Origin of the sequence: uncultured Castellaniella sp., assembly GCF_937988725.1 — a bacterium.
GTDB lineage: Bacteria > Pseudomonadota > Gammaproteobacteria > Burkholderiales > Burkholderiaceae_B > Castellaniella.
Window position 1 is genome coordinate 1 of sequence record NZ_CALKHS010000004.1, and the last position, 227342, is coordinate 227342.

204 protein-coding genes, 3 tRNA genes, 1 other RNA gene, 4 pseudogenes and 2 riboswitches (1 of these 214 running past the window's edge) are annotated in these 227342 nt (G+C 66.9%); of the genes and pseudogenes, 138 read left to right on the forward strand and 74 right to left on the reverse strand.

Annotated features, from left to right (window positions below; genetic code table 11):
- Nucleotides 1–272 precede the first annotated feature (272 nt).
- Nucleotides 273–641, forward strand: a complete 369-nt coding sequence (locus Q0263_RS03530; RefSeq protein WP_298013395.1) for a hypothetical protein — start codon at nt 273–275, stop codon at nt 639–641.
- A gap of 104 nt (nt 642–745) precedes the next feature.
- Here Q0263_RS03530 and Q0263_RS03535 read toward each other — a convergent pair whose 3' ends face one another.
- The gene (locus tag Q0263_RS03535; RefSeq protein ID WP_298013396.1) at nt 746–1018 is read right to left on the reverse strand and encodes an SWIB/MDM2 domain-containing protein; all 273 of its coding nucleotides are present in this window, start codon (nt 1016–1018) and stop codon (nt 746–748) included.
- Between the two features lie 197 nt (nt 1019–1215).
- Between Q0263_RS03535 and pyrC the strand changes: the two genes are divergently transcribed.
- Complete coding sequence (pyrC, locus tag Q0263_RS03540; protein ID WP_298014191.1) at nt 1216–2259, forward strand: dihydroorotase; 1044 nt, start codon at nt 1216–1218, stop codon at nt 2257–2259.
- A gap of 105 nt (nt 2260–2364) precedes the next feature.
- Here pyrC and Q0263_RS03545 read toward each other — a convergent pair whose 3' ends face one another.
- Nucleotides 2365–4209 carry an ATP-binding cassette domain-containing protein gene (locus tag Q0263_RS03545; RefSeq protein ID WP_298013397.1) on the reverse strand — a complete coding sequence of 615 codons (1845 nt, stop codon included), beginning with the start codon at nt 4207–4209 and terminating at the stop codon, nt 2365–2367.
- Nucleotides 4210–4353: 144 nt separating this feature from the next.
- Here Q0263_RS03545 and rnpB point away from each other — a divergent pair.
- The 5 genes from rnpB (at nt 4354) to Q0263_RS03570 (ending at nt 8742) form a co-directional block, all read left to right on the forward strand.
- Nucleotides 4354–4755: RNase P RNA component class A (gene rnpB / locus Q0263_RS03550), an RNA gene on the forward strand.
- A gap of 172 nt (nt 4756–4927) precedes the next feature.
- Nucleotides 4928–5758, forward strand: coding sequence for an ABC transporter ATP-binding protein (locus Q0263_RS03555; RefSeq protein ID WP_298013398.1), 831 nt, complete (start codon nt 4928–4930; stop codon nt 5756–5758).
- The gene (locus tag Q0263_RS03560) at nt 5739–6446 is read left to right on the forward strand and encodes an ABC transporter ATP-binding protein (protein WP_298013399.1); all 708 of its coding nucleotides are present in this window, start codon (nt 5739–5741) and stop codon (nt 6444–6446) included. Before Q0263_RS03555 ends, Q0263_RS03560 begins: the two co-directional genes overlap by 20 nt.
- Before the next feature lie 4 nt (nt 6447–6450).
- Nucleotides 6451–7524: a branched-chain amino acid ABC transporter permease gene (locus tag Q0263_RS03565; RefSeq protein ID WP_298013400.1), complete on the forward strand. Its 1074-nt coding sequence runs from the start codon at nt 6451–6453 to the stop codon at nt 7522–7524.
- A gap of 12 nt (nt 7525–7536) precedes the next feature.
- Nucleotides 7537–8742: a branched-chain amino acid ABC transporter permease gene (locus Q0263_RS03570; RefSeq protein ID WP_298013401.1), complete on the forward strand. Its 1206-nt coding sequence runs from the start codon at nt 7537–7539 to the stop codon at nt 8740–8742.
- A gap of 123 nt (nt 8743–8865) precedes the next feature.
- On the opposite strand, the gene Q0263_RS03575 is transcribed toward Q0263_RS03570, so the two are convergent.
- A complete protein-coding gene (locus Q0263_RS03575; RefSeq protein WP_298013403.1) occupies nt 8866–10215 on the reverse strand; it encodes an ABC transporter substrate-binding protein in 1350 nt (449 codons plus the stop codon).
- 394 nt (nt 10216–10609) lie between these two features.
- On the opposite strand from Q0263_RS03575, the gene mraZ reads away from it, so the two are divergent.
- The 15 genes from mraZ (at nt 10610) to lpxC (ending at nt 28647) form a co-directional block, all read left to right on the forward strand.
- Nucleotides 10610–11038 (forward strand): division/cell wall cluster transcriptional repressor MraZ, encoded by a 429-nt coding sequence (gene mraZ, locus Q0263_RS03580; RefSeq protein ID WP_298013405.1) that lies wholly within the window; start codon nt 10610–10612, stop codon nt 11036–11038.
- 9 nt (nt 11039–11047) lie between these two features.
- The gene (gene rsmH, locus Q0263_RS03585; protein WP_298013407.1) at nt 11048–12097 is read left to right on the forward strand and encodes a 16S rRNA (cytosine(1402)-N(4))-methyltransferase RsmH; all 1050 of its coding nucleotides are present in this window, start codon (nt 11048–11050) and stop codon (nt 12095–12097) included.
- The gene (gene ftsL / locus Q0263_RS03590) at nt 12094–12390 is read left to right on the forward strand and encodes a cell division protein FtsL (RefSeq protein WP_298013409.1); all 297 of its coding nucleotides are present in this window, start codon (nt 12094–12096) and stop codon (nt 12388–12390) included. The genes rsmH and ftsL overlap by 4 nt, the downstream gene beginning before the upstream one ends.
- Nucleotides 12387–14123 (forward strand): penicillin-binding protein 2, encoded by a 1737-nt coding sequence (locus Q0263_RS03595; RefSeq protein WP_298013411.1) that lies wholly within the window; start codon nt 12387–12389, stop codon nt 14121–14123. Before ftsL ends, Q0263_RS03595 begins: the two co-directional genes overlap by 4 nt.
- Nucleotides 14120–16906, forward strand: coding sequence for a bifunctional UDP-N-acetylmuramoyl-L-alanyl-D-glutamate--2,6-diaminopimelate ligase MurE/UDP-N-acetylmuramoyl-tripeptide--D-alanyl-D-alanine ligase MurF (murF, locus tag Q0263_RS03600; RefSeq protein ID WP_298013413.1), 2787 nt, complete (start codon nt 14120–14122; stop codon nt 16904–16906). Before Q0263_RS03595 ends, murF begins: the two co-directional genes overlap by 4 nt.
- Entirely contained in the window at nt 16896–18068 is a 1173-nt protein-coding gene (gene mraY / locus Q0263_RS03605; protein WP_298013416.1) for a phospho-N-acetylmuramoyl-pentapeptide-transferase, read from the forward strand. The genes murF and mraY overlap by 11 nt, the downstream gene beginning before the upstream one ends.
- The gene (gene murD / locus Q0263_RS03610) at nt 18065–19591 is read left to right on the forward strand and encodes a UDP-N-acetylmuramoyl-L-alanine--D-glutamate ligase (protein ID WP_298013418.1); all 1527 of its coding nucleotides are present in this window, start codon (nt 18065–18067) and stop codon (nt 19589–19591) included. The genes mraY and murD overlap by 4 nt, the downstream gene beginning before the upstream one ends.
- Complete coding sequence (ftsW, locus tag Q0263_RS03615) at nt 19588–20781, forward strand: putative lipid II flippase FtsW (protein ID WP_298013419.1); 1194 nt, start codon at nt 19588–19590, stop codon at nt 20779–20781. The genes murD and ftsW overlap by 4 nt, the downstream gene beginning before the upstream one ends.
- Complete coding sequence (gene murG, locus Q0263_RS03620; RefSeq protein ID WP_298013421.1) at nt 20778–21851, forward strand: undecaprenyldiphospho-muramoylpentapeptide beta-N-acetylglucosaminyltransferase; 1074 nt, start codon at nt 20778–20780, stop codon at nt 21849–21851. Before ftsW ends, murG begins: the two co-directional genes overlap by 4 nt.
- Nucleotides 21848–23254 carry a UDP-N-acetylmuramate--L-alanine ligase gene (murC, locus tag Q0263_RS03625; protein WP_298013423.1) on the forward strand — a complete coding sequence of 469 codons (1407 nt, stop codon included), beginning with the start codon at nt 21848–21850 and terminating at the stop codon, nt 23252–23254. Before murG ends, murC begins: the two co-directional genes overlap by 4 nt.
- Nucleotides 23251–24198, forward strand: coding sequence for a D-alanine--D-alanine ligase (locus tag Q0263_RS03630; RefSeq protein WP_298013425.1), 948 nt, complete (start codon nt 23251–23253; stop codon nt 24196–24198). Before murC ends, Q0263_RS03630 begins: the two co-directional genes overlap by 4 nt.
- A gap of 10 nt (nt 24199–24208) precedes the next feature.
- On the forward strand, nt 24209–25012 hold the full coding sequence (locus tag Q0263_RS03635) for a cell division protein FtsQ/DivIB (RefSeq protein WP_298013427.1): 804 nt from the start codon (nt 24209–24211) through the stop codon (nt 25010–25012).
- Nucleotides 25009–26235, forward strand: coding sequence for a cell division protein FtsA (ftsA, locus tag Q0263_RS03640; RefSeq protein ID WP_298013429.1), 1227 nt, complete (start codon nt 25009–25011; stop codon nt 26233–26235). Before Q0263_RS03635 ends, ftsA begins: the two co-directional genes overlap by 4 nt.
- Nucleotides 26236–26308: 73 nt before the next feature.
- Nucleotides 26309–27484, forward strand: a complete 1176-nt coding sequence (gene ftsZ / locus Q0263_RS03645) for a cell division protein FtsZ (protein ID WP_298013430.1) — start codon at nt 26309–26311, stop codon at nt 27482–27484.
- Between the two features lie 239 nt (nt 27485–27723).
- Complete coding sequence (gene lpxC / locus Q0263_RS03650; RefSeq protein WP_298013432.1) at nt 27724–28647, forward strand: UDP-3-O-acyl-N-acetylglucosamine deacetylase; 924 nt, start codon at nt 27724–27726, stop codon at nt 28645–28647.
- A gap of 8 nt (nt 28648–28655) precedes the next feature.
- Here the strand turns inward: lpxC and Q0263_RS03655 are convergent, their stop codons facing one another.
- Entirely contained in the window at nt 28656–29123 is a 468-nt protein-coding gene (locus Q0263_RS03655) for a DciA family protein (RefSeq protein WP_298013434.1), read from the reverse strand.
- Nucleotides 29124–29197: 74 nt separating this feature from the next.
- Between Q0263_RS03655 and Q0263_RS03660 the strand changes: the two genes are divergently transcribed.
- Nucleotides 29198–30163, forward strand: coding sequence for a M23 family metallopeptidase (locus Q0263_RS03660; protein ID WP_298013436.1), 966 nt, complete (start codon nt 29198–29200; stop codon nt 30161–30163).
- Between the two features lie 102 nt (nt 30164–30265).
- The gene (gene secA / locus Q0263_RS03665) at nt 30266–33013 is read left to right on the forward strand and encodes a preprotein translocase subunit SecA (protein WP_298013438.1); all 2748 of its coding nucleotides are present in this window, start codon (nt 30266–30268) and stop codon (nt 33011–33013) included.
- A 395-nt stretch (nt 33014–33408) separates the two neighbouring features.
- On the opposite strand, the gene mgtE is transcribed toward secA, so the two are convergent.
- The 4 genes from mgtE to Q0263_RS03685 all read right to left on the reverse strand — a co-directional run bounded on the left by mgtE (nt 33409) and on the right by Q0263_RS03685 (nt 37467).
- On the reverse strand, nt 33409–34893 hold the full coding sequence (mgtE, locus tag Q0263_RS03670; protein WP_298013440.1) for a magnesium transporter: 1485 nt from the start codon (nt 34891–34893) through the stop codon (nt 33409–33411).
- A gap of 7 nt (nt 34894–34900) precedes the next feature.
- A complete protein-coding gene (locus Q0263_RS03675) occupies nt 34901–35293 on the reverse strand; it encodes an acyl-CoA thioesterase (RefSeq protein WP_298013441.1) in 393 nt (130 codons plus the stop codon).
- A 138-nt stretch (nt 35294–35431) separates the two neighbouring features.
- A complete protein-coding gene (locus tag Q0263_RS03680; RefSeq protein ID WP_298013443.1) occupies nt 35432–36631 on the reverse strand; it encodes a M20 aminoacylase family protein in 1200 nt (399 codons plus the stop codon).
- Entirely contained in the window at nt 36628–37467 is an 840-nt protein-coding gene (locus tag Q0263_RS03685; protein ID WP_298013445.1) for an inositol monophosphatase family protein, read from the reverse strand. Before Q0263_RS03685 ends, Q0263_RS03680 begins: the two co-directional genes overlap by 4 nt.
- 92 nt (nt 37468–37559) lie before the next feature.
- On the opposite strand from Q0263_RS03685, the gene mnmC reads away from it, so the two are divergent.
- Both mnmC and Q0263_RS03695 read left to right on the forward strand, forming a co-directional pair.
- Nucleotides 37560–39425 (forward strand): FAD-dependent 5-carboxymethylaminomethyl-2-thiouridine(34) oxidoreductase MnmC, encoded by a 1866-nt coding sequence (gene mnmC, locus Q0263_RS03690; RefSeq protein ID WP_298013447.1) that lies wholly within the window; start codon nt 37560–37562, stop codon nt 39423–39425.
- Between the two features lie 264 nt (nt 39426–39689).
- Nucleotides 39690–41777 (forward strand): glycoside hydrolase family 31 protein, encoded by a 2088-nt coding sequence (locus Q0263_RS03695; protein WP_298014193.1) that lies wholly within the window; start codon nt 39690–39692, stop codon nt 41775–41777.
- Here the strand turns inward: Q0263_RS03695 and Q0263_RS03700 are convergent.
- Nucleotides 41763–42560, reverse strand: coding sequence for a metallophosphoesterase (locus tag Q0263_RS03700; RefSeq protein WP_298013449.1), 798 nt, complete (start codon nt 42558–42560; stop codon nt 41763–41765). The two genes, Q0263_RS03695 and Q0263_RS03700, sit on opposite strands and share 15 nt — an antisense overlap.
- Nucleotides 42561–42626: 66 nt before the next feature.
- Between Q0263_RS03700 and Q0263_RS03705 the strand changes: the two genes are divergently transcribed.
- Nucleotides 42627–42702 (forward strand) — tRNA-Lys (locus Q0263_RS03705).
- 312 nt (nt 42703–43014) lie between these two features.
- Here the strand turns inward: Q0263_RS03705 and Q0263_RS03710 are convergent.
- Together Q0263_RS03710 and Q0263_RS03715 are read right to left on the reverse strand one after the other, a co-directional pair.
- Nucleotides 43015–43422, reverse strand: coding sequence for a DUF2231 domain-containing protein (locus Q0263_RS03710; protein WP_298013451.1), 408 nt, complete (start codon nt 43420–43422; stop codon nt 43015–43017).
- Between the two features lie 4 nt (nt 43423–43426).
- Nucleotides 43427–43765, reverse strand: coding sequence for a hypothetical protein (locus Q0263_RS03715; RefSeq protein WP_298013453.1), 339 nt, complete (start codon nt 43763–43765; stop codon nt 43427–43429).
- A 241-nt stretch (nt 43766–44006) separates the two neighbouring features.
- On the opposite strand from Q0263_RS03715, the gene Q0263_RS03720 reads away from it, so the two are divergent.
- The 3 genes from Q0263_RS03720 to Q0263_RS03730 all read left to right on the forward strand — a co-directional run bounded on the left by Q0263_RS03720 (nt 44007) and on the right by Q0263_RS03730 (nt 46783).
- Nucleotides 44007–45566 (forward strand): ATP-binding protein, encoded by a 1560-nt coding sequence (locus Q0263_RS03720; RefSeq protein ID WP_298013455.1) that lies wholly within the window; start codon nt 44007–44009, stop codon nt 45564–45566.
- Entirely contained in the window at nt 45538–46173 is a 636-nt protein-coding gene (locus Q0263_RS03725; RefSeq protein ID WP_298013457.1) for a response regulator, read from the forward strand. The genes Q0263_RS03720 and Q0263_RS03725 overlap by 29 nt, the downstream gene beginning before the upstream one ends.
- Before the next feature lie 124 nt (nt 46174–46297).
- Entirely contained in the window at nt 46298–46783 is a 486-nt protein-coding gene (locus Q0263_RS03730) for a heme-binding protein (RefSeq protein WP_298013459.1), read from the forward strand.
- Nucleotides 46784–46828: 45 nt separating this feature from the next.
- Here Q0263_RS03730 and Q0263_RS03735 read toward each other — a convergent pair whose 3' ends face one another.
- Together Q0263_RS03735 and Q0263_RS03740 are read right to left on the reverse strand one after the other, a co-directional pair.
- On the reverse strand, nt 46829–47788 hold the full coding sequence (locus tag Q0263_RS03735; RefSeq protein ID WP_298013461.1) for a DMT family transporter: 960 nt from the start codon (nt 47786–47788) through the stop codon (nt 46829–46831).
- A gap of 118 nt (nt 47789–47906) precedes the next feature.
- Nucleotides 47907–48581, reverse strand: coding sequence for a helix-turn-helix domain-containing protein (locus tag Q0263_RS03740; protein ID WP_298013463.1), 675 nt, complete (start codon nt 48579–48581; stop codon nt 47907–47909).
- Nucleotides 48582–48677: 96 nt separating this feature from the next.
- Between Q0263_RS03740 and Q0263_RS03745 the strand changes: the two genes are divergently transcribed.
- On the forward strand, nt 48678–49994 hold the full coding sequence (locus Q0263_RS03745; protein ID WP_298014195.1) for an arsenic transporter: 1317 nt from the start codon (nt 48678–48680) through the stop codon (nt 49992–49994).
- A 37-nt stretch (nt 49995–50031) separates the two neighbouring features.
- Here the strand turns inward: Q0263_RS03745 and Q0263_RS03750 are convergent, their stop codons facing one another.
- Nucleotides 50032–51051: a two-component system response regulator gene (locus tag Q0263_RS03750; RefSeq protein ID WP_298013465.1), complete on the reverse strand. Its 1020-nt coding sequence runs from the start codon at nt 51049–51051 to the stop codon at nt 50032–50034.
- Nucleotides 51048–54020, reverse strand: a complete 2973-nt coding sequence (locus Q0263_RS03755; protein ID WP_298013467.1) for an MHYT domain-containing protein — start codon at nt 54018–54020, stop codon at nt 51048–51050. The genes Q0263_RS03750 and Q0263_RS03755 overlap by 4 nt, the downstream gene beginning before the upstream one ends.
- A gap of 197 nt (nt 54021–54217) precedes the next feature.
- On the opposite strand from Q0263_RS03755, the gene Q0263_RS03760 reads away from it, so the two are divergent.
- The 7 genes from Q0263_RS03760 to glnQ all read left to right on the forward strand — a co-directional run bounded on the left by Q0263_RS03760 (nt 54218) and on the right by glnQ (nt 61145).
- On the forward strand, nt 54218–55954 hold the full coding sequence (locus Q0263_RS03760) for a sensor domain-containing diguanylate cyclase (protein WP_298013469.1): 1737 nt from the start codon (nt 54218–54220) through the stop codon (nt 55952–55954).
- A gap of 145 nt (nt 55955–56099) precedes the next feature.
- A complete protein-coding gene (locus Q0263_RS03765; RefSeq protein ID WP_298013471.1) occupies nt 56100–57113 on the forward strand; it encodes a methionine ABC transporter ATP-binding protein in 1014 nt (337 codons plus the stop codon).
- On the forward strand, nt 57110–57766 hold the full coding sequence (locus Q0263_RS03770) for a methionine ABC transporter permease (protein WP_298013473.1): 657 nt from the start codon (nt 57110–57112) through the stop codon (nt 57764–57766). Before Q0263_RS03765 ends, Q0263_RS03770 begins: the two co-directional genes overlap by 4 nt.
- An 87-nt stretch (nt 57767–57853) precedes the next feature.
- Nucleotides 57854–58639 carry a MetQ/NlpA family ABC transporter substrate-binding protein gene (locus Q0263_RS03775; RefSeq protein WP_298013475.1) on the forward strand — a complete coding sequence of 262 codons (786 nt, stop codon included), beginning with the start codon at nt 57854–57856 and terminating at the stop codon, nt 58637–58639.
- A 176-nt stretch (nt 58640–58815) separates the two neighbouring features.
- The gene (gene glnH / locus Q0263_RS03780; protein WP_298013477.1) at nt 58816–59562 is read left to right on the forward strand and encodes a glutamine ABC transporter substrate-binding protein GlnH; all 747 of its coding nucleotides are present in this window, start codon (nt 58816–58818) and stop codon (nt 59560–59562) included.
- A gap of 18 nt (nt 59563–59580) precedes the next feature.
- Complete coding sequence (locus Q0263_RS03785) at nt 59581–60420, forward strand: ABC transporter permease subunit (RefSeq protein WP_298013479.1); 840 nt, start codon at nt 59581–59583, stop codon at nt 60418–60420.
- Nucleotides 60417–61145, forward strand: a complete 729-nt coding sequence (gene glnQ, locus Q0263_RS03790; RefSeq protein WP_298013481.1) for a glutamine ABC transporter ATP-binding protein GlnQ — start codon at nt 60417–60419, stop codon at nt 61143–61145. The genes Q0263_RS03785 and glnQ overlap by 4 nt, the downstream gene beginning before the upstream one ends.
- 66 nt (nt 61146–61211) lie before the next feature.
- Here glnQ and Q0263_RS03795 read toward each other — a convergent pair whose 3' ends face one another.
- The 3 genes from Q0263_RS03795 to Q0263_RS03805 all read right to left on the reverse strand — a co-directional run bounded on the left by Q0263_RS03795 (nt 61212) and on the right by Q0263_RS03805 (nt 63901).
- Complete coding sequence (locus tag Q0263_RS03795; RefSeq protein ID WP_298013483.1) at nt 61212–61934, reverse strand: hypothetical protein; 723 nt, start codon at nt 61932–61934, stop codon at nt 61212–61214.
- Nucleotides 61935–62150: 216 nt separating this feature from the next.
- Nucleotides 62151–62852, reverse strand: coding sequence for an N-acetylmuramate alpha-1-phosphate uridylyltransferase MurU (murU, locus tag Q0263_RS03800; RefSeq protein WP_298013485.1), 702 nt, complete (start codon nt 62850–62852; stop codon nt 62151–62153).
- Complete coding sequence (locus Q0263_RS03805) at nt 62852–63901, reverse strand: phosphotransferase (RefSeq protein ID WP_298013487.1); 1050 nt, start codon at nt 63899–63901, stop codon at nt 62852–62854. Before Q0263_RS03805 ends, murU begins: the two co-directional genes overlap by 1 nt.
- Before the next feature lie 131 nt (nt 63902–64032).
- Between Q0263_RS03805 and Q0263_RS03810 the strand changes: the two genes are divergently transcribed.
- Genes Q0263_RS03810 through rsmA form a run of 3 tightly spaced genes read left to right on the forward strand, consistent with a single transcriptional unit; the run spans nt 64033 to nt 68737 of the window.
- Nucleotides 64033–66393, forward strand: a complete 2361-nt coding sequence (locus tag Q0263_RS03810; protein WP_366140677.1) for an LPS-assembly protein LptD — start codon at nt 64033–64035, stop codon at nt 66391–66393.
- Nucleotides 66390–67910, forward strand: a complete 1521-nt coding sequence (locus Q0263_RS03815; protein ID WP_298013489.1) for a peptidylprolyl isomerase — start codon at nt 66390–66392, stop codon at nt 67908–67910. The genes Q0263_RS03810 and Q0263_RS03815 overlap by 4 nt, the downstream gene beginning before the upstream one ends.
- A complete protein-coding gene (gene rsmA, locus Q0263_RS03820) occupies nt 67907–68737 on the forward strand; it encodes a 16S rRNA (adenine(1518)-N(6)/adenine(1519)-N(6))-dimethyltransferase RsmA (RefSeq protein ID WP_298013491.1) in 831 nt (276 codons plus the stop codon). Before Q0263_RS03815 ends, rsmA begins: the two co-directional genes overlap by 4 nt.
- A gap of 7 nt (nt 68738–68744) precedes the next feature.
- Here rsmA and gloA read toward each other — a convergent pair whose 3' ends face one another.
- The 6 genes from gloA to glyQ form a co-directional block, all read right to left on the reverse strand.
- A complete protein-coding gene (gene gloA / locus Q0263_RS03825) occupies nt 68745–69140 on the reverse strand; it encodes a lactoylglutathione lyase (protein WP_298013493.1) in 396 nt (131 codons plus the stop codon).
- Nucleotides 69141–69213: 73 nt separating this feature from the next.
- Complete coding sequence (locus Q0263_RS03830; protein ID WP_298013495.1) at nt 69214–70065, reverse strand: SprT family zinc-dependent metalloprotease; 852 nt, start codon at nt 70063–70065, stop codon at nt 69214–69216.
- On the reverse strand, nt 70052–70780 hold the full coding sequence (locus Q0263_RS03835; protein ID WP_298013496.1) for a lysophospholipid acyltransferase family protein: 729 nt from the start codon (nt 70778–70780) through the stop codon (nt 70052–70054). Before Q0263_RS03835 ends, Q0263_RS03830 begins: the two co-directional genes overlap by 14 nt.
- The gene (gmhB, locus tag Q0263_RS03840; protein WP_298013499.1) at nt 70777–71331 is read right to left on the reverse strand and encodes a D-glycero-beta-D-manno-heptose 1,7-bisphosphate 7-phosphatase; all 555 of its coding nucleotides are present in this window, start codon (nt 71329–71331) and stop codon (nt 70777–70779) included. The genes Q0263_RS03835 and gmhB overlap by 4 nt, the downstream gene beginning before the upstream one ends.
- The gene (glyS, locus tag Q0263_RS03845; protein ID WP_298013501.1) at nt 71328–73460 is read right to left on the reverse strand and encodes a glycine--tRNA ligase subunit beta; all 2133 of its coding nucleotides are present in this window, start codon (nt 73458–73460) and stop codon (nt 71328–71330) included. The genes gmhB and glyS overlap by 4 nt, the downstream gene beginning before the upstream one ends.
- On the reverse strand, nt 73457–74362 hold the full coding sequence (gene glyQ / locus Q0263_RS03850) for a glycine--tRNA ligase subunit alpha (RefSeq protein WP_298013503.1): 906 nt from the start codon (nt 74360–74362) through the stop codon (nt 73457–73459). Before glyQ ends, glyS begins: the two co-directional genes overlap by 4 nt.
- Before the next feature lie 96 nt (nt 74363–74458).
- Here glyQ and Q0263_RS03855 point away from each other — a divergent pair, with 96 nt between their 5' ends.
- Genes Q0263_RS03855 through Q0263_RS03870 form a run of 4 tightly spaced genes read left to right on the forward strand, consistent with a single transcriptional unit; the run spans nt 74459 to nt 78606 of the window.
- Nucleotides 74459–75226, forward strand: coding sequence for a crotonase/enoyl-CoA hydratase family protein (locus tag Q0263_RS03855; RefSeq protein ID WP_298013505.1), 768 nt, complete (start codon nt 74459–74461; stop codon nt 75224–75226).
- On the forward strand, nt 75226–76749 hold the full coding sequence (locus tag Q0263_RS03860) for a fumarate hydratase (RefSeq protein ID WP_298013507.1): 1524 nt from the start codon (nt 75226–75228) through the stop codon (nt 76747–76749). Before Q0263_RS03855 ends, Q0263_RS03860 begins: the two co-directional genes overlap by 1 nt.
- Nucleotides 76750–76777: 28 nt before the next feature.
- Complete coding sequence (locus tag Q0263_RS03865; RefSeq protein WP_298013509.1) at nt 76778–77617, forward strand: CoA ester lyase; 840 nt, start codon at nt 76778–76780, stop codon at nt 77615–77617.
- Nucleotides 77614–78606 (forward strand): thymidylate synthase, encoded by a 993-nt coding sequence (locus tag Q0263_RS03870; RefSeq protein WP_298013511.1) that lies wholly within the window; start codon nt 77614–77616, stop codon nt 78604–78606. Before Q0263_RS03865 ends, Q0263_RS03870 begins: the two co-directional genes overlap by 4 nt.
- Nucleotides 78607–78684: 78 nt before the next feature.
- Here Q0263_RS03870 and Q0263_RS03875 read toward each other — a convergent pair whose 3' ends face one another.
- Nucleotides 78685–79107 (reverse strand): OsmC family protein, encoded by a 423-nt coding sequence (locus tag Q0263_RS03875; RefSeq protein ID WP_298013513.1) that lies wholly within the window; start codon nt 79105–79107, stop codon nt 78685–78687.
- A 277-nt stretch (nt 79108–79384) separates the two neighbouring features.
- On the opposite strand from Q0263_RS03875, the gene Q0263_RS03880 reads away from it, so the two are divergent.
- Genes Q0263_RS03880 through coq7 form a run of 6 tightly spaced genes read left to right on the forward strand, consistent with a single transcriptional unit; the run spans nt 79385 to nt 84280 of the window.
- Complete coding sequence (locus Q0263_RS03880) at nt 79385–81058, forward strand: cbb3-type cytochrome c oxidase subunit I (protein ID WP_298013515.1); 1674 nt, start codon at nt 79385–79387, stop codon at nt 81056–81058.
- 2 nt (nt 81059–81060) lie between these two features.
- Complete coding sequence (locus Q0263_RS03885) at nt 81061–81696, forward strand: cbb3-type cytochrome c oxidase subunit II (protein ID WP_298013517.1); 636 nt, start codon at nt 81061–81063, stop codon at nt 81694–81696.
- Nucleotides 81693–82277 (forward strand): cytochrome c, encoded by a 585-nt coding sequence (locus Q0263_RS03890; RefSeq protein ID WP_298013519.1) that lies wholly within the window; start codon nt 81693–81695, stop codon nt 82275–82277. The genes Q0263_RS03885 and Q0263_RS03890 overlap by 4 nt, the downstream gene beginning before the upstream one ends.
- Nucleotides 82278–82292: 15 nt before the next feature.
- Entirely contained in the window at nt 82293–82943 is a 651-nt protein-coding gene (locus Q0263_RS03895) for an SCO family protein (protein WP_298013521.1), read from the forward strand.
- Complete coding sequence (locus Q0263_RS03900; protein WP_298013523.1) at nt 82940–83593, forward strand: hypothetical protein; 654 nt, start codon at nt 82940–82942, stop codon at nt 83591–83593. The genes Q0263_RS03895 and Q0263_RS03900 overlap by 4 nt, the downstream gene beginning before the upstream one ends.
- A 9-nt stretch (nt 83594–83602) precedes the next feature.
- Complete coding sequence (coq7, locus tag Q0263_RS03905; protein WP_298013525.1) at nt 83603–84280, forward strand: 2-polyprenyl-3-methyl-6-methoxy-1,4-benzoquinone monooxygenase; 678 nt, start codon at nt 83603–83605, stop codon at nt 84278–84280.
- A 335-nt stretch (nt 84281–84615) separates the two neighbouring features.
- Here coq7 and gltS read toward each other — a convergent pair whose 3' ends face one another.
- On the reverse strand, nt 84616–85884 hold the full coding sequence (gltS, locus tag Q0263_RS03910) for a sodium/glutamate symporter (protein ID WP_298013527.1): 1269 nt from the start codon (nt 85882–85884) through the stop codon (nt 84616–84618).
- Between the two features lie 183 nt (nt 85885–86067).
- Between gltS and gabD the strand changes: the two genes are divergently transcribed.
- From gabD to Q0263_RS04000, 19 genes and pseudogenes are all read left to right on the forward strand, one after another.
- Nucleotides 86068–87522 carry an NADP-dependent succinate-semialdehyde dehydrogenase gene (gene gabD / locus Q0263_RS03915; protein ID WP_298013529.1) on the forward strand — a complete coding sequence of 485 codons (1455 nt, stop codon included), beginning with the start codon at nt 86068–86070 and terminating at the stop codon, nt 87520–87522.
- A 185-nt stretch (nt 87523–87707) separates the two neighbouring features.
- Nucleotides 87708–88790 carry a glycosyltransferase gene (locus tag Q0263_RS03920; protein ID WP_298014199.1) on the forward strand — a complete coding sequence of 361 codons (1083 nt, stop codon included), beginning with the start codon at nt 87708–87710 and terminating at the stop codon, nt 88788–88790.
- Between the two features lie 42 nt (nt 88791–88832).
- Nucleotides 88833–90107 carry a Vi polysaccharide biosynthesis UDP-N-acetylglucosamine C-6 dehydrogenase TviB gene (gene tviB, locus Q0263_RS03925; protein ID WP_298013531.1) on the forward strand — a complete coding sequence of 425 codons (1275 nt, stop codon included), beginning with the start codon at nt 88833–88835 and terminating at the stop codon, nt 90105–90107.
- A 15-nt stretch (nt 90108–90122) separates the two neighbouring features.
- Nucleotides 90123–91148 carry an NAD-dependent epimerase/dehydratase family protein gene (locus tag Q0263_RS03930; RefSeq protein ID WP_298013533.1) on the forward strand — a complete coding sequence of 342 codons (1026 nt, stop codon included), beginning with the start codon at nt 90123–90125 and terminating at the stop codon, nt 91146–91148.
- A complete protein-coding gene (locus Q0263_RS03935; RefSeq protein WP_298014200.1) occupies nt 91148–92509 on the forward strand; it encodes a lipid II flippase MurJ in 1362 nt (453 codons plus the stop codon). The genes Q0263_RS03930 and Q0263_RS03935 overlap by 1 nt, the downstream gene beginning before the upstream one ends.
- Nucleotides 92506–93633, forward strand: coding sequence for a glycosyltransferase family 4 protein (locus tag Q0263_RS03940; protein WP_298013535.1), 1128 nt, complete (start codon nt 92506–92508; stop codon nt 93631–93633). Before Q0263_RS03935 ends, Q0263_RS03940 begins: the two co-directional genes overlap by 4 nt.
- A complete protein-coding gene (locus Q0263_RS03945; protein WP_298013537.1) occupies nt 93634–94725 on the forward strand; it encodes a glycosyltransferase family 4 protein in 1092 nt (363 codons plus the stop codon).
- Between the two features lie 68 nt (nt 94726–94793).
- A pseudogene (locus tag Q0263_RS17395) lies at nt 94794–95780 on the forward strand (glycosyltransferase); the annotation flags it as partial.
- A 261-nt stretch (nt 95781–96041) separates the two neighbouring features.
- Nucleotides 96042–97169 carry a glycosyltransferase family 4 protein gene (locus Q0263_RS17400; protein ID WP_366140682.1) on the forward strand — a complete coding sequence of 376 codons (1128 nt, stop codon included), beginning with the start codon at nt 96042–96044 and terminating at the stop codon, nt 97167–97169.
- 11 nt (nt 97170–97180) lie between these two features.
- On the forward strand, nt 97181–97981 hold the full coding sequence (locus Q0263_RS03955; protein WP_298013541.1) for an aldolase/citrate lyase family protein: 801 nt from the start codon (nt 97181–97183) through the stop codon (nt 97979–97981).
- 173 nt (nt 97982–98154) lie between these two features.
- Complete coding sequence (locus tag Q0263_RS03960; protein ID WP_298013543.1) at nt 98155–98835, forward strand: GntR family transcriptional regulator; 681 nt, start codon at nt 98155–98157, stop codon at nt 98833–98835.
- A gap of 34 nt (nt 98836–98869) precedes the next feature.
- Nucleotides 98870–99784, forward strand: coding sequence for a fumarylacetoacetate hydrolase family protein (locus tag Q0263_RS03965; protein WP_298013545.1), 915 nt, complete (start codon nt 98870–98872; stop codon nt 99782–99784).
- A 38-nt stretch (nt 99785–99822) separates the two neighbouring features.
- On the forward strand, nt 99823–100218 hold the full coding sequence (locus Q0263_RS03970) for a cupin domain-containing protein (RefSeq protein WP_298013546.1): 396 nt from the start codon (nt 99823–99825) through the stop codon (nt 100216–100218).
- An 80-nt stretch (nt 100219–100298) separates the two neighbouring features.
- Nucleotides 100299–101318 carry a TRAP transporter substrate-binding protein gene (locus Q0263_RS03975; RefSeq protein WP_298013548.1) on the forward strand — a complete coding sequence of 340 codons (1020 nt, stop codon included), beginning with the start codon at nt 100299–100301 and terminating at the stop codon, nt 101316–101318.
- A gap of 87 nt (nt 101319–101405) precedes the next feature.
- Nucleotides 101406–101918 carry a TRAP transporter small permease gene (locus Q0263_RS03980; RefSeq protein ID WP_298013550.1) on the forward strand — a complete coding sequence of 171 codons (513 nt, stop codon included), beginning with the start codon at nt 101406–101408 and terminating at the stop codon, nt 101916–101918.
- Nucleotides 101918–103198, forward strand: a complete 1281-nt coding sequence (locus Q0263_RS03985) for a TRAP transporter large permease subunit (protein ID WP_298013552.1) — start codon at nt 101918–101920, stop codon at nt 103196–103198. Before Q0263_RS03980 ends, Q0263_RS03985 begins: the two co-directional genes overlap by 1 nt.
- A 41-nt stretch (nt 103199–103239) precedes the next feature.
- Nucleotides 103240–104022 (forward strand): SDR family oxidoreductase, encoded by a 783-nt coding sequence (locus Q0263_RS03990; RefSeq protein WP_298013554.1) that lies wholly within the window; start codon nt 103240–103242, stop codon nt 104020–104022.
- Between the two features lie 79 nt (nt 104023–104101).
- Entirely contained in the window at nt 104102–104881 is a 780-nt protein-coding gene (locus tag Q0263_RS03995; protein WP_298013556.1) for an SDR family oxidoreductase, read from the forward strand.
- 74 nt (nt 104882–104955) lie between these two features.
- Complete coding sequence (locus tag Q0263_RS04000; protein WP_298013558.1) at nt 104956–105288, forward strand: Dabb family protein; 333 nt, start codon at nt 104956–104958, stop codon at nt 105286–105288.
- A gap of 10 nt (nt 105289–105298) precedes the next feature.
- Here Q0263_RS04000 and Q0263_RS04005 read toward each other — a convergent pair whose 3' ends face one another.
- Complete coding sequence (locus Q0263_RS04005; protein WP_298013560.1) at nt 105299–106684, reverse strand: phosphomannomutase/phosphoglucomutase; 1386 nt, start codon at nt 106682–106684, stop codon at nt 105299–105301.
- A gap of 140 nt (nt 106685–106824) precedes the next feature.
- On the opposite strand from Q0263_RS04005, the gene Q0263_RS04010 reads away from it, so the two are divergent.
- Together Q0263_RS04010 and Q0263_RS04015 are read left to right on the forward strand one after the other, a co-directional pair.
- The gene (locus tag Q0263_RS04010) at nt 106825–108237 is read left to right on the forward strand and encodes an FAD-binding oxidoreductase (protein ID WP_298013562.1); all 1413 of its coding nucleotides are present in this window, start codon (nt 106825–106827) and stop codon (nt 108235–108237) included.
- A 97-nt stretch (nt 108238–108334) separates the two neighbouring features.
- A complete protein-coding gene (locus tag Q0263_RS04015) occupies nt 108335–108679 on the forward strand; it encodes a RidA family protein (RefSeq protein ID WP_298013564.1) in 345 nt (114 codons plus the stop codon).
- 4 nt (nt 108680–108683) lie between these two features.
- On the opposite strand, the gene mutM is transcribed toward Q0263_RS04015, so the two are convergent.
- Entirely contained in the window at nt 108684–109511 is an 828-nt protein-coding gene (gene mutM, locus Q0263_RS04020; protein WP_298013565.1) for a bifunctional DNA-formamidopyrimidine glycosylase/DNA-(apurinic or apyrimidinic site) lyase, read from the reverse strand.
- An 85-nt stretch (nt 109512–109596) separates the two neighbouring features.
- Between mutM and Q0263_RS04025 the strand changes: the two genes are divergently transcribed.
- From Q0263_RS04025 to miaE, 16 genes are all read left to right on the forward strand, one after another.
- Complete coding sequence (locus Q0263_RS04025; RefSeq protein WP_298013567.1) at nt 109597–111372, forward strand: tetratricopeptide repeat protein; 1776 nt, start codon at nt 109597–109599, stop codon at nt 111370–111372.
- A gap of 2 nt (nt 111373–111374) precedes the next feature.
- Nucleotides 111375–111941: a lipoprotein insertase outer membrane protein LolB gene (gene lolB, locus Q0263_RS04030; RefSeq protein WP_298014203.1), complete on the forward strand. Its 567-nt coding sequence runs from the start codon at nt 111375–111377 to the stop codon at nt 111939–111941.
- Between the two features lie 34 nt (nt 111942–111975).
- Nucleotides 111976–112872: a 4-(cytidine 5'-diphospho)-2-C-methyl-D-erythritol kinase gene (ispE, locus tag Q0263_RS04035; RefSeq protein ID WP_298013568.1), complete on the forward strand. Its 897-nt coding sequence runs from the start codon at nt 111976–111978 to the stop codon at nt 112870–112872.
- A gap of 5 nt (nt 112873–112877) precedes the next feature.
- A tRNA-Gln gene (locus Q0263_RS04040) sits at nt 112878–112954 on the forward strand.
- Between the two features lie 95 nt (nt 112955–113049).
- On the forward strand, nt 113050–114000 hold the full coding sequence (locus Q0263_RS04045; RefSeq protein WP_298013570.1) for a ribose-phosphate pyrophosphokinase: 951 nt from the start codon (nt 113050–113052) through the stop codon (nt 113998–114000).
- Between the two features lie 99 nt (nt 114001–114099).
- Complete coding sequence (locus tag Q0263_RS04050) at nt 114100–114717, forward strand: 50S ribosomal protein L25/general stress protein Ctc (RefSeq protein WP_298013572.1); 618 nt, start codon at nt 114100–114102, stop codon at nt 114715–114717.
- A 113-nt stretch (nt 114718–114830) separates the two neighbouring features.
- The gene (pth, locus tag Q0263_RS04055) at nt 114831–115427 is read left to right on the forward strand and encodes an aminoacyl-tRNA hydrolase (protein WP_298013574.1); all 597 of its coding nucleotides are present in this window, start codon (nt 114831–114833) and stop codon (nt 115425–115427) included.
- A 77-nt stretch (nt 115428–115504) separates the two neighbouring features.
- Nucleotides 115505–116299: a CPBP family glutamic-type intramembrane protease gene (locus Q0263_RS04060; protein WP_298013575.1), complete on the forward strand. Its 795-nt coding sequence runs from the start codon at nt 115505–115507 to the stop codon at nt 116297–116299.
- Nucleotides 116300–116320: 21 nt separating this feature from the next.
- Nucleotides 116321–116857, forward strand: a complete 537-nt coding sequence (locus tag Q0263_RS04065) for an isochorismatase family protein (protein ID WP_298013577.1) — start codon at nt 116321–116323, stop codon at nt 116855–116857.
- A 136-nt stretch (nt 116858–116993) separates the two neighbouring features.
- Nucleotides 116994–118085 (forward strand): redox-regulated ATPase YchF, encoded by a 1092-nt coding sequence (ychF, locus tag Q0263_RS04070; RefSeq protein WP_298013579.1) that lies wholly within the window; start codon nt 116994–116996, stop codon nt 118083–118085.
- Nucleotides 118086–118184: 99 nt separating this feature from the next.
- On the forward strand, nt 118185–118505 hold the full coding sequence (locus Q0263_RS04075) for a nucleotide pyrophosphohydrolase (protein WP_298013581.1): 321 nt from the start codon (nt 118185–118187) through the stop codon (nt 118503–118505).
- A complete protein-coding gene (locus Q0263_RS04080; RefSeq protein ID WP_298013583.1) occupies nt 118502–120703 on the forward strand; it encodes a DNA/RNA helicase domain-containing protein in 2202 nt (733 codons plus the stop codon). Before Q0263_RS04075 ends, Q0263_RS04080 begins: the two co-directional genes overlap by 4 nt.
- Before the next feature lie 502 nt (nt 120704–121205).
- A complete protein-coding gene (locus Q0263_RS04085) occupies nt 121206–121826 on the forward strand; it encodes an ankyrin repeat domain-containing protein (RefSeq protein WP_298014205.1) in 621 nt (206 codons plus the stop codon).
- Nucleotides 121827–121857: 31 nt separating this feature from the next.
- Nucleotides 121858–122322, forward strand: a complete 465-nt coding sequence (locus tag Q0263_RS04090) for a nucleoside deaminase (protein ID WP_298013585.1) — start codon at nt 121858–121860, stop codon at nt 122320–122322.
- A gap of 3 nt (nt 122323–122325) precedes the next feature.
- Nucleotides 122326–123570, forward strand: a complete 1245-nt coding sequence (locus tag Q0263_RS04095) for a cyanate transporter (protein ID WP_298013586.1) — start codon at nt 122326–122328, stop codon at nt 123568–123570.
- Between the two features lie 51 nt (nt 123571–123621).
- Nucleotides 123622–124230, forward strand: a complete 609-nt coding sequence (gene miaE, locus Q0263_RS04100; protein WP_298013588.1) for a tRNA isopentenyl-2-thiomethyl-A-37 hydroxylase MiaE — start codon at nt 123622–123624, stop codon at nt 124228–124230.
- Between the two features lie 19 nt (nt 124231–124249).
- Here the strand turns inward: miaE and Q0263_RS04105 are convergent, their stop codons facing one another.
- Both Q0263_RS04105 and Q0263_RS04110 read right to left on the reverse strand, forming a co-directional pair.
- Complete coding sequence (locus tag Q0263_RS04105; RefSeq protein ID WP_298013590.1) at nt 124250–124891, reverse strand: trimeric intracellular cation channel family protein; 642 nt, start codon at nt 124889–124891, stop codon at nt 124250–124252.
- Between the two features lie 108 nt (nt 124892–124999).
- On the reverse strand, nt 125000–126598 hold the full coding sequence (locus Q0263_RS04110; protein ID WP_298013592.1) for a methyl-accepting chemotaxis protein: 1599 nt from the start codon (nt 126596–126598) through the stop codon (nt 125000–125002).
- Nucleotides 126599–126939: 341 nt separating this feature from the next.
- On the opposite strand from Q0263_RS04110, the gene mgtA reads away from it, so the two are divergent.
- Nucleotides 126940–129705, forward strand: coding sequence for a magnesium-translocating P-type ATPase (mgtA, locus tag Q0263_RS04115; protein ID WP_298013593.1), 2766 nt, complete (start codon nt 126940–126942; stop codon nt 129703–129705).
- A gap of 9 nt (nt 129706–129714) precedes the next feature.
- Here mgtA and Q0263_RS04120 read toward each other — a convergent pair whose 3' ends face one another.
- The 4 genes from Q0263_RS04120 to Q0263_RS04135 are packed head-to-tail and all read right to left on the reverse strand — an operon-like array spanning nt 129715 to nt 135398.
- Entirely contained in the window at nt 129715–130761 is a 1047-nt protein-coding gene (locus tag Q0263_RS04120; RefSeq protein WP_298013595.1) for an ABC transporter ATP-binding protein, read from the reverse strand.
- Nucleotides 130751–132262 (reverse strand): iron ABC transporter permease, encoded by a 1512-nt coding sequence (locus tag Q0263_RS04125; RefSeq protein ID WP_298013597.1) that lies wholly within the window; start codon nt 132260–132262, stop codon nt 130751–130753. Before Q0263_RS04125 ends, Q0263_RS04120 begins: the two co-directional genes overlap by 11 nt.
- A gap of 35 nt (nt 132263–132297) precedes the next feature.
- A complete protein-coding gene (locus tag Q0263_RS04130) occupies nt 132298–133329 on the reverse strand; it encodes an iron ABC transporter substrate-binding protein (RefSeq protein ID WP_298013598.1) in 1032 nt (343 codons plus the stop codon).
- A gap of 59 nt (nt 133330–133388) precedes the next feature.
- Entirely contained in the window at nt 133389–135398 is a 2010-nt protein-coding gene (locus tag Q0263_RS04135; RefSeq protein WP_298013600.1) for a methyl-accepting chemotaxis protein, read from the reverse strand.
- 222 nt (nt 135399–135620) lie between these two features.
- On the opposite strand from Q0263_RS04135, the gene Q0263_RS04140 reads away from it, so the two are divergent.
- On the forward strand, nt 135621–136790 hold the full coding sequence (locus Q0263_RS04140; protein ID WP_298013602.1) for a mechanosensitive ion channel family protein: 1170 nt from the start codon (nt 135621–135623) through the stop codon (nt 136788–136790).
- Between the two features lie 125 nt (nt 136791–136915).
- Nucleotides 136916–138820: a molecular chaperone HtpG gene (htpG, locus tag Q0263_RS04145; RefSeq protein ID WP_298013604.1), complete on the forward strand. Its 1905-nt coding sequence runs from the start codon at nt 136916–136918 to the stop codon at nt 138818–138820.
- A gap of 54 nt (nt 138821–138874) precedes the next feature.
- On the opposite strand, the gene Q0263_RS04150 is transcribed toward htpG, so the two are convergent.
- A complete protein-coding gene (locus Q0263_RS04150) occupies nt 138875–139777 on the reverse strand; it encodes a LysR family transcriptional regulator (protein WP_298014208.1) in 903 nt (300 codons plus the stop codon).
- A gap of 144 nt (nt 139778–139921) precedes the next feature.
- Here Q0263_RS04150 and Q0263_RS04155 point away from each other — a divergent pair, with 144 nt between their 5' ends.
- Both Q0263_RS04155 and Q0263_RS04160 read left to right on the forward strand, forming a co-directional pair.
- A complete protein-coding gene (locus Q0263_RS04155) occupies nt 139922–142060 on the forward strand; it encodes a 3-hydroxyacyl-CoA dehydrogenase NAD-binding domain-containing protein (protein WP_298013606.1) in 2139 nt (712 codons plus the stop codon).
- A gap of 11 nt (nt 142061–142071) precedes the next feature.
- Nucleotides 142072–143262, forward strand: a complete 1191-nt coding sequence (locus Q0263_RS04160) for an acetyl-CoA C-acyltransferase (RefSeq protein WP_298013608.1) — start codon at nt 142072–142074, stop codon at nt 143260–143262.
- 49 nt (nt 143263–143311) lie between these two features.
- Here Q0263_RS04160 and Q0263_RS04165 read toward each other — a convergent pair whose 3' ends face one another.
- Entirely contained in the window at nt 143312–144268 is a 957-nt protein-coding gene (locus Q0263_RS04165; RefSeq protein WP_298013610.1) for a LysR family transcriptional regulator, read from the reverse strand.
- A gap of 93 nt (nt 144269–144361) precedes the next feature.
- Here Q0263_RS04165 and Q0263_RS04170 point away from each other — a divergent pair, with 93 nt between their 5' ends.
- The 8 genes from Q0263_RS04170 to fghA all read left to right on the forward strand — a co-directional run bounded on the left by Q0263_RS04170 (nt 144362) and on the right by fghA (nt 152996).
- Nucleotides 144362–145375 carry a tripartite tricarboxylate transporter substrate binding protein gene (locus Q0263_RS04170; RefSeq protein WP_298013612.1) on the forward strand — a complete coding sequence of 338 codons (1014 nt, stop codon included), beginning with the start codon at nt 144362–144364 and terminating at the stop codon, nt 145373–145375.
- An 82-nt stretch (nt 145376–145457) separates the two neighbouring features.
- Nucleotides 145458–145988 (forward strand): tripartite tricarboxylate transporter TctB family protein, encoded by a 531-nt coding sequence (locus Q0263_RS04175; RefSeq protein ID WP_298013613.1) that lies wholly within the window; start codon nt 145458–145460, stop codon nt 145986–145988.
- A gap of 10 nt (nt 145989–145998) precedes the next feature.
- Nucleotides 145999–147516, forward strand: coding sequence for a tripartite tricarboxylate transporter permease (locus Q0263_RS04180; RefSeq protein WP_298013615.1), 1518 nt, complete (start codon nt 145999–146001; stop codon nt 147514–147516).
- A gap of 27 nt (nt 147517–147543) precedes the next feature.
- The gene (locus Q0263_RS04185; protein ID WP_298013617.1) at nt 147544–148566 is read left to right on the forward strand and encodes a 4-hydroxythreonine-4-phosphate dehydrogenase PdxA; all 1023 of its coding nucleotides are present in this window, start codon (nt 147544–147546) and stop codon (nt 148564–148566) included.
- Nucleotides 148567–148599: 33 nt separating this feature from the next.
- Nucleotides 148600–149772 carry an L-rhamnonate dehydratase gene (locus Q0263_RS04190; protein WP_298013619.1) on the forward strand — a complete coding sequence of 391 codons (1173 nt, stop codon included), beginning with the start codon at nt 148600–148602 and terminating at the stop codon, nt 149770–149772.
- Between the two features lie 40 nt (nt 149773–149812).
- Nucleotides 149813–150808 (forward strand): AraD1 family protein, encoded by a 996-nt coding sequence (gene araD1, locus Q0263_RS04195; RefSeq protein WP_298013621.1) that lies wholly within the window; start codon nt 149813–149815, stop codon nt 150806–150808.
- A gap of 131 nt (nt 150809–150939) precedes the next feature.
- The gene (locus Q0263_RS04200; RefSeq protein ID WP_298013623.1) at nt 150940–152049 is read left to right on the forward strand and encodes an S-(hydroxymethyl)glutathione dehydrogenase/class III alcohol dehydrogenase; all 1110 of its coding nucleotides are present in this window, start codon (nt 150940–150942) and stop codon (nt 152047–152049) included.
- A 104-nt stretch (nt 152050–152153) separates the two neighbouring features.
- The gene (fghA, locus tag Q0263_RS04205) at nt 152154–152996 is read left to right on the forward strand and encodes an S-formylglutathione hydrolase (RefSeq protein ID WP_298014210.1); all 843 of its coding nucleotides are present in this window, start codon (nt 152154–152156) and stop codon (nt 152994–152996) included.
- A gap of 85 nt (nt 152997–153081) precedes the next feature.
- Here the strand turns inward: fghA and Q0263_RS04210 are convergent, their stop codons facing one another.
- The 3 genes from Q0263_RS04210 to Q0263_RS04220 all read right to left on the reverse strand — a co-directional run bounded on the left by Q0263_RS04210 (nt 153082) and on the right by Q0263_RS04220 (nt 155123).
- Entirely contained in the window at nt 153082–153906 is an 825-nt protein-coding gene (locus tag Q0263_RS04210) for an isocitrate lyase/phosphoenolpyruvate mutase family protein (protein ID WP_298013625.1), read from the reverse strand.
- A gap of 158 nt (nt 153907–154064) precedes the next feature.
- Nucleotides 154065–154208, reverse strand: coding sequence for a hypothetical protein (locus Q0263_RS04215; protein WP_298013627.1), 144 nt, complete (start codon nt 154206–154208; stop codon nt 154065–154067).
- Nucleotides 154209–154229: 21 nt separating this feature from the next.
- The gene (locus Q0263_RS04220; RefSeq protein ID WP_298013629.1) at nt 154230–155123 is read right to left on the reverse strand and encodes a hypothetical protein; all 894 of its coding nucleotides are present in this window, start codon (nt 155121–155123) and stop codon (nt 154230–154232) included.
- A 131-nt stretch (nt 155124–155254) separates the two neighbouring features.
- Between Q0263_RS04220 and Q0263_RS04225 the strand changes: the two are divergent.
- Nucleotides 155255–155991: pseudogene (locus Q0263_RS04225) on the forward strand (IS30 family transposase); the annotation flags it as partial.
- Between the two features lie 102 nt (nt 155992–156093).
- On the opposite strand, the gene Q0263_RS04230 reads toward Q0263_RS04225, so the two are convergent.
- The 5 genes from Q0263_RS04230 to ccsA form a co-directional block, all read right to left on the reverse strand.
- Entirely contained in the window at nt 156094–157323 is a 1230-nt protein-coding gene (locus Q0263_RS04230; RefSeq protein WP_298013631.1) for a hypothetical protein, read from the reverse strand.
- A gap of 224 nt (nt 157324–157547) precedes the next feature.
- Complete coding sequence (locus Q0263_RS04235) at nt 157548–157970, reverse strand: VOC family protein (RefSeq protein WP_298013633.1); 423 nt, start codon at nt 157968–157970, stop codon at nt 157548–157550.
- A gap of 2 nt (nt 157971–157972) precedes the next feature.
- On the reverse strand, nt 157973–158488 hold the full coding sequence (gene ampD / locus Q0263_RS04240; RefSeq protein ID WP_298014211.1) for a 1,6-anhydro-N-acetylmuramyl-L-alanine amidase AmpD: 516 nt from the start codon (nt 158486–158488) through the stop codon (nt 157973–157975).
- Between the two features lie 77 nt (nt 158489–158565).
- Nucleotides 158566–158814, reverse strand: coding sequence for a PP0621 family protein (locus Q0263_RS04245; RefSeq protein ID WP_298013634.1), 249 nt, complete (start codon nt 158812–158814; stop codon nt 158566–158568).
- The gene (gene ccsA / locus Q0263_RS04250; protein WP_298013636.1) at nt 158807–159658 is read right to left on the reverse strand and encodes a cytochrome c biogenesis protein CcsA; all 852 of its coding nucleotides are present in this window, start codon (nt 159656–159658) and stop codon (nt 158807–158809) included. Before ccsA ends, Q0263_RS04245 begins: the two co-directional genes overlap by 8 nt.
- 93 nt (nt 159659–159751) lie before the next feature.
- On the opposite strand from ccsA, the gene ffh reads away from it, so the two are divergent.
- A complete protein-coding gene (gene ffh / locus Q0263_RS04255) occupies nt 159752–161167 on the forward strand; it encodes a signal recognition particle protein (RefSeq protein ID WP_298013638.1) in 1416 nt (471 codons plus the stop codon).
- On the opposite strand, the gene bfr is transcribed toward ffh, so the two are convergent.
- The 4 genes from bfr to trmB are packed head-to-tail and all read right to left on the reverse strand — an operon-like array spanning nt 161168 to nt 163582.
- Nucleotides 161168–161632 carry a bacterioferritin gene (gene bfr, locus Q0263_RS04260; RefSeq protein WP_298013640.1) on the reverse strand — a complete coding sequence of 155 codons (465 nt, stop codon included), beginning with the start codon at nt 161630–161632 and terminating at the stop codon, nt 161168–161170.
- Between the two features lie 45 nt (nt 161633–161677).
- Nucleotides 161678–161884, reverse strand: a complete 207-nt coding sequence (gene thiS / locus Q0263_RS04265) for a sulfur carrier protein ThiS (protein ID WP_298013642.1) — start codon at nt 161882–161884, stop codon at nt 161678–161680.
- 13 nt (nt 161885–161897) lie between these two features.
- On the reverse strand, nt 161898–162833 hold the full coding sequence (gene pip, locus Q0263_RS04270; protein ID WP_298013644.1) for a prolyl aminopeptidase: 936 nt from the start codon (nt 162831–162833) through the stop codon (nt 161898–161900).
- Entirely contained in the window at nt 162830–163582 is a 753-nt protein-coding gene (gene trmB / locus Q0263_RS04275) for a tRNA (guanosine(46)-N7)-methyltransferase TrmB (protein WP_298013646.1), read from the reverse strand. The genes pip and trmB overlap by 4 nt, the downstream gene beginning before the upstream one ends.
- 86 nt (nt 163583–163668) lie before the next feature.
- Here trmB and Q0263_RS04280 point away from each other — a divergent pair.
- A tRNA-Gly gene (locus Q0263_RS04280) sits at nt 163669–163742 on the forward strand.
- Between the two features lie 135 nt (nt 163743–163877).
- Here Q0263_RS04280 and Q0263_RS04285 read toward each other — a convergent pair.
- The gene (locus Q0263_RS04285; protein ID WP_298013648.1) at nt 163878–164135 is read right to left on the reverse strand and encodes a hypothetical protein; all 258 of its coding nucleotides are present in this window, start codon (nt 164133–164135) and stop codon (nt 163878–163880) included.
- Between Q0263_RS04285 and Q0263_RS04290 the strand changes: the two genes are divergently transcribed.
- The 7 genes from Q0263_RS04290 (at nt 164116) to Q0263_RS04320 (ending at nt 172330) form a co-directional block, all read left to right on the forward strand.
- The gene (locus tag Q0263_RS04290) at nt 164116–164703 is read left to right on the forward strand and encodes a DUF4956 domain-containing protein (protein ID WP_298013649.1); all 588 of its coding nucleotides are present in this window, start codon (nt 164116–164118) and stop codon (nt 164701–164703) included. The two genes, Q0263_RS04285 and Q0263_RS04290, sit on opposite strands and share 20 nt — an antisense overlap.
- A 9-nt stretch (nt 164704–164712) precedes the next feature.
- Entirely contained in the window at nt 164713–165618 is a 906-nt protein-coding gene (locus Q0263_RS04295; RefSeq protein WP_298013651.1) for a polyphosphate polymerase domain-containing protein, read from the forward strand.
- Nucleotide 165619: 1 nt separating this feature from the next.
- Nucleotides 165620–166606, forward strand: a complete 987-nt coding sequence (locus Q0263_RS04300; RefSeq protein WP_298013653.1) for an esterase-like activity of phytase family protein — start codon at nt 165620–165622, stop codon at nt 166604–166606.
- A gap of 17 nt (nt 166607–166623) precedes the next feature.
- Nucleotides 166624–167754: an OprO/OprP family phosphate-selective porin gene (locus tag Q0263_RS04305; protein ID WP_298013654.1), complete on the forward strand. Its 1131-nt coding sequence runs from the start codon at nt 166624–166626 to the stop codon at nt 167752–167754.
- A gap of 32 nt (nt 167755–167786) precedes the next feature.
- Nucleotides 167787–169142 carry a sigma-54 dependent transcriptional regulator gene (locus tag Q0263_RS04310; protein WP_298013656.1) on the forward strand — a complete coding sequence of 452 codons (1356 nt, stop codon included), beginning with the start codon at nt 167787–167789 and terminating at the stop codon, nt 169140–169142.
- Between the two features lie 64 nt (nt 169143–169206).
- Complete coding sequence (locus Q0263_RS04315) at nt 169207–171126, forward strand: HAMP domain-containing sensor histidine kinase (protein WP_298013658.1); 1920 nt, start codon at nt 169207–169209, stop codon at nt 171124–171126.
- 160 nt (nt 171127–171286) lie between these two features.
- On the forward strand, nt 171287–172330 hold the full coding sequence (locus Q0263_RS04320) for a DUF72 domain-containing protein (RefSeq protein ID WP_298013660.1): 1044 nt from the start codon (nt 171287–171289) through the stop codon (nt 172328–172330).
- A gap of 52 nt (nt 172331–172382) precedes the next feature.
- On the opposite strand, the gene Q0263_RS04325 is transcribed toward Q0263_RS04320, so the two are convergent.
- The 4 genes from Q0263_RS04325 to Q0263_RS04340 all read right to left on the reverse strand — a co-directional run bounded on the left by Q0263_RS04325 (nt 172383) and on the right by Q0263_RS04340 (nt 175874).
- Nucleotides 172383–173879, reverse strand: coding sequence for an FAD-binding oxidoreductase (locus Q0263_RS04325; protein ID WP_298013662.1), 1497 nt, complete (start codon nt 173877–173879; stop codon nt 172383–172385).
- A gap of 90 nt (nt 173880–173969) precedes the next feature.
- Complete coding sequence (locus Q0263_RS04330; RefSeq protein WP_298013664.1) at nt 173970–174611, reverse strand: c-type cytochrome; 642 nt, start codon at nt 174609–174611, stop codon at nt 173970–173972.
- 190 nt (nt 174612–174801) lie between these two features.
- Entirely contained in the window at nt 174802–175074 is a 273-nt protein-coding gene (locus Q0263_RS04335; RefSeq protein WP_298013666.1) for a hypothetical protein, read from the reverse strand.
- A gap of 20 nt (nt 175075–175094) precedes the next feature.
- Complete coding sequence (locus tag Q0263_RS04340) at nt 175095–175874, reverse strand: DUF899 domain-containing protein (RefSeq protein ID WP_298013668.1); 780 nt, start codon at nt 175872–175874, stop codon at nt 175095–175097.
- Nucleotides 175875–175960: 86 nt separating this feature from the next.
- On the opposite strand from Q0263_RS04340, the gene Q0263_RS04345 reads away from it, so the two are divergent.
- Both Q0263_RS04345 and Q0263_RS04350 read left to right on the forward strand, forming a co-directional pair.
- Nucleotides 175961–177181 (forward strand): helix-turn-helix domain-containing protein, encoded by a 1221-nt coding sequence (locus Q0263_RS04345; protein WP_298013670.1) that lies wholly within the window; start codon nt 175961–175963, stop codon nt 177179–177181.
- 35 nt (nt 177182–177216) lie between these two features.
- Nucleotides 177217–177855, forward strand: coding sequence for a glutamine cyclotransferase (locus Q0263_RS04350; RefSeq protein ID WP_298013672.1), 639 nt, complete (start codon nt 177217–177219; stop codon nt 177853–177855).
- A gap of 17 nt (nt 177856–177872) precedes the next feature.
- On the opposite strand, the gene Q0263_RS04355 is transcribed toward Q0263_RS04350, so the two are convergent.
- The 3 genes from Q0263_RS04355 to Q0263_RS04365 form a co-directional block, all read right to left on the reverse strand.
- On the reverse strand, nt 177873–178952 hold the full coding sequence (locus tag Q0263_RS04355; RefSeq protein WP_298013674.1) for a permease: 1080 nt from the start codon (nt 178950–178952) through the stop codon (nt 177873–177875).
- Between the two features lie 252 nt (nt 178953–179204).
- Nucleotides 179205–179465 (reverse strand): hypothetical protein, encoded by a 261-nt coding sequence (locus Q0263_RS04360; protein WP_298013676.1) that lies wholly within the window; start codon nt 179463–179465, stop codon nt 179205–179207.
- A gap of 4 nt (nt 179466–179469) precedes the next feature.
- Nucleotides 179470–180663: a S8 family serine peptidase gene (locus tag Q0263_RS04365; protein WP_298013678.1), complete on the reverse strand. Its 1194-nt coding sequence runs from the start codon at nt 180661–180663 to the stop codon at nt 179470–179472.
- A 168-nt stretch (nt 180664–180831) separates the two neighbouring features.
- Here Q0263_RS04365 and Q0263_RS04370 point away from each other — a divergent pair, with 168 nt between their 5' ends.
- The gene (locus Q0263_RS04370) at nt 180832–181638 is read left to right on the forward strand and encodes an META and DUF4377 domain-containing protein (RefSeq protein WP_298013680.1); all 807 of its coding nucleotides are present in this window, start codon (nt 180832–180834) and stop codon (nt 181636–181638) included.
- Between the two features lie 24 nt (nt 181639–181662).
- On the opposite strand, the gene Q0263_RS04375 is transcribed toward Q0263_RS04370, so the two are convergent.
- Nucleotides 181663–182340: a DsbA family protein gene (locus Q0263_RS04375; protein ID WP_298013682.1), complete on the reverse strand. Its 678-nt coding sequence runs from the start codon at nt 182338–182340 to the stop codon at nt 181663–181665.
- 125 nt (nt 182341–182465) lie between these two features.
- Between Q0263_RS04375 and Q0263_RS04380 the strand changes: the two genes are divergently transcribed.
- Nucleotides 182466–183380, forward strand: coding sequence for a LysR family transcriptional regulator (locus Q0263_RS04380; RefSeq protein WP_298013684.1), 915 nt, complete (start codon nt 182466–182468; stop codon nt 183378–183380).
- 1 nt (nt 183381) lies between these two features.
- On the opposite strand, the gene Q0263_RS04385 is transcribed toward Q0263_RS04380, so the two are convergent.
- Nucleotides 183382–185772, reverse strand: a complete 2391-nt coding sequence (locus tag Q0263_RS04385) for a heavy metal translocating P-type ATPase (protein WP_298013686.1) — start codon at nt 185770–185772, stop codon at nt 183382–183384.
- Between the two features lie 89 nt (nt 185773–185861).
- On the opposite strand from Q0263_RS04385, the gene cadR reads away from it, so the two are divergent.
- Nucleotides 185862–186290: a Cd(II)/Pb(II)-responsive transcriptional regulator gene (gene cadR / locus Q0263_RS04390; protein WP_298013688.1), complete on the forward strand. Its 429-nt coding sequence runs from the start codon at nt 185862–185864 to the stop codon at nt 186288–186290.
- A 43-nt stretch (nt 186291–186333) separates the two neighbouring features.
- On the opposite strand, the gene Q0263_RS04395 is transcribed toward cadR, so the two are convergent.
- On the reverse strand, nt 186334–187227 hold the full coding sequence (locus Q0263_RS04395) for a cation diffusion facilitator family transporter (RefSeq protein ID WP_298013690.1): 894 nt from the start codon (nt 187225–187227) through the stop codon (nt 186334–186336).
- Nucleotides 187228–187343: 116 nt separating this feature from the next.
- Between Q0263_RS04395 and kch the strand changes: the two genes are divergently transcribed.
- Complete coding sequence (kch, locus tag Q0263_RS04400; RefSeq protein WP_298014213.1) at nt 187344–188519, forward strand: voltage-gated potassium channel protein; 1176 nt, start codon at nt 187344–187346, stop codon at nt 188517–188519.
- Nucleotides 188520–188558: 39 nt separating this feature from the next.
- On the opposite strand, the gene metG is transcribed toward kch, so the two are convergent.
- Both metG and Q0263_RS04410 read right to left on the reverse strand, forming a co-directional pair.
- Nucleotides 188559–190628, reverse strand: a complete 2070-nt coding sequence (gene metG / locus Q0263_RS04405; protein WP_298013692.1) for a methionine--tRNA ligase — start codon at nt 190626–190628, stop codon at nt 188559–188561.
- Nucleotides 190629–190731: 103 nt separating this feature from the next.
- On the reverse strand, nt 190732–191007 hold the full coding sequence (locus tag Q0263_RS04410; protein WP_298013694.1) for a hypothetical protein: 276 nt from the start codon (nt 191005–191007) through the stop codon (nt 190732–190734).
- Nucleotides 191008–191170: 163 nt separating this feature from the next.
- On the opposite strand from Q0263_RS04410, the gene apbC reads away from it, so the two are divergent.
- From apbC to Q0263_RS04475, 13 genes are all read left to right on the forward strand, one after another.
- Nucleotides 191171–192256: an iron-sulfur cluster carrier protein ApbC gene (gene apbC, locus Q0263_RS04415; RefSeq protein WP_298013696.1), complete on the forward strand. Its 1086-nt coding sequence runs from the start codon at nt 191171–191173 to the stop codon at nt 192254–192256.
- Nucleotides 192256–194148, forward strand: a complete 1893-nt coding sequence (locus Q0263_RS04420) for a BamA/TamA family outer membrane protein (protein WP_298013698.1) — start codon at nt 192256–192258, stop codon at nt 194146–194148. The genes apbC and Q0263_RS04420 overlap by 1 nt, the downstream gene beginning before the upstream one ends.
- Nucleotides 194145–197699, forward strand: a complete 3555-nt coding sequence (locus Q0263_RS04425) for a translocation/assembly module TamB domain-containing protein (RefSeq protein WP_298013699.1) — start codon at nt 194145–194147, stop codon at nt 197697–197699. Before Q0263_RS04420 ends, Q0263_RS04425 begins: the two co-directional genes overlap by 4 nt.
- Before the next feature lie 76 nt (nt 197700–197775).
- Complete coding sequence (gene dcd / locus Q0263_RS04430) at nt 197776–198339, forward strand: dCTP deaminase (protein ID WP_298013701.1); 564 nt, start codon at nt 197776–197778, stop codon at nt 198337–198339.
- Between the two features lie 80 nt (nt 198340–198419).
- Nucleotides 198420–200684, forward strand: a complete 2265-nt coding sequence (locus tag Q0263_RS04435) for an arginine/lysine/ornithine decarboxylase (protein WP_298013703.1) — start codon at nt 198420–198422, stop codon at nt 200682–200684.
- A 59-nt stretch (nt 200685–200743) separates the two neighbouring features.
- Nucleotides 200744–202177 (forward strand): aminoacetone oxidase family FAD-binding enzyme, encoded by a 1434-nt coding sequence (locus Q0263_RS04440; RefSeq protein ID WP_298013705.1) that lies wholly within the window; start codon nt 200744–200746, stop codon nt 202175–202177.
- Nucleotides 202178–202207: 30 nt separating this feature from the next.
- Complete coding sequence (locus Q0263_RS04445; protein ID WP_298013706.1) at nt 202208–203431, forward strand: CoA transferase; 1224 nt, start codon at nt 202208–202210, stop codon at nt 203429–203431.
- A gap of 67 nt (nt 203432–203498) precedes the next feature.
- A riboswitch (glycine riboswitch) is annotated at nt 203499–203594 on the forward strand.
- A gap of 12 nt (nt 203595–203606) precedes the next feature.
- Nucleotides 203607–203713: riboswitch (glycine riboswitch) on the forward strand.
- A gap of 38 nt (nt 203714–203751) precedes the next feature.
- Nucleotides 203752–204834 (forward strand): glycine cleavage system aminomethyltransferase GcvT, encoded by a 1083-nt coding sequence (gene gcvT / locus Q0263_RS04450; RefSeq protein WP_298013708.1) that lies wholly within the window; start codon nt 203752–203754, stop codon nt 204832–204834.
- Between the two features lie 91 nt (nt 204835–204925).
- Nucleotides 204926–205297 carry a glycine cleavage system protein GcvH gene (gcvH, locus tag Q0263_RS04455; protein WP_298013710.1) on the forward strand — a complete coding sequence of 124 codons (372 nt, stop codon included), beginning with the start codon at nt 204926–204928 and terminating at the stop codon, nt 205295–205297.
- A gap of 15 nt (nt 205298–205312) precedes the next feature.
- The gene (gene gcvP, locus Q0263_RS04460; protein WP_298013712.1) at nt 205313–208198 is read left to right on the forward strand and encodes an aminomethyl-transferring glycine dehydrogenase; all 2886 of its coding nucleotides are present in this window, start codon (nt 205313–205315) and stop codon (nt 208196–208198) included.
- A gap of 85 nt (nt 208199–208283) precedes the next feature.
- On the forward strand, nt 208284–208976 hold the full coding sequence (locus Q0263_RS04465; RefSeq protein ID WP_298013714.1) for a YafY family protein: 693 nt from the start codon (nt 208284–208286) through the stop codon (nt 208974–208976).
- Between the two features lie 119 nt (nt 208977–209095).
- Nucleotides 209096–209845, forward strand: coding sequence for an SDR family NAD(P)-dependent oxidoreductase (locus tag Q0263_RS04470; protein WP_298013716.1), 750 nt, complete (start codon nt 209096–209098; stop codon nt 209843–209845).
- 113 nt (nt 209846–209958) lie between these two features.
- Nucleotides 209959–210171: a 4-oxalocrotonate tautomerase family protein gene (locus Q0263_RS04475; RefSeq protein ID WP_298013718.1), complete on the forward strand. Its 213-nt coding sequence runs from the start codon at nt 209959–209961 to the stop codon at nt 210169–210171.
- A gap of 82 nt (nt 210172–210253) precedes the next feature.
- Here the strand turns inward: Q0263_RS04475 and Q0263_RS04480 are convergent, their stop codons facing one another.
- The 5 genes and pseudogenes from Q0263_RS04480 to hda form a co-directional block, all read right to left on the reverse strand.
- The gene (locus Q0263_RS04480) at nt 210254–210769 is read right to left on the reverse strand and encodes a dihydrofolate reductase (protein WP_298014215.1); all 516 of its coding nucleotides are present in this window, start codon (nt 210767–210769) and stop codon (nt 210254–210256) included.
- Nucleotides 210770–210799: 30 nt separating this feature from the next.
- Nucleotides 210800–211309 (reverse strand): annotated as a pseudogene (gene folK, locus Q0263_RS04485) (2-amino-4-hydroxy-6-hydroxymethyldihydropteridine diphosphokinase); the annotation flags it as partial.
- A gap of 70 nt (nt 211310–211379) precedes the next feature.
- Nucleotides 211380–212762 carry a polynucleotide adenylyltransferase PcnB gene (pcnB, locus tag Q0263_RS04490; protein WP_298013720.1) on the reverse strand — a complete coding sequence of 461 codons (1383 nt, stop codon included), beginning with the start codon at nt 212760–212762 and terminating at the stop codon, nt 211380–211382.
- A gap of 10 nt (nt 212763–212772) precedes the next feature.
- Nucleotides 212773–213477, reverse strand: coding sequence for an HAD family hydrolase (locus Q0263_RS04495; RefSeq protein ID WP_298013722.1), 705 nt, complete (start codon nt 213475–213477; stop codon nt 212773–212775).
- A gap of 76 nt (nt 213478–213553) precedes the next feature.
- Nucleotides 213554–214276 carry a DnaA regulatory inactivator Hda gene (hda, locus tag Q0263_RS04500; RefSeq protein ID WP_298013724.1) on the reverse strand — a complete coding sequence of 241 codons (723 nt, stop codon included), beginning with the start codon at nt 214274–214276 and terminating at the stop codon, nt 213554–213556.
- Nucleotides 214277–214359: 83 nt separating this feature from the next.
- Between hda and purM the strand changes: the two genes are divergently transcribed.
- The gene (gene purM / locus Q0263_RS04505) at nt 214360–215409 is read left to right on the forward strand and encodes a phosphoribosylformylglycinamidine cyclo-ligase (RefSeq protein WP_298013726.1); all 1050 of its coding nucleotides are present in this window, start codon (nt 214360–214362) and stop codon (nt 215407–215409) included.
- A 59-nt stretch (nt 215410–215468) separates the two neighbouring features.
- Here purM and miaA read toward each other — a convergent pair whose 3' ends face one another.
- The 4 genes from miaA to mutL all read right to left on the reverse strand — a co-directional run bounded on the left by miaA (nt 215469) and on the right by mutL (nt 219086).
- The gene (gene miaA / locus Q0263_RS04510; RefSeq protein WP_298013728.1) at nt 215469–216416 is read right to left on the reverse strand and encodes a tRNA (adenosine(37)-N6)-dimethylallyltransferase MiaA; all 948 of its coding nucleotides are present in this window, start codon (nt 216414–216416) and stop codon (nt 215469–215471) included.
- 60 nt (nt 216417–216476) lie between these two features.
- Nucleotides 216477–216773 carry a type II toxin-antitoxin system RelE/ParE family toxin gene (locus Q0263_RS04515; protein WP_298013730.1) on the reverse strand — a complete coding sequence of 99 codons (297 nt, stop codon included), beginning with the start codon at nt 216771–216773 and terminating at the stop codon, nt 216477–216479.
- Complete coding sequence (locus Q0263_RS04520; protein ID WP_298013731.1) at nt 216761–217045, reverse strand: CopG family transcriptional regulator; 285 nt, start codon at nt 217043–217045, stop codon at nt 216761–216763. Before Q0263_RS04520 ends, Q0263_RS04515 begins: the two co-directional genes overlap by 13 nt.
- Nucleotides 217046–217118: 73 nt before the next feature.
- The gene (gene mutL, locus Q0263_RS04525) at nt 217119–219086 is read right to left on the reverse strand and encodes a DNA mismatch repair endonuclease MutL (protein WP_298013733.1); all 1968 of its coding nucleotides are present in this window, start codon (nt 219084–219086) and stop codon (nt 217119–217121) included.
- A gap of 150 nt (nt 219087–219236) precedes the next feature.
- Between mutL and Q0263_RS04530 the strand changes: the two genes are divergently transcribed.
- Nucleotides 219237–219881, forward strand: coding sequence for a VTT domain-containing protein (locus Q0263_RS04530; protein WP_298013735.1), 645 nt, complete (start codon nt 219237–219239; stop codon nt 219879–219881).
- Here Q0263_RS04530 and Q0263_RS04535 read toward each other — a convergent pair.
- The 4 genes and pseudogenes from Q0263_RS04535 to Q0263_RS04550 form a co-directional block, all read right to left on the reverse strand.
- A pseudogene (locus tag Q0263_RS04535) lies at nt 219882–220046 on the reverse strand (type II TA system antitoxin MqsA family protein); the annotation flags it as partial. It abuts the gene before it with no gap.
- Between the two features lie 176 nt (nt 220047–220222).
- Nucleotides 220223–221587, reverse strand: a complete 1365-nt coding sequence (locus Q0263_RS04540; RefSeq protein ID WP_298013737.1) for an N-acetylmuramoyl-L-alanine amidase — start codon at nt 221585–221587, stop codon at nt 220223–220225.
- A complete protein-coding gene (gene tsaE, locus Q0263_RS04545; RefSeq protein WP_298013739.1) occupies nt 221554–222060 on the reverse strand; it encodes a tRNA (adenosine(37)-N6)-threonylcarbamoyltransferase complex ATPase subunit type 1 TsaE in 507 nt (168 codons plus the stop codon). Before tsaE ends, Q0263_RS04540 begins: the two co-directional genes overlap by 34 nt.
- A gap of 42 nt (nt 222061–222102) precedes the next feature.
- Nucleotides 222103–222996 carry an AEC family transporter gene (locus tag Q0263_RS04550; protein ID WP_298013741.1) on the reverse strand — a complete coding sequence of 298 codons (894 nt, stop codon included), beginning with the start codon at nt 222994–222996 and terminating at the stop codon, nt 222103–222105.
- Between the two features lie 272 nt (nt 222997–223268).
- Here Q0263_RS04550 and Q0263_RS04555 point away from each other — a divergent pair, with 272 nt between their 5' ends.
- The 6 genes from Q0263_RS04555 to Q0263_RS04580 all read left to right on the forward strand — a co-directional run.
- Nucleotides 223269–224375 (forward strand): porin, encoded by a 1107-nt coding sequence (locus Q0263_RS04555; RefSeq protein WP_298013743.1) that lies wholly within the window; start codon nt 223269–223271, stop codon nt 224373–224375.
- A 304-nt stretch (nt 224376–224679) separates the two neighbouring features.
- Entirely contained in the window at nt 224680–224988 is a 309-nt protein-coding gene (locus Q0263_RS04560) for a DUF4148 domain-containing protein (protein ID WP_298013745.1), read from the forward strand.
- 239 nt (nt 224989–225227) lie between these two features.
- The gene (ndhC, locus tag Q0263_RS04565) at nt 225228–225587 is read left to right on the forward strand and encodes an NADH-quinone oxidoreductase subunit A (protein ID WP_298013747.1); all 360 of its coding nucleotides are present in this window, start codon (nt 225228–225230) and stop codon (nt 225585–225587) included.
- A 15-nt stretch (nt 225588–225602) separates the two neighbouring features.
- Nucleotides 225603–226079, forward strand: a complete 477-nt coding sequence (locus tag Q0263_RS04570; protein ID WP_066457841.1) for an NADH-quinone oxidoreductase subunit B — start codon at nt 225603–225605, stop codon at nt 226077–226079.
- An 84-nt stretch (nt 226080–226163) separates the two neighbouring features.
- On the forward strand, nt 226164–226781 hold the full coding sequence (locus Q0263_RS04575; RefSeq protein WP_298013750.1) for an NADH-quinone oxidoreductase subunit C: 618 nt from the start codon (nt 226164–226166) through the stop codon (nt 226779–226781).
- Nucleotide 226782: 1 nt separating this feature from the next.
- A protein-coding gene (locus Q0263_RS04580) for an NADH-quinone oxidoreductase subunit D (RefSeq protein WP_298013752.1) crosses the window boundary here: on the forward strand, nt 226783–227342 show its start. 694 nt of this gene lie beyond the right edge of the window; only the first 560 of its 1254 coding nucleotides appear in the window; the start codon lies at nt 226783–226785; its stop codon lies off the right edge, out of view.

Genomic DNA, 227342 nt, shown 5'->3' on the forward strand with positions numbered 1-227342 from the left:
GCGCCGATGATAGTGGGTGGACACCTGTGAAAGTAGGTCATCGTCAGGCTTTTATACCGCAAAGCCCCCGCAGATACTCTCTGCGGGGGCTTTGTCTTTGTGCGCGCCCAATGCTGATCAGGCGCGCCAGGTGCTGAATCTTTGTGCGCGCCAGATCGCCTCGCGCGGATCCCTGTCTTTTACCGCCCCATGACGCAAATCCGCGGCTGAAAGCAGGTTAGAATGAAATCCACTTGAACAGTGGCGCTCGGGCGCCCCCTGCAGGAGGTTTCATGATTCAAGGTGAAGATACCCCCGACACCGACAAAGGGCTGACGCAACGCCAGCTCATCCATCTGATGTATGCCCTGTTCGCGGTGGGAATCCTGTCCGCGGGCATCCTGGGCGCCGCCGCGGTCGCGGCCGTCGTCCTGGCGTATCTGAAGCGCGGCGACATGGTGGGCACGGTCTATGCCGGTCACATCGACTGGATCATCCGCACGTTCTGGTGGGGCCTGTTGTGGCTGGTGCTCAGCGCCCTGGCCGCGTTCATCTTCATCGGCTTCATCACGGGCGTGGTGGCCATGGTCTGGATCATCTATCGCCTGGCCAAGGGCTGGCTGGCTCATTGTGCCGGAGAAACTCCGCTGCCCGGGCTGTAAGCCGAACTGGGCCGGCGGCCGCGCAGATCGGGCCTGTCATCCGGTGCGGGCGCCCCGTGGGCGCGCCCGCCGTCGGGCCCGAGCGGGCCCGACCCGAATTCCGCTTACTTCAGGTGCTGGCTGACCAGTTTGGTCAGTTCGAACATCGACACCTGGTCCTTGCCGAACAGGGGACGCAGCTTGGCGTCGGCGTTGATGTTGCGGCGGTTGGCCGGGTCTTGCAGGTCGTGCTTCTTGATGTAGTCCCAGATGCGCTTGGTCACTTCGGTGCGGGGAACGGCGTCTTTGCCGATAATCGCAGCCAGGGTGGCGCTGGGCGTCAGGGGCTTCATGAACGCCGCGTTGGGCTTGCGTCCGGACTTTTCGGTGGTTGCCATGAATACAGGCTCCTACTTGATTGAGTGAATAGCCCCCGAAGCTTACCGCGTGTTTCCCCCAAAGACAAAGCGAAGCAGTGAAAAATTTTTAAGGAATGTAGTCCGTGACCCAAGAGATCCGCTCCACCTCTTCATCCTCCGCGTCTTCCGCAGCCGTCCGGCCCGGGGCGGCCCGCGATGCGGGCGGCCCGCGGACCCTGACGCTGACGCGCCCCGATGACTGGCATCTGCACCTGCGCGACGGGGCCGTGCTGCAAAGCGTGGTCCTGGACTCCGCCCGCCAGTTCGGCCGCGCCATCATCATGCCGAACCTGAAGCCGCCCGTCGTGACCACGGCGGATGCCCTGGCCTACCGGGACCGCATCCTGGCGGCGCTGCGCCAGGCCGGCGTGACCGATGGGGACTTCCAGCCCCTGATGACGCTGTACCTGACCGACAATACGTCGCCCGAGGAAATCCGCCGCGCCCGGCAGTCCGGCCTGGTCCACGGCGTCAAGCTGTACCCCGCCGGGGCCACGACGCATTCGGATGCCGGGGTGACGGATCTGCTGAAGCATTGCCGCGCCGCGCTGGACGCCATGCAGGATTGCGGCATGCCCCTGCTGGTGCATGGCGAGGTCACGGATCCCGAGATCGATCTGTTCGACCGCGAGGCGGTCTTCATCGACCGCGTGATGCGGCCCCTGCGGCAGGCCTATCCCGCCCTGAAGGTCGTCTTCGAGCACCTGACGACGGCCGAGGGCGTGGCCTACGTGCGCGAAGCCTCGGGGCCGGTGGCCGCGACGATCACGGCCCACCATCTGCTGTACAACCGCAACGCCCTGTTCAAGGGCGGGCTGCGTCCGCATTGGTATTGCCTGCCCGTGCTCAAGCGGGAGCGCCACCGCCTGGCGCTGGTCGATGCCGCCACCAGCGGCGACGCCCGGTTTTTCCTGGGCACAGACAGCGCGCCGCATCCGCGGGGGGCGAAGGAACAGGATTGCGGCTGCGCGGGCTGTTATACGGCCCGCCACGCCATGGCCCTGTATGCCACGGCCTTCGAAGCCGCCGGCCGCCTGGACACGCTGGAGGCCTTTGCCAGCCTGAACGGGCCCGCCTTCTACGGCCTGAAGCCCAATGCCGGCGCCCTGACGCTGGAACGCGTATCGGAACAGATCCCGGCGGCCCTGCCGATGGCCGGTGCCGAGGTCGTCCCCCTGGCGGCGGGCGAATCTTTGGCGTGGCGCCTGCGGGCCGATTAGATCAGCGTCGGATCCGCGCGGGTTCCGGATCAGGGCCCGCAGCTTCCTGTTCGGCGAATTCGGGTGGATGCGTCGTTTTGATGCGGAGCGCGGGCTGCGGCGATGTCAATCGCCGCGTTTCTCTTCCAGGGCTGCCCAGCGTTCGAACAAGGCGTCGAGCTGTTCGCCGACCGTCGCCAGCGCCTGCTGGATGCGTTCCGCTTCGTCGGACCCGTCGCGGTACAGATCCGGCGCGGACAAGGCGGCCGCCCATTTCGCCTGCTCGGCTTCCAGGGCGGCGATGCGGTCCGGCAGGCCGTCCAGTTCCTGGGCCTCCCAGGGGGCCAGGCGGTTCTTGCGGGGCCGGGCGGGCTGGCCGGCCGGGGCGGGGGCGTCCACGGAGTCGGGCGCCGCGGCCTTGCCCGATTCCCCCGGCGCCGTCGCCGCGCGGGCCGCGCCGGTCCCGGCCGGCTCGGAGCGCGGGCGCTGGGCTTCCCATTCGGCATAGCCGCCCACGTATTCCTGCCAGTGTCCCTGGCCTTCCGCGGCGATGGTCTGGGTGACGACGTTGTCCAGGAAGCTGCGGTCGTGGCTGACCAGCAGTACGGTGCCCGTGTAATCCTGCAGCAGGCTTTCCAGCAGCTCCAGCGTGTCGATGTCCAGGTCGTTGGTGGGTTCGTCCAGCACCAGCACGTTGTGGGGCTGGGCGAACATGCGGGCCAGGGCCAGGCGGGCGCGTTCGCCCCCCGACAGGCTGGACACCGGGGAATGCGCGCGGGCGGCCGGGAACAGGAAGTCTTCCAGGTAGCTCATGACGTGCTTGCGCTGGCCGCCGATCTCCACCCATTCGCTGCCCGGGCTGATGGTGTCGGCCAGCGTGGCGGATTCGTCCAGGCGGTCGCGCATCTGGTCGAAATAGCCGATGGACAGGTTGGTGCCCAACTTCACCGCGCCCTGGTCCGGCCGCAGCTCGCCCAGCAGGATGCGCAGCAGCGTGGTCTTGCCTGCGCCATTGGGGCCGATCAGGCCGATCCGGTCGCCGCGCAGGATCAGGGTGCTGAAATCGCGGATCAGCGTATGGCCGCCGTATCCGTGCGTGACGTGCTGGAGTTCGGCCACCTGCTTGCCCGACCGCTGACCGTCGGCCAGGGCGAAGCGGACCTGACCCTGCTGGTCGCGGCGTGCGGCGCGTTCGCGGCGCAGGGCCTCCAGGCGCCGCACGCGACCTTCATTGCGGGTGCGGCGGGCCTCGATGCCCTTGCGGATCCAGACCTCTTCCTGGGACAGCAGCTTGTCGAAGCGGGCATTGGCTTGCTGTTCGGCTTCCAGCCATTGGGCCTTGCGGGCCTGCCAGGCGGAAAAGTTGCCCGGGAAGCTGAAGAGCTGGCCGCGATCCAGTTCGACGATGCGGGTGGCGACGGCGTCCAGGAAGCGCCGGTCATGGGTGATCAGCACGATGGTCAGGCGGGATTTGGCCAGCAGGTCTTCCAGCCAGGCGATGCCGGTGAAATCCAGGTGGTTGGTGGGTTCGTCCAGCAGCAGCAGATCGGGTTCCTCGACCAGGGCGCGGGCCAGGGCCACCCGTTTGCGGGTGCCGCCCGACAGGCCGGCGATGAGCAGGTCCGGATCCAGTCCCAGGGTGTCGATCAGGGCCGCCGCCCGGGCGCTGCGCGACCAGTCCTCCGAGGCCAGCATGTCGCCGCTGAGAACCTGCAGGACGGTCTGATCTTCGGGCAGTTCGGGTTCCTGTTCCACGGTGGCGATGCGCAGGCCTTTCTGGCGGCGGATTTCGCCGTCGTCCAGCTGGGTGCGGCCGTCCAGGATGCGCAGCAGGGACGATTTGCCGGCGCCGTTGCGGCCGATCAGTCCGATGCGTTCCCCCGCCAGGAGCGCCAGATCGGCGTGATCGAGCAGGGGGTGGTGGCCGTAGGCCAGCTGGGCCTGGTTCAGGGCGAGAATCGTGTCGGGCATAAGGCGGAACAATGATCGGAAAGGGCAGGGCGGCGGCGGGCCCGGCTGGGCGCCGCCTCGACCGTCCTCTATTGTCGCAGTTTGGCGGCGGCGCTGCCCGGATCGCCCCGTGGCGCGGGCCGGCTTGCCGTACAATGCCGAGGCGGGGCAGATCGGGCAATCGCGGTGTCTAGGCATCGAGGAAGGTCCGGACTCCATCGGGCGCGATAGCGGCTAACGGCCGTCCGGCGACCCCTACGGGGCAAGCCGAGGAACAGGGCCACAGAGACGAGTCTGCCACGCGGGTGCCGCTTTCGGGCGGCACTCCGGTACGGCCACTCCGTACTGCCCGCCGGCCTGGCCGCGCGGGGCGTGGCAGGGTGAAACGCGGCAACCTCTATCGGGAGCAACATCAAATAGGCATGCGCCGGCTTCGTGCCGACAGGGCGGCCCGCCCGAGCATGCGGGTAGATGGCTAGAGCAGTCCAGCAATGGCCTGTCCAGAGGAATGATTGCCCGCCGGGGCGACCCGGCGTACAAAATCCGGCCTATAGATCTGTTCCGCTTTTTCTTTTTGCCTGGCGCGATAGGGGCGTGCCTCGCCTAGGGAATTCGCGCATACGGCCCCCGCGCGGCCTGTGATACCCTGAAGTTACTTTTTGAACCGACGGCCTGTGCAGAAGCACGTGGCAGGTACGCCGGCGGGATTCCCACCCTGGAAATCCAGCAGGAGACATCGGTGACAGATTCGACAGCATCATCCCTGTCGGGGCCTTCCGACGACCAGCAATCCCCATTGCTCGAAGTTCAAGATCTAGCGAAAAGTTTCGGCGGCCTGCGGGCCGTGGACCATTGTTCCTTCCAGGTGCGGCGCGGCACCATCACCGGGCTGATCGGCCCCAATGGCGCGGGCAAGACCACCGTCTTCAATCTCATCACCGGCTTCATCTCGCCCGATTCCGGGCGCATCGTGCTGGATGGCCGGGACATCGGCCACCTGCGCCCCGACCAGATCTTTGCGCGCGGCCTGTGCCGCACCTTCCAGATCCCCCGCGAACACGGCACCATGAGCGTCCTGGAAAACCTGATGCTGGTGCCCGCGGGCCAGTCGGGCGAACACTGGTGGAACGCGATGTTCCGCCCGGGCCAGGTGAGGGCGGAAGAGTCCCGCAACCTGGACAAGGCCCGCGAAGTCCTGGACTACCTGCAGCTGACGCACGTGCAGCATGAATATGCGGCCAATCTGTCGGGCGGCCAGAAGAAGCTGCTGGAAATGGGGCGGATGCTGATGGCCGATCCCCGGATCATCCTGCTCGACGAGCCGGCGGCGGGGGTCAACCGCACCCTCCTGCAAAGCATCATCTCCAACATCCAGGCCCTGGCGCGTGATCGCGGCATTACGTTCCTGCTGATCGAACACGACATGAACATGGTCATGAGCCTCTGCGATCCCGTGATCGTCATGAGCGATGGACGCAAGCTGGCCGAGGGCAACCCTGAATCCGTACGCAGCAATCGGGCCGTGCTGGAGGCCTATCTGGGAGGGCAATATGCCGCTGCTGCAGGTTGACGCCGTCACGGCGGGGTACGGGGACACCGAGATCCTGCGCGGCCTGTCCATCGTGGTCGAGTCCGACGAAGTCGTCTCCATCATCGGGCCCAACGGGGCGGGCAAGTCCACCCTCATGAAGACCATCTTCGGGCTGCTGCATCCCCGCCAGGGGGCGATCAGCTTCGATGGCCACGACATCACCCAGGTGGCTCCCCACCGGATCGTGCGCCTGGGCATGTGCTACGTCCCCCAGGTGGCCAATGTCTTCACCTCGCTGACCGTGGAAGAAAACCTGGAAATGGGGGCGTTCCCGCTGGGCAAGGCGGATCTCGCCGAACACAAGGCCCGCGTCTACGACATGTTCCCGAAACTGCGGCAGCGCCGCCGGCAGCTGGCGGGCAAGATGTCGGGCGGCGAACGGCAGATGGTGGCCATGGGCAGCGCCCTGATGATGAATCCCAAGCTGCTGCTGCTCGACGAGCCCACGGCCGCCCTGTCGCCCAAGCTGGTGGATGAAATCTTCGAGCGCATCGCGCGCATCAACGAAACCGGCATCGGCGTGCTCATGGTCGAGCAGAACGCCCGGCAGTCCCTGAGCATGGCCCATCGCGGCTACGTCCTGGCCAACGGCGAGAACCGCCACGAAGGCACCGGCCGCGATCTGCTCGACGACCCCAATGTCGGGCGTCTCTATCTTGGAGGGTGATCCGATGGCCGATACAGCGCAATCCGCAGCCTCTGAAATTCCGCTGGACGCCCCCGAAGTCGCCGCGGTCGATGCGCGGGACTCGGGCGGCGCGCGCAGCAGCCGCTTTGTCGGCGGCGTGCTGGCGCTGGTGCTGGCCGGCATGTGGGTCGCCGGCTGGCTGTCCGGGACGGATGCCCAGGAAATGCTGTCCCTGACGGCATGGGGGGTGATGCTGGGGGGCATCATCGCCCTGGGGGGTATCGGCCTGACCCTGTGCTACGGGGTGCTGAAGTTTCCCAACTTCGCCCATGGCGAATTCCTGACGCTGGGGGCCTACGTCACCTATGGCGTCGTGCTGACCCTGCCGCAGTCCAACCCGATCTGGCGCTTTTCCTTCGGGTGGGAGCTGCTGGTCGGCATCGCGCTGGCCGCGGTCGTCACCGCCATCGTGGCCATCGTGATCGACCGGCTTCTGTACCGTCCCTTGCGCAAGCACCAGTCGCCGCTGGTGCTGCTGGCCATGGCGTCGCTGGGCATGGAATTCCTGCTGCGCGGCATCGTCTACCTGATCTGGGGCTCGGATTTCCACTTCTATTATTCGGGGCGCTCCAATCCGGCGCTGTCCCTGCCCCTGGGGCTGCGTCTGCAGGCCGACCAGTTGTTCGTCTTCGCCCTGGCCCTGATCCTGGTGGTGCTGCTGTATTGGATGCTGACGCGCACGCGCATCGGCAAGGCCATGCGGGCGACGGCCGACAACCCCGACCTGGCCCAGGTGCGCGGCATCAACACCGAACAGGTCATCGCCTGGACCTGGTCCATCGGAGCGGCGCTGGCCGCCGTCGGGGGCGTCATGTACGGCCTGGCGTCCCAGATGCGTCCGGACATGGGTTTCGTCCTGCTGCTGCCCTTGTTCGCCGCCGTCATCATGGGCGGAATCGGCAGCGCCTGGGGCGCCCTGGTGGGCGCCATCATCATCGGGGTGGCCATGCAGCTGACCTCGGCCTTTCTGAATCCGGCCTACGGGCCGGCGGTCGCGTTCGTTCTGATGGTCCTGGTGCTGCTGATGCGGCCCCAGGGGCTGTTCGCTCAACGCTAGGAAACCTGCGCCATGGATGCTTCGCACCTGCTCAAAGCCTGCTTTCTGCTGGTTCCCGCCTTTCTGCTCGGGTGCCTGCTGTTCGCCCGCTGGCGGTGGCTGGCGCGGTTGCCGGCGGCCATCGCGCTGGGCTGCGTGCTGGCCTTCGGCATCGCGGGCTGGCTGCCGGGCGTGATGGATTACCTGGTGTCGTTCTGCATCATGGCCATCATCTATTCGATCCTGTCGCTGGGCCTGAACGCCCAGTGGGGATACAACGGCCATCTGAACTTCGGCATCGCGGGCTTCTTCGCCGTGGGGGCGTTCACCATGGCGCTGTTCGTCACGCTGCCGCCCTCGGGCGCCATGGCCGCCTATGCGCAGCAGTGGTTCGGCTTGAACGCCCCGTTCCTGGTGGGGGTCGCGGCGGCGGGCATCGTCTCGGGGGCGGTGGGCTATCTGATCGCCCAGCCGATCCTGCATCTGCGCGCGGACTTCCTGGCCATCGCCACCCTGGGCATCGCCGAGATCATCCGGCTCATCTTCCAGAACGAGCGCTGGCTGGCCAACGGGCCCCAGCCGCTGTCGGGCATCACGCAGCCCCTGTCCTGCGTGTTCGACACGGGCGGCTGCGGCTGGCTGCCCGATGCCGTGAGCGGCGCGCTGTCCGCCCTGCAGCCCCGGGATTACAGCTACCTGTACCTGGTCATCGTGACCCTCAGCCTGGCCGTGGTGTATGTCGTCCTGGAGGCCATGGTGCGGTCCCCGTGGGGACGGGCCTTGCGCGCGGTCCGGGACGAAGAAGAATCGGCCGCGATGAACGGCAAGCACGTCAAGGCGCTGCGGGTGCAGTCCTTCGTGCTGGGGGCGGTCGTCATCGGCGTGGCGGGAGCCCTGTATGCGCCCTATATGGTGACCATCGACTACAGCCACTTCAAGCCGCTGTTCGCCACCTTCCTGGTGTGGGTGATGCTCATGCTGGGCGGCAGCGGCAACAATAAAGGCGCGATCCTGGGGGCCTTCGTGATCTGGGCCGTCTGGAGCGGCACGGGATTCGTCACGGATTACCTGCAGGTCTCTTTGCAGGGAGTCGCGCCCGACATCGCCTCCCGGATGTCCTTCCTGCGTTGGGCCTTCGTGGGCCTGCTGCTGGCCCTGATCGTGCTGTTCCGGCCGCAGGGCATCCTGCCCGAAAAGAAACGCGTGTCCCGGTTCCTGCGGGACGTGCCCGAAGACTGACGCCCCGCCCGGACCCGGCCGCCGGCCGGACGGGCGCGCCCGCGGATCCACCGTCGTCCTGTTCATGAAGAAAGGCCGCACCGGAATGCCGGTGCGGCCTTTGCTTGCGCCATGGCGCGTGGATCAGCTGGCCGGAATGTCCTTGGCGGCGACCATCTTGACGGTCTCGATCTTGTCGCCCGAATACTTCCAGATGTTGACGGGCGTGATGACGTCGCCGTTCTTGTCGAAGTCGCAGGGGCCGGCCACCCCGTTGTAGTTGATCTTCTTCCCGGCCTTCAGGGCTTTGAGCATGTCGGTGACGCGGCCCTGGTCGCCGCCGTCGATCATGTCGCCCGGCGGATTGGCGATCTTGCGCAGTTCGTCGCGCAGCACCGTGCCCGTGATCTTCGAGGCGTCCGTGGCGCCGCCGGCCACCGCGGCGGCCATGGCCAGGCCCGCCACCATGCCCGCATCGTAGGAGCAGGTGGTGAACGGCGGGAAGTGATCGTATTTGTACGTGGACAGGTAGGTCTTGGAGAAGTCCTTGTAGGACTGTGTGCTGGTGTCTTCACCGGGGGCCGTGCCGTAGAGGCCATCCATGTTCTTGGCGCCGACTTCCTTGATGATGTCGATGCTGGCGTTGCCGTCGGTGAACTGCCACTTCGTGAAATTGAAGGTGTCGCGGGATTCCTTGCAGATGGCGATGGTGTGCGCCGGGTAGCTTACGATGAGCAGCAGGTCGGGCTTGTCCTTCAGGGCCTGCGACAGCATGGATTTGTAGGTGGGCTGGACTTCCTCGGGGTGGGGAACCTGCGCCAGGACGGTGCCGCCGCGTTTCTTGAAGGCATTGGCGAAGGCGTCGGCCAGGCCCTGCCCGTAGGGGTTGTTGATGTAGATGGTCGAGACGCGCTTGAACTTGTAGTTCGGATCGATTTCGCCATTGACGAACTGCGCCGCCACGACGCCCTGCATGGCGTCCGACGCGCTGGTGCGAAAGAGCAGGTCGGCCTTCGCGTCGGCGGGCAGCACGCTGACCAGCGGAGAGGTGGTGCCGTTGCCGATCTGCAGGACCCCGGAGGGAATGGTGACGGACGTGGCGATGGCCACCGTGACCCCGCTGGACCAGCCGTTGATGATGACCGGCGTGTGCTGGGTGTCGACCATCTGCCGGGCCGCCTGGACGCCGACCGTGGGCAGGGTGGCGCTGTCGGCCGTGACGTGATGGGCGATGATGGGGCCGCCGAAGACTTCCTTGGCCGCCGCGTTGATCTGGTTGACGGCCAGTCCGACCGCGTCGCGATAGTAGGGGCCGAATTCCGCGGCCGAGCCCGTCATGGGCAGGACCTGGCCCAGGTTGATGGCCGGGGGCGTGCCGGCCGCCAGGGCGCGGGCGAAGGGCAGGGTGTTGCTGAGCGCCAGCGAACCGCCGGCGAGCCCCAGTGTGGTCAGGAACTGGCGGCGGGAGGCGGGGTGGGATGGGTGATCCGACATGGGGAGACTCCTTTTGGTTGGCTAGCACGAGACAGGCAAACGCGGAAAAGGCTCGGATGCTTTCGAGTCTGGCGCCTTGGGCGCCGGCACTGCAGCCCGGTGACGAGCATCATTTCATTACATCGACTGGCCGGACCGATGTCAATCAGGGATTGGCGCAGGTTCGAAGGGGCCGCCAGGCCGCCGGTGGAAATCCCTTTGCTGATAAAGGACTTTCAGTTTAGTTTGCAATCCATTGATTTTTCAGCATTTTATTTCCGGCTGAATTGTTAAGAACAGTTGTAAGTGCTTGTTGTCATTGAATAAATTTCGATTTTCTCCTTGACCGGCTTTCAGGTATCCCGTAGAGTGGGGCAAAGTAGATTTTTGTGTCATGAAGTGGGAGAACCTCCTCGTGTTTCAGGGAAGCAGTGCGTTGACCTTGGATGCCAAGGGCCGGATGTCGATTCCGGCCCGGTATCGTGACGCCCTGCAGTCCGACGAACAGGGGTGCCTCACTCTGACGCGCCACCCCGACGGGTGCCTGATGCTGTATCCGCGCTCCACCTGGGAAACCAAACGCGCCCAGATCGCCGCCTTGCCGGCGGTGGCGCGGCCCCTGCAGCGCCTGCTGCTGGGCAGCGCCCAGGACGTCGACATGGACGGCGCGGGCCGCATCCTGGTGGCGCCCGAACTGCGCGACGCCGCCGGCCTGGCGCGCGAAGTCATGTTGCTGGGCCTGGGTTCGCATTTCGAACTGTGGGACCGCGAGCAGTGGGAAGCCCGCAGCCTGCAGGACGTGAGCCAGCTGGATCCGGCCATCCTTGAGCAGATTTCTTTCTGAGTCCCGCCCATGGCGTATTCCCACCGTACCGTTCTGCTGGAACCGGCTATCGACGCATTGTTGAGCCAGGGGTTCGGCCGCGGTCCGGGGGCAGCGCAGGCGCCGGCGCTCGATGGGGTGTATGTCGACGGCACCTTCGGCCGGGGCGGCCATAGCCGCCTGCTGCTGGAACGCCTGGCGCCGCAGGCCCGCCTGCTGGTGTTCGACAAGGACCCCGAAGCCATTGCCGTGGCGCAGGACCTGAGCCGGGAAGATGCCCGCGTCCAGGTCGTGCACGACGGTTTTGCCGCCCTGGCGGAGCATCTCGACCGCCTGGGCATTCCCGCCGTGGATGGCGTCTTGCTGGATCTGGGGGTCTCGTCTCCCCAGATCGACGATGCGGCGCGGGGTTTTTCTTTCATGCACGATGGTCCTCTGGACATGCGCATGGACACGACGCGGGGGCAGACGGCCGCCGACTGGCTGGCCGAGGCCGACCAGGAACAGATCAAGGAGGTCATCGCACATTATGGCGAAGAACGGTTTGCTTTCCAGATTGCAAAGGCGATTGTTGCGGGCCGCCAATCCCGGGCGCTGCGCACCACGGGCGAATTGGCCCAGCTCGTCGCCGGTGTCGTCCGTACGCGCGAAAAGGGTCAACACCCGGCCACAAGGACCTTTCAAGCTATACGGATTCACATCAATGCGGAACTTGCGCAGCTCGCGCACGCCCTCCCGGCCGCTTTGACCCATCTGCGTCCCGGGGGGAGGCTGGCGGTGATCAGCTTCCATTCCCTGGAAGACCGCATGGTCAAGCAGTGCCTGGCGGCCGCCGCCCGGCCCGGCCAGGCGCAAGCCCGCCTGCCCATCCCGGAAAAAGACATGCCCCGGCCCTGGGTGACGCTGCTCGGCCGCGTCCAGGCCGACGACGACGAGGTGCGGGACAACGTGCGCTCGCGCTCGGCCGTGTTGCGGGTCGCGCAACGCACCGATGAACCCTTGTCGCCGGCGCAGGCCGCCGCCCTGGTGCGCCTGCCCGGACAGGGAACGGCCCGGCGCGGCGGGAGGGTCTCCCGATGATCCGGATCACGCTGGTCCTGGCCCTGCTGCTGATGGCGTCCGCCATTTCCCTGGTGACGGTGCGCTTCCAGGCCCGCGAACTGTTCGTGGCCTCCGAACGCCTGAAGTCGCAGGCCCACGAACTGGATACCGAGTGGCGCCGGCTGCAGCTGGAACGGGCCGAACTGGCGCGCAACGCCCGCATCGATTCCCTGGCCCGCACCGAACTGCACCTGATTCCCGTGACGCCGGACCGCACGATCTATCTGCAGGAGCCTGAAAAGGGCCGTGCGGCGGCGGGAGGGCGTCCATGAAGCGCTTCGGGTTCCACGAAAGCCCCGTCCTGTCCACGCGTCCAGCCTTCTGGCGGGCGCGTCTGGTCGTCATCGTGCTGATGCTGGGCTTCGTCGCGCTGGCGGCCAAGGCGCTGAACCTGCAGATCCTGTCCAATGAATTCCTGCAGCGCCAGGGCGAGCGCCGCTACGAGCGCACGCTGGTGCTGCCGGCGTCGCGCGGCAAGATCTTCGATCGCAGCGGGTCGGTGGTGCTGGCTTCCAGCATGGCGGTCCGCGCGATCTGGGTGATCCCGGAGGATTTCCACAAGGCTTCCGACGAACAGGTCGGCGAGCTGGCCCGTCTGCTGAACATGAAAGTGGACGACATCCGCCAGCGCACCCGCGACGAGGACAAGAATTTCGTCTACCTGCAGCGCCAGGTGGCGATGGATGTGGCCGAGAAGGTCCGCCACCTGAAGATCCCCGGGGTGCAGCAGCTGCCGGAAACGCGCCGCTACTATCCGGAAGGCGACGTCATGGCGCACATCGTGGGTTTCACCAACATCGAAGACCGGGGCATCGACGGCATCGAGCTGGCGTTCAACGACCGCCTGTCCGGCCAGCCGGGATCGCGGCGCGTCATCAAGGACCGGCTGGGGCGCGTCGTGGAAGACGTCCAGGCCGTGGTGCCGCCGGTGGATGGACAGAACCTGCAGCTGTCCATCGACGCCGGCATCCAGTTCGACACGTATTCCGCCCTGAAGGCCGCCCTGGAACTGCACAAGGCCCGCGCGGGTGCGGCCATCGTCCTGGATGCCCGCACGGGCGAAGTCCTGTCGATGGTCAATCTGCCGTCCTACGATCCCAACGACACGGCGCAGCGCACCGGGGAGGCCCTGCGCAACCGGGTCGTGACCGACACCTTCGAACCCGGTTCGATCATGAAGCCGTTCACCGCGGCGCTGGCCCTGGACGAAGGCAAGATCACCACGAGCACGCGCTTCGACACCGGCAATGGCCGCTACCGCTACCAGGGCGCCCTGATTTCCGACGTCGGGCATTACGGGGTGCTGGACGTGGGCGGCATCATCCAGCATTCCAGCAATGTGGGCATGACGATGATTTCGGAACGGCTCGATTCGCGGGACATGTGGACGAAATTTTCCGAGCTGGGCTTCGGCCGGGTGCCGCAGACGAATTTCCCGGGCATGGCCTCGGGGCGCTTGCGCCCCTGGCAGCGGTGGCGCCCCATCGAACGCGCCACCATGGCCTATGGCTACGGCCTGTCGGTGTCGCTGATCCAGGTGGCGCATGCCTATACGGCCTTTGCGCGCAACGGCGACATGGTGTCCCTGTCGCTTCTGCGGCGCGAAGGCCAGCCCACCAGCGTCCAGGTGTATTCCCCCCAGGTGGCGCAGCTGATGCGCGGCATGCTGGAAGCCGCCGCCGGTCCGGACGGCGCCCGCAAGGCGCAGGTGCAGGGCTACCGGGTGGCGGGCAAGAGCGGGACGGCCCGCAAGATCGTCAACGGACAGTACAGCAAGACCAAATACCGGGGTTCCTTCGTGGGATTCGCCCCGGCGTCCGACCCCCGCATCGTGGTGGCCGTGTCGATCGATGAACCGAGCGCGGGGGGGTATTATGGCGGCGCCGTGGCCGCACCCGTGTTCTCAGATATTGTTTCCAGTACCCTGCGCCGTCTTGGGGTGCGGCCCGATGCGCCGGTGGATTCCCTGGTGGCTGTGGCGGATCAGGGGGGACGCGCACAATGAATACGATAGACATTCTGACCTGGCTGGACGAGCGGGTCGAGCGCCAGGCCGACCTGTGCCTGGATTCCCGGCAGATCCGCCCGGGCGATGTGTTTTTTGCCTGCCCGGGGATCGCCGCCGACGGCCGCGCCTACATGGATCAGGCGGCGGCGGCCGGCGCGGCGGCGATCGTCTGCGCCGCCGGCGGCCCGCAGACGCCGCCCGGAAAAATTCCCGTCCTGGCCGTGGACGGCCTGAACGCCCTGCTGGGCGAGATCGCCCACCTCTGGTACGGCCGGCCGTCCGACGCCCTGGCCGTGATCGCGGTCACGGGCACCAACGGCAAGACCTCGACCACGCGCTGGCTGGCGGACGCCCTGAATGCCGAGGGCATGCCCTGCGGCACCGTGGGCACCCTGGGGGTGACGCTGGCCGACGGCCGCAACCTGGGCGGCGTGCTGACGACGCCCGACGTGCTGACCCTGCACCGCAGCCTGGCGGCCATCGTGCGGGCGGGCGGGCAGGCGGCCGCGATCGAGGCCTCGTCCATCGGCATCGAGCAGGGGCGCCTGGACGGCGTGCGCATCCAGGTGGCGGGCTTCACCAATCTGACGCGCGACCATCTGGACTATCACGGCACGCTGGAACGCTACAAGCAGGCCAAGTTCGCCCTGTTCGCCCGGGCCGGCCTGCGCAGCGCCGTCATCAATGCCGACGATGCCGCCGGCTTGGAACTGCTGTCCGGCGCAGCGCCGTCCGGGCACCGGGTGGGCTACAGCCTGCAAGGCGGCCGCCCCGCGGCGTTCCGGGCCGAGGACATCCAGCATGGCGCCGACGGCCTGGTCTTCAATCTGGTGACGCCCGACGGCCGCGCCCAGATCCTGACCCACCTGGTGGGCGAACACAATATTTCCAATCTGCTGCTGGTGGCGGGGGTTCTGCGCGAACTGGGCTGGGGCCTGAGCCGCATCGCCCGGGCGCTGGCGGTGCTGCACCCCGTGCCGGGACGCCTGCAGGTGGTCTCGGCCGTGGGCGGCGCCAGCGCCGCCCGGCCGCAACCGCTGGTGGTGGTGGACTACGCCCATACGCCCGATGCGCTGGAGCGCGTGCTGCTGGCCCTGCGCCCGGTGGCGCAGGAGCGCGGCGGACGGCTGCTGTGCGTGTTCGGCTGCGGCGGCGATCGCGATGCCGGCAAGCGTCCGCTGATGGGCGCCGCCGCCGCGCGGCTGGCGGACGCGGTCGTGGTGACGACGGACAATCCGCGCACGGAAGCGCCCGATGCCATCATCGAGGCCATCGTGGCGGGCATGCCCGACCGGCCGACGGTGCAGGCCGACCGGGCCAAGGCCATTCTGGACGCCATCTGGCGGGCGGGCGAGCGCGACGTCGTGCTCCTGGCCGGCAAGGGACACGAGACCTATCAGGAAGTCCAGCACGAGCGCAGCGCCTTCGACGACCGCGAATGGGCACGCTTCGCGCTGAGCTGGCAGCAGGATCCCGCCCTGTCGACGGATACGCGCAGCCTGACGGCCGGCGCGCTGTTCCTGGCCCTGAAAGGGGAACAGTTCGACGGTCATGACTATCTGGACGCCGCCGCGCGGGCGGGCGCCCGGGCCGCCATCGTGGCCCGGCGCGCTCCCCAGGCCGCGCTGCCGCAGATCGTGCTGGGCGACACCCATCAGGCGCTGATGCGCATCGCCACCGTCTGGCGCGGCCTGTTCGAGCTGCCGGTGATCGCCGTGACCGGCAGCAACGGCAAGACCACCACCAAGGAAATGATCAGCGCCATCCTGGCCGCCTGGTGGGGCGAGGAAGGGCGCCTGGCGACCCGGGGCAATTTCAACAATGACATCGGCCTGCCGCTGACGGTCCTGCGCCTGCGCGGCCATCACCGCGCCGCCGTGCTGGAGCTGGGCATGAACCACCCCGGCGAGATCGCCGTGCTGGCGGCCATCGCCCGGCCCACGGTGGCGCTGGTCAACAACGCCCAGCGCGAGCACCAGGAATTCATGAACTCGGTCGACGCGGTGGCGCGCGAAAACGGCGCGGTGCTGCAGGCCCTGCCGCCGCACGGCGTGGCCGTGTTCCCGGCGGACGAGGCTTATGGCGACCTGTGGCAGGAACTGGCGGGCGACCGGTCCGTGCGGCGCTTCGGTTTCTCCGAAACGGCCGCCGTCCACGCTTCGCAGATCCGCGCGGGGACGGACCGCACCGAATTCCGCCTGCACGTGGGGCGCGACGCCGTGGCCGTCACCTTGCATGCGCCGGGCCGGCACAATCTGCGCAATGCCCTGGCCGCCGCCAGCTGCGCCAGCGCGGCCGGCGCGCCGCTCGCGGCCATCGCCGCGGGCCTGGCGGCCTTCGCCCCGGTGGGCGGCCGGATGCGGCCGCAGGCGCTGGCCGACGGCTTCCAGCTCATCGACGATACCTACAACGCCAATCCCGATTCCGTGCGAGCGGCCATCGACGTGCTGGCGGGCCTGGATGGCCGGCGCATTCTGGTGCTGGGCGACATGGCCGAAGTCGGCGATCAGGGGCCTGCCATGCATGCCGAAGTCGGCGCCTATGCCCGGCAGTGCGGCGTGCACGTGCTGCTGACGCTGGGGACGGCTTGCCACGAGGCGGCCCGGGCCTTCGGCGCGGGGGCGCAGGCCTTCGACGCGCTGGACGCCCTGCTGCCGGCGCTGCTGGCCGCTCGGCCGGCGCATATCCTGGTCAAGGGATCGCGCAGCATGCGCATGGAGCGCGTGGTGCAGGCCCTGCAGGCCGAAGGCGCCGTCGGGGAGGGCCATCATGCTGCTTGAACTGGCGCGTTGGCTGTCCGACCACCATTTCCGCGCCTTCGGCGTGGTCGAGTACATCACGTTCCGGGCCCTGCTGGCTTCGGCCACGGCCCTGGCCATCGGCCTGCTGGCCGGGCCCTGGCTGATCCGCCGCCTCACGGCCCTGAAGATCGGCCAGGCGGTGCGCAGCTACGGCCCGCAGACGCACCTGCAGAAGAACGGCACGCCCACCATGGGCGGCGCCCTGATCCTGATCGGCATCGGCATCAGCACCTTGTTGTGGGCCGACTGGACCAACCGCTTCGTCTGGGTGGTGCTGCTGGTCACGTTCGGCTTCGGCTGGATCGGCTGGGCCGACGACTATCGCAAGGTCGTGCATCACGATCCGGAAGGCATGCCGGCCCGCCAGAAGTTCTTCTGGCAGGCGCTGATCGGCGCGGTGGCGGCCGTCTATCTCAGTTTCGCCGTGTCGGTGCCGGCCAACACCGAATTGTGGCCGCTGTTCCGCGACTGGGTGCTGAGCGGCTTTTCCATGCCCCTGTCCGCGCGCGCGGACCTGATCGTGCCGTTCTTCAAGTCCGTCAGCTATCCCCTGGGAGTGTTCGGCTTCGGCGCCCTGACCTGGCTGGTGATCGTGGGCACCAGCAACGCCGTCAACCTGACCGACGGCCTGGACGGTCTGGCCATCATGCCGACGGTGATGATCGGGTCGGCGCTGGGGATCTTCGCCTACGTCGTCGGCCGCGTGGACTACTCCAAATACCTGCTGTTCCCCTACATCCCCGGGGCTTCCGAGCTGATGGTGCTGTGCGCCGCCATCGCGGGGGCCGGGCTGGCGTTCCTGTGGTTCAACACCTATCCCGCCCAGGTCTTCATGGGCGACGTCGGCGCCCTGGCGCTGGGCGGCGCGCTGGGCACCATCGCGGTGATCGTGCGCCAGGAAATCGTGCTCTTCATCATGGGGGGCGTGTTCGTGGTCGAGACCCTGTCCGTGATGCTGCAGGTCAGCTGGTTCAAATACACCAAGAGGCGATACGGAGAAGGAAGGCGGATTTTCCGCATGGCGCCGCTGCACCATCATTTCGAGGTCAGCGGCTGGAAGGAAACCCAGGTGGTGGTGCGTTTCTGGATCATCACCATGATGCTGGTCCTGATCGGGCTGTCGAGTCTGAAACTGCGATGAGCGCCACGTATCAATTCCCCTCCCTGCGCCGCGACGGCCTGACCCTGATCCTGGGGTTGGGGGAAACCGGCGTGGCCGCCGCCCGCTGGTGCGCCGCCCAGGGAGTGCCGCTGCGCGTGCTGGACACCCGCGCCGAGCCGGGCGGGCTGGCCGCCCTGCGCGACGCGGGGATCGCCGCCGATCTGCGTCTGGGGCCGCAGGCCCTGGATGCGGCCGCCCTGGACGACGTGGCGACGCTGGTGCTCAGCCCGGGGCTGAACCCGCACGTCGAGCCGATCGCCGGCCTGCTGGCCGCCGCCCGCGCGCGCGGCATCGACGTCCTGGGAGAAATCGAACTCTTCGCCCGGGCGCTGGCGGATCTGCGGCCGCAGGGCTACGCGCCCGCCGTGCTCGCCGTGACCGGCACGAACGGCAAGACCACCGTCACGTCGCTGACGCGCCATCTGGCGCAGGGCTGCGGGCTGCGGGCGCGCGCCGCGGGCAACATCAGCCCGGCCGCCCTGTCCAGTCTGATGGATGCCTTGCAGGCCGACGAGCTGCCGGACGTCTGGGTCCTGGAACTGTCCAGTTTCCAGCTGGAAGCCACGAGCTCGCTGGCGGCCGATGCCGCCGTGGTGCTGAACGTCACCCAGGACCACCTGGACTGGCATGGCACCATGCAGGCGTATGCCGACGCCAAGGCGCGCCTGCTGGCCATGGCGCGGGTGCGCATCGTCAATCGTTCCGATGCGCGGGTGCGCGCGATGGTCCAGGACCTGGCCGCCCCGGACGTTCGCAGCTTCGGCGCGGACGCGCCCGCGCTGGCCGGCGACCTGGGGCTGCTGATGCAACATGATCTCGCCTGGCTGGCGTCGACGCCGGTCGTCGAGGCGGATCCCGCCGCGCCGCGCCGCAAGGCGCGGCAGGCGGCCGAAACGCCGGCCCGGGCCCAGGGGGTGGCGCAGGCGCTGATGCCCGCCGACGCCCTGCAGATCCGGGGCCGGCACAATGCGCTCAATGCCCTGGCCGCCCTGGCGCTGGGAGACGCTATCGGGCTGGACCGGGCCCGCATGCTGCATGCCCTGCGCGACTACCGGGGCGAGGCGCACCGCACCGAATTCATCCAGACCGTCGCCGGGATCGATTTCGTCGACGACAGCAAGGGCACCAACGTCGGCGCGACCCTGGCCGCCCTGCAGGGCCTGGGCCGTCCGGTGGTGCTGATCGCCGGCGGGCTGGGCAAGGGCCAGGATTTTTCGCCGCTGGCGCCGGCCGTGCGCGCCCATGCGCGCGCCGTGATGCTGATCGGCCAGGACGGCCCCCTCATCGGCCAGGCCCTGGCCGAGTGCGAGGTGCCCCTGGTGCCTTGCGAGACCCTGGAGCAGGCCGTGCGCGAAGGCCTGGAACGGGCCCGGCCGGGCGATGCCGTGCTGTTGTCGCCGGCGTGCGCCAGCATGGACATGTTCCGCAATTACGCCCACCGCAGCGCGTGCTTCGTCGAGGCTGTGCGCGATCTGGCGATGGATCGGGGGGAGGTGGCATGAGCGTGATCGCCGACCTCAGCGCCAGCCTGAACTCCGTGCGGCCCGGGCGCACCACCATGCCGACCGTGGACGTCAGCCTGATCGTCGCGATCAGCGCCCTGGTGCTGTTCGGCCTGCTGATGGTGTATTCCGCGTCGATCGCGCTGGCGGACGGGCCGCGCTACGAGAGCTACGGCCGCTTCTACTTCGTCGGACGCCACGCGGTCTTCATCCTCATCGGCCTGCTGGCCGCCCTGTTCACGGCCAGCGTGCCGATGAAGGTCTGGCAGAAGCTGGCGCTGCCGCTGTTTGCCCTGGCGCTGCTGATGCTGCTGGTCGTGCTGGTGCCGGGCCTGGGCCGCGAAGTCAACGGCGCGCGCCGCTGGCTGCCGCTGGGGCCGCTGAACTTCCAGCCGTCGGAACTGATGAAATTCGCCGTCATCCTGTATGCCGCAGATTACGTGGTGCGCAAGCAGGCGCACCTGCAAGGCTTTCTGCGCGGCTTTCTGCCCATGGCGATGGCCCTGGCGCTGGTCGGCCTGCTGCTGCTGATGGAACCCGATCTGGGGGCCTTCATCGTCATCGGCGCGATCGCCGTCGGGGTGCTGTTCATCGGCGGCATCAATCTGAAATTGTTCAGCACCCTGCTGGCGGCGGTGATGTCCTGCTTCCTGCTGCTGATCTGGCTGTCGCCGTGGCGCCGGGAACGCCTGTTCGTCTACCTGGATCCCTGGAACCCGGACAACGCCTATGGCAGCGCCTATCAGCTGTCCCATTCCCTGATCGCCCTGGGGCGCGGCGAATGGTTCGGGGTGGGCCTGGGCGCCAGCATCGAGAAACTGCACTACCTGCCCGAGGCCCATACCGACTTCATCGTGGCGGTGATCGGCGAGGAACTGGGTTTCGTCGGGGTGATGTGCCTGGTGGCCGTCTTCGTCTTCATCGTCCTGCGCGGCTTTGAAATCGCCCGCAAGGCCATGGTGCTGGACCGCGTGTTCGACGGCCTGGCCGCCCAGGGGGTGGCCTTGTGGATGGGCGTGCAGGCCTTCATCAACGTCGGCGTGTGCCTGGGGCTGCTGCCGACCAAGGGCCTGACCCTGCCGCTGGTCAGCTACGGCGGCTCGGGGATCGTGCTGAACCTGGTGGCGATCGCCCTGCTGCTGCGCGTGGATTACGAGACGCGCTGCATGATGAGGGGGAAACGGCGATGACGCAGCCTGTGATCCTCATCATGGCGGGCGGCACGGGCGGGCACATCATGCCGGGCCTGGCCGTGGCCAAGGCGCTGCGGGCCCTGGGCTGGCAGGTGCTGTGGCTGGGCAATCCCGACCGCATGGAAGGGCGCCTGGTTCCCGAACAGGACATCGAATTGCTGCCCCTGCGCTTCGGCGGGGTGCGCGGCAAGGGCCTTGCGGCCTTGCTGAAGCTGCCGTTCACGCTGGCGGCCGCCTGCCTGAAGGTGCGCCGGATGCTGCGCCAGCGCCGCCCCGACGTGGTGCTGGGCATGGGCGGGTATGCCGCCGTGCCGGGCGGGCTGATGGCCCGCGCCAGCGGAATTCCCCTGGTGATCCATGAACAGAATGCCGTGGCGGGCACCGCCAACCGCATCCTGGCCCGCCTGGCGGCCCGGGTGCTGACCGGCTTTCCGGGCGCCTTGCCCGGGGCCCTGATGGTGGGCAACCCGGTCCGCCAGGATCTGCTGACGCTGGCCCCCGTGGCCCAGCGCTACGCGGCCCGCCAGGGCCCCCTGCGCCTGCTGGTGCTGGGCGGCAGCCTGGGCGCGGCCCGCATCAATGAACTGGTGCCCGAGGCCCTGGCGCGGCTGCCGGCCGAGCGCCGCCCCCTGGTTCATCACCAGGCCGGCGAGCGCCATGCGGACGCCGTGCGCCAGCACTACGAGCGCCTGGGGCTGCAGGCCCAGGTGTCCGCTTTCATCCAGGACATGGCGCAGGCCCTGGCCGAGGCCGATCTGGTGATCTGCCGCGCGGGCGCCATGACGGTCGCCGAGGTCGCGGCCGTGGGGGTGGCGGCGGTCTTCATTCCGCTGCCCCATGCCATCGACGACCATCAGACGGCCAACGCCCGCTACCTGTCCGAATGCGGCGGGGGCTGGCTGATGCCGCAGGCCGAGCTGGACGCGGAGCGCCTGGCCGGCTGGCTGGAGGCCCGCGAACGTCCGGAACTGGCCGCCGTGGCCGTCCACGCCCACGAACATGCAAGCTTGAACGCCACGCAGCTGATTGCCGAAGCCTGCGTCCATACCAAAGAGGAATCGGCATGAAGCACCGGATACGCAACCTTCACTTCGTCGGCATCGGCGGTGCCGGGATGAGCGGCATCGCCGAGGTCCTGCTGAACCTGGGCTATGCCATCAGCGGATCCGACGTGCAGGAAACCGCCGTCACCCGGCGCCTGGCTGCCCTGGGGGCGCGGATCTCCATCGGCCATGCGGCCGAGCACATCCAGGGGGCCGGCGCCATCGTCACGTCCACGGCCATCCATGCCGACAACCCGGAAGTCCTGGCCGCCCGCGCCGCGCACATCCCCGTGGTGCCCCGCGCCCTGATGCTGGCCGAACTGATGCGCCTGAAGCGCGGCATCGCCGTGGCCGGCACCCACGGCAAGACCACGACCACCAGTCTGGTCGCCAGCGTGCTGGCGGCCGGCGGCCTGGACCCGACCTTCGTGATCGGCGGGCGGCTGAACGCCGCCGACGCGAATGCCCGGCTGGGCCAGGGCGAATACATCGTCGTCGAAGCCGACGAGTCCGATGCGTCCTTCCTGAACCTGCTGCCGGTGATGGCCATCGTCACCAACATCGACCTGGATCACATGGACACCTACGGACATGACGTGGCGCGGCTGAAAAGCGCTTTCGTCGAGTTCACCCAGCGCCTGCCGTTCTACGGCAGCGCGGTGCTGTGCCTGGACGATTCCAATGTGCGCGAGATCATTCCCTTCGTGTCGCGCCCCATCACCACCTACGGCATCGACATGCCGGCCCAGGTGCGGGCGCACGACCTGCGCGCCGAGGGCACCACGATGGCCTTCACCGTGGAGCGCCAGAGCCTGCAGGGCGCCCTGCCGCCGCTGGCGGTGCGCCTGAACCTGCCGGGCCGGCACAACGTGCTCAACGCCTTGGCGACGATCGCCGTGGCGACCGAGCTGGGCGTGCCCGACGAGGCCATCGTCGAATCCCTGGAGCAGTTCCGGGGCGTGGGGCGGCGCTTCACGCAGATCGGCAGCTTCCCCGTGTCGGCGCGCAACGGCGGCGGCTCCTACGCCGTCATCGACGATTACGGCCACCACCCGGTGGAAATGGCGGCCACCCTGGCCGCCGCCCGGGGCGCCTGGCCGGACCGCCGGGTGGTGCTGGCGTTCCAGCCGCACCGCTATACCCGCACGCGCGACTGCTTCGAGGATTTCGTGCGCGTCCTCAGTTCGGCCGACGCGGTCCTGCTGACCGAGGTCTATCCGGCCGGCGAGGCGCCGCTGATCGCCGCCGATGGCCGGGCGCTCGCCCGGGGGCTGCGCGTGGCGGGCAAGGTCGAGCCGGTCTTTGTGGAAGAGGTGGCCGACATGGCGGGCGCCATCCAGGATTTCGCCCGCGACGGCGACGTGGTGATCATCATGGGGGCCGGCTCCATCAGCCGGGTCCCCGCGCAATTGGGGAGTCCGCAATGAGCCAGGCATTCGGCCGCGTCGGCGTGCTGTATGGCGGGATGTCCGCCGAACGGGAAGTCTCCCTGATGTCGGGGGCGGGCGTGTGCGCCGCCCTGCGCGAGGCCGGCGTGGACGCCCATCTGTTCGACACCGGGCGCCAGAGCCTGGCCGAACTGGCGGCCGCCGGTTTCGACCGCGTCTTCATCGCCCTGCACGGCCGCTTCGGCGAAGACGGCACCATCCAGGGCGCGCTGGAACTGCTGGGCATTCCCTACACCGGCAGCGGGCTGCTGGCGTCCAGCCTGGCGATGGACAAGATCGCCACCAAGCGCCTGTGGCTGCAGCACGGCCTGCCGACGCCGCGTTTCGCCGTGCTGGACTGCCGGGCCGACCCGGCGGCCCTGGCCGGGGAACTGGGCCTGCCGCTGATCGTCAAGCCGCCGCATGAAGGATCCACGCTGGGCGTGACCCGCGTGCAGTCGGCCGGGCAGCTGCCCCAGGCCCTGGAGCTGGCCTGCCGGCACGACGAACAGGCGCTGGCCGAGCAGTTCATCCAGGGCCGCGAGCTGACCGTGCCGGTGCTGGGCTGCGGCGACGACGCCCGGGCCCTGCCGATCATCGAGATCATCGCCCCCGAGGGCAATTACGACTACGAACACAAGTACGTCTCCAACGACACCCGTTACGTCTGCCCCGCCGATCTGCCCGAGGCCCTGAGCCGGCAGATCCAGGACCTGTCGGTGCAGGCCTATCGGGTGCTCGGCTGCGAGGGCTGGGGCCGGGCGGATCTGATGCTGGATGCGCAGAACCGGCCCTGGCTGCTGGAAATGAATACGTCCCCCGGCATGACCAGCCATTCGCTGGTGCCGATGGGGGCCAAGGCGCTGGGCATGAGCTACACCCAGCTGTGCATCGAGATTCTGGCGACGGCGCGCTGCAAAGTGCGCCGCCCCGCCGGCCACTGAGGAGCCCCACGTGTTCGCGGACGCCCGGCTGACCAATCTGATTGCCAACCTGCTGGCTTTGCTGGCGGTGTTGGCCATGGTCGCGGGCGCCCTGGCCTGGGTGGTCCGGCGTCCTTACTTCTCGATCCAGCAGATCCAGCTGGCCCCGATGGCCGGCGCCAGCCTGCAGTACGTCAGCCCTTCCAGCCTGCAGACGGCGCTGGCCGGCCAGGTGCGGGGCAACTTCTTCCTGCTGGACCTGGATCAGGTGCGCCACCGCATCGAAACCGTGCCCTGGGTGCGGCATGCGGCGATCCGCCGGGTCTGGCCGTCCACCCTGCTGGTGCGCATCGAGGAACAGCAGCCCCTGGCGCTCTGGAATGAAAACCAGATGATCAATACCTGGGGCGAGGCCTTCACCGCCAACCCCGGCGAATTGCCGGACGACCTGCACCTGCCGCAATTGAACGGGCCCGGCAATTCCGAACGCCTGGTCGTGCAGCGCTACGCCGAGATCGCCCGCTGGTTCGCGCCCCTGGGCCTGAGCGTGCGCGAAGCCACGCTGTCGCCCCGCTATGCCTGGGAAGTGTCCCTGTCCGACGGCGTGCGGCTGACGCTGGGCCGCGACCCGGCCGCCGACGTGGCCGACCCGCACGGCCGCTCCGGGGCCTTGCCCTTCGCCGCCCGCATTGAACGTTTTGTCCAGGCCTGGCCTGCGCTGTCCCAGCGCCTGGGCAACCGAATGATCGCCAGCGCCGATCTGCGTTATCCGAACGGATTCGCCATCACGCTGGCCCCTGAAACTTCTGCCTCTTCCCGATCGCCCAAACCATGACCCGTGACATCAAAGACCTGATCGTTGCACTCGACATCGGCACCAGCAAAGTGGTGGCCGTCGTGGCCGAGATCCTGCCCGACGGCGGCTTCGAGGTGCTCGGCCTGGGCCAGCACGAGTCCGAAGGGATGCGCAAGGGCGTCGTCGTCAACATCGAGTCCACCGTGAACTCCATCCAGCGGGCGCTGGAAGAAGCGGAGTTGATGGCCGACTGCAAGATCCGCGAGGTCTACACCGGCATCGCCGGCAGCCACATCACCAGCTTCAATTCCAGCGGCATGGTGGCCGTCAAGGACAAGGAAGTGACCGCCACCGACGTGGCCCGCGTGATCGAGACGGCCAAGGCCGTCAACATCCCCACGGACCAGCAGGTGCTGCACGTGCTGACCCAGGAATTCATCGTCGATGCGCAGGAAGATATCCGCGAGCCCATCGGCATGAGCGGCATGCGCCTGGAAGTCCGCGTGCACATCGTCACGGGGGCGGTCAGCGCCGCCCAGAACATCGTCAAGTGCGTGCGCCGCTGCGGCCTGGAAGTCCAGGACCTGATCCTGCAGCCGCTGGCCTCCAGCCTGTCGTGCCTGACGGCGGACGAAAAGGAACTGGGCGTGGTGCTGGTGGACATCGGCGGCGGCACCACCGACATCGCCATCTATACCGGCGGCGCGATCCGCCACACCTCGGTCATCCCCATCGCGGGCGACCAGGTCACCAGCGACATCGCGGCCATGCTGCGCACGCCCACGCCGGATGCCGAGGAGATCAAGCTGCGCTACGGCGTGGCCAAGCAGATCCTGGTCGATGCCGACGAAATGATCGAGGTGCCGGGGCTGGGGGATCGCCCCAACCGCAGCGTCAAGCGCCAGGCGCTGGGCGCGGTGATCGAGCCGCGCATGGAGGAATTGTTCGGATTCGTGCAGCAGGTGGTGCGCGAGTCCGGTTACGAAGAACTGCTGTCGTCCGGGGTCGTGCTGACCGGCGGGACGGCGCTCATGCCGGGCATGGTCGAACTGGCCGAGGACGTGTTCCTCAAGCCGGTCCGGGTGGCCGTGCCCATGTATGAAGGCAGTCTGGCCGACGTGATGCGCAATCCGCGCTTTGCGACGGTGATGGGTTTGCTGACCGAGGCCCGCATGCAGCGGGCGCGCGGTCGCAAAGTGGCGCAACAGAAGGGAGCGGTCAAGTCCATTCTGACGCGCATGAAGGAATGGTTCATGAACTGACCCGTCTTTAGAGACGGGCAGCCATGGATCATCAGGGGATTGTTCTGTTTTTCCGTATGTGAGGGAGTCAACCATGATGAATTTTGAAATGCTGGATACCAGCAGAAACGGGACGGTGATCAAGGTGGTCGGCGTCGGCGGGGCGGGCGGCAATGCCGTGGCCCACATGATCCATTCGGGGGTCCAGGGCGTGGAGTTCATCTGCGCCAACACGGATTCCCAGGCCTTGCTGGCCAGCGAGGCCCCGGTGCAGATCCGCCTGGGCCGCTCCGGCCTGGGCGCGGGCGCCAAGCCCGATCAGGGGCGCGCGGCCGCCGAGACGGCCCGCGAGGAAATCCGCTCGGCCCTGAGCGGCGCGCACATGGTGTTCATCACCGCCGGCATGGGCGGCGGCACCGGCACGGGCGCGGGTCCGGTGGTGGCGGAAGTCGCCAAGGAACTGGGCATCCTGACGGTGGGCGTCGTGACCAAGCCGTTCGTGTTCGAAGGCAACAAGCGCATGCGCCTGGCCGAGGAAGGCATCCGCGAACTGTCCCGTCACGTGCATTCGCTGGTCGTGGTGCTGAACGAAAACCTGTACGAGCTGATGGACGAGGACGCCACCCAGGAAGACTGCTTCCAGGCGGCTGACGACGTGCTGCACAACGCCTGCGCCGGGATCGCCGAGATCATCAACGTCGAAGGCAATGTCAACGTCGACTTCGAGGACGTCAAGACGATCATGGGCGAGCAGGGGCAGGCCATGATGGGCACGTCCATGGCGGGCGGCCCCGATCGCGCGCGGATCGCGGCCGAGCAGGCGATCGCCTGCCCGCTGCTGGAAGGCGTCGATCTGCACGGCGCGCGCGGCATCCTGGTGAACATCACCGCCAGCCGCTCGCTGAAGATGCGCGAAACCCGCGAGATCATGGACACCATCCGCAGCTATGCCTCGGAAGACGCCACTGTGATCTTCGGCACGGCCTATGACGAGACCATGGGCGAGAACCTGCGCGTGACCGTGGTCGCCACCGGCCTGGGCGCCTCCGTGACGGCTTCCAAACCGACTCTGGTGCCTCACCCGGTCGAAGCGCAGCGCACCGGCACCGACAATCAGCCGATCCACATGGGTCATGATTTCTCGGGGACGGACGTTCCTTCGGTCATCCGCAATCCGCGTTCCAACGCCTCGGCCCAGGTCCGGGCCCTGGAGGGCGCCGGCATGGATCATTTCGACATTCCGGCATTCCTGCGTAAGCAGGCTGACTGATCGCCGACCGATCGACAGGCCTGTATTACCTCACATCGCGGCTGCTGTCATGCCGGTCGCGGCGCCTGGCGCATTCGCCCCTTCCCCTGGGGGCGGGTGCGCCTTCGCATGTCGGACACGCTTGCACACTTTGTTTTCACAATTAACGTCGTGGAAAACCCCTAGAACCGTTACAATGCTGGAATTAGCCATGCCTGCCCCGTTCGCGGTCGCAGGGCGGCTGCCAGACACGAACGCTCATGCTCTTACAGCGCACCCTCAAACAGTCGATCTCCACCAAAGGCGTTGGCCTGCATTCCGGCCGCCGTGTGGAAATCACGCTGCGCCCCGCCGAGCCCAATACCGGGATCGTGTTTCATCGCGTCGATCTGCCCGAAATCGTCGACCTGCCCGCCCGCGCCGATGCCGTGGGCGACACGCGCATGGCTTCGGTGCTGCAGCAGGGCTCGGTGCGCGTCTCCACCGTCGAACACCTGATGTCCGCCCTGGCGGGGCTGGGCGTCGACAATCTGCACATCGACCTGGATGCCGAAGAAGTGCCCATCATGGATGGCAGCGCCGGCACCTTCGTCTATCTGCTGCGCAGCGCCGGCCTGCAGGAACAGCCTGCCGCCAAGCATTTCATCCGGGTCCTCAAGCCCGTGGAAATCCGCGAGGGCGAAGGCCCGGCCGCCAAATGGGCGCGGCTGGAACCCTACGACGGCTTCGCGCTGTCGTTCTCCATCGATTTCCGTCATCCGGCCATCGACTCCACGGCCAGCCGGGCCGAGGTCGATTTCGCCCGCGACTCCTACGTCAAGACCATCGCCCGGGCGCGCACCTTCGGCTTCGCCAGCGAAGTCGAAGCCCTGCGGTCCATGGGCCTGGCCCGGGGCGGCAGCCTGGACAACGCCATCGTCATGGACGAATACCGCGTGCTCAATGCCGATGGCCTGCGCTACGACGACGAATTCGTCAAACACAAGATCCTCGATGCCATCGGGGATCTGTATCTGGCTGGCAAGCCCCTGGTGGCTCGCTACGTGGCCTGCAAATCGGGCCATGGCCTGAACAATCAGCTGGTGCGGGCTTTGCTTGCCCAGCAGGATTGCTGGGAGCTCGTCAGCTACGATTCGCCGGAAACCGCGCCGGCGGCCTATACCCGCGACTGGCAGTTCGCCTGAACTCCGGATCAGCGGCGGTGATGCCGCAGCAGTTTTGCAATGGCGTCGGCCAAAGGGCTGGGGGCCAGCTGCTGCCGCAGGTCCTCGAACGACTGCAAGGCCTGTTCATTCAGGGGCTGGGTTTCCCTGAGGGGCTTTCGTGTCTCGTCAAGGCCCGGGGCGGCGTCGATCCGCACGACAATCGTATCGACCGGCCAGCCGGCTTCCCTCAGCTTGCGGGCGGCGTCGTCGGTCAGCTGGCGCAGGCGGGCGGCGTGCGCCGGGCCGGGAACCATGATCGTGATCTGGTGTCCATCCATACGGGCCACCCGGATGCGGCGGCCCAGCGCGGGCGGCAGAATGCGGGCCAGCGCCGCCTGCAGGGCCAGCAGTTCGTGCGCCGTGCGCAGCAGGCGCGAACCCTGGGGGTGGTGGCTCAGCCAGTTCAGGGCCGGTATCCCGGACGAGCGGCTGCGGTGGTGCGAGGCCGATGACATGAAGGAATGAATGGATGAAAAGATGGATCAGAATACCAGGGCCGGAGGCGGGCAAGCCGTCTGGACATTCTAGCGTGCGGCTGGCGAAGGCCAGCGCGCTGGCGCTGGCCCTGGCGCTGGCCGCCTGGGGCGGCGCGCAATGGCAGTCCTGGCAGACGCGCGGGCTGGACGCCGACCAGCGCCAGGCGCTGGATGCCCGGCTGCAGCAGGAATCCGCCACCTTGCAGGGCAATCTTGCCGGGCTGGCCGGCAAGGTCGGCGAACTGCAGGGCCGGGTGCTGGCCATGGAAGCCGTGCGCAGCCGGATCGCCACGGCGGCCGGCCTGAACTACAGCGCGCCGGAATTGGCGCCGGCCGATCGCATGACGGCGGACGGGCGGCCGCAGGCCGATGCCTCGCAGGTTCTGGACGACATTCCCGAACAGGACGCGGCGCTGCCCTCGATCGGCTCGGCCGAACAGCTGGGGCGCCACATCGATGCCCTGGGCCAGCGCCTGGAGAACCAGGAAGACGCCTATGCCCTGGTGGACGCCGCCCTGTCGAAGCAGGCCGGTTTCCAGGCCAGCCTGCCGACCCTGTCGCCCGTCGACTACCCGGCGCTCAGCTCTTCCTTCGGCTGGCGGCGCAATCCGGTCAGCGGCCGCAACACCATGCACGAAGGCCTGGATTTCGTGGCGCCCCGGGGGGCGCCGATCCGGGCCGCATCGGGGGGGCTGGTGGTGCGGGCCGGCACCCAGCACGGCTACGGCAAGATGGTCGAGATCGATCACGGCAATGGCCTGCGCACGCGCTATGCGCATGCCTCCAGCCTGCTGGTCAAGGCGGGCGACATCGTGCGGCAGGGCGACCTGATCGCCCGGGTCGGCAGCACCGGCCGGTCGACGGGCTCGCATCTGCACTTCGAGATCCGCATGGCCGATTACCCGCTGGATCCGATGCTGTTCATCCAGCCCCGCAGGCAGCCCCTGGAGGCTTCCGCCCCCACGCGCCTGGCGGCCACCGAAGGCGCGGTCAAAGCGGGTGGCCCCCAGCTGCGTTAAACTGCATCGTTTACCTGCGGTCACTGTTCAGTGACCGTACCTGACAATCTTCCGGTTGCCGGTCCCGCCCGACGCAGGACCGGCCCGCAGCGACGACATACTATGGTTTCTCTGCTCAAAAAAATCATTGGCAGCCGTAATGACCGGCTGCTGAAGCAGTACCGCAAGCAGGTCGCACAGATCAATGCGCTCGAACCTTCCATGCAGGCGCTGTCCGACGACGAGCTGAAGGCCAAGACCGCCGAATTCCGCCAGCGCATCGCCGACGGGAAATCCCTGAATTCCCTGCTGCCGGAAGCCTTCGCCGTGGTGCGCGAATCCAGCAAGCGGGTCTTCGGCATGCGCCACTTCGACGTGCAGATGCTGGGCGCCATCGCGCTGCATAACGGCAAGATCGCCGAAATGCGCACCGGCGAGGGCAAGACCCTGATGGCCACCCTGGCGGTCTACCTGAACGCGCTGCCGGGGCGCGGCGTGCACGTGGTGACGGTCAACGACTACCTGGCCCGGCGCGACGCCGAGTGGATGGGACGCCTGTACAGCTTCCTGGGCATGACGACCGGGGTCGTGGTGCCGCAGCAGGAAAACGAGGAAAAGCGCGCCGCCTACCAGGCCGACATCACCTACGGCACGAACAACGAATACGGTTTCGATTATCTGCGCGACAACATGGAATTCCGTCCGGAAGACCGCCGTCAGCGCAGCCTGGCCTATGCCATCGTGGACGAGGTCGACTCCATCCTGATCGACGAGGCCCGCACGCCTTTGATCATTTCCGGCCAGGCGGAGGACAACACCGAACTCTACGTGCGCATGAACGCGGTGCCGCCGCTGCTCACGCGCATGGTGGAAGAACCCAAGCCGCACGAACCCGAGCCCGAAGGCGATTTCTGGGTTGACGAAAAGGCCCAGCAGGTCCACCTGTCCGAAGCGGGGCAGATCAAGGCCGAACAGATCATGTCCCAGCAGGGCATCCTGCCGGAAGGCGAATCCCTGTACGATCCGCGCCATATTTCCCTGATGCACCACCTGCTGGTGGCGCTGCGGGCGCACAATCTGTTCCACCGCGACCAGCAGTACGTGGTGCAGGACGGCGAGGTCGTGATCGTGGACGAGTTCACCGGCCGCCTGATGGCCGGGCGCCGCTGGTCCGACGGCCTGCATCAGGCGGTCGAGGCCAAGGAAGGCGTGCGCATCCAGAACGAAAATCAGACGCTGGCCTCGATCACGTTCCAGAATTATTTCCGCATGTACGACAAGCTGTCGGGCATGACCGGCACGGCCGATACGGAAGCCTACGAATTCCAGGAGATCTACGGCCTGGAAACGGTCATCATCCCGACCAACCGGCCGATGGCCCGCCAGGACCAGAACGACCAGGTCTTCAAGACGGATGCGGAAAAATACCAGGCGATCCTGGCGGACATCATCGATTGCCACAAGCGCGGCCAGCCGGTGCTGGTGGGCACCACCAGCATCGAAAATTCCGAACTGCTGTCCAATGCCCTGAAAAAGGACGGTCTGCCGCATGACGTGCTGAACGCCAAGCAGCACGCCCGCGAGGCCGAGATCGTGGCCGAGGCCGGCAAGCCGGGCCACATCACGATCGCCACCAACATGGCGGGCCGCGGGACCGACATCGTGCTGGGCGGCAGCGTGGACAAGCAGGTGGATCTGGTGCGCGCCGATCCCGACCTCGGTCCGGAAGAAAAAGATGCGCGCATCGCCGCCATCCGCGCCGAATGGGCGCCCGCCAACGAGGCCGTGAAGGCCGCCGGGGGCCTGCGCATTATCGGCACGGAACGCCACGAGTCGCGCCGCATCGACAATCAGCTGCGCGGCCGCGCGGGCCGCCAGGGCGATCCGGGCTCGTCGCGCTTCTACCTGTCGCTGGACGATTCCCTGATGCGCATTTTCGCGGGCGACCGGGTCCGCGCCATCATGGACCGCCTGCGCCTGCCGGAAGGCGAGCCCATCGAAGCCCGCATGGTGTCGCGCTCGATCGAATCCGCGCAGCGCAAGGTCGAGGGCCGCAACTTCGACATCCGCAAGCAATTGCTGGAATACGATGACGTGGCCAACGATCAGCGCAAGGTGCTGTACGGTCAGCGCAACGAGGTGCTGGAATCGGCTTCGGTGGCCGACACGATCGCCAATCTGCGCGATGCCGAGATCACGGCCGTCTTCCGCCGCTACATTCCAGAGGAAACGATGGAAGAGCAGTGGGACGTCCCGGGCCTGCAGACGACGCTGGAATCGGACTGGGCGATGCCGATGCCGCTGGCGGACATGCTGGAAAAGGAACCCAATCTGACGGACGATGATCTGCTGGAACGGGTTCTGGCCGAGGCCAAGCGCCTGTACGACGAAAAGGTCGCGCTGGTGGGGGCCGAGGGCTGGGGGCCGTTCGAGCGTTCCGTGCTGCTGCAGGCGCTGGACAGCAACTGGCGTTCGCACCTGGCGTCGCTGGATCATCTGCGCCAGGGGATTCATCTGCGCGGCTATGCGCAGGTCGACCCGAAGCAGGCCTACAAGCGCGAGGCATTCACGCTGTTCTCGGACATGCTGGACCGGATCCGCAACGAGACGATCCGGGTGCTGATGACGGTGCGCATCCAGTCGGCTGAACAGGTGGAGGTCGAGGAACCCGCTTCTCCGGCGCTGGAAAACGTGCGCTATCACCATGCGGATTACGACGCGGCGCTGCGCGGGGACGATCCGGGTCTGGATCAGGCTCCCGGCGCTTCCGGCGGAGTTCCGGCGGGGGCGGTGCCCCGGGTGGGGCGCAATGATCCTTGTCCATGCGGCAGCGGGAAGAAGTACAAGCACTGCCACGGGAAGCTGGCGTAGTGCTCAGGAAGGCCGGGATTTGATCCCGGCCTTTTTTCTTGCAAGCGGCGCTTCTCTGATTGGGTGTTTCTCAGTCGGGTCTGGGTGGTGTTTCTGCGGACGTCTCCGGTAGGGCTTGAAGGGTCCTTACCTAGACCTCGGCAGCGTCCCGGGGTGGTTCCGGGGGCTGGTCGTCCGGTTCCGGCCGCGCCGGAACTTCCCGGCCGCCAGGCCATTTCCGGGGCGCTCGCCAAACTCGCGGGGTGGTCAGTCCCCCGGACTGACCACAAGCGTCCCGCTCAAACAGTGGCTCGCTTGCCTCCCCTCCAATGGCCTTCTGGCCGGCGGACTCCAACAGCCCCCGGAACCACCCCGGGACGCCGCCTGCCGATGTTTGGGCTGCTACAAAAGAAAAATTACAGCAGAAACACCGTCGCCAGCCCCAGGAACAGGAAGAAGCCCAGCGAATCAGTCGCGAAGGTCAGCAGCACCGACGACCCCATGGCGGGGTCCTTGCCGAAGCGGTCGCGCAGCAGCGGGATCATGACGCCCAGGGTGGCGCCGATCAGCATATTGCCCACCATCGCCGCCATCATCACGCCGGCGATCGCGTAGGAATCCGAAATCATCCAGGCGAACGTCGCGGCGACCAGGCTGCCGCAGGCGCCCACCATGAACGTCACCTGAAGTTCGCGTTTCACCAGCGGCCAGATGTTGGCGCCCGTCACGCGGCCGGTCGCCATGGCGCGGATGATCATGGTCATCGTCTGGTTGCCCGAATTGCCGCCGATCCCGGCGACGATGGACATCAGGAAGGCCAGGATCACGATGTGGCTGACCGTGTCCTCGAAGCGCGAGGCGACCAGCGAGGCGATCGAGGCCGTGCACAGATTGACCAGCAGCCAGGGCGCGCGGTTGCGCAGCGCCGACAGGACGGGGGCGAAGATGTCCTCTTCCTGCAGGCCGGCGCGGGACAGTTCCTGTTCCTGGGAGTCTTCCTGCAGCACGTCCACGACCTCGTCGATGGTGACGCGGCCGATCAGGCGGCCCTGTTCGTCCACCACGGGGGCGGACACCAGGTCGTAGCGTTCGAAGGCGCTGGCGGCGTCGGCGTCCGAATCCATGGGATTCAGGCTGAGCACGTCGGGTTCCATGACGGCGTTGACCAGAGTCTCGGGTTCGCTGAGCAGCAGGCGCGACAGAGACAGGGTGCCGCGCAGCTGGTCGGCGCGGTCCACGACGAAGATCTGGTCGGTGTGGTCGGGCAGTTCGTGCAGGCGGCGCAGGTAGCGCAGCACCACTTCCAGGGTGATGTCCTCGCGCACCCGCACCATGTCGAAGTCCATGATGGCGCCGACGGTGTCTTCCGGGTAGCCCATGGCGGCGATCAGCTGGGCGCGTTCGGCGTCGGTCAGGCCTTTCTGGACTTCGGCGATGACGTCGGGGGGCAGATCGGGCGCCAGGTCCGCGATCTCGTCGGCGTCCATGTTGCCGGTGGCCGCGATCAGGTCCTCGTGGTCCATGGACTCGATCAGCGATTCGCGGACCCAGTCCTCGACTTCCAGCAGCACGTCGGCGTCGTATTCCTGGCTGACCAGCTGCCAGACGACCTGGCGCTGCGTGACCGGCAGCGATTCCAGGATGAAGGCGATGTCGGCCGGGTGCAGGACGTTGATGATGTGCCGGATCTCGTCCTCGTGCTGGCGCTGCAGCATGCCTTCCAGCAGGTTCGAGCCGTCCTCGTCTTCCGTGTCGTGCTGGCGCTGGGCGAGCGCGTCCACCACTTCCTGGCGCTTCAGGATGGACTGCAGTTCCTGCAGGGCCAGCTGGGCGTCTTCCGGATCCAGGCGGCGGGGGATCACGACGGGAGTTGCGGGCTCGAGCACCGGCTGATCGGCCATGGCGTCCTCAGATCGGCGGCAGGGGGCGGCTGTGGCGCTGTTCGTCGGTGGCCACGTAGGTCAGGGTGGCCTCGGTGACTTTGACGACTTCGGCTTCCAGGCGCTGGCGTTCGGCGTAGACCTCGACCGACACCGTGACCGAGGTGCGGCCCGTGTGGGTGATGGTCGCGTAGAAGCTGAGCAGATCGCCGACGAACACCGGCTGTTTGAAGGTGAAGGCGTTCACGGCCACGGTGGCCACGCGCCCCGCGGCGCGGCGGGTGGCCGGGATGGACCCGGCGATATCGACCTGGGACATGATCCAGCCGCCGAAGACGTCGCCGTGGATGTTGGCGTCGGCCGGCATGGGCATGACGCGCAGCACGGCGGGGTAATTGTGCGGGGGCAGAGTAGTTGACATGGCGTCCTCGACAGGTGGGCGGCGCGGGCGGCCGACCCTGATACCGGGCGTATTTTACGGCAAGCGCATGGGGAAAGTCCGACGCGCCCAGGCTTGTCCCGGCATCGTTTCGCGGGGCTGCCCGGGGGGCTGCGAGGCTTATGCGGCGGACAGGTAGCGCTGCGCGAGCAGGACCCAGTAGGCGGCGCCCAGCGGGATCAGCTCGTCGTTGAAGTCGTAGCTGCCGTTGTGCAGCGTGCAGGGGCCCAGGCCGTGGCCTGAGCCGCGGTGATCGCCGTCGCCGTTGCCGATCCAGATGTAGCACCCCGGACGGGCCTGCAGCATGAAGGCGAAATCTTCGGCGCCCATGGAAGGGCGCACGGCGGCGCGCACGTGATCGGCGCCCACCAGCTCGTTCAGCACCTGGGTGCAGAGGGCCGTTTCCGCCGGGTGGTTGACGGTGGCGGGGTATTCGCGGCTGAAGTGGAAATCGGCCGTGCAGCGCAGGGCCGCGGCCAGGTGCTGCGTGAGGTCGCGCATGCGCGATTCGATCAGGTCCAGCACCGGCGTGGATAGCGTCCGGACCGTGCCGCGCAGCACCGCCTGATCGGGGATGACGTTGTCGGCCGATCCGGCGTGGATCTGGGTGACGCTGATGACGCCGGCGTCCAGGGGGTCCTGGTCGCGGGTCAGGATGGTCTGGAAGGCCAGGGTCAGCTGGGCGGCGGCCACGACCGGGTCCACGCCCAGATGCGGCATGGCGCCGTGGGCGCCGCGCCCCTGCAGCGTGATCTGGAAGCGATTGCTGGAGGCCATGATGGGGCCTTCGGTCAGGCCGAAGGTGCCGACCGGTAGCCCAGGCCAGTTGTGCATGCCGAAGACGGCGTCCATGGGGAACTGGTCGAACAGGCCGTCTTCGATCATCCGCCGGGCGCCGCCCCCGCCTTCTTCGGCGGGCTGGAAGATCACCTGCACCGTGCCGGGGAAATCGCGGTGTTGCGCCAGGTAGCGGGCGGCCGCCAGCAGCATGGTGGTGTGGCCGTCATGGCCGCAGGCGTGCATGACGCCGGGGTTGCGGCTGGCGTGGGGAAACGTATTGGCCTCGGGCATGGGCAGCGCGTCCATGTCGGCCCGCAGGCCGATGGACCGGCCCGCCCGCGCGCCGGCGATGCGGCCCACGACCCCGGTTTCCCCCAGGCCTCGCTGGGTCTCGATGCCCCAGGATTCCAGCAGGCGGGCCACCGTATCGGCCGTGCGGACTTCCTGGAAGGCCAGTTCGGGCCAGGCGTGAATGGACCGTCGGATGTCGGTCATGTCGGGCAGCCAGCTGCCCAGAGTGTCGAGGATCGCTTGTTTCATAGATGTCGGGTGATGAGTGCATCCAGGGCCAGGGCGATGTGCGGGTTGGCGGCGATGACGTAGCCGCCCTGGGGCCAGGGGTCCTGGCGGCGCAGGTCTTCGCAGACGCCGCCGGCGGCCCGGACCAGGGCGGTGCCCGCCGCGACGTCCCAGGGAGCCAGGCCCATTTCCCAGTAGCCATCGTAGCGCCCGCAGGCCGTCCAGGCCAGATCCAGCGATGCCGCCCCCATCCGGCGCACGCCGCGCGTCTGGTGCATGGCGTCCAGGAAGCCGGGCATGTATTGCGGTTCGAAGGAAAAATCCCGGAAGGGGAAGCCGGTGGCCAGCACGGACTGGTCCAGCGATTCCGTGTCGGAGCACTGGATGCGCCGGCCGTTGAGCCAGGCCCCGATGCCGTGCAGGGAGGAAAACAGTTCCTGGCGGTTGGGATCGTAGACGACGCCGATCAGGGGCGTATCCTGCGGCAGGGGCGTCTGGCCGTCGGGTTTGCAGCCCATGTGCCCGATCAGGGCGATGGACACCGCATAATGCGGGATGCCGCTGAGAAAGTTGGTGGTGCCGTCCAGGGGGTCGATGCACCAGGTGGCCTGGCTGCCCGGCTCGCCGCCGGATTCTTCGGCGATGATGCCGACGTCCGGGGTGCGTTCCTGCAGGATGGCGATGATGGCCTGTTCGGCCTCGCGATCGGCCTGGGACACCAGGTCGTTGCGCTGCTTGGTGTCGATGGTCAGTTCGCCGCGGTGCAGGGCATGGGTTTGTAAAATGGCTGCCGCTGCATGCGCGGCCGTGACGGCGGCGTCCAGATAGTCGGCCGACAGGAGATGCGGTGTCAACATGTCAGTATCGTTCCTGTGCTGCGCCCATGAGACCGCCAGCCGGCCTGCGTGGCGTGTTTCATTGTACGTGAGCATCCAGAGAGTGTCCCGCCATGTCCGGCCCTTATGAAAGACTGATCCCCGCCCGGTGGAGCGAAACAGCGCAGGGCGTCCCGCGCAGCGAGCGCTATGGCGACGCCTACCATGGCCATGCGGGCGCGGTGGCCCAGGCCCGCCACGTCTTCCTGCGGGGCAATGGCCTGCCGCGGCGCTGGCAGGGGCGGGACGCCTTCACGATCTGCGAGACCGGCTTCGGCCTGGGGCAGAATTTCCTGACGGCCTGGCAGGCCTGGCGCGACGATCCGCAGCGCAGCGCCCGGCTGCATTATCTGGCCTTCGAGGCCCACCCCTTCGCCGTGCCGGACCTGCGCCGCGCCTGGGACCGACTGCCCGGCGACATGCAGCCGCTGGCCGACGAACTGGCGGCCTGCTGGCCGGCCCTGCTGCCGGGGCTGCATCGCCTGGACCTGGCGGGCGGGCGCGTGAGCCTGACGCTGCATTTTGGGGACATCGGGCGCACCGCCCGCCAGGCCCAGGCCACGGTCGATGCCTTCTTCCTGGACGGTTTCGCGCCTCGGGTGAATCCCGAGATGTGGACGCCCACGGTCTTCGGGCAGTTGCGGCGCCTGGCCCGGGCCGGGGCGACGGCGGCCAGCTGGTGTTCTGCCGGCCAGGTGCGGCGCGACCTGCGCGATGCCGGGTTTCTCGTGCGCAAGGTCCCGGGGCTGGCGGGCAAGCATGAAACGACGGTGGCCGTGCTGCGCCCCAATCTGGGGGCGCCGGCGTCCTTGCCGCGCCGCCAGGCCGTCGCCGTCATCGGCGCGGGCCTGGCGGGGGCGGGGGTGGCCCAGGCCCTGGCCTTGCGGGGGCATGAGGTGCAGGTCTGGGATCCGTTCTGCGCGCTGGACGTGGATGCGGAAATCCGGCGGCGGGGCGCCGCCGCCCTGGTGCCCGCCCTGAGTCCGGATGACGACACGCGCTCCCGCCTCAGCCGAGCGGGCCTGGAGCGCGCCTGGGCGCGGTGGCGGGCGCTGGACGGGGACGCACGGCCCGATCCCTGCGGGGCCCTGGTCTGCGCGCAGACGGAAGACCAGGCCGGGGCGCAACGGCGGGCCTTGTCGCGGTTGCAGTTTCCCGGGACCTGGGTGCGCTGGCTGGATGCGGCCGAGGCCGGCCGCCAGGCGGGCGTGCCCCTGAAGCACGGCGGCTTGTGGTTCCCCCATGCCTTGCGCGCCTGCCCCGGCGCGCTGATTGCGGCCCTGCTGTCGCAGTCCGGCGTCGCGCGCCATGCCGCGCGGGTGGGGCGCCTGCAGGCCGCGCCCGGGGGCGGCTGGGCGCTGCTGGCCGACGACGGCGCCGTGCTGGGGCGAGCGGACCAGGTCGTGCTGGCCAATGCCCGGGATGCCGGGCCGCTGCTGGCGGCCTGCGCCCCGCTGTCCGGCTGGCCGGTGCTGTCGGGGGTGACGCCGCTGGCCGGGCAGGTCAGCCTCTATCCAGCGGCGCCGTCCGATTCGGGGATGCCGTCGTGCGTCCTGTCGGGCGACGGCTATTGCCTGCCTCCCCGCCACGGCTGGGCCGTGGCGGGCAGCACCTATCGGCCGGGCAGCGTCGACAGCGTGGCGGATGCGGACGGGCATCGCGAGATCCTGGCGCGGATCGGCGCCTGGCTGCCAGCCGGGGTCCCGCCCTGGCTGGGGCGCGAAGCCCCGCTGGGCTGGGCGGGCTGGCGGGCGGCAACGCGCGACCACCTGCCCATCATCGATGCCGTGCCGGGATTGCCCGGCGTCTGGCTGGCGTGCGCTTACGGGTCCCGGGGACTGAGCTGGTCGGCGCTGGCCGGCGACCTGATCGCGGCCCGGCTGGACCAGGAGCCCTGGCCCATCGAACGTGAACTGCAGCACCGGATTCGCGTGCGCTGAGGCCGGCCGGACGGTGTTGCGCAGGCAAAACTGCCCGGAAATCGGGCGCGGCCGGCATTTTTGAGGCCGGCACCGCAGACGGATTTTATTTTATGGCGCAAATCCGTCAGAATAATGTCTTTTACAAGACTCATGTGGGCGCATCGCCCAGAGGATCACGCTGTGTCGCCCACCATCGAATTGGCGGACCAACTGTTCGAGACTGGCCCGGTCACCACGACGTCGTCCTGCGTCGAATGGGCCTACCGTTCTGATGAATGGTGCTTGCGCATCGAAGCCCACGCGCCCGGCGTCTTTCGCCTGCGCTGCGGCCCGCGCGCCTGGCTGGAACCCGGGAAACCGACGGCCCGCGCTCAGCGCCAGGCCGATATGCTGCTGGCTCGCCACGAGGCCGTCGGCGAATTCGACTGCCAGTCTCCCGAACCCGGGGTCTGGCGCCTGACGCAGGGGGATGCCTGCCTGCGGATCGGCGGTTCCGAACCCTCTCTTCAGCTGCTGCGCCAGGACCTGCGCGTGGCGCATGCCCGGGTGTCTTTCCAGCCCGCCGCGGAAGACGACGGCGCGCGCCTCTGGTCGATCGACTGGTCCCTGGGCGACACCGAAGGCCTGTTCGGCCTGGGCGAAACCCAGGGCGATCCCGACCGGCGCGGCAGCCTGCTGGTGTCGGATCGGCTCGCCGACCGGTGCCTGCCACTGGCCTGGACGCCGGGCGGCTGGGGGGTGGCGGCCAATACGCTGGACCGTGTCGAACACGATATGCGCACGCCCGGCAGCTACCGGATGCAGGTGCGCGGGGCGGGGCTGGACATCTTCCTGTTCGTCGGCGAGCCGTCCGAAATTCTCAATCAATATACGGCCCTGACCGGGCGCGCCGGCCAGCCGAATCTCTGGCCCATGGGCGTCTGGCTGGACCAGGCCGCCGGGCAGACGCCCGACGACAGCCTGCAGCAGATCCGCAGCCTGCGTTCGCAAGGCCTGGCGCTGGACGTCCTGCGGCTGGCCGACCCCGCCATCGTCGGCTTCCAGGCGGACAAGCCGGTCTTCGAATGGTCCGACCGCGTGCCCGACTGGCGCGCCCTGGCCGCGGCCGCCGGATCCCTGGACATCCACCTGGCCGGCAGCGCCATCCCGGGCGTCCTGCGGGGCACCGCCCTGTTCGAGGAATGGGAAGACCGGGGCTGGCTGCTGTGCGACGAAAATGGGGCGGCCTGGGTATGTCCCGGCACGCCGGCCTCGGGCGGCCGGCCTTTCGGGCTGCTGGACCTGACGCACAAGGACGCCGCCCGGCTCTGGACCGAACGCCATCAGCAGGCGCTGGAAGACGGCCTGGATGCACCCGTCTGCCAGGCGCAGTTCGACTTCCCGGCGGATGTCGAGGCCCGGGGCGGCGAAACGGGCGCCGTGCTGCGCACCGCCTATCCGCACCTGGCGCGGCGCGCCCTGTTCGACGCCGTGGCCGGGCCGCGCACGCCTCAGGAAGGCGTCATGCTCAGCCGCGACCTGTTTCCGGGCGTGCAGCGGTTCGCCTGGCAGCAGGGCCCGGACGTGGACAATACCTGGGAAGGCTATGCGCGCACCCTGCGCGCCGCGCTGTCGGTCGGCAACAGCGGGGTGGCCGTGCAGACTCACGGGCTGGGCAGCGCATCGCATGCGGTCGGGGACATGTCTCCGGAACTCTATCTGCGCTGGCTGGCGATGTGCGTGTTTTCCGCCAATTTCAGCTTCCAGGGCCTGCCCGGCCTGATGCCGGACGCATTCGACGCGGACACCCGCGCCGTCGTCAAACATTGGCTGCAGTGGCGCTATCGCCTGCTGCCGTACGTGGCCGGCATCATCGACGACGCCGTGCGCACCGGCCTGCCGGTGCAGCGGTCCATGGTGCAGGCCTATCCGGACGATCCGGATGCGCATGCCTGGGATACCCAGTATCTGCTGGGGCCGGCGCTGCTGGTCGCGCCCGTCATGCAGCCGGGGGGAACGACCGAGGTCTACCTGCCCAAGGGCGATGCCTGGTGGGACCTGAGCACGGGCTGGCGCTACGAAGGCGGCACCCGCTGGAGCCTGAGCGCCGGGCTGGATGCCCTGCCGGTGTTCGGCCGGGAAGGGCATATGCTGTGCCTGGGGCCGGCGGCCCAGCACACCGGCGAGATCAATTCCGCCCGCATCCTGGAAGAAGTCTGGATGTTCGGCATGCCGGAACACAATCCGGTCGTCATGCGCAACAAGATCCGCGTGATGCAGATGCAGGGGTCCAGCTACATCAAGGGGCTGGAAGGCCTGAAGATCCTGCCGTCCGAAGGGCTGGAGGTCAAGCGGCGCGGGGCGGAAGTGCGGATCTCACGGGCGCGATGATTCGGTGACCGGCACTTCGACGCGCAGGGCGGGGTTGAATGCCGGGTTCTCGTTGATCCCGTCGCGGCAGTAGCCCCGGGGGTTGCACAGGACCCGCGTGCCGCGCACGACGTAATCGAAGCTGTCGTGCGTATGGCCGTGCACCCACAGGCAGGCGCGGCCCATCAGCCCCGTGCAGTCGGACACGAAGCCCGCGCTGATCAGGGAATCCTCGAAGCGCGGGTGGACGCTGCGCAGGCTGGGCGCGTGGTGCGTGATGACGACGGTCGGCCCGTCGAAAGGTTCGTCCAGCATCGTGTCCAGCCAGTCGTATTGCTGCCGGAACAGGGCCGCCGCATCCTGCGGCGTGAAGCGCGAGCCGTCGCCGTTGCGGATGACCTGGAAGTCCCGCATGAATTGCCCGGTCTGTTCCATGGCATGGTCGCGCTGGTCGGTGCCGAACAGTTCGAAATCCGTCCACAGCGTGGCCCCCAGGAATCGCACCCCGTTGATGACCGCGGCCCCCTGGTCCAGCAGTTCGATGCCGTACCGGGATGCGGTCTGCGCCAGCTGTTCCCGTATTCCCGGGATGTCCCCGCCATAGAATTCGTGGTTGCCCGGCACGTACAGCACCGGCCGCGGGATCCGCGCCGCCCATTCCATGGCCGCCTGCGGGCGGGCGATGTCGCCCGCCAGGATGGTCACGTCGGCCTGGAGGTCGGGCAGGGCCAGGCCCTGCATGCTGAGGTGCAGGTCGGATACGATGTGCAGCCGCAGCGCTGCGAGATCATGGGACTCTGACATGAAGATCGGTCCTTTTTAGGCCGCTTGACGGGCTTTTCATATGATGTCAAAATTTAATGCTTCGTTGGGTCGTTAGCTCAGTCGGTAGAGCACCGGACTTTTAATCCGTTGGTCGCGCGTTCGAGCCGCGCACGACCCACCAACTCCCTCCTTGAATTCGTGCATCGCCGCGCATTCATCATTGCGCCGAACGGGCCGCCCGGCCCGCGATTGATTCGGTCGTTCCCGCGCTCTACTTTCCGCAAGCCCGCTTGAAGCAGCAAGCAGTGCTCATGGACATTCTGCGTCCAGAATCAAGGCGTGTGAATATGGATTTCCCCGCATTCCGATCGGGGAATTCCCGGGGCGACGAAGGCGGCTTCGGGCCGCCGCCCTGTCCGTCGGGCCGCTTGTCGTGTATTTCTGCGCGGCCCGCCGGGCGGGCGTCTCGCCCGGTCAGCAGCTGCCGATGCCGTCAGCGGCCGATGCCGTGGCCGTATACCAGCCGGCCGCCCAGCCAGCCGCCGATCGCCAGCGCGGCGAAGCCGAGCGCGTCGAGCGCCAGCATCAGGGTGTCCGGGGGCAGCGGCCGCAGGTGATCCTGGCCGATCAGCAGCCGGGCGGTGAAGAGCGCGAAGGCGCTCAGCATGATGCCCATGTGCCAGTAGGTATCCCGCAGCGCGGGCCCGTCGGGGACCCGGGCCAGCTCCATGAGTCCGGCCGTCATGGCGGCCAGCGCCATGAGACAGCCGACCGCCAGCAGCCCGGCGGACCATTGCCAGGCGTGTTCGCCGAACCACAGGCCGGCGAAGTCGCTCAGGGTGGCGAGCGACCAGCAGGCGATGGGGAAGTGCACCAGCGCCGGATGAAGGGGATGGCGCATGGCGTTACAGGACGATGCTCAGCAGGGTCAGAAAGCCGATGACGGCCAGCGCCGCGTGCAGGATCACGACCGCCTTGGGCGGCAGGCGCTTGCGCAGGTGGAAGGACGCCAGGAAGAACCCGCCCAGCGCGGCGATCAGGAGCAGGATGAAGCCGATCAGCACCTGCTGGACGGCATTGCCCTGCACCAGCATGGTGATCAGCAGGATCAGGCCGACGGCGCCCAGCAGCGCGTGCAGCACGGACAGGGCCCAGGGCGCGAACTTGTCGCGCAGGACATGGGCGGCAAGAATCAGGCCGCCCACGGCGGCGATGGCAAAGACCAGTAGGGTTGCGGTCAGCATTTGAGTATTCTCCTGATGGAATCGTGGCCGGGTGCGACGTGTGTTCCTCCGGCCTCGACCAATAGATGCGGGATCGCCCGCATCCGTTTCATGTCGGCCGCCCGCTATCGCCATCCAAGGGGGCGCCTTGTAGAATCGGGATGCGCCGGCATGCAGCCGGAGAGGATTCCATGGCACTGAAAGATCATTTGTGCGGGCCGCGCCTGGGCGGCGCGGCGCGCGGCCGCCCCCGGAGCCGCCGATGAAGCGGCGCGGCGCGGTCCTGCTGTGCGTCTGGTGCCTGCTGATGGCGCTGACGGCGGTCGCCGTGGCGTTCTGGCAGTGGCAGCTTCTGAGACAGCGCTTCGAACAGGAAAACATGGTCCTGCTGCGGCAGGCCTCCCAGCTCGTGGGCCAGCATGATGCGCACCTGACGGCCTTGTCCGCCGTCGCGCTGGCGCCGGACGATCCGGGCCACCGCCTGTTCCTGGAGGTCGCCCAGACCGTGCATCGCTATTACCCGCGGATCCTGGAGATCTGGCTGGTCCCCCTGTCCGATCCCGCCGCGACGATCGGCATCGGGCCGCCGGACCGGGCGGCCTGGACGGCCGTGCGCCGGGCCGCCCTGGCCACGGTGGACCAGCAACTGGCGCTGCTGCCCTATCCCGGGCGGCCCGGCAGCTATCTGCTGGTCAAGCGCAGCCCCAATTCCCCGGATGCCCGGTACGGGCTGGCCCTGGGCATCAACATGGCGGAACTGATCCAGGACGGCGACGGCTACTGGGAACAGGATCAGGCTTCGAAACGCCTGATGCTGCCCGGCGAAGACGCGGTGGGCGGCCCGGAAGGCGGCTGGCTGAGCCTGCATTTCGCCCAGCCGCTGAGCAGCGGCTCGCAGCCGCTCGTCCTGGACACGGCGCTGCGGATACAGCCCGCCGCCTTGCTGGATCCCGCGGTCCTGGCCCTGGCGGCCTTGCTGGTCAGCATGATCTATGGCGCGATCGTGCTGATCCGGCAGAGCCATGCCCGCACGCGGGCCGCGCTCGAGCAGGTCCGGGTCAGCGCCCTGGATTCACGGCTGGCCCATGCGCACCGGGTCAATGCCATGGGCGAAATGGCCAGCGGCCTGGCGCACGAACTGACGCAGCCGCTGACTTCGATCCTGGCGCTTGCGCAGGCCAGCCGCAGGCTGGTGGCGCAGGGCGATGCGTCCCGGGCGACGCAGGCGCTGGACGACGTGGTGGTCCAGGCCAAGCGGGGCGCCGCCCTGCTCGAACGCTTCCGCCACTGGTCGCGCCCCCAGAACCAGCCGCCCGCCGTGGTGGACGTGCGCCGCGTGCTGGATCATGTCCATACCCTGCTGGCGTCGGAGCTGGCCTCGCGGGGAGTGCAGTTGCGGATCCAGGCGCCCGACATCCCCGTCGGCATTCGCGCCGATGCGGTCCAGATGGAACAGGTGGTCTTCAACCTGCTGCGCAATTCGCTGGATGCCGTCGGCGTCCCGGACGGCGAGCCCAGGATCGACGTGACGCTGTCCCGGGTGGGCGACCGGGTCACCCTGCTGATCCGGGACAACGGGCCGGGCGTGCCGGAGGGCTTGCGGGCGCAGCTGTTCTCGCCCTTCGTCACGGGCCGCGAGGGCGGCACCGGCCTGGGCCTGGCCCTGTGCCGGCGCCTGGTCGAAGGGGTGGACGGCGAGATCACGCTGGTCGATGAAGGAGCCGCCGCCGGGGCCTGTTTCCGCGTCGAGTGGCCCGCCTGCCCGTTTCCGAGGCGCGCCAAGGGAGATGAAGATGGCTCATCCCGTCTATCTGGTGGATGATGACGACGCCGTGCGCCAGGCGCTGATGCTGCTGCTGTCCACGGTCGGCATCGAAGCGCAGGGCTTCGCGGATCCGCAGCGTTTCCTGGCGCAGCGCGGGCGCCTGGCGCCCGGCTGCCTGGTGCTGGATATCCGCATGCCGCAGGTGTCCGGGCTGAAGCTGCAGCAGCAACTGGTCGACGATGGCCTGGACTGGCCGGTGATCATCATGTCCGGCCATGGCGACATCGAGGCCTGCAGGAAGGCCTTTCGCCAGGGCGCCGTCGACTACCTGTCCAAGCCGATCGATGAGCAGGATCTGATCGACGCCATCCAGAAGGCGCAGGACATCCTGACGGCGCGCCTGCGCCGCCAGGCCGAACTGTCGGAACTGCGGGCGCTGCTGCAGGCGCTGACGCCGCGCGAACGGCAGATCCTGGACCGTGTCGCGGCCGGCTATACCAGCCGCGAGATCGCCGACGGACTGGGCGTGTCCGCGCGCACCGTGGAAAGTCATCGCGCGGCGATCGGCGCCAAGCTGGGCACGACCTCGCAAGTCGAAATGACGCGCCTCTGGCTGGAAGGGCAGGGCCTGCTGCCCGCCGCGGAGCCCCGGCGGGACGCCTGAGCGACGCCCGGTTCCGGCGCGAATCTCCGTAGATCTACGGAGATTCGCGCCAGGCCTACGAATTTCGCCGGAGCAGCGGCGGTTCTAATATCTCTCCCACTACTTCACCCCCTGGAGAAATCACATGATCCGTTCGTTGGCCATCGCTGCCGCCCTGCTGTCCCCGTTCGCCGTGTCCGCCAAGGACCTGCCGACGCAACCCTACCTGCCCATGGACCTGGCGGTCAAGGCCGCCGACGTCGCGGTCAAGACCTGCGCCGCCAAGGGCTTCAACGTCAGCGCCGTCGTGGTCGGCCGCGACGGTTCGACCCAGGTCGTGCTGAAGGCCGATCGTTCGGGCCCGCACACGGTCAGCAGCGCCACGGGCAAGGCCTTCACCTCGGCCGCCATGGGTCGCGACACGGCGGGTCTGGCCGACTTCATCGCCTCCAAGCCGGCCAACGAAGGCCTGCGCGACATGGATCCCCGCATGGTGATCCAGGCCGGCGGCCTGCCCGTCAAGTTCGAGAAGGCCCTGGTGGCCGGCATCGGCGTCGGCGGCGCTCCCTCGGGCGATATCGATGCCGCCTGCGCGACCGAAGGTCTGAAGGCCATCGGCGCCACGCTGTAATTCTGATCCGGATATCCGGATTTTCAGCCGGCCCGGCCAGCTTCTTCAGAGGCTGGCCGGGCTTTGCGCGTCCGGCCGGCCTTCCGGATTGCGCGTTTCCGCCCGGATGACGATGGCCAGCCCGGCCAGCAGGGCCGCCAGGCCGGCGTAGGCCGGGGCGCCGGGCCGTTCGCCCACCACCAGAATGGCCAGCAGGAAGGCGGTGACGGGCTCCATCAACGCCAGCGACACGCCGCTGGCCGCGCTGATGTGGCGCAGGCCCGTGGTGAACAGCAGGTAGGCGACGCCCGTGGCGGCCACCCCCAGGAAGCCGACCACCAGCCAGCCCGAGGCGGTGATCTGCAGCGGTCCGGCCTGCAGCCCGGCGGCCGGCAGCGCCAGGATCGCGCCTATCGAGAACACGCCCAGCGTCGTGACGGCGGGCGTCGACCGGTGGACCAGCTGCTTGTTGAGCAGCGCGTACAGGGCGTAGCTCAGGCCGGAGGCCAGGCATAGGGCGATGCCCAGCGGATCCGCCTGGACGTCGCCGCCACGGCCGAACACCAGCAGCACGCCGCCGCCCACGGCCAGCAGCGTGCCCAGCCACCAGCCCAGGCCCGGGCGCGCGCCCGACAGGATCTGCAGCAGCCCCGCCCAGATGGGGCCGCTGCCCAGCGCCAGCGCCGTGCCGACCGCCACGCCGGTGATCTTGACCCCCGCGAAGAACGTCAGGTTGTAGGCCGCCATGCAGGCGCCTGCCCAGATCGCCTGTTTCCAGGACAGGTCGGACAGTTCACGGCCCAGCCGGGCGGGCCCCAGATGCCAGCCGGCATAGGCCAGGAAGAAGAGCGACGCCACCAGCAGGCGCAGGGCTCCGACCCAGTAGGGGGACAGCGCCGCGTCCGAGAAGCTCTGGGCGGTTCCCGTGGTGCCCCAGAAGACGCCGGCCCCCAGCACCAGCAGGGCGCCGCGCAAGGGCGTGCCGGGAATCGTGGAAGGGGATGGCGATGTCGTGTGTGCGTTCATGAGGCCATGATGGCAGCCCGCCGGCCGGGAAACTGTCGAGAAACGCGCGAGGATGGGGGGCGAGGAATGCCGCGGACTTGTCGGCGCCGGCCGGGGCGCCGCGCCGGAGCCGGGAAAATCAGCGACGAGGCCGGCGCAGGTCCCTGGCCGTGGCGCCGAGGTCGCGCCGCAGGGCGTAGGCCAGGGCGCTGGCGGAGCCGTAGCCGACCCGCGCGGCGCTTGCCTCCAGGGTCACCCCCCGGGCCAGCAGGCGGCCGGCCTGCCGCAGCCGCAACGCGCGCAGGTAGTCGCCGGGCGTGGTGCCGGTCAGTTCCAGCAGGCGTGCGTGAAAGCGCTGCGCGCTGAGATGAAAGAGCGCGGCCATGCGGGCGGTGTTCCAGGATTCGTCCAGCGTCGCGGACAGGGCGGCGTCCAGGCGGGCCAGATCCAGCCCCCGGCGCGAGGGCAGCACGGCCGGCAGGCCCAGCAGCAGGGCGAGCTGCCGGCCGGGGTCGCCGCGCTCGTCCAGGGCGCGGCAGGCCGGGGTGAGCGCGAAGCGGCGCAGCCGCGCCAGGCCGGCCGATTCGGGCGCGTCGATGACCAGGATGCGGGTGCCGGGCTGCGCCTGGTAGGCATGCCGCGCCCCGGCCGGAATGATCATGCCGCAGGACGGGTCCGTGAAGGCGGCATGCCCGTCGACGTCCAGTTCCATGCGCCCGGCGCGCGGCACCATGATCTGCGCGTGCTCGTGCACGTGGACATGGGCTTGCCCGTCGTAGCGGCGTAATGAACTGACCGGTTGGGTGAGCGGCATGATGGTTGCGCGGGTTCCAGGGCGGGGGCCTGGCATGGCTTGTAGCTTACTATTCATTTCTCCGATCGTCCCCGGTCGCCTTCTTCTCTCGTTGAAATCATGCTGGCATTGGTCATTTTCGCGGTCACCCTGGTCCTGGTGGTCTGGCAGCCTCGCGGCCTGGGCATCGGCTGGATCGCCCTGGGCGGCGCGCTGGTCGCGCTGCTGTCGGGCGTCGTGCAGTGGGCGGACGTCGCGACGGTCTGGGACATCGTCTGGGATGCCACCTTCACCTTCGTCGCGCTGATCGTCATTTCCCTGATCCTGGACGAGGCGGGCTTCTTTTCCTGGGCGGCGCTGCACGTCGCCCGCTGGGGCGCGGGGCGCGGGCCCCGGCTGTTCGCCCTGATCGTCGTCCTGGGGGCGGTGATCGCCGCCTTTTTCGCCAACGACGGCGCCGCCCTGCTGCTGACGCCCATCGTCATCGCCATCCTGGCCCGGTTGCGCTTCGCGCCGAGCGCCACGCTGGCGTTCATCATCGCCACCGGCTTCGTCGCCGACACCACCAGCCTGCCCCTGATCATCTCCAACCTGGTCAACATCGTCAGCGCCAATTACTTCGGCGTGGGATTCGGGCGGTATGCGCTCGTCATGACGCCGGTGAATCTGGTGTCGCTGGCCGCGACGCTGGGGGTCCTGTGGCTGGCGTTCCGGCGCCAGGCGCCGGCGTCCTACCGGGTGGATGAACTGGAGTCCCCGCGGTCCGCCATCCGCGACGCCCTGATCTTCCGGACCGCGCCGCCCCTGCTGGCGGTCCTGCTGCTGGCGTATTTCATCGCCGCGCCCTTCGGCATTCCCGTCTCGTTCGTGACCGGCACGGCCGCCTTGTCGCTGATGGCCATCGCCGGCCGGTGGTGGCGGGCCGGCGATGGCGCCGTGGTGTCGGTGACGACGGCCCTGCGCAACGCCCCCTGGCAGATCGTGCTGTTTTCCATCGGCATGTACCTGGTGGTCTACGGGCTGGGCAAGGCCGGCCTGACCGACGGCGGCGCCCGCGCGCTCGTCTGGCTCTCGCGGCAGGGGGATTTCGTCGCCACGGTGGGCACCGGATTCCTGTCGGCCGCCGTGGCGTCCGTGATGAACAATCTGCCGTCCACCCTGCTGGGGGCGCTGGCCATCGGCCAGGCGCACGTGCCTCCCCACACCCGGGAACTGATGATCTACGCCAACGTCATCGGCAATGATCTGGGACCGAAGTTCACCCCGATCGGCAGCCTGGCCACCCTGTTGTGGCTGCATGTGCTGGCGGGCAAGGGCTACGGAATCGGCTGGGGGCAATACATGAAGATCGGCATCCTGATCACGCCGCCCGTCCTGCTGGCGACGCTGGCGGCCCTGTACGGATGGCTGTTCCTGCTCCACGCCGCGGCCTGAACCCGGCGCGCGCAGTGTGAAGAGGGACGGCGGGCCTTCAGGGGTCGATCAGTTCGGTCGTCGGCTCGTCGGCCCAGCGCTCCTTGAACGTCAGGATGTCCGGCAGGCAGCGCTCGAAGGCCTCGACGAGCGCGGGCTCGAAATGGCGGCCGCTTTGCTGGCGGATGTAGGCCATGGCCTCGTCCACGGGCCAGGCGGGCTTGTAGGGGCGGATGCTGGTCAGGGCGTCGAATACGTCCACCAGGGCCACGATGCGGGCCGCCTGGGGAATGGCGAGGCCGGCCAGGCCGTGGGGATAGCCGCTGCCGTCCCACTTTTCATGGTGGTGCAGGGCGATGCTGGCCGCCAGCCGCAGCAGGCCCGACGGATGGTCGCCGATGATGCGGGCTCCGATGACGGGGTGCTGGCGCATGATGGCCCATTCGGCCTCGTCCAGTTTGCCGGGCTTGAGCAGCACGCCGTCCGGGATGCCGATCTTGCCGACGTCGTGCATGGGGGCGGCGTGCAGCAGTTCGTCGGCGGCCTCGTCGCTGTAGCCGATCTCGCGAGCCAGGCGCCAGGCGTAATGGCTGATGCGCACGATGTGCAGGCCGGTTTCGTTGTCCCGGTATTCGGCGGCCGCGCCCAGGCAGCGGATGATCTGCAGCCGGGTTTCGCGCACTTCGGTGGCCCGCACCAGGGACAGGTGCGTGCGCACGCGGGCTTGCACGATCGGCGGACTGAAGGGCTTGGCGATGTAGTCCACGGCGCCCAGTTCCAGCCCTTTCTGCTCGTCCGACGCTTCATTGAGCGCCGTGACGAAGATGATGGGGATCGGCCGGGTGGCGTCGTCGCGTTTCAGGGCGGCGCAGACCTCGTAGCCCGACATGCCGGGCATCATGATGTCCAGCAGGATCAGGTCGGGCCGGTCCTTGGCGACCAGCGCCAGGGCCGTGGGCCCGTCCTTGGCGAACAGCAGGCGGTAATCGGCCTGCAGCGTGTGGCGCAGCACCTGCAGGTTCGTGGATTCGTCGTCCACCAGCAGCAGGGTGCGGCGCGTGTCGGGCGATGTGCTCATGCCGGCGTTTCCTCGTCCAGCCAGGCGCCCAGCAGGGCGCCGGCGCGATCAAAGTCGAAACTGTCGATGGCCTCGCGCAGGGCCTGGGACCGGGCGTGCCGGCCCCGCGCGCTCAGTCCGTCGCAGACCGCGTCCAGGGCCGCGTCGTCCAGTTCGTGGCGGACCAGCACGGCCCGCAGGGCGGCCATGATGTCCGGCAGATTCCCGGGCGGGACCGCCTGGGGCGGGGACGCGTCCGCCTGGGGCGCGGCGCTTGCGATGGCGGCGCGGGCTTCCCGGCGGGCGGCGTCCATCAGGGCCAGTAGCTGGGGGATGCGGGCCTGGGCGGCCTGGGGCCGGCCGGCGCGCGCATGTTCTTCCAGGTCGCCGGCGCAGCGGGACAGGGCCGACAGCGCCAGGTTGCCGGCGGCGCCCCGCAGGCCGTGCAGGCTGAAATGCAGGGCGCCCGGGTCGGCCGCCGGATCATCGGGGGACGGCAAGGGGTACTGGGCGGCCGCCTGGTCCAGGAAGCCCAGGATGCGTTCGGCCAGGCGTTCCCGACCATCCCAGAGCTTGATGCCGCGGGCCCAGTCGATCGCCGGCACGGGGGCGGCGGTGTCGGGCCGGACCGGCGCCGTCGTCCCGGCCGCCACGGTCTCCGCAGCCGCCGCGGCCGCCGTCGGCGAGCCGGTCGTCACCCGGGCGATTTCGGCGAACAGGCGCGGCGCGTCCAGCGGCTTGACGGCGAAGCCGTTCATGCCGGCCAGGCTGGCCTGTTCCCGGTCGTGGGCCATGACGCTGGCCGTCAGGGCGACGATGGGGGTGGGGCGCAGGTCGTGCTGCCTCTCGTGCTGCCGGATCAGCCGGGTGGCCTGCAGCCCGTCGGTGTCCGGCATGTGGACGTCCATCAGCACGACGTCGAATGCGCCAGCCATGAATTTTTCGACGGCTTCCCGGCCGTCCCGAGCCGGCGTCACCTGGTGGCCCTGGGCCTGCAGCGTCAGTTGCAGCAGCTCCAGGTTCAGGTCGATGTCGTCGGCGATCAGCACGCGTAGCGGGGGCAGGGCGGCCGGCGCCTCGGCGGCGGATTCCTGGGCGGGCGCCTTGCCCGGCGGCAGCGGCAGCCAGATGTGGAACGTGCTGCCCTGGCCCGGGGCGCTCTGGACCTCGATACGCCCTCCCATGGACTGCACCAGCTGCCGCGCGATGGTCGTGCCCAGGCCGGTGCCGCCGAAGCGGCGGCTGATCGAGGCGTCGGCCTGGGTGAAGGGATCGAAGATCGCCCGGATCTGATCGGGGCTCATGCCGATCCCGGTGTCCCGGATCTGCGCATGCACCGTCCCGTGTTCGTACGCGAAATGCAGTTCGACGCCGCCGGTCTCCGTGAACTTGATGGCATTGCCCACCAGATTGGTCAGGATCTGCAGCAGGCGCAGGGTGTCGCCCCGGAAATATTCCGGCATGGTGTCGGGATAGTGCGTGCTCAGGCTCAGCGCCTTGGACTGGGCGCCCAGCCGCAGGGAAGATTCGATCTGGTGCGCCAGGGCCTTCAGGGAAAAATCCCGGCTTTCCAGTTCCATCCGGCCGTGTTCCAGCTTCGTGGTGTCCAGGATGTCATTGATCAGCCGCAGCAGCGTGCGCGACGACTGGCCGATCGTATTCAGATAATTGCGCTGGGTCTTGGTCAGGTCGGTCTGCTGCAGCAGTTCGGCGAAGCCGATGATGGAATTCATGGGGGTGCGGATCTCGTGGCTCATGTTGGCCAGGAACCGGGTCTTGGCCGCGGCGGCCAGTTCCGCCCGTTGCGCGGCGTCGCGCAGGGATGCCTCCAGGGCCTGGCGGTCGCTGATGTCGGTCAGCATGCCGACGTAGAGCCGGTCGTTGCCGCTCAGGTCCACCCGGCCGACGGCCAGGCGCACCGGCATCTGTGTGCCGTCCTTGCGCAGGCCGATCACCTCGCGGCCCGTGCCGATGATGTGCGCCTCGCCCGTGGCGTGGTAGCGCCGCAGGTAGCCGTCATGTTCCGAATGGTAGGGTTCGGGCATCAGCATGTTGACGTTGCGGCCGACGACTTCGGCGGCGGCGTAGCCGAACAGGCGTTCGGCCGAGGGGCTGAATTCCTGCACGGTGCCATGGCCGTCCATGGTGATGATGGCATCCACGGCCGTGTCGACGATGGCCCGCAGGCGCGATTTGCTCAGTTCCATCTCGCGATACAGTTCGCGGGTGTGGATCAGGCCGTTCAACGCCGCCACCAGCACGCCGACGGTGATGGTCAGGGACGACAGGGCCAGCGCGCCGTACGCCGCATCCACGCGGATGGTGTGGTCGGCCAGGCCGGACTCGCCCAGGAAGCGCACGGCGGCCATGCCGGTGTAGTGCATGCCGGCGATGGCCACCCCCATGATGATGCCGCTCAGCACGAAGCACAGGCGCTTGTTCAGCCGGGTCTGCTGCAGTCCGAAACGGATCCACAGCGCCAGCGTGGCCAGGCCCGCGGCGACCCCGATGGACAGCGCAAACAGCGCCGGGTCGTAGCGCATGGTCAGCGGCGTGATCATGGCCATCATGCCGGTGTAGTGCATCAGGCCGATGCCCGCGCCCATCAGCAGGCCGCTGACGGCCAGCAGGCTGCGCGGCAGGGCCCGCCGGGACAGAATGTACAGGGCCAGCCAGGATGCCGCCCAGCCCGGCAGCAGCGACAGCAGCGTCAGCGCCTTGTCGTAGATCACCGGGGCCGGCAGCGTGAAGGCCAGCATGCCGATGAAGTGCATGGCCCAGATGCCGCCGCCCAGGGCGATGCCGCCCATGCCGATGGCGACGTGGCGGTAGGAGCGGCTCTGGGTGCTGAGGGCGATGTGCGCCGTGTGCAGCGCCATCAGGGACAGGCAGACGGGCACCAGGATCGACAGGAAGACCAGGCCGGGCTGATAGCTGCCCTGGACGAAGTTCGTTCCGTCGGCGGCCGTCAGGAAAAAGGAATCCATCATCATGGCGCTAATAGGAGAGGGGGATGAGAGTGGGGCGGATCGCCGGTTTACGGCAGATCCGGTTGAAACTTAAAGTACCGGCTGGTCCCGTGACGCGAGACGGCGCGGGAAGCCGCGCATCCGCAAGCCTGACAGGTCGGGCGGCGCGCGGCTCGGCATGCGGTTAAACTGCCTCGGTATTCCATTTGTAATAGATCTTGTCCGAGCCGATGAATCTGCGGTCCTTGCGCGTTTCGCTGGTCTTGCCCTACGTGTTGCTGCTGGCCCTGGTCGCGGCGGCGCTGGGGGGGACGTTCTATTGGGCGGCCAGTCGCAACATCGGTCAGTTTTCCGATCAATACATGCGAGCCGTCGCCTCGCGCATCGCGCAGGCCGTGCATTTCCACGTGCATGGCTCGGCGTCCGTCCTGGAGGCCGCCTTTCCGGAAGGGATGCCGGTGCCGTCGGACATCGCGCCGCATCTGGACGAGCTGCGCACCCGGTTCTGGGTGGCGACGTCCATGTTCACCAACCCGAACAATTACGTCTATTACGGCAACGAGGCCGGTCAAAGCATCGCGCTCAAGCGCTTGGGCGAACAGGACGCCGAATTGCGCCTGAAGCTGCGCCCGGAACTGCACCGCCTGTACTACCGCTATCACGGGATTCAGGGCAAGCCGCGCCTGATCGGGCAGGAGCCCGGGCTGCTCGATCCGCGCGAACGGGTCTGGTATCAACTGGCCCGCCAGACCAGCGTGCAGGTCTGGACGACGGTCTACATCGACTTTTCCTCGCAGGACCTGGTGGTGACTCGCGCGCGGCGCGTGCTGGGGGCCGACGGCCAGTTCCAGGGCGTGGTGGCCACCGACGTGTCGCTGCAGGAGATCAATCGCTTCATCGGCGGGCTGGACATCGGCGACCAGGGGCGCGCCTTCGTGGTGGAGCGCGACGGCAAGCTGATCGCGGCCACGGGCGCGGCGAACCTGGGCCTGAGCGTCGACGGCAAGCCCCTGCGGATCAATGCGGCCAACAGCGACGATCCCGTCGTCCGGGCGGCCTACCAGGGCATGGCCAGGCTGGTGGGCGGGTCCCGGCCCGATTCGCGGCTGGACGACAACCGGGAATATCGCCTGATCGTGCAGGACAGCGTGGGCGACACGATCACCGTGGCGGCCCGCCGGGTGGTGGACGATGCGGGCATGGACTGGCTGGCCGTCGTCGCCATTCCGCGCAACGCGATTTTCACCGGCATCCATCAGCAGCTCGGCATCGCCCTGGGCATCGGCCTGCTGGCCGTCCTGCTCACCATCCTGATCGGCACCCGCATCTTCGGCCGCATCGCCCATGAGGTCATTTCCCTGTCTCGGGCCGTCGACCGCATCCGTTCCGGCGATCCTTCCGTCGCCATCGCCACCCGGCGCCAGGACGAGCTGGGCGATCTGGCCCGCAACTTCAGCGCCATGCAGGTGGACCTGTTCACCGACCGCCTGACGGGGGTCGCCAGCCGCATGGCGCTCGACAGCCTGCTGGCGCGGCTGACGAGCGACCGCCGCGCGTCGCCTTTCGCGGTCCTGTTCATCGACCTGAACGAATTCAAGCCGCTCAACGATCAGTTCGGACACGACGATGGCGACCGCGCGCTGATCGAGATCGCCGGCCGGATCAAGGCTTGCCTGCGGGCGGAAGACCTGCTGGCCCGGCGCAGCGGCGACGAATTCATCGTGGTGGCGATGGGGGTGTCGTCGCCGGAGGCGCTGGACAGCCTGAAATCCAAGCTGCGGGCCCGCATCGCCGCTCCCCTGGAAACCCTGACGAACGTTCCGCCAGGCCGAGTCGTGCGCCTGGGGGCCGCCATCGGGGCGGCCTGCTGGCCCGCCGACGCCCAGGATGCCGAAGCTCTGCTGAAATCGGCCGATGAGGCCATGTATCGGGACAAGCCCGCAGGGCGGCGCTGATCGGCGTCCATATTATAATTTTTTGTTATAAGCTACGCAGCTAACCCTGTGAATCGGCATGGTAAATTCTCCGCTTGAGGGATTTCGCCGCATGATCCCCGCATCCTGTTGATCCAGGATCCCGCTTTTTAAGTGACTCCGCATCTTGATCGATCTCGAGAACATTCGTAAAACCTTTGAATCGGCCGGCCGCTCCGTGCATGCGCTGGCCGATGTCAATCTGAACGTCCGCGAAGGCGAGGTCTTCGGCATCATCGGCCGTTCCGGCGCGGGCAAAAGCACGCTCATCCGCATGCTGAACCTGCTGGAACGCCCCACAGAAGGCGTGGTGCGCGTGGACGGCCACGACATCACCGCGTATTCCGATGCGCAGCTGCGCGAATACCGGCGCAGCGTGGGCATGGTGTTCCAGCACTTCAACCTGCTGCGGGCCCGCACGGTCATGGACAACGTCTGCTTTCCGCTGCGGCTGTCGGGCATGTCGCGCGCGGCCCGCGAATCGCGCGCCCGCGAAGTGCTGGCGCTGGTCGGCCTGGCGGACCAGGCGCACAAATATCCCGGCCAGCTCTCGGGCGGCCAGCAGCAGCGGGTGGGCATCGCCCGCGCCCTGGCGAGCAAGCCGCGCCTGCTGCTGTGCGACGAGGCCACGTCCGCGCTGGACCCCGAAACCACGCAGTCCATCCTGCGCCTGCTGGGAGACATCAACCAGCGCCTGGGCCTGACCATCGTGCTGATCACGCACAGCATGGACGTGATCCGCGCCGTCTGCGACCGGGTCGCGGTGATCGAATCCGGGCGCATCGTGGAATCCGGCCAGGTGCTGGAAGTCTTCCTGCATCCGCGGCACGACGCCACCCGCTCTCTGCTGTCGGAAAGCGGCCTGGATGGCGGCGAAGGCTGGCGGGCCATGGCCGAAGGCCTGTCGGGCCGCCTGCTGCGCCTGAGCTTCCGGGGCGATGCCACGGGCACGCCGCTGCTCAGCCGGCTCAGCCGCGACCTGAACCTGGATCTCAGCATCCTGCAGGGTTCGGTCGGGCGCATCAAGGACACGCCCTACGGCCAGCTGGTCGTGGCGGCGCAAGGCGCCGATGCCGACCTGGATGCGCTGGGCGGCGCCCTGGATCGGGCCGGCGTGCACTACGAGGTATTGCGGACATGATGGCCAACGTGGACTGGTGGATGATCGGCGAAGCCACGATCGACACCCTGCTGATGACGGGCTTTTCCCTGCTGTTCACCGTGCTGATCGGCCTGCCGGTGGGCGTGCTGCTGTTCCTGACCAGCCCGGGGCAGATGATGAGCCATCGGGGCATTTATCAAAGCACGGCCTTCATCGTCAACGTGCTGCGGTCCGTGCCCTTTCTGATTCTGTTGATCGTCATGATCCCGATGTCCCGCCTGCTGGTGGGGACGGCGCTGGGGGTGCAGGGTTCGATCCCGCCGCTGGTGGCCAGCGCCGCGCCGTTCTTCGCGCGCCTGGTGGAAAACGTCTTGCGCGAGCTCGACCCCGGGGTCAGCGAAGCCTGCCGGTCCATGGGCGCGACTTCGCGCCAGACCGTGCTGTGGGCCTTGCTGCCGGAAGCCACCACCGGCATTCTGGCCGCCGTCGTCGTCACGGCGATCACGCTGGTCGGCTATTCGGCCATGTCCGGGGTGATCGGCGGCGGCGGCCTGGGCGATCTGGCCGTGCGCTATGGCTATCAGCGCTATCAGGGCGATGTGATGGCCGTGACCGTGGTGATCCTGGTCATCATGGTGCAGGTGTTTCAGGTGCTGGGCGACCGCTGGGTGGCCCGGTTGAATCGGAAGTAGTCGCGTCAGGGGCGTCGGGCGCGCTCGTGCGCGCCGGAAGGCCCCCGATGATGATCATTCATTGTGATGTCTCAGGAGGTTCTACTCATGTTCAAGAAATTCGTGCTGGCGCTGGCGCTGGCTTTGCCGCTGGCTTTCGCCGCCCCCGCCCATGCCGTCAAGCTGTCCGTCGCGGCCACTCCCGTTCCGCACGCCGAGCTGCTGGAATTCGTCAAGCCCGACCTGGCCAAGGAAGGCGTGGATCTGGACATCAAGGTCTTCACCGACTACGTGCAGCCCAACCTGCAGGTCTCTGACAAGCAGATCGACGTCAACTTCTTCCAGCACAAGCCGTACCTGGATTCCTTCAACAAGGAACACGACACCAAGCTGGTATCGGTTGGCGCCGTGCACGTCGAACCCTTCGGCGCCTATTCGAAGAAGATCAAGGACATCAAGGACCTGAAGGACGGCGCCCTGGTGGCCATCCCCAACGACCCGTCCAATGGCGCGCGCGCCTTGCTGCTGCTGCAGAAGCAGGGCCTGATCAAGCTGAAGGACCCCAGCAACATCCTGGCGACGGCCCGCGACGTGTCGGAAAATCCCAAGCACCTGAAGTTCCGCGAACTGGAAGCCGCCACGCTGCCGCGCGTGCTGCCTGACGTGGACGTGGCCCTGATCAACACCAACTATGCGCTGGAAGCCGGCCTGAACCCGGTGAAGGACGCGCTGTTCATCGAAGACAAGGATTCCCCCTATGCGAACCTGGTGGTGACCCGCGCCGACCGCAAGGACGATCCGGCCGTTCGCAAGCTGGTGGCGGCGCTGCAATCCGACAAGGTGCGCGACTTCATCCTGAAGCAGTACAAGGGCGCGATCGTGCCGGCGTTCTGAGCCCGCTCGCGATTCGGGAATCCCCTGCAAGTTCTAGGGGATTTCCCCGAAAATGACGGGAAGGCCCGGGGTGTCCGCCGTTTTTCAGGCGGGAATCCCGGGCCTTTCAGTTAAGATAGGGCCTCTGGCGCGACCGGCTGGCCGCTGAAAAATCATCCCACAAGGAGACCCGGATCATGTTGCCCAAATCCCTGAAAGCTGCCCTGCTGGGGCTGGCCTTTACCCTGGCACTGCCGACCGCCCAAGCGGCGGACAAGGTGCTGACCGTCGCAACCGACACCGCCTTCGTGCCCTTCGAATTCAAACAGGACGGCAAATACACCGGGTTCGACATCCAGCTCTGGGAAGCCATCGCCAAGCAGGCCAATCTGCAATACCGCCTGCAGCCCATGGACTTCAACGGCATCATCCCGGGCCTGCAGACGCACAACATCGACGCGGCCCTGGCCGGCATCACCATCCGTCCGGACCGCGCCAAGGTCATCGATTTCTCCGATCCCTACTATGAGTCCGGCCTGGCCATCCTGGTCTCCAAGGACAGCCCCATCAAGACCGCCAAGGACCTGGAAAACAAGACCGTCGCCGTCAAGATCGGCACCGCCACGGTGGACTACATGAAGGCCAACGTGCCGTCGGCCAAGCTGAAGCTCTTTCCCAACATCGACAACGCCTTCCTGGAACTGGCCACGGGCCGCGTGGACGCCGTGGTGCACGACACGCCCAACGTCCAGTACTACGCCAAGACGGCCGGCCAGGGCAAGGTCAAGGTCGTGGGCTCCCTCAAGAGCGGCGACTTCTACGGCATCGCCTTCCCGAAGGACAGCAAGCTGGTGCCCGTCGTCAACAAGGCCCTGGCCGACCTGAAGGCCGACGGCACCTACGACAAACTGTACGAGACCTGGTTCGGCAAGAAGCCCGACTAAACCCGCCGGGAATCGATCGTGACGTTTGAATGGTCTGCAATCTGGGCGGCCTGGCCCGATCTGATGGCCGGCGCCTGGATGACCGTCCAGATCACGGTGCTGGGCCTGGTGGGGGGCACGATCATCGGCGGCCTGGCCGGGGTGGTCGTCACCTACGTGCCGGTGCCGGTGACGCGCCGGACGATCGCCTGGGGGGCGGTCGCCCTGGTGGCGCTGTATGTCCTGCTGCGGCTGCTGTCCTGGCTGGGCGAGGGGCCGCTGGCGGGGGTGCCGGACGCGGTCTGGTGGATCGTTCGGCTGGCCGTGCTGGCCCTGGTGGTCTGGCGCTGCCTGGCCTGGGTGCCGGTGGTCCTGTCCGTGGCGGCCCAGATCTACATCCTGGTGATGCGCGGCACCCCGATCGTGGTGCAGGTGATGTTCATCTACTTCGCCTTGCCGCTGATGGTCAATCTGCGCATCGACGGCTTTACCGCCGCCACCGTCACCCTGATGATCAACTCGGGGGCCTACATCGCGGAAATCGTGCGCGGCGGCCTGCTGTCGGTGCCCAAGGGCCTGCAGGAAGCCGGCCAGGCCATGGGGCTGCCGTTCCACAAGATACTCACCCGCATCATCGGGCCGGTGGCCTTGCGGCGCATGATTCCCACCATGGGCAATCAGTGCATCATCAGTCTGAAGGATTCCTCCCTGTTCATCGTGATCGGCGTGGCCGAACTGACCCGCCAGGGGCAGGAGATCATCGCCGGCAACTTCCGCGCGGTGGAAATCTGGGGGGCGGTCGCGGTGATCTACCTGATCATGACCGGCTTCATCGCCCTGGTGCTCAAATTCATTGAACACAGGACCCGCATCGTATGAGCATCGTCGAATTCAAGAACGTCACCAAGCGGTTCGGCGACAACGTCGTGCTCGACGGCATCGATCTGTCCATCGAATCGGGCGAAGTGGTCGTGGTGGTCGGGCCGTCCGGTTCGGGAAAATCCACGTTCCTGCGATGCATCAACGTGCTGGAGACCATCCAGGGCGGCGACATCGTGGTCAATGGGCACAGCGTGCTGGGCAAGAAGTCCCAGATCCTGGAACTGCGCCGCGAGGCGGGCATGGTGTTCCAGCAGTTCAACCTGTTTCCGCAGCTGACGGCGCTGGAAAACGTCATGTTCGGCCCGATCCATACCCGGGGCACGCCCAAGGCCCTGGCGCGCCAGCAGGCCCAGGATTTGCTGAGCAAGGTCGGCCTGGCCGAACGCGCCGGCCATTATCCGGGCCAGTTGTCCGGCGGGCAGCAGCAGCGGGTGGCCATCGCCCGCGCGCTGGCCATCAAGCCCCTGCTGATGCTGTTCGACGAGCCGACATCGGCGCTGGATCCCGAACTGCGCCACGAGGTCCTGCGCGTCATGCAGGACGTGGCCGAGGAAGGCATGACCATGATCGTGGTCACGCATGAAATGGAATTCGCCCGCAAGGTCGGCAGCCGGCTGATCTTCATGGATCAGGGCAAGATCGCCGAAGACGGCGTTCCCGAAGCGCTGCTCAGCAATCCGCCCAGCCAGCGCCTGAAGGACTTCCTGCAGCACGTGTCCTGAATTTCCGCCGCATGAATGATCACGGGGGCCGTCAGGCCCCCGTGGCGTTTCGCGTGCGGCGGCCGCTTATCGGCGCGCCGTCGTGGTCCGCACCGTGCGGGTGGCGATGACCTTGTCCGAGCCTTCCGCCATGATCTGGACCGTGACCTGATGCAGGCGATAGGCCTTGGGCAGTTCGGTCTGGCCGCTGACGACGGTGTAGCGTCCCATGTCCAGGGCCTGCGTGCCCAGGCCCACGTAAGCCGTGTTGCCGTTGGGATAGGTGCCGATGCCGATCAGTTTGACCTCGCCCCGCAGATTAGGGACTTCGGTCTGGCCCTTGGGCGGTTCCTGGATCAGCAGGACCTGGTAATGCAGGCCGTCATCCTGCAGGACCATGTCGGCGCTGCGGATGCCGGGCGAGGTGCCGCGGGGGTCGGGGGGAATCGCGGCGATCAGGGTGGAGACGCCGGCTTCCATGTCGGCGGCGTGCTTGCGCAGCTGTTCCACCTGGGCGCTCTGGTCCTTCTGCGTGGCCAGGGCCTTGCTGAGGTCCTGGTGCAGGGCCTTGGATTCGTTGGTCAGGCGCTGGTTTTCCAGGTTGGCCGTGTTCAGGTCCATGCGCAGCTGTTCGGATTGTTCCACTGTCAGGCGCTGCGGCCCGTAGCTGCGCTGCAGGAAGAGGACGCCGCCGGCGCCCAGCACGATGCCGGTGATCAGCAGCAGCAGCCAGCGCGGGATGCCGCGGCTGCGGCGGGTGTATCCGTATGGGGTGGGCTTGAACGTAGGGCGGTTGGAACCGAAAGACATGACGAAATTCCTGAAGCGGCAAGGCACGGCGCGGGGCGCCCAAAGTCCGTTAGCATAAACGGTTTGCCGCCGTCATTGCCGAGTGGTCTACAGACGGTTGCGAATTGCCAGAACTGGACAGAAAGCGCCGGAATCGGGGTCGGGGACCTGGGGCCCGGCCGGGACGGCGGGCAGGCCGATTCGGGCTCCAGTTTAACAGCCCGCCGCTGCCTGCGGTCACTCCGCGGCGGCCGCGCCGCGCAGGGCCCGGTCCAGCGCCAGCAGGCGTTCGGGGGTGCCGACGTCGGTCCAGCGGCCCGTGTGGTGCGAACCCAGGACGGCGCCTTGCGCCATGGCCCGGCGCAGGACCGGCGCCAGCGGGGCGGGCCGGTCCGGGGGCGTGTCGGCGAACAGGGCGGGGCGGTACAGGCCGACGCCGGCAAAGGTCAGCGCGGCGGCGCCGGCCTGCGGCAGCGTGATCCGGCCGTCGGCCCGCAGATGGAAATCGCCATCGGGGTGATGGGCGGGGTTGTCCACCATCAGCAGGTGGGCCAGGGCGTCGGCGGGCAGCCGCTTCGCCCAGTCGCGGGCCTGGGCGGGATCCCAGTCGCACCAGATATCGCCGTTGACGACCAGGAAGGGCTGGTCCTGGAAGAAGGGCAGCGCGCGGGCGATGCCCCCGGCCGTTTCCAGCGCGGGCGATTCGGCGGAATAGCGCAGGCGCACCCCCCACGGGCTGCCGTCGCCCAGGGCGTCTTCGATCTGCGCGCCCAGCCAGGCGTGGTTGATCAGGATGTCGGTGAAGCCCGCCTGGGCCAGGCGCCGCAGGTGCCAGACGATCAGGGGCCGGCCGCCCGCTTCCAGCAGGGGTTTGGGGCGGGTGTCGGTCAGCGGGCGCATGCGTTCGCCGCGCCCCGCGGCCAGGATCATGGCCCGCATCAGAAGGAATAGCCGTTTTGCAGCGGCACCTGTTCGGCCTCGTCCAGCAGGCGCAGCAGCGGGCGGAAGACCGTGTAGCGGCCCGCCACCTGCCGGACGTAGCCCTGGACCCGGGGAATGTGGTCCAGATAGTGGTGTTTGCCGTCGCGATGGGACAGGCGGGCGAACACCCCCAGGATGCGCAGGTTGCGCTGCAGCCCCATCCATTCATACTGCTGGTGGAACAGGGCGAAGTCGTCGGGCACCGGCAGCCCGGCGGCCCGCGCGTATTCCCAGTATCGGATGGCCCAGTCCAACTGCTGGGGCTCGTCCCAGGTGGTGCGCGCGTCCATGACCAGCGAGGCGATGTCGTAGCTGATCGGCCCCAGCAGCGCGTCCTGGAAATCGATGACGCCCGGGGCGAAGTCCGGCGCGCCCGGCCCCACCATCAGATTGGGCGAATGGTAGTCGCGGTGGACGAAGACCCGCGGCTGGGCGGCCGCCTGGCCGGCCAGCAGATCGAAGATGCGGTCCAGCGCGGCCTGGGTGTCGGCGCTCGGGGCGTGACCCAGATGCGTGCCCAGATACCACTGGGGGAACAGCTCGAGTTCCTGCCGCAGGCGGGCCTGGTCGTAGACCGGCAAGCCGTCGGCGGGGCATTGCTGCAGCTGCGCCAGCGCCCGCAGCGCCCCGCGCATGTGCTGTTGCCAGTCGGCGTCGTCCCGGGCCCGGCCGGCCTGGATGGCCTCGTAGAATGTCTGCGGGCCCAGGTCGGTCAGCAGCAGGAACCCCTGATCCAGGTCCTGGGCCAGGATGGCCGGCACGCGCAGGCCGGCGGCCGCCAGGCGCCGGGCGATGTCCACGAACGGGCGGCAGTCCTCGTGGGGGGGCGGGGCGTCCATCACGATGTGCGTGCCGCCGGCCGCCTGGATGCGGAAATAGCGGCGGAAGCTGGCGTCCCCCGAAGCCGGGGTCAGGGTGTCGAGACGCAGCTCCAGGGCGGCGGCATGGGATTCCAGCCAGTGGCGCAGGGCCGCCAGGCGGGCGTCCGGGGTGTGAGTGTCGGTCATGAGGGAATCGTGGCAATGAAAACAGCAGGTTGCACGCGGTCAGCGCGGCTTCTCTATAATACTGGGTCGCTGATCAATGTGGTGCGCAGGTCAGTCCATTTTCTCATTTCACCCAAGAGGGCCCGGTCTTCGTGCATTGGATCAGCCGCATCATCCTCCTGAGCGCCGCCTTGTCGGCCCCGGCCTTGGCTGCGGAAACCGCCGCGCCCGCCGGCGAACTGCGCATGGTCGGCAGCCTGCGCCTGCACCCCGTGCCGAAAGACGATGAACTGCCCTCCTTCCTGATCGGGGACGACATCACGCGCCATGCGAACGGCCAGGTCACGCTGCAGGGGAATGCCCAGGTCCGCCGCTTGGACGGCGTGGTGAAGGGCGACCGCATCGACTACGACCAGACGACGGGCGACACCGAAGTCCGGGGCGAAGGCCTGCTGATGCGCGACGGCAATATCGTGCGGGGGCCGCACCTGCGCTACAACACCCGGACCAGCAAGGGCGACATCCAGGCGCCGCGGTTCTGGCTCGGGGCGTCCGCCGGCAAGGGCCAGGCGGAACACGCGGACATCCTGAGCCGCCAGCACATGCGCCTGAACGACGTGCGTTATACCGGCTGGTCGGGGCCGGATCCCGCCTGGTATATCGACGCCTCCCGCGTGGATTTGTATCTGGATGAAAACGAGGGCGCCGCCCGCAACGGCGTGCTGCGCTTCAAGGGCGTGCCCATCCTGTATTCCCCCTACCTGACCTTCCCGCTGGGGCGGGACCGCAAGACCGGCTTCCTGATTCCCACCTACGGGACGTCGACCAACGGGGGCTTCGAACTGACGACCCCGTACTACCTGAACCTAGCCCCCAACTACGATGCCACCCTGTATCCGCGCTACCTGAGCAAGCGCGGCCTGCTGATGGGAACCGAATTCCGGCACCTGGGGGAATCGTCGCGTTCCCAGGTGTTCGGCACCTACATCATGCGCGACCAGCAGACCGGCGAGAAGCGCTGGCTGTATTCGGCGCAGCACACCCAGCAGTTGGGCTACGGCCTGCGGGCCTACCTGGATGCGCGCAAGGCGTCGGACGACGATTATTTCCGCGATTTCGCCTCGTTCGGGCTGGCGGATACCGCGACCATCAACTACCTGCCCAGCCAGGCCCTGCTGAGCTGGTCGGGCGGCCCGCATTTCAGCGGCTCCCTGCAGTTCTATCACTACCAGACGCTGCAGGACCGCACGGGCACCTTCCTGACGCCGCCCTACGACAAGCTGCCGGAACTGCATTTCCGGGCCCAGCACTACAACTGGAACGGCTTTGACGTGATTTCGGACAATTACGCCACCCGGTTCATCTCGCCCATCTACCACGGGGATGCTTTCCCGGCGATGTCCGGGGTGCGGAGGATGCCCAATGGCACCCGCATGACGTCGTACACCTCGATCGCCCGTCCCTTCGTGCTGCCGGGCGCCTACCTGACCCCCAAGGTCGGCCTGCACATGAGCCAGTACGACACCGAATGGTTCTCCGACGAGATCGCGCGCTACCAGGGACGGCCCCGCACGCAGACGCGGGTGCTGCCCATCGCCTCGGTGGATAGCGGCCTGACCTTCGAGCGCGACTCGTCCTGGTTCGGCAATCCGGCCGTCCAGACGCTGGAGCCGCGCCTGTACTATCTGTACGTGCCGTATCGGGACCAGTCCGAGCTGCCGGTGTTCGACACCGCCCTGGCGTCCTTCAATTACCAGCAGGCCTTCGACGAGAACATCTACAGCGGCGGCTGGGACCGCATCGCCAACGCCAACCAGCTCACGGCCGGCCTGACCACCCGCTGGCTGGACGCCGATACGGGCTTCGAGCGCCTGTCGCTGTCGGCGGCGCAGCGGTTCTATTTCGACGACCAGAAGGTCACGCTGCCCGGCCGCACGCCGCGCGAGAACACGGAATCCGATTATCTGGTGGGGGTCCGGGCCGCATTGACGGATCGCTTCTCCGTGTATTTCGACGGCCAGTTCGATCGCGACACGCAAAAACGCAATCGCCTCAGCTCGGGCGTGCGCTGGACGCCCAAGCGGCTGGCCACCGTGTCGCTGTCCTATCGGTACGAACGGTATCCCAACCAGTATGCCGACGCCTATCAGGATCCGCTGCCGGGCACCGATTTGCTGCCGCGCGAACAGGTCAGCCTCAGCGGACAGTGGCCGCTGTCACGGCGCTGGTCCGGGGTGGGCCGGTATGATTATTCCCTGGCCGAGAAACGCAGCACCCAGTCCATCGTGGGCCTGGAGTACCGGGGCGACGGCGGCTGGGCCGCCCGCGCGGTGCTGCAGCGCTACGCGGCCTCCGCGGAACAGGTCAACACGGCTCTCTTCCTGCAGCTGGAACTGACCGGCCTGGGATCGCTGGGCACCGACCCCATGTCCATGCTGGCCGACCGCGTCATCGGGTATCAGTCCACGACGCCCCCCATCCCTGAAAAAACTGCTTTCGAGAGGTATGAATGATGTCTGGCTTGCGTCATCCCGCCGGCGTGCTGTCCCTGGCTCTGCTGTTGGCCGGCAGCGCGCTGGTGCCGCCGGCGCTGGCCGCCGGCAAAACCCGCCCGACCGCCGCGCCCGCCCAGCAGGCGGCGCCCGCGCAGCAGTTCGTGGACGGCATCGCCGCCATCGTCAACAAGCAGGTCATCACCCTGGGGCAACTGGCCGACAAGCAGGCCCAGGTGCGCCAGCAGATGCAGCAGCAGCGGATTCCGGTGCCCGACGACGCCGCGTTCAAGCGCCAGGTGCTGCAGCAGATGATCAATGCCGCCCTGCAGGACCAGGAAGCCCAGCGCGTCGGCATCAAAGTGTCCGATGCCCAGGTCAGCCAGGCCGTGCAGACCGTGGCGCAGCGCAACCGCCTGACGGAGGACCAGCTGCGCAAGGAAATCCTGGGCAGCGGCATGAGCTGGGATCAGTATCGCGATGAACTGCGTTCGCAGATCCAGGACGACATGCTGCGCCAGCGTTTCGTCGAGGACCGCATCAGCATCAGCGACAGCGATATCGACGCGTTCCTGCAGGCGCAGGGGGATCGGCCCCTGCCGCCGCCGGTGCAGGCCCAGCCCCGGCCGGAACCTGAACCCGAACCCGCCATGGTGCCTTCGGGCCCGGAACTGTTCGAGATCGCCCAGATCCTGATCGAGGTCCCGGACTACGCGGCCAATTCCGTCGTGGATGAAAAGCGCAAGCAGGCGGAAGCTCTCTTGCGCAAGCTGAAGTCCGGGGCGGACTTCGCCGGCGTCGCGGCGGCGTCGTCCAACGGCCCGCAGGCCCTGCAGGGCGGCAACATGGGCATCCGTCCCCTGAAGGACTGGCCCGATCTGTTCGCGCGGGCGATCGCCGACGTGCCGGCCGGCGGAATCACCGGCGTGCTCCAGAGCGGCCGGGGCTTCCATATCCTGAAGGTGCTGCGCCGCGGCTATGCGCAGCGTCCGGCGCCCAAGAAAGCCAAAGCGCCGGCGCCGGCCCCCGCGCCCGCCCAGCCCGCGCCGCCGGCGTCCGGCCCCATGATGGTGACGCAGACCCATGCGCGGCACATCCTGATCAAGACCACCAAGGTCGTCAACGACGACAAGGCGCGCGGCATCCTGGAAGGCCTGCGCCAGCGCATCGAGCATGGCGAGTCCTTCGCCGAACTGGCGAAACGCTATTCCCAGGATGCCTCGGCGCCGCAAGGCGGCGAGCTGGGCTGGCTCAATCCGGGCGAAACCGTGCCGGCCTTCGAGCAGGCCATGAATGCCCTGCGGGACGGACAGGTCAGCGAACCCGTCAAGTCGCCGTTCGGCTGGCACCTGATCCAGGTCGAAGGGCGCCGCACCAAGAACATGGAGCAGGAATTCCGCCGCATGCAGGCGCGCCGCGCCCTGATGGAGCGGCGCATCGGCCCGGCCTATGAAGACTGGCTGGATCAGCTGCGCAGCCAGGCCTATATCGACAATCGGCTGGAACACACGCGCAGCGGCACCCAGTCACCCTCATGACGCACCAGGCGCGCAAACGTTTCGGCCAGCATTTCCTGCGCGATGAGGCGGTCGTGGACGCCATCGTGCGGGCGATCGATCCCCAGGCGGACGACCGCATGGTGGAAATCGGCCCCGGCCTGTCCGCCCTGACGGCTCCCCTGCTGGATCGGCTGGATCATCTGACGGCGGTGGAACTGGACCGCGACCTGGCGCAGCGCCTGCGCGCCCGCTGGGGGGTCGACCGCCTGACGGTGGTCGAGGCCGATGCGCTGACGGTCGATTTTTCGGGCCTGGTCCCCGGCGATGGCCCGGCGCCCGATGCGGAAACCGGCGGCCCCGCCGTTCCCCGCCTGCGCGTCGTCGGCAATCTGCCCTACAACATCTCGACGCCTCTGCTGTTTCACCTGATGCGGTGGGCGGATCTGGTGCGGGATCAGCATTTCATGCTGCAGCGGGAAGTCATCGACCGCATGGTGGCGCGGCCGGGCGACAGCCAGTACGGGCGCCTGTCCGTCATGCTGCAGGCCCGCTACCGGATGACGCACCTGTTCGACGTGGCGCCGGATGCGTTCGACCCGCCGCCCAAGGTCATGTCCGCCATCGTGCGCATGCGCCCCCTGGCGGCGGATGCCTGGCGCCGGCCCGCCGACCCGGCGGTGTTCGACCGGCTGGTCTCGCGGGTGTTCGAACACCGGCGCAAGATGATCCGGGGCAGCCTGGGCGACTGGACGGAACGCCTGGACTGGGATGCCCTGGGCGTTGCTCCGACGGCGCGGCCCCAGGAGCTGTCGGTGACGCAATTCCTGGACATGGCCGACGCCCTGGCCGCGTCGGGAGTCGCCTGAAAGGGGTTCAGTCGGCCCGGCTGTTGCGCTGGATCAGTTCGATCTTGTAGCCGTCGGGGTCCTGCACGAAGGCGATGACGGTCGAGCCGTGCTTCATGGGGCCGGCGTCGCGCACCACCAGCCCGCCCCGGGATTTGATGGTGGCGCAGGTGTCGTAGGCGTCTTCGACTTCGATGGCGATGTGGCCGTAGCCGTCGCCGATCTCGTAGGATTCCGTATCCCAGTTGTGGGTCAGCTCGATCACGGCGCCTTCGGATTCGTCCTGGTAGCCGACGAAGGCCAGGGTGAAGCGGCCTTCCGGATAGTCTTTGCGGCGCAGCAGGCGCATGCCCAGAATATCGGTGTAGAACATCAGGGCGCGGTCCAGATTGCCGACGCGCAGCATGGTGTGAAGTATTCGCATGGTGGATTCCTGGGATCGGGAAGAGTCGATCCACCTATCATACGCAAAACGGGATGCCCCCGCGCGACGGGGGTCAGAACAGCGGCAGGCTGGCCGGGTGGTGCCGGGCCAGGGCGTCGCGGGCCGATTTGAAATCGGGGCACAGCCGCTCGACTTCGCGCCAGAAGGCGGGGCCGTGGTTCATTTCCTTCAGATGCGCGACTTCGTGCGCGATCACGTAATCGATCAGGGCCGGCGGCAGGTGGATCAGGCGCCAGTTCAGGCGGATGCGCCGCTGGCTGGTGCATGAGCCCCAGCGGCCCTGGGCGGCGGACAGCGCCCAGCGGTCGATCCGCTGCCCCGCCAGGGCCAGGCTGTGCTGCAGCCGGACGTCGAAATCCCGCCGCGCCTGTTCCTGCAGCCAGGCCTGGGCCCGCTCCTGGATGCGGCCGTCGTCCGCGCCGTCGGGCAGCGGCAGGAACAGCAGGCTGCCGGCCTGCGGGCTGCGGAGGTCGCCTTCGAAGCGGGCCTCCCGGCTGCCGTCCAGCCGCAGCTCGATCATGATGCCCAGGTAGGGGATGCGCCCGCCCGGGCGCCACTGGGAATCCTGCAGCGCCAGCAGGGCCATGCGTTCCTGGTTGATTTTCAGCTTGTCCCGGATCCAGCGGGATTTTTCCTGGATGACTTCCTCGATCTGCCGGCGGGTCGCCCAGGTGGGCGCCTGGATGAGCAGGCGGGCGTCGCGGATGGTCAGGCCGATGGTCTTGCGCCGGGACCGGCGCAGGCGGTAGGCCAGCGGCTGATCCTGCAGGCGGATTTCATGCCGGGTGTAGCCGGGCGGCTCGGGGGCGGGCGGGAGCAGGCCGGCCGCCTGCGCCGGCGCGAGGCCGGCATCGGGGGACGATTCGTCGAACAGGCTGAGCTGGAGGGGCTTACCGATCGGCATACCGCTCGGGGTTCAGGACACGCATTTCAGCCTCGATCCAGTCGCGCACGGCGTTGTTCAGGGACACGGGATTGTGTTCGGACGGGTCCAGCGGCGGGCCGAAGGACACCGTCACCAGGCCGGGCGTCTTCAGGAAGGCGTTGCGCGGCCAGCATTCCCCGGCATTGTGAGCCACCGGGATCACCGGCACGCCGGTCTTGCAGGCCAGCAGCGTGCCGCCCTGCTTGTAGCGCCCGACTTCGCCGGGGGCGACGCGGGTGCCTTCGGGAAACAGCACGGGCCAGCGGCCTTCCCGCAGCCGCAGGCTGCCGATGCGCACCACCTGGTCGAAGGCCTCGCGGCCCTTGGCCCGGTCGATGGGGATCATGCTGAGCAAGGCCAGGCTCCAGCCGAAAAAGGGCACGTGGTGCAGTTCCTTTTTGTAGACGAAGACCACGTCCTTGGGCAGCTTGACGGCGAAATACAGGGTTTCCCAGGCCGATTGATGCTTGGACAGGATGATGGCCGGGCCGTCGGGCAGATGTTCGGTGCCGCGCGTCTGGTAGCGGATGCCCAGGATCCAGCGGGCGCCCCACAGCGCCAGCCGCGGCCAGCCCAGGGTCAGGCGGTAGCGCCAGACCAGGGGCAGGGGCGCCCACAGGACGCAGCACAGCGCGTACGGGATGACGGTGACGACCAGGAAGGCCATGTACAGGGCCGAGCGCAGGAAGGTCATGGATGTGCCTTGAGGAGGGCGTCCGCCACGGCCGCCAGATCGTCGCGCACCTCGGTGCCGGCGGGCAGTTCGCCGCTGGTGCCGGAGGTTTCCCAGGTCTTGCGGCCCTTGCCCGTCAGCACCAGCCAGGGCGTGCAGCCCGCGGCGGCCGCGGCCTGCAGGTCGCGCAGGCTGTCGCCCACCAGGGGAACGCCGTCCAGATGCAGGTCCATCCGCTGGGCGATGTCGCGCAGCATGCCGGGCAGGGGCTTGCGGCAGGTGCAGCCGTCTTCGGGCCCGTGGGGGCAGAAGAAGATGGCGTCGATGCGCCCGCCCGCGTCCGCCGCGGCCTGGCGCATCCGGGCGTGGATGGCTCCCAGGGTTTCCATGGAGAACAGTCCGCGCGCCACGCCGGACTGGTTGCTGGCGACGACGACCCGCCAGCCGGCCTGGCTCAGGCGGCCGATGGCCTCCAGGCTGCCGGGAATGGGGATCCACTCGTCGGGCGACTTGATGAAGGCGTCGCTGTCGTGGTTGATGACGCCGTCGCGGTCCAGGATGATGAGCTTCACGCGGCCAGCCTGGAAAGATCGGCCACCTGGTTCATCAGGCCGTGCAGGGATTGCAGCAGGGCCAGCCGGTTGCCCCGGATGCGCGGGTCCTCGGCCATCACCATGACGTCGGTGAAGAAGCCGTCCACGGCCGTGCGCGCCTGGGCCAGGATGGCCAGGCTGGCGGTGAAGTCTCCGGTTTCCAGGGCGGCCTGCGCCTGCGGCGCCAGTTGCCCGATGGTGTCAGCCAATTGCCGTTCGGCGGGTTCCGCCAGCAGGCCGGCGTCGAATGCGGGCAGGGCGCCTTCGGCTTTTTTCAGCAGATTGCTGACCCGCTTGTTGGCGGCCGCCAGGGATTCGGCTTCGGGCAGGGTGGTGAATTCCATGCAGGCCCGCACGCGGGCCGCCACCTGATGCAGGGGCGGGCGCAGGGCCAGGACCGCGTCGATGGCGGCCCGGTCGCAGGTGGCCGCCAGCTGGTTGCGGTAGCGTTCGTAGACGAAGTCCAGCACGGCGTCGACCGTGCCGCGCGCCAGCGTGCCCGCGCTGAAATTGCCGGCCGCCTGCTCCAGCAGCGCGGCCAGGCGGGCCGGGGAATCCTGGCTGGCCTGCAGATAGCCGCCGGCCGTGAGCTGTTCGTAGGCGCTGATCAGGCCCAGTGCCGCGCGGCGCAGCCCGTAGGGGTCGCGTTCTCCGGTCGGCGCCAGGCCGATCCCCCAGATGCCGACCAGGGTTTCGGCGCGTTCGGCCATGAACAGCACCGCGGCGATCAGCGTGTCCGGGTTGACGGGTTCGTCCAGGCGGATGCGGTACTGGTCGCGCAGGGCGCGCGCGACTTCGGGGGGCTCGCCGTCGTGCCGGGCGTAGTAGGCGCCCATGATGCCTTGCAGTTCGGGGAATTCGCCCACCATCTGGGTGCCCAGGTCGGCGTGGGCCAGCATGGCGGCCCGGGCGGCGACCGGGAATTCCCCCCCCAGGAGCGGCGCCAGCCAGCGCGTGATCTTGCGTACGCGTTCGGTGCGTTCGAGCTGCGTGCCCAGCTTGTTGTGGTAGACGCTGTGGGCCAGGTCGGCGACGCGGTCGGCCAGCGGGGTCTTCAGGTCGGTCTGGTAGAAGAACTGCGCGTCGGCCAGTCGGGGACGCACCACCCGCTGGTTGCCCTGGATGATGGCGGACGGGTCTTGCGGCTGCATGTTGCTGACGATCAGGAAGCGGTGGGTCAGCGCCCCCGTGGCCGGATCGAACAGCGGAAAGTACTTCTGGTTCAGCCGCATGGTCAGGATCAGGCATTCCGGGGGCACGGCCAGGAAGGCCTCCTCGAAGGCGCCGACGTAGACCGTGGGCCATTCCACCAGCGCCGTGACTTCGTCCAGCAGGGCGTCGACCGCGGGATCCTCGCCGATGGTGGCGCCCAGCGAGGCCGAGGCGTCGGCCAGCTGCCGGGCGATGCGCGCCCGCCGTTCGGCGAAGGACGGGATGACGTGGCCGGAATCCGCCAGGCGGGCGGCCCAGTCGTCGGCCGAGGCGATGGTCAGCGGTTCCTGGCACAGGAAACGGTGTCCCCGCGTGATGCGGCCGGCCTGCAGCCCCAGGGCCTGCGCCGGGACCACTTCGTCGCCCCAGAGGGCCAGCAGGCGGTGCGCGGGCCGCACGAATTTCACGCTGGTGCGCCCGTCGGCCAGCTGGTACTGCATGACTTTGGGAATGGGCAGGTGGGCGATGGCGTAGTCCAGCGCCTGCTGCAGGCCGTCGGCCAGCGCCGCGCCGGGGGCGGTGCCATCGGCGTAGAGCACGTCCTGCTTGCCGTCGTGGCGGCGGATCAGGTCGGCCGGCGCCAGGTGGCCCAGGTTCTTGGCCTGCAGTTTCTTCAGCAGGGCGGGGGTCGCCGCGCCCTGGGCGTCCAGGCCGATGGCGGCCGGCATCAGTTTTTCGCTGTAGGGCTGGTCCGGAGCCTGTCCCAGCACGGCGCTGAGGTGCACCGCCAGCCGGCGCGGGGTGGCGTAGGCGGTGCTGACGCAGACGTCGGCCAGCAGATGCCGGGCCTGGAGGGTCTTCCGGATGCCCTCGGCAAAGGCGTTGCCCAGGGCGTTCAGGGCCTTGGGCGGCAGTTCCTCGGTCAGCAGTTCGACGATCAGGGGGCGGGTGTTCATACCTGGACCTCCGCCGGGGTTTCCAGCATGGGGAAGCCCAGCCGTTCGCGGGATTCGTAGTAGGCCTGCGCCACGGCCCGCGACAGGTTGCGGATGCGGCCGATGTAGGTGGCCCGTTCGGTGACGCTGATGGCGCCCCGGGCGTCGAGCAGATTGAAGGTGTGGGCGGCTTTCAGGGTGGCCTCGTAGGCGGGCAGGGCCAGGGGGACGTCGATCAGGCGCTTGGCCTCGGTCTCGTAGTCGTTGAAATGGGCGAACAGCATGGAGGTGGAGGCGTATTCGAAATTGTAGGTGGACTGCTCGACCTCGTTCTGGTGGAAGACGTCGCGGTAGTGGACGCGGCGGCCGTCGGGGGCCTCGGTCCAGACCAGGTCATAGACGGATTCCACGCCCTGCAGGTACATGGCCAGGCGTTCCAGACCATAGGTGATTTCGCCCATGGTCGGATTGCAGTCCAGGCCGCCGACCTGCTGGAAGTAGGTGAACTGCGTCACTTCCATTCCGTTCAGCCAGACTTCCCAGCCCAGGCCCCAGGCGCCCAGCGTAGGGTTTTCCCAGTCGTCCTCGACGAAGCGGATGTCGTGCTGCTGCGGATCGATGCCGACGGCCTTCAGGGACCCGAGGTACAGGTCCAGGATGTTCAGCGGCGCGGGTTTCAGGACCACCTGGAACTGATAATAGTGCTGCAGCCGGTTGGGGTTGTCGCCGTAGCGTCCGTCCTTGGGGCGCCGCGATGGCTGGACATAGGCCGCCCGCCAGGGTTCCGGGCCGATGGCGCGCAGGAAGGTGGCGGTGTGGGATGTTCCGGCCCCGACTTCCATGTCGTAGGGTTGCAGCAGGGTGCAGCCCTGTCGGTCCCAATATTGCTGGAGCGATAAAATCAGTTGTTGGAATGTAAGCATGACGTGGCGGGTGATCCGCAAGGTTCGTATCCGAATCTCGGGTACAGTGCGGACTGCGCCCGAAACGGCCATTTTATCCACTTTGTCGGAGAACACATGAGCGAGTGCCTGGAAGTCCAGCGGCAGGACGGTATCCTGATCCTGCGCCTGAATCGGCCGCAGGCCCGTAACGCCGTCAATCTGGAAGCGGCCCAGGCGCTGGCCGCAGGCCTTGACGTCCTGGATGCCGACCCGCAATTGCGCCTGGGCATCCTGACCGGGGCCGGCGGGCACTTCTGCGCAGGCATGGACCTGAAGGCCTTCGCCGCCACCGGCCAGCGCCCCTACGTCGGCGACCGGGGCTTCGGCGGGCTGTGCGAACGCCCGCCGCAGAAGCCCCTGATCGCCGCCGTCGAAGGCTATGCCCTGGCGGGCGGCTGCGAACTGGCCCTGGCCTGCGACCTGATCGTGGCGGCCCGCGACGCGCAGTTCGGCGTGCCCGAGGTCAAGCGCGGGCTGGTGCCGGGGTCCGGCGGCATGCTGCGCCTGCCTTCGCGCATTCCCTATCACGTCGCCATGGAAGCGGTGCTGACCGGCGACCTGTTCCCGGCCGAACGCTTCCATCAGCTGGGGCTGGTCAACCGCCTGGCGGAACCCGGCGGCGCCCTGGACGCCGCCCTGGCCCTGGCGCGGACCATCGCGGCCAATGGCCCGCTGGCGGTGCGCACGGCCAAATCCATCATCTCGCAATCGCGCAACTGGCGTCCGGACGACATGTTCGATCTGCAGCGCCCGCGCATCGCCCACATTTTCACATCCGAGGACGCGCGCGAAGGCGCGACCGCGTTCGCCGAAAAACGACCCCCGGTCTGGAAGGGAAAGTAATGACCACCATCACTGAACACGATCTGATCCAATCCATCGAGGATGCCGTCCAGTTCATCAGCATCTACCACCCGCTGGACTACATCCATCACCTGGCTCGCGCCTACGAGGTCGAGGAAAGCCCCGCCGCCCGCGACGCCATCGCGCAGATCCTGACCAATTCGCGCCTGTGCGCCGAAGGCCACCGGCCGATCTGCCAGGACACCGGCATCGTCAACGTCTTCCTGAAGATCGGCATGGACGTGCGCTTCGACACCCGCCGCAGCCTGCAGGAACTCTGCGACGAGGGCGTGCGCCGGGGCTACACGAACCCGGACAATCCGCTGCGGGCCTCGGTGCTCGACGATCCGCTGTTCACGCGGCGCAACACGCGCGACAACACGCCCTGCGTGCTGCAGGTCGAACTGGTGCCCGGCGACATCGTGGACGTCCAGGTGGCGGCCAAGGGCGGCGGCTCCGAGAACAAGACCAAGTTCGCCATGCTCAATCCCAGCGACTCGCTGGTGGACTGGGTGCTCAAGACCGTGCCGCACATGGGCGCGGGCTGGTGCCCGCCGGGCATGCTGGGCATCGGGGTGGGCGGCACGGCCGAAAAGGCCATGCTCATGGCCAAGCAGTCGCTGATGCAGGACATCGACATGTACGAACTGCTGCAGCGCGGCCCGCAGAACAAGCTCGAGGAACTGCGCATCGACCTCTACCGCAAGGTCAATGCGCTGGGAATCGGCGCCCAGGGCCTGGGCGGCCTGACGACGGTGCTGGACGTGAAGATCATGACCTGTGCGACCCATGCGGCGTCCAAGCCGGTCGCCATGATCCCCAACTGCGCCGCGACCCGCCACGTGCATTTCGTGCTGGACGGCAGCGGCCCGGCCGCCCTGCAGCCCCCGGCCCTGTCGGAATGGCCCGAAGTCCACTGGAAGCCCGACTACAAGGCGTCCCGACAGGTCGACCTGGACACCCTGACGCGCGAAGAAGTCGCGTCCTGGAAGCCCGGCGAACGCCTGCTGCTGTCCGGCAGCATCCTCACCGGCCGCGACGCCGCCCACAAGCGCATCCAGGACATGCTGGCGCGGGGGGAACCCCTGCCCGTGGACTTCGCCGGCCGCGTCATCTATTACGTCGGCCCCGTCGATCCGGTGCGCGACGAGGTCGTCGGCCCCGCGGGCCCGACCACGTCCACGCGGATGGATAAATTTACCGATATGATGCTGGGACAGACCGGCCTGCTGGCCATGATCGGCAAGGCCGAACGCGGCCCGGAAGCCATCGAATCCATCCGCAAGCATGGTTCGGCCTATCTGATGGCCGTGGGCGGTTCCGCCTATCTGGTGTCCAAGGCCATCCGGGCCGCCCGCGTGGTGGGCTTCGAGGACCTGGGCATGGAAGCCATCTACGAATTCCAGGTGCGGGACATGCCGGTGACGGTGGCGGTGGATTCCCAGGGGGTCTCCGTGCACACGACCGGGCCCCGGGAATGGCAGCAGCGGATTGCCGCCCGCCTGGTGGCCGCCGGGGCCTGATCCGCGCTTTTCACGATAGGGGGATACGATGCCTGACACCTTGATGCGCAGCGCGCTGTTCGTCCCGGCCAACCGGCCGGACCGCTTTCCCAAGGCGCTGGCCAGCGGCGCCGACGCCGTCATCGTCGACCTGGAAGATTCCGTGGCGCCCGATGCCAAGGCCGCCGCCCGGGATGCGCTGGCCGATTATGCGGCCGATCATCCGCAGGACCGCCTGTGGGTGCGCATCAATGACGGCTCCACGCCCTGGTTCGAAGACGATCTGGCCCTGTGCCGCGAACTGCCCGCGGTAAGCGGCATTTTCCTGCCCAAAGCTCAGGCGGCCGAACACGTCTATAAAGTATCGGGCGCCGGCAAGCCGCTGATCCCCATCATCGAATCCGCCCAGGGGCTGCGGGTGCTGGACGACATCGCCGAGGCCAATGGCGTGGAGCGCCTCACCTTCGGCATCCTCGACCTGATGGTCGAATTCGGCACCCGGCCGCAGACCGAGGGCGCCCAGCGCATCCTGGACCAGGTGCGCTTCCAGATCCTGCAGGCCAGCCGCATGCACGGCCTGGCCGATCCCGTCGACACGATCTATGCGGACTTTTCCGATGAGGCCGGCCTGGAACAGGCGGCCGTGCTGGCCCGCGACATGGGGTTCGGCGGCAAGCTGTGCATCCATCCCCGACAGGTGCCGGTGGTGCACCAGGTGTATCGGCCGCTGCCCGAAGAGCTCGACTGGGCGCGTCGCGTCGTCGAACACGCCGAGCGCACCGGCGAATACGCTTTCCGCCTGGATGGCCGCATGGTCGACCTGCCCGTCATCGAAAGCGCCCGGCGGGTGCTTGAGCGCGGCAGCCACTACGGGGCGCACTCGGCATGAAGGCGTATCTGGATCTGGTGCAGTCCATTTTCGACCAGGGGTCCTGGCAGGACAACCGCACGGGGGTGCGCACGCTCAGCCTGCCCGGCGCCTGCCTGCGCTTCGACTTGCGCGAAGGCTTTCCCGCCGTCACGACCAAGCGGCTGGCCTTCAAGTCCGCGATCGGCGAACTGGTCGGCTTTCTGCGCGGGGCGGACAGCGCGGCGGATTTCCGCGCCCTGGGCTGCCGCGTGTGGGACCAGAACGCCAATGAAAACCAGGCCTGGCTGGACAGCCCCTGGCGCGGCGGACCCGACGACCTGGGGCCGGTCTATGGCGTCCAGTGGCGCCGGTGGCCCGCCTACAAGCTGATCGACCTGGATCAGCCGCGCAGCGCCGAACAGATCGCCGACGCCCTGGGGCGCGGCTATCGGCAGGTCAGCGTGGTTGAAAACCCAGCAGGGCAGGGCGCGGGCCGCCAGGCCCTGCTCTACAAGGCCGTCGACCAGTTGCGGCAGTGCCTGGACACCCTGATGCGCGATCCGGGCAGCCGCCGCATCCTGTTCCACGGCTGGAACTGGGCGCAGATCGAGGAAATGGCCTTGCCGCCCTGCCATCTGCTGTATCAGTTCCTGGCCAATCCGGCCACGCGCGAACTGTCCCTGTGCCTGTACATCCGCAGCAACGACGTGGGGCTGGGCACGCCTTTCAATCTGGCCGAAGGCGCCGCCCTGACGCATCTGGTCGCCCGCCTGACGGGCTACACGCCCCGCTGGTTCACGTATTTCATCGGCGACGCCCACATCTACGAGACCCACGTGGACATGCTGCGCGAACAGCTGCGCCGGGACCCTTATCCCGCTCCGCAGCTGCGCCTGTCCGACCGGATTCCCGCCTATGCCGACACCGGCGTCTATGCGCCCGAATGGCTGGAACAGGTCGAGCCCGGCGATTTCGCGCTGGAAGGCTATCGGCACCATGCGCCGCTGACCGCGCCGATGGCGGTCTGACCGCGCGGGGCGCCGTCTATTTCCGCCCCCCGCGCGTCCGCCCCGCTGCGGTGGCCGGCGGGGGCTTTCGGATGTCGCCTATTCGGCGATGATTTCGATGGAATGAGTGATTTCCGCCGTCTTTTCCAGCATGGCGACGGCGGAACAATACTTCGTGTGCGAGAGTTCGACCGCGCGCTCCACGGCGGCGGGGGGCAGGTCCTTGCCCGTGATCCGGAACGTGAAGTGGATCTTGGTGAACACCTTGGGGTCCGTGTCGGCCCGCTCGGCGCTGATCTTGACCTGGCAGCCGGTGATGGCGTGGCGGCCGCGTTTCAGGATCAGCACGACGTCATAGGCGGTGCAGCCGCCCGCGCCTGCCAGCACGGTTTCCATGGGGCGGGCGGCCAGGTTGTGCCCGCCGCCATCGGGGGCGCCGTCCATCGCCAGGACATGGCCGCTGCCGGTGCGAGAGATGAACAGCATGCCGTCCGGGCCTTGCCAGTCTAGGGTGCATTCCATCGTGAGTGATCCTCGGGTGGTGGGGTGAAAGAAGCGGGGTCGGACCGGGTCGCCGGAGGCGCCGGACGTCGAAAAAACAGATATCGGAAATTTGCCGCTGTGATTTTCCATGAAAGCGGCGGAAGGTTCCTCCGGATGCCCTCATAGGGCATGGGGGTTTTTCCTATCTTGGAACCTGCACAGATTTATCATAGATCAAAACTAACGCTACAATCTCGGGTTGCCGAGAGCGGCCTGCGGCCGGCTCGGGCTTTGATTGTCCTTCACTGGAAGCGCTGTGGATACCGTCACCGTACTACTCCTGACCTTTATCATGTCCGTGACCGGGCTGGGTATTTTCATCTGGTCCCTGCGACGGAACATGTTCGACGACAACCCCGCGGCGGCCGGGGTGATCTTTTCGACCGGCGAAATCGGCCACGTCGAAGACCCCTCCGCCACGCCCGAGCAACGGGCCGGCCTGCAACAGATCGTCACCGAAGGCGGCAAGGCCGTCATCGACCCGTCCCTGGCCGACAAGCTCAAGGCGGAACTGACCGAACGCATGGAAGCCGACCAGTCCACGGCCTACGTGACCTTCGTGTTCCTGTCCTGTGCCATCGTGTGGCTGGTCGCCGCATCGACTTTCGGCCTGATCAGTTCGATCAAGCTGCACAATCCCGAATTCCTGACGCAGTACGCTTGGCTGACTTTCGGCCGCACGCGCACATTGCACCTGAACATGGTGGCCTATGGCTGGTGCCCGATGGCGGCCTTCGGCATTGCCATCTGGGTCCTGCCGCGCCTGCTGAAGACCCGCCTGTACGGCGGCCGTTTCGCGCTGCTGGGCTGCATGCTGTGGAACGCCGGCCTGATCGCCGGTCTGGGCGCCATCGCCGCCGGCATCAACGACGGCCTGGAGTGGCTGGAAATCCCCTGGCAGATCAGCATCCTGCTGGTGATCGGCGGTTCGCTGATCGCCCTGCCGCTGGTGTTTACGCTGCGCAACCGCAAGGTCGACCACCTGTACGTGTCGATCTGGTACATGGGGGCCGCGCTGTTCTGGTTCCCGGTGCTGTATCTGGTCGGCAAGGTTCCCGGCGTGCACTTCGGCGTCGAACAGGCCACCATGAACTGGTGGTTCGGCCATAACGTGCTGGGCCTGTACTACACCCCCATCGCCCTGGCGTCGGTGTATTACTTCCTGCCCAAGATCATCGGCCGGCCGATCCAGTCCTACAACCTGTCCCTGGTCGGCTTCTGGGCGCTGGCCTTCTTCTACGGCCAGGTCGGCGGCCACCACCTAGTGGGCGGCCCGGTGCCGCACTGGCTGATCTCGCTGTCCATCGTCCAGTCGATGATGATGATCATCCCGGTGCTGGCCTTCTCGGTGAACCAGCACCTGACGATGCGCGGCCACTTCAAGACCATGTACTACTCGCCCACGCTGCGCTTCATCGTGCTGGGCGCCATGATGTACACGCTCAGCTCCTTCGAGGGCTCCTTCGAGGCCCTGCGCAGCGTCAGCCGCGTGGCGCACTTCACGCACTTCACCGTGGCGCACGCCCACCTGGGCCTGTATGCCTTCTTCTCCGTCGTCATGTTCGGCGCCATCTATTTCGTGATGCCGCGCGTGATGTCCTGGGAATGGCCGCATCCGAAGCTCATCCTCGTGCACTTCTGGCTGGTGACGATCGGCATGGGCGTCTACATCGTCGGCCTGTCCATCGGCGGCTGGCTGCAAGGCCTGGCCATGCTGGATGCCACCAAGCCCTTCATGGATTCCGTGCTGGTCACGATGCCGTACCTGGAAGCCCGCACGCTGGGCGGTTCCCTGATGACGCTGGGCCACCTGGTCTTTGCCGTGCACTTCGTGCAGATGGCATTGCGCTATGGGACTAGCCGCGTCGGTCCCGCCTTGTTGCATAAACGTAAGTCTCAGCCTGAAGCTCAGGCGTTTGCAGGTGCCTGATCATGGAAAGCGAATACAAACTCCTTAGCGGGGCGATGGTGACCCTCGCCCTGGCCACCGCCACGCTGGTCGTGCTGCCCTACATGCAGCTGTCGGACGTGCAGCCCTCGGAAGGCCTGAAGCCCTACACCGAGCAGCAGCTGCGCGGCCGCCAGGTGTACATCGAAATGGGCTGCGTCTACTGCCACTCGCAGCAGCCGCGCAGCCAGTCCATGGCGCCCGATTTCCAGCGCGGCTGGGGCCGCGCCCCGGTCGCCGGCGACTATTACTACGACCATCCGCACCTGCTGGGCACGATGCGCACGGGGCCGGACCTGTTCAACATCGGCGCGCGCCAGCCCAGCGTGGACTGGAACCTGGGCCACCTGTACGAACCCCGCGCCTACACGCCGCACAGCAACATGCCGTCCTTCCCCTTCCTGTTCAAGCTGAAGGACAAGGCCGAAGAGGGCGACAAGGTCGTCAATCTGCCGCCCAGCTACGCGCCGGCCGACGGCAAGGTCGTCGTGGCCACGCCAGAAGCGCTGGATCTGGTCGCTTACCTGATCGGCCTGAACCACACCTATCCGGTCAATCCCGACGCCCAGTTGCCGACGCTGCCGCAGAAGCGCGCCGAAGCTGAAGGAGACAAGGAATGAGCAACAAGTTCACCCAACAGCGCCGCGAGCAGCCGGAACCCGTCGAGGGCAGCCGGCCGATTCCCAAGGTCGTGCTGGCCATCATCGGGGGCCTGCTGATCTGGGCGGTCTGGCATCTGTACGTCTCGTACACGCCCATGCCGCCGTCCGTGGGCGACGACCGCGTGGTGGCCGACTTCGCCGTGCCGGCCAAGGCCGACGGCGGGCAGCTGTACACCGCCAATTGCGTGGCCTGTCACCAGGCCACCGGCGCCGGGGTGCCGGGCGTGTTCCCGCCCCTGTCCAAGTCCGAATGGGTGGACGCGGCGGACGCGGGCGTCATGGTGCGCATCGTGCTGCATGGCATCCACGGTCCGCTGACCGTCGAAGGCGCCAAGTACAACGGCGAAATGCCGCACTTCCAGGACAAGTTCTCCGACGAGGAAGTGGCCGCCATCGTCAGTCACGTGCGCACCAGCTTCGGCAATTCGGCGTCCACGATCGATGCGCAGTTCGTCGCCAAGGTCCGCGAAGAGACCAAGGACCAGACCACGCCCTGGAAGGGCGACGAAGATCTGCGTCCGTTGCTGGAAAAGAAATAAGCGGGCAGCGGGACCATGCGGTGGGTGCTCTCGCTGGCGCTTGCCCTGGCGGCGGGCATCGGCGTTCTCTACAGCCTGACGGACGGTTTCACGGTCCTGACGGCGGAGGCCGCCCGCCGCCAGGCGATCGCCGCGCATCCGCGCGACATTCCCGCCGCGGTGCGGGTGCTGGATGACGCGGGCCGCCTGGAATCCCTGAACCGCAATCTGCGCGACGATGGCCGGGTGGCCATCGTCAATTTTTTCTATACGCGCTGCATCGCCCTGTGCCTTGCCCAGGGATCGCTGACCGAGCAACTGCAGCGGGCCATCGAGGCCGAGGGCCTGCAGGACAAGCTGCGCCTGATCAGCCTGAGCTTCGATCCCCGGGATCGGGCGAAGGATCTGTCCCGCTATGCCGTGCGCATGGGGGCCGACGCCGGCGTCTGGCAGTTCCTGACCCTGACCGACGCGGCGCAGCGCAGCGCCCTGCTGGACATGTTCGGCATCATGGTCGTGCCCGCCCCGCTGGGGGAGTTCGAGCACAATGCCGCCTTTCATATCGTGACGCCTGACGGGCGCCTGGTGCGCATCGTCGATCTGGACGATCCGGGCTGGGCGCTGAAGGCGGCCAAGTCACTGCTGCCGGCTTCCGGGGCGGGGCGTCCGGCCGGGGAGACGCCGTGAACCGCCTCCGGTCCGTCGGCCCCGCATCCCTGCTGGCGGCGATCCTGTGCCTGGGCGCGGCCCTGGTCTGGCACGATGCGCTGACGGCGCTGATGAGCCTGCACATGGTGGTGCAGATTCCCCTGCTGGTTGCCGGCGGCGTGTTCGCCGAGCAGGCCTGGCATGCGGGGCGGACCGGGCGCGTGTCGGACGTCGGCGCGTCGCCGGCGTCCGGCGGCCGCGCCGCCGTGTGGCAGCCGACGTCCGGCCGCGGCATTCGCTGGTCCTATAACGCCTACGGCATTCCCGGGCTGCTGCTGGTCAGCCTGGTGGGAGCGGGGTGGATGATTCCCAAGGCGCTCGACGACGCCCTGGTGGACTGGCGGGTGGCGGCGTTCAAGTACCTGGGGCTGCCCGTGTGCGGCTGGCTGCTGCGGGCATCGGTGCGGCGGGCCAACGTGGTGATCAAGCTGTTCTTCCTGGGCAATTTCTGCTGGATGAGCGCGATCGTCGGCATGGTGTATCTGGACCAGCCGATCCGGCTGTGCAACGCCTACCTGCAGGACGATCAGGACTGGGCCGGCCGCGGGCTGATCGCCCTGGCCATCGTGTTACCCTCGTGCTGGTTGCTGGCCGCCGTGAAGCCGGTCTGGCGCTTCCTGAATCGATAAAGGATTCCCATGACCTCGACGAATTCCCTGGAAAACGGCCGCTGGCGGCGCCGCGCCGGCCCGCTGGACGGCCTGCTGTCCGAAATCGGCCAGGCCCTGCAGGTGCTGGACGGCACGGTGTCCCATGAGCGCGCCTATCCGGCGGGGCCCGCGCGGCCCGATGATCCCGTCCTGTCGGCCGATGAAGCCCGCCACGCGGCGGGGCTCATGCGGGTGAATCACGTGGGCGAGATCTGCGCCCAGGCTCTGTACCGGGGCCAGGCGCTGATGTGCCGCGATGCGTCGGTGCGCGCCGTGCTGCTGCGGGCGGCCGCCGAGGAAACCGACCACCTGGCCTGGTGCCGTCGGCGCCTGGACGAGCTGCAAAGCCGCCCCAGCCTGCTCAATCCCCTGTGGTATGCCGGGTCCTTCGGCCTGGGCGTGGCGGCCAGCCGGGCGGGGGTGCCCTACAACCTGGGGTTCATGGCGGAAACCGAACGCCAGGTCGAGGAGCACCTGGACGGGCACTTGAACACGCTGCCCGCGCAGGATCGTCGGTCGCGCCAGGTGGTCACGCAGATGCGGGACGACGAGATCGGCCATCGCACGACGGCGGAAGACCATGGGGCGGCGCCCTTGCCCGCGCCGATTCGCGGGGCCATGCGGTTCATGTCCCGCATCATGACCACCACGGCCTACCGGATCTGATCGGGCTTTCCTCTTTTCGGGCGCCTGTCGGGCCCGATTTGGCATCAGGTTTACCCTGGGTTGTGTGCGAAAAACTACAAACCTATGGCTGTTATCTATTGACATGAAATAGAACTTGCATGTCCGCAAAAACTGCCTATATAATTTGCTTATCGGATGTCGAGACGTGATTGCAGCGGGAAAACCCCTAATCACGGATGGCTCAGGTTCATGACCTTAGCAGCCCGGCATGCCACGGTTGTCTCCTCCACCCTCCTCCTTTGGTGGATTTAGCCCAAGATCCTCGGATCTTGGGCTTTTTTTTATCTTTTATCTGTATGCCAGGGCGGACCGGCTCATTGCAGAAACGGCATCTGGGTGAAGATCTGCAAGATGGCGGCGTTGACCAGGTCCACGAAAAACGCGCCCACCAGCGGCACGACAAGATAAGCCTTGTAGGACGGGCCGAACCGGTCCGTGACGGCCTGCATGTTGGCGATGGCGGTGGGGGTGGCGCCCAGGCCGAAACCGCAATGGCCGGCGGCCACGACGGCGGCGTCGTAGTCCGACCCCATGAAACGGTAGGTGATGAAGGTCGTATAAATCATGATGGCCAGGACTTGTACCGCCAGGATGATGGCGACCGGACCCGCCAGCCCGGCGAGTTCCCATAGACGCAGGCTGAGCAATGCGATGGCCAGGAACAGCGACAGCGATGTGTTGCCGAACACATCGATCGCGCGGTCGAACATCTGGAAGCGGAACACATGGGTGAGCACGTTGCGGATCACGACGCCGCTGGCCAGCGCCCAGATGAAGGTAGGCAGTTCGATGACGGTGCCATGCGTCCAGCGGCTGAGCAGGTCCGCGCTGCTCAGGCAGGCGGCGAACATGGCCAGGGTCTCGATGGCCGCGTAGGCGGTGATCAGGCGCGGTTGATCGAACAGTTCGAAAGTCAGGCGGCGGGCCTCTTCGGCACCCGTGCTCTGCTGGTGCCGCGGGGCGCCGGACAGTGTCTCGATGCCGGTGCGTTCGTGCGCGTCCGGCACCGGTTCCCGGTTCTGCGCGCGGATCAGGTGACGCGCCACCGGCCCGCCGATCAGGCCGCCGAACACCAGGCCGAAGGTCGCCGTGGCGATTCCTAGCGTGGTGGCGCCCGCAATGCCGTATTTGGCCTCCAGCACGGGACCCCAGGCGCCCGCCGTGCCATGCCCGCCCGTCAGCGTGATCGAACCGACCACCAGGCCGATCAGCGGCTTGAGGCCCAGCAGCGCCGCCAACCCCACGCCGATGAGGTTCTGCGCCACGATGAAGACGGAAACCAGCGCCAGCAAGATGACCAGGGGCTTGCCGCCTTCTTTCAGCCGGGTGAAATCCGCACTCAGGCCGATCGAGGCGAAGAACATCAGCATGAAGGTCGTTTGCAGCCCGGTCTCGAGCGTGAGAGTCAGGCCTGTCGTGGCGTTGAGCAGCGTGATGATGAAGGCTGCCAGCAGGCCGCCGGCGACGGGTTCAGGGATATTGAACGTGGCCAGCGGCTTGATGCGAAAGACCAGCCAGTGCCCGACGAGCATCACGAGGGCGGCGGCGATCAGAGTGTGGTAGCCGTTGAGCGTGAGTTCCATGGGGTCTCCGCGGGTGGCGATAGAAAGTCATTTTAACCAGACCGCGTGTTCCGCCCGGGCGGGAGATGGCCGACAGCAGGGGGTTCCGGCGGATTGACGCCCCGCAATACCGGCCGTTATCATTGATTTGTTCATCCTAACAAACATTGTTCATTATATTGAACGATCAATCGGAGCATAAGCATGCTGGCACTGAAGAAACCCGACCTGCTGCGTCAGCAGGCCTATCTCGACGGGCGGTGGTGTGACGCGGACTCAGGCGAAACCATCTCCGTCAGCAATCCGGCGACGGGCGAAGCCCTGGGAACCGTGCCCCGCATGGGCGCGGCGGAAACCCGCCGGGCCATCGAAGGCGCCCAGGCCGCCTGGGGGGCCTGGCGCGCGCTGACCGCCAAGGAACGAGCGGCCATCCTGCGCCGCTGGTTCGACCTGATGACCGAGCACGCCCAGGACCTGGCCCTGATCATGACGGCCGAACAAGGCAAGCCCCTGGCCGAATCCCGGGGCGAGATCGCCTATGGCGCCGCGTTCCTGGAATGGTTCGCCGAAGAGGGCAAGCGCGCCTATGGCGACGTGATCCCCTCGTTCGCCAGGGATCGCCGGATCGTCGTCACCAAGGAACCCATCGGGGTGTGCGCCGCCATCACGCCCTGGAATTTTCCTTCGTCCATGATCACCCGCAAGGCCGGCGCCGCGCTGGCGGCGGGGTGCCCGCTGGTCGTCAAGCCCGCGGAACAGACGCCGTTCTCGGCCCTGGCCCTGGCCGTGCTGGCCGAGGAGGCGGGGGTGCCGGCGGGCGTGTTTTCCGTCCTGACCGGGGACGCCCCCGCCATCGGCGGCGAAATGACGTCCAACGCGATCGTGCGCAAGATGTCCTTCACCGGCTCGACCGAGGTCGGACGCCTGCTGATGCGCCAGTGCGCTCCCTCGATCAAGAAGCTGTCCCTGGAACTGGGCGGCAATGCGCCTTTCATCGTGTTCGACGACGCCGATCTGGATGCCGCTGTGGAAGGCGCCATCGCCAGCAAATACCGCAATTCCGGGCAGACCTGCGTGTGCACCAACCGCTTCTACGTGCAGGATTCGGTCTACGACGCCTTCAGCCGCAAGCTGGTGCAGGCCGTCGGCAAGCTGAAGGTGGGCAACGGTATGGAAGACGGCGTCACGCAGGGGCCCCTGATCGACGACGATGCCGTGGCCAAGGTCCGGGAACACATCGCGGACGCCGTCGCCCAGGGCGGGCGCATCCTGGCGGGGGGACAGCCCCACGCCCTGGGACGCACCTTCTTCCAGCCGACGGTGCTGGCCGACGCCGTGCCTGCGATGAAACTCGCCCGCGAGGAAACCTTCGGCCCGCTGGCGCCGCTGTTCCGGTTCCACGACGACGCGGAGGTGATCCGCATGGCCAACGACACCGAATACGGCCTGGCCGCCTATTTCTATAGCCGCGACATCGGCCGGGTGTGGCGCGTGGCCGAGGCGCTGGAATACGGCATGGTGGGCATCAACACCGGGCTGGTCTCCAACGAGGCGGTGCCGTTCGGCGGGGTCAAGCAATCGGGCCTGGGCCGCGAGGGCTCGCACTACGGGCTGGACGATTATCTGGTTGTGAAATACTTGTGCATGGGTCTGGGCTGATCCCCCGGGGAACGGGCGGGCCGGGGCCGGTTCGCCCGGTCCTTTTGTTGCATCTGTATCCTTGTTACAACCGCACAGGTTACAAATATCGCCGATAATCTCGTTTTGTCTATTCGGGATTGTTCTTGAACGCCTCCAGTTTGTCCGCTTCGCTCAGCTGGCCTCTGATCGGGATCGTGGCTTTCATGGTGGGTGGGTTGATCGTGGTATCCGAACGCTGGCACGGCCGCTTCACCGGGGATACCGATCTGCACAAGCCCCAGGCCATGCACAAGCGCGCCGCCCCCCGCGTGGGCGGGCTGGCCGTCGTGGCGGGCAGCCTGGCCGGCCTGTTGATGCTGGGGCCGCGCAACATGACCGTGACGTGGCTGTGGCCGGCCCTGTTCGTGGCCGCCCTGCCAGTCTTCGTCGCGGGGCTCCTGGAAGACATCACCAAGGAAATCGGTTCCGGCAAACGCCTGCTGGCGGCCTTCATTTCCGCCGGCATCGCCTGGTGGCTGCTGGGGGGCGTGTCGCGCGTCGGCCTGTCCTGGGCCGACTCCCTCCTGTCCAGCTGGCCCATCATTTCCCTGGTCTTCACCATGGTGGCCGTGGGCGGCTGCACGCATGCCCTGAACATCGTGGACGGCATGAACGGGCTGGCCGGCATGATCGCCACGCTGATGGCCGTGTCGCTGGCCCTGGTGGCCCTGCAGGTGCAGGACATTCCCATTTTTCTGATCGCGACGGCGCTGGCGTCGGCCACGCTGGGCTTCCTGGTCTGGAACTTTCCGTTCGGCCGGGTCTTCCTGGGTGACGGCGGGGCGTATTTCCTGGGGTTCATGCTGGCCGAACTGGCCGTGCAACTGGTGGTGCGCAATCCCGGCGTCTCGCCTTTCTATGCGCTGGCGGTGCTGTTCTATCCCGTCTTCGAGACCCTGTTTTCCATCTGGCGCCGCAAGTTCAAGCGCGGCGTGCCGGTCGACCAGCCCGACGCCCTGCACCTGCATCAGCTGGTGTTCCGGCGCCTGGTCCGCGTCACCTTCAGCCGCGACCGCCGCCATGCGCTGCCCGCGCTGTGCAATGCCATGACGTCGCCTTATCTGTGGCTGCTGGCTCTGATCGGGCTGGTGCCCGCCACCTTGTGGTGGGACAACGCCTGGCTCCTGTGTCTCAGCATGGGAGTATTCGCCGCCGTGTATATCTGGCTGTATTTCCGCCTGGTAACCTGGCGCCGCCCTCGTTGGCTGCTGCTGCCGTCCCTGGGGCGGCGCGAGCGGCGCGATTAACGTTCCTTCGATCAATACGGCCTTGGAGCCGGGGAGAATTTCATGAACATTCAGGACGTCCGTCTGGCTGTGGTTGGCCTGGGCTATGTGGGTCTGCCGCTGGCGGTTGAATTCGGCAAGCAGCGCGATGTGCTTGGATTCGACATCAATACCCGGCGTGTCGAAGAACTGCGTTCCGGCCGCGATCACACGCTGGAAGTCTCCGGACCGGAACTGGCCGAGGCCGAGCGCCTGCGCTATTCCAGCGATCCGGCCGAACTGGCGTCCGCCAATGTGTTCATCGTCACGGTGCCCACCCCGATCGACCAGTACAAGCAGCCGGACCTGACCCCGCTGGAGCGCGCCAGCGAGACCATCGGCCGCATCCTGAAGCGCGGCGACATCGTCATCTATGAATCGACCGTCTATCCGGGGGCGACCGAGGAGGTCTGCGTGCCGGTGCTGGAACAGATCTCCGGCCTGAAGTTCAACGTCGATTTCTACGCCGGCTACAGCCCGGAACGCATCAATCCGGGCGACAAGCAGCACCGCGTGTCCACGATCCGCAAGGTGACCTCGGGCTCGACGCCGGAAGTCGCCGATCTCGTCGACGCCCTGTACCGCCAGATCATCACGGCCGGCACCCACAAGGCTTCGTCCATCAAGGTCGCGGAAGCCGCCAAGGTGATCGAGAACACCCAGCGCGACGTGAACATCGCCCTGATCAACGAACTGGCCCTGATCTTCAACCGCCTGGGCATCGACACGCTGGACGTCCTGCAGGCGGCCGGCACCAAGTGGAATTTCCTGCCGTTCCGTCCGGGGCTGGTGGGCGGCCACTGCATCGGCGTGGACCCGTACTACCTGACGCACAAGGCGCAGTCCATCGGCTACCATCCCGAGATCATCCTGGCGGGTCGCCGCCTGAACGATTCCATGGGCGGCTACGTCGTGTCGCAGCTGGTCAAGACCATGACCAAGCGTCGCATCCAGGTGCAGGGCTCGCACGTGCTGGTCATGGGGCTGACCTTCAAGGAAAACTGCCCGGACCTGCGCAACACCCGCGTCGTGGACATCGTGCGCGAACTGGGCGAATACAACATTGCCGTGGACGTCTACGATCCGTGGGTGGATCCCGCCGAGGCGCAGCACGAATACGGCATCACGCCGGTGTCCAAGCCCACGCCGGCCGCGTACGATGGCATCATCCTGGCCGTCGCCCACGAACAGTTCGCCGCCATGGGCGCGGCGGCCCTGCGGGCGCTGGGCAAGCCGGAACACGTCCTGTATGACCTGAAGTACGTGCTGGACGCCGGCGAATCCGATCTGCGTCTATAAGGTAGGTGTGAAGTCATGAGTACTCATTTCAAGGCTCTCCAGGCCGATCTTCCGGCGCGTCCCCGCACCTGGCTGGTCACGGGCTGCGCCGGCTTCATCGGTTCGAACCTGCTGGAAGCCCTGCTGAAGCTGGACCAGACCGTCGTGGGGCTGGACAACTTTTCCACCGGCTACCAGCACAATCTGGACGAGGTGCGTTCCCAGGTCTCGGCGGACCAGTGGGCGCGCTTCCGTTTCATCGAAGGCGACATCCGCGATCTGGACACCTGCCGTCAGGCGGTCGAAGGCGTGCAGCACGTGCTGCACCAGGCCGCGCTGGGCTCGGTTCCGCGCTCGCTGAAGGATCCCCTGACCACCAACGCCGTCAACGTCGGCGGCCAGCTCAACATGCTGGTCGCGGCCCGCGACGCCCAGGTGCAGTCCTTCGTGTATGCGGCATCCAGCTCCACCTATGGCGACCACCCGGGCCTGCCTAAGGTCGAGGACCGCATCGGCAAGCCCCTGTCGCCCTACGCCGTGACGAAATTCGTCAATGAGCTGTATGCCGACGTGTTCGCCCGCGCCTACGGTTTCCAGACGGTGGGCCTGCGCTACTTCAACGTCTTCGGCCGGCGCCAGGACCCGGACGGCGCCTATGCCGCCGTGATCCCGAAGTGGGTGTCCGCCATGATCCGCGACCAGGAGGTCGTCATCAACGGCGACGGCGAGACCAGCCGCGATTTCTGCTACATCGACAACGTCGTGCAGGCCAATCTGCTGGCGTCGGTGGCGCAAGGCGAGGGCGTCAACCAGGTCTACAACGTGGCCTTCAATGCCCGCACCAGCCTGAACCAGCTGTTCGCCTATCTGCGCGACACGCTGGGGCGCAACGGCGTGGCCTACGGGCGTGAACCGCGCTACGGGGATTTCCGCGCCGGCGACGTGCGCCATTCCCAGGCGGACGTCAGCAAGGCCCGCACCCTGCTGGGCTACGAGCCGCAGTTCGACATCCTGGGCGGGCTGGAAATCGCCATGCCCTGGTACATCCAGTTCTTGCGTTGATTGCTTTCCTGACGCGCCGGTTCTCGGCCCTGCATGCCGATCATCGGCGGATCGCCCTGGGGGCCGCCCGGGTGGCCTTCTTCCTGCTGATGGGCAAGGCCGTCGGGGCGTTCAAGGAAATGGCCGTGGCCTACCGCTACGGCATCAGCAACGTGGTGGACGCCTATCAGTTCACCCTGACCATGGCCAACTGGCTGCCCGTCACCCTGGTGGGCGCCTTTTCGGTCGTGCTCATTCCGGCGCTGGTGCGCAGCCGCCGGGGCGACGCAGGCCAGCATGGCCGCTTCCTGGGGGAATTGCTGGCCTGGACGCTGGGGCTGGGGCTGATCATCGCCGTGCTCTCGGTATTCGCCTGGCCGCTGGTGCTGCGGGTGGCCGGCCAGGGCCTGTCGCCCGAGGTGCGGGACATGAGCAGCCTGCTGATCCTGGGATTCGCGCCGGCGGCGCTGTTCACGGTCTGGACGGGCCTGAGCGCGGCCCGCCTGCGGGCGCACGAGCGGCACATCAACACCTTGCTGGATAGCGTGCCGGCCCTGATGATCCTGGTCTGGGTGCTGGCCGCCCCGGCCGACGCCGGCGTGATGCCGCTGCTGTGGGGGACGGTGCTGGGCTATGCCCTGCAATCGTTCTGGCAGGACCGGCTGGCGCGGCGGGCCGACGGCGTTCCCGCCCGGGTGCGCCTGAGCCGCCAGTCGCCGCAATGGTCCACCCTGGCGGCGGCGGCCGGCATCATGCTGGTGGGCCAGCTGGCCATGAGTTTCGTCGGCCCGATCGATCAGTACACGGCCGCGCAGCTGGGGCAGAATGCCAATGCCACGCTGGGCTATGCGGCCCGCCTCCTGTCCCTGATGATCGGCCTGGGGGCCGCGTCGGTCGGCCGGGCGGCTCTGCCGGTGCTCGCCGACATCCAGGGGCGGGGGGATGCGGCCCATGCGCGGGCCATGGCCCTGAAATGGTCCAGCGCCATGCTGGGCATCGGCGCCGTCGTGGTGCTGCTGGGCTGGTGGCTGGCGCCCTGGCTCGTGTCGCTGCTGTTCGAACGCGGGGCCTTCACCGCCCGGGATACGATGGCGGTGGCCCAGGTGCTGCGCTGGGGCCTGCTGCAATTGCCCTTCTTTTTCGGCGTGCTGATCCTGGTGCAGCTTCTGGCCAGCCAGAACCGCTACGGCTGGATGGCGGCGATCGCCGTGCTGAATTTCTTGATCAAGGCAGGCATGAACGCCGTGCTGGCCCCCCGCATGGGGGTCGCGGGCATCATGCTGGCGACCAGCCTGATGTATGCGCTGTCATACGCGGCCTACCTGGTCCTGGTCCTGCGTGTGCGGCCGGACGCGCGATCCGGCAAGGAAGTGAACGAATGACACGAGCCCGTACCGATCTGATGATCGTGATTCATTCCCTGCGCGGCGGCGGCGCCGAGCGGGTGGCCGTCGACATGGCCGCGTACTGGCAGTCGCGCGGCTGCCGGGTCAGCCTCGTCACCCAGACGGCGGCGGGCCAGGATGCCTATCCCATCCCGCCGGGGGTCGAGCGCCATGCCCTGGGCCTGGCCGGCGACAGCGCCGGACTCCTGGGAGCGCTCTGGGGCAACGCCCGGCGGTGCTGGGCCTTGCGGCGGTTGGTGCGCCGGCAGCGGCCCGCCGTCGTCCTGGGCATGATGACGAGCGGCTCCGTGCTGAGTGTGCTGGCCGCCCGGGGCGCCGGCGGCCGGGTGATCGCCACGGAACACACGCATCCGCCCACCTTGCCCTTGCCGGATGTCTGGCAGCGCCTGCGCCGCTGGACCTATGCGCGCGCCGACGCTGTCATCGCCCTGACGCGGGGGACGGCGCAGTGGCTGGACGAGGAAATCCCCGGCGTGCAGGCCCAGGTGATCCCCAACGCCGTGCACTGGCCCCTGGCCGACGAGGAGCCCCGGCTGGAGCCGCCGAGCGCGCCCGGCCGGCGCCGCCTGCTGGCCGTGGGGCGCCTGCACCCGGTGAAGGGTTTCGATTGTCTGCTGCGGGCCTTCGCGGACCTGACCCGGATGTGCGACGACTGGGATCTGACCATCCTGGGCGAGGGATCGGAGCGCGCCGCCCTGGAGGCCTTGCGCGACGAACTGGGCCTGCGGGACCGGGTCAGCCTGCCCGGGCGGGTCGGCAACATGGCCGCCTGGTACCAGGCATCGGACCTGTACGTGCTCAGCTCCCAGGCCGAGGGCTTGTCCAATACCCTGCTGGAAGCCATGGCCAGCGGGCTGCCCTGCGTGGCGTTCGATTGCGAAAACGGCCCGCGCGAGATCATCCGCGACGGCATCGACGGGGTGCTGGTGCGGCCGGTGCAGGATCCGCAGGCGCTGGCCGCGCAGCTCTTCGCCCTGATGAAGGACGAGGATCTGCGGGCGCAGTACGCGAGCCGGGCGACGGACGTGCGGGATCGCTTCAGCACGGCGCGGATCATGGCCCTGTGGGAACAGGTCTTCCAGGGCGGGGAGGGCGGCTGAATGCGCATCCTGTTCCTGGTCAGTTCCATGCATGGCGGCGGCGCGGAACGGGTCGCGGCGACGCTGGCCAACGCCTGGGCGCGGCGCGGCGACGAGGTCACGCTGGTGTGCTGCTATTCGGGCAGGGGAAGCTGCATGCAGCATCTGGAGCCGGGCGTGCGGCTGATGTGGCTGGCGGACCGGGTGCGCGGGCCCGCCTGGCTGCGGCCCGTCGCCAAGCTCCTGGCCCTGCGGCGGCTGGCGCGCGAACTGCGGCCGGACCGCGTGCTGTCCTTCCTGACGAACGTGAACGTCACCGCCTTGCTGGCCACCCGGGGCTTGGGGCTGCCGGTGGTGGTCAGCGAACGCACCGACCCGGCGCACAGCGTGAACCTGGAGCCCGCCTTGCGGTGGCTGCGCCGCCTGACCTATCCCTGGGCGCACCGGGTCGTGGTGCAGACGCGGCAGAGCATTCCGCATCTGCTGCAGGTGGCGCCCGGCGTGAGCCGGATCGCGGCCATTCCGAATCCCTTGCCCGACGGCCTGCCTGCGCCGCGCGCGGCGGAGCCCTCCGCCGGACGGCGGCGCCTGATGGCGCTGGGGCGCTTCAACCCGGTCAAGCAGTTCGACCGCTTGATCGAAGCCTTTGCCGGCCTGGCCGGCGCGTATCCCGATTGGGATCTGTGGATCTGGGGCGATGGCGCCCAGCGGGCTGCCTGCCTGCGACGGGTGGAGACGCTGGGCCTGTCGGAGCGGATCCATCTGCCGGGATTCAGCCAGACGCCCTGGGACGATCTGGCGACGGGGCACGGTTTCGTGCTGAATTCGCGGGTCGAAGGCTTTCCCAATGCCTTGCTGGAAGCCATGGCGCTGGGGCTGCCGTGCGTGGCCACAGACTGCCCGTCCGGGCCGGCCGAATTGACGCGGGCGGGAGAGGTGGCCACACTGGTGCCTTTGGGCGACGACGCGGCCCTGGCGCAGGCTCTGAGGCAGTTGATGCAGTCCACGCCGGCGGATCGGGAAGCCCGGGGGCGGCAGGCGGCCGAATCCGTGCGCGGCCGCTACGGTCTGGAGACGATCCTGCGGTCCTGGGATGCGGCCTGGACTGAATGAATATGGAAGACACTGTCATGGAGATCAGCCCGGCGTCCGCGCCCTCGGTACAAGCGCCCCTGCGGGTCATGCACATCATTTCCGGCCTGCTGCACGGCGGCGCGGAAACCGTGCTGCAGCGCCTGACGACGGCGCCCGGCACGCGCGTGCGCCACACGGTGGTGTCCATGCGCGGCGAGGGCGTCATGGGCGCATCGCTGCGGGATGCCGGCGTCGAGGTGATCTCCCTGGACATGCAGGGGGCCCTGGGGTCGGTGCGCGGCCTGTGGCGCCTGTATCGCCTGTTGCGCGGCCGCCGGCCCGACGTGGTCCAGACCTGGATGTACCACGCCGATCTGATCGGCGGGGTGCTGGCACGCCTGGCCGGCATCCGGGCGGTGGCCTGGGGGGTGCGCAATTCGGGGGTCAGCCTGGCGGAAAGCAGCCGCTCGTCGCGCATTACCGCCTGGCTCTGCGCCCGGGTCTCGGGCTGGGCGCCGGGCGTCATCGTCGCCTGCGCGCGCCGCGCGGCCCAGGTGCATCGCGGCTGGGGCTATCGGGACGATCGCATGCTGGTGATCCCCAACGGCTACGATCTGTCGATCTGGCGCCCCGACGACGACGCGCGCCGGACCTGGCGCGCGGCCTGGAAAGTGCCCGACGACGCGGTCCTGCTGGGCTGCGTCGCCCGCTGGAATCCCCTGAAGGATCACGGCAATCTGCTGGCCGCCCTGGCCCTGTGCGTCCGGACGCATCCGACGCTGCGCTGCGCCCTGATCGGCCTGGGCATGTCGCGCGACAATGCCGAACTGGTCGCCCAGGCGCGGCATTACGGCCTGCTGGACCATCTGATCTTCCTGGGCCGCCGCGACGACGTGCCCGCCCTGATGCCGGCGCTGGACATCCATGTCCTGTCGAGCAAAGCCGAAGGCTTCCCCAATGTGGTGTCCGAAGCCATGGCCGCCGGAGTGGCCTGCGTCGTCACCGACGTGGGCGACGCGGCCGACATCGTCGGGGAATACGGCTGGGTGGCCCCGCCCCGGGACGCCGTCGCGCTGGCGCGGGCCATCGGCCAGGCCATCGACGAAGTGAGCCGCCCCTCGTGGCCGCAGCGCCGCGAACAGGCGCGGGATTCCGTGGCGCGGCGCTACAGCCTGCAGACCATGGTGGATCGCTACGAGGCGGTCTGGCGCCGCCTGGCGTCCGATTTCCCGACGCCGGCGGCGCGCGGGGCCGAATCTTCGGCGTCCGCCGCTTTCGCGCGCGATGCGGGCGGCGCCACGGCGGCCGGCGAGGCTCATACGGGTGCGGCATTCGCCGCTGCGGGCCGTCCCCGCCTGCTGTTCTTCATCACCAATCCCGCCTTCCTGGTGTCCCACCGCCTGCCGGTGGCCGTGGCGGCGCGGGACGCCGGCTACGAGGTGCACGTCGCCTCCATGGGCGGGCCGGCGGTCGCCGAACTGGAGGCCCTGGGATTCATCCATCACCGCCTGCCTTTGTCGCGCACCAGCATGCGGCCCTGGACCGAGGCCCGCAGTCTCTGGGCCATCTGGCGGCTGTTTCGCCGGGTGCGGCCGGATCTGGTGCATGCCGTCACGCTCAAATCCGTGCTGTACGGCGGTATCGCCAGCCGTCTGGCGGGGGTGCCCGCCTATGTGGCGGCGATTTCGGGGCTGGGCTACGTCTTCATCCAGGGCTCGGGCGCGCGCGGCGCGCTCAAGCGCCTGGCCCTGGTCCTGTACCGCCTCGCGCTGGGGCATGCCAACAGCCGGGTGATCTTCCAGAACACCTCGGACCGGGACGTGCTGGTGCAAGCCGGAGCGGTGCGACCGGGGCAGGTCGTGATGGTGCGGGGTTCGGGCGTGGACCTGGATCGTTTCGCTCCGGCTCCCTGGCCCGAAGGCCCGGTGACGGTCGCCATGGCCAGCCGCCTGCTGCGCGACAAGGGCGTGCGGGAATTCGTCGCCGCCGCCCGGCTGTCCGCCGCCCGGGGCGACGGCGTGCGTTGGCGCCTGGCGGGCAGCCCGGACCTGGAAAACCCGGCGTCCGTGCAGACCGATGAGCTGCAGGCCTGGAAGGCCGAAGGCGTGGTCGATTGCGTGGGCGAGTGCGCCGACGTGGCGGGGCTGTATGCGCAGGCCCATATCGTGGCGCTGCCGTCCTATCGCGAAGGCCTGCCCAAGTCCCTGATCGAGGCCGCCGCCTGCGGCCGCCCGGTCGTCACTACCGACGTGCCCGGATGCCGGGACGTCATCGAGCCCGACGTCAGCGGCCTGCTGGTCCCCGCCCGGGATGCACAGGCCCTGGCCGACGCGGTCGGCCGGCTGGCGGGCGATGCCGGCCTGCGGGAACGCATGGGCGCGGCGGGCCGCGCCCTGGCGCAGCGTGATTTCGGCCTGGAGGGCATTGTCCGGGCCCATCTGGCGGTGTATGCGGATCTGCTGCCGGCCCGGCGCGACGCTTGAAGGAGCCCCCCGTGTCCGGCATCCATAATCGTTTCAAGGCCTCCCTGCATGACGGCGCGGTGCCCGGCATCGGCCTGTTCCTGGGTCTGTGCAGCCCGTACAGCGCCGATCTGCTGGCCGGTACGGGCTTCGATTGGCTGCTGATCGACGCCGAGCACGGCCCCAATGACGTGCGCACCGTGCTGGCGCAACTGCAGGCGCTGACCGGGCAGGGGGCCGAGGTTCTGGTGCGCACGGTCGACCACGACCCCGCGCGCATCAAGCAGTTGCTGGATATCGGCGTGCAAAGCCTGCTGGTCCCCATGGTGGATTCCGCCGAGCAGGCGCGGGCCCTGGTGCGGGCGACGCGCTATCCCCCCGCCGGCATGCGCGGCGTCGGATCGGCGCTGGCGCGGGCTTCGCGCTGGAACGGCGTGCCCGGATATCTGCAGCAGGCCAACGAGCAGATCTGCCTGATCGTGCAGGCGGAATCCCTGGCGGCTCTGGCGGCCCTGGACGACATCCTGGCGGTCGACGGGGTGGATGCCGTGTTCCTGGGGCCGTCGGATCTGGCCGCTTCCATGGGGCTTCTGGGGCAGCCCGGACATGCGGAGGTCAAGGCGGCGGTGCTGGACGCGATCGCCCGGATCACGCGCAGCGGCAAGGCCGCCGGCGTCTTCGCCACGCAACTGGATGCCGCCCGGGAATTCTGCCGCGCCGGCGCCCGCTTCGTGGCCGTCGGCACCGATACGCTGCTGCTGCGCCACGCCGCCGAGGGCCTGGCCAGGGCCTTCCGGGATGGCGCCGACCAGGCGGCAGGGGCGGGGTACTGAATGACGTAGTCGGCCCTTCGCTTCGTTTTCACCTCTGCTCCGGGATGCGGGCCCGCCTTGTCAGGCGGGCCTTTTTTGTGTCCGCAGGTCTTGAATCAGTGTTTTCCCTAGTTCCATATATTTTATACGAAACTATAATTTGTATACAAAACTGATAATCGTATTCAAACACCATGGACAGCACACAAAAAAGAAAGACCTCACAGTCCGTTTACGAGGATGTCAGGACGCTCCTGGGCGACATGATGCAGGGCCTGACCGAGCCCGTCCGCGTCCGGGAAGACGAACTGGCGGCCCAGCTGGGCGTCAGCCGGACGCCGGTGCGCGAGGCTCTGATCCGGCTTGAAAGCACGGGTCTGATCAGCTTGCGGCCCGGCAGGGGCGCGCTGCTGTCGCCCGTCACGGACGGCGAATATCTGGAATGGCTCCAGCTGCGGGAAGTGCTGGAAGGATTCGCGGCGCGCGAAGCGGCGCTGAACGCCTCGCAGCGGGACGTGGAACGGCTGCGGGCGCTGTTCGAGCCTTTCCTGACGAGCAGTGTGGACGACCGCGACGCGGATGCCTATGCGCAGGCGAACGTGACGTTCCACGAAGAAATCATCGCCTTGGCGAACAACCGCCTGCTGGAACAGGTGTGGGCCGCCTTCGGGCACCGGCAGACCACGTTCCGCCGGCAGACCATCAAGCGCCTGCACCGCGGCGCGGATTCATTGCGCGAGCATCTGGCCATGATCGACGCCATCGCCCAGCGGGATGCCGATCTGGCGGATCGCCTGGCCAGGGCCCATGTCCACGCGCTTTTCGACGCCTTCCAGAAATACCGCGCCAGCACGGACCGGCAGCAGGATTCCTGAAAGAACGTTTTGCTTTTCCATGGATGATTTTTAAATGAAATTCTTGAGTTTTACAGAGGGGCGGGAGCGGCGGTTGGGGCTGCTCGAAGAGAGCGGAGACGTCGTGGACCTGACCGCCCTGCTGCGCGGATTCCCGGGGCATGGCTTGCCGGCCGTCCCCACGGACGTGAGCGAACTGATCGAACTGGGCGAGCCCGCCCTGGACGCCATCAAGGCATGCCTGGCCTCCAGCGGCGACGCCGCCCGGGACGCGCGCAGCCTGGATCAGATCCGGGTCCTGGCGCCCATCCGTGTGAAAAAGAACGTGTTCTGCGTCGGCCGCAATTATCGGGATCACATCATCGAAGGCAATCTGGCGCGCGGCCGGCCCGCGGACCAGTTCCCGAAGGCGATCGAATTCTTCACCAAGCCGCCGACCGCGGTCATCGGCCACGGGGATTCCGTGCAGCGTCAGGCCGGCCTGACGGACAGTCTGGACTACGAGGCGGAATTCGCCATCGTCATCGGCCGCCGGGGCCGGAACATTTCGCGCGCCGAGGCGCTGGACCACGTGTTCGGCTACACCATCGTCAATGACGTGACCGCCCGGGACCTGCAGCTGCGCCATGGACAGTGGTTCAAGGGCAAGGGCCTGGACACCAGCTGCCCCATGGGGCCCGTCGTGGTCCACCGTTCGGCCATCGCCAACCCCAATGGCCTCGACGTGTCGCTGACCGTGAACGGCGAATTGCGGCAGTCGGACAACACCGCTTCGATGATCTTCACCGTCGAAGCCATCATCGAGCAGCTGTCGGCCGGGATGACCCTGGAGCCGGGCGACGTGATCGCCACGGGCACGCCCAAGGGCGTCGGCTTCGCCAGGACCCCGCCGGCCTGTCTGCAGGTGGGGGATGTCGTGTCCGCCACCGTGCAGCACATCGGCACCTTGACCAACATCGTATCGGAATGACGGCGGCGGACCGCGCCGTCCCCATGACAGGAGACATGATGACACTGCCCAAAGACCTCGCACCTTTTGCCACCGGCGAACTGGCGTCCCGATACGTGGACGTCGACACGCTGCCCTGGAAGCCGACGCCCACGCCGGGCATCGATATGAAGATCCTTCTGGACATTCCCGAAACCGGTTTGATGACGGCGCTGTTCCGCTGGCAGCCGGGAACCTCGCTGCCGCTGCACGAGCACGTCGAGATCGAACAGACCTATGTGCTGAGCGGCAGCATCGTCGACGACGAAGGGGAAGTCCGCGCCGGCGACTACGTCTGGCGCCCGAAGGGCAATCGGCACATCGCGCGTTCTCCGGATGGCGCGCTGGTGCTTTCGTTCTTTCTCAAGCCGAACCGATTCCTCGAAGGCGCTCTGGCCGGACAGGAACTGAAGTGAACTGTCTGCGGGCCGGCCCGGCTTTCCCGGACCGGCCGCAGTCTTGATTTCTCTAAAAATCGAAGAGTAGGAGACACTCTATGTCGTTCAAGATGAAAACCGTCGTGGCGGGCGTGGCCGCCGCCCTGCTGGCTTCCGTGGCCGGCCAGGCCTCGGCCGAGGTCAAGGACCGCAGCATGAAGTTCAGCTACGCGGTCAGTGCGACCAATCCCGTGGGCCTGGCCGCCCAGAAATTCATTGACGTCGCCAGCGAAAAGACGGGCGGCAAGTTCAAGATCACCGGCTATCCGGACGCCCAGCTGGGCAATGAAATCCAGTCCATGTCCTCCGCGCAGGGGGGCATTGTCGAGCTGACGGTCGCCTCCACCGCCGGGGCGGCCAGCAACGTCAAGGAACTCGGGATCTTCGACCTGCCGTTCCTGTTCCATTCGGTTGAAGAAGCCGATGCCGTGGTGGATGGTCCCGTCGGGAAGCGCCTGCTGGACAAGTTTTCCAGCAAGAACCTGGTGGGGCTGTGCTATTGGGATTATGGGTTCCGCCAGGTCTCCAACAGCAAGCACCCGATTCGCAAGCTCGAGGACTTCGACGGCCTGAAGCTGCGGGTCCTGCAAAACCGCATTTATATCGATACGTTCAAGGCGCTGGGGGCCAATCCGCTGCCGCTGCCGTATCCGGAAACCTATACGGCCCTGGAAAGCAAGGCGATCGACGGGCAGGAAAGCTCCTTCCTGGTCACCAAGAGCAGCGGATACCAGGAAATCCAGAAATACCTGACCGAGACCCAGCACGTCTTCCTGCCCGCGGTCGTGCTGGCCAGCAAGCGGTTCTGGGATCGCCTGAGCCCCGAAGAACAGACCGTCCTGCGGGACTCCTGCGCGGAATCCGTGACGTATTTCCGCCAGGTCAGCCGCCAGATGGAAAAGGACGTCGTCAAGGAACTGGAGGCCGCCGGCATGGAGTTCAACCAGATCGAGCCGGCGGAAAAAGCCCGGATGGTCGAGGCGACCGCTTCCGTGACGGAGAAGTACAAGGCCGAATTGGGCGCGGACCTGGTCGACGAGACCCTGGCCACGATCCAGAAGGTCCGGAACAAGCAATAAACACGGGCATCGAGCCCGGGGCGCGTCCGTCGGCGGCAAGCAGTCCGGAACCGGCCGGACGCGCCTTTTCAATCGGGAGCATCAGCCATGACAAAGCTGATCAAGACCTATTTTTCCCTGCTGAAAGTCGTCATCGTCCTGTGTCTGGCGGCGATGGTCGTGATGGTGTTCGCCAATGTGGTGATGCGCTATGTGTTCAATACGGGGCTGCCCGTGTCGGAGGAGCTGGCGCGCTGGTGTTTCGTCTGGCTGACTTTTCTGGGCGCGATCCTGGTGCTGCATGAACGGTCCCACCTGGGGGTGGACGTGGTGGTGCAGATCATGCCGCCGAAGGTCCGCAAATTCTGCCTGGCGCTCGCTTCCCTGCTGATGCTCTATGCGACGTGGCTGGTGTTGATGGGCAGCATCGAACAGACGCGCCTGAACTATGAGGCGACCGCGCCGGCCTCGGGCCTGTCGCAAGCCTGGTTCTTCGGCGTGGGCGTCGTCTTCGCCATCTCGACGGGAGGCATCCTGCTGTATCAGTTGTACGCGCTGATCCGCACGCCCGCGGCCGATCTGGAATCCATCGCGGCCAACACTTCCTCCGGAGCCGATTGATGACGCTCGCATTGTTCATTGTTGTCCTGTTCGTCGGGCTTGCCATCGGGCTGCCGGTCGCGTATGCCCTGATTCTGACGGGCGTGGCGCTGATGTACCAGCTGGATTTCTTCGATGCCCAGATCGTCGCCCAGAATCTGTTGAACGGCGCCGACAGCTTTCCCCTGATGGCCGTTCCGTTCTTCATGCTCGCCGGCGCCGTGATGAACGCGGGCGGCCTGTCGCAGCGGATCGTGAATCTGGCCCTGGCGCTCGTCGGACACATCCGCGGCGGCCTGGGCTATGTCACCATCCTGGCGGCCAGCATTCTGGCCAGCCTGTCCGGTTCCGCCGCCGCCGATGCCGCCGCCCTGTCCGCGCTGCTGGTGCCGATGATGATGAAGGCGGGGAATTCCAGAGGACGGTCGGGCGGGCTGGTGGCCTCTTCGGGAATCATCGCGCTGGTCATTCCGCCTTCCATCGGCCTGATCCTGATCGGGGTCACCGGCAACATCTCCATCACGGGCCTGTTCATGGCGGGGATCGTGCCGGGGATCCTGATGGCGCTGTGCCTGTGCGCGACCTGGTTTCTGGTGTCGCGCCGGGACAAGATCGCGCCGCTGCCCAAGGTTCCCGCCAGGGAAGTGCTGTCCCTGGTGATCAAGAGCTTCTGGGCGCTGCTGCTGCCCGTGATCATCATCGTCGGCCTGCGCTTTGGCGTGTTCACGCCGACCGAGGCCGGCGTGGTGGCCGCCGTCTATGCCCTGTTCGTGGCGACGTGCATCTATCGCGAGCTGCGGCTGAATCAGCTGTACGAGGTCTTTCTGGAATCCGCCAAGATGAGCGCGATGGTGATGTTCCTGGTCGCCGCCGCGCTCGTGTCGGGATGGATGATCACGATCGCCGGCCTGCCTCATCAGGTGATGGCGCTGGTGGAACCGGTCAAGGATTCCCCCACCTTGCTCATGCTGGTGATCGTCGGCCTGGTCCTGGTGGTCGGGACGGCGATGGACATGATCCCGATCGTGCTGATCCTGATCCCGGTCCTGTTGCCCGCCGTGGTGGCGGCGGGCATCGATCCCGTGTATTTCGGCATCGTGTTCATGCTGGCCTGCTCCATCGGGCTGATCACGCCGCCCGTGGGCGCCGTGCTCAACGTGGTGGCCGGCGTGACCAAGGCCCGGATGATCGAGGTCATCGTGGGGGTCTGGCCGTTCCTGGCGGCGCAATGCGTGGCCTTGCTGCTGCTGATCCTCTTCCCCCAGCTGGTGCTGGCCCCTTACCGATGGATCATGGGATAGCGCCGGCGTGACGCGACGCAGGCGTGATCAATGGAGAAAGCATGAGTGGCATGAATGAATTGCAGGGCTGCAGGGTCATGGTCTCCGCCGGCGCCTCGGGCATCGGCCTGACGATCGCCCGGGCCTTCCTGGCGGCCGGCGCGCGCGTCGAGGTCTGCGATGTGTCGGACGACGCATTGCGCCAGGCCGGGGACGCGCCGGGCGGGCTGGGCACGCATCGGGCGGACGTGTCCGACGCGGGCGCGGTCGACCGCTGGTTCGACAAGGCATTGGGCGCCCTGGGCGGGCTGGATGTGCTGGTCAACAACGCCGGGGTGGCGGGCCCGACCGGCGCGCTGGAAGACCTGTCCGAAGAAGACTGGGACCGCACGATGTCCGTCAACGTGCGGGGCCACTTCCTGTGCACGCGCCGCGCGATTCCCGCGCTCAAGCAGTCGGGGCGCGCGGCCATCATCAACATCAGTTCGGTCGCGGGGCGCCTGGGCTATCCGTTCCGGACCCCCTACGCGGCGTCGAAGTGGGCCGTGATCGGAATGACGCAGAGCCTGGCCATCGAACTGGGGCCTCACGACATCACGGTCAATGCGATATTGCCGGGCATCGTGGAGAGCCGCCGCGTCGCCGAGGTGCTGGCCTCGAAGGCGCGTCTGCAGGGCGTCACGGAAGACGCGTTGCGGGCAGAGGTGCTCGAGCACGTCGCGCTGAACCGCATGGTGCCCATGGCGCACATCGCCGATACCGCGCTGTTCCTGGCGTCGCCCGCCGGCCGCAGCATCACCGGACAGAACATGAATGTGTGCGCCGGCGTGCGGGCCTTGCGCTGAGCCCTGTGTTTTTCGCCCGATCCCCGGGGCCGCATGAGAAGGCCGCGGGGCGGGGATGGATTCGATTTGCGGAGTGGAAATGAAAGCTGATTATCTGAAGGACGTGTTCGGCCTCGAGGGCCGGACTGCGCTGATCACCGGCTCGGGCTCGGGCCTGGGCCATGCGATGGCCGAGGCCCTCGGCAAGGCCGGCGCCCGGGTGGTCATCAACGACCTGTCGCTGGAGCGCTGCGAGGCGGCCGTGGCGGAACTGGCGGCTCAGGGCGTCGAGGCCCGCCCGGCGCCCTTCGACGTCTCCGATCACGAGCAGGTGCGCCAGGCGGTTCTCGGCCTGGAGTCGGCCGGGTGGGGGATCGACGTGCTGGTCAGCAACGCGGGCAACCAGAACCGGATGCCCCTGATCGAACAGGCGCCCGAAGCCTGGCGGTCGCTGTTCCAGGTGCACGTCGACGGCGCGTTCAACTGCGTGCAGGCGGTTCTGCCCCGGATGGTCGCCCAGGGAGAAGGCCGCATCGTGCTGATGGCCTCCGTGGCGTCCATGGCGAGCATGCCGGGCATATCGGCGTACGCTTCCGCCAAGGGAGCCCTGGCGGCCCTGACGCGCGCGGTGGCGGTCGAATACGGGGAAAAGGGCGTCTGCTGCAATGCATTGGCCCCCGGTTTCGTGCGGACGCAATTCACCGCGGCCCTGCAGGAAAAGGAGCAGTTCAATGCTTTTCTGGAGCAATCGGTGCCGCTCAAGCGCTGGGCGACGCCCGATGACATCGCTCCCGCGGTGCTGTATCTCGCGTCGCGCGCGGGAAGCTTCGTGAATGGCCATGTGCTGGCCATCGATGGCGGGCTGCTGGCCCGGATGTAAGCAATCGGGGCCGCGGGCGGCTGTCTGTCAGGCGCCGGCCGTGCGGCATCCCGTGAAACGATGAGAGGCGGTTTATGAGTCAGTCGGATCTGTTCCTGCATGTCGTGATGATGCAGTTCGATGATCGCGTCGATGCGCGGTTCCACCGGCAGGTGAAGGAGCATGCGGATCGGGTCAGGCGCGAGTGCGGCGGCATCGTGCTGTATCACTACGGTGAAAACACGGCGGACCGGTCGCAGGGGTACACGCACGCCACCAGCGCGCTGTTCACCAGCGCGGGCGCCCATGACGCCTACCAGACGAGCCCCGCGCACGTCGCCATGAAAGAGTTCATGATGGGGCATATCCAGCGGATCGCCGTCCACGATACGGCCATTCCCGCGTCCGAGGCCGGCCAGCCGGATTGAAGCCGGGGTTTCAGAACGGCAGTTCCCGCCCCGGCAGCAGGGCGTGGATCGCGTCGCGGAATTCCGCCTGGATCCGTGACAGGGCTTCGGGGGTGTCGCCCTCGAAGCGCAGCACCACCACGGGGGTCGTGTTCGAGGCCCGGGCCAGGCCGAAGCCGTCGGCGTATTCGGCGCGGATGCCGTCGATGGTGATGCGGTCCCGGGCGGCGGGGAAGCGGCCTTCGGTCTGCAGGCGGCGGATGAAGGCATGCGGCTCGCCTTCGGCCATGGGCAGTTTCAGTTCGGGGGTGGACAGGCCCTGGGGCAGGGATTCCAGCACCTGGCCGGGGTTTTCGCTGCGCGACAGGATCTCCAGCAGGCGCGCGCCGGCGTAGAGGCCGTCGTCGAAGCCATACCAGCGTTCCTTGAAGAAGATGTGGCCGCTCATCTCGCCGGCCAGCGGCGCGCCGCTTTCGGCCAGGCGGGCCTTGATCAGGGAATGGCCCGTCTGAGACATCTGCGGGACGCCGCCCGCGTCGCGGATGGCCTGCCCCAGGTGGCGGCTGCATTTGACGTCGAAGATGATGGGGGCGCCGGGCTCGCGTTGCAGGATGTCCCGTGCGAACAGGATCAGCTGGCGGTCGGGCCAGATGATCTGGCCGGATTTCGTCACGACCCCCAGGCGGTCGGCGTCGCCGTCGAAGGCCAGGCCGACGTCGCAGTCGGTGCGCCGCAGGTGCTCGATCAGGTCCTGCAGGTTCGCGGGCTCGGCCGGGTCCGGGTGGTGGTTGGGAAAGTGCCCGTCCACCGTGCAGAACAGTTCATCCACTTCGCAGCCCAGGGCGCGGAACAGGCGGCCGGCGACCACGGCGCCCACGCCGTTGCCGCAGTCGATGGCGATATGCAGGGGGCGGGCCAGGCGCACGTGATCGGCGATGCGCCGCACGTAGGTGTCGATCAGGTCCAGGGATTCCGCCCGGCCCGGCGTCGCGCCCGGCGGCGGCTGGATGTCGGCCATGGGGGTGCGCAGCGCCTGGATGCCTTCGCCGTGCAGGGTGCGGCCGCCCATCATCAGCTTGAAGCCGTTGTAGTCGGGCGGGTTGTGGCTGCCCGTGATGGCCACGCCCGAGCCGCTGCCGTCCAGATGGGCGGCGAAGTACACCAGCGGAGTGTGCACCAGGCCCAGGTCCTTGGTGTCGATGCCGCCCGCATGCAGGCCGGCCTGCAGGGACGAGGACAAGCTCGGGCTGCTGAGCCGGCCGTCGTGCCCGACCACCAGGCTGCGGATGTTTTCCAGGCGGGCCTGCGCGGCCAGCGCCAGGCCCAGGGTGTAGGCGAACACGTCATTCAACTGGTCGGGAACCGTGCCCCGGATGTCGTAGGCTTTGAAGACGGACGCAGGAAATGAAGTGGACACGGCGGATCTCGGGCGGAAGTGGAGGGCAGGGTCGCGGCCGGCGCATCCCGAAAGCCCTGGCGGGCGTGTCGGGACGACGGCATCGCCCATTATCGCCGATTACAATGAAGCCCTCTTGGCGCATACGGGATTGTCAGTTCATGGATCATCTGGATGCTTTGCGGGCGGTGGTTGGCGCAGCGCATGTCTTGACCGGGCCGGACGCCCGGTCCTACGAGGTCGATTGGCGCGAGCGCTATCAGGGCCGCGCGCTGGCCGTGGCGCGTCCGGGCAGCACGGACGAAGTGGCGGCGGTCATGCGGTATTGCGCGCAGGCCGGCGTCCCGGTGATTCCCCAGGGGGGCAATACGGGCCTGTGCGGCGGCGCGACGCCCGACGATTCGGGCGTCGCGGTGATCCTGTCGCTGCAGCGCCTGAACCGGGTGCGCGGCATCGATACCGACAACGACACCATGGACGTCGAGGCCGGCTGCATCCTGCAGTCCGTGCAGCAGGCGGCGCGCGAGGCGGGCCGGCTGTTTCCGCTCAGCCTGGCGGCCGAGGGCAGCTGCACCATCGGCGGCAACCTGGCGACCAACGCCGGGGGCACACAGGTGCTGCGCTACGGCAACATGCGCGAACTGACGCTGGGGCTGGAAGTCGTCACGGCCCAGGGCGAGATCTGGCATGGGCTGCGCGGCCTGCGCAAGGACAACACCGGCTACGACCTGCGCGACCTATACATCGGCAGCGAGGGCACGCTGGGGGTGATCACGGCGGCCACGCTGAAACTGCACCCCCTGCCGGTGGCGCGCTGCACGGCCCTGCTGGCGCTGGACTCCATCGAATCGGCCATCGTCATGCTGGGTCGGGCCCGCGCGGGGCTGGGGGCGTCCCTGACCGGTTTTGAACTGATGGCGGGCAATTGCCTGCAAGATGTCGTGCGCTGCTTTCCGCAACAGCGCCTGCCCTTCGAGGGCGCCTCGGCCGAGCTGCCCTGGTTCGCCCTGTTGGAACTGTCCGACAGCGAATCCGAAGCCCACGCCCGCGAACGCTTTGAAGTGGTCATCGGCGAGGCCATCGAGGCCGGCTGCGTGCAGGATGCGGTGATCGCCGAATCCATGGCGCAGAGCCATGCCCTGTGGCACCTGCGCGAAAGCATCCCGCTGGCCGAAAAGGAATCCGGCAAGAGCATCAAGCACGACGTCTCGATCCCGGTCTCGCGTATGGCGGAATTCGTCGTGGGCACCAATGCGGCCCTGCAGGCGGCGTTTCCGGGCATCCGGCACGTGATCTTCGGGCACCTGGGCGACGGCAATCTGCACTACAACGTGGCGCGAGGGGCGGACTGGGCCGAGGGCCAGCTGCTGGCGCGCCAGGACGACGTCTATGCCCTGGTGCACCAGCGGGTGCATGCCGTGGGCGGTTCGATCAGCGCCGAACACGGGGTGGGGCAGTTGAAGCGCGACGCGCTGCCGCAATTCAAGGATCCGGTCGAGATGGCCCTGATGCATCGCATCAAGGCCGCGCTGGATCCGCAGGGCATCATGAATCCCGGCAAGGTCCTGAACTGATTCCGGCGCCCGGGGCGGCGCGCCGCCGGGGGCGCCTCGTCCGCGACGCGGCCTCGGGTATCATGGCGCCGTTTTCCATCCTCTCGGAGTTTTCCACATGACGATTCAACGCATCGAACCCGGCGTGCGCATGAGCGGCGCCGTCGTCCACGGCAATACCGTGTACCTGTCCGGCCAGACCGGGACGGGCGACGACGTCCAGGCCCAGGCGCGTTCGGCCCTGGCGAAGGTCGATGAGCTGCTGGCCAAGGCCGGCAGCCACAAATCCAAGATCCTGCAGGCCACGATCTGGCTGCGCGACATGGCCGACTTCGCGGCCATGAACCCCGTCTGGGAAGCCTGGATCGACCCGGCCAATCCCCCCGCCCGCGCCACCGGCGAGGCCCGCCTGGCCAGCCCCGGCCTGAAGTTCGAAGTCATCATCGTCGCCGCGCGCGACTAAGCCCTCATCGTTTCTGGCACAGCGGGCAGAAATACGTGGCCCGCTGCCCCTGCACGATCCGGCGGATGGGGCCGGCGCAGCGCGGGCAGGGCTGGCCGTCGCGTTCATAGACGGCGGCGTGTAGCGTGAAGTACGCCCCCGGCGCGCCCTGGGCGTTGACGTAGTCGCGCAGCGTGCTGCCGCCCGATTCCAGGGCCTGGCTCAGCGTCTGCAGAATGGCGGCGTGCAGCCGCGCGCAGCGCGGCCGCGACAGGCGGCTGCCCGGCGTGCGCGGGTCGATGCCCGCCTGGTACAGGGATTCGGACGCATAGATGTTGCCCACCCCGACGACGATGCGGCCGCCCAGCAGCAGCTGCTTGATGGATTGACGCCGGCCATGCACGCCTGCATGCAGGCTGTCGGGCGTGAAGCCGGGGCCGAAGGGCTCGCTGCCCAGGCTGGCCAGCAATGGATGCTCGCCGATCGGGCCGGCGTCCGCCGGGTGCCAGAGCACGGCGCCGAAGCGGCGCGGATCGTGCAACAGGAATCGGGCATCGTCGAACACCCATTCCACGTGATCGTGCTTGCGCAGGGGCTCGTCCATCGCGACCCGCCGCAGGGACCCCGACATGCCCAGATGCACGATCTGGGTGCCGTGCGCGAATCGGATCAGCAGGTATTTCCCCCGCCGTTCGCAGGCCAGCACCCGGGTATTGTCCAGCAAGGCGGGCAGGTCCGGGGGAATGGGCCAGCGCAGGCGGGGCTCGTGCACAATCAGTTGCCGCAGGATACGGCCGGGCATGATCGTGGCAATTCCACGACGCGTTGTTTCGACTTCTGGCAGTTCAGGCATGGCAGGGTGATAACATCCTCTTTCGATGAAGCAATTTTGCCACCAGACGCGGGCATTTCTCGCGTTGCGGCCCTGGTTACCGCCGATGAGAATCTCCGCCTCCGTATTGCCCGTGGTGCTGGCGCTGGCCGCCGCGCACGAGACGGCCTGGGCTGCCCCGCCGATTCCGGCGCCGGCCGATTCGGTTGAAACCATCCAGTTGCGTCCGGGCGAGCCGCCCGCCGTCAGCCTGACGCCGGACCTGTTGTACCGCATTCTGGTGGCGGAATTATCCGCCCAGCAGGGGCAGTACGACGATGCCGCTCAGGAATTGCTGGGCGTGGCGCGGGATACGCTGGACCCCCGCCTGGGGCAGCGGGCCTTCCAGATGGCCATGACCGGCCGCAACCTGGCGCTGGCCCTGCAGTCCGCCCGGGAATGGGCGCGGCTGGACCCCGAAAACCCCGAAGCCGTCGCCGCGTCGCTGGCCCTGTCGGCCTCCAGCGGGCAGACCGACGGTCTGGCCCGCACGCTGGCGCGCCGGATCGAATCCGCCGACGACAAGGACCAGGCCGTCGTCCAGGCGGCGGGCATCGTCTCCAAGATGACGGACAAGCGCCTGGCGCTGGACGTGCTGGACAAGGCCCTGTCCGGAGTCGTGAAGACCTCGGCCCTGGCGCATCTGGCGCTGGCCGACGCATCCTGGGCCGCGGGAGAACCCCGCCGCGCCGTGGACGAGGCCTACCAGGCCCAGGCCCTGGATCCGGATTCGCCGGACGCCGCCCAGCGGGTGCTGGAATACGGCCTGCGGGTCGAACCCCGCCAGGCCATCGGCGACACCTATGCCTATCTGGCGAAGCATCCGAACCAGCGGGCCCTGCAACTGCTGCTGGTCAGCCGCCTGACGGGGCAGGGCCAGTTCGACGAAGCCCTGAAACTGCTGGGCTCCATGCGCCGGCAGACGCCCGAAGACTTCGACCTGCTCTACACGGAGGCCGAGGTCAATGCGCGCGCCGGCCGCTACGATGCGGCCAAGGCGCTGCTGAATGAATACATCACCATCCAGCAGCAGCGCCGCCAGGCGGTGGCCGACGGCGCCACCAACGCCCAGGCCGACGTGTCCGACGCCCGCCTGCTGCTGGTGCAGATCGCCGAACGCCAGGGCGAACTGAAAGAAGCCATCCAGGAATTGCGCAGCATCGATGAGCCCAATCTGCGGTTCCAGGCGCAGACCCACGAGGCCGTGCTCTACGGGAAGCTGGGCGATCTGGCGCGGGCCCGCGCCACCCTGGACGCCATCAAGCCCGCCGACCGCCGCGAACGCACGGTCATCGTCCTGACGCGCGCATCCATCTACCGCGATGCCGGTCGCACCGACCAGGCCGTCGAGACCCTGAAGGCGGCGGACCTGGACATGCCGGACACGCCGGAAATCAAGTACGAACTGGGGATGCTGCTGCATCAGCAGGGCAAAAAGGCCGAATTCGAAGCCCTGATGCGCCGGGTGATTGCCCTGGATCCCGACAATGCCAATGCCTACAACTCGCTGGGCTATACCTACGTCGAGGAGAACCGCGACCTGCCCGAAGCCCGTGACCTGCTGGAACGGGCGCTGGATCTCGATCCCGACAACGCCTACATCCTGGACAGCGTGGGTTGGTACCTGTTCCGCACCCGGGATTACCAGGGGGCGCTGGAATACCTGCGCCGGTCCTACGATCATCTGCCGGCCGCCGACGTGGCGGCTCACCTGGGCGAAACCCTCTGGATGCTCAAGCGCCGCGATGAAGCCAGGCGCATCTGGGGCGAAGGCCGGAAGGCGGATCCCGACAACGAGACGCTGAAGGCCACCCTGAAGCGCCTGGGAGTGACGCTGCCGTGACGATGATGCGTGCGGGGCGACTGCTGGCGGGACTGGGCCTGGTTCTGGTCCTGGCCGCCTGTGCCACGCCTACCCGCATCGGCGGCCAGGGCCAGGCGTTCGAGCGCATCGGCCGCTTCGCCGTGAACCTGCAGCCGGTGGCGCAGCCGCCCTATGCCGCGCAAGGCGGGTTTTCCTGGCGGGACGACGGGCGCGCGCTGCGGCTGGATCTCAGCAATCCGCTGGGCAGCGTGCTGGCGCGAATCCGGGTGGAACCCGGCTCCTCCGTCCTGGAACGCGCCGACGGCAGCCGGGAAGCCGCGCCGTCGCCCGATGCCCTGCTGACCCGGATCTGGGGGCATCCGATGCCGGTGGAAGGCCTGCGCTACTGGATCCGCGGGCAGGCCGAACCCGGCCGCGACGCCGTCGGCGTCCAGCGGGATGAACAGGGCCGCCTGACGGCCTTGCGGCAGGACGGCTGGGATGCGCGCCTGTCGGACTACGACGATCAGGGCCCGCTGCGGGTGCGCCTGTCGCGCCGGGACGACCAGGGGCAGTGGCGCCTGCAGCTGATCATGGACCGCCCCTGATGCGGCCCGATCCGGCCCGGCGAGGACGCCATCCATGACCGCGCTGTATGACGTTCCCGCGCCCGCCAAGCTGAACCTGTTCCTGCACGTGGTCGGCCGGCGACCGGACGGCTATCACCGGCTGCAGACCGTGTTTCGCTTCATCGACCTGTTCGATCATCTGGATTTCGAGCGCACGGCCGACGGCCGCATCGAACGCGAGGGCGACGGCTTGGCGGGCCTGCCCGCCGACCAGGACCTGGTCCTGCGGGCGGCGCGCAGCCTGCGGCAGGCCACCGGCGCGCGCTACGGCGCCCGCATCGCCTACCGCAAGCGGATTCCGGCCGGCGGCGGCCTGGGGGGCGGGTCCAGCGATGCGGCCACCACCCTGATCGCCCTGAACCGCCTGTGGAACACCGGCCTGACGCGCGCCCAGCTGCTGCGGCTGGCCCTGCCGCTGGGGGCGGACGTGCCGGTGTTCGTCTTCGGCCGATCGGCCTTCGCCCAGGGCGTGGGCGAAGACCTGGACGCCGTGGCCCTGCCGCCCCGGGCGTACTGGGTCCTGCGGCCCAAGGCCCACATCCCGACGGCCGATGTGTTCCGGGATCCTGATTTGACAAGAGATTCGGAATCGGTAAAAATCTCGGTCTTTGCTGATTGGCAAACAGAACACAGCGGCCTATTTGGCCGCAACGATCTGGAATCTGTCGTCTGTCGGCGCCACCCGATGATCGCCCGCATACTGGGGACGATGCGTCAGGCGGGGCTCGATGCGCGAATGACCGGATCCGGCTCGTGCCTGTTTGCCGGGTTCGCCGATACCCGACAGGCTCGGGTGCAGCAGGACCGGATAATCAGTAAAATACATGACCTGCCCAATGTGGTCATCGAAGGCAGCTGGGTTTGCCAGGGGCTGGATGATCATCCACTGCGGGATTGGGTCGTAGACTGAACAGTTGGGGAATCGCCAAGCTGGTTAAGGCACCGGATTTTGATTCCGGCATGCGAAGGTTCGAATCCTTCTTCCCCAGCCACTCTTCTATATGCAGACATGCATTCCAGGCTGTTGAGTCGGCCCCACCGGGGCGCTGGTCAACAGCCTTGTCATTTGACACATTGGTTCGACACCATGGCACAAGACAGATTCATGATTTTTACCGGCACGGCCAATCCTCGCCTGGCGGTCGACGTAGTGAATCATCTGGACATGTCGCTGGGGAAGATGACCGTGGGCCGTTTCTCCGACGGCGAAGTCATGGTCGAGATCAATGAAAACGTCCGCGGCAAGGACGTGTTCGTGCTGCAGCCCACCTGCGCGCCCACCAACGACAATCTCATGGAAATCATGGTGATGGTCGATGCCCTGCGCCGCGCCTCGGCCCGCAACATCACCGCCGCCATCCCGTATTTCGGCTATGCCCGCCAGGATCGCCGGCCGCGTTCGGCCCGCGTGTCGATCTCGGCGAAGGTCGTGGCCAACATGCTGCAGTCCGTCGGCGTCGATCGCGTCATGATGATGGACCTGCACGCCGACCAGATCCAGGGTTTCTTCGATATCCCGGTCGACAACATCTACGCCGGTCCGATCCTGCTGGGCGACATCTGGAGCCGCAACTTTCAGAACCTGGTCGTCGTGTCGCCCGACATCGGCGGGGTGGTGCGCGCGCGCGCCCTGGCCAAGCAGCTGGAATCCGACCTGGCCATCATCGACAAGCGTCGCCCGCGCGCCAACGTGTCCGAAGTCATGAACATCATCGGCGACGTCAACGGGCGCACCTGCCTGATCATGGACGACATGGTCGATACTGCCGGCACGCTGTGCAAGGCGGCCCAGGCCCTGAAGGACCGGGGCGCCGGATCCGTCTATGCCTATTGCACCCACCCGGTGCTGTCGGGCGAAGCCGTCAAGCGCATCCAGGACTCCGCGCTCGACGAAGTCGTCGTCACCGACACCATTCCGCTGTCCGAAGCCGCCCGCCAGTGCGGGAAGATCCGCCAGCTGTCCTGCGCCTCACTGTTGGGCGAAACCATCCTGCGCATCGCGACGGCCGAGTCGGTCAGTTCGCTGTTTGCCGACTGATTTTTTTGATCCCCCGCTGGTCGCGGCGGGGGGGTGTCTGTGCAGCCTTGGCTGCTGTTTTGAATGGGGCCGATGCGGCCCCGCCTTTTGGAGCTTTCCATGAAATTCACCGCCACTTCGCGTAGCGTCCAGGGTTCGAGTGCGAGCCGCCGCCTGCGCCGCGCCGGTCGGGTGCCCGCCATCGTTTACGGTGGCAAGTCCGGCCCGGCCAACATCGAACTCGACCACAACGAGATCTACCACGCCCTGAACAAGGAAGAATTCCACGCTTCCATCCTGGACATGGTCCTGGACGGCAAGACCGAGCCCGTGCTGGTGCGCGCCGTGCAATGGCACTCGTACCGCCCCCTGGTCCTGCACGTAGACTTCCAGCGCGTGGACGCGTCCCAGGCCGTGAGCACCAAGGTGCCGGTGCACTACCTGAACGCCGACCAGAGCCCGGCCGTCAAGCTCGCCGGCCAGGTCGTCACCCACGGTCCGTCCGAACTGGACATCACCTGCCTGCCTGCCAACCTGCCGAAGTTCATCGAAGTCGATCTGGGCAACATGATCGGCGGCGCCCGCCTGCACCTGGCCGACATCACGCTGCCGATCGGCGTGAAGTACGTGCCGCACGGCGACGACGTGAACCCACTGCTGGCCCAGGCCGCCGCCCCCAAGGGCTCGGCCGCCGATGACGACGCGGCCCCGGCCGCCGACGCGCCGGCTGCCGAATAAGCCCGACTCGCTGGCATCAGCACCCCCCGAAACCCCCGCCCCTCGTCAGATGGGCGGGGGTTTTGACGTATGATGGGGGCCGTTTCAATGTCTTGCCATTTCGAACCATCACGATGACCGCGCCCATCCGCCTCATTGTGGGCCTGGGCAATCCCGGTCCCGAATATGAAACCACCCGCCACAACGCGGGCTTCTGGCTGGCGGATCATTTCGCCGACGACCTGCATGCCGGCTTCACGCTGGAAAAATCCTTCTTCGCCTGGGTCGCCCGCGCCCGCCACGCCGGCCAGCCCGTCGTGCTGGCCAAGCCGATCACCTTCATGAACAAGTCGGGGCAGGCCGTCGGCGCCCTGGCGCGCTTCTACAAGCTGCAGCCCGAGGAAATCCTGGTCCTGCACGACGAACTGGATCTGTTGCCCGGGGCCGTGAAATTGAAGTTCGGCGGCGGCCATGCAGGGCACAATGGCCTGCGGGACATCCAGGCGGTGCTGGGCACCCCCAAGTTCTGGCGCCTGCGCATCGGCATCGGCCATCCGCGCAGCCTGGGGCTGGCGCAGGCCGTGGTCAATTTCGTGCTGCACCCACCTCGTCAGGACGACATGCCGGGTATCGACGAGGTCATCCGGCGCTGCCGGCTGGAACTGCCCGCGCTGCTGGACGGATCGTTCGATCGCGTGACCGAGCGCCTGCATCAGGGAAATCATGATTGAGGCCGCCGGGCGGCCGCCTGGCGGCTTGGCCCGGCGCGGGATGTCCGGGCGCCTGCCCGCCATGAAAAGGTGAGAACATGGGTTTGCCAGGGTTCACCCGTCCGCGCGGCTTGCCGACCATGGGCGAGGAGATCGTCGATTTCCTGAAGTTCGTCAGGCGGCCCCGACCGGGGCCGCGCCTGCGCCCGCGCCGCCCCGGCCCTGGGTTGCGGGCGGACTTCTCCTTGAATGCGCCCTGGTGGCGCCTGCTGCATTGGGCCGTCCTGCTGTGGGTGGTCAACATCTTCGTCTTCGCCCCCCTGGCGCTGTCGGCGGCGGACGCCAGCGGCGCCCAGCATCGCCTGGATATCCACAATATTCCCTGGCTGGCGGCCCTGGTCTGGGCGCCCATCGTCGAGGAACTGACCTTTCGCTACGCCTTGCGCCGTCCCGCCATGCTGTGGTGGTTCGTGCCCCTGATGGCCGCGATCCTGGTGCAGGGCATGGGGGCGACGTCCGTCCCGATGGCGGCGGTGGCGGTGTTGCTGGCGCTGGCGCCGCTCTGGTATCCGGCCGGTCACCGCTGGCAGGCGGGCTGGGCGGCCGGCTGGCGCTGGCGCCGCCGGGCGTGCCGGGCGTTTCCTGTGCTGTTCCATGCCGCCGCACTGGCGTTCGCGGCCGTGCACTTGTACAACTTCCGCATGACCTCCATGACCCTGGTGCTGCTGCCCCTGCTGGTGCTGCCTCAGTGGGTCACCGGCCTGGTCCTGGGATGGATGCGGGTCAGGCGCGGCATCGGGGCGTCGATCATGCTGCACGCCATGTTCAACGGCGGGCCGCTGCTGCTGATCGGGCTGATCCTGCATTTCGCGCCGCAGCTGGCGGCGGGCTGATCCGAATCGACGGAGACTGTGATGAAAGCCTTGCTGATCATCGACATGCAACAGGCGATGCAGGATCGGATCGACGCTGGCCGGGATCACGTCGATCCCGGGGCGCCGGCCAGGATCGCGGCGCTGGCGGCTGCTTTCCGCAGGCAGGGGATGCCGGTCATCCACGTCCGGCATCAGGACGCGGACCCGGACTCGCCCTTTCACCCTCAGGCTTCCGGGTATCCGCCCATGCCGTGCGCGCGGGCCCTGGATGGCGAACCGGTGTTCCTCAAGCGGACGTCCTCGGCCTTCGCCTCCACGGATCTCCAGACCCATCTGCAAGGGCGAGGGATCACCGATCTGGTCGTGACCGGGGCCGTGACCGGCTTCTGCGTCAATTCCACGGTGCGCGCGGGCGCCGATCTGGGATTCCGGATGACGGTGGTCCGCGATGCGGTGCTTGGCTTTGGCCTGCCGTCTGCCCGGCTGTCCGCCCGCGCGGTGTCCGACGTGACGCTGGCGCTGCTGGCGGCCGATTTCGCGGAAATCGTGGATGCCGCGTCGGTCCTGTCCGCCTAGCGGGGCGGGCTTGGGGCGCGGATCCCGCCGGGCTCGTTCAACCGCCGCGTCGCGGCGCGCCGCCGGGGGCGCTTTGCCGGGCCCTGCGGGTACAATAGCGCCTTGATTTCCATCCTACTTTTCTCTCAGGTTCCCCATGGCACTGCAATGCGGCATCGTTGGCCTGCCCAACGTCGGCAAATCCACTCTGTTCAACGCCCTGACCAAGGCCGGTATCGCCGCTGAAAACTACCCCTTCTGCACGATCGAGCCCAACGTCGGCGTGGTCGAGGTCCCGGATCCCCGTCTGACGCAGCTCGCGGCCATCGTCAAGCCGGAGCGCATCGTGCCGGCCGTGGTCGAATTCGTGGACATCGCCGGCCTGGTGGCGGGCGCGTCCAAGGGCGAAGGCCTGGGCAACCAGTTCCTGGCCAACATCCGCGAGACCGACGCCATCGTGCACGTGGTGCGCTGCTTCGAGGACGAGAACGTCGTCCACGTCGCCGGCCGCGTCGACCCGGTGTCCGACATCGAGGTCATCAATACCGAACTGGCGCTGGCGGATCTGGCCACGGCCGACAAGATCCTGCAGAAGAATCGCAAGCTGGCGAATTCCGGCGACAAGGAAGCCATCCGCCTGGTGGCCCTGCTGGAACGCGTGGTCGCCGCCCTGGACGCCGGCAAGTCCGTGCGCAGCCTGGGCCTGGACGAGGAAGAACAGGCCGCCATCCGCGGTTACTGCTTCATCACTGCCAAGCGCGCCATGTACGTCGCCAACGTGCGCGACGACGGCTTCGAGAACAATCCCCACCTGAAGGCCGTGCAGGACTACGCCGCCGCCGAGAATGCCCCCGTGGTGGCCGTGTGCGCCGCCATCGAGGCCGAGATCGCCGACCTGGACGATGCCGACAAGACCGTCTTCCTGGAAGACATGGGCATGAGCGAACCCGGCCTGGACCGCGTCATCCGCGCCGGCTACCAGCTGCTGGGCCTGCAGACCTATTTCACCGCCGGCGTCAAGGAAGTCCGCGCCTGGACCATCCCCGTGGGCGCCACCGGCCCCCAGGCCGCCGGCGTCATCCACACCGACTTCGAACGCGGCTTCATCCGCGCCCAGACCATCGGCTTCGACGACTTCATCGCCTGCAAGGGCGAACAGGGCGCCAAGGAAGCCGGGAAGATGCGGGCGGAAGGAAAGGAATACGTGGTGAAGGATGGGGACGTGATGAACTTCCTGTTCAATGTGTAATAGGGTAGGGAGGCTCCTCGCCGCAGACGTGAACACCGGGACTGAAGTGCCGCGTTATCATTCTTGAATCTGCATCGCCCCCCGGAAAAGGCTAAGGAAATGGAACAGGTTCTACAAAGATTGCGCCAGTTTCGCGATGATCGTGACTGGAAGCGGTTCCATAATCCCAAGGACCTGGCGGTGGCCCTGAGCATCGAAGCCAGCGAACTATTGGAGGCTTTCCTATGGAAAGCCCCCGAGGCTGCTGATCCCGAGAAGGTCAAGGAAGAACTGGCGGATGTGCTGGCTTATGCTCTGTTGCTGTCCGATGCCTACGGCTTTGATGTACAGCAGATCGTTCTGGATAAAATCGAACGGAATGAAGAAAAATATCCGATCGAAAAATCCAGAGGCAGCTCGAAGAAATACAATGAACTATGAGTCAGGCGAGTCTTGTCGAAGTAAACCGATACGGATTTTCTGCGGATTCCTGGGCAGCCATACAGGAAAATGCATACGCCGCTAATCATTGGCCGCTGGTATACATCCTGAGCGACGGCTCCGCGCGTAATGCTTCCAAGCCCAACGCCTATGTTGGCGAGACTACTGATACGTTGACACGCTTGGGCACCCATCTCAAGCATCCGCACAAGAAGCTGCTGACCACGGTGCATCTGATCAGCAGCGAGCGCTTCAATAAATCCGCCACGCTCGATATCGAATCCTCGCTGATCAAGTACATGGCCGCCGATGGCTGCTTCAAGCTGTTGAACGGCAACCTGGGCCTGGCTGACCACAATTACTTCCAGAAGGACGAACTGTACTCTGAGATCTTTCGCGAGACCTGGGACAAGCTGCGGGCTCAAGGTGTTGCAGCGCATTCCTTGGAGGCCATCGACAACTCGGACGTCTTCAAGTATTCGCCCTACAAGTCACTGTCCCCCGATCAGCGCAAAGGCCTGATTGAAATCATGCGGTCGCTGTTGAATCCGGGGCTGAAGAACCTTGTGGTAGAAGGCGGTGCAGGAACTGGAAAGTCCGTCCTGGCCATTTTTCTGTTCAAGCTGATTCATACCGACGACGCCACACTGGATTTGCGTGAGTTTTCCGAAGAGGAAACCGAACTGCGCGAGCTGCTGGCGGAATTTAAAGCCCTCTACCCCAAGCCACGCATGGCCTTGGTTGTGCCAATGGCATCTTTCCGGGAAACCCTGGAGAAAGCCTTCGAGAACATTGAAGGCTTGCGCGCGAGCATGGTCATCAGCCCTTCAAAGCTGGCACGGCAGGACTACGACATCGTGCTGGTGGATGAGTCCCATCGGTTGCGCAAGCGGACCAATCTGGGCTCCTACTACGGGGCCTTCGACAAGGCCTGTGCAGCCCTGGGGTTGGACAAGAAGACTTGCAGTGAGGTCGACTGGGTGATTCAGCAGTCGAAAAAAGCTGTCTTTTTCTATGACGCGGACCAGACTATCAAACCGTCTGATGCCAACGCCGCTGATTTCCAAGCGGTCAAGTCGTCACCCGGCTCGAAAGTCATGACGCTGGTTTCACAGTTCCGGGTCCAAGGGGGCCAGCACTATGTGAAATTCATCGATGACTTGTTGAACGTGCGTCTGCCCAGCAGGGAAAAATTCCATTCAAAGGGATACGAGTTCCTGGTGTTTGACAGCATGCCGGATCTGGTGACGGAGATCAGGCAGCGGGATCAAACTTACGGGCTTGCGCGTCTGATCGCAGGCTATGCGTGGCCATGGGCGTCCAGAAAAAACCCGCATTTGTACGATATTGAAATCGAGGATGTTCGGCTGCGCTGGAACAGTATCAACGTCGATTGGATCAACTCGCCAAATGCCATCAATGAGGTCGGCTGCATCCATACGACTCAAGGCTATGACCTGAATTACGCGGGCATCATCTTTGGTCATGAAATTCGCTATGACGCAGGGCGGGACCAGATCATCATCGACAAAGCCAGCTACCATGATCGCAACGGCAAGCAAACCATAGATGATCCGGATGAGTTGAAGCGGTACATCCTCAACATCTATAAAACCATCATGTTGCGCGGCATAAAGGGAACTTTCGTCTACGCTTGCGATGAAGGTCTGCGCAGCTACCTGAAGCGGCACATCCCTGTTTATAAATCCAATGTTATTGCGCTGACCAGGCCGTCTGAACGGCTGGAACCCTATGGCAATGCGGTTCCTCTCTACGATTTGCAGGCCGCTGCTGGCGGCTTCAGCGAACTCCAGCATGTCGAGCATGAAAACTGGGTCGCTGTGCCGTCAGGTATGCCGGTGGGAAGAGATATTTTTGCCTGTCGGGTGGTCGGTGAGTCGATGAATAAGATCATTCCGAATGGTGCGATCTGTCTTTTTCGTCTGAATCCCGGTGGTAGCCGAAACGGAAAAATCGTACTGGTCGAGTGCGACGATATTCAGGATGACGATTCAGGCTCACGCTATACCGTCAAAGAGTACCAGAGCATCAAGACTGAGACTGACGATGGATGGCAGCACGGGAAAATTCTCTTGAAGCCTCGTTCCCACAATCCCCATATGGTGACGCTCGAACTCAGTAGCGATGACGAACATCGTTATCGCGTGGTTGGCGAGTTTCTGGGCGTGATTGATTGAGCATTTTTTAGGTGTGGGCAAGACGCGGGCCATCTGCCGCAAAGTGTCCAACAGCCTGTTGGACACTTCGTTCCTGTTTCAGTGATGATGTGAGTGGGGTAGTCCAACTGAAAAAATGGGGTATTTTGCATGACAATGTCCCATTTGGTCCGCGCCTGACTTCCACTTGTCCAGGATCGGCAGCAGGTTGCGCACAATGCTCAAGCCGCTCTGCTGATCCGTCTGGTTGAGAAGTTTCCCGACACAGTGAAACGGTTAGCAATGATGTAATTGATATTCAAAATATTTCCTGACTGCCTCAAGGGTGCGGCGTTTGCCTTGGAAATCTTGAGCGTCATGCGAATAATGGATATCCCCCATCCGCATATTTAATTTCCAAATATCCCCCCGCTTCCTTATCATGGGTGCTGTCCAGACAGCACATGCCGGGCTGAAGCCCGCAGAAATCACCATGCGCCATCACCCCATTCGCAACAAACTCGTCCTGCTGACGCTTGCCATCATGCCCTTCATCGCCTCCATTGGGCCCGCCAATGCCGCTCCCCTGCACGTCGCGGCGGAGAAAAACGATGTGGCCGGCATCAGCAAGCTGCTGGCCGAAGGCGCTGCCATCGACGAGCGCGACGGCAGCGGGGCGACGCCGCTGCTGGTCGCGACGCATGCCAATCAGGTCGAGGCGGCCAAGGCCCTGATCGATGCCGGCGCGGACGTCAACGCCCTGGACAAGATCCACGACAGCCCGTATCTCTATGCCGGCGCCCGGGGGCATCTGGAGATCCTGAAGATGACGCTGTCGCATGGAGCGGATCTGAAGAGCCTGAACCGCTACGAAGGCACGGCCCTGATCCCCGCCGCGGAGCGCGGCCACGTCGAGACGGTGCGCACGCTGATCGCCGCCGGCGTGGATGTGAATCACGTCAATCGCCTGGGGTGGACGGCGTTGCTGGAAGCCATCATCCTGGGTAGCGGCGGCCAGCGGCACCAGGACATCGTGGATGCGCTGGTGAAGGGCGGCGCCGACGTCAACCTGGCGGATGGCCAGGGCGTGACGCCGCTGCAGCATGCGCGTTCCCGTCACTACGATCGGATCGAAGCGATCCTGGTGGCGGCCGGCGCGCGTTGAATATCTGAACATGGATGGAAGGAACCCGATCATGATGGACGAAACCCGCTACCTGCAGAAAGCCATCGAACTGGCGCGCGCCAATATGCGCCAGGGCGGCCGCCCCTTCGGAGCGGTCGTGGTCCGGGACGGCCAAGAGATCGCCGCGGGCGTCAATGAGATCCTGGCGACCAACGATCCCACCGCCCACGCGGAATTGACGGCTTTGCGCGCCGCCAGCCGCGCGCTCGGCTCGCCGGACCTGAGCGGCTGCGCGGTTTATGCCAGCGGGCATCCCTGTCCCATGTGCATGGCGGCGATGCGGATGTCGGGCGTGCGCCTGGTGCGATACGCCTATTCCAACGACGACGGGGCGCCGTTCGGGCTGTCCACGGCGGCCGTCTATGAGGATCTGGCCAAACCCTTCGAGCAGCAGTCCATGGACATCCGCCATGTGCCGGTGGATGACCCTGAACTGTATGCCGAGTGGGCGCAGGCGCGGGACAAGCAGGCGTAGATCGTGACGTCAAAGATTTCCAAGTCGTCCTGGCTGCTGCTGGCGGCCGTGGCGCTGATCGCGCTCAACCTTCGGCCGTTCATCACCGGTGTCGGGCCCCTGGCGGCGGAGATCGGCCGGCGGACCGGCCTGGATCTTCAGGGCATGGCGCTGCTGACCCTGGTGCCCATGTTTCTGATGGGCGTGTTTGCCTTCGCGGGGCCTTTTTTGCAGACCCGGGTTGGGGAGCGGCGCTCGATCATGGTCGCAGTCGCGCTGCTGGTCGCGGGATCCCTGCTGCGCCTCTGGACCACTGCGGGCTGGCAGCTCGTGGGGACGGCCGCCTTGCTGGGGCTGGGCACCGCGGTCGTGCAGGCAGTGCTGCCTGGTATCGTCAAGCGGCAGTTTCCGCGTCACGTCGGTGTCGTCATGGGGGTGTATTCGGCCATGCTGATGGGGGGCGGTGCGCTGGGCGCCCAAGTCGCGCCGTGGGTGGCGGCGGCCGGGGGCGATTGGCATATCGGCCTGGCCTGGATGGCCGCGCCGGCCGCCCTGGCTTTGGCGCTGGCGGCGCGCAGCCTGCCGCGCGACGTGCCGGTCCGGCAAGCGCGCCAGTCCGTGGCGGTCTATCTGCGCCGCCCGCGCGTCTGGCTGCTGATGCTGTGCTTCGGCCTGGTGAATGGCGGTTATTCGACGGCGGTCGCCTGGCTGGCGCCGTTCTATCAGGAACACGGCTGGAGCGCTGCGGCCAGCGGCAGCCTGCTGGCCATCATGGCCGTGTGCCAGGCGATGGCCGCCTTGCTGCTGCCGATCTGCGCGGGCCGCCGCGAGGATCGCCGACCCTGGTTGTGGCTGACCCTGGCCATGCAGGCGCTGGGCTTCATCGCCCTGGCCTGGTGGCCGGAGGTGACGCCGGTCTTGTGGGTGGCGGTGCTGGGCGCCGGATTGGGCGGGTGTTTCGCCTTGTCCCTGATCGTGGCGCTTGACCATCTGTCCGACCCGGCCCAGGCCGGCGCGCTGTCCGCGCTCATGCAGGGCGGCGGATTTTTGCTGACCGCGTTCCCGCCGTGGATCGTGGCGGTGCTGCGGGACCTCACCGGCAGCTTCACGATGGGCTGGCTGCTGCATCTGGGCTGCGCTGTCATTGTCGCCATCCTGTATTGGCGTGTTTCTCCGGCCAGCTACCAGCGCGCCATGCGGATGACGCCCCAGGCGGCGCCCGGCGCGTGTCTGTCCGCGGGCTCGGCCGCGCCGTCTTCCCTGCCGTGACGCGCGGGGCGGGGGCCCCGGCGCCCGCCGATCTCTGGCAGAATGCGCGGCATGAGCCTGCCTTCCGACCTGATCGATTTCCTGCCCTGTCCGACCCCCGAGGCCTGGGTGCGGGCCGCCCTGGCGCAGCAGGACATCCTGCTGCTGGATCACCGCAACTGCGAACTGAAGGCCGCGGCCACCGCCATGAGCCTGATTGCGCGCTACGGACAGGATGCCGAATTGTCGGCCGCGCTATCCAAGCTAGCCCGGGAAGAACTCGTTCATCACGAACAGGTGCTGCGCTGGCTGAAGCGGCGCGGCGTCGCCCTGCGGCCTTTGACGGCCAGCCGCTACGCGTCCGGCCTACGGGCGGCGGTGCGCACCCATGAACCGGCCAAGCTGGTGGACACGCTGATCGTCGGGGCCTTCATCGAGGCCCGTTCCTGCGAACGCTTCGCGGCATTGGCGCCGCATCTGGACGAGGAACTGGCGACGTTCTACACCGGCCTGCTGCAGTCCGAAGGCCGCCACTATCAGGGCTATCTGCGTTTCGCATACCGGTTCGGCGAACCCCAGGACGTGGAACGGTCGATTCAGAAAATCCGTCAGGTCGAACAAGGCCTGATCGAATCCCCCGATCCTGAATTCCGCTTCCACAGCGGGTGCCCCGCAGGCTGAGCCGGCGCGGACTCCAACGCTAATGCAGGTCCCGCGTATACACGAATTTCGGCATGCTCCAGCCGAAGCGCAGGGCCAGCAGGCGCAGGCCCAGGCCGATCAGCAGCGATCCGGCGACGACCAGGTTGTGGTTCCAGGCCAGGTACAGGCCGGCCAGGTACAGGGCGGCGCTGACGATCGAGACGGTGGCGTACAGTTCGGCGCGAAACAGCAGGGGGATCTCGTTGCACAGCACGTCGCGCAGCACCCCGCCCACGCAGCCGGTGATCATGCCCGACACGATCGCCACGCCCCAGGGCAGGCTCAGGCCCAGGGCGATGTCCACGCCGATGATGGTGAAGACCACCAGCCCCACGGCGTCCAGGAACAGGAACAGATGCCGCAGCGAATGCGCGAAACGGGCGATGGCGATGGTGAGCAGCGCCGCGCCCCCGGTGATCAGCAGATAGTAGGGGTGGGCGATCCACGACAGCGGGTGATGGTCGAGCAGCACGTCGCGCACCGACCCGCCGCCCAGCGCCGTGATGCAGCCCAGCAGGCAGACGCCCAGCCAGTCCATTTCGCGCCGCCCCGCCGCCAGCGCGGCGGTCATGGCCTCGGCGGCGATGGCGATCAGGAACAGGACGTGCAGGAATTCGCTGGTGATGTCGGGGGCGGGCACGCGGGGCCTCTGGGCGGGATGGACGGACCAGCGGCCGCGCGCGACGCGGGCCGCCAGTCCGTATAGTAAGCGCTCCGGCGCCCGTCGGCGCCGGAGTCCTCGAAGGCGCTATTGAGCGGGCAGGGCGGCCGCCTGATGCTGCAGCTGGAAGACCCCCACGGCCCGGTTCAGGCCGCTCATCTGCTCGTTCAGGGACTGGGCAGCTTCGCCCGCCTGCACCACCAGCCCGGCGTTCTGCTGCGTGACCTGGTCCATCTGGGCGATGGCCTGGTTGATCTGTTCGATGCCGGACGCCTGTTCGCGGCTGGCCAGGGTGATCTCGCCCATGATGTCGGCCACGCGCTTCACGCTGGTGACGACTTCCGTCATGGTCTGGCCCGCGCCCACCGCCAGGGTGGCGCCGGAGCGGATCTTCTGCACTGTGGTGTCGATCAGGCTGCGGATTTCATGGGCGGCGTTGGCGGACCGCTGCGCCAGGGCGCGGACCTCGGAGGCGACGACGGCGAAGCCCTTGCCCTGTTCGCCGGCGCGGGCGGCCTCGACGGCGGCGTTCAGGGCCAGGATGTTGGTCTGGAAGGCGATCGAATCGATGACCGCGATGATGTCGGACATCTTCTGCGTGGAAGCATTGATGTCGTCCATGGTCTCGACCACCTGGGTGACGGTCTGCCCGCCCTGGGTGGCGACGTCGGACGCCGTGGCCGCCAGGGTGTTGGCCTGCTGGGCGTTGGCGGCGTTGTGGCCCACCGTGCTGGTGATCTCTTCCATGCTGGCGGCGGTTTCCTGCAGGGATGCCGCCTGCTGTTCGGTGCGGGCGGACAGGTCCAGATTGCCGTTGACGATCTGGCCGACGGACTGGGCGATCCATTCCGTGCCCTGGCGCACCTGGGAGACCGCCTGGGCGATGCCGTCGCGCATCACCATCATGGCGTGCAGCAGGCTGTGCGTGTCGCCGTCGCGCACGGGAATCTCCACCCGCAGGTCGCCTTGCGACATCCGGTGGGCGATGCCGATGACGGTGTCGGGTTCCCCGCCCAGCTGGCGCACCAGCCTGCGCGACAGGATGACGCCCACGGCCAGCAGGATCAGCGCCAGGACGCCTGCCGCCAGCGCGAATTCACCGGCCTGGCGCCAGACGATGGCATTGACCGTGTCCAGGTACACCCCCGAACCCAGGATCCAGCCCCAGGGCTCGAAGCCCTTGACGTAGGAGACCTTGTCCACGGGCCGGTCGGCGCCCTGCTTGGGCCACAGGTAGAACACGAAACCGTCGTGAGTGGGACTGGCCTTGACCGTGTCCACGAAGGCCACGAACAGGCGCAGGCCGTTGGGATCCTTCATGCCGGACAGGTCCTGGCCGACCAGCTTGGGTGAAAACGGGTGCATCAGCATGCGCGGCTGCATGTCGTTGATCCAGAAATATTCCTGGCCGCTGTAGCGCATGCCGCGGATGGCGTCCATGGCCTGCTGCTTTGCCTGGTCCTCGGTGATCTTGCCCTGTTTCGCCTGGTCGTGGAAATACGTGACCACGCCGTAGGCGGTCTGCACGGCCTGTTGTGCGCCGACTTCCCGTTCGTGCAGCAGGGCGCTGCGTTCCAGCCACAGCAGGGAGCCCGTCAGCACGATGATGCCGACGATGGCCAGCAGGGTGAACAGTGTGAATTTGAATGAAGTGGTGCGTGTCCAGGCAGAGCGTGTGCGCGCCATGATGTCGTCCTCAGATGAGGCCGCGCAGAGGGCTGAAAGGGATTTCCAGGAGCGGGTGCGGCGGGCCGAAATAGTGACGAGGCCCGAAACGGGCCTCTGTGAAACAGTGTATTGCCAGTCCGGTGGCGTTGCGTAGATGAACTGTGGCGTGATGTTCACAAGTTGCAATTAATTTTTCGACTGGTCATCCGGGCGGCGGCATTAAGATGTCGCGTCTTCAATTTCCGGCGCCTGTGCGCCCGACGGCCCATTTCATGGAACCCCCACGAATATCCAGCGACCCCCAGCCTCGCACGCCGCCGTTCTGAAGACCCGACAGAATGGCGGCGCAGGAGAACCCGATGCGTTTGACCATTCTGAAAGAATTGTTCGCGGGCTTTTTGCGTGCCCGCCACATGACCCGCCATTTCCGACGGCGATTCCTGCCCGATGCGGGCGCCCTGGCCAGGACCAGTCACGAAGTCCCGCCGGCGCTGGCCCAGGCGCTGCGCGCTGCCGCGCTGGCGCCCCCCGGTTCCGTGCTCGACCGGCTGGGCAGCCAGGCCTCGGGCCTGAGCGAGGACCGCGCCGACGCCCTGCGCGCCGAAGTCGGCTGGAACGAGGTCGAGCCCGAAAAGCCGCTGCCCTGGTGGCGCCACCTGTGGCATTGCTACCGCACGCCCTTCAACCTGCTGCTGACGCTGCTGGCGGTGGTGTCCGGCCTGACGGACGACCACGATGCGATGATCGTCATCGGCATCATGGTGGTGCTGTCCACTTTGCTGCGCTTCTGGCAGGAAGCCCGTTCCAACCGGGAAGCCGACGCGCTGAAGTCCCTGGTCAGCAATACCGCGACGGTGGTGCGCCCCTGGGATCCCGGCCGGGATGCCGCCGCGCCGGCGCCGGAGGCGGGCGCGCGGCTGGCGGACGCCCTGGGCCGCCCCGCCGAGCTGGCCGTGCGCCTGCTGGTGCCCGGGGATGTGGTCCTGCTGGCGGCGGGCGACATGATTCCCGCCGACTGCCGGGTGTTGTCGGCCAAGGACCTGTTCGTGGCCCAGGCGGCCATGACCGGCGAGTCCCTGCCGGTGGAAAAATTCGCGCTGCAGCGCGACGAGACCGTCCGCAATCCCCTGGAACTGGACAGCGTCCTGTTCATGGGCACGAACGTGGTGTCGGGCTCGGCCCGCGCCGTCGTGCTGCACACAGGCGAACGCACGTATTTCGGGGCGCTGGCCGGCCGCGTCCTGGCGGCGGACCGGGTGCCGACGTCCTTCCAGCTGGGGGTCAACCGCGTCAGCTGGCTGCTGATCCGATTTATGCTGGTGATGGCGCCCCTGGTGCTGCTGATCAACGGCGTGACCAAGGGCGACTGGGGCCAGGCCCTGCTGTTCGCCGTGTCCGTGGCGGTGGGCCTGACGCCGGAGATGCTGCCGATGATCGCGACCTCCACCCTGGCCAAGGGGGCGGTCACCCTGGCGCGCCACAAGGTCGTGGTCAAGCAGCTGGATGCGATCCAGAATTTCGGCGCCATGGACGTGCTGTGCACCGACAAGACCGGCACCCTGACGCAGGACCGGATCTTCCTGGAACGCCACGTCGACGCCTGGGGCGAGCCATCGGACCGGGTGCTGGAGCTGGCCTGGCTCAACAGCCGCCATCAGACCGGCCTGAAGAATCTGCTGGATGTCGCCGTGCTGGAACAGGCGAGCGCCGAAGGGCCGTCGGGGGCGGCGGGGCGCTACCGCAAGATCGACGAGATGCCGTTCGACTTCGTGCGGCGGCGCATGTCGGTCGTGGTGGCGGATTCGGACGACGAGCATCTGCTGATCACCAAGGGGGCCGTCGAGGAAGTGCTGCAGGTCTGCGACCGCGTGCGGCATGGCGGCGCCGAGGTCCCCCTGACTCCCACGCTGCTGGAGCGGATCCGGGCGGTGGCCGCCAGCCTGAACGAGGATGGCCTGAGGGTCGTGGCGGTCGCGTCGCGGGCGCTGCCCGCCGCGCGCCAGGCCTATGGCGTGGCGGATGAGCGGGCCCTGGTGCTGGCCGGCACGATCGCCTTCCTGGACCCGCCCAAGGAATCCACCCGCGAAGCCCTGACGGCGCTGGCCGCGCACGGCGTGGCGGTGAAAGTCCTGACGGGGGACAACGAGCGCATCACCGCGAAGGTCTGCCGCGAAGTCGGCCTGGCGCCGCGCCTGGTGCTGCTGGGCGCGGACGTGGACGTCATGGACGACGCCGCGCTGGGGCGCGCCGTGGAAACCACGGATGTCTTCGCCCGCCTGACCCCCACGCACAAGTCCCGCATCGTCCGGGTGCTGAAGGCCAATGGCCATGTGGTGGGCTTCCTGGGCGACGGCATCAATGACGCCGCCGCCCTGCGCGCGGCCGACATCGGGATTTCGGTGGATTCGGCGGTGGACATCGCCCGCGAGGCGGCCGACATCATCCTGCTGGAAAAGAGCCTGATGGTGCTGGAGGCCGGTGTGATCGAGGGGCGCCGCACCTTCGCCAACATGCTCAAATACATCAAGATGACGGCCAGCTCCAACTTCGGCAACGTCTTTTCCGTGCTGGTGGCCAGCGCCTTCATCCCGTTCCTGCCCATGCTGCCCATCCATCTGCTGGTGCTGAACCTGCTGTACGACATCTCGCAGACGGCCATTCCCTTCGATGCGGTGGACGAAGAACAGCTGCAGCGGCCGCAACGCTGGGAGCCGGGCGAGATCGGCCGCTTCATGCTGTTTTTCGGTCCGATCAGTTCCGTGTTCGACCTGCTGGCTTTCGCCATGATGTGGTTCGTGTTCGCGGCCCAGTCGGAGGCGCAGCAGACCTTGTTCCAGTCCGGCTGGTTCGTGGTCAGCCTGCTGACCCAGACCCTGATCGTGCACATGATCCGCACGCCCAAGGTCCCGTTCCTGCAGAGCCGGGCCGCCTGGCCCCTGTTGCTGATGACGGCCGCCATCATGATGCTGGGCTTGTTCCTGACCATGGGGCCCCTGGCGCTGGCGTTCAGCCTGCAGGCCCTGCCGCCGCTGTATTTCCTGCTGCTGCCCCTGATCCTGCTGGGCTACATGACGCTGACCCAGTGGATGAAGGGGCTGTACCGCCGCCGCTGGGGCTGGCAGTAGCGGCGGCCGTCAAGGTTCCGGATAAGCCATGCAGGCGCCCAGGACGCGCAGACGGCCTTCGGCGCCCAGTTGCGGGGCCGACAGGGACGGCACGCGCAGGTCCAGGCATAGATTGCCCAGGTCCACCCCGATCAGGGTGTGGTCGCCGCGAAAGGAGCGGTAGTCCACCCGGGCGGGGACGCCGGGCCCGTCGGACGTCCATTGCACCTGCTCGGGGCGCACCAGGACGCTGGCCGGCCCTTCGGGGCAGGGGCTGTCGGGATGGCGCGGCAGTTCGCCCAGGGCGCACGACGCCGTGCCGTCCGCGCGGCTTCGTCCCGGCAGGAAGATCGCCGGTCCGGTCAGACGGGCCACGGCGGCGCTGGCCGGCTGCCAGTACACCTGTTCGGGGCGGGCGCATTGCATGATCCGGCCCGATTGCATGACCGCCAACTGGTCGGAGACAGCAAAGGCCTCGCCGGGATCGTGCGTGACCAGGACCGTGGTGGTGCCGGTCTGCCGCAGCACGCGCGCGACTTCTTCGCACATGCTGCGGCGCAGGTCCAGATCCAGGGCGTTGAAGGGTTCGTCCAGCAGCACCAGCGAGGGCCCCGGCGCCAGCGCGCGGGCCAGGGCCACCCGCTGCTGCTGGCCGCCCGAGAGTTCATGCGGATAACGCCGGCCCAGTCCGGACAGGCCGGTCAGGGCCAGGACTTCCTCCACGCGTTCGCGGCGGCCGGCCTGGCGCGGCAGGCCGAAGCGGATGTTGCCTTCCACCGTCAGGTGCGGGAACAGCGTGCCTTCCTGGGGCACGTAGCCGATCCCCCGGCGTTCGGGCGGGACGAAGACGGTGGGCGAGGCCATGACGCGCCCGCCGAAGGCGATCCGGCCCTCGTCCGGCGGATCGAAGCCGGCGATCAGGCGCAGCAGGGTGGTCTTGCCGCAGCCCGAAGGACCCAGCAGCGCCAGCACGGACCCCTGGGGGATGGTCAGGTCGATTCCGGACAGCACTTCGGTCGCGCCGAAATATTTGCGGATCCGGCTGAGGATCATCGGGTTTCCGGCGTCAGTGTCCATGGTGCAGCATCCGGCGAGTGAAGACCCAGACCGGCAGGATCGAGACGATCACCAGGAGGGCGGCAAAGGGGGCGGCCGCCGCGTATTCCGCGTCGGCCGTGTAGGTCCAGACCTCGGTGGCCAGCGTGACCGTGCCCGTGGGGGCCAGCATGAGCGTCGCGGTCAGTTCGCGCACGATCTCCAGCATCATCAGGGCCAGGGCGGCGCCGATGCCGGGCGCGATATTGGGCAGGATGACCGTGAGGAATACGTGGAAGGGGCGCCGCCCCAGGCTGCGGGCGATGGCCTCGATCTGGGGCGGCACCAGTTCGATCGAAGCGCGCAGCGAGGACTGGGCCAGCGGCAGGAACAGGATCGCGTAGGCGATCAGCAGGACGCTGAGCCCCTGGTACAGGGCCGGCGCCAGCCGGATCGACAGAAAGACCAGGGCCAGGGCCACCACCACGCCGGGCAGGCCGTGGACGATGTAGGGCAGGCGCTCGGCGATCTGGGCCAGGCGGCCCCGGTGCCGCGCCGCCAGCAGCACCAGCGGAATGGCCAGCAGGCTGGTCAGGACCGCGCCGGAACCGGCCAGGGCCAGGGTGCCCTGGATGGCGGGCAGGATCTGTTCGTAGCCGCGTCCGGCGGAGCTGCCTTCCAGCAGCCAGTAGGCCAGGGTGGCCAGCGGCACGCCCAAGGACACCAGCCCCAGCAGGCCGAAGGCCGCCAGGATGGGCCAGACGGCGCGGCCCAGGGCGGCGGGGCGCGCCTGCCGCGTCGCCCCGCGTCCGACCCGCGCGATGCGGCGCCCCGCCCGCAGCCGCATTTCCGCCCAGGCGGCGGGAATGCAGAGCAGCATCAGGACGATGGACTGCATGGCGGCGGAGGCGCTGTCGAACTGCAGCTCGTAGGATTCGAAGATGGCGGTGGTGAAGGTCTGCACGCGCAGCAGGGCCAGGGCGCCGAACTCGGCGAACATGTGCGTCAGCACCAGCAGGGCGCCTCCGCCCAGCGCGGGCAGCAGCTGCGGCAGCAAGGCATGGGTGAAGGCGTGCCAGGGGCCGTGCCCCAGGGAACGGCAGACGTCCTCCAGCCCCGGATCGGTGCCGCGCAGGGCGGCGGCCACGGGCAGATAGACCAGCGGATAGGTGGACAGCGCCAGGATGAAGATGGCGCCGCCCAGGTTCTGGAAGGCCACGTCGATGGAGGCCCAGGCGTAGCTGGATACGAAGGCGGGTACGGCCAGGGGCAGACCGGCGGCCACGCGCCACCAGCGCCGGCCGGGCAGGTCGCTGCGTTCCACGCACCAGGCCACGCCCAGGCCGATCAGGGACGCCAGGATCATGACGCCCGCCGCCAGCGTGACCGTGTTGCCCAGCAGTTCCAGGGTGCGGGCGCGGAACAGTTCGGCGGCCGCCCCGGCCAGACCGGTCTGGGCCGTGCGCAGGGCGACGTAGATCAGGGGAAGGACGACCAGCCCCACCGGCAGCAGGGCGGACAGGGTCATCCAGGTCGGCGGCATGGCAGGCCGCCGGCCCGCCATGAAAGCCGGGCGCGTCACGCCAGGCCGGCCTCGCGGCGCAGCGCAATGGCGTCGGCGGCGTCGCCCAGGTCGGCCGGGGAGACGTCCGGGGGCATCAGTTGGTCGAAAGGCTTCAGATCGTAGGGCGTTTTCACGCCCGGGCGCAGCGGGTATTCCGCTACCGTGTCGACGACAGCTTCCTGGCCGGCCTGGCTGACCATGAAGGCCAGCAGCTTCTGGGCGGCGTCCGCGTGGCGGCTGGTCTTCAGGACCCCCGCGGCGGACACGGTGATCAGGCCGCCCGGATCCTTCGGGCCGGCGTAGTGCAGGCCGGCCTTCATCTTGTCGGCGCCGACTTCGTTGGCGACGATGTACCAGTAGTAGTTGTTGACCAGCGCCGTGGCGATTTCGCCGCGCTCCACGGCCCGCATGGCGGCCATGTTGCCGTTGTAGATGCGGCCGAATTCCTTCAGGCCCTTCAGCCAGGCCAGGGCGGCGTCGCGGCCCTTCAGCAGCTTGATGGCGATGATCTGTTCCTGAAAGGCGCCGCTGGTCGGCACGAAGCCGACGCGGTCCTTCCAGGCGGCCGTGGCCATGTCCATGACGGAGGCCGGCAGCTCGGATTCCTTGACCATGTCCTTGTTGTAGACGGTCACGCGGCTGCGGGCGGTGACGCCGACCCAGGTCTTGTCGCGGGCGGTGTAGCCCGGCCGCACCTGGCTGAGGGTGCCGTCGGGCAGCGGGGCCAGCAGGCCCTTTTCGGCCAGCGCCGCGACGGGCGGGCTTTCTTCCGCGTAGAACACGTCGGCCGGGGAACGGTCGCCTTCTTCGATGATCTGGTTGGCCAGCTGCGTGCTGCTGCCCTTGCGGATTTCGACCTGGATGCCCGTGGCCTTGGTGAAGGCCGCCACCAGGGCGGTGGTGGTCTTGGCATGCTGGCCGTTGTACAGCACCAGGGATTGGGGGGCTGCGGCGCGCGCGGTGCGCAGGGCGGGCATGCCCAGCAACGCGCCCGCGCCCAGCACCGCCCCGTTGCGCAGAAAATCGCGACGTGAGGAAGTCTTCATGCTCGGGTTCTCGAAAAAGGATTCGAGAACGATTGTAAGGCAAATAAGAACGATTATCCTTACGAATAACTGAGGAGCGCCGGCCGGGAAGGATCGGCGGACGCGTCATCCGTCGCCGTCCGGAACACCGCCACGCTCTCGGCCAGATGGTCGGCCTGTTCGCTGAGCGAGTCGGCCGCGGCCGCCGCCTGTTCCACCAGCGCCGCGTTCTGCTGCGTGACCTGGTCCATCTGCGTGACGGCCAGGTTGACCTGGTCGATGCCGGTGGACTGCTCGTTCGACGCCGAGGCGATTTCGCCCATGATGCGGGTGACGCGGTCCACGGCCGCCAGGACGTCCTGCATGATGGCGCCCGCCTGGCTGGCCTGTTGCGTGCCCGACTGCACTTCCCGGGAGGACGTTTCGATCAGGCCCTTGATTTCGCGGGCGGCGTCGGCCGAGCGCTGCGCCAGGGCGCGGACCTCGGAGGCGACGACGGCGAAGCCCTTGCCCTGTTCGCCGGCGCGGGCGGCTTCGACGGCGGCGTTCAGGGCAAGGATGTTGGTCTGGAAGGCAATGCTGTCGATCACTCCGATGATGTCGGTGATGCGGTCGGAACTGTCGGCGATGCGCCGCATGGTGGCGACCATGCCTTCCACCGCCTGTTCGCCCCGATGGGCGGTGCCGGAGGCCCCGGTGGCCAGTTCATTGGCCTGGCGGGCGTTGTCGGCGTTCTGGCGCACGGTGGAGGCTAGCTCTTCCATGCTGGCGGCGGTTTCCTGCAGGGATGCCGCCTGCTCTTCGGTGCGGCTGGACAGGTCGGTGTTGCCGGCGGCGATCTCCCGCGCGCCGATGTGGATCTCGCCCACGCTGTGGCGCACCTGGCGGATCATGCGGCGCAGGGCGCCCTGGGTGCCGCTCAGGCTGTGGAACAGCTGGTGGACCTCGTTGCGGCTGTCGGCCGGACTGTCGGGCACGTCATGGCCCAGGTCCCCGGCCCCCAGCCGCTGCATGCCGGTGACGATGTCGCGCACGGGCGCCAGCGTGCGCCGCGCCAGCCAGAAGATGGCCAGGGCGATCAGCAGGGTGCCGACCAGCATGATCCCCAGCTGGATCCACATCTGCCGGGTGCTGGCAGCCAGGTACTCGTCCACCGGGCCGAAGCCGTAGATCACCCAGTTCCAGTTCGGCACGGTCTTCCAGGACAGGAAGATGGACCGCTTCGTGACGTTGACCTCGTGGGCCCCTAGCGGCGCGCTGCGGAAGCTTGCATCCATCGTCGCGAAGTCGTCCGGCGGATTGCCGGCGCTGAGCAGATCGCCGGGCTTGCCGTACAGTCCGGCGACGCGGATCCAGTCCTTGTGGTCTGGCGTCGGCCGGATGACGAACAGCTCGCCGTGGCCGGCCAGCTTGGTGGCGGTCAGGTCCTTGAGCACCGGATCGATCTGGGCGCTGATGTCCAGGCGGTTCACCAACCCGCCGTAGACCTTGCCGGTCGCGTCCTTCAGCGGGTTGACCGTGACCAGGTGCCATTTCCGGTCGATCAGGTCCGGCAGGCTGGCGACCTGCGCCTGGTCGAGCGCCAGGGCGATGGGATCCTGGGCGCCGAGCACCGCGCCGACCGCGTGGCCGGGCTGGTCCTGGTAGGCGCTGGCGATGACGGCCCAACCTTTGTCCGTGCGGGCGTAGAGTTCGGCGGTCATGCCGGTTACGCTGCGCATCAGGGCCTGGTTGCCGTTCAGCGGCTGGTCGTTGAGCGTCTTGCCGTCGGTCTTGAACACCGGCAAGCCCTGTTCCGTCTGCCCGGAGGGTTTCGGCACGCCGCCCAGATACCGGATCAGGACCGGATACAGGGACTGGCTGCGGTGGCTGCCGATGTCGTAGATCAGCTGCAGGATGCGGTCGTAGTCCTGCAGCCCCATGCGGTTGGCGGCGCCGACGTTGGCGATGGCCGTCTGCCGGCTCTGCCAGGTGATGAGGGAGGCCAGGGCGGCCATGACCAGTACGGTGGTCAGGGTGGCGGCCACGAACAGTTGGGTGGCCAGGGTGGCATGGGACATGCGCCCGGCATTGCGGCGTCGCTTGAACATGGAGTGTCTCCGGACTGCGATATTTGTTGTATCGGCCGGCGTCTGAGGCGCCAGCCTGCTTTCGTAGCGTAAAGGTACGTGTTGCGGAGCGATTGGGGAATGTCGGGCAGGAAATAGAGCTTATTTGTCACTGGAAATATCGGAAACCGGTTTGAAACCGGGCGGACATGGCCTTTACACTGGAATTCACCTGATTTTGATGCGAGGCTGGTGGGATTGATGGTGCAGACTCTGTTTCAGCAAGCGGTGTCGATCTACGAGGAATGGCAGGCGACCATCCTGGTGTTCGTGACGGTGCTGGGCTCTCTGGCGATCGGCGCCGTGCTAAGGGTGGCCCTGGCCCGTCTGGCGGGCCGGCTGCATCCGGTGCGCCACGTGTGGATGCATGGGCTGCTGTCGGGGGCGTCCCTGCCGCTGCAGATCCTGGTCTGGGTGCTGGGCATCGCGCTGGCTGGCAAGATGCTGGTGGGGCGCGGCGGGGCGCTGCAGCAGGATTCCCTGCTGGCGCACGGGCTGGATCCGGTGCGCGACGTCATGGTCATCGCGGTGGTGATGTGGTTCCTGCTGCGGGCCGTCAACCAGATCCAGATCAATCTGCTGGCCCGGGCGCGGGATCGCGGCCGGGAGCTGGATCCCACCGCCGCCGACGCGATCGGCAAGCTGTGCAAGGCTTCGATCGTCATCACGGCCATCCTGATGATGATGCAGGCCCTGGGCTTTTCCATCGCCGGGCTGCTGGCCTTCGGCGGCATGGGCGGCATCGCCGTCGGGTTCGCGGCGCAAAGCCTGGTCGCCAATCTGCTGGGCGGCCTGACGATCTTCGCCAGCCGGCCCTTCAAGGTCGGCGAATACATCATCATCCCCGGCACGGACCTGATGGGCGGGGTCGAGCACATCGGCTGGCGCGCCACGCGCCTGATCGGCTTCGACTGCAAGCCCTTCTACGTGCCCAACGCGATGTTCAACACCCAGCCGGTCATCAACCACACCCGCATGACCAGCCGGCGCATCATGGAGGACATCCACATCCGCTATGCCGACATCGACGCCGTCCCCGGCATCGTGGCCGACGGCCGGGCCCTGCTCAGCGAACATCCCGGCATCAAGCATGATTTCTTCGCGTTCAATTTCAGCAGCTGCGGCGCGTATTCGCTGAAGCTGTCCCTGTACGCCTTCACGGTCAGCACGGACTACAACGACTACATGAACGTGCAGGAAGACGTGCTGCTGCGCATCGCCGACATCATCCGCCGGCACGGCGCCCGCATGACGGGGCCTGTGTCCACGGTGGACATGCCGCAGCTGCGCGGGCAGGATGCCCAGTCCGATGCTGCGGGGGCGGATCCCGCGCGCTTGCCGCCGATGCCGCCGTCCCTGCCGTCGATGGGCTGATTGCCCGGGCGCGGCGCGGGTCTTGAAAACCCGGTCCGCCGCCCCCACGTGTTCCAGCAGTCCGCCCCCCGGCATGCCGAGGGGGCGACCCACGAATCCGAAGAACCTTCCAGTCAACCCGAATCATGAGCCAAACCGATACGCAAACGGCCGAAACCCTGGGCTTTCAGGCCGAAGTCAAACAGCTGCTGCATCTGATGATCCATTCCTTGTACAGCAACAAGGAAATCTTCCTGCGCGAACTCGTGTCCAATGCGTCGGACGCCTGCGACAAGCTGCGGTTCGAGGCCATCGACCATCCCGAACTGCTGGAAGGCGACGGCGAACTGCGCATCCGTGTCGAATTCGACAAGGCCGCGCGCACCATCACCATCAGCGACAACGGCATCGGCCTGTCGCGCGACGAAGCCATCGCCAATCTGGGCACCATCGCCCGGTCCGGCACGCGCGAATTCTTTTCCCAGCTGACGGGCGACAAGCAGAAGGACGCCCAGCTGATCGGCCAGTTCGGCGTGGGCTTCTATTCGTCCTTCATCGTCGCGGGAAAGGTTTCGGTGCGCAGCCGCCGCGCCGGCCTGCCGGCCTCCGAAGGCGTCCTGTGGGAATCCGACGGCCAGGGCGAGTTTTCCGTCTCGGCCATCGACCAGGAACAGCGTGGGACTTCCGTCACCCTGACGCTGCGGGCCGACGAAGACGAGTTCCTGTCCGGCTGGAAGCTGCGCGAAGTGCTGCGCCGCTATTCCGACCACATTTCCCTGCCCATCCAGATGCTGAAGGAGGAATGGGACGCGGAAAAATCGGAACAGGTGACCAAGGACGAATGGGAAACCGTCAATCAGGCCAATGCCCTGTGGACGCGATCCAAGTCCGACATCACGGACGAGCAGTACAAAGAGTTCTACAAGCATGTCGCCCACGATTTCGAAGACCCGCTGGCCTGGACGCACAACCGCGTCGAGGGCCGCAGCGAATACACCCAGCTGCTGTATGTCCCGAAGCGCGCGCCCTTCGACCTGTACGACCGCGACGCCCGCCGGGGCGTGAAGCTGTACGTCAAGCGCGTCTTCATCATGGACGACGCCGAACAGCTGCTGCCGGCCTATCTGCGCTTCGTGCGCGGCGTGGTGGATTCGGCCGACCTGCCGCTGAACGTTTCGCGCGAAATCCTGCAGGAAAGCCGCGACGTGCGCGCCATCCGCGACGGTTCCGCCAAGCGCATCCTGGGCCTGATCGAAGACCTGGCCAAGGACAAGCCCGAAGAGTTCACGGAATTCTGGTCCCAGTTCGGCCAGGTGCTGAAGGAAGGCGTGGGCGAGGATCCCGCCAACAAGGACCGCATCGCCGCTCTGCTGCGTTTCGCGTCCACCCAGTCCGACAGCCCGGCGCAGACCGTGTCCCTGGCCGACTACATCGCCCGCATGAAGGAGGGCCAGGACAAGATCTATTACCTGAGCGCCGATTCCCACGCGGCGGCGGCGCACAGCCCGCACCTGGAAGTCTTCCGCCGCAAGGGCCTGGAAGTCCTGCTGCTGTCCGACCGCGTGGACGAATGGATGCTGTCCTACCTGCGCGAATTCGAGGGCAAGTCCCTGGTCTCCGTCGCCAAGGGCGGGCTGGACCTGGACGCGCTGGCCGACGAGGAAGAAAAGAAGCAGCAGGCCGAGATCGCCGAAGCCTTCAAGCCGACCATCGAGCGCCTGAAGACGGCGCTGGGCGACCGGGTCAAGGAAGTCCGCGCCACGGCCCGCCTGGTCGATTCGCCCGCTTGCGTGGTGGTCGATGAAAACGAGCTCAGCCCGCACTTGCTGCGCATGCTGAAGGCCGCCGGCCAGGACGCGCCGGACGTCAAGCCGATCCTGGAAGTGAATCCGCAGCATGCCCTGGTGAAGCGCCTGGAGGCCCAGTCCGACGAAGCGTTCGGCGATTGGGCGGAACTGCTGCTGGATCAGGCCATGCTGGCCGAGGGCGCGGCCCTGAAGGACCCGGCTGCGTTCGTCAAGCGCATGAACGCGCTGCTGCTGAACGCCTGATCCTCAGGTGTTTTCCGCCGGCCGCGCCGATCCGATGGGTCGGCGCGGCCTTTTTCATGATGCCGGCATCCTGCCCTGCGCGCGGGTCAGAATATATTCAATGAACGTCGACGTGGCCCGCGTGTGATAGCGGTTGGGCATGTAGAGCATGAACATTTCCGCGCCGAAGATGCTCAGTTGCCAGCCGTCCAGGGCGGTCTGGATGGCGCCGCGCTCGATCTCGTCCCGCACCAGGTAGTCCGGGACGATGCCGACCCCCAGCCCGGCCAGGATGGCCTGGTGCAGGAACTGGAAGTTCTCCGACATCAGCGTGGGCTCCAGCAGGACTTCCTGGCGCCGCTGGTCGCGGTAGGCGGACAGCCGCAGCTGACGGTCCGCCACCCCGGAAGTGATGATGGGCGCCCTGGGCAGGCCTTCCAGCGTGTCCGGCAGGCCGTGTTCGGCAACGTAGCCGCGCGACGCGCAGGCGATGTGGCGCACCGGCCCCAGTGAACGGGCGACCAGATTCTGCGGGGGATTGGACATGACCCGCACGGAAATGTCCGTTTCGTCGCGCAGCATGTCCGGCAGGTGATTTTCGAAGGTGACGTCCAGCACGATGCCGGGATACTGGCGTTTGAAATCCAGCAGCCAGGGGCCCATCACGGTCTGACCGAATCCGCTGGGGATGCTCAGGCGCAGCCGCCCGCGCAGCTGCTGGCCCAGTTCGCGGACGGAGTCCTGGGCGATCGCCAGTTCGGTGCGGATCCGGCAGCCGTGTTCGTAGAGCCGCAGCCCGACTTCCGTGGCTTCGGTGCGCCGGGTCGTGCGGCGCACCAGCTGCTGCCCCAGGGCCTGTTCCAGGCGGCTCAGGTGATAACTGACATTGGCCCGGGTCATTTTCAGCCGGCGGGCGGCGGCGCTGAGGTTGCCCGCATCCAGGATGTCGGCCAGGAATACCAGGGATTCCGCGTTCAGCGCACTGTGGTTCATGATTGGGCGTCAAATGGTTTTTGACAGTGTGTCAATGGTCAATGTCATTGTAAAGCCTGTTGAACAGTGAAAGAATGGCCCTCTGGATGGCGCGCCGCCGGGCGCGCGCATGGAATATGGAGAACCCGAATGGCCGCTTCTCACTCCCACCTGGCGCAGGATGTCGTCACTTCCCGTCGTGAAGGCCCTGTGTCCATCGTCACGATCAACTATCCGCCCGTCAACGCGCTGGGCGTGGAGGTGCGCCGGGGCCTGATGGCCGCCCTGGACGCGGCCGATCAGGACACGGAGGTCCGGGCGGTGCTGTTGCTGGGCGCGGGCCGACATTTCATCGCGGGCGCCGATATCCGCGAATTCGGCCAGCCCCCGCAGGCCCCGCTGCTGCCGGACGTCTGCAATCGCATTGAAGCCAGCGCCAAGCCCGTCGTCGTGGCGGTCCAGGGGGCCGCCCTGGGCGGCGGCCTGGAGGTGGTGCTGGCGGCCCATTATCGTCTCGCGCTGCTGGGCGCGAAGTTCGCCTTGCCGGAAGTCACGCTGGGGCTGCTGCCGGGCGCCGGCGGCACGCAGCGCGCCCCGCGCCTGATGGGGGTCGAGGCTGCCTTGAACCTGATGCTGGATGGCAAGCCCATCGGCGCCCGGCAGGCCCAGACCCTGGGGCTGGTGGACCGATTGGACGACGGGACGGACCCTGTGCAGGCCGGCCTGGATTATGCCCGCGAACTGCTGGCGTCCGGCGCGCCGGTCCGCCCGACACGGGATCGGCGCATTCCCGTCGCGGACATGCCCGCCGCCAGCCAGGCGCTGGATGCCGCGCGGGCCTTGCTGAACAAGAAATACCGGGGCCTGTTTTCCCCGGCGCGCATTGTCGATGCCGTCCAGGCCGTGCTGGACCGGCCTTTCGACGAAGGCCTGCGCCTCGAGCGGGAATATTTCCTGCAGTGCCTGGACACCCCGCAGCGCCGGGCCCTGGTCCATGCCTTCTTCGCCGAACGCGAGGCGGCCAAGGTTCCGGAAGCAGGGCGCGCCCAACCCCGGGCCCTGAACCGGGTCGGCATCGTCGGCGGCGGCACCATGGGGGCCGGGATCGCCGTCGCCATGCTGGATGCGGGACTGCCGGTGGTCATGGTCGAACGCGACGAGACCAGCCTGGAACGCGGCCGGGCCAATGTGGCCAAGGTCTACGATAGTCTGGTCAAGCGCGGCCGCATGGTTGTCGCCGAACGCGACCGCCGCCTGGGCCTGTGGTCCGGCGCCACCGACTATCAGGCCCTGGCGGACGCAGATCTGGTGGTGGAGGCCGTGTTCGAGGACATGGCGGTGAAATCCGCCGTCTTCGCCGAGCTGGACCGGGTCTGCAAGCCGGGCGCCGTGCTGGCCAGCAACACATCCTATCTGGACATCAACCAGTTGGCGAAGACCATCTCCCGGCCTCAGGACGTGATCGGACTGCATTTCTTTTCGCCGGCCAACGTCATGAAGCTGCTGGAAATCGTCGTGCCGGAGCAGGTGGCCGACGACGTCGTGGCCACCAGCTTCGCCCTGGCGCGGCGCCTGAAGAAGATCGCGGTGCGGGCGGGCGTGTGCGACGGCTTCATCGGCAACCGCATCCTGGCCGTCTATCGCCAGGCCGCCGAATATCTGCTGGCCGACGGCGCGTCGCCCTACCAGATCGACCAGGCGGTGCGGCGTTTCGGCTTTCCCATGGGGCCGTTCCAGGTCACCGACCTGGCCGGCGGCGACATCAGCTGGGCGGCGCGCAAGCGCCGGGCGGCCACCCGCGATCCGGCCCTGCGCTATGTGCCGATCGCCGACCGCCTGTGCGAACGCGGCTGGTTCGGGCAGAAGACCGGCCGGGGCTGGTATCTGTATCCGGAAGGCAGCCGCGCGGGGCAGGAAGATCCCGAAGTCCTGGCCATCGTGGCCGAAGAGCGGCTGAAGATGGGCGCGGCCTCGCGTTCCTTCACGGAAGAGGACATCATGCGCCATTACATGGCCGCCATGATCAACGAAGCCGCCAACGTCGTGCATCAGGGCATCGCCCTGCGGCCCCTGGATGTGGACGTGGCCATGCTGTATGGCTACGGCTTCCCGCGCCATCGCGGCGGGCCCCTGCATTACGCCGACGAGATCGGGCTGGATGCCGTCCTGGCGGACATCCGCGCGTTCGCGGCGGAAGATCCCCATTTCTGGAAACCGTCGCCGCTGCTCGTCGAACTGGTCGAGCGGGGCGGACATTTCAAAGACCTGAACCAGCCGGCACAGGGCTGAGGAGACATACCATGCGAGAAGCCGTCATCGTTTCTACGGCCCGGACGCCGCTGACCAAGGCGCACCGGGGCGAATTCAACATCACGCCGGGCCCGACCCTGGCCGCCTTCGCCGTGCGGGCGGCGGTCCAGCGCGCCGGCGTCGACCCGGCGCAGATCGAGGACATGATCCTGGGCTGCGGCTATCCGGAAGGCACGACGGGGCGCAACATCGCCCGCCAGACGGTGATCCGCGCCGGCCTGCCCGTCACGGTGGCGGGCGTCACCGTCAACCGCTTCTGCGCATCCGGCCTGCAGGCCATCGCCATGGCGGCGGGGCGCATCGTGCTGGAAGGCGTGCCCGCCATGATCGCGGGCGGCGTGGAAAGCTGCTCGCAGATCCAGGGGCGCAGTGCCACGGACGCCGGCTCGACGGGCATCGACCCCTGGATCGCGGAGCACAAGCCCGAACTGTACCTGTCCATGATCCAGACGGCCGACATCGTCGCCCGCCGCTATGGCATCACGCGCGAGGACCAGGACCGCTTCGCCGCGGAAAGCCAGCGGCGCACCGCGCAGGCGCAGGAAAACGGCGTGTTCCGGGACGAAATCATCGCCTGCGCGACCACCATGGCGGTCAAGGACAAGGAAAGCGGCGCGGTGTCCCAGGTCGCCGTGACAGTCGATCACGACACCTGCAACCGCCCCGGCACGACCTACGACAATCTGGCGAAGCTCGCCCCCGTCATGGGGCCGGACCAGTTCATCACGGCGGGCAATGCGTCCCAGTTGTCCGATGGCGCAGCCGCCTGCGTGCTGGTCGAGGCCCGGGAGGCCGAGCGTCTGGGCCTGGAGCCCCTGGGCGCGTTCCGGGGTCTGGCCATCGCCGGTTGCGAACCCGACGAAATGGGCATCGGCCCGGTCTTCGCCGTGCCGCGCCTGCTGCAGCGCTACGGACTGAAGATGGACGACATCGGCCTGTGGGAACTGAATGAGGCTTTCGCGTCCCAGGCCCTGTATTGCCAGCGCACGCTGGGCATCCCGGATGAACGGCTGAACGTCAACGGCGGCGCGATTTCCATCGGCCACCCCTTCGGCATGACCGGCGCCCGCATGGCCGGCCACATCTTGCTGGAAGGCCGGCGCCGCGGCGTGAAGCACGCCGTCGCCACCATGTGCATCGGCGGCGGCATGGGCGCGGCGGGGCTGTTCGAGATTTTCTGATCGGCGGCGCGCCGGCCGGGGCCAGGGCGCCTGCCGGCCGGTTGCCGGCCTAGGCGGACCGGTCCGCGTGCCGGGGCGTGTGGGCCCGGGCCTTGACCTCCTCGATGAAGATCTGGATCGCCGGGCTGGGCGAGCGGGTCTTGCGCATCAGGATGCCGAAGGGCGGCAGGTGCTTGCGGATGGGCAGCGGCACGATGGCCAGGGTGCCGCGTTCCACGTAGTGGTTGGCCACCAGGGTCGGCATCACGGCCAGCATGTCCGAATGGCGCACCAGGGACGAGGTCAGCAGCATGGACGAGGTTTCCATGATGTTCAGCGGCAGCGCCAGGCGGGCCTCGACGAAAGAGAGTTCGATGACCTTGCGCATCGGGCTGGGGTGCGCCTGCAGGATCCACGGCAGGCCGGCCAGGTCGCGCAGGGTGACGTGGTATTTGCGGGCCGCCTGGTTCTGCGGGCTGCAGACGATCGACAGGGCTTCTTCCTGGATGGGTTCGAACACCAGGCTGGCGCCGTCCCAGGCGTCCGGAATGCGGCCGATGACGACGTCCAGCCGTTCCTCTTTCAAGGCGGTGATCAACACGTCGCTGGTGTCGACCTGGATGCTGATCGCCAGCCGCGGATGCTGCTGCTTGACGTTCAGCAGCGCGCTGGTCAGCAGTTGCGGCACCGGGGCCATGATGGCGCCGACCCGGATCTTGCCGATGTTCCCGGAATGGATGGCCAGCAGTTCTTCGCGCACGCCCGCCAGGTCGGCGGAGACCCCCTGCGCATAGCGGGTCATGACGGTTCCGTAGGCGGTGGCCTGCAGGCCGCGCCGGCCGCGTTCGAACAGTTTCAGGCCGATCAGGTCTTCCATGTCCCGCAGCATTTTCGTGGCGGCCGGCTGGCTCATGCCCAGGTGTTCCGCCGCCTTGCGCAGGGAATGGTGTTCCTGGATGGCCAGCAGCAACTGCAGCTGCCGGGTGCGGAGCCGGTTGAAGAGAACTGTCTGGTTAGGTATCAACATAGGTTATCAGTCTATCATTTAATTTCAATTTTCAGTTATAGCTATTCTGATAAGCTGCCTAGCACTTCAAATACCAATGACAGGAGACACAGAATGGCCATCCCTTCTTCCAAACCGCTGGCCCGCACGCTGATCGCCGCCGGCGCCGCCATGGCGCTGGGCGCATCCGGCGCGGCCGCGGCGGCCGATGCCTGGCAGCCCACCAAGAACATCGAGATCGTCGTGGCGGCGGGCGCCGGCGGCGGCACGGACCAGCTGGCCCGCCTGATCCAGTCCATCATCACCAAGCATGATCTGCTGAAAGTCTCGACCGTCGTGCAGAACAAGGGCGGCGGCAACGGCGGCGAAGGTTTCCTGGACATGAAACTGTCCAAGGGCAACCCGTACAAGATCATCGTCGGCACCAACAACGCCTACCTGCTGCCCATGGTCGCCAAGCTGGGCTACCAGTGGACGGACCTGACGCCGGTCGCCACGGTCGCCCAGGACGACTTCATCCTCTGGACCTCGACCAAGCTGCCCTTCAAGACGGCCAAGGAATACATCGACGCCGTGAAGGCGGATCCGTCCAAATACCCCATGGGCGGCAGCCAGTCGAAGGACGTGGACCAGACCCTGACCATGCTGATCAACAAGGTCGAAGGCACGAAGTTCACCTACATCCCGTTCAAGAGCGGCGGCGAAGCCGTCACCCAGCTGGCGGGCGGCCATATCGGGTCCAACACCAACAACCCGGCGGAAAGCCTGTCCCAGTGGAAGGCGGGCCAGGTGCGGCCCCTGTGCGTCTTCAGCAAGGAACGCATGGTCTACACCGAGAAAGTGACCGCCACCGAATCCTGGTCCGACGTCCCCACCTGCGTGTCCCAGGGCATCAAGATCGAGGAATACCGCTTCCCGCGCACCGTCTTCATGCCGGGCGGCGTGACCGCGGCCCAGCAGGCCTTCTACGTGGATCTGCTGCGCAAGGTCACCCAGACCCAGGAATTCAAGGATTACCTGACCCGTGGCGCATTGGTGCCGTCCTTCCTGGCGGGAGACGACTTCAAGAAGCTGATCGAGGAAGACAGCGCGCGTGCGCGGGACATCTTCCGTTCCGCCAACTGGTAATGACCTGAAGAGCGGGCCGGCCCCGGCCGGCCCAGCATCGACCGGGATCGGGTCCCGGTCGGATCCGGGAAGGAAGGACTTCATGAATCAGGATACGAGACAGCCGCCGGACGACGGCGCCGACGAGCGCGGCGGCATCAGCCTGCGCGGCGGCGGGCTGTTCACCTCGGGCGTGCTGATGCTGATCGCGGTCGTGGTGATGGCCGACAGCGTGGAACAGGGCATCGGCTGGGACGTCGCCGGCCCCCAGCCCGGGTATTTCCCGTTCTACATCGGCCTTCTGCTGCTGCTGTCCTGCCTGGGCACGGCGCTGTGGACGCTGCGTCACTGGTCGCAAGGGCGGGGGCGCCTGACGACGCGATCCGAATTCCGCCGGGTGCGCAATGTTTTCCTGCCCATCGTTGCCTACGTGGCGCTGATGTTCTTCGTCGGCATGTACGTCTCCGGAGCCCTGTTCATCGCCTGGTTCATGTGGCGCCTGGCGGAACCCGGCCGGCGCCATCCGCTCTGGAAGATCCTGCTGATCTCGATCAGCGTCCCGCTGGCGACCTACTTCATCTTCACCGTCTGGTTCGAAGTCTCCCTGTATGCCGGCCCCTTCGCCGATTTCTGAGTGATCCCTCATGGAACAGTTTGATCTGCTCATGCATGGCATGGAGGTGGTGCTGACCTGGAACCACCTGCTGCTGATGGTGGCCGGCGTGCTGCTGGGCATCCTGGTGGGGGTGCTGCCCGGCCTGGGCGCGCCCAACGGCGTCACGCTGCTGCTGCCGCTGACCTTCAGCATGTCGCCGGTGTCGGCCATCATCCTGCTGTCGTGCATGTACTGGGGCGCCCTGTTCGGCGGCTCGGTGACCTCCGTCATCTTCAACATCCCGGGCGAGCCGTCCTCGATCGCGACCACCTTCGACGGCCATCCGCTGGCCAAGCAGGGGCGGGCGGGCGAAGCCCTGACCGCCGCTTACACCTCGGCCCTGCTGGGGGCGCTGGTCGGCGTGCTGCTGCTCACCTTCCTGTCCACCTACATCGCGAACTTCGCGATGGAATTCAGTTCGCCTGAATTCTTCGCCGTGTACGTGCTGGCGTTCGGCAGTTTCATCGGCCTGGGCAAGACGCCCGCCCTGAAGACCGTGGCCGCCATGATGCTGGGCTTCATCCTGGCCAGCGTCGGCATGGATACGGTGTCCGGGAACCTGCGCCTGACCTTCGGGCTGACGGACCTGTTGCGCGGCATCAGCTTCGAGGTCGCCGTGATCGGCCTGTTCGGCATCGGCGAGATCCTGTGCACGGTCGAGGAAGGCCTGGTGTTCCGGGGGGAAAACGCCAAGATCAATTTGCGCGTGGTCTGGAATACCTGGAAGCAGATGCCGCGCTACTGGGCCACCTGGGTGCGCAGCTGCGTGATCGGCTGCTGGATGGGCATCACGCCGGGCGGCCCGACGGCGGCCTCCTTCCTGAGCTACAGCGTGGCCAAGAACATGTCCAGGCACCCCGAGCAGTTCGGCAAGGGCGCGCTGGACGGCGTCATCGCTCCCGAAACGGCCGACCACTCGGCCGGCACCAGCGCCCTGCTGCCCATGCTGACCCTGGGAATCCCCGGTTCGGCGACCGCCGCCGTCATGCTGGGCGGCCTGATGATCTGGGGCCTGCAGCCCGGGCCGACCCTGTTCGTGGAACAGAAGGACTTCGTCTGGGGCCTGATCGCCAGCATGTACCTGGGCAACGTCGTCGGCCTGATCGTGGTGCTGTCCACCATTCCGCTGTTCACCGCCATCCTGCGCATTCCGTTTTCCATCATCGCGCCCATCATCGTCATCATCTGCGCCATCGGCGCCTATGCGGTGAACCAGTCGCTGTTCGACGTCGGGCTGATGTTGGTGTTCGGGGTGTTCGGCTACCTGTTCAAGAAGCTGTCCTACCCCATCGCGCCGCTGGTGCTGGCGGCCGTGCTGGGCGACAAGGCCGAGGACGCCTTCCGCCAGTCCATGCTGTTCTCCCAGGGCAGCCTGGACATCTTCTGGTCCAACGGCCTGGTCGGATCCATGACGACGGCCGGCCTCGTGATGGCCTTCCTGCCGCTGATTTCCAAGGCCGCTCGGGCCGTGATCGGCCGCGGGAAGGCGGCCCGCTCCACCTTTTGATGAATCGATTTTCCGGATGAAGAGATCATGACGCAAGAACAAACCATCGTGGCCCTGACCCTGGGCGACCCGGCCGGCATCGGCGCCGAACTGATCGCCAAGCTGCTGGCGCAGCCCGCCGAGCTGGGCGATGCCAAGATCGTGCTGGTGGGCGACTCCTGGCTGTGGGAACGGGGGCAGGCCGTCGCCGGCGTGCGGGTGCCGACCCGGCCGCTGGATTCCCTGGCGCAGGCGCGCCATGCGCCCTCGGACCTGCCGCTGTTCGTGGCCGTGGATACCGTGCGCGAGGACGAGGTGACCGTGGGCCAGGCGGATCGCGCCGGCGGCGTGTCCGTGCTGCGCGTGCTGGACCAATGCATGGATGCGGCCCTGGCCCGCCAGATCGACGCCATCTGCTTCGCGCCCCTGAACAAGCACGCCATGAAGATGGGCGGCCTGCGCCACGAAGACGAACTGCACCACTTCGCCCAGTACCTGAAGGTCGACGGCTATTTCTGCGAATTCAACACGCTCGACGGCTTGTGGACCGCCCGGGTCTCGTCCCACATCCCGCTGAAGGACGCGCCGCAGTACATCACCCGCGACCGCGTGATGGACGCCGGCCGCCTGATCTACCGTTCGCTGCAGGCGGCGGGCAACGCGCAGCCGCGCGTGGCGGTGGCCGCCGTCAATCCTCATGGCGGCGAGGGCGGCACCTGCGGACGCGAGGAAGTCGACATCATCGTCCCGGCCGTGGCCGAACTGAACGCCGAAGGCATACCCATGCAGGGCCCGTACCCGGCCGACACCATCTTCCTGAAGGCCCGCGACGGCCAGCTGGACGCCATCGTCACCATGTATCACGACCAGGGCCAGATCGCCATCAAACTGATGGGCTTCGAAAAGGGCGTCACCGTGCAGGGCGGGTTGCCCGTGCCGATCACGACGCCGGCGCACGGCACCGCCTACGACATCGCGGGCCGCAACCGCGCCAATGTGCAGGCCATGCGCAACGCCTTCCTGATCGCCAGCCGCATGGGCGCTTCCTACCGGGCCCAGGCCGCGGCCTGACCCCTCATTCGCATTTTCCTGACGGAGCTTGAATTGAAGATCAAACACATCCGCGCCCGCGTCTTCGAATGGCAGGGCAAGACCGTGCCGCCGCAGTCGCATTTCTGCACCAACGCCATGGACGCCCTGTGGGACCGGGGCGATTCCATGGGCACCTTCCGCTTTCACGGCTGGACGGTCGTGGAAGTCGAGACCGATGACGGCATCGTCGGCCTGGGCAACGTCGCCCTGGCCCCGCGCATCGCCAAGCAGATCATCGACCAGTACCTGGCGCCGCTGGTGATCGGCCACGATCCCTTCGACTACGAGTACCTGTGGCAGCGCATGTACCGCTCCACCCTGGCCTGGGGGCGCAAGGGCGTGGCCATGGCGGCGATTTCCGCCATCGACATCGCCCTGTGGGACATCATGGGCAAGGCCGTCGGCCGCCCCGTGTTCAAGCTGCTGGGCGGGCGCACGAAGGAAAAGATTCCCTGCTACGCGTCCAAGCTGTACCGCACCGACCTGGACGCCATGCAGGCCGAGGCCCAGGCCTACGTGGACCAGGGCTTCACCGCTTTCAAGATGCGCTTCGGCTACGGCCCCAAAGACGGCCCCGCCGGCGTGCGCAAGAACCTGGACAGCGTCAAGGCCGTGCGCGACGTCATCGGCTACGACACCGACCTGATGCTGGAATGCTATATGGGCTGGAACCTGGAATACACCAAGCGCATCCTGCCCAAGCTGGAAACCTTCGAACCGCGCTGGCTGGAAGAGCCCGTGATCGCCGACGACATCGACGGCTACGCGGAACTGAACCGGCACGGCCCGATCCCGATTTCCGGCGGCGAGCACGAATACACCTCCTACGGGTTCCGGCAGTTGCTGGACAAGCGCGCCGTGTCCGTCATCCAGTACGACACCAACCGCGTGGGCGGCATCACGGCGGCGCACAAGATCAACGCCCTGGCCGAGGCCTACAGCGTGCCCGTCATCCCGCATGCCGGCCAGATGCACAACTACCACCTGACGATGTCCACCCTGGCCTCGCCCATGTCGGAATACTTCCCCGTGCACGACGTCGAGGTCGGCAACGAGCTGTTCTATTACATCTTCGAGGGCGATCCCGCCCCGGTGAACGGCTTCATCGACCTGGACGACGACAAGCCGGGCCTGGGCCTGAGCCTGTCCGACCGCTATCGCGATCAGTTCACGATCATCGAATGATCCGCGCCGCGTGGCGCAAGGACGAGAACAAGGATTCATGATGCGATTGATTCAATTCAAGGATGCCCAGGGGGTCAAGGCCGCCCTGGTGGACGACACCGACCAGGCCAGCGTCATCGAGGTCGTGGGCGGCACCTACGCCCTGGCCATGATGGCCGTGCAGCACGGCGTGACGCTCGGCGAGCTGATCCAGCAGCACCTGGGCAACAGCGTACTGTCCTACCAGGAGCTGATCGATTCCCGGCGCCTGCTGCCGCCGCTGACGCACCCGGATGCCGCCCATTGCCTGGTCACCGGCACCGGGCTGACCCACCTGGGCAGCGCCGACACGCGCGATGCCATGCACGCCAAGCTGGACGCGGACGATGCCAACCTCAGCGATTCCATGCGCATGTTCAAGATGGGCCTGGAAGGCGGTCGCCCCGCGCCGGGCGAGATCGGCGTGCAGCCGGAATGGTTCTACAAGGGCGACGGCGACTGCGTCGTGGCGCCGGAATCCGCCTTGCCGGTGCCCGGCTGCGCCCAGGACGCGGGTGAAGAACCCGAGCTGGTCGGCCTGTACGTGATCGCGCCCGACGGCACGCCGGTGCGCGTGGGCTTCGCCGTGGGCAACGAATTTTCCGATCACGTCACCGAACGCCACAACTACCTGTGGCTGGCGCACTCCAAGCTGCGGGCCTGCAGCTTCGGCCCCGAGATCCTGATCGGCGAACTGCCCGCCGACCTGCGGGGCCAGTCCCGCATCGTGCGCGACGGGCGGGTGCTGTGGTCCAAGCCCTTCGTCACCGGCGAAGCCAATATGGCCCACACCCTGGCCAATCTGGAGCACCACCACTTCAAATACGCGGGCTTCCGCCGTCCGGGCGACGTCCACGTGCATTTCTTCGGCACCTCGACGCTCAGCTTCGCCGACGGCGTCAGGACCCAGGCCGATGACCGCTTCGAGATCTCGCTGCAGGGCTTCGGGCGGCCGCTGCGCAATCCGATCGGACGCCAACCGGACGATGCGTTCGCCGCCGTGCGGAAGATCGGTTGACTTCGGCAAGCGGCGGCGTGTTCCAGGATCGGGGCGCTTGTCCCGGCTCCTGGCCGGTTTGTCTTCCGCTCCGCTTATGCCCATAATCGGCCCTGAATCCTAGTGAATCAGACCGAATTGGAGTCTTGCTGATGAAATCCCGCGCCGCCGTCGCCTTCGAGGCCGGCAAACCCCTGCAGATCGTCGAGATCGACGTCGAACCGCCCCGCAAGGGCGAAGTCCTGATCAAGATCACCCACACGGGCGTCTGCCACACCGATGCCTTCACCCTGAGCGGCGACGACCCCGAAGGCGTCTTCCCCGCCGTGCTGGGCCATGAAGGCGCCGGCGTGGTGGTGGAAGTGGGCGAGGGCGTCACCAGCGTGGTCCCCGGCGACCATGTCATCCCCCTGTACACCGCCGAATGCGGCGAATGCCTGTTCTGCAAGTCCGGCAAGACCAATCTGTGTGTGGCCGTGCGCGCCACCCAGGGCAAGGGCCTGATGCCCGACGGCACCACCCGGTTTTCCTACCAGGGCCAGCCGATCTATCACTACATGGGCTGCTCGACCTTCAGCGAATACACCGTGGTGGCGGAGGTCTCCCTGGCCAAGATCGACCCCAAGGCCAATCCCGAACAGGTCTGCCTGCTGGGCTGCGGCGTCACCACCGGCATCGGCGCCGTGCGCAACACCGCCAAGGTCCAGCCCGGCGACACCGTGGCGGTCTTTGGCCTGGGCGGCATCGGCCTGGCCGTGGTCCAGGGCGCCCGCCAGGCCGGGGCAGGGCGTATCATTGCGGTGGACACCAACCCCGACAAATTCGCCCTGGCGAAGGTTTTCGGCGCCACCGACTGCGTCAACCCCAAGGACCACACCGAACCCGTTCAACAAGTCATCGTCGGCATGACCGGCTGGGGCGTGGACCATAGTTTCGAATGCATCGGCAACGTCAACGTCATGCGCGCCGCCCTGGAGTCCGCTCACCGGGGCTGGGGCCAGTCCATCATCATCGGCGTGGCCGGCGCCGGGCAGGAAATTTCCACCCGACCGTTCCAGCTGGTCACCGGCCGGTCCTGGCGCGGCACCGCGTTCGGCGGCGTCAAGGGCCGTTCCCAGCTGCCCGGCATGGTGCAGGAAGCCATGCGCGGCGACATCGACCTGGAACCCTTCGTCACCCACACCATGGGGCTGGACGACATCAATACCGCCTTCGACCTGATGCACGAAGGCAAGTCGATCCGGTCGGTGGTGCATTACTGATCTGCCCTGATCAACGCTTTTGCCTGGGGCCGGCGTTTGCCGGCCTTGGCTTTTTTGAGGAAAAAAACCTAGTGAATGAAGTTTCCCAACAATCTACTTTGACTTTGACGCGCGTAGAGCGCCACACCAGCTTCGGCGGCCGCCAAGAGGTCTGGCAACATGACTCCGAGGTGCTGAACTGCGCCATGCGCTTCGGCACCTACCTGCCCGCCGCCGCCGTGCGCGGCGAACCGTGCCCCGTGCTGTACTGGCTGTCGGGCCTGACCTGCACGGAACAGAACTTCATCACCAAGGCCGGCGCCCAGGCTTACGCCGCCCTGCACAATCTGATCCTGGTCGCCCCCGACACCAGCCCGCGCGGTGAAGGCGTGGCCGACGATACCGCCTACGACCTGGGGCAGGGCGCTGGTTTCTACCTGAACGCTACCCAGGCCCCGTGGTCTGCGCATTACCGCATGCAGGATTACGTGGCCCAGGAACTGCCAGATCTGATCGAACAGCATTTCCCCGCTTCCGGCGCGCGTAGCATTTCCGGCCATTCCATGGGCGGCCATGGCGCTCTGGTCACGGCCCTGCGCAATCCTGGCCGTTATCGCAGCGTGTCCGCTTTTGCGCCCATCGTCGCGCCTTCCCAAGTTCCCTGGGGGCGGAAGGCGTTCACTGCCTATCTGGGGGATGATGCTGCCGCTTGGGCGCAGTGGGATGCGGCTGAACTGATCCGTTCGCTGTCAGCCGATGCCGAGCGCCTGCCCCTACTGGTGGACCAGGGCCTGGGGGATGAGTTCCTGGAAGAGCAATTGCGTCCTGAATTGCTGGAAGCCGCCTGCCGCGCTGCGGAATACCCGCTGACTCTGCGCAGGAATGAAGGGCATGATCACAGCTACTATTCCATCGCCAGTTTCATTGGCGATCACGTGGCGTTTCATGCGGCGGCGTTGAAGGGGTAGTCAACGGTTGTTGAGTACCTCGACGGTTCGGGGCACCCTCCGGGCCTCGCCCGTCGTATTGCAGCAGGGCGAGGCTGCGCGTGTCTTAGTGCTTGTCTAGCAACTGTGCGATATCCACATAGCTGACCGCATCTTCCCCAAAGGTGAACGTCCCCTGTTCCAGCATCTCGCGGCTGGCGCGCAGGAACGCGCCCAGCGCCGCCCGGCTGAGCGTGCTGCCCACGCTGATCCGTTTGACGCCGATGTCCGACAGATCGTGGGCCGAGAGATTGATTCCGGGCGCCCCCATCAGCACATTGACCGGCAGATCCACCGAACTGACGACCGCCGTGATGTCTTCCCGGGTCCGCAGCCCCGGCGCGTAGAGCACATCGGCCCCAGCCTCTTGATAGGCCTGCAGGCGGCGGATCGTGTCTTTCAGGTCCGTGCGCCCATGCAGATGGTTTTCCGCCCGGGCTGTCAGCGTGAAATGGTAGGGCAGGGATCGCACCGCTTCGACCGCTGCCCTGACCCGATCCACAGCTTCCGCCAGATCGTAGATCGGATCGTCGGCCCGCCCCGTGGCGTCCTCGATGGATGCGCCCACCGCTCCTGTCTGCGCCGTCAGGCGGTAGGTCTCCGCCACACCTTCCAGCGTATCCGCGTAGCCGGCTTCCATGTCCGCGCTGACAGGCAGATCGGTGGCTGCGGCCAGTTCCGCGACGTGCGCCAGCATCTTGTCCCGGTTGACCCGGTAGTCGGGTACCCCCAGGGTGTAGGCGTAGCCGGCGCTGGTGCTTGCCAGGGCTTGGAAGCCCATGCCCGCCAGCAGCCTAGCCGTGCCGATGTCCCAGGGGTTGGGGATGATGAAGGCGCGGTCGGTATGGTGGAGAGCGTGGAAGGTTTGGGCTTTTGGGAGGAGGGTGGGCATGGTTGGATTGGGCGGGGGGTGGTGGCTTTATTATTGTTCAATACGCGGAGGGTGTCAGCTATCGACTCTGAGAGGACTGATCCTGTTTATGCGCGGTAGCCAGCGGCTCGATGCGACGGTCGACCCGACGAGATGGTCAAAATAGTTCGCCGTCGCGCTCAGAGCCCGAAAATCGTTGCGTAGCGCTCGGACTTGAAGCCGACTTCAATGCCGTGCTCGACAGCCAAGTGTAATAGCTCAGCGGAACCTGCACGGGCCATTTCGTACAGATTATGCAGCACATTGCCAAGGTTATCCATCATGCTAAGTGCTTGACATGAAGGTTACTGTGCACCCTCTGATCGGAGTTGTCTGATCCGCTCATTGTAGCTGGCAACTAGGCAACTCTGATCAAGGCACACATTCCTTGTCTTGTTGCGCCAATTTACTTGTGAGGCACTGATTATTTTTTCATTTGGGCCAAATTTATTTTTGAGTTGCTTAAATAATCGAACCATCTCGACATCCAGCCTCGCGAGTTCCGCATTTGAACAAATTTCTTTCTCGTACCATTTATCTGCTTTTCTGCAATCGAAGCTTGGCGAGATAACGTGCTCTACAGCGTAGGGTGTTATATCCAGCCCAGATTGCTTTAGTAGGTCTAGCCCCTTCTTTGTAGTGTGTAGCACTCCGTCTTGCTCCTGCGCCCATCCGTAACGAAGAAGCACGTCGTTGATGTAGGTAGTTCTTGTCTCAGGATCTGGGATTGTTTTGGCCCATCGATCATTGAAGGAGCTGCTCTGGACGAGATAATTTTGTCGAAGAGCGGCCAAGTCTTGTAGCATTTCGACCGCCCTTGGATGTGCGCTGCGAAAGTACCAGAACTGCCATTGCCCTAGAGACCGTTTGGTGTCCTCTAGTTTCGCTTCTAGAGTCTTTGCGACTTGTTTCTGTTGCTCGTGCCCAATGATCTCTTGTTTGAAAAAGTCAAGAGAAATAGGAGTGCCATTGTTGATCGTGATTTGCATAGATGCATCGCTATTTGTGGGAAGTGCGTTAATCGTGCCTCCCGCAATAGCAATTCCACCGGGCGCGACAGCAGTCCTGGGAGGTGCGATTTGAGAGTCACTCTTTTTGTAAAGGCTAGCAAACGCTGGCCAGAGTGCAATTACCGCAGCTGTTGCTCCAATAGTTGCTACGAAGAGGGACGCATTCTTCTTTTGAGATGATGTGAACATCCTTTATCCTAGGGCGGTGAATATCTTCTTGGTGAATTAGCTACAAATTGACCTGTAGCCTATCATATTTGTTACAAAGTTGTAGTCTACACCCGACTGGCCGCTTTACGGCATTTGTCAAAAGGTAGGCCAGGGTCAAAAGCGTACGGTCACCGGAGCAGATCGCTGGATAGCTGAAGTGCGCCTATCCTGGTAATAGGGAACATCAGGTGTCGTACGAAACCATCTATCGCACGCTTTTTATCCAGGCACGCGGCGCACTGAAGAAGCAGCCGCTGGCGTATTTGCAACGTACGCGGACCATGCGCCGCTCCCGTCACCATACGCAAAAGACAGACATCCATGGTCAGATTGTCGATGCGGTTTCGATTAGCGAACGTCTCTCTTCAACGGAAGATCGCGCGGCCCCGCGACACGGGAAAGGAGGCTTGCTATTTGGCAGCAGAACAGTCAGAGTGCGACTCTGGTGGAGCGTCAGACTCGCTATGTCATGCTGGTGAAGGTGGCAGGCAAGGATATCGAAACGGTGGTCAATGGGTTGATCAAGCATGCTCGACAACTGCCACGGGAGCTCTATAAGTCGCTCACTTGGGATCGAGGCAAGGAGATGGCCGACCATAAGCGATTCACCCTGGCGACAGATATCAAGGTGTTTTTCTGCGACCCTCAGAATCCCTGGCAACGTGGGACGAACGAGAACACCAACGGCCTTATACGGCAATATTTGCCAAAAGGAATTGACCTGTCTGACTACTCGCAAGCTAAGCTCAACGCCATCGTGAGACGATTGAATGAGCGTCCCAGGAAAACCTTAAACTACGAAACACCGGCACAACGATTTGACCAGACCGTTGCATCCACCGGTTGAATCCGCAACCCATTACAGACGGTTGAGTAACGTCAGAATTAAGTCTCGTCGTGAAGCGACTTGAGTGGGTTGTTAGCACTCATGGAACCTGCCGGCTATCAGCTACTCGTTGCGTTCGCTGACCGGTGTAGTGTCTTGTGTGAGAAGTTCAGTTGGCTCAACACCAAAGATCTCTGTGTAGGTGGTTTCGAACTCTGATGTTTTCCGAAACTCTTTAAAGATAGGCCAGTCGATGTAATCATGCCGCTTGATTAATCCACTTGGACCAATATTTCGCATGATGGTGGCTGCCTTCTTGAATTGGTCTTTGAGCACCGTAACACAGAGATCAAAATCATCACTGCAGGCGGACCAATCAACTTTACTCAAGGTGCTTAAGCATTGTTCTTGCTTGTTCATGAACTTGTATGACTGTGCAAGATTAACGAGAAGGATTCTTTTGTTGGCTTCCGATGCATGGCGAGGGAGCTTTGTCGCAAATTTCAAGAGTCTATTTGCTAGGTCGTATTTTTCTAAAACGATTAGCTCAAATGTAACGGTAATCAGCGCCCTGTCTGCAATCTCTAATTCATCGGGTCGCAGTTTTCTCCAAAGAACTTGACTTAGTTTAACGCCTATTTCGTATAGACATTTATACGATTCAGTCAGATATTTGCGCTTCGCATCAAGGGTGACTCCGATGGTGACATCGGCCGTGTCCACATTATTTTCTGCGCAAACCTTAAGGTATTGTGACGAGGCTTTCCCTTGGCAGTGAACGAAGAGATTCCTACGTTCAGTAAGTTCGATAAAGATTGGCCAACTGTCAAGCCCTTCTCTGAGCTTGATGTCGAAGACTTTCTCGAGCCAGTCGAATTGTTCCGTGTGGCTTTTTCGAAGTAGTGCCTCAACTTCGCTGTCCACAACGTATTTTCTCGCGGTCTCCACGTCTTTAAAAGCGACAAGCTCCTTATAAGTGAGTTGCTTCCCGCTAGAATTTAGGACTTCCGGCTTACATTCGAATAGAGCGTGTACTAGGTTCCCGATGAACGCATCGTAGGTGCTGACGAATGAAACTAAAAACGTACGTGGTAAAAGTGTCTTTGCAGTTCGATACTGTTCTTTCTTACGATCTGCAAGGCGAACCTTTCGTAGATGCTCTGGAGGAATTTTGAATCGTCGCCGTGTGCCCTCAACCGCGACTTCTTCCCCATGCTCTTCCAGTGCCTTCGAGTATTCTTCGCTGAATTTCTTTCCCAAGGTTTCGGTAACGAGCAGTAGGGGGCCGACCATCCCTTGCAGTGCGTCGAGATCGGTGATGTAAGCTTCCGTTGCTTCTTGGATTGTGTTCAAGTGTCCTCCCTGATCTTCAACATAAATAAGCGAAAATCTCTGTTCATGATGGGTTTATGTAAACCGACCGAAAGTTGTTCTTTTCAATGAACGAGATCTGGTTATATTCGGTTAAGAAAGCCTAAAAGTTCCTGGATCATCTTCAAAGGGGGCCACGTTTTTGTTCGCACCCCCAGTGGGTCAGTTTTCAACCAGCGTTGATAACTAACAACCTCAGGGAATCGTCATCCCTCAAGCAGCACCTCCGGGTTCCAAGCCACCTCCCAAAGATGCCCATCTGGATCCTGAAAGTACCCCGCATACCCGCCCCAGAACGTATCCTGCGCCGGCTTCACAATCACAGCCCCAGCCGCTTTCGCCTGAGCCATAACCTCATCCACCCCAGCACGAGACGAAACATTATGCGCAAGACTGATCTCCGTGGCGCAGGGCGCCCCCAGCGGCAAGCCGGAATCCTTGGCCAAACTCTTGCGAGGCCAAACAGCCAGCCTCAACCCTGGCTGCAAGTCGAAGAAGGCAACAGCACCATTTTCGAATTGTTCGCCAACGATGCCATCAGTGGATAACCCCAATCCGTCCCGGTAGAACCGGAGCGACCGCTCCAGATCATCCACCCCTAGCGTGATCAGACTGATACGTGGTTTCATGGCTACCTCGTATGGTGTTCGAACCTTTTCCAGTCAAACGATGGCCCCGGATCGGTCTTTCGGCCCGGCGCAATATGCTCGTGCCCCTGCACCGCCCGGATCGGATGCCGCGCCCGAATCGCCGCCGCCAGATCAGACAGCCGCTCGTACTGCGCATCCGTATACGCCAGCGTATCCGTGCCTTCCAATTCAATCCCGATCGAAAAATCGTTGCAGCGTTCGCGCCCTTCAAACGAAGATACGCCCGCGTGCCAGGCCCGCAAAACCGTCGGCACGAACTGCACGATCACGCCATCCCGGCGGATCAGGAAATGGGCGGACACCCGCATGTCCCGGATATTCTCGAACCAGGGGTCCGCGCCGATGTCCAGGCGGTTCTGGAAGAATTCGATGATGGCATCGCCCTGGAACACGCCAGGCGGCAGGCTGATGTTGTGGATCACCAGCAGGTAGGGATCCTCGCCGCCGGGCCGCAGGTCGTGGTTGGGAGAAGGGCGACGCAACACGCCGGGCCCCATCAGAGGCAGCCAGCCGTCCGGCTGGACCTTCAAGGCAGCGGCGGCGCCCGTCGCAGGGTCGGCGGACGGGCCCGCAATCACTTCCGCAACCCCAGCCGCGCATGTTCCGCGCTGCACCAGGTCTTGCCCTGGCTCATGTAGGCCTCGGACCGGGGCAGGAAGATGTGGCAGTGGGCGCAGCGCACCATGGATTCGGCGGCGTCGCGGGACTCGGCGTCCTGGCGGCGGGCGGCGGCTTGCCGGGCGTTGGCCTTCTGGTGGCTGAGGACGCGTGAAACGAACAGGACGGCCAGGATGATGACCGCCCACAGCAGGAGCTTACCCAAGTGTGCCTCTTTGCAGGATGACTTCCAGGACGAAACGGCTGCCGGTGTAGGACAGCAGCAGGAAGGCGAAACCGGCCAGGGTCCAGCGCAGGGCGATGCGCCCGCGCCAGCCCTGGATCATGCGCCCGGCCAGCAGCACGCCGAAGGTCACCCAGGACAGCAGGGTGAAGACGGTCTTGTGGTCCATGGGCAGGGCCTGGCCGCTGATGCGCAGGGACACGATGATGCCGGTGATGACGGTGAGGGTCAGGATGATGAAGCCGATGCCGATCAGGCGGAACAGCAGCTGTTCCAGGGTCAGCAGGGGCGGCATGGCGCCCATGGCGCGGCCGATCAGGCCCTGTTCGCCTTCGGCCTCGATGGGGCGGTGCAGGTGGCGGTCCAGCACGGTCATCAGCATGGCGTGCAGGGCGGCGACGGTGATCAGGCCGTAGGCCGTCATGGCGATCAGCAGGTGGACGCGCAGCCAGTCGTTGTTGGCGTGCGGCACCAGGTAGCCGTGCGGGAAGATGGCCGCCAGCAGGCTGATCAGGGTGGCGGCCGGCAGCAGCAACAGCAGCAGGCTGTCCAGGCGCAGCAGGAAATTTTCGATCCAGAAGACGATCATGCCCAGCCACATGGCGGTGGACAGGGCCAGCGCCCAGCCCAGGTGCAGGCCGGTGGGCACGACGACGGCGGAAATCAGACCGATGCCGTGCAGGGCGATGGCCCCCAGCAGGCAGCTGCGGCCGATGGTGCTGCTGGGCCGCACGTCCTGGGCGCGGGCGATCGGGCGCCACAGGGCCAGGCCCAGTACGGCGTAGGCCAGCGCGGCAAGCAAGTGAAATACAATGCTGACTGACATAGTCCTGTCGGTGTCCGGCGCACGGCGTGCGCCACAAAAGCTTCCATTTTATGCGCTGGCCGACGGATCAACCAGTTTTGTGGAACCTGCCCCATGCTCGATAACCTGACTTCTCGCCTGTCGCGCATCGTCAAGACGATGCGCGGCGAGGCCCGCCTGACCGAGTCGAACACTCAGGAAATGCTGCGCGAGGTCCGGCTGGCGCTGCTGGAGGCCGACGTCGCCCTGCCCGTGGTGCGCGATTTCGTCGGCCGGGTCAAATCCGCCGCCCTGGGCCAGGAAGTCGCCGGCAGCCTGAACCCCGGCCAGGCCCTGGTGGGGATCGTGCACAAGGAACTCACCGCCCTGATGGGCGGCGATCTGGGGGCGGACGCCGGCGAACTGTCGCTGGCGGCGCAGCCCCCGGCCGTGATCCTGATGGCCGGCCTGCAGGGCGCGGGCAAGACCACCACCACCGGCAAGCTGGCCAAATGGCTGTCCGAGGGCAACCACGTCCAGCACGGCCGCAAGACCGGGCGCAAGAAAGTGCTGGTCGTCAGCGCCGACGTCTATCGCCCCGCCGCCATCGATCAATTGAAGACCGTGGCGGCCCAGGTGGGGGTCGATTTCCTGCCCACGGAATCCACGCAGAAGCCCCAGGACATCGCCCGCGACGCCCTGGATCACGCCCGCCGCCAGCATTACGACGTGCTGATCGTCGATACGGCGGGCCGCCTGGGCATCGACCAGGCCATGATGGACGAGATCCGCGCCCTGCATGGCCTGCTGAATCCGATCGAGACCCTGTTCGTGGTGGACGCCATGCAGGGGCAGGACGCGGTCAACGTGGCCCGCGCGTTCTCCGAGGCCCTGCCGCTGACGGGCGTGGTCATGACCAAGCTGGACGGCGACGCCCGGGGCGGCGCCGCGCTGTCGGTGCGCCAGATCACCGGCAAGCCGCTGAAATTCGTCGGCATGTCAGAAAAACTGGACGGGCTGGAGCCTTTCCATCCCGAACGCATGGCCCAGCGCATCCTGGGCATGGGCGACATCGTGTCGCTGGTCGAGCAGGCCCAGAAGAACATCGACATCGCCGAGGCCCAGAAACTGGCCGCCCGGCTGAAATCCGGCGACCGCTTCGACCTGAACGATTTCCGCGACCAGCTGCAGCAGGTGAAAAAAATGGGGGACATGGGATCCCTGCTGGAAAAACTGCCGGCCCAGTTCGCCCAGGCGGCGTCCCAGGTGCAGGGCGGTCAGGCCGAAAAGCAGCTGGCCCGCACCGAAGGCATCCTGAATTCCATGACGGCGCTGGAACGCGCCAAGCCCGAGCTGATCAAGGCGTCCCGCAAGCGCCGCATCGCGGCCGGGTCCGGCGTGCCGGTCCAGGAAGTCAACCGCATGCTCAAGCAGTTCGAGCAGATGCAGAGCATGATGAAACAGATGAAAAAGGGCGGCATGGCGAAGATGATGCGCGCCATGGGTGGGTTGAAAGGTCTGGGCGGGATGGGCCGGGGCGGCTTCCGCTGATCAGACCTGGGACTGCAGGTAGTTTTCCAGGCCGATCTGTTCGATCAGGCGGACCTGCTGTTCCAGCCAGTAGGCGTGATCGGACTCGGTGTCCTTCAGCTGCAGCAGCAACAGGTCCCGGGTGACGAAATCGCCGTGCTTTTCGCACAGCGCGATGCCTTCGCGCAATGACGCCCGGACTTCATATTCCAGATCGAGGTCGGCGCGCAGCATGCCGGGCACGTCCGTGCCGGGCGTGAAGGCGCTGGGCCGCATGTCGGGTTCGCCTTCCAGCATCAGGATGCGCCGCAGAAGACTGTCGGCGTGCTGGGTTTCTTCCTGCATTTCGTGGTCGTTGCGCGTGAACAGCTTGTCCAGGCCCAGGTCCTGGTAGCGGCGGGAATGGATGAAATACTGGTCCCGCGCGGCAAGTTCATCGCGCAGCTGGCGCGTCAGGTAGGCGAGGACTTCGGGGTGGCCTTTCATGGTGCGTCTCGGAAGAGGGGACGCGCACAGTATGCCATGGGTGAATCACCCGCCCCCCACCGCCACGACGATTTCCAGGCGGTCGCCGTCGGCCAGCGCGGTCTGGCCGTGCTGGCTGCGCGGCACGATGTCGCCATTGCGTTCCACGGCGATGCGCTTGCCCTGGTAGCCCAGGTGAACGATCAGATCCTGGACGGTGCGCACCTGGTCCAGATGGGTTTCGTGGCCGTTCAGATGGATGGTCAGGCTCATGGCGTGGGCTCCTTCAGGCGAAGTGGTCCGTGGCGGCCAGCAGCTGCTTCAGGATGCCGGGTTCGTCGAAGGCGTGGCCGGCGTCCGGGATCAAATGGAAATCCGCCTTGGGCCAGGCCTTGTGCAGGTCCCAGGCGGACCTGGCCGGCGTACAGGCATCATAGCGGCCCTGCACGATCACGCCGGGGATGTCCGCCAGCTTGTGCGCGTCGCGCAGTAGCTGGCCTTCTTCCATGAAGCCCTTGTTCACGAAATAGTGGTTCTCGATGCGGGCGAAGGCCAGCGCCGCCTGGTCGGCCGCATGGGCCTGCAGGTGCTGGGGATTGGGCAGCAGGCTGATGGTGTGGCTTTCCCATTGCGTCCAGGCGTGCGCCGCCTGCAGCTGGGCCTGCGGATCGTCGCCCGTCAGGCGGCGGTGGTAGGCCGCGATCAGGTCGCCGCGTTCGGCTTCGGGGATGGGGGCCAGGTAGCTTTCCCAGATGTCCGGGAACAGCCAGGACGCGCCTTCCTGGTAGAACCAGCGCAGTTCGGCCTGGCGCAGCAGGAAGATCCCGCGCACGATCAGGGCCCGCACCCGGTCCGGGTGGGTCTCGGCGTAGGCCAGGGCCAGCGTGGACCCCCAGGATCCGCCGAACACCACCATCTGCCCGGCCTTCAGGACTTCAGTGCGCAGCCGCTCGATGTCGGCCACCAGATCCCAGGTCGTGTTGTGCTCCAGACAGGCCGACGGCGTGGATCGGCCGCAGCCGCGCTGATCGAACAGCAGGATGTTGTAGCGGCTGGGGTCGAAGACCCGCCGATGGGCGGCGGAACAGCCCGCGCCCGGCCCGCCGTGCAGGAAGACGGCCGGGGTGCCTTCCGGGTTGCCGCACAGTTCCCAGTACACGCGATGGCCGTGGCCGACGTCCAGGGTGCCCTGGGCGTATGGTTCGATTTCCGGATACATCAATCCGCCTTTGTGTCGTGTGCGGCGTCGGCTGGCGTCCGCCGCGTGAAGATCAGGTCCCAGACCCCGTGGCCCAGCCGCAGCCCCCGATTCTCGAATTTGGTCAGGGGCCGGTAGTCGGGGCGGGGCGCGTAGCCGTCGCAAGTGTTCCGCAGCCCCGGTTCGGCGGACAGCACGTCCAGCATCTGCTGCGCGTAGTGTTCCCAGTCGGTCGCGCAGTGAAGATACGCTCCCGGCGCCAGACGGCTGACCAGCAGTTCGATGAACGCCGGCTGGATCAGGCGGCGCTTGTGGTGGCGTTTCTTCGGCCAGGGGTCGGGGAAGTAGATGTGCGCCCCGGCCAGCGAACCCGGCTCGATCATGTCGCGCAGCACCTCGACCGCGTCATGCTGGATGATGCGGATGTTGTCCAGCCCGTGTTCGTGGATGCGTTTCAGCAGGGCGCCCACGCCGGCGTTGAAGACCTCTACGCCCAGGAAATTGTCGCCCGGCCGGGCCTGGGCGATCTGCTGGGTGGTCTCGCCCATGCCGAAGCCGATTTCCAGGATCGTGGGCGCCGTGCGACCGAAGGCGCCTGCCAGGTCCAGGGGGGCGTTCCGGTAGCGGATCGACCAGCGCGGCAGCCATTCGGCGATCGCCTGTTCCTGGCTGGGCGTGATGTGGGCGCGGCGATGGACGAAGCTGCGGATGTGCGTGCTGCCCGAGGGCGTCTGCGCCGTGACGATGGGCGGGGGAGTCTTTGGGAGGTTCAAAATGAGGTAAAATACAGGGCTTCAGGGATTTCCGTGGCCTTCAATTTTACCCACAAATCCTTGTGCATCAATCGATTGCATCGATTGCGGGTGTAGTTTAATGGTAAAACTTGAGCTTCCCAAGCTTACGTCGTGGGTTCGATTCCCATCACCCGCTCCACTTCGGCTTTCCAAGGGCTTCCGCTGGGCGCCAGGGAACGCCGTACGTCATTGCCAGGCCTGACGATTTTTATCCAGTCTTGATCCACTGGCTTCCAGCAGAGGCCACACCGGGCGATGCTAAGCCGAGACCGGATCAAGGCAACCCTTCCCCTACCTGTATGAAATCCAGAATTGGGTCCAGATTCTGGAATCCGCGCCATTGAATGCATGCGCAGGCCGGCGGCCCCATGCTGCACTTGCCGTTAGACACGCTCCAGTGAATTGATTGATAAGAGTTTTTGCCGGCAGGCGGCGACGCCTGCACATGTTGGCATGTAATTTGCTTCTTCTGGAAATCAGGTTGGGCCGCCTTGGCCTGCGTCGGAAGAGAAATGATGCTGCCAACATTCACGCTTACTCCTTTGCTCGAACTGGCCGCACGGTTCTGCATTGATATTGTTGCAGTGCTGGTACTGGTCTTTGGCATGTACTACCGGCGCCATCACGACAAGGAGCTTGTCACCGCTGCTTCGCTGTTCAATACCTTTGTCTTCGCGGTGCTGACCATCCTGTCCAGCGTCGAATTCAGCGTGGCTGCGGGATTCGGCTTGTTCGCGATTCTCGCTTTGTTCACGCTGCGATCGGAGCAGATAACAAAGATCGAAATCACCTACTTCTTCGGGAGTGTGGCGATCGCGGTGATTTGTTCAGTGCATGGCACGCAAATCCCGTTCGTGGCCGCCACCGTTGCTTTCGTACTCGTGGGGGCCTACGTCCTGGATCATCCGAGGATCCTGCGGTCGGTAGACGGTATCAAGATCACTCTGGACAAGATCGATGCCCACGCGCTTTGCGACCAAGGCAAGATGCGCGCCGATCTCGCCAGGCGGCTGGGCGTGGAAGTGATGTTCTATCGGATCATTTCGTTCGACTACGTCAATGATCTGGCGCGCATCGATGTCTACTACCGCAAAAGTTGAGGAGACACGATGTCTATTGTTGGCTCAACTCCCGTCGCCACGCTGCAGTGGCTAATGGAACGCTTCCAGCCGATCAGTCTTGGACAGCTCAATGCCAGGGCTGAGATGCTCCGGCGGCGCGACAACAAATACGTGGTTCGCAAGGACGTTCTCGAGCAAGTGCTAGTCGGACTGGCTAGTCATTTCGACATTCTGGAGATTGACGGCAGACGGGTCTTCACCTATGAGACGTGCTACTTCGACGATATCGAGCGGACGAACTACTTCGATCATCATCGGCATCGTCGCCAACGTTGCAAGGTCCGTATCCGCAGGTACACCGATGCCGACCTCTGCTTTGTCGAGGTGAAGCTGAAAGGCAAGCGCGATGCCACCATCAAGAGGCGCTTGGTCTATTCCTCGAGCAAGTACGGTGTACTGGACGAGAGCGCGAGGGCCTATATCCGCGCCTCCTACCAAGGCCTGTACGGGCGCGCCTTCGATCGGGCATTGGAGCCCGTGATCCACATGCAATACCAAAGGATGACGTTGGTCGCCAAACACGACCATGAGCGGATGACCATTGATTGCGCCCTGGTGTTCAAGGGGCCATCCGGCACGCGCGGCGTCGACGAAGACGTCTTCATCGTGGAGACCAAGTCGGCCAACGGCAATGGTATTGCCGACAAGGTTCTGCGCGCGTTTCACCAGCACCCGACCCGGCGATGTTCAAAGTATTGCGTGGCGATGGCCGCGTTGCGGCAGGTGGCCAAGCACAACAACTTTCTCGTGGCGCTGCGCAAGCTCGATGTCGTGCCGTCGCCCGTCGCTGGCCATGGTGCGGCGGAGAACGGGGTGATTCGTCCCAATGCTCCCGCAATCGTTCCAACCGTTGCCTCGCCCACGGATATCAACTTTGCTTTAAAGAGGACATGACATGCATTTCCCATTGCCGCTAACCGCCGCCATCGCGACCGCCGTCACTGTCTGCGCCGTACTGGCACCCACTTGCGGCGCCGGCGCACAGGAGTCCGCCGGCGCCCAGGCGCCGGCCAAGGCAGGCGCAGCCCGCTCCGCGTCCGAACCGGCAAGGTTTGATCTTGCCTCGACCGCAAAGGTGGGAGAGATTCACATTACCGAACTTTCCGGTCTGGCCTGGGACGCCGATGAGAAACTGTTGTACGCGATTTCCGACGCGGGCTACGTGTTCCAGTTCCGCCCCAAGCTCGATGGCGACGCGATCGTTGCGATCGAGCCGGTGCGCGCGGCCGCCCTGACGGACTCGCCGTCGGGAGGCGGCAAGCCGGGCAAGGGCTTCAACGCGGAAGGCCTGGCCGTGGAAAATGCGGCGAATGGAAAATCGGGCGATAGCGAGTTGATCATTTCTCTGGAGGGCAAGCCTCCCAGGGTCATGCGCTTCAGTCCGGCCGGGGAGGCGCTGGGTTCATTGCCCGTTCCATCGCCGGCGGATGATGCCAGTCACTATCGTAAGAAAGGACGGGGGCTGGAATCGGTTGCCATTCATCCGACATATGGGCTCATCACTGCGCCGGAGTCGCCGCTGTTGGGGCAACCGGAGGACAAGCACACCTTGTATTCGGACGGCCGGCAATGGTCGTTCGCGCGTCATTCACCAGATAGCCGCCTCAAAGGGATTGAAGTGCTGCCGGATGGCAAGCTCGTCGTTCTGGAACGTAACAAGGGCGGTTCGAAGAAGTCGCGGGTGGCCAGTTTGCGTCTTCTGGATCTCGCGACTTGCGCACAAGGCGGCGCCTGCGACGCCGACCTCCTGACAGAGCTTCCTGCCGGGCCGGACAACTTCGAAGGCATGACGCTGATCGATCCGAAACATGTCCTGCTCGTCAGCGACAACAGCGGCCAGGTCACGCAGGATACGGTCTTCGTGCTGATCACGCGCCCATGAACGCGGATGGGGGCGGCATGAAGAAGGGCCTGCTGTTTTTCATCGCGGCGCTATGCCTGGGTGCGACGCAGCGGGCCGGGGCCGTAGAGGTCAACTTAGGCGGCCGCCTGCATCTCGATTATGCGGCGAGCCAGGCCGATGCCCGGGCGATCGACAAGCACTTCCTTGTGCGCCGCGCAAAGCTGGGTCTGGATGGCAGGTTCAACGAGGATTGGTCTTTTGAAGTCGCCTACGATTTTGCCGATGTTTTCGATGCCACCGAAGACGGCATCTACAAGGGCGACAACAAGTTCAGGAACGGTTTTGACGACATCGTGCTGCAGTACGACGGCTGGCGGTTCGCCGATCTCGCGTTTGGACAGTTCAAAGTTCCGTTCGGGTTGGAGGAACTGACGAGTTCAAACAATATCAGCTTCATCGAGCGCGCGTTGCCCAGCGATGCATTCGGGCCATCGCGGCGTGTCGGTATCGGCCTGAACAGCAGCCATGATCACTATACGGTTGCGGCCATGGGCTTTGGCAAGTCGTTCAGCGACGACGATCGGGGCCACGGCGTCGCCGCGCGGTTCACCTACGCGCCCATCAATACGCCTGCCCGTCTGCTCCATTTTGGCGTGGCCGGCGTGATCGAGCGTCCCCGGGGGGATGTGAAGTTCAGCACGAGGCCGGAGTCCAAGGCATCGGATATCAGACTCGTGAGCACCGGCGATCTGGACGACGTCCACCGGATCGATCGGATTGGGCTGGAAGCCGCTTGGCGGTCCGGCCCGTTTTCGGTGCAGGCGGAGTGGATGCGCGCCGCGGTGGGCCGTGATGATGGCCGTGCCGATGCCCACCTGCAGGGGTGGTATGTCATGGGGAGTTGGGTCCTCACGGGGGAATCGCGCGAATACAAAAACGGCCGGTTCAAGGGCGTGTCCGCCGGCCGCCCGGGCGGCGCGTGGGAGTTGACCACGCGTTACAGCAATGTGGATCTCGACGATGCCGACGTGCGCGGAGGCGCCGAAGAGAACTTCGCGCTTGGACTCAATTACTATGTGAACAGGCATCTGCGCATCATGGCCAACTACATCAAGGCGCGCAGTGAGCGAAAGGGCAAGAGCGATTCTCCGGATATTTTGCTGGTTCGCATGCAATTGGCGTTCTAGCGGGAAGCAGGGTGCGGCCTGAGGAGGCGATATTGGCTAGAACGAGAATACTGATTGTCGACGACGAGGACAGCATTCGTTTCGGCATGCGCGATTTCCTGGAGGCGCGGGGATACAGCGTGGCCGATGCCGATAGCTGCCAGAAGGCCCGGGAGCTGTTCGAGGCGTCGTCGCCGGACGTGGCGATCGTGGATTATCGCTTGCATGACGGCAGCGCAATGGAGCTGCTACGGGATTTCAAGCAGATCGATCCCGACGTGCCTCTCATCGTGCTGACGGCCTATGGATCGATCGACTTGGCTGTGCAGGCGGTCAAGGAAGGGGCGGAGCAATTCCTGACCAAGCCGATCGAAATGCCGGCGCTGCATGTCATCCTCAAACGGATTCTGGTGAACCGGCGATTGCAGCGGCAACAGCAAGTCGTGACGACGCGCGAAAACCGCGAGCGGGTGGACCCGCTGGCGGGCGAGAGCCCGGCCATGAGGGATCTGGCCGCCCAACTGCACAAGATCGCGGCTGCCGACAGTCCGATCCTTATCCTGGGAGAAACCGGTACGGGCAAGAGCCTGCTGGCGAAATGGCTGCACCATCACGGGCCGCGTGCCGATGAGCCCTTCGTGGACCTCAACTGCGCTGGCTTATCGTCCGAATTTCTCGAAACGGAACTGTTCGGTCATGAGAAAGGCGCCTTTACCGGAGCAAGCGCCACGAAGCAGGGCTTGCTGGAGATCGCCGACGGCGGAACCGTCTTTCTCGACGAGATTGGTGACGTCGATCCACGGGTGCAACCCAAGCTGCTCAAGGTGTTGGAGGAAAAGCGCTTCAGGCGCCTGGGCGCCGTGCGTGAACGCGATGTCGATATCGCGCTGATCGCGGCCACGCATCAGGATCTCGGCGGCCGGGTGAAGGAGGGCTCGTTCCGTAGCGATCTTTACTTCCGGATCAGTAGCATCCCGCTCAGGATGCCGGCATTGCGGGAGCGCAAGGACGACATCCCGCTGCTGGCCGGCGCGCTCCTGGCTCGCCTGGCCTCGAACAAGGGGCGGGATATGCGGCTGACGGTGGACGCGCTGCAGGCGTTGCGCGAGTACGCGTGGCCCGGAAACATCCGGGAGTTGCGCAACGTGCTCGAGCGTGCCGTGCTGTTATGCAATGGCGACACCATTACACGTCGCGATCTGCGATTCGAGCCCGCGCCGGTCCCCATGGGAGGACATGCCACGAACCTCACCTTGCAGCAAGTCGAGCGCCTGCATATCGAAAACGTTTTGCGCGAATTGGGAGGCAAGGTCGAACAGGCGTCGTTGCGGCTCGGAGTTCCGCGCAGCACGCTCTATCAAAAGATCAAAACGCACGGCATTGTTGTGGCGCAGAACGACATGGGCTGAGTTGGCCTCCTTGGTGGCCGCCTTCCGCAGCACAACGCCCCGGTACTACGCAAGGCGATACATCATGGTCAAGGTAAAGATCTACGCTGGGATAGCAGTCATCGTTGTCTTCGGTGTGCTGTCGATGCTGTATGTCTATAGCGGCCTGGACGAGGTCGTGAGACATCTGACCAAGCTCGAACGGATCGATGCGCCGTTCAGCATCGCGGCCATCGAGATGGAAAAGAATGCCGGAGAATACGCATTGGGCGTGCTGCAATACATCGTTCAGCCGCTTGCGGACATTCGTGCCGAGACTCAAAAGGACAGCGACGATTTCGTCAGGTATCACGCCAGCTACATGCGCCTGGGGAAAAGCGAAAGGGAACTGGAACTGGGACACCATCTCGCCGAGGACTACCGCCGTCTCAAGAGAATCGGCACGGCGCTGATGGACAAGCGGGACATGCTGAACGCCGCTTTCGATCACATCAACGGACAGCTGGAGCAGATCGACAACATCGCCGACCACCAGATGCTGCCGGCGGCGCCGAACCATGAGCCCGTGCGAAGCCAGACCTTGGCGGCCATTGCGAACATAGAGGCGGAAGCAGCCGAGGTGGGATTCTGGCTGTCCGCATTTCAGCTGAGGCGGACGGAAGTTGCGGAGCAGCGCGTGTTCGAAAAACTGGTCGAGCTTGAAGATGCGATAGCCGCATACCGCGCCCTGCCGTTGGACGCGCAGGAACGAGAACTCGGCGAAACGGCGGAAGCGCTGCGCACGAGAATCGAAACCGGCATCGACGAACTGAATTCAGGAGAAGCCGCCATCAGTTCGCTCGTCAAAGAGTTCACGAGGTTGCAGGTTCATATGGACGCCATCTCCGACGAGGAGATCGAGCCGCTCGCGGCCAAGGGCCTGACTAAACCGCAGCAGGAGGCGGACCAGACTGCAGTGCGGGTGCTCACTATGCTGCGGTATGCGGTTCCCGGCTACATCCTGATTGCGTTGACTGTGAGCGGACTGCTCATCCTTTCGATCGTTCGACCCTTGAAGAAACTGGCACTGGGAACCAAGGCCATCGGCGCAGGCGATCTCGAGTACCGCATCGCGGAGCATGGCAAGGACGAGTTCGACGAACTGGCGCGGCAGTTCAACCGGATGGTGGCGCAATTGCAGGAAAGCACCGTATCCAGGGCGCTGCTGGAAGACAGTGAGCGGAAGCTGCGCGTGACGGTTTCTCAATTGCGCAAAGAAATCTCGGAGCATGAGCTGTCTGAACGGGAAAGAGAGAAACTGCGGGCCAAACTGCGGCGCAGCGAAGCCATGGCGGCGATGGGAAGTCTGATCGCTGGTGTCGCCCACGAAGTACGAAATCCGCTGTTCGGCATTTCCTCGACGTTGGACGCGATGGAGATCAGCCCGGCCGAAGGCAAGGTGAGCGGCCGCTACCGGGAAGTGCTGCGCCGCGAAGTGAACAGGCTGAACCAACTGATGACCGATCTGTTGGAATACGGCAGGCCGCCGACAGAGGAATTCACGGCGGGGCGGCTCAGCAAGGTCATTGCCGAGGCCGTGCGCGTCTGCCGGCCGGCCGCGCAAGCCGCGGGAGTCGCCATCGTAAACGAAGCGGTTGCCTATAACGGCATGATGCAGATGAACCACGGCCGCTTGCTGCAGGTATTTGTGAATCTGATCGAAAATGCGGTTCAACATACACCCGCCGGCACCGAGGTGCTCATCACGGCGGAGCGGGCGCCGGATGAAGACGGACAGTCGTGGGTCGAGTGCCGCATCAAAGATTGTGGCGTGGGCTTCGTGCCGCAGGAACTGCCCCTCGTCTTCGATCCGTTTTTCACGCGGCGCAGCAAGGGCACCGGTTTGGGACTGGCCATCGTGCAACGCATTGTCGACGAACATAAAGGCTCGATCGTTCCCTGCAACGGCGCGGAAGGGGGTGCGATCATGATTTTGCGTCTTCCTGTCATGGCGGTGGCGGCCTAGGCGATCCGCCTTTGCGGAGATCTGGCCGCTGTTGCCGTGAACGGTGTACCTGTTCGTCGGTCCCGCCCCGGACCAAGCCAATGCCGGGTGACGCGGTTGTCCGTCCGGCCTTCTCGCATTGAAGTACCCTGTAGCCTGTCTCAAGACTCGTACGACACGCATGCAAGGCGATCTTTTCGGAGACGTAGTTTCTCCGCCTCCGTCCGATGCGACATCCCCTGCGGATTCCCCATCCCCCGCCAGCCGGCGCGCGGCCAAGGTGCGCCCCGCGCTCGCCGCCGAAGCCTGGCGCGAACTGGCGCGGCAGCTTCCGGCGCAGGTGCGTTTCGGCGCCTCCACCTGGTCCTACCCGGGCTGGGAGGGCCTGGTCTGGGACGGGGAATACGACCCGAGCGTCCTGTCGAAGCACGGGCTGGGCGCCTACCACCGGCATCCGCTGTTGCGCACGATCTGCGTGGATCGCAGCTTCTGGCGTCCGCTGACGGCGGGCCAGTATGCCGCCTACGCGGCCCAGGTCGACGAGGACTTCCGCTTCGTCGTCAAATGCCCGGCCGGCGTCACCGATGCCCAGGTGCGCGGCGACGAGGGCAAGGCGCTCAAGCCCAATCCGGACTTTCTCGATCCGCGTCTGGCGGTCGAACACTTCGTGCGGCCGACCCTGGATGGCCTGGGCGTCAAGCTGGGCGTGCTCGTCTTCCAGTTGAGTCCGCTGCCCTGGGCCTGGCTCGGTCGCCCCCAGGCGCTGCTGGAAAGACTGGGACTGATGCTGGCCGCCGTCCGGGACGCCTTGTCCGGGCGGACCTCCGTGATCGTCGCGGTGGAAGTCCGGGATCCGGAGCTCCTGGGTCAGGCGCTGGTGGACACGCTCAAGGCCCAGGGCGCCACCTTCTGCCTGGGCCTGCACGGCAAGATGCCGCCGATCCAGGACCAGTTGCCCCTGCTGCGCGCCTTGTGGCCGGGGCCGCTGGTCTGCCGGTGGAGCCTGAATCGCGTCTTCGGCGCGTACGGCTACGCCGATGCGCAGAAAAAGCACGACCCCTTCAATGCGATTCTCAGCGAGGATCCCCACACCCGCGCCGTGCTGGCGCGCACGATCCGCGGCATCGCGGGCGCGGGCCAGCCGGCCTATGTGACCGTCAGCAACGATGCCGAGGGCTGCGCGCCGCTCTCCATCCAGATGCTCGCCCAGGCCGTCGCGGGGTAGGGCGTGCGCATTGCCGCGGGTCGACGGCGACGAGCGCTGGACCCGGGCCCCGCTACTGACCGTTCAGGTAGGAGGCGAAGCGCTTCTTCGGATCGTATTGCGCGTGCACGGACTGCAGCTTCGCCCACTTCTCGTCGGAGAAGCATTCCTTCGCCATATGGGGGAAATGCGTGAGGTCGATCTCGTTGATGTAGTAGCCCTTGATGAAGGGTTTGAGGTCTTCGTAGAGTTCGTCCATCAGGGCGTAGTTCTTCTGGACGTCCTCGTTGGTCGTGCCGATCAGGTACCAGGACACGTAGTGGTCGGCTTTGTAGGTGAAGCTGCAGGGTTCCGGCACGGTCGGGTTGCAGCCCAGCACCGAGAAGCCGAACGAGCGCGGGTCCAGCGACTTGGCCGCCAGTTTCTCGCCGAGGATCCGCAGGGCCTTGTCCGGCGTGTCGGTGAACAGCGCGACTTCGCTGGTCCGGTATTCGCTGTAAAAGTCCGTGGAAAGCTGGCTGTAGAGATCCAGGTAGTCCAGGGGCTGGTTCTTGACGGGGTTGGAGACCGCCAGCTTGCCCACGCCGCTTTCGGTGAAGACCTTGGCGGCGTCCTGCGCGTCGGCTTCGGTCGCGCCATAGGAAAAGATGTTGACGGCCCAGTGCCATCCCTGTTTGTCGGGCGGCGTTCCGGGCGGATTGAAGCGGCCCAGGGCGCCCAGCACTTCGGAGCGGTTCTTGCTGGCGGGCAGGAGCTTGAGAAACTCGGGCACCGCCTTGTCCAGGGTGTCCAGCGTGAAGAAATAGGTGTTCTTCACGATCTTGGGGGCCTGATGCAGCTGCAGCTTGTAGCGCAGGACGATGCCGAAGAAGCCCGGGCCCACGCCGCGCATTGCCGCATACAGATCGGTGTGTTCTGTGGGGGAGATGGTGACGACCTGTCCGCTGGCCAGCACGACTTCGGCGGCCAGGACCGATGCGCAGCCCATGCCCCACGCGGGCATGTTCCACCCCATGCCGCCGCCCAGCAGATAGCCGCCGATGGTCACGAATCCCGTGTGCGCCGAAGGAAAGGCCAGGCCCTTGGCATAGGTCTTCTTGTTCAGCGGCTCGCTCAGGACGCCGGGGCCGGCCCAGACCGTCTTGTTGGCTTCGTCGATGTCTTCGATGGTGTCGAACAGCGCCATGTCCACGGTGATGGCATCCTGCGCCAGCACGGTGTTGGAAATGTTGTGCCCGGAACTGCGGGCCACCACCTGGATGCCGTGCTTGTTGGCGTAGTCCATCAGCAGGACGACGTCTTCCTTGCTGGTGGGGCGGGCGAACATCGCCGGAAATACATCCTTGGGCTTGATGCGGTACCAGGTCATGGACCAGAGCCAGCCCAGATAGCCCGAGTCGCTGCGCGTGACGATCTCCCCCTTGAACCCGGCCAGCGCGGCGGGACGGGCCGTGGACGAAACCTGGCCGGCCCCCGCTTTTGCCAGGGCCGTGCCGATCTGGAAGGGCGCGGCGGCCGCAAGACCGGCGAGCTTGAGAAATGAACGTCGAAGGAACGGGGTGTTTTTCATGCCTTGTGCCTCATGCATCATGTCCGCTTGGCGGCATCCGCCCGAGGGATGCCGTGGATATCGACGGCCGTCTGAAGACGGCCGGAGTTCTTATTTTTTGCCCGGCGCGAGAGGGGGCAATGAACTGAAATACCGGGCCAGCGCGTCGATGTCCTGGTCGCTGAGGGATTGGACCATCGCCTGCATGGTCGGGTTCTTGCGTGCGCCGGTCTTGAATGCGTGTATCTGGGCGGCCAGATACACGGGTCTTTGCCCGTGCAGGAAAGGCGCGTCGGGCAGGGCCGCGTTGTCGTGGCATGCCATGCAGGCGGCGGCGGAAGCGGGCGCCTTGGCGGTCTGGCCGGCGCCGGACTCCGGACGGGGCTGGGCAGGCGCTTGCGCGCTCATGTAGGCGGCCAGGGTCTTGATGTCGGCATCGCTGAGATTCGCGACGATGGGCGCCATCATCGGGTGCTTGCGGGCGCCCGATTTGAAATCCTCGAGCTGTTTCAGCAGGTAAGCCTGCTTCTGGCCGGCCAGGCTGGGCCAGTCGTCATAAACCGCTTGTCCGTTGGGGCCATGGCATGCGAAGCACTGGGCGGCAACCGCCGGAATGGACGTCACGCCCGAAGGGTATGCATCATGGTCCGACGGGATGTATCCGCTGCCGGCGAAGGCGCTGAAGCTACAGCTTAAGGCGGCCGTGATCAGGACCGCGGTGAGGCGGCGATGCCCCTGGGTTTCATTGTGCATTCAAATGCTCTCTTTTATCCGTCCCTGTGGAGGCCGTGACGGCATGCGAGGGACCTGCTTCTGATGACGTCGAGCCATACCCTGGGGCTTGTCGAAAGGGATGGCCAGAACGTTTTAACCCTGAAGGATCTTAGCATGCGCCTGTATCGGCAAGGTCCGGAATCCCGGCGCCTGGCCTGGATCCGCCGTCCTACGGTCGCCGGGCGCGACACGCCAGCTTGACCCAGGGGGCGGCATGGAAGACGCCCATCAGCAGGTACATGAAGCTCATGCCGCTCAGGGGCGATGCGCCCGTCATGCCCAGGCAGGTGATCGGCTCCGCGCCGCCCGGAATCGCCGTCAGCAGCGCCATCAGCGCGAATGTCGGCGTCGCGGCGAGATGCAGCCACTCCGGCAGGCCCGGCCTGCGGTCGTCCGGCGGGCTTGCCTCGCCGGCCTGGCCCTTGCGATGGATCCCGATCATCCCGTTTCTCCTGGGCGGCGTCAGCCGCAGCACCCGTGCTTGACGGCGTCCAACAGGCCGTCGATCGAGCCGGACTCCGTAGGGGCCTCCGCTTCCGGCTCGTAGCGGTCGTGATGGCGGACCCATTCCATCTTGTATTCCACATCCCTTTCGTCGCGGCCTTTGGGGGTGAGGTCGAGCATCCGGTAGGCGCCCATCATGTCTTCCACGCCGCGGCCATAGCGCGAATAGGTGTGGAAGACCTCGCCCGCGTCGTCCCTGAAGAAGACGCTGATGCCCGGCCACTCCTCGTACGCGTAGGGCCAGCCGCCGTAGTTGTAGTCGACGTGGCCGCTGGCCACTTCCTCGGGCGTGAAACTGACTTTGAAGTCGTAGTTGAAGTCTGTGCCGTGCGAAGACGCCCAGGTGAATCGCCATCCCATCCGCCGGCGGAAGCGCTCGATCTCGGAAAGCGGCGCGCGGGAGACGGCCGCGAAGGTGATGTCTCGATGGGCCAGGTGCACGATCATGCCGTCGTTGTGGTCGGCCATGAAGGAGCAGCTCGGACACCCCTGTTCCCAGCCGGGGGCGAACATGAAATGCTGGATGAGCAGCTGGTGGCGGCCCTCGAACAGATCGGCGAGCGAACGCGGACCGGCGGGCGTGTCGAAGACGTAGTCCTTGTCGATGCGGACCCAGGGCAGCGCCCGCCGCTGCCGCGCCAGTTCGTCGCTCCTGCGCGTGAGATCCTTCTCGGCCGCCAGCAATCTGACGCGCGCCGCGATCCATTCCTCGCGTGTTACGGTTTCATGTGCGATCATCGTTTCGCTCCTTCAATGTCATCAGGTCATTGAAGCGTAGTGCCTCTCGGCGACCCCAGGGGAGTGACAAGTTTGGCGGGAATCCGATGGACTCTCTGATCACCGCGGCGGCGCGGGCCCTAGCCCGGGGCGATCTGCTCGGCGCGCTCAATCGGGTCGCGCTCAGGGACGATCCGCCCGCGCTGGCGCTGCGCGGCATCATCATGGCGCAGCTCGGCGACTTCGGGCTTGCCAAGGCGCTGCTCAAGCGCGCCGCCCGCGCCTTCGGCCCGAAGGAATCGGTCGGCCGGGCGCGCTGCGTCGTGGCCGAGGCCGAGATCGCGCTGGTCTCGCGAGACCTGGGATGGCCGGAAAAAGCGCTGGATGCGGCATGGGCGACGCTGGACGCGCAGGGCGACGTCGCCAATGCTGCGCATGCCCGCAATCTTTCCGCGCGCCGCCATTTGCTGATCGGCCGCCTGGACGAGGCGGAGCGCCTGCTGGCCGGGCTCGATCCTTCGCTGCTCCCGCCCGCGTCGCGCGCCGCGTACGAGCTGACCGTGGCCGGGGCCGCCATCCGCCGTATCGAGACGCGTGAAGCGCGCGCCGCCTTTTCCCGGGCTGCCGAGGCCGCGCGGCGAGCCGACATTCCTGCCTTGACGGCCGAAGTCGCCGGCGCGGCCCGTGTTCTCGATGCGCCGGCGGCTCGCCTGATCGCGGGCGGCGAGGAACGCCTTGTCCGTCTCGGGGACGTGGAGACGCTGCTGGGATCCGATGTCCTGGTCGTTGATGCCTGCCGGAACGTGGTGCGCGATCGTCGCGCGGTGGTGTCGCTCGCGTCGCGTCCGGTCCTGTTCACCCTGGTCCGCATTCTGGGCGAGGCATGGCCCGCCGGCGCGCCGAGGGATATCCTCATCGAGCGCGCCTTTCGCGCCCGGCACGCCGACGAGTCGCATCGGGTCCGGCTGCGGGTCGAGATCGCGCGGTTGCGCGCGGAACTAGGCCAGGTCGCGGAGATTTCGGCGACGGCGGACGGTTTCGCGCTGGCCCCGCGCCATGCGGCAAGGGTGGTCACGCTGGCGCCGCCCGTCGATGAACCGGATGCGGACGTGCTCGCCTTCCTGGCCGATGGCGAGGCGTGGTCCAGTTCCGCGCTGGCGGTCGCGCTGGGTTCGAGCCCCCGCACCGTGCAGCGGGCGCTCGAACGGCTCTCGGCAGCCGGGAAGGCGCAATCCTTCGGCGGCGGCCGGGCGCGGCGCTGGACGGCGCCGTCCGTGCCCGGCTTCCCGACAATATTGTTACTCCCAGGCCCTTTGCCGGGCGCCTAGACTATGGGCATCAGCAACCCGACCGGGCGATCGCCATGAAACACTCCCAAGCCGACATCCTTCGCGAATATGGTCCTTTTCCCGGCGCCAGCCAGGTCCATGGCCTCACCTTCGACGGCCGGCACGTCTGGTTCGCCAGCGGCGACCGGCTCAATGCCCTCGATCCCGAGACCGGCAAGGTCGTGCGCGTGATCGATGTCGCCGGAGATGCGGGGACTGCCTTCGACGGCACGCATCTGTTCCAGATCGTCGACGACCGCATCCTGAAGATCGATCTGCAAAGCGGGCGGGTGCTCGCCGCCATTCCGACGCCGGGCCATGGCGGCGATTCCGGTCTGGCCTGGGCCGAAGGTTCGCTCTGGGTCGGCCAGGCCCGCGGCCGCAAGATCCATCAGGTCGATCCGGAGACGGGCGATGTCCTGCGCACGATCGAGTCCGACCGCCTCGTCACCGGCGTCACCTGGGTCGGCGGGCAGCTCTGGCACGGCACCTGGGAGGGCGACGAGAGCGACGTGAGGCGGATCGACCCCGAGACGGGCGAGGTCATGGAACGGATCGGGATGCCCGCGGGCGCCGGCGTGTCGGGCCTGGAAGCCGACGCGGCCGGCCGATTCTTCTGCGGCGGCGGCGACAGCGGCAAGATACGGGCCGTCCGCCGGCCGCAATCCGCTTGAGGCGAACTGATTCCGGCTCAGAACCCCAACAGGACCGCCGCGCCGCCCGCCAGCATGCCCAGGAACACGATGCCGGCGATCATGACCGCCAGGTCCGCGCGGCGGAATGATTTGGCCACCATGGCCAGCGAAGGCAGGCTCACGGGCGGCAGCGTGACGAGCAGCGCGGCGGCCGGGCCGGCCGCGACGCCCAGCGCCAGCATGGCCTGGACGATGGGGACTTCGCCGGCGGTCGGGATGACGAAGAGGAGTCCGGCAATGGCGGCACCCGCGATCCACAGCAGGCTGTTGTCGATGCTCATGTCCAGCACCGGGAACAGCCAGGCGCGGGCGGCGCCCAGCAGCAGCACCAGGATCAGGTATTCGGGCAGCAGGCGCAGCGCCATGCCCGTGAAGGCCCGCGCCCAGCGTCGCAGCATGGAGTGGACATCCATGGGCGCGTCGGCATCGCAGGCGTCCGTGTCCATGCCTGCGGGGGTCGACGCCAGCGGAGCGCTGGAACGGTTCAGGCGGTTCACCAGCCAGCCTAGCCCCAGCACCATCGCCAGGCCCGCGGCCAGCCGCAGCCCGGCCCATTGCCAGCCGAGCACGAAGCCCATGAACACCAGCGTGGCCGGATTGAGCATGGTGTTGCCCAGCCAGTAGGCCGCGGTGGCGCCAGGGGCCGCGCGGCACTGCCGCAGCCCGTTCACCACGGGGGCGGAGCAGCAGGTGCACATCATGCTGGGAATGGAGAGCAGGCTGCCCGTCAGGACGCTGCCCGCGCCGGAACCCCCCAGCCAGCGCCGGATCCATCGGGGCGGCAGCAGGGCCTGCAGGGCGGATCCCAGCAGCAGCCCCAGGATCAGCGCCTTCCAGATCGCACGCCCATAGGCCAGGGCGTAGTCCAGGGCGGCCTGCAGCGAGGGCGCGGGGAGCATGCCGTCGCTGCCGTTCAGGATGGAGCCGCCGATGGAGCGGGTCTGCTCCGCGACGAAGATCCGGTCGTAGTAGGGCGACCATTTCACGTAATACAGGCCGACGAGCGCGATCAGGGCGAAGACGCAGAGCCCCCAGAGAGGATGCCGCGCGTGCGGGGCGGAGGGGCGGCCGGTCATCGCGGGCTCCCGGGACGGGGAAGGCGGGCGCGAGGGGAAACAGCGCGTGCGGAAGGACGCGTTGTCGTCGAGGGGGATCGTTCAGGCATGGTCGGAAGGCGGGCAATGAAGGGGACCGTGCGGCGCCATTGTGGCGTCGGGGCCGGCCGCCATCATAAACCATGCCGTGCCGGAAGCGGCGGAGCGCGCGGGTCCGGGGAGCGGGACTGGAGGAGGGTCGGACGCGAAATGCCGGCGGCGCGGCCGCCGCGTTCAGCGGCCGCCCTTTTCATCCCCGGGCCCGCGGGGTTCCCGCTGCAGCGCGACGTTCGTGCGTTCCGGCTCCACCGCGCAGACCCCCTCCACGGTCGAGAGTTCCGTCAGATGGTCTTCCTCGATGCTGCCGGCGATGGCTCCGATCGTCGCGAGTTCCCGCTCCACGTCCAGGCCCGCCTGCCGACAGCGCTCGACGACGAGCCGGTAGCGATCGCGCCAGTCTTCGTGGATCAGGACGGTCAGGTGGATCCGGGACATGATGTCAGCCCCTGGATTGCGAGGCGGCGCCGGGCGCCTTCACCAGGCCGGCGCCCACGTCGCGCGGCGGCGCCTGCAGCTTTCCGGCGGCCTCCGTCAGGCGTTTCAGCAGCCGGTCGGCGCGGGCATCGGGATCGGCTTGCGCATGGAGCGCCGCGACGCCCGCGACGAAGGGCGTCGCCATGCTGGTGCCGCTCAGCGTCTGGTGCAGTTCGGGGGCCGGCCAGGAAGACAGGATGTCGACCCCCGGGGCCGCCAGATTGATTTCACCGCCGTCGCCCTGCAGGCCGCCGTCCGAGAAAGGCGCCACGGACAGGTCTTCCGCAAGGGCGCCGATGGCCGCGATGGACGGGCAGTTGGCCGGGTGGCCCACGGGCGCGATCCGCCCGGGGCGCTCGCTCTCGTTGCCGGCGGCGGCGACGATGAGCGTGCCGGCGGCCAGGGCCCGGCGGGCGACGCCCTCGAAGACGGCGGAGTAACCCTGTCCCGGCTCGACCGGGCTGCCCAGCGACATGGACACGATGGCGCAGCCTTGCTCGACGGCCCAGTCGATGCCCTCCAGGATCCCGCCGTCGGCGCCGCTTCCATCGTCTCCCAGGACCTTGCCGATATACAGATCCGCCTCTCCGGCCACCCCGTAGCGGGGCTGTCCTTTCGGTTGCGCGGGCCCTGCGGCGATGCCCGCGCAATGGGTGCCATGGCCGTTGCCGTCCTGCACGGGCTGGCCCGGCACGAAAGAGCGGCTTTCGATGGTGCGGCCGGCGAAATCGGGATGCGTCAGATCGAGCCCGGTGTCCAGGATGGCGATGCGGACGCCCTTGCCCGTCTGCCCGGTCGCATCGGCGCCGACCGCGCGCACGCCCCACGTGGCTTCGGCCGCCGCGCCGGCCCGGCGCCCGGTGTCCGCGATGGCGTATACGGTGCGTTCGGGCTCGACGGCCAGGATGGTGTTGCCGCCGGCCGCCTCGGCCAGGCGCGCCTGGGCCTGTTCCGTGCAGCGCACGAAGGCTACGCCGATATGGTCGAACACCAGGGCGCAGGCGTCGTCCAGCGCCTCGGTCGCGGCGCTGGATCGGTGGCGGATGGAAACCTGGGCGAGGCTGCTCAGGTGCTGGATGCTGGCCTGCAGATCGTCCTGGCCCAAGAGAATCAGATAGCGTCCGGTTACGGACCGGGCGCCGGCGTTGATGCGTGACATGGCACTCTCCCGCTGGGGTGGCGATGAGTCACCATAGCATGGGGGAAATCTTCGAAATAGCGGCAGTAAAGTGTTTTTGCAATAAATTCACCGTCGAAACATGCCTGTTGCGCGCAACTCGTAACAGGCATTGATATCATGGCGGCTGTTCCACCTGAAAGACGCTTCATGAAAAAGACTCTTGCCATCTGCTCCCTGGTCCTGATGCTGGGCGCATGCGCCCAGACGCCGTCGACCGCTCCTTCCGCGCCGGATTCCCCCGCCATGACGATCACCACTCCCTTGCGCCTCGATGCCCGGACCCTCGCCGCCTACGATTGGCGCCTGGTGGATGGCCGGGATGCCCAGGGGCGCGACATCGCGGCGCTGGGGGCGGGCGCCGACAGCCCCGCGCGTCTGGCGTTTTCCGACCAGGCCATCCGGGTGCTGGGCGGCTGCAATACGCAATTTGGCGGCTATGCCCTGAAATCGGACAGTCTGCGGATCCAGGGGCTGGCGAGCACCATGAAGGCCTGCGCGCCCGATCTGATGCGGCGGGACCAGGCGCTGGCCGGTCTGCTGAAGGGTTCCCTGGCGGCGCGCATCGGCGGCCAGCCGGGAGATCCGTCCCTGGCGCTGACGACGCAGGCCGGCGACGTGCTGCGTTTCGCCGGCAAGCCCACTCCCGAGACCCTGACCGGCAGCCGGGGCGTCGTCGAGTTCCTGGAAGTCGCCCCGCGGACGGTCGCCTGCAATCATCCCCTGATTCCGGATCACCGCTGCCTGAGCGTGCGTGAACGCCGATACAGCGACGCGGGCATGCTGCTGCCGGCGGCTGGGCCCTGGCATCCGCTGTATGACACCATCCAAGGGTACACGCACCAGGACGGCGTCGCCGCCATCCTGCGGGTCAAGCGCTATGACTGGAAGAACCCGCCGGCGGACGCGTCGTCGGTGCTGTACGTGCTGGATCTGGTCGTGCAGCAGGGGCGCTGAGCGGCCCGGACGACGGCGGGGCCGTCAGGCCTCGGGCGGTTCCAGGGCGTCGCGCCACAGGGTGGGCCGGCCCAGGTACCGCTGGATCGGCAGGGCGCCCCAGGTGCCGTCCCGGTGCATCAGCACGGCGGGAAAGCCGGTGATTCCGAACGCGTGCATCAGCGCGCGGGTGTCGGCGACGTGGGCTTCGCAGGCGTCTCCGGACATGGACTGGAAACGCGCCTTGAATGCGTCGCCGGGCAGGCCGATGTCCTGGGCCAGGCGCTGCAGGACGGCTTCGTCGGCCACGGCGGCGCCTTCGACGTAGTGGCCTTGCTGGATGCGATGCAGCATGCGCAGGCCCTGGCCGTCCAGCGATTCCGCCGCCAGGATGGCGGCGGTGGGGGGCGCGGAATCCAGCCAGACCGCGTCGTCGCGCAGCAGTCCGTTGAAATAGGCGTCCCCGAAAGGCTGGCCCGACAGCTGGGCGATGCGGCGGTCCATGGGAATGACGTGTTCGCGCCAGTCGGGCGTGATGCGCCGGCGCATGGAGCCGCTGAGCATGCCGCCCGCATGCAGTTCGACGCGGATGCCCCGCACCCGGCTGGCGGCCTGGACCAAGGGCGCCACGGCATAGCACCAGCCGCACAAGGGGTCGAAGACGTAGTGCAGGGTGGTGCCGTCGGAGGCGGAAGAGGCGGCGTGCGTGGGTGCGGCGGACATGGGGGGCGTGAATCCGGGTATCGGGCCGCCGGCGCGCTGGTGCGGCGGTGCCGTATTCTCTGATATTTGAGCGCGGTGATAAACGGCATAATGTGAGCATCTTTGTTGCATGGGATGCGCATATCATGGACCGCTTGATGGCCGCTCGGGTATTCGTCACCATTGCACAACGCGGCAGCCTGACGGCTGCGGCCTCCACCCTGCAGATGTCGCGGGCCATGGTGACCCGGTACCTGGCCGAGATGGAAAATTGGGCCGGGGCGCGCCTGTTCCACCGCAATACCCGCCATCTGGGGCTGACCCTGATCGGCCAGCAGATGCTGGACCGCAGCCTGGGATTGCTGACGCTGGCCGACCAGCTGCCCTGGCGGTCGGTGGATGAGGACGCGCAGATGCAGGGCGTCCTGCGCGTGGCCTGTCCCCAGGCCCTGGCGCAGACGCTGCTGGCGGGGCTGGTCAGCCGGTTCCTGGCGCTGCATCCCGAATCCGCCATCGAATTGCTGGTGGCCGAAAGCACGATGGACCTGGTGGCCGAGGGCATCGACATGGCTGTTCGCGTCAGCAATTCCCTGGATCCCGTCCTGATCGCCCGTCCGCTGGGGGTGTGCGGTTTCGTCCTGTGCGCGGCGCCCGCCTACCTGGCCCGGCGCGGGCGCCCGGCCGGCCTGGGAGACCTGGTGGACCACAACTGCCTGACCTACACCTATTTCGGCCGCAGCCTGTGGCGTTTCACCCTGGGGGGCGAAATCGTGGAGGTGCCGGTCAGCGGCAATCTCAGCGCCAATGACAGCATGACCCTGCTGAGCGCCACCCAGGCGGGGGCGGGCATCAGCCTGATGCCCTGGCCCGCCGCCAAGGCTCCGGTGGCGCGGGGCGAACTGGAAATCCTGCTGCCCGAGGCCGAGCCCCAGAGCCTGGGCATCCATGCCGTCTATGCCAGCCGGGAACACCAGTCCGTGCTGATGCGCCGGTTCCTGGATTTCCTGGTGGATGCCTTCGCGCGGCCCGAGGTGTCCCGGGGGGTCGCGCAGGCCTGTTGATTCAGGCGGCGGCCGGAGCGGCAGCCGCGCGGGCCGCGGCGGACGGCGGCACCCCGCGATGCCGCAGCAGCCGCAGGCCGTTGCCCACCACCAGCAGGCTGGCGCCCACGTCGGCGAATACCGCCATCCACATGGTGCCCAGTCCGGCGACCGTCAGGACCAGGAAGACCGCCTTGATCAGCAGGGCCAGAGCGATGTTCTGGATCAGGATGCGGTGCGTGGCCCGCGACAGGCCGATGAACCAGGGGATCTTGCGCAGATCGTCGTCCATCAGGGCGACGTCCGCCGTTTCGATGGCGGCGTCCGTGCCCATGGCGCCCATGGCGAAACCGATGTCGGCGCGCGCCAGCGCCGGCGCATCGTTGATCCCGTCCCCCACCATGCCGACCGCCGCGCCGCCGTCCGTCAGCCGGGCGACCGCCTGCAGCTTGTCCTCGGGCAGAAGATTCCCTTCGGCGCGGTCGATGCCGACCTGGGCCGCGATGGCCGCCGCCGTGTGCGGATTGTCGCCCGACAGCATGGCGGTGCTGACCCCCTGGTCGTGCAGGGCGCGGATGGCGGCCGCGCTGTCGGGTTTGACGGTGTCGGCCACGGCGTACAGGGACAGCACCTGGCCGGCGTCGGCCAGCATCACGACGGTCTTGCCTTGCCGTTCCAGGGCTTCCAGCCGCGTTTCCAGCGCCGGGGAGCACAGGCCCTGCTCGTGGATCAGCCGGTGATTGCCCAGCTGATAGCGGACCTGGTCGACCCGCCCCTGCGTGCCGCGTCCGGGCAGGGCTTCGAAGTCCGTGATGGCCTGCGCTTCGCCGGCCGGCGCCAGACCGGGTGCGCCATCCGGGGATGCGGCCAGGCCTTGGGCGACGGCGCGGGAGACCGGATGGTCGGAATGCCCGGCCAGGCCGGCGGCCAGCGCGTGGACGCGGGCGGCGTCCTGGTCTCCCAGGGTCTGGCTGTCGGTCAGCACCGGGCGGCCGTGGGTCAGGGTGCCGGTCTTGTCCAGCGCGATCCAGCGCAGCAGCCGGCCTTGTTCCAGGTGAACGCCGCCCTTGATCAGCACGCCGTGGCGGGCGGCGGCGGCCAGGCCGCTGACGATGGAGACCGGCGTGGAGATCACCAGGGCGCAGGGGCAGGCGATGACCAGCAGCACCAGGGCCTTGTAGATCCATTCGTGCCAGCCGCCCAGGCCCAGCAGCGGGGGCGTCACGGCGATCGCCAGCGCCAGCAGCACCACCAGCGGCGTGTAGACGCGGGCGAAGCGGTCCACGAAGCGCTGGGTGGGCGCGCGGGCGGACTGGGCCGACTCGATGGCGCGGATGATGCGCGCCAGGGTGGATTCCCCCGCGGCCGACAGCACCTGGTATTCCAGGGCGCCCGATCCGTTGATGGTCCCGGCGTAGACCGGGTCGCCGGGGGCCTTGTCGATGGGCAGGCTTTCCCCCGTGATGGGCGACTGGTCGATGGCGGAGCGGCCCGACAGGATCCGGCCGTCCAGGGCGATGCGCTCGCCCGGCCGCGCCCGCACCCGGGCGCCAACAGGCACCGACGCGGCCGCCACGTCCCGCCAGCTTCCGTCGGGCTGCAGGACGCTGGCCTGGTCCGGGGTCAGCTGCATCAGTCCCTGGATGGCGTTGCGCGCCCGGTCCAGGGACAGGGCCTCGATGCGTTCGGCCAGTTCGTACAGCACCATGACCATGGCGGCTTCCGCCCATTGGCCCAGGAACAGGGCGCCGGTCACGGCGATGCTCATCAGGGCGTTGATGTTCATCTGCCCGTGGCGGATGGCGGTCCAGCCTTTGCGATAGGTGCCCAGGCCGCAGCCCAGGACGGCCAGGATCGCCAGCGCGGCGGGCACGGGCCAGGGGGCGTCCATCCAGTGCGCGGCTTCGGCGGCCAGCGCGGCGGCGCCGGCGGCCGCCAGCGGCCACCAGGGGGCGGGGGCGTCCTTGACGGGCGCCGCGGAATCGGCGGCCTGTTCGGGGGTGAAGCCCAGCGCGCGGATCGTCTGCAGGATGGCGTCCAGGGCGTCCGGCGCGTGGACCACCGTCAGCACCCGCTGCATCAGATTGAATTCCAGGTGCCGGACGTCGGGGCGGCGGCCCAGGGCCTGCCGGATCAGGGCTTCCTCGGTCGGGCAGTCCATCTGCAGGATGCGCAACTGGGTGCGCAGATCGGCGCCCTCGGCCGTCGAGGGCGCCAGCGCGGCCAGCGCGGGGGCCGGGCCGGACGCGCCGTTGCAGCAGGCGTCCGCGCCGGTCCCGGGCGCCGCCGGGTGCGCGTGGGGCTGGCCGTCGTGACCGTGCGCGTGCCCGTGCCCGTGTTCGTGTTCATGGACGTGGCCCGGCGCGGCCTGCGGGCGGGGCGGCGGCGTGTCGGAATGCGGGGTGTGCGGCATGGCAATGGCTCGTGATACGTTCTATGATGGCAGTAGACACCTTGTAGTCGCTACAAGGTCAAGCCACCCGCCGCGAGGAGTTCCGCATCATGAAAATCGGTGAATTGGCCAGTGCCGCCCGCTGTTCTCCGGAAACCGTCCGCTTCTATGAAAAGGCGGGCCTGCTGCCGGCGCCCCAGCGCAGCCAGGGCAATTACCGGCAGTACGGCCCGGCGCATCTGGAACGCCTGCGCTTCATCCGCAATTGCCGGGGACTGGACATGGCCCATGAGGAAATCCGGGCCCTGCTGGGCATGGTCGATCATCCGGCGCGGAACTGCGGCGCCATCAATCATCTGCTGGACGAGCACATCGCCCACGTGCAGGTGCGCCTGCGCGAATTGCAGGACCTGCGCCGCCAGCTGACGGGCCTGCGCGCGCAGTGCCAGGCCGAGCAGGCCGTGGACGCCTGCGGCATCGTCCAGGGGCTGGCGAGCATGGAAACCGCGGAAAAGCCGCCGCACGCCACGCACCTGTGACCGAAGCGTCTTGCCGGGACCCGGTCGTCGATCGGAAGGAACCCTATACCGGGTCGAAGTGCGTCATCACGTCCAGGACCGGCAGGTCCGCCATGACCCGTTCGCGCGCGGCGACCGCGATCGCATGGCCCTCGACGATGGTCAGCCGGCCGTCCATTTCGATGTCCACTTCCACCCAGATCATGTCGCCCATCTTCCGGGTGCGCAGGTCGTGGATGCCGCGCACGCCCGGCGTGGCCAGGATGCGTTCGCGGATGGCCTGTTCAGTGTCCCGGTCGGCGGCGCGGTCCACCAGGTCGTTGAAGGCCTGCCAGGAAAACTTCCAGCCCATGCGGATGATCATCAGGCCCACGATCAGGGCGGCCAGCGGGTCGGCCAGCGGCAGGCCGGCCAGGTTGGCTCCGACCCCCAGGGCGACCACCAGGGACGAGGCGGCGTCCGAGCGCGCATGCCAGGCATTGGCCACCAGCAGGGTGGACCGCACCCGATGCGCCACGCGCAGCAGGTAGCGGAACAGCAGTTCCTTGGACAGCAGGGCCAGCAGGGCCACGTAGAAGGCCGCCGTGTGGACCACGGGGATCAGATCGGGGGCCTGCAGGCGTTCGAAGCTGCGCCACAGCATGCCCAGGCCGACGATGGCCAGCAGCAGGCCGATGCCCAGGGTGGCGGCGGTTTCGAAGCGCAGGTGTCCGTAGGGATGGTCGGCGTCCGGGCCTTTGGCGCTGTGCTTGTTGGCGAACAGCACGATGCCGTCGGACACCAGGTCCGACAGGGAATGGATGGCGTCGGCCACCAGCGCCTGGGATTGCGCGAACAGGCCGATCGCCAGCTGGGCGCCGGTCAGCAGCAGATTGACCCAGACGCTGACCCAGGTGCTGCGGCGGGCCGCCGCCTGGCGTTCGGGCGTCTCGGTGTGGGCATTGGACAGGAGTGACATGGCCGTCAGTATACGGTCGGCCCGGGCGGGACGGTGCAGTACACTGGATTCCGTGTCGGTCGATCGGGATTGCCCCCTGCATGCGGTTTCATGTTCCTTCCGTGGTGGAGCGCGGCATGCGCCTGATGCGCCAGTTCCCGTGGCACTGGCTGATCGCCGCGCTGGTCGCCGTCGACGGCTATCTGTTCCTGCAGCCGCTGTGGCAGGTGATCGGCAGCCAGGGCCTGATGCAGGCGCTGCAGGTGCGCGACAGCGCCAGCGTGACGGCATTCCTGGATTCCGGCGGCATCGCCCAGATGTCGCGCCTGATGCTCGGCCTGGGCGTGCAGGTGATGGCCGTCGGCCTGCTGTATCGGGCCCGCATCGCCTGGGCCATGAGCCTGCTGCTGTTGGCGGTGGTGGGCACGTATTCGCTGTGGCGCGGCCAGGGGCACCTGGGGCTGCTGGTCTACACCGTCGTGCTGGTGGTGGTGCTGATCGGCTACTGGCGCCATTTCGACCGAGCCAGCCTGACGGCCGGCAGTCTGTTCGCCGTGCTCAGCGTCGCCAGCCTGCTGGTCTATGCGGTCTTCGGCGTCCTGTACCTGGGCGACGAGTTCTCCCCGCCGGTGCACGATCCCGTCACGGCCCTGTATTTTTCCATCGTGTCCATGTCCACCGTGGGCTACGGGGACATCAGCCCGCACACCGATGCGGCGCGGCTGTTCACGATTTCCATCATCATTCTGGGGATCACGGTCTTCGCCACTTCCATCAGCGCCGTGGTCGGACCTTTGATCGGGGGCAACATCCGGCGGCTGATGCGCGGAAGGGTTTCACACAGCATGCGTAAAAATCACATCATTCTGGCGGGGGTCAGTCCTTTGGCCCAAAGCCTGCACGCCGCCTTGCGCCAGCGTGGCCACGACGTGACGGTGATCGTGCCGTCCATGGACGGCCATCCGTATCCCGCGGACGCCGACCTGCTGGAAGGCGACGCCTCGGAGACCGCTGTCCTGCAGCAGGCGGGCGCGACCCATGCCCGCTACATCCTGGCGCTGCGCCAGGACGATTCGGAAAACGCCTTCATCGTCATGGCGGGCCGCGAAGCCGGGGGATCCGACACCAGGCTGGTGGCCCTGGTGAATTCGCCCATGCACCTCAGCAAGATCCGCCGCGTCAATCCCGACATCGTGATTTCCCTGCAGGCGCTGGGCAGCGAGATCCTGGCGCGCACGCTCAGCGGAGAGGCCATCGACGAAGCCCTGATCACCCGCTTGCTGTTCGGGGAAAAGACGCCCGATCCGGGCTGATCCTGGCCTGTGCGGGCCGGGACGCCCGATCCGGCCGGATCAGTGGATCCGCATGCCCGGCTGCGCGCCTTCCCAGGGTTCCAGCACGTAGATGCCGGGATTTTCTTTTTCGTCGGCGTGGCTGGCGGCCAGCACCATGCCTTCCGAGACGCCGAAGCGCATCTTGCGCGGCGCCAGGTTGGCGACCATCACGGTCAGCTTGCCGGCCAGGTCTTCGGGCTTGTACATGGACTTGATGCCGGAAAAGACCTGGCGCAGGCGGCCTTCGCCCACGTCCAGCGACAGGCGCAGCAGCTTGTCCGAGCCTTCCACTTCCGCGCATTCGACGACGCGGGCGATGCGCAGGTCGATGCGGGCGAAATCCTTGATGTCGATGGTGTCGGCGATCGGCTCGCCGCCCGGGACGGCGGCGGGCGCCTGGGGCGGCTCGAACAGGGCGTCCAGCTGCGCCGGGTCGACGCGCTGCATCAGGTGCTTGAAGGCGGCGATGCGCGTGGGCAGGCTGTCGGCATCGGTCCAGACGTAAGCCTGTTCGCGGCCGAACAGTTCGCGGGCGACGCGGTCCGTCAGCGCGGGCAGGACCGGCGCCAGCATGACCGACAGGGCCTGGAACCCCGCCAGGGCGCGGGAACAGATGTCCTGCAGCGCGGCCTTCTGCGCGGGTTCGGCCTGGGCGAAGCCCTTGGCCAGCACCCAGGGCTGGGCGGCGTCGAAGGCCTGGTTGATCTTGTCGGCCTGCGCCATGATGCGGCGGATGGCGCGGCCGTATTCGCGGGCCTCGAAATCGGCCTGGACTTCGGCGGCGCAGGCGCGCAGTTCGGCGCGCAGGGCGTCCGTGTCGCCGGCATAGGCCAGGGCGCCGTCGAAATGGCGGGTGATGAAGGTGGCCGCCCGGCTGGCGATGTTGACGTATTTGCCGATCAGGTCGCTGTTGACCCGCGCGATGAAGTCGTCCGGGTTGAAGTCCAGGTCTTCCACGTGCGCGTTCAGTTTCGCCGCGATGTAGTAGCGCAGCCATTCGGCATCCATGCCGATGTCCAGGTAACGCAGCGGGGAAATGCCCGTGCCCCGGCTCTTGGACATCTTTTCGCCGCTGACGGTGATGAAGCCGTGCACGTGCAGCATGTCGGGGACTTTCCGGCCGGAGAACTTCAGCGTGGCGGGCCAGAACAGGGCGTGGAAGTAGACGATGTCCTTGCCGATGAAGTGCACCTGCTCGGTGTCGCCGTCCGGCGCCAGCAGGGCGTCGTAGTCCAGCCCCTGCTTGCGGCAGTAGGCCTTCAGGGACGCCAGGTAACCCACGGGCGCGTCCAGCCAGACGTAGAAGTATTTGCCGGGCGCGTCCGGGATCGGGATGCCGAAATAGGGCTCGTCGCGCGAAATGTCCCAGTCGGCCAGGTTGGCCTCGGCGCCTTCGGCCGTGCCCAGCCATTCGCGGGTCTTGGCCAGGACCTCGGACTGCAGCCGGGCGGCGCCGTCGGATCGCCGGCCGTTGGTCCATTCCTGCAGGAAGGCCACGCAGCGCGGGTCGGACAGGCGGAAGAAGAAGTGTTCGGACGTGCGCAGCACCGGCCGCGCCTTGGTCAGGGTCGAATACGGCTCGATCAGTTCGGTCGGGCTGTAGACGGCGCCGCAGACTTCGCAGGAATCGCCGTACTGGTCCTTGGCGTGGCAGCGCGGGCATTCGCCCTTGATGTAGCGGTCCGGCAGGAACATGCCCTTGACCGGATCGTAGAACTGCTCGATTTCCCGGGTGTCGATGAAGCCGGCCGCCTTCAGGGCGCGGTAGATGTCCTGGGACAGTTCCACGTTTTCGGGCGTGTCGGTGCTGTGCCAGTGGTCGAAACGGATGTGGAAGCCGTTCAGGTACTTCGGCCGTTCGCCGGCATAGCGGGCGACCAGCGCCTGCGGGGTGATGCCTTCGGCCTGGGCCTTGAGCATGATGGGGGCGCCGTGCGCGTCGTCCGCGCCCACGAAATGCACCGTGTGGCCCGCCATGCGCATGGCGCGCACCCAGGTGTCGGCCTGGATGTATTCCATGATGTGGCCGATGTGGAAGGACCCATTGGCGTAGGGCAGGGCGGTGGTGACGAAGATCGTGCGCGACATGGCGGGCGGGCGGAAGGTCGAAAAGTGTTGATTCTATCAGCCCGCCCTCAGAGCCGTGGCGAAGGGCCGGACGCCCGGCCGGCCCTTTAGTGGATGGAGCCCGTCAGGGAATTTCACGCATTTCGATGTCCGTGACGTCGTGGCGGCGCGCCTGGGTGTCGGTGCGCTGCCAGGCGCCCGGGCGCTGCGGCATCGGCGGACGGCGGCGTTCGGCCCAGTAGGCCTTGACCCCGAAGGGGCGGCCCTGCAGGCGGGCCACGATGTAGAGGATGCCGATGGCGAGGACCGTCGAGGCCATGAAGACCATGGCCATGATCAGGCCGAAGAAGGCCAGGATCAGAAACAGGGCGGCGCGCAGGATTTGTTGAATGAGATTCATGAGAATGAGACCTGTAGGGCCGGAAAAAGTTGCATGCCGTGAGGCGGGGCCGCCCGGCTCGATCCGGGCAGGGGCGCGATCACATGCATATTGGGGTCAATCCGTGGATTTCCAGGGGAATCCGCTATGCTTGTGGTTTCGATAGTCTTCATCCGGATCTTCCATGAGCATCACCCCCCAGGACATCCGTTCGGCCTTGTCGCGGGTCATCAATCCCGATACCCGCAAATCCCTGGCCGTGACGGAATCCGAATTGCAGATCGTCGCGTCGGGCGACGCCTTTGATATCACTGTAACCCTGGGCTATCCCGTATTCAATGGCGAACAGGCCCTGGGCGAAGCCATCCGGACGGCGCTGGCCGCCGCCGGGGCGCCGCTGGGCGCCCTGAGCTTCCGTTCGCGGATCGCCACGCATGCCGTGCAGCGCGGCCTGCGGCCGCTGGATTCCGTGCGCAACATCATCGCCGTGGCTTCCGGCAAGGGCGGCGTGGGCAAGAGCACCACCGCCGTGAACCTGGCGCTGGCGCTGCAGGCCCAGGGCGCCCGGGTGGGCCTGCTGGACGCCGACATCTACGGCCCCAGCGTGCCCATCATGCTGGGCTTGTCGGGCAAGCCCAAAAGCCCCGACGGCAAGAGCATGGAACCCATGATGGGCCACGGCCTGCAGGCCAATTCCATCGGCTTCCTGATGGATGACGACGGTCCGGCCATCTGGCGCGGCCCCATGGTCACCCAGGCGCTGACGCAGTTGCTATCGCTTACGAATTGGAACGATCTGGATTACCTGATTGTGGACATGCCGCCGGGAACCGGCGATATTGCCTTGACCATGGCGCAAAAGGTTCCGCTGACGGGGGCGGTCATCGTCACCACGCCGCAGGACCTGGCCTTGGCCGATGCCCGCAAGGGCCTGATCATGTTTCAAAAGGTGGATGTCCCGGTGTTGGGGATCGTGGAAAACATGTCCGTGCACGTATGCTCGAATTGCGGGCACGTCGAACCCATTTTCGGGCAGGATGGCGGCCGCCAACTGGCCGCCACGTACCACCTGCCGTGGCTGGGGTCTCTGCCGCTGCAGCTCGACATCCGTCAGGAGACCGATTCGGGCCGGCCCAGCGTGGTAGCCTCGCCCGAGGGCCGGGCGGCGGCGCTGTATCACCAGATCGCCCATCAATTGGCGGTCCACGTGGCGGGTCAGCCGCTGGATGATTCTGGCGAGCGCCCCCGGGTCGTGGCCCGCAAGACCTGATGCCGGGGGGAGGGACTGCTTTCGGGGTCACGGGCCGATCGGCCCGGCGCCTGGCCGTCTGCGGTTCCGTCTGTCTGCTGCTGGCCCTGCCCAACGGCAGGCCCGCCCAGGCGGCTCGCCCCGAGGTCATCATCGACCCCGGCTCCTCGCCCCCCAAAGTCCTGCAGGCCATCACCGAAGCCGTCGGCGCCATCACGCGCCTGGCGGAAGACCAGGACGTCCGCGAAGTCTCGCGCCTGCGCCGCCGGGCCTGGGACGCGGCCCAGGCCGCCTTGCAGACCCAGGGGTATTTCTCCGCCAAGGTCACGCTGGACGTCTCCGACGGCGCCCCGAACGGCGGCGAGTTCTGGGACATCACCATCGATCCGGGCACCCGGACCCGCGTGCGCCAGCTGGGCCTGTCGTTCCAGGGGGCGTTGGCGGGATCCGCCTACACCAGCCGCCGGGACGTCCTGAAGGCCAATTGGCTGCTGAAGCCGGGCATGCCCTTCATCAACGACGATTGGCACACCGCCAAGTCCGGCCTGCTGGACGCCGTGGCGCAGCGGGATTTCTATTTCGCCCGCCTGGATCCGACGCGGGCCGTGGTCGATCCCCAGGCCTCCAAGGCGGATCTGGACGTGACCGTCGACAGCGGCCCGCCGGTGCGCCTGGGACAGCTGCAGGTGATCGGCCTGAAGCGGGTCCCGGAATCCCTGATCCGCCGCTACGTGCGCTACGACCCGGGCGATCCCTACGACCAGACCAAGCTGGAAGACTGGCAGCAGGCCCTGCAGTCCACCTCGTTTTTCCGGGGGGCGTTCGTCACCCTGGTCGACGGCAGCCGGGCGGCGCCGGAGGAAAAGGCCGCGGAGCGCCGCGACCCCGATGAGCGCAAGGCGGCAATGGCGGCGCACCCGGCGGGAGACGATCCCGTGACCCTGCCCGTGCGCGTCCAGGTGACGGAAGCCCCCGCCCGCTACGCCAGCGGGTCCCTGGGGGCGGACAGCGATCACGGGGTGCGGGTCGAGGGCCTGTACCGGCAGAACGTCGTCTACGGCCTGCCGGTCTGGATCGAGACCGGGGCGGGGGTGGACATGAAGCGCCAGCGGGCGTTCTTCGACGTGCACCTGCCCCCCACGCTGAACGGCTACAAGGACAGCTTCGGGCTGCTCTACGATCATTCGGACATCGAGGGCCTGGAAACCAGCCGCACCGGCGTGGGCTGGAAGCGCACCCAGGAGCGCAAGGCCGCGGGCGACAGCCGCGTGGAATATGAAACCACCTGGAACGCCCTGATCGCCTACGACAAGACGCGGATCTCGGGGGCCTACGACTACGAAGTCCCCAGCTGGGCGGCGACCTGGCAGTGGCTGCGGCGCGACGTGAATGCCAAATACGATCCCCGCGAGGGCAATCTGATCGAATTCGGCCTGGGGGTGGGCACGACGCTGGATGACGGCAAGCCGTTCTACCGCAGCAGCCTGCGCGCCCAGCAATGGTGGTCGCTCAGCGACCGCGACGTGCTCACCGTGCGCGGCGAAATCGGCAAGGTCTGGTCGCAGACCGACAGGCTGCCGCAGGACTTTTCCTGGCGCACGGGCGGTTCGCGCAGCATCCGCGGCTATCGCTACCAGAGCATCGGCCTGCAGCTTGGCGATGCGGTCATCGGGGCGCCCGTCCTGGGCGTCGCCAGCATCGAATACACCCACTATTTCACCGATATCCTGGGCGCCAATGTCTTTGTCGATGCCGGCGATGCGGCGCCTTCCTTTGGCCAGTTCGACTGGCACCTGGGCTACGGCGCCGGCGTGGCGGTGCGCACCCCGGCCGGGCCGTTCAACGTCGATCTGGCCTGGGCGCAGAAAGACCGCCGCCTGCGCCTGCAGTTCTCGCTGGGGATCGCGTTTTGACCCGGCTGGCCCGACTGCGCGAACGGCTGCGGCGCGGCCTCAGGATCTTCTGGCTGTGGATCCTGCCGCCGCTGGTGACCGTGCTCGTCCTGGGCGTCGGCTTCGCCTGGTGGTGCGTCTCCAGCCCGACCGGCACCCGCTGGCTGCTGCGCACGGTCGCGGCCCAGTTCGACGGACAGGTCCAGGGGGTGCGCGGGTCCATCCGCCACGGTCTGTACGTCGAAGGCCTGAGCCTGTCCCTGCCGGATGCCGACGTGCGCGTGCTGGGCCTGCACCTGAAGGCCCTGTGGCCCGAACTGCTGGACCGCCGCCTGCACATCAACGACTTGTCGGCGGTGCGGGTGGACGTGACCGTGCGGCCGTCCGCCGGTCCGGCGGAGGAGCCGTCCGAGCCCTTCCGGATGCCGGCCTTGCCCCTGGGGCTGCGGGTCGATCGCCTGTCGCTGGGAGGGCTGGGGCTGAGACTGGGGACCGGGCAGCTGCCGGTGGAAGTGCTGTCGGTTTCCACGGCGCTGACGCTGGATGCCGATACGGCGGCCGTGACGCTGGATCAGCTGCAGCTGGCGCATGGCGACACCCTGGTGTCGGCCAATGGCAATCTGGCCCTGCGCGGCCTGGCCGCCCCCTGGCCTTTCGAACTGAATCTGCATGGCTCCGCCCAGGACCGCAGCGCGCAGTCGCCGGTCTGCGTCAGGCGCCTGCTGCAGGGGCCGCCCCCGGCGCGCGATGATCGGGCGGCGCCAGCCAATGCCTCGGACGAGACGCCGTGCCGGGTGGACCTGGACGTGCGCCTGAGCGGGACGCTGGACGCGTTTCACCTCGAGGCCCGGGGGCGGGGCGAAGGCGCCGACCTGCAGGCCGATGCCGAAGTCTTTCCGTCCCAGGCCTTTCCGCTGGGCCGGACCCGGCTGGCGCTGACCTTGCCGGGCCAGGCGGGGCTGGATCTGCAGGTGCAGCCGGGCCAGCCGGACGCGGACGGCCTGCGCCCCGTGCAGGCCAGGCTGAATGCCCGGGGCCTGGTCCTGACGCCGTGGCTGCCCCGCGAACTGGGCGCCACCCGCCTGGACCTGAGCGGCGAATTGCAGTTGCGGCTGACGGCCGCGCAACAGATGCAGGACCTGGGCCTGACGCTGCAGATCGATCCCGCCAGCCGCTGGAACGGCCAGGCCCTGGGCGGCCATGCCCGCGTCGCCCGCCTGGCGCGGGCCGAAGGGCCCTTGCTGGGCGTCGGCGGGACGGCGCCGCTGGATCTGTTGGGACTGCGGGCGCAAGGGGTGGACGTGGCGCTGAACCTGGGGCCGGATCGCCTGCGGCTGGCCGGGGAAGTGTCCGCCAATCAGACCCGCCTGTCCTTGCAGGCCGCGCTGCCGGCCCTGACCGCCCTGTGGCCGGGGATCCCCGGCGCCGCCGAACTGAAGCTGGACACGGAGGGCTCGCTGGGCCAGCATCGCCTGACCGCGCAAGGCCACTACACGCCGGCCCATCCCCAGGCCGGCGTCCCCGGGCGTTCGCCGCTGGATGCGCGGCTGGCGCTGGAGGGCGGCTGGTCGCAGGAAAGCGGGTGGCAGGGCCGCCTGTCCGCCTTGCAGCTGCGCCATGCGGGCGCCCAGGTGCGCAGCCTGAACGCGGTGGACCTGGCCTACGATTCCGCCGGCCGATGGCGGGTGGGTCGCGCGGCGCTGGATGTCCTGCTGGACGGCCAGTCGCTCCTGCAGCTGCAGCATGAAGCGTCCTCGGGCCAGCCGGGCCAGTGGGAAACCCAGGGCCGGATCGACCCTCTGATCGTCACGCCGGAACGCATCGCCCGGCTGCAGACCTGGCTGGGCGCGTCCGATTCCCGCCTGGGCGGCGTGCAGACCGCGTTGTCCGAACAGGCGCGGCGCAGCCGCCTGCAGCTGGCCCTGGACTGGCATCTGAAGTTCGCGGGGACGCTGCAGGGCGACGTCCACCTGGCGCGCACCGACGGCGACCTGATCGTGCCGGGCGACGTGCCCATCCAGTTGGGGCTGGAAAACGCCAGGCTGGATGTGGCCATCCGCCCGACGTCGGACACGGCCAGCCGCGCGGCCCTGGATCTGCGGATCGACACCCGCGACATGGGCCGGATGCGCCTGCAGGCCGACACGCCGCTGCATGCCACGCCGGGCGGGGGGATCGGCATCCGGCCCCAGGATGAAAAGCATGTCCGCCTGCAGGCCGAATCCGAGGACCTGGCCTGGGTGAACCTGCTGCTGGGCGGGGCGGCCGAGGTCGGCGGCACCATTCATGCCGACATCACCGGTCGCAGCCTGGCGCGGGGCGGCTGGGCCCTGAGCGGTCCCCTGCGGGGCGAGGACATGCGGCTGCTGGTCGCGGACCAGGGGGTGCGCCTGCTGGACGGCACCCTGCAGGCGCATTTCGACGGCATGCGGCTGGTGCTGGATCATCTGCGGTTCCCCGCCGTGCGCCGCGTCGCCCCGAAGGAATGGCGCACGGCGACCTGGGTCGCCGAGAACCCGGACGCCCAGAACGGGCAGCTGGACGTGTCCGGACAATGGGACCTGGACGGCAATGCCGGACAGGTGCGGATCGCCTTTTCCCGCTACCCCATCCTGCAGCGTTCCGACCGCTACGCCATGATCTCGGGCGACGTGCTGATCGACGCAAGCCTGCCGAGCATCGGCCTGAGCGGCAAGATCACCGCCGACGCGGGCTGGTTCGACCTGGACATGCTGAACAACATCCCCTCGCTGGATGGCGACGTGGTGGTGCTCAAGCCCGGCGAGACGGCGCCGGCGCCGGCGCAAAGCCCGCCGCTGGACATGCGGGCCGATCTGACCATCGACCTGGGGCCGCGCTTCTACCTGACGGGCTACGGCCTGGATTCCGGCCTGGTGGGCAGCCTGAACCTGCGTCTGGACCAGGGCAAGCTGACCGCGCTGGGGGCCTTGCGCACCCGGGGCGGGGCCATCGACGCCTATGGCCAGCACCTGCAGCTGCGTCGCGGCACCGTCACCTTCCAGGGCGACATCGGCAACCCCGTGCTGGACATCCAGGCGCTGCGCACCGACGTGGCCGTGCAGGCCGGCGTGCAGGTGGCCGGGACCGCGCGGCGCCCGCGCATCGATCTGGTGTCGATTCCCGACGTCAGCGAAACCGAGAAACTGACCTGGCTGTTGCTGGGCCATGGCCCCGACGACGCCGGCGGCGACATGTCGCTGCTGTTTTCGGTGGGCAGCTCCTTCCTGTCGGGCGGCGAGCCTTTCTATAAGCGCTTCGGCCTGGACGAGCTGAGCATGCGTTCGGGCGAGCTGGGCAGCACCGGCAGCATCCTGCCCGTGGAAAGCGTCGTCAGCGGCCTGGACAGCGGCGCCAGTCCCATCGAACAGCGCTTTGTCATGGCCAGCAAGAAACTCAGCAAGGACCTGACCGTCAGCCTGGAACAGGCCCTGGCGCAGACCGGCACGGTCGGACGCCTGAGCTACCGCCTGACGCGGCGCCTGCGCGCCGAGATGACGGCGGGCACGGTCAGCGGCCTGGCGCTGGTCTACCGCTGGTTTTCCATGGACTGAACGGGCTTCGGCGAGGCCGGGGTCGACGGGCCGGGGTTTTCTCTTAAAATACGGCAATATTGCATTGAGGGTGTCCATGAGCATCAAGAACGACCGCTGGATCCGCCGCGCGGCGCAGGCCGGGATGATCGATCCTTTCGAACCCGGGCAGGTGCGTGCGGTGAACGGCCAGAAGATCGTCAGCTATGGCACCAGCAGCTATGGCTACGACGTGCGCTGCGCCCGTGAATTCAAGATCTTCACGAACATCAATTCGTCGATCGTGGACCCCAAGGCCTTCGACGCGCGTTCCTTCGTGGATTTCGAGGGCGATGTCTGCATCATCCCCCCCAATTCCTTCGCCCTGGCCCGCACGGTCGAATATTTCCGCATCCCGCGGTCGGTGCTGACGGTCTGCCTGGGCAAGAGCACCTACGCCCGCTGCGGCATCATCGTCAACGTCACGCCGCTGGAACCCGAATGGGAAGGCCACGTGACGCTGGAATTCTCCAACACCACGCCCTTGCCGGCCAAGATCTACGCCGGCGAAGGCTGCGCCCAGATGCTGTTCTTCGAGAGCGACGAGGTCTGCGAGACCTCGTATGCCGACCGGGGCGGCAAATACCAGGGACAACACGGGGTGACGCTGCCGCGCACCTGATTTCCAAACGCTGAAAGCTCCCGGTCCGGGGCAGGACGGGGGCATATCGGGCCGCGCAGGCGGTCCTTACGGTGATTGCCATGAAATTCCGCTTTCCCATCGTCATCATCGACGAAGACTACCGTTCCGAGAACGCCTCCGGGTTCGGCATCCGCGCGCTGGCGTCGGCCATCGAGGCCGAGGGCGTCGAGGTCCTGGGCGTCACCAGCTACGGCGACCTCAGTTCCTTCGCGCAGCAGCAAAGCCGCGCCAGCGCCTTCATCCTGTCCATCGACGACGAGGAATTCGACGAGGATTCCCCTGAAGACGTGGCCAACGCCATCAAGAACCTGCGCACCTTCATCGGCGAACTGCGTTTCCGCAACGAAGACATCCCCATCTACCTGTATGGCGAGACGCGCACTTCGCAGCACATCCCCAACGACATCCTGCGCGAGCTGCACGGCTTCATCCACATGTTCGAGGACACGCCGGAATTCGTGGCGCGCCACATCATCCGCGAAGCCCGCGCCTACCTGGACAGCCTCGCGCCGCCGTTCTTCCGCGAATTGCTGGATTACGCTTCCGATGGTTCGTATTCCTGGCATTGCCCGGGGCACTCGGGGGGCGTGGCCTTCCTGAAAAGCCCCGTCGGCCAGATGTTCCACCAGTTCTTCGGCGAAAACATGCTGCGCGCCGACGTCTGCAACGCTGTGGACGAATTGGGCCAGCTGCTGGACCACACCGGGCCGGTGGCCGAATCCGAGCGCAACGCCGCCCGGATCTTCCATGCGGACCACTGCTTCTTCGTCACCAACGGCACGTCCACGTCCAACAAGATCGTCTGGCACGCCAATGTGGCGGCGGGCGACGTGGTGGTGGTGGACCGCAACTGCCACAAGTCCATTCTGCACGCCATCACCATGACGGGCGCCATCCCGGTGTTCCTGCGCCCGACGCGCAACCACCTGGGCATCATCGGGCCGATTCCCCTGGAGGAATTCGATCCGGAGAACATCCGCAAGAAGATCGAGGCCAATCCCTTCGCCCGCGAGGCCGCCAACAAGCGCCCGCGCATCCTGTCGCTGACGCAAAGCACCTATGACGGCGTCATCTACAACGTGGAAATGATCAAGGAAAAGCTGGGTTCGGAAATCGACACCCTGCATTTCGACGAGGCCTGGCTGCCGCACGCGGCGTTCCATGAATTCTACGAAGACATGCACGCCATCGGGCCCAACCGCCCGCGCAGCCACGACACCATGATCTACGCCACGCACTCCACGCACAAGCTGCTGGCCGGCCTGTCGCAGGCGTCGCAGATCGTGGTGCAGGATTCCGAGACCCGCAAGCTGGACCGCAACATCTTCAATGAAGCGTTCCTGATGCACACCTCCACCTCGCCGCAGTACGCCATCATCGCGTCCTGCGACGTGGCCGCGGCCATGATGGAACCCCCCGGCGGCACCGCCCTGGTCGAAGAGTCCATCCGCGAGGCCCTGGATTTCCGCCGCGCCATGCGCAAGGTCGAATCCGAGTTCGGCAAGAACGACTGGTGGTTCAAGGTCTGGGGCCCCAACCGCCTGGTGGCCGAGGGCATCGGCAACCGCGAAGACTGGATGCTGGGTTCGGGCGACGAATGGCACGGCTTCGGCGACCTGGCCGACGGCTTCAACATGCTGGACCCGATCAAGGCCACGGTGGTCACGCCGGGGCTGGACATTTCCGGGACCTTCGCCGATACCGGCATCCCGGCGGCGCTGGTGTCGCGCTATCTGGTCGAACACGGCGTGGTGGTCGAAAAGACCGGCCTGTATTCCTTCTTCATCCTGTTCACCATCGGCATCACGAAAGGCCGCTGGAACACCCTGCTGACCGCCCTGCAGCAGTTCAAGGACGACTACGACCGCAACCAGCCGCTGTGGCGCGTGCTGCCCGAATTCAGCCGGGCGCACAAGCGCTACGAGCGCATGGGCCTGCGCGACCTGTGCCAGGAAATCCACGAGGCCTATCGCCATTACGATTTCGCCCGTCTGACCACGCGCGTGTATCTCAGCGACATGGTGCCCGCCATGCGCCCGGCCGATGCCTACGCCCGCATGGCGCACCGCGAGGTCGAGCGCGTGCCGGTGGAACAGCTGGAAGGCCGCGTCACCGGCGTGCTGCTGACCCCGTATCCGCCGGGCATTCCCCTGCTGATTCCGGGCGAGCGCTTCAACCGCGACATCGTCGATTACCTGAAGTTCACCCAGGAATTCAATCAGCAGTTCCCGGGCTTCGAGACCGACGTGCACGGCCTGGCCTATGAAACCGACGATCACGGCCATCGCCACTACTACGTGGATTGCATCCACGAGAACGCCTAGCGTCCCGCCGGCCTGATGCGCACGTCTGAATCGGGCGCCGCGATGGCGGGGACGACCGGGTGAGCCGCGACCGTTTCGACGTCGCCGTCATCGGGGCGGGGGCGGCCGGCATGATGGCGGCCGCCGTCGCCGGCCAGCGCGGCCTGCGCGTGGTGCTGATCGACCACGCCGAGCGCCTGGCGGAAAAAATCCGCATTTCGGGCGGCGGGCGCTGCAATTTCACCAACCTGGGCGCCAGCCCCGCCCAGTTCCTGTCGCGCAATCCGGATTTCTGCCGCTCGGCGCTGCGGGCCTATGGGCCGCAGGATTTCCTGGATCTCCTGCGCGCGCACGGCGTGTCCTGGCATGAAAAACATCGCGGGCAGCTGTTCTGCGACGATTCCAGCGAATCCGTCATCCAGGTCCTGCGCCGGGAATGCGATGCGGGCGGCGTGGCCTGGCGCATGCCGTGCGGGGTGCAATCCGTGGCGCGTGAGGGGGGCGGCTTCGCCCTGTCCACCGATGTCGGGCCGATCCGGGCCGCGCAACTGGTGCTGGCGACCGGCGGCATGGCCATCCCGCAGATGGGCGCCACGGATTTCAGCCTGCGGATCGCCCGCCAGTTCGGCCTGCGCATCGTCGAGCCGCGCCCGGCGCTGGTGCCGCTGACCTTCGATGCCGGGCATTGGCAGCCCTATGCGGCGCTTTCCGGGGTCGCCCTGGAAGTGCGTCTGTCCCACGAACAGCGGGCGCCGGAGGATCGGGCCGCCGCGCCGGGCCTGCCGGGTAGCGAGTCGGCGCCGGATAGCCCGGGCGGGCTGCCCGCGTCCCCGGATGGCGGTGCGGCGGCGCGCCCGGCTCGCGCCGGCCGCAAGCCGCGGCGCGGGGCCGGCCGCGCCGAATTTCTCGAAGACCTGCTGTTCACGCATCGGGGCCTGTCCGGTCCGGGCATCCTGCAGATCTCCAGCTATTGGCAGCCGGGCGACCCGATCCGCATCGATCTGGCGCCGGGCCAGGCCATGGGCGATGCCCTGGTGGCCGCCAAGTCGGGCAGCCGCCAGACGCTGCTGACCGCTTTGTCCGGCATCTGGCCCCGGCGCCTCGCCGAGGCCTGGCTGGCGCAAGAGGACGCTGCGGGGGCCTCGGCGGCGGGGTCCGCCCGCCACGCAAGCGGGCAAGGCGCGGCGGGCGGCCTGGGCGGCCTGCGTCTGGCCGATGTGCCCGACCGCCATTTGCGCGCGCTGGGCGAGGGCATCCACGGCTGGACTCTGTGGCCCACCGGCACGGCCGGCTACAAGAAGGCCGAAGTCATGCGCGGCGGCGTGGATACCGACGAACTGGACCAGCGCAGCCTGCAGTCGCATCGCTGTCCCGGCCTGTATATCGTGGGCGAGGCCGTGGACGTCACCGGCTGGCTGGGAGGCTACAACTTCCAGTGGGCCTGGGCCTCGGGCGCGGCCTGCGGGCGGGCGCTGACGGCGGCCCGCGCGGCAAACCCCGCCGGGTGGGGATAGAATCATTCCGACCATCACCCGAGGACCGCCATGACGACCAGCGCAGACGCCCAGCCAGCCATTCCGCAAGGGACCAAGCCCCTGAGCGGCATCCGGGTGCTCGAAATGGGCCAGCTGATCGCCGGCCCCTTCGCCGCCAAGATGCTGGGTGAATTCGGCGCGGAAATCATCAAGATCGAACCGCCAGGGCAGGGCGATCCGCTGCGCAACTGGCGCCTGATGCACCAGGGCACGTCCGTCTGGTGGCAGGTGCAGTCGCGCAACAAGCAGTCCGTCACGCTGGACCTGCGCCAGCCGGACATCCAGGACCTGGTGCGCCGCCTGGCGGCGGAATGCGACGTGGTGGTGGAAAACTTCAAGCCCGGCACCCTGGAATCCTGGGGGCTGGGCTGGGACGATCTGCATGCCCTGAATCCGCGCCTGATCATGCTGCGGGTGTCGGGCTACGGCCAGACCGGCCCGTACCGGGACCGCCCCGGCTTCGGCGTGGTGGCCGAGGCCATGGGCGGCCTGCGCCATTTAAGCGGCGAACCCGGCCGCGCGCCGGTGCGCGTGGGCGTGTCCATCGGCGATTCCCTGTCGGCCCTGCACGGCGTCATCGGCGTGCTGCTGGCCCTGCGGGCCCGGGATCAGCATGGCGTCGGCCAGATGATCGACGTGGCCCTGTATGAATCCGTCTTCAACATGATGGAAAGCCTGTTGCCCGAATACGCGGCGTTCGGCGAAGTCCGCCAGCCCGCCGGCAGCAGCCTGCCGGGCATCGCCCCCAGCAATGCCTATGCCTGCCGCGACGGCTACGTGCTGATCGCGGGCAACGGCGACAGCATCTTTCGCCGTCTGATGCAGGCCATCGGCCGCGACGACCTGGGCAACGATCCAGATCTGGCCCACAACCCCGGCCGGGTGGCGCAGGTCGCCCGGATCGATGGCGCCATCGGCGACTGGGCCGCCGCCCGCAGCCAGGACGAGGTCCTGGACATCCTGAATGCCGCCCGCATTCCCGCCGGGCGCATCTACGACATCGCCGACATCGCCGCCGACCCGCATTACCGCGCCCGCGACATGATCCTGGACCAGCCGCTGCCCGACGGCACGCCCTGCCAGGTGCCGGGCATCGTGCCGAAGCTGTCGGCGACCCCGGGCGGCATCGATGCGCCGGCGCCGGCCCTGGGCCAGCATACCGAGGCCATCCTGGACCGCCTGGGCGTGGATGCGGGCACCCGCGCCCGCTGGCGCGGGCAGGGCTGGATCTGAAACGGGCCGGCGGCGCGCCGATTGTTGAACACCCCCATTTCAGGGTATATTTTGCCCTTGCTGTCACCCGATGCGGGTGGGAGAGCGCCGTCCGTGTTCCAGACGGCCGCCGAAGGCGCAATTCGCCCGGAATCGCTCAGGCACCCCGTACCATTCGCATGATGCCGCACGCGCATCGCAGCATTCTGGAGAGATCCGCCCCCCGTTTCAGCGGGCGCGGGCGCCGAAGGTGAACCCCTGCGATGTGGGGCAACTCTCAGGCAAAAGGACAGAAGGGCGCTGCCGGCACGTGTGCCGCCCTATTGTTTTGGAGCCCTCCCATGTCTGCGCAGACTCCCCTCTTTGATACCCATGTCGCCCTGGGCGCGAAAATCGTCGACTTCGGGGGCTGGGACATGCCCCTGGCCTATGGTTCCCAGCTGGAAGAGCACCATGCCGTGCGCCAGGCCGTGGGCATGTTCGACGTCTCGCATATGCTGAACGTCGACGTCGCGGGCGCGTCCGCCCCCGATTTCCTGCGCCATCTGCTGGCCAACGACGTCGCCAAGATCGCGGGCGTGCCCGGCAAGGCCCTGTATTCCTGCATGCTGCGCCCCGAAGGCGGCGTCATCGACGACCTGATCGTCTATTTCTTCGCCTCCGACCGCTGGCGCATCGTCGTCAATGCCGGCACGGCCGACAAGGACGTCGCCTGGATGCGCGAGCAGGCCGAACCCTTCGGCGTCACGATCACGCCCCGGCGCGATCTGGCCATGGTGGCCGTGCAGGGCCCCAAGGCCCGCGAGATCGTCTGGGCCGTCCATCCCGAATGGCAGGCGGCCACCCAGGAACTCAAGCCCTTCAACGGCACGATGGTGGACGAGAACACCCTGGTGGCCCGCACCGGCTATACCGGCGAGGACGGTTTCGAGATCGTCCTGCCGGCCACGGCCGTCAAGGCGTTCTGGGATGCGCTGGCGGCCGCCGGCGTGCATCCCTGCGGTCTGGGCGCGCGCGACACGCTGCGCCTGGAAGCCGGCATGAACCTCTACGGCCAGGACATGGACGAGACCGTCCATCCGCTGGAATCCGGCCTGGCCTGGACCGTGTCGTTCAAGGACGAGACCCGCGACTTCATCGGCCGCGACGTCCTGGAATCCGCTGCGAAGGTCCGCGAACTGGTCGGCCTGAAGCTGCTGGAACGCGGCATCATGCGCAGCCACATGAAGGTGCGCACGGCGCGGGGCGAAGGCGAAGTGACCAGCGGCACCATGGCGCCGACGCTGGGCTTTTCCATCGGCCTGGCCCGGGTGCCTGTCGGCTCCGCGCCGGGCGATCGCGCCGAAGTCGAGATCCGCGGCAAATGGCTGCCGGCGGAAATCGTGCGCCCGCCCTTCGTGCGCAACGGCAAGGCGCTGGTCTGAACGCATCCGGCGAGTTAGCCTGACGAGTGCGGGCCGCCGGTCCGCCGCATCATTTTTTTCCTGACACACCATCACATTCACGGGGTACATCATGTCCATTCCCAACGACCGCAAATACACGGCTTCCCATGAATGGGTCAAGGCCGATGGCGATTGCTTCCTGGTCGGCATCACCGACGATGCCCAGGACCAACTGGGCGATCTGGTCTTCGTCGGCGACGTGCAAGTCGGCGCCAAACTGGCGGCGGGCGACACCGCCGCCGTGGTCGAGTCCGTCAAGGCCGCCTCCGACATCTACGCGCCGGTGGCGGGCGAAGTCGTGGCTTTCAACGAAGCCCTGAACGACCAGCCGGCCCTGATCAACGAGGCCGCCTACGACCAGTGGATCTTCAAGATCCGTCCCGACAATGCGGCCGACGCCGATGCCCTGATGGACGCCGCCGCCTACCAGGCCCAGGTTTAACCGGAGAACACCCCCATGCTGCGCGACCCCGCCACGCATTCCGAATTCATCGCCCGCCACATCGGGCCGTCCGAGACCGATCAGCAGGCCATGCTGGCGGCCATCGGGGCGCCCAGCCTGGATGCCCTGATCCGCGAAGTCGTCCCTGAAAACATTCTGTCCGATGCCCCGTACCTGAACCTGCCCGGTCCGCTGGGCGAGGTCGAGGCGCTGGCCGATCTGAAGACGATTGCGTCGCGCAACCAGGTCCTGCGCAGCTACATCGGCCAGGGCTACTACGGCACCTACGTGCCGCACGTCATCCTGCGCAACATCCTGGAAAATCCGGCCTGGTACACGGCCTATACCCCGTACCAGCCGGAAATCTCCCAGGGGCGCCTGGAAGCCCTGCTGATCTTCCAGACCCTGGTCACCGACCTGACCGGCCTGGACATCGCCAATTCCTCGCTGCTGGACGAAGCCACCGCCGCCGCCGAAGCCATGACTCTGGCCCGTCGCGTGTCGCGTTCCAAGTCCAGCCAGTTCTTCGTGTCCGTCCACGTGCATCCGCAGACGCTTGAAGTCGTGCGCACCCGCGCGGCCGGCATCGGCATCGACGTGGTGGTCGGCGACGAAGCCGACGGCCTGCCGGACTGCTTCGGCGTGCTGCTGCAGTATCCGCACAGCCTGGGCGGCGTGGCCGACTACCGGGCGCTGACCAAGCAGGCGCACGATGCGGGCGCCATCGTGGCCGTGGCCACCGACCTGCTGGCCCTGGCGCTGCTGACGCCGCCGGGCGAATGGGGAGCCGACATCGCCGTGGGCTCCGCCCAGCGTTTCGGCGTGCCCATGGGCTATGGCGGCCCGCACGCCGGCTTCATGGCCTGCAAGGACGCCTACAAGCGCAACCTGCCCGGCCGCTTGGTCGGGGTGTCGCAGGACGCGCAGGGCGAATCCGCCCTGCGCCTGGCCCTGCAGACCCGCGAGCAGCACATCCGCCGCGAAAAGGCCACGTCCAACATCTGCACCGCGCAGGTGCTGCTGGCCGTGATGGCTTCCATGTACGCCGTCTGGCACGGCCCGGACGGCATCCGCCGCATCGCCCAGCGCGTGGCCACGCATACCACCCAGCTGGCGGCGGCGCTGCGCGGCATGGGCATCACCGTCTGCAACGACAGCTGGTTCGACACGCTGTGCCTGAAGACCGGCGCCCGCACCCAGGCGGTGCTGGATGCGGCCGTCGATGGCGGCATCAACCTGCGCCGGGTCGACGAACACTGCGTCGCCCTGTCCCTGGATGAGACCGTCGGCCAGAACGACATCGAGATCCTGCTGGGCGTGCTGGCGGCCGGCACCGGCGCCGCCCGCGTGGCGCCCGATTTCGCCGCCGAGGGCGACGGCGTCCCGGCGGCTCTGCGCCGCCAGGGTCCGATCCTGGCGCATCCGGCGTTTTCCCGGGTGAAGTCCGAAACCGACATGCTGCGCTACCTGCGCGCGCTGGCGGACAAGGACCTGGCCCTGGACCGCACCATGATCCCGCTGGGGTCGTGCACCATGAAGCTCAACGCCACGGCGGAAATGATTCCCGTCACCTGGCCCGAATTCGCGCACATGCATCCCTTCGCCCCGGCCGGCCAGGCCCAGGGCTACCAGGACATGATCGAGCGCCTGTCCTCGGCCCTGTGCGAAATCACGGGCTATGACCGCGTCAGCCTGCAGCCCAATTCCGGCGCCCAGGGCGAATACGCCGGCCTGCTGGCGATTCGCGGCTATCACCAGGCCAATGGCGAACATCAGCGCAACGTCTGCCTGATCCCCGCCTCGGCGCACGGCACCAATCCGGCGTCGGCCCATCTGGCCGGCATGGACGTGGTGGTGGTGGCGTCCGACGACAACGGCAACATCGACATGACGGACCTGCGGGCGAAGATCGCCCAGGTGGGCGACCGCCTGGCCGCCTTGATGATCACGTATCCGTCCACCCATGGCGTGTTCGAGACCACGGTCGCCGAAATCTGCGATCTGATCCATGAAGCCGGCGGCCAGGTCTACCTGGACGGCGCCAACATGAACGCCATGGTGGGCGTGGCCCGTCCGGGGCGCTTCGGCTCCGACGTGTCCCACCTGAACCTGCACAAGACCTTCTGCATTCCGCACGGCGGCGGCGGCCCGGGCGTGGGCCCCGTGGCGGTGCGCGCGCACCTGGCGCCGTACCTGCCGGGCATCGTGGGCGAAGACGGCCGCCTGCCGGCCGGCCAGTCCGGCCCGGTCTCGGCCGCGCCGTTCGGGTCCGCCAGCATCCTGCCGATTTCCACCATGTACATCATGATGATGGGGGCGGCCGGCCTGCGCCGCGCCACCCAGGTGGCCATCCTGAACGCCAATTACCTGGCGTCCCGGCTGGCGCCGCACTATCCCATCCTGTACGCGGCCGGCCCCAAGGGCCGGGTGGCGCACGAATGCATTCTGGACATCCGCCCGATCAAGGACGCCAGCGGCATCGGCGCCGAGGACATCGCCAAGCGCCTGATGGACTACGGCTTCCACGCCCCCACCATGAGCTTCCCGGTGGCCGGCACCCTGATGGTCGAACCGACCGAATCCGAAGGGGTGGAAGAGCTCGACCGCTTCATCGATGCGATGATCGCCATCCGCCAGGAAATCGCCGCCGTCGAACGCGGCGAGCAGCCCCTGGAAGACAATGTGCTGGTCAACGCCCCGCACCCGGCGGCCGTGCTGCTGGCGCAGGACTGGACCCACCCCTACACGCGCGAACAGGCGGCCTATCCGCTGCCCGGCATGGCGGCCCGCAAGTACTGGCCGCCCGTGTCCCGCGTGGACAATGCCTGGGGGGATCGCAACCTCAGCTGCGCCTGCCCGCCGGTGGAGTCCTACGCCTCCCAGGCCCCGGCCGTCGCCTGATGGGCATGAAGGTCGAATCGGCCTAGAATAGGTCTCGACCGCGGCCCCACCGATCCGGTGGGGCCTTTTTTATTGCGGGCTCGTCATGTCTCGCTCGGAACGTCTGCTGGAACTGATGCAGTGCCTGCGCCGCCATCGCTTTCCCGTCACTGGCGCGGCGCTGGCGGCGGAGCTGCGCATCAGCTTGCGCACGCTCTACCGCGACATCGCCAGTCTGCGGGCGCAGGGGGCGCACATCGAGGGAGAACCCGGCATCGGCTATGTGCTGCGTCCCGGCTTCCTGCTGCCGCCGCTGATGTTCTCCGCGCAGGAACTGGACGCGCTCATGCTGGGGGCTCGCTGGGTATCGCAGCGCACGGACCGGGAACTGGCGCGCGACGCTCAGAATGCCCTGGCGAAAATCGCCGCGGTCTTGCCCGCGGACCTGCGTCGATCGCTGGACGACGAGGCGCTGCTGGTCGGGCCAGAATATGCGCCTTCGGACGAGCAGGCCCGCTTGCCGATACTGCGCAAGGCGATGCGGCAGCAGCGGAAGCTGCTCATCGGCTACCGGGATCTGAAAGGGAACGAAAGCCGGCGCATCGTCTGGCCTTTCGCGCTGGGCTTCTTCGACCATGTCCGCATGCTGGCCGCATGGTGCGAGCAGCGCCAGGCGCTGCGGCACTTTCGCGTGGACAGGATCATGGCTCTGAGCGTTCTGGATGAGCGCTATCCCGTGCCCCGGCCGGTTCTGCTGCGGCAGTGGCGGGAACAGGAAGGCATCCCCGCAGCGCCCTGACAGAGTCGGGCGGCCGCATCACGCCACTGCCATGAATTGACAGTGAAGCCTCCTAGCATGGCAGGTGTCGGGCGCGTCGATCTTTGGCGATGCCCCGGAGTCTGCTGTGGGAGGAACTCATGGATCTGCAAGCAAAAGTCGCCTTGGTCACCGGCGCCGGAGACGGGATCGGCGAATCCGTCGCCGCCCGGCTTCTGGCCGGGGGCGCTTCGGTTGCGCTGCTCAGCCGGCGCATGGGTCCGGTGGCCGCGGTCTGCCGCCGGATCGACCCGTCGGGAGAGCGCGTTCTCGGCATCGAAGCCGATGTGCGCGACCCCGCCGCCGTCGAATTGGCGGTGGAGCGTATCGTGGAACGGTATGGCCGGCTGGATCTGGCGGCCAACTGCGCCGGCATTCCGGGGCCGGCCGGCGTGCCGCTTCAGGAACTGGACGTTGAAACGTGGCGGACGGTGCTGGAAACCGATCTGACGGGCGTGTTCCACAGCATGAAATACGAGATACCCGCCATGTTGAGAAACGGCGGGGGCGCCATCGTGAACATGTCTTCCGCCAACGGTCTGGTCGGCTTGGCGGGGATGTCCGCGTACACGGCCGCCAAGCATGCGATCATCGGGCTCACCAGATCGGCCGCACTGGAATTGGCGGAATCGAATGTCCGGGTCTGCGCGGTTGCTCCCGGCTACGTGGCCACGCCGAAAATCGAGCGTTCCGGAAAAGAAGTCACGGACTGGATGGCCGGCGCGCATCCGGTCAAACGCCTCGCCACCCGCGAGGAAGTGGCCGACCTGGTTGCGTATCTCCTCAGCGATCGGGCCTCGTTCATGACGGGCAGCGTGCATGCCATTGACGGCGGCTACACCGCCCGATGAGGCCTCGGCCCCTGCGGCCAGCGTTCGGGCTCCCTTCGCGGGCGCCGCACGGTGATCGAAAATTGACTTAAGCTATCGCCCGGATAATCCTTACAGATCGAGGAAGACAGACCATGCCGTATGTGAACATCAAGATCACCCGGGAAGGGGTCACGGCCGAACAGAAGGCCCGCCTGATGGAAGGGGCCACCCAGCTGCTGGTGGACGTGCTGGGGAAGAATCCCAAGACCACGTTCGTGGTCATCGAGGAAATCGACACCGACAACTGGGGCATCGCGGGCGAGCCCGTCACCGCCATCCGTGCCCGGGCCAAAGCGGGTGCATGAACCCGGGCACGGGCCAGTCTCTGCGGACTGATTCGTGCCTGGCGAATCCGAGCGGTATGCAGGCCGCGAGGTGGCCGCTGCTTCAGGCGGCGGCTTCCGTGGCCGGGATGCGCCGGTACGTGACGAAATCGTAGCTCAGCCCGCCGTCGCCGGCCGGCTGGGGCAGGCGTTCCGTTTCCCGCCATTGCCCGGCGGGCAGTTCCGGGAACCAGGTGTCGCCGTCGATCCGGGCGTGGATTTCCGTGGCGATCAGTTCGTCGGCCAGCGGCAGGGCCAGGCGGAAGATCTGCTCGCCGCCGATCACGCAGATGCGCTCCGCGTCCCGGCAGGCCGCCAGGGCGGCATCCAGCGACGCGAAACATTCGGCTCCGGCCGCCTCGAACGAGGCATCCCGGGTCAGCACCAGATTGCGCCGTCCCGGCAGGGGGCGCCCCAGCGACAGCCAGGTCTTGCGCCCCATCAGGATCGGATGGCCCAGGGTGCTGCGTTTGAAATGCGCCAGATCGCCCGGCAGGTGCCAGGGCATGCCGCCGTCGCGCCCGATGACGCGGTTGTCCGTGTAGGCGACGACCAGGCGGATGGGGGGCAGGGCGGACATTGCGGATTTCCTGGAGATGGTGGGGACGGACAAGGGCCGGATCACCTGGTCAGCGCAGCGCGCCAGCAAGGCCGGCAGATCGCCCTGGGGCAGAACCAGGCCGGGCGCCAGATCCATCAGGGGACGCAGCACGAACGCCCGTTCGTGCATGCGCGGATGCGGCACGATCAGGTCGGATTCCTCGATCGTCCGGCCATCATGCCACAGCAGGTCCAGGTCCAGCGTGCGCGGCGCGTTGCGGTAGGGGCGTTCGCGCCCATGGGCCTGTTCGATGGCCTGCAGGGCGGTCAGCAAATGCCGCGCATCCAGCCGGGTCCGGATTTCCGCCACGGCGTTGACGTAATCGGGGCCGGAGGAATCCATCGGCGCGGTGCCGTACAGGGGCGAAAGCCTCAGGCGGATGATGCCGGGCGTGGCCGCCAGTTCGGCCGCCGCCTGGCGCACCGCGCCGGCGGCGTCGCCCAGGTTCGCCCCCAGACCGATATAGGCCACGACGGCATCGGGCTGGTCCCGACCGGGATCTGGGGTGTGTCCGTTCATGGGGATTCGCGAAGGCGGGTGAATGGCAGGCGGGCGGGCGCCCGCCTGCCGGGGTCGGTCCGGCGGGACGTCAGGCAGTCTGATCGGGCGCCCCGTCGCGGGACGGGGTCGCGTCGGATGAGGCGTCGCCCGGCTTGCGCCGCCGCCGGCGCTTGCGCGTCGCGCCCACGCGCCGGGCGCCGGCGTGGCCGGCCTGCCAGGTGTCGATCATCTGGCTGCGGCGCTCGTCGCCGCTGTCGGCCAGGTCCATCCACCATTGCGCCAGCACGCTGTCGACCTCGCGGGCTTCGGCGCGCAGCTGCAGGAAATCCACGGAAGCCCGGAAACGGGGCTGTTCCATCATGCGCCAGATGGACCGCACCGTGGCGCGTTCGAAACGCGCCTGCATCAGCCAGATCTCCCGCATGTCCGCCTGGTGGCGGCGCTGGATGGCCAGCTTGTCCATCTGTTCGTCGATCACCGAGTCGGCGGCGCGGATCAGGGCTTCGTTACGCTGCACGTCCTGGGCCAGCAGCGTGGTCCAGCGCTTCTGCACCAGCCGCCACAGCAGGGCGGCGAACAGGAAGCTGGGGCTGATGGGCTTGCCCGCCCGCACGCGCGCGTCGGTGCGCGACAGGGCGATTTCCACGAAGGCTTCGCCGCCTTCTTCTTCGAAGATGCGGTCGATCAGCGGGATCAGGCTTTTGGTCAGGCCGGAGCGGCGCAGTTCGCGCAGGCAATCCATGGCGTGGCCGCAGGTCAGCAGTTTGAGCGTTTCGTCGAACAGGCGCGAGGCCGGCACGTGTTCGACCAGGGACGCCAGCCGCATGATCGGGGCCTCGGTGGCCGGGTCGATGCGGGCCCCCAGCTTGGCCTGGAAGCGCAGCGCCCGCAGCATGCGCACCGGGTCTTCGCGGAAGCGGGTTTCCGGGTCGCCGATCATGCGCACCACGCGGTTCTTCAGGTCCGCCACGCCCTGGTGGAAGTCGATGACTTCTTCCTTCAGGGGATCGTAGTACAGCGCGTTGATGGTGAAGTCGCGCCGGGCGGCGTCTTCTTCGTGGGAGCCGAATTCATTGTCGCGCAGGATGCGGCCATGCTGGTCGGTTTCGCCGGACGCAGGGGCGCGGAACGTGGAGGTTTCGATGATTTCCTGGCCGAACACCACATGCACCAGCTGGAAGCGTTTGCCGATGATGCGGGCGCGGCGGAACAGCGGGCGGATCTGGTTGGGCGTCGCGTTGGTGGCGACGTCGAAATCCTTGGGCTGCAGGCCCACGATCAGGTCGCGCACGGCGCCGCCGACGATGTAGGCGTCGAAGCCCTGCTGGTTCAGGACCTCGCAGACCTTGATCGCGTGGCGCGACACCAGCCGCCGGTCGATACCGTGTTTGTCGCGGGACAGGCGCGCCGGACCGCTGGGCGGCGTGGCAAACAGGCGCGAGACGAAATGTTTGATGGTCTGCTTGAGCATGGCGCGTATTTTAAGACTTTGTATCCTGCATGTCCGCAAACAGATCCAGAATGCGCCAGCCGCGACCCTGGGCCAGTTCCCGCAACGCCGGGCTGGGGTTGGTCGCCACGGGGTGGGTGACGGCTTCCAGCAGGGGCAGATCGTTCATCGAATCGCTGTAGAACCAGGATTCGGCGAAGTCTTCCATCTGCAGGCCCTGGGCCTGCAGCCAGTCGCGCACGCGCAGCACCTTGCCCGCCTTGAAACTGGGCGTGCCTTCGATGCGGCCCGTGTAGCGGCCGTCGGCGTCGCGTTGCGGGACGGTGGCGATCAGGTGGTCGATGCCCAGCGCCAGCGCGATGGGCGCGGTCACGAAGGCGTTGGTGGCGGTGACGACGGCGCACAGGCCGCCGCGCGCCTGGTGGTCGGTCACCAGGGCCCGGGCGGCGGGCAGCAGGCCGGGGAGGATGACTTCGCGCATGTAGTCCTGATGCCACACAGCGAGTTCGGCGGGTTCGCCCAGGCGCAGCAGGCCCAGCATGAAATCGGCGGCTTCTTCCGCGGACAGCGTGCCTTCGTTGTAGCGGCGCATCAGATCGTCATTGCGCTGGCGCGCCAGGGCCGGGTCGCCGGCGCGGCCGGTGCGGGCCAGGAATTCCGCCCATTGATAGTCGCTGTCGAAGGGCAGCAGGGTGTGGTCCAGGTCGAACAGAGCCAGGTGGGAGGGAGCGGTCATGGGCATGTCGTCAATCGGTCGGTGGGCGGGGGGCGCGAGGCGCGGGTCGGTGAGGGGGCGTGCGGCCGGTTCCGGGTCATTCGGCGGCCGGCTCGTCCGGCAGCGGTTTGCCGCCGGCCGGCGATCCCGCCAGCAGGTCCTTGAGCAGCGGCAGGGTGACGGGGCGGTGGCGGGCCAGGGAATATTGGTCCAGCGCGTCGATCAGGGCCGTCAGGCGCCCCATGTCGCGGTCGTGGTGGATCAGGATCCAGTGCAGCACGTCGTCGGGCAGCTTCAGGCCGCGCTGCAGGGCGCGGTCGCGCAGCGCCTGGGCGCGGTCCTCGTCGGACAGCTGTTCGATGCGAAAGACCAGATCCCAGCCCAGGCGGGTGCGCAGGTCCTCGCGCAGCGGCATGGTCAGGGGCGCGCGGTCGCCGGCCGTCAGCAGGGCGAAGGCGTCCGGGGTGCTGGCGGCGGCCCGCCAGCGGTTGAACAGGGCGAACAGGGCCGCTTGAGCGGCGTCGTTCAGGTCGTTCACGTCGTCCACGGCCACCAGCGTCAGGGCGCGGTCCTCGTCCGTGGCCAGGGCCTGCAGCCAGCGCGCCGGGGTGCGGGCGTCCAGATAATGTCCGCCCTGCGCCTGGGCGCGGGCCCGCAGCAGGTGGCTGCGCCCGGACCCGGGGCCGCCCCACAGATACAGGGCGTGGCCGGGAGACAAAGCGCCGACGGCGTCGACGGCGGCCTGGTTGGCGCCGGCGATGAAACCCTCCAGGGTGGGCAAGGCCCCGGGCAGGATGTCCAGTAACAGTTGCTGTGTCATGCTCACCGGGCCGGAGTTCATCGTAAAATCAGGCCACTATATTGTCCAAACTTGCAATTCTTGCACATTCGACGGCTTTTCTCATGACATCTGGCACCACCCCCTCCATGACCTATCGCGACGCGGGCGTCGATATCGACGCGGGCGATGCCCTGGTCGACCGCATCAAACCCCTGGCGGCCCGGACCATGCGGCCCGGCGTCATGGCCGGCATCGGCGGTTTCGGGGCGCTGTTCGAAATCCCGAAGCACCTGCGCGAACCCGTGCTGGTGTCGGGCACCGACGGGGTGGGCACCAAGCTGCGGCTGGCCTTCGAATGGCAGCGCCACGACACCGTGGGCATCGATCTGGTGGCCATGAGCGTCAACGACATCCTGGTGCAGGGCGCCGAACCCCTGTACTTCCTGGATTACTTCGCCTGCGGCAAGCTGTCCGTGGATACCGCCGCCCAGGTCGTCGGCGGCATCGCCCGGGGCTGCGAACTGGCGGGCTGCGCCCTGATCGGCGGCGAAACCGCTGAAATGCCGGGCATGTATCCGGATGGCGAATACGACCTGGCCGGCTTTGCCGTGGGGGCGGTGGAAAAATCCGCCATCATCGACGGCGGCGACATCCGAGTGGGCGACACCGTGCTGGGGCTGGCCTCCAGCGGAGCGCATTCCAACGGCTACTCCCTGGTGCGCAAGATTCTGCAGCATGCCGGCGCCCGTCCGGACCAGGACCTGGACGGCCGCCCTCTGGGCGACGTGGTCATGGAACCCACCCGCATCTACGTCAAGTCCGTTCTGGCCGCCCTGGCCGCGCACGGGCGGTCCCTCAAGGGCCTGGCGCACATCACCGGCGGCGGTCTGCTGGAAAACGTGCCGCGCATCCTGCGCGCCGGGCTGTGCGCCCATCTGCACCGCGATGCCTGGCAATGGCCGGCGCTGTTTCAGTGGCTGCAGGCCCAGGGCGGCGTGGCCGACCAGGAAATGGCCCGCGTTTTCAACTGCGGCATCGGCATGGTGCTGGTGGTCGATCCCGCCCAGGCCGCTGCGGTCACGGCCACGCTGCAGGCCCAGGGCGAAACCGTCTACACGCTGGGGCGGATCGAAGCCCAGGCCGAAGGCGGCGCCCAGACCATCGTCGACTGATCGGGAACGGCGGGCAGCCATCGGCTGCGCCGCCGCCTTCCAGCGCGCTTCCGTCCGGATCAGGCGTCCAGCGCCCGGGCGCAATGCCGCGCCACTTCCGCTGCGGCCTGATCCGACAGGCAATCCACGCTGGTTCGCTGCGGCAGCGACCGCAGCCAGGTGATCTGGCGCTTGGCGAGCTGCCGGGTGGCGGCGATGGCCTGCTCGATGGCCTGGTCCAGAGACACGCGCCCGTCCAGATGATCCCAGAGCTGCCGGTAGCCCACGCAGCGGATGGACGGCAGGCCGGGATGCAGGTCGGGCCGGGCATGCAGGGCGCGGACCTCGTCCAGCAGTCCGGCGCCGATCATGGCCTGGTAGCGCTGCGCGATGCGGGCATGCAGCACGGACCGGTCGGATGGCTCCAGGCTGATCGTCAGGAATCTCCAGCCCGGCAGGACAGGCTGCGGCGGCCGGGCCAGCCAGTCGCTCATGGCGCGCCCGCTGCCGCGCCAGATCTCCAGGGCGCGCTGCAGGCGCTGGCTGTCGTTGGGCGCCAGCCGGGCGGCGGTGGCCGGATCGACCCGGGCCAGTTCGGCGTGCAGCGCCGGCCAGCCGCGTTCCCGGGCCTCTGCGTCCAGCGCCTGGCGGATCGCCGGGTCCGCGCCGGGCAGTTCGTTCAGTCCTTCCCGCAGCGCCTTGTAATACAGCATGGTGCCGCCGCACAGGATCGGGATGCGTCCCCGCCGGCGGATGTCCTGCGCCAGCTCCGCCGCGTCGCGCGCGAATTCCGCCGCCGAATACGATTGCGCGGGATCGCGGATGTCCAGCAGGTGGTGAGGCATCTGCGCCTGTTCCTGGACGCCGGGCTTGGCCGTGCCGATGTCCATGCCCCGGTAGATGGTGGCCGAATCCATGACAATGAGTTCGATCGGCCAGCGCCGCGCCAGCGCCATCGAGGCTGCCGACTTGCCCGAGGCCGTCGGCCCGGCCAGGCAGATCAGCAAAGGAGGAAGACTTGGGTTCACGGGATGAGGATGTGACGGTTCGTGATGGAGGGGAGGCCGGACTGTTCAGGCCGTCCGCTGTCAGGAAGCGGGATAGCCGGCTTCGCGTTGATGGCGGACGGTCAGGATCAGGACGGCATCGGCGGGATATTCATAACTGTATAGGGCGACGTAGCCGGTTTTTCCCCGGGAAATGACCAGTTCCCGAAGATCGGAATCCACGGTGCGGCCGATCAATGGATGGCGCCGCAAAATCGAAATCGCCTCGATGATCAGATCCACCGTGTCGCGGGCTGCCGGGGGGTCGATGTCCTGCAGAAAGTCCGTCAGGCGTTCCAGATCTTGCAGGGCCCGATCGGCGTAGTTCAGGGTCGCCACGGGTGAGCCTTGGGGCGCTTGGCGGGGGCGCCTGCCGCGCGTTCCCGCAGATAGGCGTGGACGTCGTCGGCGGCGTAGCCCAGCCCGGTATCCAGCATCTGCTGGCGGGCGGCTTTGGCTTGTTCCAGGAATTGCGCCCGTTGCTCGGTCGAGACGGCGGCCTGTTCGATGGCGGACACCATGAAAGCGTGCGGCGTCATGCCCAGTTCGCGGGCGGCATGGATGGCGCGGGCCTTGAGCGCTTCGGACAGTTTGAGCGAGGTGGTGGTCATGATGGAAGCCCGGGAAGAAGCTTGGGTGCTACTAGAGTAACACCGATGGCTGGCGCGGTGTCGGGATGACGGTTTACTGCCCTCGCATGAACAGCTTGTCCAGATCGGACAGGCTCCATTGGAACCAGGTCGGGCGGCCGTGGTTGCATTGGTCGGCGCGTTCGGTGCGTTCCATCTGGCGCAGCAGAGCGTTCATTTCGTCCAGCGTCAGGCGGCGGTTGGCGCGGATCGCGCCGTGGCAGGCCATGGTGGACAGCAGTTCGTTGCGCTGTTCGGTCAGGCGGGCCGATTGACCGAACCGTTCCACGTCGGCCAGCACGCCGCGCGCCAGGGATTCGATATCGCCCTGGGCGAGCAGAGCGGGCACGGCCCGTACGGCCAGCGATGCGGGGCCGGTGGGACGGATGCGCAGCCCCAGCCCGTCCAGCGTGTCCTGGTGATCCTGGGCGATGGCCACCTGGGTTTCCGTCGCCGTGAACACCACCGGCACCAGCAGGTCCTGGGCGGGCAGGGGGGCTTCGTCCAGCGCCCCCTTCAGCCGTTCGTACACCACCCGTTCGTGGGCGGCGTGCATGTCCACCAGGATCAGGCCGCGCGCGTTCTGCGCCAGGATATAGATGCCATGCAGCTGGCCCAGGGCCAGGCCCAGGGGCAGGTCGCCTGCGGGTTGCGCCGCCGGGGGCAGGCTCGCGGTCGCGGCCGCCGGCGTCCTGTCCGCGATGGGGAAGGTCCCGGGCGCGCCGCCGTTTGAGGACGCCGGGGAGTCGGCGGGGTCCAGGGGCCGGTACAGCGTGCGCCAATCCTGGCTAGGGCCCGAGTCGTGCAGGGCGAAGCGCTGCTGCACCGGGACCTGGCCCGGATAGCGGGCGGGGCCGCGTCCCTGCGGGGCGGCGGGCGCGAGAACGGACTGCCCGCGGCCGGCGCCGGGCATGGGGGCGGAACCCCAGGCATCATGCCGTCCGGCATCCTGCGAAGAATTGCCTGGCGTGGCCCCGGTGGATTGCGGAACGTCGCCGTTGGTCGGATCCGGCGGCGTGTCGGCCGTCTCGCCGGCCGCGCCGCCCCGTTGCGCCAGGGCCTGCCCCAGCGATTGCGCCACGTAGCGGTGCACCGCCCCGCTGTCGCGGAAGCGGACTTCGCTCTTGGCGGGGTGCACGTTCACGTCCACCCCGGCCGGATCCAGCCCCAGGAACAGCACGTAGGCCGGCTGCCGGTCGCCGTGCAGCACGTCGGCATAGGCCTGGCGCACGGCGTGCGACACGGTCCGGTCGCGCACGTGGCGGCCGTTGACGTACAGATACTGGCGGTCGGCGCGGTTGCGGGCGAAGGTCGGGCGGGTGATGCAGCCTTCCAGGGTGATCAGGCCCTGTTCGGCCGAAACCGGCAGGCTCTGGGCCTGGAATTCCACCCCCAGGACGTCGCGGATCCGGCCCTGGATGTCGGTGACCGGCCAGTTGCGCTGGGGTTTGTCGTTGTGAAAGACCCGCAGGGCGACTTCCGGATGCGCCAGGGCGATGCGTTCGATGGCGTCCAGGCAGTGGCCGTATTCGGTGGCCTCGGACCGCAGGAACTTGCGGCGGGCGGGGATGTGGTCGAACAATTGGCGCATGTCGACCCGGGTGCCGGCGGGCCCGGCGGCGGGTACGGGTTCCCGCTGTCCGGGACCGATCTGCCAGGCCTGGTCCGCGTCCGCCGTGCGCGAACTGATGGTCAGCTGCGCCACGGAGGCGATCGAGGCCAGCGCTTCGCCGCGAAATCCCATGGTGGCGACCGATTCCAGTTCCGCCAGGGACGCGATCTTGCTGGTGGCGTGCCGCTGCAGGGCCAGCGTCAGCTGGTCGCGAGGGATGCCGGAGCCGTCGTCGGCCACCAGGATGCGCCGAATGCCGCCGCCGTCCAGCCGGACTTCGATGGCCCGGGCGCCGGCGTCCAGGGCGTTCTCCAGCAATTCCTTCAGGACAGAAGCCGGCCGTTCGATGACTTCGCCGGCGGCGATCTGGCTGATCAGGGTGTCGGGCAGGGCGGAAATGGGTCGGGTCATGAAAGCGATTATAGTAAGCGTCGGCTCGCAATCGAGCGAAGCGGAATGCGCGCGCCCACAGGTCGGCGCGGATGCTTTCCGCATGACATCGGCCCTTGCCGGTGCCCGGTGCGGGCTGTCGCATCATTCTCAACGAGGTTTCAGGCGGTCATGGCCGAATTCTTTCATCTGGTGCTCAATATCGACCAATCCCTGGGCGTCTGGGTCGCCCAGTACGGCGCCTGGATCTATCTGATCCTGGCGCTGATCATCTTCGGCGAGACCGGCCTGGTCGTCCTGCCTTTTTTGCCGGGCGATTCCCTGCTGTTCATCGCGGGCGCGTTCGGCGCCACCGGCCAGCTCGATCCCGTGCTGATGGGCGGCATCCTGATCGTCGCCGCCATCCTGGGCAACACGGTCAATTATTCCGTGGGCCGCTTCATCGGCCCCAAGGTCTTTTCCCACGACTACCGCTTCCTGGACCGCAAGGCCTTGCTGAAGACCCACGCCTTCTATGAAAAGCACGGCGGCAAGACCATCGTGCTGTCGCGCTTCCTGCCGCTGTTTCGCACCTTCGCGCCTTTCGTGGCCGGGGTGGCCGGCATGCGGCTGTTCATGTTCCAGCTGTACAACGCCATCGGCGCCATCGCCTGGATCGCGGGCCTGATCACCCTGGGCTATTTCTTCGGCAATGTCCCCATCGTCAGGGAACATCTGAACACCATCGTCCTGATCGGCGTCGGCGCCGCCGCCATCCCGGCCCTGGCCGGCGTCCTGTGGAAGCTGCTGCGGCGCAAGAATCCGGATCGGGCCTGATCAGGCGGCCCGGATTTCGTCCAGCAGGCCGGGGTGCCGGTCCAGCAATTTGAATAGCTGCACCAGAGCCAGCGGCGGCCTGGCCTTGCCGCTTTCATAGCGGGAAAAGGCGTTGACGCCGCCGCCGAAAATCCTGGCGGCCTCGCTTTGGCCAAGCCCCAGTTCGCTGGCGCCAAGGCGCGCGGAATCATCGTCGGCCTCCGGGATGCGCTTGGGCAGCGCGGCAATCCCTGAGGGATAAAAAGGTCGTGGCTGGAATCGGAGGCCCGGAAGCGCAAAGCCACCCCAAGGGGCGGCTTTGCGGGAGGAGCCGGGTCGAGCGGCGGGTCGTGCGATCGAGCTTACGCCCGCCGTGCCAGGGCCGGGTTGGCGGCGAAGTAGTCGCGCACGCCGCTCAGCACGGCCGAGGCGATCTTCTGCTGGTGCGCGGGGGTGCGCAGCAGGGCTTCTTCCTGGGGATTGCTGATGAACGCCGTTTCGATCAGGATGGACGGGATGTCGGGCGCCTTCAGCACGGCGAAACCGGCGCGTTCGATGCGGTTCTTGTGCAGCTCGTTGATCTTGCCGATTTCCTGCAGCACCTGGGTGCCGACCTTGATCGAATCGTTGATCTGCGCCCCGGTGGACAGGTCCAGCAGCACTTTCGCGACCTGGGCGTTGTGGGCGCCCAGGTTCACGCCGCCGATCAGGTCGGCGTCGTTTTCCTTCTTGGCCAGCCAGCGGGCGGCCGAACTGGTCGCCCCGTGTTCCGACAGCGCCCAGACCGACGACCCGCGGGCCGACGGCTTGATCCAGGCGTCCGCGTGGATGGAAATGAACAGGTCCGCCTGCACCCGGCGGGCCTTCTGCACCCGCACGTTCAGGGGCACGAAGTAGTCCCGGTCGCGGGTCATGTAGGCCCGCATGTTGGGCTGCGCGTCGATCAGCTTCTTCAGGCGCTGGGCGATCTGCAGCACGATGTCCTTTTCGTGGGTGCCGCGCCGGCCGGTGGCGCCGGGGTCTTCCCCGCCATGTCCCGGATCGAGCGCGATCAGGATGGGGCGGTCCAGCCGCCTGCCGGGCGACGGCTTGGGGGTGACCGCGAGAGGCGGCTCGGGCGGGGGCGTCATGGGGGGCGGCAGTTCCTGGCCCTTGACCGCCGGCACCGGGGCCTCGCTGGGGCTGTTCTGCGCCAGGTCTTCCAGGATGCCGGCCAGGGGATCGTTCTTGGCGTCCTTCAGCAGAGCCATCAGCGGATCCTGGGCGACCTTGGGATACAGGTCCAGCACCAGGCGGTACTTGTATTCGCCGATGGGCTTGAGCGTGAAGACCTGGGGCGCGACGTCCTGCTTCAGGTCGAACACCAGGCGCACCACGTTGGGCCGGTTCTGGCCCACGCGCACGCTGCTGATGTAGGGATCGTTGGGCTTGATCTTGGACACCAGATTGCTGATGGCGGCGTCCATGTGCAGGCCTTCGATGTCCACCACCAGCCGGTGGGGATGGTCCAGGGTGAACTGTTCGGCCTTCAGCTCGGTGTCCATTTCCAGCGTGACGCGGGTGTACTCGTCGGCCGGCCAGGTCCGCACCGCCAGGATCGTGGCGGCCTGCGCCAGGCGGGGAATGACGGGCAGCAGCAACAGCGTGCAGCCGCCCGCGATCAGTTTGCGCCGCAAGGGGATGGGGGCGGGATTCATCGGCGCGATGAGGTCAGGTGAGTCAGCCATAGCTGTCCTTTTTCGCTGCAGGCGCTTAGCCATGCGCGTCTGCCGGCCCCGGCATATTCCAGCAAAATATCCAGATCCGGAGGGGGTAGGCGGGTGCCAGCCTGTTCAGGCCATTCGATCAGGACGACCGCATGGTCGGCCAACAGTTCGCCAAACCCCGCGTCCCGCCATTCGTGCGCATCGCTAAATCTATAGAAATCAAAGTGATAGAAGTATAAGTTAGAAACATTATAGCTTTCAAGCAGCGCGTAGCTGGGACTTTTGATGCGGCCGGTCACGCCGCCCGCCCGCAACAGCGCTCGGGCCAGGCTGGTTTTGCCCGCGCCCAGCTCTCCTCTCAGGTGAATGCGCCCTCCGGCCGGCAGCGATTCCGGGGCATGGCCGCAGACCAGGGCCGCCAGGCGTTGCGCCAGGGCCACGGTGGCCTCTTCGTCCGGCAAGGGCCATTCAACGGGGGGCAGGGGAAATGTCATGATGTCCAGGCGTTTCAGTCCGTGGGGCATTGTATGCCGCCCTCAGCCCGCGATTCCCAGCCATATCGGCAGCGTGATGGCCGACAGCAGCGTCCCCAGCGACATCGTGACCGCCACCAGGCGGCCGTCGCCGCCCATGCGGGCGGCCAGGACATGCGCAGCCGACGAGGTCGGCACCGCCGAGAACAGCAGCAAGACCGTGCTTTCCCGCGCGGACAGGCCCAGCATCCCGGTCAGCGCCAGAGTCCAGACCGGCAGCAGGACCAGCTTGGCCGCAATCATCCAGGCCATCAGCGGCGCATGCCGGCGCCCGCCTTCCAGCGACAGCGTGGCGCCCACGCACAGCAGGCCCAGGGCGATGGCGCAGGATCCCAGCCTGCCCAGGGCCACTTCGGCCACGTGCGGGATCGGCGCCTGCAGGAAATTGAAGGCCAGGGCCGCCAGCGTCGCCAGGATGAAGGGATTGCGCGCCATCTCGCCCAGCGCGCGGCCGCCGTTGCGACTGGCCAGGGCGTGCACCGCCCCCACATTGCTGATGGGCACGGCGAACCCCAGGATCACGGCCATGGTCGCCTGGGCGTCGGCCCAGCCTAGGCCGGCCGCCAGCGACAGCGCCAGATAACTGTTGAAGCGGAACGCGCACTGCGCCGTCGCCGCGTGCGCCGCCGGGTCGGGGCGCACCGCCAGCCGCCCCAGCCAGGCCAGGGCGATCCCGCCCAGCATCACCCCCACGGTGGCCGCCAGCAGCACCGTCGTGCTGCCCAGCGCCATGGGCGCCCGCGTGATCGAATGAAACAGGAGAGCGGGAAACAGTACGAAATACACCAGCTTCTCCGCCTGGGCGAAAAACAGGCGATCGAACTTGAAGCGATGCAGCAACAGCCACCCCAGGGCGATCAGCAGGAAGTCGGGGAGGATCAGCAGGATGACGGACATGGAGGCTTTGCCGGGGCTACTATGGTGGTGCGTATCGGAGGCCGCCGGCGCGCCGGCTGGAATCAGATGCATTGTAGGGCGCGGCGGGATGCCTTGTTGTGGATCCGCAACGCCTTTTTCGGAAAACTACCGGGTTTCCGCAGTTCAACATGGCGTTCATCCCGGATTTTTGATGCAATACCAACAACTTCCCTTCGCGGAGTTAGAAGGAGCAGCAGCACAGGATGTTGTTGGCCTGCTCTGATTCACACAAATCTACGGAGATTTCTTACATGAAAAAGACTCTGCTCGCTGCTGCTCTGCTGGCCGGTTTCGCTACCGCTGGCGTTGCTCAAGCAGAAACGTCCGTGACGCTGTACGGTATCCTGGATACCGGCTACGGCTACCAAAACTACAAGTTCGACAACAACGGCGTTGAAGCCCGCGCTCGTACTTCCGGTCTGCGCAGCGGTACCGTGAACGGCAACCGCTTCGGCCTGAAGGGCGCCGAAGACCTGGGCGACGGCCTGCGCGCCATCTTCCAACTGGAACAAGGTTTCGACCTGGGTAACGGTCAGCCTTCCACCACCCGTCAATTCCACCGTCAAGCCTTCGTGGGCCTGTCCAGCGACAACTGGGGTACCTTCACGATGGGCCGTCAGTACTCCGCTGGCGTTGAAGTCGGCAACCTGAACGTCAACGGCTGGAACCTGGGCGACGTGGATAAGGTCTTCGGTGCGTATGGCTATGCCAACCGTATCGACAACTCCTTCAAGTACGTCACGCCTGACATGGCCGGCTTCAAGGTTATCGCCTTGTACGGCTCCGAAGGCAATGACACGATCGAGCGCATCAATGGCGAAGCGTTCCCCGGCAGCGCCGAGCGTACGTCTCGCGTGTCCCTGGGCGCCACCTACGCCAATGGCCCGATCAGCGCCGGCGCCAGCTACGATCGTCGTGGCGAAACCGGTGTTGCTGACGCGATCACCAACTGGACCGTCAACGCCGCCTACGACTTCGAAGTCGTGAAGCTGAACCTGGCCTACGGCCAAGACCGTCATGGCAAGCTGGGCTGGGCTGGTGCCGCCGGCAACTACATCGACGCCGTCGGCCCCCTGTCCCTGGGCGACGATTTCAAGTCCAACAACTACCACGTTGGCCTGAGCGCCCCGATCGCTGGCGGTACCCTGTACGCTGGCTGGAACTACTCCCGTGCCTCCAACCTGGACACGATCGGTGGTCTGGAAGCTGGCAACATCAGCACCTACCAAGTCAACTACTTCTACCCCCTGTCCAAGCGCACCGGTGTCTACACCTACGCGACCTACGGCAAGAACCTGGGTTACGTGCGTGACCTGAAGGGTACGGAAGCTGGCGTTGGCCTGAACCACAAGTTCTAATCGCCTCGCGTGGCTTGTCCACGCTTGCGATGCGGCCCGGCTTGCCGGGCCGTCACGAACGCCGCCAGGGGCTTCGGCTCCCGGCAACAAGAAAGCCACCTTCGGGTGGCTTTCTTGCGTGTGCGTCCAACGTGCCGGACCACATCTGATTGTCATCAGAAATGGAAAACTGAATTTTCCTTGGCGCGGTTTATTGCGGCGCAGCGAAAGCGCACACTGGTTCCTGTGGAGCAGGGCATGATTCACCAGCGGAAAGCCTGTGACGTCCTGCTTTCGCATGCACTTGAATGTGAAGGAGTTCATCATGAGAACCGTTACCGCTGCTTCTATCGCCGTCCTGTCTCTGGGCCTTGCCTCCGCGGGTATCGCACAAGCCGATCAGAGCAATTACCCGGAAGTCGTGACGCCCAGCACCCAGACCCGTGCGGAAGTCGTTCATGAACTGCGCGTGGCGCAGTCCCAGGGCCTGGTCACCGAGCGTGAACGGACCGATTATCCCCGGCTGCAGGCCGGCGGCCCGGCGCTGAGCCGCGCCCAAGTGCTGGCTCAACTCAGGCAAGCCGAGATCGCCGGCCAGGTCATCGTCGACAACACCGCAGTGCATCCTTCTTGAGCATCGCAATTACGGTGCCAGGCCGGAAAGCCTGCCGCGCTCGTGGCGCGGCAGGCTTTTTCGCATCTGTGCCTGGCATGGTGGACTATCCCGCGCGTCATTTCAGGCGGCTGAAAGCCGATCTGTGCTTAGCTGAATTGACCTCCATCAAATGTGTTTCAGCCTCGGGTTTTCCCGGCGATGGGGCTTGTCGAAATGATACAATCCCGTAGTTTGATCTTCTGAGGCAGGGGCCATCCATGAATCTGGAACAGTACTTTCCCGTGCTGCTTTTCATCATCGTCGCCACCTTGATTGGCGCGGCCCTGCTGGCAGCGGGGCGTTTGCTGGGCCGTAACGTGCCCGACGCCGAAAAGCTGTCCGTCTACGAATGCGGCTTCGAATCCTTTGGCGATTCGCGCATGAAATTCGACGTGCGCTATTACCTGGTGGCGATCCTGTTCATCATGTTCGATCTGGAAATCGCCTTTTTGTTCCCCTGGGCCATGGCCAACGGCGCCGTGGGCATGGTGGGCTTCTGGGCGGTAGCGATCTTCCTGGGCATCCTGACGGTGGGCTTCATCTACGAATGGCGCCGCGGCGCCCTGGACTGGGAATAATTGGGGGTGAGCAAAATGGCAGTTGAAGGCGTCATGGAAAAAGGCTTCATGACCACCAGTGCGGATAAATTCCTCAACTGGGCGAAGACGGGTTCCCTCTGGCCGATGACGTTCGGCCTGGCCTGTTGCGCGGTCGAAATGATGCACGCCGGCGCGGCGCGCTACGACCTGGACCAGTTCGGCATCATCTTCCGGCCCAGTCCCCGTCAGTCCGACCTGATGATCGTGGCCGGCACGCTGTGCAACAAGATGGCTCCGGCCCTGCGGAAAGTCTACGACCAGATGCCGGAACCGCGCTGGGTCGTGTCGATGGGCTCCTGTGCCAACGGCGGTGGTTATTACCACTACTCCTATTCGGTGGTGCGCGGCTGCGACCGCATCGTGCCGGTGGACGTCTACGTGCCGGGCTGCCCGCCCACGGCGGAAGCCCTGGTCTACGGCTTGCTGCAGATGCAGAACAAGATCCGCCTGACCAACACCATCGCCCGCTAGCAGGGGCGCCCGGAACGGCCTGCCGGCGACGGCACCGGCCTGCCCGGCGCACATCCGAACCGATCCGAATTTGACGATCTGCATATGACACGGCTACAGACCTTAGAAACCAATCTGCGCGATGTCCTGGGGGCCTCGGTCGACCTGACCGAATCCCGGGGCGAACTGACGCTGCAATTGCCCCAGTCCGCCTGGGCGGATACGTGCCGCGTGCTGCGCGACAACGCCAGCCTGCGCTTCGAGTCCTGCATGGACCTGTGCGGCCTGGATTATTCCGCCTGGAAAGCCCCCACCTACGCGGCCGACCATACCGGCACCCACCCGCACCGTTTCGCGGTCGTCATCCACCTGCTGTCGGTCACGCACAACTGGCGCCTGCGGGTGCGCGTGTACGCCGAACACGATGAATTCCCGGTGGTGGCCTCGCTGGTGGACGTCTGGCCCTCGGTCAACTGGTACGAACGGGAAGCCTTCGACCTGTACGGCATCGTCTTCGAAGGCCACCCCGACCTGCGCCGCATCCTGACGGACTACGGTTTCATCGGCCATCCCTTCCGCAAGGACTTCCCGATCTCCGGACACGTGGAAATGCGCTACGACGCCGAACAGAAGCGCGTCATTTACCAACCCGTCACGATCGAGCCCCGCGAAATCACCCCCCGCGTGGTGCGCGAGGATCACTACGGAATCGAACGGTACTGATATGGCAGAGATCCAGAACTACAACCTGAACTTCGGCCCGCAGCACCCGGCTGCGCACGGGGTGCTGCGCCTGGTGCTCGAACTGGACGGCGAAGTCGTCCAGCGCGCCGACCCGCACATCGGCCTGCTGCACCGCGCCACCGAAAAGCTGGCGGAAACGCGCACCTTCCTGCAGACGCTGCCCTATATGGACCGTCTGGACTACGTGTCCATGATGTGCAACGAGCACGCCTACTGCATGGCGGTCGAACGCCTGCTGGGCATCCAGGTGCCGCTGCGGGCGCAGTACATCCGCGTGATGTTCGATGAAATCACCCGCATCCTGAACCACCTGATGTCGCTGGGTTCGCACGCGCTGGACGTGGGCGCCATGGCGGTGTTCCTGTACGCCTTCCGCGAACGCGAAGACCTGATGGACTGCTACGAAGCCGTGTCCGGCGCCCGCATGCACGCGGCCTACTACCGGCCCGGCGGCGTGTACCGCGACCTGCCCGACACAATGCCGCAGTACAAGGGCTCGAAGTACCGTTCCGACAAGGAAACGCGGGCCATGAACGAATC

Excerpts from the sequence above, each read along its gene's own strand:
- Q0263_RS03530 (WP_298013395.1), top strand. The coding sequence starts at position 273 with ATGATTCAAGGTGAAGATACCCCCGACACCGACAAAGGGCTGACGCAA.
- Q0263_RS03535 (WP_298013396.1), bottom strand. The coding sequence starts at position 1,018 with ATGGCAACCACCGAAAAGTCCGGACGCAAGCCCAACGCGGCGTTCATG.
- Q0263_RS03545 (WP_298013397.1), bottom strand. The coding sequence starts at position 4,209 with ATGCCCGACACGATTCTCGCCCTGAACCAGGCCCAGCTGGCCTACGGC.
- Q0263_RS03560 (WP_298013399.1), top strand. The coding sequence starts at position 5,739 with ATGCCGCTGCTGCAGGTTGACGCCGTCACGGCGGGGTACGGGGACACC.
- Q0263_RS03565 (WP_298013400.1), top strand. The coding sequence starts at position 6,451 with ATGGCCGATACAGCGCAATCCGCAGCCTCTGAAATTCCGCTGGACGCC.
- Q0263_RS03570 (WP_298013401.1), top strand. The coding sequence starts at position 7,537 with ATGGATGCTTCGCACCTGCTCAAAGCCTGCTTTCTGCTGGTTCCCGCC.
- Q0263_RS03575 (WP_298013403.1), bottom strand. The coding sequence starts at position 10,215 with ATGTCGGATCACCCATCCCACCCCGCCTCCCGCCGCCAGTTCCTGACC.
- rsmH (WP_298013407.1), top strand. The coding sequence starts at position 11,048 with ATGGCGTATTCCCACCGTACCGTTCTGCTGGAACCGGCTATCGACGCA.
- ftsL (WP_298013409.1), top strand. The coding sequence starts at position 12,094 with ATGATCCGGATCACGCTGGTCCTGGCCCTGCTGCTGATGGCGTCCGCC.
- Q0263_RS03595 (WP_298013411.1), top strand. The coding sequence starts at position 12,387 with ATGAAGCGCTTCGGGTTCCACGAAAGCCCCGTCCTGTCCACGCGTCCA.
- murF (WP_298013413.1), top strand. The coding sequence starts at position 14,120 with ATGAATACGATAGACATTCTGACCTGGCTGGACGAGCGGGTCGAGCGC.
- mraY (WP_298013416.1), top strand. The coding sequence starts at position 16,896 with ATGCTGCTTGAACTGGCGCGTTGGCTGTCCGACCACCATTTCCGCGCC.
- murD (WP_298013418.1), top strand. The coding sequence starts at position 18,065 with ATGAGCGCCACGTATCAATTCCCCTCCCTGCGCCGCGACGGCCTGACC.
- ftsW (WP_298013419.1), top strand. The coding sequence starts at position 19,588 with ATGAGCGTGATCGCCGACCTCAGCGCCAGCCTGAACTCCGTGCGGCCC.
- murG (WP_298013421.1), top strand. The coding sequence starts at position 20,778 with ATGACGCAGCCTGTGATCCTCATCATGGCGGGCGGCACGGGCGGGCAC.
- murC (WP_298013423.1), top strand. The coding sequence starts at position 21,848 with ATGAAGCACCGGATACGCAACCTTCACTTCGTCGGCATCGGCGGTGCC.
- Q0263_RS03630 (WP_298013425.1), top strand. The coding sequence starts at position 23,251 with ATGAGCCAGGCATTCGGCCGCGTCGGCGTGCTGTATGGCGGGATGTCC.
- ftsA (WP_298013429.1), top strand. The coding sequence starts at position 25,009 with ATGACCCGTGACATCAAAGACCTGATCGTTGCACTCGACATCGGCACC.
- ftsZ (WP_298013430.1), top strand. The coding sequence starts at position 26,309 with ATGATGAATTTTGAAATGCTGGATACCAGCAGAAACGGGACGGTGATC.
- lpxC (WP_298013432.1), top strand. The coding sequence starts at position 27,724 with ATGCTCTTACAGCGCACCCTCAAACAGTCGATCTCCACCAAAGGCGTT.
- Q0263_RS03655 (WP_298013434.1), bottom strand. The coding sequence starts at position 29,123 with ATGTCATCGGCCTCGCACCACCGCAGCCGCTCGTCCGGGATACCGGCC.
- secA (WP_298013438.1), top strand. The coding sequence starts at position 30,266 with ATGGTTTCTCTGCTCAAAAAAATCATTGGCAGCCGTAATGACCGGCTG.
- mgtE (WP_298013440.1), bottom strand. The coding sequence starts at position 34,893 with ATGGCCGATCAGCCGGTGCTCGAGCCCGCAACTCCCGTCGTGATCCCC.
- Q0263_RS03675 (WP_298013441.1), bottom strand. The coding sequence starts at position 35,293 with ATGTCAACTACTCTGCCCCCGCACAATTACCCCGCCGTGCTGCGCGTC.
- Q0263_RS03680 (WP_298013443.1), bottom strand. The coding sequence starts at position 36,631 with ATGAAACAAGCGATCCTCGACACTCTGGGCAGCTGGCTGCCCGACATG.
- Q0263_RS03685 (WP_298013445.1), bottom strand. The coding sequence starts at position 37,467 with ATGTTGACACCGCATCTCCTGTCGGCCGACTATCTGGACGCCGCCGTC.
- mnmC (WP_298013447.1), top strand. The coding sequence starts at position 37,560 with ATGTCCGGCCCTTATGAAAGACTGATCCCCGCCCGGTGGAGCGAAACA.
- Q0263_RS03700 (WP_298013449.1), bottom strand. The coding sequence starts at position 42,560 with ATGTCAGAGTCCCATGATCTCGCAGCGCTGCGGCTGCACATCGTATCC.
- Q0263_RS03710 (WP_298013451.1), bottom strand. The coding sequence starts at position 43,422 with ATGCGCCATCCCCTTCATCCGGCGCTGGTGCACTTCCCCATCGCCTGC.
- Q0263_RS03715 (WP_298013453.1), bottom strand. The coding sequence starts at position 43,765 with ATGCTGACCGCAACCCTACTGGTCTTTGCCATCGCCGCCGTGGGCGGC.
- Q0263_RS03720 (WP_298013455.1), top strand. The coding sequence starts at position 44,007 with ATGAAGCGGCGCGGCGCGGTCCTGCTGTGCGTCTGGTGCCTGCTGATG.
- Q0263_RS03725 (WP_298013457.1), top strand. The coding sequence starts at position 45,538 with ATGGCTCATCCCGTCTATCTGGTGGATGATGACGACGCCGTGCGCCAG.
- Q0263_RS03730 (WP_298013459.1), top strand. The coding sequence starts at position 46,298 with ATGATCCGTTCGTTGGCCATCGCTGCCGCCCTGCTGTCCCCGTTCGCC.
- Q0263_RS03735 (WP_298013461.1), bottom strand. The coding sequence starts at position 47,788 with ATGAACGCACACACGACATCGCCATCCCCTTCCACGATTCCCGGCACG.
- Q0263_RS03740 (WP_298013463.1), bottom strand. The coding sequence starts at position 48,581 with ATGCCGCTCACCCAACCGGTCAGTTCATTACGCCGCTACGACGGGCAA.
- Q0263_RS03750 (WP_298013465.1), bottom strand. The coding sequence starts at position 51,051 with ATGAGCACATCGCCCGACACGCGCCGCACCCTGCTGCTGGTGGACGAC.
- Q0263_RS03755 (WP_298013467.1), bottom strand. The coding sequence starts at position 54,020 with ATGATGGATTCCTTTTTCCTGACGGCCGCCGACGGAACGAACTTCGTC.
- Q0263_RS03770 (WP_298013473.1), top strand. The coding sequence starts at position 57,110 with ATGATGGCCAACGTGGACTGGTGGATGATCGGCGAAGCCACGATCGAC.
- Q0263_RS03775 (WP_298013475.1), top strand. The coding sequence starts at position 57,854 with ATGTTCAAGAAATTCGTGCTGGCGCTGGCGCTGGCTTTGCCGCTGGCT.
- glnH (WP_298013477.1), top strand. The coding sequence starts at position 58,816 with ATGTTGCCCAAATCCCTGAAAGCTGCCCTGCTGGGGCTGGCCTTTACC.
- glnQ (WP_298013481.1), top strand. The coding sequence starts at position 60,417 with ATGAGCATCGTCGAATTCAAGAACGTCACCAAGCGGTTCGGCGACAAC.
- Q0263_RS03795 (WP_298013483.1), bottom strand. The coding sequence starts at position 61,934 with ATGTCTTTCGGTTCCAACCGCCCTACGTTCAAGCCCACCCCATACGGA.
- murU (WP_298013485.1), bottom strand. The coding sequence starts at position 62,852 with ATGCGGGCCATGATCCTGGCCGCGGGGCGCGGCGAACGCATGCGCCCG.
- Q0263_RS03805 (WP_298013487.1), bottom strand. The coding sequence starts at position 63,901 with ATGACCGACACTCACACCCCGGACGCCCGCCTGGCGGCCCTGCGCCAC.
- Q0263_RS03815 (WP_298013489.1), top strand. The coding sequence starts at position 66,390 with ATGATGTCTGGCTTGCGTCATCCCGCCGGCGTGCTGTCCCTGGCTCTG.
- rsmA (WP_298013491.1), top strand. The coding sequence starts at position 67,907 with ATGACGCACCAGGCGCGCAAACGTTTCGGCCAGCATTTCCTGCGCGAT.
- gloA (WP_298013493.1), bottom strand. The coding sequence starts at position 69,140 with ATGCGAATACTTCACACCATGCTGCGCGTCGGCAATCTGGACCGCGCC.
- Q0263_RS03830 (WP_298013495.1), bottom strand. The coding sequence starts at position 70,065 with ATGCCGATCGGTAAGCCCCTCCAGCTCAGCCTGTTCGACGAATCGTCC.
- Q0263_RS03835 (WP_298013496.1), bottom strand. The coding sequence starts at position 70,780 with ATGACCTTCCTGCGCTCGGCCCTGTACATGGCCTTCCTGGTCGTCACC.
- glyS (WP_298013501.1), bottom strand. The coding sequence starts at position 73,460 with ATGAACACCCGCCCCCTGATCGTCGAACTGCTGACCGAGGAACTGCCG.
- glyQ (WP_298013503.1), bottom strand. The coding sequence starts at position 74,362 with ATGCTTACATTCCAACAACTGATTTTATCGCTCCAGCAATATTGGGAC.
- Q0263_RS03855 (WP_298013505.1), top strand. The coding sequence starts at position 74,459 with ATGAGCGAGTGCCTGGAAGTCCAGCGGCAGGACGGTATCCTGATCCTG.
- Q0263_RS03860 (WP_298013507.1), top strand. The coding sequence starts at position 75,226 with ATGACCACCATCACTGAACACGATCTGATCCAATCCATCGAGGATGCC.
- Q0263_RS03865 (WP_298013509.1), top strand. The coding sequence starts at position 76,778 with ATGCCTGACACCTTGATGCGCAGCGCGCTGTTCGTCCCGGCCAACCGG.
- Q0263_RS03870 (WP_298013511.1), top strand. The coding sequence starts at position 77,614 with ATGAAGGCGTATCTGGATCTGGTGCAGTCCATTTTCGACCAGGGGTCC.
- Q0263_RS03875 (WP_298013513.1), bottom strand. The coding sequence starts at position 79,107 with ATGGAATGCACCCTAGACTGGCAAGGCCCGGACGGCATGCTGTTCATC.
- Q0263_RS03885 (WP_298013517.1), top strand. The coding sequence starts at position 81,061 with ATGGAAAGCGAATACAAACTCCTTAGCGGGGCGATGGTGACCCTCGCC.
- Q0263_RS03890 (WP_298013519.1), top strand. The coding sequence starts at position 81,693 with ATGAGCAACAAGTTCACCCAACAGCGCCGCGAGCAGCCGGAACCCGTC.
- Q0263_RS03895 (WP_298013521.1), top strand. The coding sequence starts at position 82,293 with ATGCGGTGGGTGCTCTCGCTGGCGCTTGCCCTGGCGGCGGGCATCGGC.
- coq7 (WP_298013525.1), top strand. The coding sequence starts at position 83,603 with ATGACCTCGACGAATTCCCTGGAAAACGGCCGCTGGCGGCGCCGCGCC.
- gltS (WP_298013527.1), bottom strand. The coding sequence starts at position 85,884 with ATGGAACTCACGCTCAACGGCTACCACACTCTGATCGCCGCCGCCCTC.
- gabD (WP_298013529.1), top strand. The coding sequence starts at position 86,068 with ATGCTGGCACTGAAGAAACCCGACCTGCTGCGTCAGCAGGCCTATCTC.
- Q0263_RS03920 (WP_298014199.1), top strand. The coding sequence starts at position 87,708 with ATGGTGGGTGGGTTGATCGTGGTATCCGAACGCTGGCACGGCCGCTTC.
- tviB (WP_298013531.1), top strand. The coding sequence starts at position 88,833 with ATGAACATTCAGGACGTCCGTCTGGCTGTGGTTGGCCTGGGCTATGTG.
- Q0263_RS03930 (WP_298013533.1), top strand. The coding sequence starts at position 90,123 with ATGAGTACTCATTTCAAGGCTCTCCAGGCCGATCTTCCGGCGCGTCCC.
- Q0263_RS03940 (WP_298013535.1), top strand. The coding sequence starts at position 92,506 with ATGACACGAGCCCGTACCGATCTGATGATCGTGATTCATTCCCTGCGC.
- Q0263_RS03945 (WP_298013537.1), top strand. The coding sequence starts at position 93,634 with ATGCGCATCCTGTTCCTGGTCAGTTCCATGCATGGCGGCGGCGCGGAA.
- Q0263_RS03960 (WP_298013543.1), top strand. The coding sequence starts at position 98,155 with ATGGACAGCACACAAAAAAGAAAGACCTCACAGTCCGTTTACGAGGAT.
- Q0263_RS03965 (WP_298013545.1), top strand. The coding sequence starts at position 98,870 with ATGAAATTCTTGAGTTTTACAGAGGGGCGGGAGCGGCGGTTGGGGCTG.
- Q0263_RS03970 (WP_298013546.1), top strand. The coding sequence starts at position 99,823 with ATGACACTGCCCAAAGACCTCGCACCTTTTGCCACCGGCGAACTGGCG.
- Q0263_RS03975 (WP_298013548.1), top strand. The coding sequence starts at position 100,299 with ATGTCGTTCAAGATGAAAACCGTCGTGGCGGGCGTGGCCGCCGCCCTG.
- Q0263_RS03980 (WP_298013550.1), top strand. The coding sequence starts at position 101,406 with ATGACAAAGCTGATCAAGACCTATTTTTCCCTGCTGAAAGTCGTCATC.
- Q0263_RS03985 (WP_298013552.1), top strand. The coding sequence starts at position 101,918 with ATGACGCTCGCATTGTTCATTGTTGTCCTGTTCGTCGGGCTTGCCATC.
- Q0263_RS03990 (WP_298013554.1), top strand. The coding sequence starts at position 103,240 with ATGAGTGGCATGAATGAATTGCAGGGCTGCAGGGTCATGGTCTCCGCC.
- Q0263_RS03995 (WP_298013556.1), top strand. The coding sequence starts at position 104,102 with ATGAAAGCTGATTATCTGAAGGACGTGTTCGGCCTCGAGGGCCGGACT.
- Q0263_RS04000 (WP_298013558.1), top strand. The coding sequence starts at position 104,956 with ATGAGTCAGTCGGATCTGTTCCTGCATGTCGTGATGATGCAGTTCGAT.
- Q0263_RS04010 (WP_298013562.1), top strand. The coding sequence starts at position 106,825 with ATGGATCATCTGGATGCTTTGCGGGCGGTGGTTGGCGCAGCGCATGTC.
- Q0263_RS04015 (WP_298013564.1), top strand. The coding sequence starts at position 108,335 with ATGACGATTCAACGCATCGAACCCGGCGTGCGCATGAGCGGCGCCGTC.
- mutM (WP_298013565.1), bottom strand. The coding sequence starts at position 109,511 with ATGCCTGAACTGCCAGAAGTCGAAACAACGCGTCGTGGAATTGCCACG.
- Q0263_RS04025 (WP_298013567.1), top strand. The coding sequence starts at position 109,597 with ATGAGAATCTCCGCCTCCGTATTGCCCGTGGTGCTGGCGCTGGCCGCC.
- lolB (WP_298014203.1), top strand. The coding sequence starts at position 111,375 with ATGATGCGTGCGGGGCGACTGCTGGCGGGACTGGGCCTGGTTCTGGTC.
- ispE (WP_298013568.1), top strand. The coding sequence starts at position 111,976 with ATGACCGCGCTGTATGACGTTCCCGCGCCCGCCAAGCTGAACCTGTTC.
- Q0263_RS04045 (WP_298013570.1), top strand. The coding sequence starts at position 113,050 with ATGGCACAAGACAGATTCATGATTTTTACCGGCACGGCCAATCCTCGC.
- Q0263_RS04050 (WP_298013572.1), top strand. The coding sequence starts at position 114,100 with ATGAAATTCACCGCCACTTCGCGTAGCGTCCAGGGTTCGAGTGCGAGC.
- pth (WP_298013574.1), top strand. The coding sequence starts at position 114,831 with ATGACCGCGCCCATCCGCCTCATTGTGGGCCTGGGCAATCCCGGTCCC.
- Q0263_RS04060 (WP_298013575.1), top strand. The coding sequence starts at position 115,505 with ATGGGTTTGCCAGGGTTCACCCGTCCGCGCGGCTTGCCGACCATGGGC.
- Q0263_RS04065 (WP_298013577.1), top strand. The coding sequence starts at position 116,321 with ATGAAAGCCTTGCTGATCATCGACATGCAACAGGCGATGCAGGATCGG.
- ychF (WP_298013579.1), top strand. The coding sequence starts at position 116,994 with ATGGCACTGCAATGCGGCATCGTTGGCCTGCCCAACGTCGGCAAATCC.
- Q0263_RS04075 (WP_298013581.1), top strand. The coding sequence starts at position 118,185 with ATGGAACAGGTTCTACAAAGATTGCGCCAGTTTCGCGATGATCGTGAC.
- Q0263_RS04080 (WP_298013583.1), top strand. The coding sequence starts at position 118,502 with ATGAGTCAGGCGAGTCTTGTCGAAGTAAACCGATACGGATTTTCTGCG.
- Q0263_RS04085 (WP_298014205.1), top strand. The coding sequence starts at position 121,206 with ATGCCCTTCATCGCCTCCATTGGGCCCGCCAATGCCGCTCCCCTGCAC.
- Q0263_RS04090 (WP_298013585.1), top strand. The coding sequence starts at position 121,858 with ATGATGGACGAAACCCGCTACCTGCAGAAAGCCATCGAACTGGCGCGC.
- miaE (WP_298013588.1), top strand. The coding sequence starts at position 123,622 with ATGAGCCTGCCTTCCGACCTGATCGATTTCCTGCCCTGTCCGACCCCC.
- Q0263_RS04110 (WP_298013592.1), bottom strand. The coding sequence starts at position 126,598 with ATGGCGCGCACACGCTCTGCCTGGACACGCACCACTTCATTCAAATTC.
- mgtA (WP_298013593.1), top strand. The coding sequence starts at position 126,940 with ATGCGTTTGACCATTCTGAAAGAATTGTTCGCGGGCTTTTTGCGTGCC.
- Q0263_RS04120 (WP_298013595.1), bottom strand. The coding sequence starts at position 130,761 with ATGGACACTGACGCCGGAAACCCGATGATCCTCAGCCGGATCCGCAAA.
- Q0263_RS04125 (WP_298013597.1), bottom strand. The coding sequence starts at position 132,262 with ATGCCGCCGACCTGGATGACCCTGTCCGCCCTGCTGCCGGTGGGGCTG.
- Q0263_RS04130 (WP_298013598.1), bottom strand. The coding sequence starts at position 133,329 with ATGAAGACTTCCTCACGTCGCGATTTTCTGCGCAACGGGGCGGTGCTG.
- Q0263_RS04135 (WP_298013600.1), bottom strand. The coding sequence starts at position 135,398 with ATGTTCAAGCGACGCCGCAATGCCGGGCGCATGTCCCATGCCACCCTG.
- htpG (WP_298013604.1), top strand. The coding sequence starts at position 136,916 with ATGAGCCAAACCGATACGCAAACGGCCGAAACCCTGGGCTTTCAGGCC.
- Q0263_RS04155 (WP_298013606.1), top strand. The coding sequence starts at position 139,922 with ATGGCCGCTTCTCACTCCCACCTGGCGCAGGATGTCGTCACTTCCCGT.
- Q0263_RS04160 (WP_298013608.1), top strand. The coding sequence starts at position 142,072 with ATGCGAGAAGCCGTCATCGTTTCTACGGCCCGGACGCCGCTGACCAAG.
- Q0263_RS04165 (WP_298013610.1), bottom strand. The coding sequence starts at position 144,268 with ATGTTGATACCTAACCAGACAGTTCTCTTCAACCGGCTCCGCACCCGG.
- Q0263_RS04170 (WP_298013612.1), top strand. The coding sequence starts at position 144,362 with ATGGCCATCCCTTCTTCCAAACCGCTGGCCCGCACGCTGATCGCCGCC.
- Q0263_RS04175 (WP_298013613.1), top strand. The coding sequence starts at position 145,458 with ATGAATCAGGATACGAGACAGCCGCCGGACGACGGCGCCGACGAGCGC.
- Q0263_RS04180 (WP_298013615.1), top strand. The coding sequence starts at position 145,999 with ATGGAACAGTTTGATCTGCTCATGCATGGCATGGAGGTGGTGCTGACC.
- Q0263_RS04185 (WP_298013617.1), top strand. The coding sequence starts at position 147,544 with ATGACGCAAGAACAAACCATCGTGGCCCTGACCCTGGGCGACCCGGCC.
- araD1 (WP_298013621.1), top strand. The coding sequence starts at position 149,813 with ATGCGATTGATTCAATTCAAGGATGCCCAGGGGGTCAAGGCCGCCCTG.
- Q0263_RS04200 (WP_298013623.1), top strand. The coding sequence starts at position 150,940 with ATGAAATCCCGCGCCGCCGTCGCCTTCGAGGCCGGCAAACCCCTGCAG.
- Q0263_RS04210 (WP_298013625.1), bottom strand. The coding sequence starts at position 153,906 with ATGCCCACCCTCCTCCCAAAAGCCCAAACCTTCCACGCTCTCCACCAT.
- Q0263_RS04215 (WP_298013627.1), bottom strand. The coding sequence starts at position 154,208 with ATGATGGATAACCTTGGCAATGTGCTGCATAATCTGTACGAAATGGCC.
- Q0263_RS04220 (WP_298013629.1), bottom strand. The coding sequence starts at position 155,123 with ATGTTCACATCATCTCAAAAGAAGAATGCGTCCCTCTTCGTAGCAACT.
- Q0263_RS04235 (WP_298013633.1), bottom strand. The coding sequence starts at position 157,970 with ATGAAACCACGTATCAGTCTGATCACGCTAGGGGTGGATGATCTGGAG.
- ampD (WP_298014211.1), bottom strand. The coding sequence starts at position 158,488 with ATGGGGCCCGGCGTGTTGCGTCGCCCTTCTCCCAACCACGACCTGCGG.
- ccsA (WP_298013636.1), bottom strand. The coding sequence starts at position 159,658 with ATGTCAGTCAGCATTGTATTTCACTTGCTTGCCGCGCTGGCCTACGCC.
- ffh (WP_298013638.1), top strand. The coding sequence starts at position 159,752 with ATGCTCGATAACCTGACTTCTCGCCTGTCGCGCATCGTCAAGACGATG.
- bfr (WP_298013640.1), bottom strand. The coding sequence starts at position 161,632 with ATGAAAGGCCACCCCGAAGTCCTCGCCTACCTGACGCGCCAGCTGCGC.
- thiS (WP_298013642.1), bottom strand. The coding sequence starts at position 161,884 with ATGAGCCTGACCATCCATCTGAACGGCCACGAAACCCATCTGGACCAG.
- Q0263_RS04290 (WP_298013649.1), top strand. The coding sequence starts at position 164,116 with ATGATGCTGCCAACATTCACGCTTACTCCTTTGCTCGAACTGGCCGCA.
- Q0263_RS04295 (WP_298013651.1), top strand. The coding sequence starts at position 164,713 with ATGTCTATTGTTGGCTCAACTCCCGTCGCCACGCTGCAGTGGCTAATG.
- Q0263_RS04300 (WP_298013653.1), top strand. The coding sequence starts at position 165,620 with ATGCATTTCCCATTGCCGCTAACCGCCGCCATCGCGACCGCCGTCACT.
- Q0263_RS04305 (WP_298013654.1), top strand. The coding sequence starts at position 166,624 with ATGAAGAAGGGCCTGCTGTTTTTCATCGCGGCGCTATGCCTGGGTGCG.
- Q0263_RS04315 (WP_298013658.1), top strand. The coding sequence starts at position 169,207 with ATGGTCAAGGTAAAGATCTACGCTGGGATAGCAGTCATCGTTGTCTTC.
- Q0263_RS04320 (WP_298013660.1), top strand. The coding sequence starts at position 171,287 with ATGCAAGGCGATCTTTTCGGAGACGTAGTTTCTCCGCCTCCGTCCGAT.
- Q0263_RS04325 (WP_298013662.1), bottom strand. The coding sequence starts at position 173,879 with ATGAAAAACACCCCGTTCCTTCGACGTTCATTTCTCAAGCTCGCCGGT.
- Q0263_RS04330 (WP_298013664.1), bottom strand. The coding sequence starts at position 174,611 with ATGCACAATGAAACCCAGGGGCATCGCCGCCTCACCGCGGTCCTGATC.
- Q0263_RS04335 (WP_298013666.1), bottom strand. The coding sequence starts at position 175,074 with ATGATCGGGATCCATCGCAAGGGCCAGGCCGGCGAGGCAAGCCCGCCG.
- Q0263_RS04340 (WP_298013668.1), bottom strand. The coding sequence starts at position 175,874 with ATGATCGCACATGAAACCGTAACACGCGAGGAATGGATCGCGGCGCGC.
- Q0263_RS04345 (WP_298013670.1), top strand. The coding sequence starts at position 175,961 with ATGGACTCTCTGATCACCGCGGCGGCGCGGGCCCTAGCCCGGGGCGAT.
- Q0263_RS04350 (WP_298013672.1), top strand. The coding sequence starts at position 177,217 with ATGAAACACTCCCAAGCCGACATCCTTCGCGAATATGGTCCTTTTCCC.
- Q0263_RS04355 (WP_298013674.1), bottom strand. The coding sequence starts at position 178,952 with ATGACCGGCCGCCCCTCCGCCCCGCACGCGCGGCATCCTCTCTGGGGG.
- Q0263_RS04360 (WP_298013676.1), bottom strand. The coding sequence starts at position 179,465 with ATGTCCCGGATCCACCTGACCGTCCTGATCCACGAAGACTGGCGCGAT.
- Q0263_RS04365 (WP_298013678.1), bottom strand. The coding sequence starts at position 180,663 with ATGTCACGCATCAACGCCGGCGCCCGGTCCGTAACCGGACGCTATCTG.
- Q0263_RS04370 (WP_298013680.1), top strand. The coding sequence starts at position 180,832 with ATGAAAAAGACTCTTGCCATCTGCTCCCTGGTCCTGATGCTGGGCGCA.
- Q0263_RS04375 (WP_298013682.1), bottom strand. The coding sequence starts at position 182,340 with ATGTCCGCCGCACCCACGCACGCCGCCTCTTCCGCCTCCGACGGCACC.
- Q0263_RS04380 (WP_298013684.1), top strand. The coding sequence starts at position 182,466 with ATGGACCGCTTGATGGCCGCTCGGGTATTCGTCACCATTGCACAACGC.
- Q0263_RS04385 (WP_298013686.1), bottom strand. The coding sequence starts at position 185,772 with ATGCCGCACACCCCGCATTCCGACACGCCGCCGCCCCGCCCGCAGGCC.
- cadR (WP_298013688.1), top strand. The coding sequence starts at position 185,862 with ATGAAAATCGGTGAATTGGCCAGTGCCGCCCGCTGTTCTCCGGAAACC.
- Q0263_RS04395 (WP_298013690.1), bottom strand. The coding sequence starts at position 187,227 with ATGTCACTCCTGTCCAATGCCCACACCGAGACGCCCGAACGCCAGGCG.
- kch (WP_298014213.1), top strand. The coding sequence starts at position 187,344 with ATGCGCCTGATGCGCCAGTTCCCGTGGCACTGGCTGATCGCCGCGCTG.
- metG (WP_298013692.1), bottom strand. The coding sequence starts at position 190,628 with ATGTCGCGCACGATCTTCGTCACCACCGCCCTGCCCTACGCCAATGGG.
- Q0263_RS04410 (WP_298013694.1), bottom strand. The coding sequence starts at position 191,007 with ATGAATCTCATTCAACAAATCCTGCGCGCCGCCCTGTTTCTGATCCTG.
- apbC (WP_298013696.1), top strand. The coding sequence starts at position 191,171 with ATGAGCATCACCCCCCAGGACATCCGTTCGGCCTTGTCGCGGGTCATC.
- Q0263_RS04420 (WP_298013698.1), top strand. The coding sequence starts at position 192,256 with ATGCCGGGGGGAGGGACTGCTTTCGGGGTCACGGGCCGATCGGCCCGG.
- dcd (WP_298013701.1), top strand. The coding sequence starts at position 197,776 with ATGAGCATCAAGAACGACCGCTGGATCCGCCGCGCGGCGCAGGCCGGG.
- Q0263_RS04435 (WP_298013703.1), top strand. The coding sequence starts at position 198,420 with ATGAAATTCCGCTTTCCCATCGTCATCATCGACGAAGACTACCGTTCC.
- Q0263_RS04445 (WP_298013706.1), top strand. The coding sequence starts at position 202,208 with ATGACGACCAGCGCAGACGCCCAGCCAGCCATTCCGCAAGGGACCAAG.
- gcvT (WP_298013708.1), top strand. The coding sequence starts at position 203,752 with ATGTCTGCGCAGACTCCCCTCTTTGATACCCATGTCGCCCTGGGCGCG.
- gcvH (WP_298013710.1), top strand. The coding sequence starts at position 204,926 with ATGTCCATTCCCAACGACCGCAAATACACGGCTTCCCATGAATGGGTC.
- gcvP (WP_298013712.1), top strand. The coding sequence starts at position 205,313 with ATGCTGCGCGACCCCGCCACGCATTCCGAATTCATCGCCCGCCACATC.
- Q0263_RS04465 (WP_298013714.1), top strand. The coding sequence starts at position 208,284 with ATGTCTCGCTCGGAACGTCTGCTGGAACTGATGCAGTGCCTGCGCCGC.
- Q0263_RS04470 (WP_298013716.1), top strand. The coding sequence starts at position 209,096 with ATGGATCTGCAAGCAAAAGTCGCCTTGGTCACCGGCGCCGGAGACGGG.
- Q0263_RS04475 (WP_298013718.1), top strand. The coding sequence starts at position 209,959 with ATGCCGTATGTGAACATCAAGATCACCCGGGAAGGGGTCACGGCCGAA.
- Q0263_RS04480 (WP_298014215.1), bottom strand. The coding sequence starts at position 210,769 with ATGTCCGCCCTGCCCCCCATCCGCCTGGTCGTCGCCTACACGGACAAC.
- pcnB (WP_298013720.1), bottom strand. The coding sequence starts at position 212,762 with ATGCTCAAGCAGACCATCAAACATTTCGTCTCGCGCCTGTTTGCCACG.
- Q0263_RS04495 (WP_298013722.1), bottom strand. The coding sequence starts at position 213,477 with ATGACCGCTCCCTCCCACCTGGCTCTGTTCGACCTGGACCACACCCTG.
- hda (WP_298013724.1), bottom strand. The coding sequence starts at position 214,276 with ATGACACAGCAACTGTTACTGGACATCCTGCCCGGGGCCTTGCCCACC.
- purM (WP_298013726.1), top strand. The coding sequence starts at position 214,360 with ATGACATCTGGCACCACCCCCTCCATGACCTATCGCGACGCGGGCGTC.
- Q0263_RS04520 (WP_298013731.1), bottom strand. The coding sequence starts at position 217,045 with ATGACCACCACCTCGCTCAAACTGTCCGAAGCGCTCAAGGCCCGCGCC.
- mutL (WP_298013733.1), bottom strand. The coding sequence starts at position 219,086 with ATGACCCGACCCATTTCCGCCCTGCCCGACACCCTGATCAGCCAGATC.
- Q0263_RS04530 (WP_298013735.1), top strand. The coding sequence starts at position 219,237 with ATGGCCGAATTCTTTCATCTGGTGCTCAATATCGACCAATCCCTGGGC.
- Q0263_RS04540 (WP_298013737.1), bottom strand. The coding sequence starts at position 221,587 with ATGGCTGACTCACCTGACCTCATCGCGCCGATGAATCCCGCCCCCATC.
- tsaE (WP_298013739.1), bottom strand. The coding sequence starts at position 222,060 with ATGACATTTCCCCTGCCCCCCGTTGAATGGCCCTTGCCGGACGAAGAG.
- Q0263_RS04550 (WP_298013741.1), bottom strand. The coding sequence starts at position 222,996 with ATGTCCGTCATCCTGCTGATCCTCCCCGACTTCCTGCTGATCGCCCTG.
- Q0263_RS04555 (WP_298013743.1), top strand. The coding sequence starts at position 223,269 with ATGAAAAAGACTCTGCTCGCTGCTGCTCTGCTGGCCGGTTTCGCTACC.
- Q0263_RS04560 (WP_298013745.1), top strand. The coding sequence starts at position 224,680 with ATGAGAACCGTTACCGCTGCTTCTATCGCCGTCCTGTCTCTGGGCCTT.
- ndhC (WP_298013747.1), top strand. The coding sequence starts at position 225,228 with ATGAATCTGGAACAGTACTTTCCCGTGCTGCTTTTCATCATCGTCGCC.
- Q0263_RS04570 (WP_066457841.1), top strand. The coding sequence starts at position 225,603 with ATGGCAGTTGAAGGCGTCATGGAAAAAGGCTTCATGACCACCAGTGCG.
- Q0263_RS04575 (WP_298013750.1), top strand. The coding sequence starts at position 226,164 with ATGACACGGCTACAGACCTTAGAAACCAATCTGCGCGATGTCCTGGGG.